The sequence below is a fragment of the Streptomyces sp. NPDC101118 genome (genome assembly GCF_044759445.1).
GTDB lineage: Bacteria > Actinomycetota > Actinomycetes > Streptomycetales > Streptomycetaceae > Streptomyces.
Window position 1 is genome coordinate 486151 of sequence record NZ_JBIVZG010000003.1, and the last position, 162137, is coordinate 648287.

The window sequence follows — 162137 nt, forward strand, 5'->3', positions numbered from 1 at the left end:
CTCGGCGAGCACGGCGGAGGCGCCGCCGTGGAGGAGCCCGTAGGGCTGGGTGTTGCCCTCGACGGGCATGGTGCCGACGACCCGGTCGGCCGAGGCCTCCAGGATGCGGATGTCCATGCGCTCGCCGAGGTGTCCGGCGGAGAAGAGGGCGGGCAGGTCGATGCCCAACGCGGCGTACTCGTCGAGGACTTCCTGCGGGAACTTCACGGCGTGCTGTTCGCCCATGGGGACGGCTCCGTTTCGTAAACGACCGTTAACGCCCTCTTCATATCACCCGACTGAGCGGATGCTCAGTCATGGGGATCACGTTCCCGCGTCCGCGCCGGTCAGCCGGCCGGCTCGAAGCGGACGACCACCGACTTGCTGGCCGGGGTGTTGCTGGTGTCCGCGGTGGAGTCCAGGGGCACCAGCACGTTCGTCTCCGGGTAGTACGCCGCCGCGCAGCCCCGCGCGGTCGGGTAGTGCACCACGCGGAAGCCGGGGGCGCGGCGCTCGACGCCGTCGTTCCACTCCGAGACCAGGTCGGTGTAGGCGCCGTCGGCCAGGCCCAGGGCGGCCGCGTCGTCGGGGTGGACGAGGACCACGCGGCGGCCGCCCTTGATGCCGCGGTAGCGGTCGTCGAGGCCGTAGATCGTGGTGTTGTACTGGTCGTGGGAGCGCAGGGTCTGGAGCAGCAGGCGGCCCTCGGGGACCCGGGGGTACTCGACGGGGGCGGCGGTGAAGTTCGCCTTGCCGGTCCTGGTCGGGAAGCGCCGCTCGTCGCGGGGGGCGTGCGGGAGGACGAAGCCCTCGGGGCGGGCGGCGCGGGCGTTGAAGTCCTCGAAGCCGGGGACGACCCGGGAGATCCGGTCGCGGATGGTGCCGTAGTCCCGCTCGAAGTCCTCCCACGGGGTGCGGGAGGCGTCGCCGAGGACGGCGCGCGCCATGCGGGCCACGATGGCGGGCTCGGACAGCAGGTGGGGGCTCGCGGGGGTGAGGTTGCCGCGGGAGGCGTGGACCATGCCCATGGAGTCCTCGACGGTGACGAACTGCTTGCCGGCCGCCTGGACGTCCTTGTCGGTGCGGCCGAGGGTGGGCAGGATCAGGGCGCGCCGGCCGGTGACCGCGTGGGAGCGGTTGAGCTTGGTGGAGACGTGGACGGTGAGGGCCGCGTTGCGCATGGCGGCCTCGGTGACGTCGGTGTCGGGGGTGGCGCCGACGAAGTTGCCGCCCATGGCGAAGAAGACCTTGGCCTCGCCGTCGCGCAGGGCCTGGATGGAGCGGACCACGTCGAAGCCGTGGTGGCGGGGCGAGGTGATGCCGAATTCGCGGTCGAGGGCGTCGAGGAAGGCCGGTGCGGGGCGCTCGAAGATGCCCATGGTGCGGTCGCCCTGGACGTTGGAGTGGCCGCGCACCGGGCACACGCCGGCGCCGGGGCGGCCGATGTTGCCGCGGAGCAGCAGGAGGTTGACGACCTCGCGGATGGTGGGGACGGCGTGCTTGTGCTGGGTGAGGCCCATGGCCCAGCAGACGATGGTGCGCTTGGAGTCGAGGACCATGCGCAGGGCCTGCTCGATCTCGGGGCGGGTGAGGCCGGTGGCGGTGAGCGTCTCGTCCCAGTCGGCCTTGGCGGCGGCCGCGGCGAGTTCCTCGTAGCCGTGGGTGTGCTCGCGGATGAACAGTTCGTCGGTGGCGCCGGGGGTCTCGATGACCAGCTTGTTGAGGAGGCGGAAGAGGGCCTGGTCGCCGCCGATGCGGATCTGGAGGAAGAGGTCGTTGAGCGCCGCGCCGCGGAGCATGCCGAGGGGGGTCTGGGGGTTCTTGAAGCGTTCCAGGCCGGCCTCGGGCAGCGGGTTCACCGAGATGATCTTCGCGCCGGCGGCCTTGGCCTTCTCCAGGGCCGACAGCATGCGGGGGTGGTTGGTGCCGGGGTTCTGGCCGGCGACGATGATCAGGTCGGCCTGGTGGAGGTCCTCCAGGGAGACGCTGCCCTTGCCGATGCCGATGGTCTCGGTGAGCGCGGAGCCCGAGGACTCGTGGCACATGTTCGAGCAGTCGGGCAGGTTGTTGGTGCCGAACTCGCGGGCGAACAGCTGGAGGAGGAACGCGGCCTCGTTGCTGGTGCGGCCGGAGGTGTAGAAGAGGGCCTCGTCGGGGGAGGAGAGGGCGCGCAGTTCCTCGGCGATGATCGCGAAGGCGCGCTCCCAGGTGACGGCCTCGTACCGGTCGGCGCCCTCGGGGAGGTACATGGGCTGGGTGATGCGGCCCTGCTGGCCGAGCCAGTAGCCGGAGCGGCCGGCGAGGTCGGCGAGGGGGTGGGCGGCGAAGAAGTCGGGGGTGACCCGGCGCAGGGTGGCCTCCTCGGCCACGGCCTTGGCGCCGTTCTCGCAGAACTCGGCGGTGTGCCGCTTGTCGCCCTCGGGCCAGGCGCAGCCGGGGCAGTCGAACCCGTCCTTCTGGTTGACCTTGAGGAGGGTGCGGGCGGTCCGTGCGACGCCCATCTGCGCCTGGGCGATCCGCAGCGTGTGGCCGATGGCGGGGAGGCCGGCGGCGGCGTGCTTGGGGGGCGCGACCTGCGGCGCGTCCTGTACCGGATCACCTGCGGGCGGCTTGGTGGCCATGTCGCTCCCCTTTGAGCATGCGTCGCGCGTTCTCGTACACCTCCGATCCTGTCACGGCCGCCGGGGGCGGGGAGCGACGGCATTGTCGGTGGGGCCGACTAGGCTCGGGGGCGTGGCAGAGACAGCATCGAAGCAGACCGACCAGACGACAGCGGAGCAGCGCCCGCGCCTGATGCTCATGGACGGGCACTCCCTGGCGTACCGCGCGTTCTTCGCGCTGCCGGCGGAGAACTTCACGACCGCGACCGGCCAGCCGACCAACGCCATCTATGGTTTCGCGTCGATGCTGGCGAACACGCTGCGCGACGAGGCGCCCACGCACTTCGCGGTGGCGTTCGACGTGTCGCGCAAGACGTGGCGTTCGCAGGAGTTCCCCGAGTACAAGGCGAACCGCTCGAAGACCCCGGACGAGTTCAAGGGGCAGGTCGAGCTGATCGGCGAGCTGCTCGACGCGATGGCCGTGCCGCGGTTCGCGGTGGACGGCTTCGAGGCCGACGACGTGATCGCGACGCTGGCGACGCAGGCGGAGGCGGCGGGCTTCGAAGTCCTGATCGTCACGGGCGACCGGGACTCGTTCCAGCTGGTGTCGGAGCACACCACCGTGCTGTACCCGACCAAGGGCGTCTCCGAGCTGACCCGCTTCACCCCGGAGAAGGTCCAGGAGAAGTACGGGCTGACGCCGTCGCAGTACCCCGACTTCGCGGCCCTGCGCGGCGACCCGTCCGACAACCTCCCCGGCATCCCGGGCGTCGGCGAGAAGACCGCCGCGAAGTGGATCAACCAGTTCGGCTCGTTCGCGGAGCTGGTGGAGCGGGCCGAGGAGGTCAAGGGCAAGGCCGGGCAGAACTTCCGGGACCACCTGGAGTCGGTGAAGCTCAACCGCGTGCTGACCGAGATGGTCCGCGACGTGGAGCTGGGCCGCACCCCCGCGGACCTGGAGCGGCTGCCGTACGACCGCAAGGCCGTCACGGGCGTCCTGGACGTCCTGGAGATCCGGAACGCGTCGCTGCGCGAGCGGCTGCTGGCCGTGGACCCGGGCGCCGCCGAGGAGCAGGCGCCGGCGCCGGCCGCCGGGGTCGAGCTGGACGCCAGCGTGCTGGGCGCCGGCGAGCTGGCCCCGTGGCTCGCGGCCCACTCCTCCGGTCCGCTCGGCGTCGCGACGGTCGACGCATGGGGCCTGGGCACGGGCAGCGTCTCCGAGGTCGCGCTGGCCGCGGCCGGCGGTGCCGCGGCCTGGTTCGACCCGTCGCGGCTGGACGAGGCCGACGAGCGGGCCTTCGCCGGGTGGATCTCCGACCCGTCCCGGCTGAAGGTCATGCACAACGCCAAGGGCGCGATGCGGGTCTTCCCCGAGCACGGCTGGACGGTGGCCGGCGTCTCCATGGACACCGCGCTCGCCGCTTACCTCGTCAAGCCCGGCCGGCGCTCCTTCGCGCTGGACGTGCTGTCGGTCGAGTACCTGGGCCGGGAGCTCCAGCCGGCCGCCGCCGACGGCCAGCTGGCCTTCGGCGCCGACGAGTCGGCCGAGGCCGAGGCGCTGATGGCGCAGGCGCGTGCCGTGCTCGACCTGGGCGACGCCTTCGCCGAGAAGCTCGGGCAGGCCGGCGCGGCCGAGCTGCTGCACGACGTGGAGCTCCCCACCTCCGAGCTGCTGGCCCGGATGGAGCGGCACGGCATCGCGGCCGACCGCGACCACCTGGAGGCCATGGAGCGGCAGTTCGCCGACGCCGTGCAGCAGGCCGTCAAGGAGGCCCACGCCACCGTCGGCCACGAGTTCAACCTCGGCTCGCCCAAGCAGCTCCAGGAGGTGTTCTTCGGCGAACTGGGCCTGCCCAAGACGAAGAAGACCAAGACCGGCTACACCACCGACGCCGACGCGCTGGCCTGGCTGGCGCAGCAGACCGACCACGAACTCCCCGTGATCATGCTGCGGCACCGGGAGCAGGCGCGGCTGCGCTCCACGGTCGAGGGCCTGATCAAGACGATCGCCGCCGACGGCCGGGTGCACACCACCTTCAGCCAGACGGTCGCCGCCACCGGACGCCTGTCCTCGACCGACCCGAACCTGCAGAACGTGCCGGTGCGCACCGACGAGGGCCGGGCCATCCGCCGCGGCTTCGTCGTCGGCGAAGGCTTCGAGTCGCTGATGACGGCCGACTACAGCCAGATCGAGCTGCGCGTGATGGCGCACCTCTCCGAGGACGAGGGCCTGATCGAGGCCTTCAACTCCGGCGAGGACCTGCACACCACCGTCGCCTCCCAGGTGTTCGGCGTCGAGCGGACCGCCGTCGACGCCGAGATGCGCCGCAAGATCAAGGCGATGTCGTACGGCCTGGCGTACGGGCTGTCGGCGTTCGGCCTCTCGCAGCAGCTGAACATCGAGCCCGCCGAGGCGCGCGGCCTGATGGACACCTTCTTCGAGCGGTTCGGCGGGGTCCGGGACTACCTCCAGCGCGTGGTCGACGAGGCCCGCGCCACCGGCTACACGGCCACCATGCTGGGCCGCCGCCGCTACCTCCCGGACCTCAACAGCGACAACCGCCAGCGCCGCGAGGCCGCCGAGCGGATGGCGCTCAACGCCCCCATCCAGGGCACCGCGGCCGACATCGTCAAGGTCGCGATGGTCCGGGTGGACCGTGCGCTGGCCGAGGCGGGGCTGAAGTCCCGGCTGCTCCTCCAGGTGCACGACGAAATCGTGCTGGAGATCGCCCCGGGCGAGGCGGCCGCGACTGAGAAGATCGTCCGGCGGGAAATGGCGGCCGCCGCCGACCTCCGCGCCCCCCTGGACGTGTCGGTCGGCGTCGGCACCGACTGGGAGTCCGCCGCGCACTGACCCGCACCCGGGCCGCGTCGGGCGCCCGTGTCCTCAGCGGTACGAGGACACGGGCGTCCGCGCGTCCGGCCCCGTCGGCGTCCGGTCGCCCCGGTGGCGCAGCCGCACCAGCAGCGCGTACACCGGCAGCGCCAGGAGCAGCCCGGTGCCCGCGCCGAAGCAGATCGTCGGGATGATGTCGAACGGCGAGTGCACCGCGTCGAAGTACGTGAACCAGCGCGCCACCCGCTGCGCGACCCCCGCGGCCACCGCCGCGCCCAGCAGCGCGAACGCGCCGGCCCGCTCGCCCCGCCCGAGCACCGGCACCGCCGCCGGCGCGGCCCCGCCCGGCAGCCGCCGCAGCGCGCCCGCCACGAACCAGGCGAGGACGGCCAGCGCCACCGCGGAACTGCCGTACTGCACGTACAGGTAGAAGGGGAAGCCGGCCACCACCGCGGTCAGCCACGGCAGCGCGTCCGTGCCGAACCGGTCCAGGTGCGTGAAGGCGTCCCACACCACGTGCGTGAGCGAGCCGATCACGGCCGAGACCCAGAACCACAGGACGAGCCGCACCCGCGAGGGTGCCGCCCGCCAGTCCTCGCCCCGCACCAGCCGGTACACCCGGCCCCGCGCCCGGCCCGGCAGCAGCGCGACCAGGGGCTCCCGCAGCAGCAGCCACCCCCCGACCAGCGCGGCCGTGACCACGGCGTCCAGGGTCAGCACGCCCGGCAGCGAGTGCGTGAAGGTCCCGAACCCCATCGCCCCGGGCACCGCGCTCGCCGCGAAGTACGTCATGTCGGGCGCGAACGACCCGGCCACCAGGGCCGAGGCCAGCAGCGGCCCCCGCCCCCGGCCCGAGCGGCGGATGCCCGGCAGCACGGCGGCCGCGTGGCTGAGCGTGAACGGCATGGACCAACTCCCTCAGTGATCACCGGCCCTTCCAGTATGAGCGCGGGAGGCGTGGCCGGCGGGTTCGCCCAGGGGTACGACGGTGATCACCGGCCGACGGGTTCTCATCTTCACCCCGCGTTGCTACGGTGCCCCAGCCCTGACGCTGTATCAGATTCCGGAGGCACCGCCATGCGCGCACTCCTCGCCGCCGCCATCGGGCTGGCCGCCGCGCTGGCGCTCGCCTTCGGCGTCGCCGCCGTCGGCTCGCCCGAGGGCACGACCTCGCCGAAACCGCTGCTCACCACCGTGCCCAAGGCCCCCGGACAGTAGGAAGAGGACCCCGTCATGCGACGCAGAGCGAGCCTCGTCCTGCTGGCACTCGCCGTGTTCTGCGCGGCCCTCGCGCCCCTGATGCGCTGGTACCTCTTCCCGCGCCTCGCCAAGATCCCGCCGAGCCAGTACCAGGAGGTGGTCCTGGAGGCGGAGCCCGCCACCCTCCTCGACTACGGCACCCTCCAGCCCAAGAAGGTCCCGAAGATCACCATCGTGCAGACCCTCAAGGGCAACGTCGAGCGCTCCCGCGAGATCGAGGCCAGCGCCGGCCGCGACGTCGTCGTCTGGGACTCCCTCTCCCACGTGGTCGGCCCCGACGGCAAGATGGTGTCCCAGATCCCCGAGCGCTACATCTTCGACGCCCACACCCAGGACCCCGTCCACGCCACCGGCGAGATGGTCGACGGCGACCCGGTCAGGCGCGAGGGCGTCGAGTTCAAGTTCCCCTTCTTCACCGAGCCCCGCGACTACCTGTACTTCGACGCGCAGACCCGCACCTCCGCGCCCATCCACTACGTGGGCCCCCGCACGTTCCGCGGCATGGACGTCTACTACTTCGAGCAGACGATCCCCTGGACCAAGGTGCCCTTCCCCAAGAAGATGCCGATCCCCGGCATCGACCCCGCCGCCATCGAGTCCGCCATGGGCACCTCCCGCTGGTACACCACCAAGCGCATGTTCTGGGTCGACCCGGTCACCGGCGCCCCGGTCAACGGCGAGGAGGTCCACACCGAGGAACTGCGCGGCGGCCAGCTCGCCGGCAACGCCCCGGACCAGCGGCTCGTGGTCTTCGACGGGCACGTGAAGATGCGCGAGGACTACGTCAGGCACACCGTCGACCTGGTCGCCGAGAACCGGACGATGGTCCTCACCCTGCACACCTACGCGCCCGCCGGGCTGGCGCTCGCCGGAGCCGGCCTCCTCGCGCTCGCCCTCTGGCTGGAGGCCCGCGCCCGGCGCGGCCGGTCCGAGGACCCCGCCGGGACCCACGGCCGCGCCGGCGAAGGACTCGTCAGCGCCTGAGGCGGGCGTTGGTGTGCCGGGTGGGCTCGGCCGTCGCCGGGTCCTCCGGCCACGGGTGCTTCGGGTAGCGCCCCCGCAGCTCGGCCCGCACCGCGCGGTAGCCCTCACGCCAGAAGGACGCCAGGTCCGCCGTGACCGCCGCCGGGCGCCCGGCCGGCGACAGCAGGTGCACCAGCACCGGCACCCCCGCCACCCGCGGCGTCTCCGCCAGCCCGAACAGCTCCTGAAGCTTCACCGCAAGCACCGGCTGCTCCGGCCCGTAGTCCACCCGGATCCGCGAGCCGCTGGGCACCTCGATCCGCTCCGGGGCCAGCGCGTCCAGCCGCCCGGCCTCCCCGGTCGCCCACGGCAGCAGCCGGGACACCGCCTGGCCCGCGTCGATCCGGCCCAGGTCCGCACGCCGCCGGGCCCGGGACAGCTCCGGCTCCAGCCACTCCTCCGCCCGGTCCAGCAGGGCCCCGTCCGACACGTCGGGCCACGGCTCCCCGAGGGTGCGGTGCAGGAACGCCAGCCGCTGCCGCAGCGCCCGCGAGTCGTCGGTCCAGCGCAGCAGCCCCGGGCCCTCGGACCGCAGCCCGTCCAGCAGGGCCGCCCGTACGAGACCCGGATCGGCGTCCCGCAGGGGGCGTACGGTCAGCTCGACCGCGCCCAGCCGGTCCACGCGCCGGGCGACCACGTCCCCGGCCTCCCAGTGCACCTCCTCGCCCGCCGCCGACAGGTGCGCGGCCGCGGTACGGGCGGTCTCCTCGTCCAGTACGGCCGCCAGCCGCACCCGCGCGTCAGCCGACCCCGCACCGCGGTCGGCCACCGCCACCGCCAGCCAGGCACTCGTCCGCAGCCGCGAACCCTCCCCGAGGACCGCGCCGGTGCCGGACACCATCAGGTACTGGCCCGCGGTACGCGCCCGGGCCACCCGCTCGGGGAAGGCCAGCGCCGCGACCAGCCCGGCCACGTGGTCGTCGGCCGCCCCGGCCGGCACCCCGCCGGCAGCGCGCCCCGCGCCGCCCGCGGACCCCGCGGCGGCAGCGCGCCCGGCTGTGGCGGCCGTTCCCCGCGCCGTCCCGGCCGCGGAACCCGCACCGGCCCCGGAGGATCCCGCCCCGGCCGCGTCCCCGGCCGCCGCCGCCTCCGCCGTCCTGGCCAGGCGCTTCGCCTCCGCGCGCCAGCGCGCCCCGTACGCGTCGGTGCCGGCGCGGGCCGCGCGCCACGCGGCGGTCAGGTCGTCCCCGTAATCCCGCGGCGGCTCCTCGCTCAGCAGGGCCACCACCTCCGCCACCCGGCGAGCGGACTCCCGCGACCCGCCCAGCTCCGCCGGCCCGTCGAGCAGTGCCCGCGCCAGCCGGGGGTGCACCCCGGCCCGCGACATGGCCGTGCCCCGGCGGGTCACCCGGCCCGCCGCGTCGAGGGCGCCGAGGGAGGTCAGGGAGGTACGCGCGGCCGCCATCGCCCCGGCCGGCGGCGGGTCGAGCAGCGCCAGACCGGCCGCCTCGGGATCACCCCAGCACGCCGCCTGGAGCGCGAAGGCGGTCAGGTCGGCCAGCCGGATCTCCGGCGCGGGGAACAGCGGCAGCCGGCCGTGCTCCGCCTCGGCCCAGCAGCGGTACACCGAGCCCGGCGCCTCACGCCCGGCACGCCCCGCGCGCTGGCGGGCCGCCGCCTGCGAGGCCCGTACGGTCGTCAGCGCGCCCAGCCCGCGGGCGTGGTCCACCCGCGGCTCGCGCGCCAGCCCGGAGTCGACCACCACCCGCACGCCCGGCACGGTCAGGGATGACTCCGCCACGGAGGTCGCCAGGATCACCCGGCGCCGCCCCGCGCCACCGGCCAGCACCGCGTCCTGCACCGCGCCCGGCGCCCGGCCGTGCACCTGCAGCACCTCGGCGTCCACCCCGGCCAGCAGCCCCGCCACCCGCGCGATCTCCCCGACCCCCGGCAGGAAGCACAGCAGGTCACCGGACCGCTCCGCCAGCGCCCTGCGCACCGTGGCCGCCACGTGCGCCAGCTGCGCCGGGTCCACCCGCATCCCGTGCGGGGGCCGGACCGGCCCGGATGGGGGAGCCCACACCACCTCCACGGGGTACGCCGTACCGGCGGCCTCCACCACGGGCGCGTCCCCCAGCAGCCGCGCCCAGCCGGCGGCGTCGGTGGTCGCCGACGCGGCCACCAGCCGCAGCTCCGGCCGCAGCGCGGCCCGTACGTCCAGCAGGAACGCGGCGACGGTGTCGGCGTCCAGGTGCCGCTCGTGGCACTCGTCCAGCACCACCACGTCCACGCCGGACAGTTCCTGGTCCCGCTGCAGCCGCTGGAGCAGCACCCCGGTGGTGACCACCTCGACCCGGGTGTCCCGCCCCACCACGCGCTCCCCGCGCACGCTGAAGCCCACCGAGCCGCCCACGCCCTCGCCCAGCAGCCAGGCCATCCGGCGGGCCGCCGCGCGGGCCGCGATCCGGCGGGGCTCGGCCACCACCACGCGGCGCGGCGCAGCACCCCCCACCAGCCCCGCCAGCACCAGCGGCACCAGCGTCGTCTTGCCGGTCCCCGGCGGCGCGCACAGCACGGCCGTGCCGTGCGCGTCCAGCGCGGCGGTCAGCGCCGGCACGGCCTCCCGTACCGGCAGCGCGTCGAGCGCGTCCCCCCGCACCAAGGTCAGGCCTTCTCGCAGACGAAGACCGCGGTGCCCGGGATCAGGTTGCCGCGCAGCGGGGACCAGCCGCCCCACTCCTGCGTGTTCCACGCCGGCCACTCGGGCTCCACCAGGTCCACCAGGCGGAAGCCGCCCGCGGTGATCTCCCGGACCCGGTCGCCCAGGGTGCGGTGGTGCTCGACGTACACGGCGCGGCCCTGCTCGTCCTGCTCGACGTACGGGGTGCGGTCGAAGTACGAGGCGGCGACGGACAGGCCCTCTGGGCCCGGCTCGTCGGGGAACGCCCAGCGGATCGGGTGGGTGACGGAGAAGACCCAGCGGCCGCCCGGGCGCAGTACCCGGTGCACCTCGCGGAAGACCTTCACCGGGTCGGCCACGAACGGGACGGCGCCGTACGCGGAGCACGCGAGGTCGAAGGAGCCGTCGCGGAAGGGCAGCGCGCCGGCGTCCGCCTCGACCAGCGGCACCGCACCGCCGTCGATCCGCAGCGAGTGCTGGAGCTGCCGGTGGGAGAGGTCCAGGGCCACCGGGCGGGCGCCCTGGGCGGCCAGCCAGCGGGAGCACTGGGCCGCGCCCGCGCCGATCTCCAGGACGGCGAGGCCCTTGAGGGAGGAGGCGGGGCCCAGCAGGGCGGCGTCCGCCTCGTCCAGGCCCTCCGGACCCCAGACGAAGCGGTCGTCGCCCAGGAAGCCGCCGTGCTCGCTCTGGTACTCGTCCGCGTTCCGGTCCCACCAGCCGCGGCTGGCGCTGCTGCTCTCCGCGTCGTCCGCGTCACGGCGCGTGGCCGCGGCGTCGTCGTATGCGTCACCTTCGGCGTCGTACACGCCTTCGGCGATGTCGTCCTCTTGGTTCATCGGGCCCGTCGTCGTAGTCTTCGCAAACAGCTGGACGGCTTGTCTGCACAGAAGTTGTGCCGGGAGTGCGGTGTTGCGCCCCGGGTGTCCGCCTTCGCGCATTGACCCTGCCCGGCTGCCCCCGTATGCTACAAGTTGCGCTGCGAGCCTGCGCTCCTCAGACCTAGCAGGCTGCGCTCGCATCTGTTGCAACCCCTCGGTTTTCGAGACCCTCCACGTTCCGTGGATCCAGGGCCTCCTTGGCTGTCCGGCTTACGCAGACGCGACAACGGCTCCCGGCGTAGCAGTACCTACGACTTCATGTCCGTACCGGAGCCCTTTCCCACATGACGAGCAGCACCGAGACCACCGCCACCACTCCGCAGGTTGCGGTCAACGACATCGGTAACGAGGAAGCCTTCCTCGCCGCGATCGACGAGACGATCAAGTACTTCAACGACGGCGACATCGTCGACGGCGTCATCGTGAAGGTCGACCGGGACGAGGTCCTGCTCGACATCGGCTACAAGACCGAAGGCGTCATCCCGAGCCGCGAGCTCTCGATCAAGCACGACGTCGACCCGAACGAGGTCGTCAAGGTCGGCGACGAGATCGAGGCCCTGGTTCTCCAGAAGGAGGACAAGGAAGGCCGCCTGATCCTCTCGAAGAAGCGTGCCCAGTACGAGCGCGCCTGGGGCACCATCGAGAAGATCAAGGAAGAGGACGGCATCGTCACCGGTACCGTCATCGAGGTCGTCAAGGGTGGTCTCATCCTCGACATCGGCCTCCGCGGCTTCCTCCCGGCCTCCCTGGTCGAGATGCGCCGTGTCCGCGACCTCCAGCCCTACGTGGGCAAGGAGCTCGAGGCCAAGATCATCGAGCTGGACAAGAACCGCAACAACGTGGTCCTGTCCCGCCGCGCCTGGCTCGAGCAGACCCAGTCCGAGGTCCGCCAGACGTTCCTCACCACCCTGCAGAAGGGTCAGGTCCGCTCCGGCGTCGTCTCCTCGATCGTCAACTTCGGTGCCTTCGTGGACCTGGGTGGCGTCGACGGTCTGGTCCACGTTTCCGAGCTGTCCTGGAAGCACATCGACCACCCGTCCGAGGTCGTCGAGGTCGGCCAGGAGGTCACCGTCGAGGTTCTCGACGTGGACATGGACCGCGAGCGCGTCTCCCTGTCGCTGAAGGCGACCCAGGAGGACCCGTGGCAGCAGTTCGCCCGTACCCACCAGATCGGCCAGGTCGTCCCGGGTAAGGTCACGAAGCTGGTTCCGTTCGGTGCGTTCGTCCGCGTGGACGAGGGCATCGAGGGTCTGGTCCACATCTCCGAGCTGGCCGAGCGTCACGTGGAGATCCCGGAGCAGGTCGTCCAGGTCAACGACGAGATCTTCGTCAAGGTCATCGACATCGACCTCGAGCGTCGTCGCATCAGCCTCTCGCTGAAGCAGGCCAACGAGTCCTTCGGTGCCGACCCGGCCTCGGTCGAGTTCGACCCGACCCTGTACGGCATGGCCGCGTCCTACGACGACCAGGGCAACTACATCTACCCCGAGGGCTTCGACCCCGAGACCAACGACTGGCTCGAGGGCTTCGAGAAGCAGCGCGAGGAGTGGGAGCGCCAGTACGCCGAGGCGCAGGTCCGCTTCGAGCAGCACCAGGCGCAGGTCATCAAGAGCCGCGAGGCCGACGCCGCTGCCGCCGCCGAGGGTGGCGAGGCCCCGGCCGGTGCCGGTGCCGGTGCCGTCTCCGGTGGTTCGTACTCCTCGGAGTCGGACGACACCGCGGGCGCCCTGGCCTCCGACGAGGCCCTGGCCGCGCTCCGCGAGAAGCTGGCCGGCGGCCAGAGCTGATCGCAGCGCAGCCGCACGGTCGCTGACCGGAAGCTGAAACGGTAAGGCCCGTCCCCTCCGGGGGGCGGGCCTTACCGCGTTTCCGGGGCGGGGAATGGTCACGGCTGTACGGACGTTCTTCGCTGTGAACGCGAGGAGGAGTGGTAACCGTGCTTGATCCGCAGGATTTGTACGAGTGGGACGCCAAGGGCCTGGCGGTGGTCGACCTGGCACTCACGCAGGACTCCGCCGGACTGGTCATGCTCTACCACTTCGACGGGTACATCGACGCAGGCGAGACCGGCGAGCAGATCGTCGAGCGGCTGCTCGACACCCTGCCGCACCAGGTCGTCGCCCGCTTCGACGCCGACCGGCTGGTCGACTACCGGGCCCGCCGCCCGCTGCTCACCTTCCAGCGCGACCGCTGGACCGCCTTCGACGCCCCCACGCTGGACGTCCGGCTGGTCCAGGACGCCACCGGGGCGCCGTTCCTGCTGCTCTCCGGCCCCGAGCCGGACGTGGAGTGGGAGCGCTTCGCCAAGGCCGTGCAGCAGGTCGTCGAGCGGCTCGGCGTACGGCTCTCCGTGAACTTCCACGGCATCCCCATGGGCGTGCCGCACACCCGTCCGGTCGGCCTCACGCCGCACGGCAACCGCACCGACCTCATGCCGGGCCACACCAGCCCGTTCGACGAGGCGCAGGTGCCCGGCAGCGCGGAGTCGCTGCTGGAGTACCGCCTCGCGCAGGCCGGCCACGACGTCCTGGGCGTCGCCGCGCACGTACCGCACTACATCGCCCGCTCCCCGTACCCGGACGCCGCGCTGACCGCCCTGGAGGCGATCACGGCGGCGACCGGTCTGGTGCTGCCGGGCGTCGCGCACGCGCTGCGCACCGAGGCGCACCGGACGCAGACGGAGATCGACCGGCAGATCCGGGAGGGCGACGACGAGCTGGTCGCGCTGGTGCAGGGCCTGGAGCACCAGTACGACGCGGCGGCGGGTGCCGAGACCCGCGGCAACATGATCGCCGAGCCCGCCGAGATCCCGTCGGCGGACGAGATCGGACGGGAGTTCGAGCGCTTCCTCGCGGAGCGGGAGGGCGACGGCTGACGGACGGCGACGGCCGGCGGGGGGCGGCGGGGTGGATCCGGGGTGTCGCCGGGGTGGAACCCCGGGTTCCTCCGGGGCCGGGCGGGGTTTCCGGTGGCCGCCCTGGGGTGTCCCGGGCCGTCGGTCTAAGCTGCCGCCCATGCTGAAAGTGGGCCTGACGGGCGGAATCGGTGCCGGCAAGAGCGAGGTCTCGCGGCTGCTGGCGGGGTACGGGGCGGTGGTCGTCGACGCGGACCGGATCGCGCGGGAGGTCGTGGAGCCCGGTACGCCGGGTCTCGCGGCGATCGTCGAGGCCTTCGGGGAGTCGGTGCTGGCCCCGGACGGCAGCCTGGACCGGCCGAAGCTCGGCTCGGTGGTCTTCGCCGACCAGGACAAGCTCCGTACGCTCAACGGCATCGTCCACCCGCTGGTCGGGGCCCGCTCCGCGGAGCTGGAGGCCGCCGCGGGGCCCGATGCCATCGTCGTGCACGACGTACCGCTGCTGACGGAGAACGGGCTCGCGCCGCTGTACGACCTGGTGGTCGTGGTGGACGCCTCCCCCGAGACCCAACTGGCGCGGCTGACCGCCCTGCGGGGGATGGCCGAGGAGGAGGCACGGGCCCGGATGGCCGCACAGGCCGGCCGGGAGCAGCGGCTGGCCGTGGCCACGCTGGTGATCGACAACGACGGGCCGCTGGAGGCCCTGGAGCCGCAGGTCCGCAAGGTGTGGGAGGACCTGACGGCGCGGGCGGGCGAGAAGGGGTAGGCCGGGGGTTCCCTGGTTCTGGGTTCGCTCCGGGCGCGTTCCGGGTCTCTCCGGGTTCCGTCCGGGTGCGGTCGGGGCCCCCTCCGGGTTCCTTGCGGCCGCTGAACGGAAATACGCGGGGTGCGGGGGCGTCGTACGCCTTCGCCGAGGGAAGGAAGTGACCGTGTCCGAGAGCCTGCACAGCAGTCCGGCAACCCACGTGATCGACTACCGCGCGGCCGAGCAGCTGCTGGCGGCGCGTGACCCGCGCGGCGCCGTGAGACTCCTCGACTCGGTCATAGCCGCCCACCCCGAGAACACGGCGGCCCGCCTCCTGCGCGCCCGAGCCTTCTTCGCCGCCGCGCAACTGCGGCCGGCGGAGCTGGAGTTCGAGCTCGTGCTGGAGCGGGAGCCGGACAACGCCTTCGCGCACTTCGCGCTGGCCCGCACCTGCGAGCGGGCGGGCAAGCACGAGCGGGCCCGCCGGCACTTCCGGCTCGCCGCCGCACTGGACCCACAGCCCGAGTACCTGGCGGCGGCGCGCTTCGACGAGTGAGCCGCCACCGCTCCGGGAGGCCCTGGAGGCCTGCACGGCGGGTGGCGGCCGCCGGGGGCCGGCCGGCGCGCCCGTGGCGTCAGCGGTTGCCGTGGTCGGGCTCGTAGGGCGGGACGTCGGGGCCCGGCTGGTAGTGCGGCCCCTGGTGGATGTGCCGGACGATCATCGTCAGGTCCACGGCCGCGAGGAGCAGCAGCACCCCGCAGGCGGCGGCCCAGCCGGGCCGGCCGACGAGGGCGAACGCCGCCGTGCCCAGCCCGGCCCAGAGCAGGCCCCACACGCTCAGCCAGAACCGCAGCCGCAGCGGGCTGCGGGCGTTGACCGGTTCGTTTCCGCTCCGCATGGCCGTCGCCTCGCCTCGCATCGCCCTTCACCTCCGACGCTCCTACCCGGCGGGGCCGGGGTCAAGGTGCCCCGGGCCGGGCGGGAACGGCGGCTTCGGCGGTCCCGGGGGTTCCCGGTGCCGGCCGGTCAGGGGTTGAGCTTGTTGACCGCGGTGACCGTCGTCTTCTTGAAGGCGGACACGGGTGCCGTGCCGAGGTCGCCCATCTGGTGCCAGCTGACGACCGTGACGGTGGCGCCGTCCCGGCCGATGCCGAACAGGTGGACGCCGTGCTCGGACTCCGGGACCGCGGTGTGGACGCCGTAGACGTGCGCGCCCTCCTCGACCCGGAGCTTGCCGTAGTCGTTCCAGCTCGCGGTGCCGCCGGGCGTCTTGCGCAGCCAGTCGGCGGCGCAGGCGGCGACCTTCTTCTCCAGGGCGGACGCCAGCTTGGCGGCCGCGGTGGAGGAGGCGGCGCGGACCGAGATCTGCTCGGCGCCGGTGTCGTACTCCGTGCCGAACACCCGGTGCCAGGCGCCGGTGGACGGCAGCGTCCGGTCCAGGCAGAACGGCAGGAACTCCGGGAGGCCCTTGGTCACCCTGCCGGTGTACCAGGGGGAGGTGGGGTGCTTCGGGAGGTCCCGGCCGGTGAGGAAGCCGGGTGCGGCGGCCGCGGTGACCGCGGGGGCCGCGGCGAGTGCGCCGGAGGTGTCGGCGAGGGCGGCGGGCCCGGCGAGCCCGGCGGCGGTGGCGATGGCGACGGTCGCCGAGGCGATGGCGACGGAACGCTTGAGCATGGTGGTTCTCCCCGTTTTCGGTCTGTGTTCGTGTTGCGGAGACAGAGTGCCCCGGGCTCGGGGTGTCTGACGACGGAACGTCGGCGATCCGGGACACTGGAACGGCTGTACGTGCCTTCAGCTGGGGGAACGCCCCTGGCATGGAACGGTTTTGCGGGACGGGGGAGCTGTGGGCGGGACGGAACGGGCGGGCGAGACGGAGGAATTCGCGCGCCTGATGCGGGAGCTGAAGGAGCGTTCGGGGCTGAGCTACGGGGCGCTCGCCCGGAAGCTGCACACGAGTACGTCCACGCTGCACCGCTACTGCAACGGCGAGGCGATGCCGGCGGAGTTCGCGGCCGTGGACCGCTTCGCGCGGGCGTGCGGGGCGCGGCAGGGCGAGGCGCTGGACCTGCACCGCGCGTGGCTGCTGGCCGACGCCCGCCGCCGTGCGGCGCAGCGCGCCGAGTCGGCGCCGGGGCAGGCGGCTGCGGGTGGTGCGGGGGCCGCGGGCAGCTCGGGTGGCCCGGCCGGTTCGGTGGGTGCCGGCGGTGGTGTCGGCTCCGCCGGTCCCGCCGGGGCCCGGGCGGCCGGGCGGGGCGGAGCGGTGGGGCCGGCCGGAGCGGCCGGGACGGCAGGGCCGGGCGAGCCTTCAAAGCCGCCCGCTTCCGGCGCGGGCGAATCCGCGGCGTCACCGAACGCGTCCGCGGGGACCGCCGCGTCCGCCGCGTCCGCCGGCTCCGCCGCGACCACCGGGTCCGCAGGCTCCCCGGGCGCGTCCGCCGGCTCCGCTGCGTCCGCCGCGTTCACCGACTCCGCCGCGCCCGCCGCGGAAGCCGAGGCGGCCGGGGTACCGGGAGCGGTCGGAGGCGGCGAGGGTGCCGTGTCCGCCGGTACCGGGGGCGGTGCGGAGCTGCCCGGTACCTTCGGCATCCGGCCCGGAGCCGCGGCCGGCGGCCCCGCCGCCGGGCGGGACGGGGATGCCGGCGGCCCGGAGAGCGGGACGGGTGATCCCGCGGTGCCGGCCCCGTGGTACCGCAGGAGGCGGGCCGTCGGAGCGGCGGCGGCCGGTGCCGCGGCCGGGATCGCCGCGGTGGTGGCGCTGGCGGCCACCCTCCCGGACGGCTCCGGCGGCGACGCCGGACGGCCGGCCGGGAGCACGTACGGCGCCGTGGCGCGCGGCGGGGCCGGTACGGGCACGAGCCCGGCGGCGTCCCCGTCGCCGAGCCCGGCTGCCTCGACCGCCACCCCCACCGCGACCGGCACCCCCGGTGCGAGTGCCTCGCCCACCGCCACCCCCTCCTCCCCGGCGCCGAGGACCTCGCCCGCCGGGGTGCCGGCGGGCGATCCGCTGGCCGTCTCGGTCCGCTCGCACGTCTGGGCCAACGGCTGTGACCACGCCTACCTCAGCGCCCGGGGGCCCGCGGAGATGGCGCCGCCGCCGGTGGAGCAGGACGCCGAGGGGTGGGCCGCCGCGCAGCGGGCCGTACACGCCAAGGACCAGATCGTGGAGGTCACGCTGGCCGGCAAGGGCGCCGGGCCGGTGGTGCTCCAGGCGGTGCACGTGCGGGTGGCGCACCGGCGGGCGCCGCTGGCCTGGAACGTGTACACGATGTCCCAGGGGTGCGGGGGCGCGCTCACGCCCGCGCACTTCGCCGTGAACCTCGACGCCCCGCGCCCGCTGGCCCGCCCGGTCTCCGGGCACGACGGCGAACACGAGATCCCGGCGCCGACGCTGCCGCTGCGGATCTCCGGGGACGACCCGGCCGTGCTGCGGGTGGAGGCCGCGACCAGCGGCTGCGACTGCGACTGGTACCTGGAACTGCGCTGGAGCGCCGGCGGCCGGTCCGGCACCACCCGGGTGGGCGCCGACGGGGGCCCCTTCCGGACCAGTGCGGCCAACTCCCGCCCCACCTACGGCTTCGCGAGCGAACTCGGCCGCTGGTCCCGGGGCTGACCCCCCCGGCCCCGGGCCGGGCCCGCCCGCTCGGCCCGGCCCGCCCTGCTCGGCTCGGCCCGGCTTGCCCCGCTCGGCCTGGCCCGGCCCGGCTCGGCCTGGCCCGCTCGGCCAGGTCCACCCCGCTGGGCCCGGCCCGCTCGGACCGACTCCCGGCCGACGGTCGGTGATCTTCCGTATTCGCAGGTCAGCCGGCTGTCGGTGGTCCGGCCTAGACTCGGCTGACAAGGGTTGTGACTGCCGGGTAGGGGCCCGGCGGGCGGCCGAGGAGACCGGGAGGGAGGCCCCGTGGCAGACGCACTGCGGTTCGCGGCGGCCACCTTCCTGCCCGCGGCCGTGCCCCGCGAGGGGCGGGTCGCCTTCTGGTCCCCGGGCGGGGAGCCGCCGCCCGGGGCGTCCGGCGCCCTCACCGTCGTCGTGCCGCACGGCTCGGGTGCCCGGAGCCGTTCCGTGCCGGCCGTCCTGCTGCCGGTCGACGAGGCGCTCCCGCTGCTGGCCCGCGCCCGGCACGACCCGGCCGCGCACCCCGCGGCGCGCTGCTGGGGCGCGGCCGCCCTGCACGCCCTGCGGCTGGCCGCGTCCGGCCGGCTGCTGCCCGGTCTGACGGCCGAGGACCAGGACGCCTGGCGGGCCGGGCCGCTGGACGCGGACGACGTGGCGCACCTGCGCGCGGTCGCCGCCGCCATGCCGTACGAGGGGCACGCCGCCCCCCTCCCGGGCCGCCGTCCGCTCCGGCTGCCGGAGCCGGAGGCGCTGGTGCGGGCGTTCCTGGACGCCGTCGCCGACGCCCTCCCGCGCACGCCTGCCGCAGCCCACGCCTTCGGCGCCCCGTTCGCGGCCAGGGAGCCGCAGCACGTGCCGGGTATGCGCGAGTGGGCGGCCCGGGTGGCGGCGGGCGCCGACGCCGGAGTCGGCATCTCGCTGCGGCTCGACCTGTCCGCGTACGGCCTCTTCGACCCGGCGGAGGAGCCGGCGCAGGACGCGGCGGAGGAGCTTGTGCAGGACCCGGTGGACGAGACCGCCGACGCCGGTCGGGCGGGCGCCCCGGGGCAGGACGGCACGGCCGGCGCCGGCCCCGGGACCGACCGTGCGGCCACCGCGCGCCGGCACCTCAGGCGCGCCGGGGCGGCCGTCGTGCAGGTGCACAGCCTGGCCGACCCGACGCTGGTCACGGACGCGGGCCTGCTGTGGGCCGGCCGCGCCGCCGACGCCTTCGGCCCCCGGGCCAGGATCGACGCGGTGCTGGCCCTGCGCCGGGCCGGCCGGGTCTGGCCGCCGCTGCTGCGGCTGCTCGACCAGCCCGCCCCGGACGTCCTGGCGCTGTCGGACCCCGAGCTGGAGGAACTGCTCGGCGTGGCGGCGACCCGGCTCGCGGCGGCCGGGGTGCTCGTGCACTGGCCCCGCGAGCTGGCCCGCACCCTCAGTGCGACGGCCGTCCTGCGGGGCCGGACCGCGCCCGGCTCGGCAGCGGACGGCACCTCGTTCTTCGACGCGCAGGAGCTGTTCTCCTTCGAGTGGGAGATCGCGCTCGGCGGCGACCGCCTCACCCCCGGCGAGATGGACGCCCTGGCCCAGGCGCACCGCCCGGTCGTGCGGCTGCGCGACCAGTGGGTGCGGGTCGACCCCGATCTCGTACGCAAGGCCCGCAAGCGGCAGCTGGGTCTCCTCGACCCGGTGGACGCGCTCGCGGCGGCCCTCTCCGGCACCGTGGAGACCGAGGGCGGGCCGGTGCCCGCCGTGCCCGTCGGGGCGCTCGCCGCCCTGCGCACGCGGCTGACGGCCGACCTCGCGCCGCTGCCGGAGCCGTCCGGGCTCAAGGCAACGCTGCGCGAGTACCAGGGCCGCGGACTGGCCTGGCTCGACCTGATGACCTCCCTCGGCCTGGGCGGCTGCCTGGCCGACGACATGGGCCTGGGCAAGACGGTCACCCTGATCGCCCTCCACCTGCACCGGGCCCGCCCGGAGCCCACCCTGGTGGTTTGCCCCGCCTCGCTGCTCGGCAACTGGCAGCGGGAGATCGAGCGGTTCGCCCCCGGCGTGCCGGTGCGCCGGTACCACGGCGCCGGGCGCAGCCTGGAGGGGCTGGACGGCGGCTTCGTCCTGACCACGTACGGCACCATGCGCGCGAGCGCGGAGCGGCTGGCGGCGGTGGGCTGGGGCCTGGTGGTGGCCGACGAGGCGCAGCACGTGAAGAACCCGCACGCGGCCACGGCCCGGGCGCTCCGCACGATCCCGGCCCCGGCCCGGGTGGCGCTGACCGGCACCCCGGTCGAGAACAACCTCTCCGAGCTGTGGGCGCTGCTCGACTGGACGACGCCCGGCCTGCTGGGCCCGCTCACCACGTTCCGCGCCCGGCACGCGCGCGCCGCCGAGCAGGACGAGAACCCGGGGCACGAGGACGCGGTGGCCCGGCTGGCCCGCCTGGTGCGGCCCTTCCTGCTGCGCCGCAGGAAATCGGACCCGGGCATCGCCCCCGAGCTGCCGCCGAAGACGGAGACCGACCACCCGGTGCCGCTCACCCGCGAGCAGGCCTCGCTCTACCAGGCGACCGTGCAGGAGACGATGGCGCTCATCGAGGCGAGCGAGGGCATCGCGCGACGCGGCCTGGTCATGAAGCTGCTGGGCTCGCTCAAGCAGATCTGCAACCACCCGGCGCAGTTCCTGAAGGAGGAGCGGCCGCGCATCGCGCACCGCTCGGGGAAGCTGGCGCTGCTCGACGAACTCCTCGACACCATCCTGGCCGAGGGCGCCTCGGTGCTGGTGTTCACGCAGTACGTGACGATGGCCCGGATCCTCGCCGCCCACCTGGAGGCCCGGGGGGTGAGCGCCCAGCTGCTCCACGGCGGCACTCCGGTGGCGCGCCGCGAGGAGCTGGTGGACCGCTTCCAGTCCGGTGAGGTGCCGGTGTTCCTGCTCTCCCTCAAGGCGGCGGGGACGGGCCTGAACCTCACCCGGGCCGGGCACGTCGTCCACTACGACCGGTGGTGGAACCCGGCCGTCGAGGAGCAGGCCACCGACCGCGCGTACCGCATCGGGCAGACCCAGCCGGTGCAGGTGCACCGGCTGGTCGCCGAGGGCACCGTCGAGGACCGGATCGCGGAGCTCCTGGAGGCCAAGCGGGCGCTGGCCGACGCCGTGCTCGGCCACGGCGAGGCGGCGCTGACCGAGCTGACCGATGCCGAGCTGGCGGACCTCGTCTCCCTGCGGAGGCCCTCGTGACCACCGCGCGGGAGGACCGCCGCCGCACCTTCGACGCCCTGCCGGCCGGTCTGGCGCCCGAGAGCTGGTGGGGCCGGGCCTGGGTGGCCGCCCTGGAGGAGCGCGCCCGCGACTCGGCGCGGCTGGCCCGGGGCCGTACGTACGCCCTGGAAGGGCACGTGGACGCGGTGACCGTCACGCCCGGCCGGGTGGTGGCCTACGTGCGGGGCAGCAGGCCGCGCCCGTACCGCACCTCGCTCGCGCTGACCACGTTCGCCGGCGAGGAGTGGGAGGCGCTGCTGGAGGAGGTGGCGGCCGACCCCGGGCAGCTCGCCGCGCTGCTGGACCGGGAGGTGCCGCAGGCGCTGTCCGGGGCGCTGCTGCCCGGGCGGGGCGACCTCATCCCCAACTGCTCCTGCCCGGACTTCGCCCGGCCGCCGTGCAAGCACGCGGCCGCGCTCTGCTACCGCCTGGCCCGGCTGCTGGACGAGGACCCGTTCGTGCTCCTGCTGCTGCGCGGGCGCGGCGAGCGGGAGGTCCTGGAGGATCTCTCGCGGCGGAACGCCCTGCACGCGGCCCGCGAGCGGCCCGCCGCGGAGCCGGAGCTGCCGGGGGTCCTGGCCCGGACGGCCCTCGCGCCCCGGGAACTCCCGCCGCTCCCCGTGCCGTTGCCGCCGCCGTCGGCCCCCGGGCACCCGGCGGGCTGCCCCGACGATCCGGCCGCCCCGGATCCGCTGGCGCTGGACCAGCTGGCGACGGACGCGGCGGTGCGGGCGTACGCGCTGCTCACCACCGGCACGGACCCGGTCGCCGGTCTCACGCCCTGGCAGGACGCGGCCCGGCTGGCCTCCGCGCACCCCACCTCGGGGCTGACCGGCACGGCCCGCGGCCTGTACCGCGAGCTGGCCGGGGCCACCGGCCGGAGCACCACGGAGCTGGCCCGGGCCGGCGCGGCCTGGCGGCAGGGCGGGCTGGTGGCGCTGACCGTGCTGGAGGAGGCCTGGGACCCGCCCGCGGGACCCTTCGACCGGGCCCGTCCCGCGCTGCTGGCGGCGGGTGAGGGGGCGTTCCGGCCCCAACGCAACCACCTGACCTCGGGCAGCCGCCAGCTCAGGCTGGGCCGGGACGGCCTGTGGTACCCGTACGAGTCCTCGCCGGCCACCCCGCCCGTGTGGTGGCCGGCGGGCCGCCCGGCCGCCGACCCGGTGGCGGCACTGGCCGGGGTCACAGGCGGTCCGCCCACTCCGTGAGCGCGGTGAAGTCCGCCGGGCGCAGCCCCCGGCGGGGGTCGACGTGCAGCAGCAGGCAGGGTGCGTCGTGGCGGGCCGTGGCGTAGACGCGGTCCCGGTGGGTGAACATGTCGTCGACCCAGGCGAACGGCCGGCCCGCCGCCCACTCCAGCAGGGGACGGGTCTTCCAGAAGAGACCGTCGGGGTCACGGGCGAACAGTTCCGGCCACTCGATGACCGGCAGATCGCCGGGCAGCCCCACGTGCGGGGAGATCATCTCGTTCGCCTGGTGCATCCAGGTGGTCGCCCAGGCGAGTTCGTACGGGAGTGCGGTCAGCCGCGCTCCGTGGTCCGGGTGCAGCCGCACCCGGACGCCGCGCCGCGCGCGTCGCGAACCGGGCCGCTGGCGGGCGAGCCAGGGCTCGGGCCACATCCGGTGACTGGTGTATCCGCGCAGGCCGGAGAGGCGGGAGCGGAACGGGTTGAGGGGTCCGTCGACGTCGAGGAGGAGCAGCGGACGATCGGTCATGAAGTACGGAGTACCCAGGACACGATGGAGTGAAATGCGTACCGGCCATAACCCGAATGGCTTCATCGCGTTGATTCCGGTGCGGGTGCGTCACCCGCGGACACTTCTCCGGAAGGCGGGACACAGATGCGGCAGCTTCCTCGAAATGGCTTGATCGCGACGGTCGTTGCGGGTGGGGCGCTCTCCCTCGCGGGCCTCGCCGGGGGCGCCTGGGCCGACAGCGCCGCCGACGGCGCGGCGGCCGGATCGCCCGGACTGGTCTCCGGGAACCTCGTACAGCTCCCGGTCCATGTGCCGGTGAACGTCTGCGGCAACACCGTGAGCGTGGCCGGGCTGCTCAACCCGGCCGCGGGCAACACCTGCACGAACGAGGACGGCCGGGCCCGTCCCGGTAAACCCGGCGGGGGGCACGACGACGGGGGAGAGGGCGAGGACGTGCTGGTGCGCGGCAGCGGAAAGGATTCACCGGGGATCCTCTCCGGCAACGCCGTCCAACTGCCCGTCAAGGTGCCGGTGAACGTCAGCGGCAACTCGGTCAACGTCGTCGGCGTCGGCAACGCCTCCACCGGCAACACGTCCGTCAACGGCCCCGGACCGGTGCGCAGCGGCCCCAAGCCCCCGCAGCCGCCGGTGACGCGCCCGGTCGCGCCCACCCCCCGGCCCGTGGCGCAGCCGCCGCGGCCCGGCGGCCCGGGTCTCGCCCACACCGGGACCGAGGCCCTCGGCTACCTCGCCCCCGCGGGCGCCGGCCTGCTGCTGGGCGGCGCCCTGCTCTACCGGCGGTTCCGCACCGCCCCCTAGGACCGGCGGGGGTGTCTGGGCGGCGGGTCAGGCCGGGTCCCGCCAGGAGGCCATCACCGCCTCGATCCGGGCCGCCAGCCGGGCCCGGGCCTCGAAGCGGGGCACCCCCGCCATCAGCAGCGCGTCGTATTCCGTGTCCATGTGCCGCACGGAGGCGCGCACCGCGACCGCGACCGCGTCTTCGTGCAGGGCGCGGCCGGCCGCACTGCGCCCCACCCGCCCGCTGCCCCGCACCGAGGCGTGCGCGGCGACCGACAGCGCCCGCTCGGGCGGGATGCCGGGGAACAGCCGGCGTATCTCCGCCGCGAACGCCGCGGTGAACCGGCTGTCCTCGGCCGCGCGGCGCACCTGGTCGCGGGCCCGCCGCCGGGCCCGCGCGCCGGCGTCCGCCCGGCACCGGGCCTCGGCCCGGACCAGCGCGGTCCCCTCCACGAGCAGCCCCTGCCGCTCGTGCCTGCGGCGCCGTTTGTTGAACCGCACGACCACGGCGTACAGCGAACTGCCCTCCCGCGCCCGGCGGGTGAGCGCCGTGTCGCCGCGCGGCAGGTAGACCAGGTGCCCGAGGTCGGCACAGTCCAGACAGCGGGGCACGCGGTTCTCCCGGACGTGCCGGCGCAGCGGTCCGGCCCGGCACTCCGCGCAGTGCACCGCCTTGAGGGGTTCGAAGACCACGAGGTTCACCGGATTTCTCCAAGGAAGCCAGGGCCTTCAGCCCCGGGAGGAATTGGTCTTTGGCGCGGAGGCGCGGAGCGCCGGAGTTCGCTGCACATCTGTCGGTACCTCAACTTGACCTCCCGCGATCGGCGCTACTAGCGTGTTCTGCGTGAAGATTGTCGCGCAGGTGAAGTTGTTGCCTGCGTCCGCGCATGATGCGGGCGCACTGGCGGCGACTCTGCGTGCCTGCAACCGGGCCGCGAATGCGGCCTCTGAGGTGGCGTTCGCCAAGGACCTCAAGCGGCGGAATGTGTTGCAGGATGCCGTCTACCACCGGCTCCGGGCCGATTTCGACCTCGGGGCGCAGGCGGCGGTCCGCACGATCACGAAGGTGTGCGACGCGTACACCACGCTCAAGGCCAACATCAAGGCCGGGAACCTCGGAAAGCCGGGCTCCAAGCGGCGCACCCGCGCCGAGTCCAAGCCGATCAGCTTCCGTGACGGTGCGGCCCAGCCGTACGACGACCGGATGCTGACCTGGAACTTGGACGTCCGGACCGTCAGCATCTGGACGGTGGCCGGTCGGCTCAAGCACGTTCCGTTCGTGTGCTCGCCCGAAGCGCTGCGCTTGCTTGGCTCGCGTAAGGGTGAGAGCGACCTGGTGATGCGCGACGGGATGTTCCTGCTGATCGCCACCATCGACGTGCCCGAACCCGAGCTGATCGAACCTCAAGGGTTCCTCGGCGTGGACCTCGGGATCGTGAACATCGCCACGACGTCCGACGGGGAGATTCTGGCCGGACGCCGCCTGAACCGCTACCGCAAGCGGCACCGTGACCTGCGGCAGAAGTTGCAGAAGAAGCGCACCAAGTCCGCCAAGCGGGTCCTGAAGCGCGTCCGCCGCCGGGAAGCCCGGCACGCGGCCCACACCAACCACGTCATCGCCAAGAAGCTTGTGACCACCGCTGAACGCACCTCGCGCGGTATCGGACTGGAAGACCTTTCCGGTATCCGCGCCAGGGTTACGGCCAAGAAGGACCAGCGGGCCAAGCTGCACTCCTGGGCATTCGCCCAGCTCGGTGCATTCGTCGCCTACAAGGCACAGCGGGCCGGTGTCCCCGTGGTCCATGTGGACCCACGCAACACCTCCCGCCAATGCTCCGAGTGCTGGCACACCCACAGGTCCAACCGGATCACCCAAGCACGGTTCGTGTGCAAGTCCTGCGGGACCACCCTGCACGCGGACCACAACGGCTCCCGCAACATCGCCCACCGGGCCGATGCCGCGTGGCAGCGGGGCGCAGTCAATCGCCCCAGAACTGGCGTCAGCTAGTTCCGGACGCAGGGGACCACGCGGCAGCCAGTCGCGCTCCACTTGCAATCACGGCCTTTCGCGGATCGGGTGGCAAGCTCGGTCCTTCAGGGCCGAGAAGTTGACGGTGGGTTGATACCGCTCCCGGACCCCGCTCTCACCTGCCGCGGGCGATCCGCCGCCGCTGCCTCACACCAGGCGCCGTATCTCACCGCGCACGCGGTAGAACCCGGACGAGGCCGCGTGCAGCCCCTCGACCACGTACCGCGCGCCCGGCTCCCGGATCCCGCGCGGGAACTGCACGTTCCACGACGGCTCGTAGCCGTCCGACACCACGTGGACCCGCAGCCGTCCGCCCTGCTGCACGCACTCGACCACGATCCCGCCCGCCGGGGCCACCGTCACCGTCGCCACCTGGGCCACCGACGCGGCCGGGGTGTACGTGGGCAGCGCGGCCGCCTGCTTCACGTCCACCGCGGTCGGCACCGAACCCGACTGCGCCGCCGTGATGGCCGCCTCGCTCGCGTCCACGCAGACCAGCGAGCCGTCCGTGGTCACCAGGTACAGCTTCTCGTCCAGGTACTGCATCGACAGCGCGGAACCGCCCCCGGTGCCCAGCTTCCACAGCCGCCGCCCGTCCGCGTCGAAGCAGTACACCGACGAGGAGGAGTCGCCGGCGAACACGTGCCGCCCGTCCTCGGAGGTGGCGCACGCGTACACGGTCGTGTCGCAGTGGTAGGTCGCCTCCACCGCGCCCGTCGCCTTCGACAGCCGCTGCACCACGCTCCGCCCCGTGCCGGCGTACACCGCGTGGTCCTCCTGCCAGCCGAACAGCACCGAGCCGTTCGTCGGCGTGTGCCACAGCTCCCCGCCGCCGTCCGGGGCGTACGCCGTCACGCCCTTGTCGTGCCCGTGGTAGACGGCGCCGGCGTCCGCCCGCACCATCCAGGCGTGCCGCCCCGAGGACCGGCGCGACCACTGGAACTCGTCCTCGTGGTCGATCACCGTCAGGCCGCCGTTCGCGTCGGCCACGTTGAGCACGCCCTCGTGGATGTCCAGCCAGAAGATGTCCACGTCGTCGGCGATCGAGTACGCGCCGAACGGCACCTTCGACGACAGGTCGTACACCGTGCCGTCGTCACAGCCCGCGTAGATCCAGAACTCGTCCGCGACCAGGCACTTCACCCCGTCCGGCAGCGAGTACCTGGCGAGCACCTCGCCGCCGTGGCTGAGGGTGTACACGTCGCCCGCCTGGTTCCCCACCCAGCAGCGGTCCGCGTCGATGTGGATGCCGAAGGCGGCGGCCCCGGTGCGGAAGCGCCACAGCACGGGCGCCACCGACCGTGCCGTCGACCGCGACGACGTCACCTGACGCCGGGTCACCGCCCGGGCGGCCCGCTGCCCGCGCACCGCGGGGGCGTACCCCTTGCGCACCTTCTCGCCGATCTTCTTCGCCGCGGCCGCGCGGGCCTTCCCCACGGTCGGGAAGGACGAGCGCTGCACCTGGCCGTCGGCCCCGATCCGGCCGTACCGCACGGTGACGGCGGTGCCCGCGACCGTCACCTCGTAGAACTTGTGCGCACCGCCGCCGTCCTGCGACAGCTCCAGGTACGTGACGTCCTCGACCAGCGACTCCGCAGACATGACAGACCCCTCCCCAGGCCGGTACCGGCGGCTTTCCCGCCGCCGGAGATCACTGGGAAAGACGCTAGGGCCCACCACTGACAACGCCCGGCGGACGACCGGGACAATGGGACCGTGCGGATGGAAGCGATCACCTGGGAACGGCTGGCCGAGGCCCTCGCGGACCACCTCGGCGCACACCCGGACACCCGCGACGGGGGCCCCTGGCAGCGGCTGGCCGTGGACGGCGCGCCCGCCGCCGGCACCGGGGACCTGGCCGCCCGTACCGCCGACGAGCTGCGGCTGCGCGGCCGTTCCGTCCTGGTGGTCCCCGCGGACGGCTTCCTCCGCCCCGCCTCCCTGCGCTACGAGTTCGGCCGCCGCGACGTGGAGTCCTACCTCGGCGGCTGGTACGACACGAACGCGCTCTGGCGGGAGGTCTTCGGCCCGCTGGAGCCGGGCGGCAGCGGACGGGTCCTGCCCGACCTGTGGGACCCGGTCACCGACCGGGCCACCCGCAGCCCGTATGTCGAACTCCCGCCGGGCGGCGTGCTGATCGTCCACGGTCCGCTGCTGCTCGGGCGCTGGTTCCCCTTCGACCTCAGCGTGCACGTGAGCCTGTCGCCCGGCGCGCTCGCCCGCCGCACGCCCGAGGCCGACCGGTGGACGCTGCCGGCCTTCGAGCGGTACGAGGCCGAGACCGCCCCCGGGGAGGCGGCGGACGCGCTGGTACGGGCCGACGACCCGCGGCACCCGGCCTGGACGGGCTTCCGCACCTGACCCCAGGGCCCGGCCCTCACCCCGGCCGGCCGCCCAGCCGCCCCACCGCGGCCGCGCCCGCGCGGCACCCGGCCCGGGCCGCGTCGGCCACCCCGGCACCGCCCAGCCGGGCCGCCAGGAACGCGCCCGTGAACGCGTCCCCCGCACCCGTCGTGTCCAGGGCCCGCGCCGGCCGCCCCGGCACCCGGGCGGTCACCGCGCCCGCCTCGGCCACCAGCGCGCCCGCCGCCCCCAGCGTCACCACCACCAGCGGCACCCGCCGGCTCAGCTCCGCCGCCGCCAGCCCCGCGTCGGCGTCCGGCGCCAGACCGGCCAGCAGCCGGGCCTCGTCCGCGTTCGGCAGCAGCACGCCGGCGTCCCCCACCGCATCGAGGAAACGTTCCGCCCCGAGCCCGGAGAGGAAGCCCGCGGACGCGGGGTCCACGCTCACTGGCACCCCCCGCGCCCGCGCCGAACCGAGTGCCGCCACCGCCGCGGCCCGGCTCGTGTCACCGAAGAACAGGTAGCCCGACAGGTGCAGGTGGGCCACCCCGTCCAGCAGCTCGGGCGCCCAGTCGGCGGGGGAGAGGCAGAGGGCGGCGCCGCTGTCCGTGAGGAAGGTGCGCTCCGCGGCCCCGTCCACCAGGGAGACCACCGTGGCCGTCGGCTCCGCGGGGTCCACGACCAGCCGGGCCCGCACCCCCGCCTCGGCCAGCGCGCGCTCGTGCCAGGCCGCGGACTCGGCGCCCACCCGGGCCAGCAGGCCGACCTCGGCCAGCCCCTCGTGCGCCGCCCAGCACGCCGCGTTGGCCCCCGCGCCGCCCGGCAGCGTCCGGATGCGGGCGGGCGTGTCGGTGGCCGGGGCCAGCGGCTCCGGATGGACCGCCACCACGTCGGTCACCACGTCCCCCACGACCAGCAGCCCCCCGCTCACCGCGCGGGACCCGCCCCGGCCCCCGGCCGGCCACCGGGACCCGCCTCGCGCCCCGCACCGGGACCCGCCTCGCGCCCCGCACCGGGACCCGCCTCGCCCCTCACACCCGGACCCGCCCCGCGCCCCGCACCGGGCCGGCCCGCCCACACCCCGGCCACCCGTGCCGCCAGCCGCACGTTCCCGCGCACCGCCGCCAGGTTGGCCTCCAGCGACGCCCCGCCGGTCGCCCGTACCAGCCGGTCCAGCAGGAACGGCGTCACCGCCTGGCCCGTGATCCCCTCCGCCCGGCAGCGTTCCAGGGCCTCCGCCAGCACCCGGTCGTGCAGCGCGGGATCCAACTGCTCCGCCTCCGGCACCGGATTGGCCACCAGCAGCGCCGACCCGGGCCCCCCGAGGGCGTCCTGCGCCGCCATGACCCGGGCGACCTCCTCCGGCGTACGCACCGTCCAGTCGACCGGCAGGCCCGAACTGCTCAGGTAGAAGCCGGGGAAACGTTCCGTCCGGTAGCCGAGGATGCCGACGCCCAGGGTCTCCAGCCGCTGGAGCGTGGCCGGCACGTCCAGGATCGACTTCACCCCCGCGCACACCACCGTGATCCGCGTCCGGGCGAGCAGCGCCAGGTCGGCGGACTCGTCCTGGGTCGCCGCCCACTCCCGGTGCACGCCGCCCAGCCCGCCGGTCGCGAAGACCCGCAGGCCGGCCCGCGCGGCCAGGAAGGCCGTGGCGGACACCGTCGTCGCCCCCGACGCCCCCGCCGCCATGGCGGGAGCCAGGTCGCGGTGCCCGAGCTTGCGCACCGAGGCGTCCCCCGCGATCCGTTCGAGACCGGCCTTGTCCAGGCCCGCGTACGGGACGCCGTCGAGCACCGCGACGGTGGCCGGCACCGCGCCCTCCGCGCGCACCAGCGCCTCCAGTTCCTCGCCCACCGCCAGGTTGCGCGGGCGTGGCAGCCCGTGCGCGATGATCGTGGACTCCAGGGCGACGACGGGAGCGCCGCGCTCCACCGCCTCGCGCACTTCCTCCGACAGGACCGGGACCGCTGGCTGCTGTGGCATGTCCCCATCCATGGCACGAGATCCACGCCGTCAAACGCGCCCGGCACTCTGACGCGTGCAAGGGGCCGATTGTGGACGGTCTGACCAGCCACGACACGTCGCGCGGCGGCTAGTGTGGCGGGCCATGAGCACCCGTGACCATGACCTCGCCCCCGCCTCCTTCGCCGTTTCCGTCCCCGACGTCGAGCTGGAGGCCGAGCCCCTGGACCCGGCCCAGATCGTCTCCGGCGACCCCGTGGTGACCGGCAAGGTGCTCTGGGAGTCGGCCGACGGCAAGCAACTGCGCGGCATCTGGCAGATCACCCCGGGCGTGGTGACGGACACCGAGGCGAACGAACTGTTCGTCGTGATCAGCGGCCGGGCCACCGTCGAGGTGGAGGGCGGCGACACGCTGGAGGTCGGACCGGGCACGGCGGCCGTGCTGCGCGAGGGCGACCGTACGACGTGGACCGTCCACGAGACCCTCCGCAAGGCGTACCACATCAGCCTCTGACGAGCCCCGGAGCCCGCGACGAGCCCCTGACGACCGCCCGACGACACTGCAGTCGCCACGCCGGCCGTCGCCGCCGTCGCCACGCCGCCGCCAAGCGGACGAAGCGCTTACGACGCCGGGTCCGCCGGCTTCCCGCCCCGCGTCTTCGGCGCGGGGTGGCGGCGCGCCGTGAACAGCGCGAGCCCCGCCATCGGCAGCAGCAGCGAGGCGCCGATGAGGTTCAGCCAGCCATAGCTCGCCTGCGCCACGATCAGGCCCGCGGCCGCGCCGCCCAGGCCCGCGCAGGCGCTGCTGGTGAGGTCGGCCAGGCCCTGTACGGCGGCCCGCGCGGCCTGCGGCACCGAGTCGGTCAGCAGCGCCGAGCCGGACACGAGCCCGGCCGACCAGCCCAGGCCGAGCAGGAAGAGTCCGGCCGCGGTCCGCCCGTGGTCCGGGCCGGCCGTGCCGGCGAGCAGCGCGGCCAGTGCGATCAGGCCGGCCGACAGGCCGATCACCGAGAACCTGCCGACCCGGTCCGCCAGCCAGCCCCACACGGGCGAGAAGGCGTACATGCCGGCGATGTGGCCGCTGATGACCAGGCCGACCAGCTCCAGGTCCGCTCCGTGGTGCCCGAGGTCCACCGGCGTCATCACCATGATCGAGACCATCGCGGTGTGCGACACGGCCACCGTGACCAGCGCCAGCCGCGCCCGCGGCGAGGCCGCCACGGCCGCCAGCCCGGCCTTCAGCGAACGTGCCTCCGCCTGCTGCTCGGCGGGCCCGGCCAGCGCGCGTGCGGTGAGCAGGGGGTCGGGCCGGAGCAGTACGCCGACCAGCAGCGCGGCCAGCAGGAAGATCGCCGCCGCCCACAGGAAGGGCCCGGCGAGCTCGGGTATCGAGGTGCCGGCGAAGCTCCGGCTCGCCGGCGCCGCCAGGTTCGGTCCCAGCACCGCGCCGATGGTGGTCGCCCACACGACCGTCGAGATGGCCCGCGCCCGGTGGTCCGGCGCGGCCAGGTCGGCCGCCGCGAAGCGGGCCTGGAGGTTCGCCGAGGAGGCCGCACCGAAGCAGGCCATGCCGAGCAGCAGCAGCGGGAAGTTGTCCAGCGCCGCCCCCAGGACCACCAGGCCGCCGCCGAACGCGCCGATCACGTACGCGAGGACCAGCCCGGCCCGCCGGCCCCGCCGGGTCATCAGCGCGGCCAGCGGCAGCGACAGCAGCGCGGTGCCGGTGACCGAGGCCGTCGGCGCCAGGCCGGACATCGACTCGCTGCCGCTCACCTGGGTGGCCAGCACCGGGGCCAGCGCGATGGCGATGGGCACGCCGAGGCCGCCCAGGATCTGGCTGCCGATGAGCACCGCGGAGGTGCGCCGCCGCAGCGCGGGCAGCTCCTCGGGGGTCACGGCGGGTGCGGCGGCGGACGGGGTGCCGGGGGTGGCGTCGGTACACGCGGGATCGGTGGTCACCGACGCAGTGTCGCAGCCCTCACCCCCGGGCGGAACAGGCATTTTCCGGTGCCGCCTGCCGCCGCGTCCCCACCACCGCCGGCGGCTCAGAACAGCGGCTCCGGGAGGACGCCCTCCAGCGCGAGCAGCGTCCGCTTGGCCTCCAGACCGCCCCCGAAGCCGCCGATGCCCCCGTCGTTCTCCACCACCCGGTGGCAGGGAACCACGACCGGCAGCGGGTTGGAGCCCATGGCCGCGCCCACCGCCTGCGCCGCCCCGGGCTGTCCCACACGGGCGGCCAGTTCGCCGTACCCCACGACCGAGCCGTACGGCACCGACCGCTCCAGCTCGTGCAGCACCCGGCGGTTGAAGCCGGCGCTCAGCCGCCAGTCCAGCGCCAGCTCGAACCGCTTGAGCTCCCCGGCGAAGTACGCGGCCAGCTGGCGCACGGGCTCCGCCAGCAGCACCTCCTCGCCGGCGGGCGGCCGGACCGGCTCCGCTCCCAGGCGCGCGGCGAGCGGTGCCATGCGGCGCTCCTCGCCGTGGAACTCGACGCGGACCAGCCCGGCGGGTGTGGCGGCGAGGAACAGCGGGCCGACGCCGCTGTCGACGACGGTCCATTCGAGGTGGCGCTCATCGAGGTTCACGCAACCACCGTACGGCGCCCCGCCGACAACGCCCGCCGTGATCTCCGCGCGCCCGCCGGCAGGGTCGCCGCGCGCCCGCCCGGGGTGCCCTCCGGCCCGCTCAGCGGCCGGTCACCGCGTCCCTGATCCGGTCCGGCCGGTTCGTGATGATCCCGTCCACGCCCAGGTCCGCCATCCGCACGGCGGCGTCCGCGTTGTCCACGGTCCAGGCGTCGACCTCCAGCCGCCTGCCGTGCGGCCCCCTGAGGTCGTGCACGGCCGCCACCCACTCCGCGGAGATGCCGCCGTACCAGGGATTGATCCGGTCGGTGAAGGCCGCGTACGCGGGCAGGTCCGCCACCGCGGGGGTGCCCAGGAAGGCCGTGGTGAGGTCAGGCCGCAGCGCGTGCACGGCCCGGATCGAGTCGGCGGCGAAGCTCTGCACCACGAGCCGCCGCGTCACGTGCCGCAGGTCGAGCCACCCGGCCTCCTCCAGCACCCGCAGGGTGTCCTCCTCGATGCCCGGGTAGAGGGCGGGCAGCTTGATCTCCAGCAGCAGGCGCTGCCCGTTCAGCTCCAGCCGGTCGAGGTACTCGCGCAGCGTGGGCACCCGGGCCCCCGCGTACGCGGAGCCGAACCAGCTGCCCGCGTCCAGCCGGGCGATCTCGGCGGCCGTGAAGTCCGCGACCCGCCAGGGCGAGCGGTCGGGGAAGACCTGCTCCACGTCCGTCGTCCGGGCCAGGGTCTCGTCGTGGACGACGACCAGCTCGCCGTCCCTGGTGCGCTGGACGTCGTTCTCCACCCAGTCGATGCCGAGCCCGTCGGCGTGGTCGACGGCGGCGAGGGTGTTCTCCGGCGCGTACGCCGAAGCCCCCCGGTGGGCGAAGACGGTGGGGGCGCCGAGCCGGCCCGGCAGGGCCCCGGGCGCCCCCGGGAGGGCGGGTCGGGCCGGGGTCCCCGCGGCCGGTTCGGCGGAGGACCGGGCAACGGAGGCCGTGGCTCCGGCCAGGGTGAGGGCGAGGCCGAGCAGCGCGGTGGCCGCGGCCAGGGAGAGGGATCGCCGGGAGGGGCGTACGTACATGGGCGTGCTCCTGGTGCCGGGGGCCGGCGGTCCGGCCGGCGACGACAGTGGTGGCCGTGGCGAGCATGACGGTGTGCCGGCAACGGCGGGCGGGGCCGGGGTGGCCGAGAGGAGAACGAATCCGACCGGATCGCCGTCATGGCTCCGCCGTGGCGGAAATCGGGTGCGGGGAATCTGGCGCTTGGCAGTGCGCGGGGGCGCCCGGCGGCCCTAATCTCGCCCTCAATCAGGCCCAGGGCGGGACGAGTTGGTGCCGGTCACGGCCGGGACTTGCTGAAGGGCGGGCAGGGATGGGCGGGACGGACGTCGTGACCGGCACGGTCGGCACGGTCGACGGGTTCAGCTATGGCGTGATCACGCCCCTCGCGGCGTATCTGATGGCGTGTCTCGGCGGGGCGCTCGGCCTGCGCTGCACCACTCGTTCCCTCCTCGTCGAGCGCTCGTGGCGGCCCGGCTGGCTCGCCCTGGGGGCCACCGCCATCGGCTCCGGCATCTGGACCATGCACTTCATCGCGATGATGGGGTTCTCGGTCGCCGAGTCGCCACTGAACTACGACAAACGGACCACATTCGCCAGCCTTGCCGTGGCCGTCGTCATGGTGGGCGTGGGGATCTTCATCGTGGGCTACCGGGGCAGCACCCCCATGTCCCTGGTGACCGGCGGCACGATCACCGGGCTGGGCGTCGCGTCCATGCACTACCTCGGCATGGCGGGGATGCGGCTGCGCGGCCACCTGGAGTACGACACGAAGGTCGTGGCCCTCTCGGTGGTGATCGCCGTGGTCGCCGCCACCGCGGCCCTCTGGGCGGCGGTCACCGTCCGCGGGTTCCTGCCGGCGGTCGGCGCCAGCCTGGTGATGGGCGGCGCGGTCAGCGGGATGCACTACACGGCGATGACCTCCGTGTCGGTGCGCCTGCACGGAGGGTTCACCGACATCGGCGGCTCCGCGCCCGCGACCCTCCTCGCACCCATGCTGATCGGCCCGGTGGTCTTCCTGGTGATCGCCGGCGTGGTGGTGATGTTCGACCCGCTGCTGGTCATGGGCACGCCCGACTGGAAGAAGCCCGGCGAGACGCCGCCGCCCGCGCCCAGGCCCCGCCGGCCCGTCTACCCGGTGCTCCCGCGGGCCGACCAGGGCTACGGCCAGGCGTACGACCGGGCCCACGACCAGGTCCAGGGCCAGGTCAGGGGGTACGGGTACGGGCGCCTCCCCGGCCGGAACGGAGGCCAGGCGCCCGACCGGGCGTGGGACCGGCCGTACCGCCCCGGCGACCGCTGAACCGGCCGGCCGGTCACCGCCGCCCCGGGGCGGTCGGGGCGGGATGTCAGTGGGGGGTCGTACGGTGGTTCCATGCGGCCCGTATCGAAGATCGAACGCACGGTGGCGCCCTTTGAGGTCGTCAGCCCGTACCAGCCCAGCGGTGACCAGCCCGCCGCCATCGACGAGCTGGAGCGGCGCATCCGCGCGGGTGAGAAGGACGTCGTCCTGCTCGGCGCCACCGGCACCGGCAAGTCGGCCACGACGGCGTGGATGATCGAGAGGCTCCAGCGTCCCACGCTGGTCATGGCCCCGAACAAGACCCTCGCCGCCCAGCTGGCGAACGAGTTCCGCGAGCTGCTGCCGAACAACGCGGTCGAGTACTTCGTCTCGTACTACGACTACTACCAGCCCGAGGCGTACGTCCCGCAGTCGGACACCTACATCGAGAAGGACTCCTCGATCAACGAGGAGGTGGAGCGGCTGCGCCACTCCGCCACCAACTCCCTGCTCACCCGCCGGGACGTGGTCGTCGTCGCGTCCGTCTCCTGCATCTACGGCCTGGGCACCCCGCAGGAGTACGTGGACCGCATGGTGCCGCTCAGGGTCGGCGAGGAGACCGACCGGGACGAGCTGCTCCGCCGCTTCGTCGACATCCAGTACACGCGCAACGACCTGGCCTTCACCCGCGGCACCTTCCGGGTCCGCGGCGACACCATCGAGATCTTCCCGGTCTACGAGGAACTTGCCGTCCGCATCGAGATGTTCGGCGACGAGATCGAGGCCCTCTCCACCCTGCACCCGCTCACCGGCGAGGTGATCAGCGAGGACCGCGAGCTGTACGTCTTCCCCGCCAGCCACTACATCGCCGGCCCGGAGCGCATGCACAACGCCGTCCGGGGCATCGAGACCGAGCTGGCGGAGCGGCTGGCCGAGCTGGAGAAGCAGGGCAAGCTGCTGGAGGCCCAGCGGCTGCGCATGCGCACCACGTACGACCTGGAGATGATGCAGCAGATCGGGTCCTGCTCCGGCATCGAGAACTACTCGCTGCACATGGACGGCCGCGAGCCCGGCTCCGCGCCGAACACCCTGATCGACTACTTCCCCGAGGACTTCCTCCTCGTCATCGACGAGTCCCACGTGACCGTGCCCCAGATCGGCGCGATGTACGAGGGCGACGCCTCCCGCAAGCGCACGCTGGTCGACCACGGCTTCCGGCTGCCGTCGGCTCTCGACAACCGGCCGCTGAAGTGGGAGGAGTTCCTGGAGCGGATCGGCCAGACCGTCTACCTCTCGGCCACGCCCGGCAAGTACGAGCTGTCCCGCGGAGACGGTTTCGTCGAGCAGATCATCCGCCCCACCGGCCTGATCGACCCCGAGGTCGTGGTCAAGCCCACCGAGGGCCAGATCGACGACCTCGTCCACGAGATCCGGCAGCGGGTCGAGAAGGACGAGCGGGTCCTCGTCACCACGCTCACCAAGAAGATGGCCGAGGACCTCACCGACTACTTCCTCGAACTGGGCATCCAGGTCCGCTACCTCCACAGCGACGTCGACACCCTGCGCCGCGTCGAACTGCTCCGCGAGCTGCGCGCCGGCGAGTTCGACGTCCTGGTCGGCATCAACCTCCTCCGCGAGGGCCTCGACCTGCCCGAGGTGTCCCTCGTCGCGATCCTCGACGCGGACAAGGAGGGGTTCCTGCGCTCGGGCACCTCCCTGATCCAGACCATCGGCCGCGCGGCGCGCAACGTCTCCGGCCAGGTCCACATGTACGCGGACAAGATGACGCCGGCGATGGAGAAGGCCATCGAGGAGACCAACCGGCGACGCGAGAAGCAGGTCGCGTACAACACGGCCAACGGCATCGACCCGCAGCCGCTCCGCAAGAAGATCAACGACATCGTGGCGACCATCGCCCGCGAGGAGATCGACACCGAGGAACTGCTCGGCACCGGCTACCGCCAGGGCAAGGAGGGCAAGGCCGCCAAGGCGCCCGTGCCCGCCCTCGGCGGCAAGGCCGCGAAGGCCGGCAAGGCCGCGTCGGGCAAGGCGGCCGGCAAGGGCGGCGGGAAGGCGGCCGCGGGCACCGAGGTGCTCACCGACCGTCCGGCGGCACAACTGGCGGAGCAGATCGAGGAGATGACCGCGCGGATGCGCGCGGCCGCGGCGGAGCTCCAGTTCGAGATCGCGGCCCGGCTGCGGGACGAGGTCGGCGAACTCAAGAAGGAGCTGCGGCAGATGCGCGAGGCGGGCCAGGCCTGACCGGCCCTCCGCCGGGCCGGGTCTGTGTCTCAGGAGAGCTACAGATTCGGCCCGGACCAGGCTTGATGTCGGCGCCGGTGCGTAGGGTTGGGGCAGCCGCGTGATACGCGGCGGTGGACGCTTCGAGAGGGGACCGAGCGTGACGGTCAACATGACCAAGGGCCAGGCCATCAGCCTGCAGAAGGCCGACGGGGGCACGCTGACCGCGGTGCGGATGGGCCTGGGCTGGCAGGCCGCCAAGCGGCGCGGGCTGTTCGGGTCGCGCACCCGGGAGATCGACCTCGACGCCTCCGCGGTGCTCTTCGCCGACGGACAGCCCGTGGACGTGGTGTTCTTCCGGCACCTGGTCAGCGACGACGGCTCGGTCCGGCACACCGGCGACAACCTGGTCGGCGGCGTCGGCCAGGGCGGGGACGACGAGGCCATCCTCGTGGACCTCCAGCGCGTGCCGGTCCACGTCGACCAGATCGTCTTCACGGTGAACTCCTTCACCGGCCAGACGTTCCAGGAGGTGGACAACGCCTTCTGCCGCATCGTCGACGAGGCCAACGGCCAGGAGCTGGCCCGCTACACCCTCACCGGCGGCGGCGCGTACACCGCGCAGATCATGGCCAAGGTGCACCGCGCGGGCGCGGGCTGGAAGATGACCGCGCTCGGCAACCCGGCCAACGGGCGGACCTTCCAGGACCTGATGCCGGAGATCGTCCGGTACCTGTAGGTTCCCGCCGGGGCCTCTCGGGGCCCCGGCGCCGGCCGTTCGGGAGCCGGCGCGGAACCGATCCGTCCGGTGCCCGGTGGCACCGGCGGCGCCGCGTACGGCCACGGGTGCCGGCCGCGGCCATGTGACACGAGGGGGAGTACGGCGATGACGGCCGAGCTGACGCGGGGGCAGAACCACCCGCTGCCCGGGACCCGGGTCGAGATCCGGGTGTCGGCGGGTACCGCCGTACTGGCCGGCGCCGTCCTCTGTGACGCCGCGGGCCGCGTGTCCGGGCCCGGGGCCCTGGCCCACCGGGCCCCGGGCCTGCCCGGAGTCACCCTGCCCGGCGGTGCCGCAGCCCGGCACCTGATCGCGGTCGACCTCGCCGAGCTGCCCGACGAGGTGCACCGGGTCGGCGTGCTGCTGGCCCTCGTGCCCGGCGCCGGGCCCGTGAGCTTCGGCTCGGCCGCCGCGCCCTTCGTCGCGGTCACCGAGCCCACGGGCGTCGAGCTGGCCACGTACACGGTCACCGGCCTCGGGGCCGAGACCGCCCTGATCGCCCTGGAGCTCTACCGCCGGCAGGACGCCTGGAAGGTGCGGGCCGTCGGCCAGGGCTACGCCGGGGGCCTCGCCGCACTGCTGGCCGACCACGGCCTGCCGGCCCCCGAGGCCGCCGACCTGGCCGCCCGCGTACACGCCGGGGCCGGCCCCGTACGCACCACCGTCACCGGCCCCGTACCGCCCGTGCCGTCCGACGTGCCGGGCGCGCCCGCCGGCACCGCGGCGGAGCCCGCCACCGGCGGTTCCGGCATCGACTACGCCCACCCGCGGCGCGCCCGCACCACGCCCCCGCCGCCCGTCCCGCGGGCCCCCGAGCCGGCCGAGGGCGAGGCACCCCGCCCCGTGGCGGGCGACGCCACCGGATGGACCATGGAGGAGCGGCTCTACAACCAGGTCTGGGGCATGTTCGAGGACCTGGCCCGGGCCGTCGCCGCGTACCGCAACGCGGTCGAGTTCGCCGACTCCCGGCTGGAGCGCGAACTCGACCAGACCCTCACCGACCCGCGCGCCCGCCTCGGGGGCGCCGCGGACTCCGCCCGCGACACCGCCCAGGCCCGCCGCGAGGAACTGGTCGCCCAGGCCCGCGCCGTGCTGGACCGCGACCTCGCCCAGCTCGTCGCCGAGTCCGAGGTGGTCGAACCCGCCCTGCCGCCGGCCTTCGCCCGCTGGGACGCCCCCCAGTGGCAGGGCGCGGAGCAGCCCGACGAGTCCCCGATGGCGCTCCGCCTCGGAGACCTGTACCTCCCCGAGAGCCCCGAGCTGCGCATCCCCATGCTGGTCAGGCTGCCGCTGGAGCGCGGCCTGTGGATCGACAGCGGGCGCACCGGCTCCGAGGCCGCCATGGCGATGGACACCGACGACCTGCGCCGGGTCGCCATGGACACCGCCGTCGCGCTGGCGATCCGGGTGCTCGCCAGTCACCCGGCCGGCGAGTTCCGGGTCCACGCCATCGACCCGGCCGGAGCCGCCGCCGCCTCGCTCGCGCCGCTGTCCGGCCTGCTCGCGGAGGCGCCGGCGGCCGGTGCGGCCGGGGTGTCCGAGCTGCTGGCCTCGCTGACGCGGCGGGTGGACCTGGTGCAGATGGCCCTCAAGGCGGGCGCCCCGGAGGACCTGCCGCCGGACCTCGACACCGCGCGCCGGCTGGTGATCGTCCACGACTTCCCGCACGGCTTCGACGAGCGCGCCGTCACCCGTCTGCGCTATCTGGCCGACGAGGGTCCGCAGGTCGGCGTGCACCTCCTGATGGTCGCGGACCGTGACGAGGCCTCGGCCTACGGGCCGCTGCTCGACCCCCTCTGGCGCTCGCTGCTGCGGCTGAGCCCCGTCCCGGACGACCACCTGGCCGATCCCTGGGTCGGGCACGCCTGGACGTTCGAGCCGCTGCACCTGGCCCCCTGGGAGGCGCAGCAGGTGCTGGCCAGGATCACCGGGCGGTGACCGCGAGCCGGTCCCGGCCCGGCCCGGGACCGGCCCCGCACTGACCGTCCGCTGACCATTCCTTGGGATTGTCTTTACCTAAAGGCGGTCCGGCCGGTACCCTGAGAGCGCGGAGGGGAGTATTCCTGCTGCGGCGTTCCCGTCAATACGGACCGTGACCGGTCCCGGGGCGCCGGCCCGAGCGCGGTGCGCCCTGGTGGAAGAGACCTCCGGCAGCGATGACGCTGACCATGTGCTCGAGCCATCTGCCGGAGGCGTAAGTGGACGTTTCTCTGTCTGTCTGGGTGCTGACCATCCTCGGTCTCTGCATCCTCATCGGTGCCGACTTCTTCATCGGCCGCAAGCCGCATGACGTGTCGGTCAAGGAAGCCGGAATCTGGACGGTCGTCTGGATCGTGCTGGCCGTGCTGTTCGGCCTGGGCCTGATGGTCTTCGGCAACAGCCAGGCGTCCGGAGAGTTCTTCGCGGGCTTCATCACCGAGAAGTCCCTGAGCGTCGACAACCTCTTCGTCTTCGTCCTGATCATGGCGAAGTTCGCGGTCCCGTCCCACCTCCAGCAGCGGGTGCTGCTCGTGGGCGTGCTGATCGCCCTGGTCCTGCGCGCGATCTTCATCGCCGCCGGCGCCGCGATCATCAGCAGCTTCTCCTGGGTCTTCTACATCTTCGGCGCGTTCCTGATCTACACCGCCTGGAAGCTCATCCAGGAGGCCCGCAAGGACGAGGACGAGGAGGAGTTCGAGGAGAACCGCCTCCTGAAGTCCATCGAGAAGAAGTTCGGCGTCGCGGACCGCTACCACGGCACCAAGCTCTTCATCCTGGAGAACGGCAAGCGGGTGCTGACCCCGCTGATGATCGTCATGCTGGCGATCGGCACCACCGACGTGCTGTTCGCCCTGGACTCCATCCCGGCGATCTTCGGCCTCACGCAGGACCCGTACATCGTCTTCACCGCCAACGCCTTCGCGCTGATGGGTCTGCGCCAGCTGTACTTCCTCATCGGCGGCCTGCTCAAGAAGCTGGTCCACCTCAGCTACGGCCTGTCGATCATCCTCGGCTTCATCGGCGTCAAGCTCGTGCTCCACGCGCTGCACGAGTCCGGCGTCCACGTCCCCGAGATCTCCATCCCGTTCTCGCTCACGGTCATCTGCGGCGTCCTGGTGGTCACCACCATCACCAGCCTGATGGCCTCCAGGAAGCAGGCGGCGGCCGAGGCCGCCGCCGCCGAGAAGGAGAGCGTCGAGGCCTGACCCCCGTCGCGCGGGTCCCGCGGGACCCGCGTACGGAGGCCTGCTCCACGAGCCCTATGCGGGGGCGGTCGCTTCGGCCGCCCCCGCGGCGCGTACCGAGGCCGGACGGGTCTCCGGCAGCAGCGCGAAGCAGACCAGGCTCACCAGGCACACCCCGGTCAGATAGGCGGCCACCCCCCAGGGCGGGCCGTCCACGTCCGCCAGCGCCGTGGCCACCAGCGGCGTCACCGCCCCGCCCAGCACCCCGCCCAGGTTGTAGCCCACCGCGGCGCCCGTGCAGCGCACCCGTGGCTCGTACAGCTCCGGCAGGTACGCCGCCACCACCGCGAACATCGTGACCATCGCCATCAGCCCGCCCAGGAAGCCGAGGGTCATCAGCAGCGGCCGCCCGGTCCGCAGCAGCGCGATCAGCGGGAACATCCACACCGTCGCCGCCGCACACCCGATCAGGCACAGCGGGCGCCGGCCGTACCGGTCGCTCAGCATCGCGATGAACGGCGTCGTGGCCCCCTTCAGGGCGACCGCCGTCATGATGCAGGTCAGCATCGTGGTCCGGCTGACGCCCAGCCGCTCCGTCCCGTACGCCAGGGACCACGTGCTCACCGTGTAGAACACGGCGTACCCCACGGACAGCGCGCCCCCGGTCAGCAGCACCAGCCGCCAGTGCCCGCGGAACACCTCGGCCAGCGGCGCGGACGCCCGCGTACCGCTCTCGGCCAGCGCCCGGAACTCCGGGGTCTCCTCCAGAGCGGCCCGCAGCAGCAGCCCGCCGACCGCCAGCACCCCGGCCACCCAGAACGGCACCCGCCAGCCCCAGGACCGGAACTGCGCGTCGGTGAGCACCGCCGACAGGCCCAGCATCACGCCGTTGGCCATCAGGAAGCCGACGGCCGGGCCGATCTGCGGGAAGCTCGTCCACAGCCCGCGCCGCCGCTCCGGCGCGTGCTCCGCGGTGAGCAGCACGGCCCCGCCCCACTCGCCGCCCAGGCCGAAGCCCTGCAGGAAGCGCAGCACGAGGAGCAGCACCGGCGCCCCGACGCCGATGGCGGCGTACGTCGGCAGGAAGCCGATCGCCACGGTCGCGGCGCCGGTCAGCAGCAGGGACGTGAAGAGCACCGGGCGGCGGCCGTACCGGTCGCCGACGTGCCCGAAGACCGCCGAGCCCAGCGGTCTGGCCACGAAGCCGACGCCGAAGGTCGCGAAGGCCGCCAGGGTGCCGGCCAGGGGCGAGAACGTGGGGAAGAAGAGGGGGCCGAGGACCAGGGCGGCGGCGGTGCCGTAGACGAAGAAGTCGTAGAACTCGATGGCCGTCCCCGCGAGGGAGGCCAGGGCGAGGCGGACCATGGGGGGCGAGTGATCGGCGCGCATGGGCCTCCAACTACCGGTTCCGCGCCCGGTTCGCGAGGGGGTGCCGGACAGCTTGACCGGAAGGAGTGCACCCGCCTGGCCCGGTTGACCGGTCGGGCAGGGCCCGTGGCGCGGTGCGGGAGTGCCCGTACGGGGGCCGCGGACAGCGGGGACCGGGCATGCGGAAGGCCCTCCCGCGCGGCGCGGGAGGGCCTTCCGTACGCGGGGGCGGCGGCTACCAGCCGCGCTCGCGCCACTCCGCCAGGTGCGGGCGCTCGGCGCCGAGGGTGGTGTCGTTGCCGTGGCCCGGGTACACCCAGGTCTCGTCCGGGAGGCGGCCGAAAAGCTTCTGCTCGACGTCGTCGATCAGGGACGCGAAGGCCTTCGCGTCGCCCCAGGTGTTGCCGACGCCGCCGGGGAAGAGGCAGTCGCCGGTGAAGACGTGGGGGTGGCCGTGCGGGTCGTCGTAGACGAGGGCGATCGAGCCCGGGGTGTGCCCCACCAGGTGGCGCGCGGTCAGGGAGACCCGGCCGACCGTGATCGTGTCGCCGTCCTCGACGGGCACCTCGGTCGGCACCGGGATGCCCTCGGCGTCGTACCGGCCCGCGTACGTGCGCGCGCCGGTGGCCGCGACCACCTCGGCCAGCGCGCCCCAGTGGTCGCCGTGCTGGTGGGTGGTGACCACGGACGCGATGCCGTCGTCGCCGATCAGGTGGAGCAGGGTCTCCGGCTCCGCCGCGGCGTCGATCAGCAGCTGCTCGTCGGTGGCCCGGCACCGCAGCAGGTAGGCGTTGTTGTTCATCGGGCCCACCGCGACCTTGGAGATCATCAGGTCCGTGAGTTCGTGCACGTCGGCCGGACCGCCGACCTTCACCGCTCCGCTGTACGTCATGTCGGCAGCCTATAGCGGGGGCAGGGCGGGGAGCGTGCCGCCGTCGACGGTGAGCGCCGCGCCCTTGTCGCCGCGGCCCGCCAGCCAGCCGAGGATGTCGGCGGAGGTGCCGCGGACGGTCACCTGGGTGCCCTCCGCGGAGCCGGTGTGCCACCTGCCGCCGTCCGCCGCGACCAGGGCCACGGGCGGCACCTCGGGGCGGCCCGACCAGCGCTCGGCCAGGAACTCGATCTCCCGGGCGGTGAACTCGGCGGGCAGGTCGGCCAGCTCGTAGCCGATGCCCAGGTCGACGTGGTGCAGCTCGACCTCGACCAGGCGGCGGAAGGGGACGCGCGCCGCGCTGTCCGTGACGCCGTTGCGCAGTTCGACCGTGCGGGACCAGTCCGCGGGGACCTCCGTCACGGCCTGCCAGCGGTCCGCGGAATCACGGACGTCCGTCAGCTGTTCTTCCAGAGTGCGTCCCGCATCGCGCTCGATGTCCGCGTCCCGGGCCTCGGCGCTCGCGTACATGGGGCGGCCCTCGAAGACGTTGACGAGGGCGTCCGCGTTGCGGGCGAGGTGGGCCAGGATGTGGCCCCGGGTCCAGCCGGGCAGACGTGACGGCTCGGCGAGGGACGCGTTGTCCAGTTTGGCGACCGCGCTCAGCAGCCGGTCGGTCGCCGCACGTACGGAGTGCAGGTCGTGCACATGATCAATCATGGCGCCGACGATAGCGCCGCCACACCTTCGGGTGAAGGAAGCGTTCGCGCGCCATAAATCGAATGCGCGTGCTATACGCTCGGAAGTCGAACCTCGATACAGCTTCGTGGCACCCCCCATACCCTGGGACGGGGGCCCGTTCCCCCGCTCTCTCTAGAAAGGTGCGGACCGGCGTGACCGACCGTCTCATCGTTCGTGGCGCTCGCGAGCACAACCTGAAGAACGTCTCGCTCGACCTGCCCCGCGACTCGCTCATCGTCTTCACCGGACTCTCCGGGTCGGGCAAGTCCTCCCTCGCGTTCGACACGATCTTCGCCGAGGGGCAGCGCCGCTACGTCGAGTCGCTCTCCTCGTACGCCCGCCAGTTCCTCGGCCAGATGGACAAGCCCGACGTCGACTTCATCGAAGGCCTCTCCCCGGCCGTCTCGATCGACCAGAAGTCCACCTCGCGCAACCCCCGCTCCACGGTCGGCACGATCACGGAGGTGTACGACTACCTCCGTCTGCTGTTCGCCCGCATCGGCAAGCCCCACTGCCCGGAGTGCTCCCGCCCGATCTCCCGGCAGTCTCCGCAGGCCATCGTCGACAAGGTCCTCGCGCTGCCCGAGGGCAGCCGCTTCCAGGTCCTCTCGCCGCTGGTGCGCGAGCGCAAGGGAGAGTTCGTCGACCTCTTCGCCGACCTCCAGACCAAGGGCTACAGCCGCGCCCGGGTCGACGGCACGACCGTCCAGCTCTCCGAGCCGCCGACGCTGAAGAAGCAGGAGAAGCACACCATCGAGGTGGTCGTCGACCGCCTCACCGTCAAGGACAGCGCCAAGCGCCGCCTGACCGACTCCGTCGAGACCGCGCTCGGCCTCTCCGGCGGCATGGTCATCCTCGACTTCGTCGACCTCGCCGAGGACGACCCCGAGCGTGAGCGGATGTACTCCGAGCACCTCTACTGCCCGTACGACGACCTCTCCTTCGAGGAGCTGGAGCCGCGCTCCTTCTCCTTCAACTCGCCCTTCGGCGCCTGCCCCGAGTGCACCGGCATCGGCACGCGCATGGAGGTCGACCCGGAGCTGATCATCCCGGACGAGGAGAAGTCCCTCGACGAGGGCGCGGTCTCGCCCTGGTCGCTCGGCCACACCAAGGACTACTTCGCGCGGCTGGTCGGCGCCCTCGCCGACGAGCTGGGCTTCCGCACCGACATCCCCTGGGCGGGCCTCCCGCAGCGGGCCAGGAAGGCCCTGCTGTACGGGCACAAGACCCAGATCCAGGTGCGGTACCGCAACCGCTACGGCCGCGAGCGCGCGTACACCACGGCCTTCGAGGGCGCGGTGCCCTTCGTCAAGCGGCGGCACTCGGAGGCCGAGAGCGACTCCAGCCGCGAGCGCTTCGAGGGGTACATGCGCGAGGTGCCGTGCCCGACCTGTGAGGGCACGCGCCTGAAGCCGATCGTGCTCGCCGTCACGGTCATGGAGAAGTCGATCGCCGAGGTATCGGCGATGTCGATCAGCGAGTGCGCCGACTTCCTCGGCCGCCTCCGTCTCGACGCCCGCGACAAGAAGATCGCCGAGCGCGTCCTGAAGGAGGTCAACGAACGCCTCCGCTTCCTGGTGGACGTCGGCCTGGACTACCTCTCCCTCAACCGCGCCGCGGGCACCCTCTCCGGCGGCGAGGCCCAGCGCATCCGGCTGGCCACCCAGATCGGCTCCGGCCTCGTCGGCGTGCTCTACGTCCTCGACGAGCCGTCCATCGGCCTGCACCAGCGGGACAACCACCGGCTCATCGAGACCCTGGTCCGGCTCCGCGACATGGGCAACACCCTGATCGTCGTCGAGCACGACGAGGACACCATCAAGGTGGCCGACTGGGTGGTCGACATCGGCCCCGGCGCCGGCGAGCACGGCGGCAAGGTCGTGCACAGCGGCTCCCTCAAGGAGCTGCTGAAGAACGGCGACTCGATGACCGGCCAGTACCTCTCCGGCAAGAAGTCGATCGCCGTCCCGGACGTCCGCCGCCCGGTGAACGGCGAGCGGAAGCTCACCGTGCACGGCGCCAAGGAGAACAACCTCCGGGACATCGACGTGTCCTTCCCGCTCGGGGTGTTCACGGCCGTCACCGGCGTCTCGGGATCCGGCAAGTCCACGCTGGTCAACGACATCCTGTACACGCACCTGGCCCGCGAGCTGAACGGCGCGCGCACGGTGCCCGGCCGCCACACCCGGGTCGCCGGCGACGACCTGGTCGACAAGGTCGTGCACGTCGACCAGTCGCCCATCGGCCGCACCCCGCGGTCCAACCCGGCCACGTACACCGGCGTCTTCGACCACGTCCGCAAGCTCTTCGCCGAGACGATGGAGGCGAAGGTCCGCGGCTACCTCCCCGGCCGCTTCTCCTTCAACGTCAAGGGCGGCCGCTGCGAGAACTGCTCCGGCGACGGCACGATCAAGATCGAGATGAACTTCCTGCCGGACGTGTACGTCCCGTGCGAGGTCTGCCACGGCGCCCGGTACAACCGGGAGACCCTGGAGGTCCACTACAAGGGCAAGTCCATCGCCGAGGTCCTGGACATGCCGATCGAGGAGGCCCTGGACTTCTTCGAGGCCGTCCCGACCATCGCCCGCCACCTGCGCACGCTCAACGAGGTCGGCCTCGGCTACGTCCGCCTCGGCCAGTCCGCGCCGACCCTCTCCGGCGGCGAGGCGCAGCGCGTGAAGCTCGCCTCCGAGCTGCAGAAGCGCTCCACCGGGCGCACGGTCTACGTCCTGGACGAGCCCACCACCGGACTCCACTTCGAGGACATCTCGAAGCTGATCAAGGTGCTCTCCGGGCTGGTCGACAAGGGCAACTCGGTCATCGTCATCGAGCACAACCTGGACGTCATCAAGACCGCCGACTGGGTCATCGACATGGGACCCGAGGGCGGTTACGGCGGCGGCATGGTCGTCGCCGAGGGCACGCCCGAGCAGGTCGCCTCCGTCGGCGCCAGCCACACCGGCAAGTTCCTCCGCGACATCCTCGGTGCCGACCGGGTCTCGGACGCGACGGTGCCGGCGGCACGGTCCGCGAAGAGGGCGGCACCGCGCAAGACGGCCGCGAAGAAGACCGCGGCGGCCTCGCGGGCCAAGAAGAGCTGAGCGGGCGGGTGCCGCGCCCCGGCACCCACCCCGTGAACGCAGATGGGGCCCGGTCCACCACTCGTGTGGACCGGGCCCCGCCGTCGTTCCGTCCTCCGGCCCGGCGGGCCGGCGCGACCGCGCCCCGCTACGCCGCGCGCCGCATGGCCACCCGGGCCATGAAGGGCACCGCGGCCGCCATGACCTGCGACGGCCGGTCCAGCATCGGGTAGTGCCCCGCCTCGTCGATCAGGACCACCTCACCACCGGTGCGCTCCCCGATCCACTCGGCCTCGGTCAGCGGGTCCGGCCCGAAGTGCGGGTCCGTCCCGCCCATCACCACCTGCACCGGCACCGGCAGCGCACCGAGCGCCGCCTCGGCCGGCCCGGCACCCGCCGCGATCATGGCCCGCAGCGCGGCCAGGTGCCCCGGCTGCCGCAACGACTCCGACAGCTCCCGCCGCGCGTCGGCGAAGTCCTCGGGCTTGTCCTTCGGGAACAGCCCGGCCCACTGACGCGTCCACGACCGCACGAACCGCCCGGCCCGCAGCCCCGCGCCCGCCCCGGCCCGGACGAACGGCGCCACCAGCACCAGCCCGCCGAACAGCCCCGGCTCCTCGGCGGCCGCGACCACCGCCGCACCCGCCGCGTTCGAGTGCGCCACGACGAACGCCGGCCCCGCACCCAGGTGCCGCACCAGGGCCCGCAGGTCACCCGCCAGGGCGTCCTGCCCGTACTCCCGCTCACCCGCGGTGGACCCGCCCGACCCGCGCAGGTCACAGGTGACCACCCGGAACCCCGACTCGCCCAGGTCGGGAGCCAGGAACCGGTACGCGGCGCGGGTGTTGCCCAGCCCCGGCACGCACACGACGAGCGGCCCCTCGGCCCCGTTGTCGTCGTACGCGATCCGCCCGCCGTCGTACTCCAGGAATTCCGTCACTGTGGTCCCTTTTCGTTCTGGGGTGCCGTTGCCCGGTCCAAGCGTCGCCGACCGGTGCCGTGATCGTAAACTCCGAAATTTTGCTGGCTTGTTGGCGATCCGTCACAATTCCGCCGCATACGGCGGCTCGGCCCCCGCGCGGGTACAGGTCAGCGCGGCGGCCCGGGCCGCGAAGTCCAGCACGGCAGGCCAGTCCGGCCGTTCGGGATCCGGCGCACCCAACAGCCGGTGCAGCAAGGCCGCGTTCACCGTGTCCCCGGCCCCGATCGTGTCCGCCACCGCCACCCGCCGCGCCGGCACGGAGTGCTCCGCGCCCTCCCGCGTGCGCACCGTCATCCCGTCCGCGCCCCGGGTCAGCACCACCGCGCGGGGCCCCGCCGCCAGCCACTGGTCCACGCTCCCGCCCAGCCAGGCCGCGTCCTCCTCCGAGAGCTTCAGCAGCGAGACGTACGGCAGCCAGCCCAGGAACCGCGCCCGGTACGCATCGGGATCCGCGATCAGCCCCGGCCGGACGTTGGGGTCGAGCAGCGTGAACACCCCGCGCCCGGCCTCCCGGCGCAGCAGCGCCTCGTACGCACCGGCCCCCGGCTCCAGGACCAGGGAACAGGTGCCCAGCGCCAGGCCGCGCACCCCGGACGGCAGCTCGGGAAGGGTGAAGAAACGGTCCGCCGTGCCCTCGGTGTAGAAGCTGTACGCCGCCGAGCCGTCCGGCCCGACCGAGGCCACCGCCAGCGTCGTCGGCTCGGGCCCGCGCTGCACCAGCGAGCAGTCCACCCCCGCCGCCCGCAGCCCGGCCAGCAACTTCTCCCCGAACGCGTCCGTCGAGACCCGCGAGCAGAACGCGACCCGGTCCCCGAGCCGCCCCAGCGCCAGGGCGGTGTTGTACGGCCCGCCGCCCGGGCGGGGCAGCAGGGCCTCCGCGGGCCCGGGCGCGGGCACGAGGTCGATCAGGGCTTCTCCACCGACGACGATCACGGGGCGAACGTATCCCAGACAGCCCCCGCACAGGCAGCGCCGGTATCGTCGGAGGGGTTTCCGCGCCCTCGCGGCCACCGCGACCGCCCCCTGGACCCCCGGGAGACATCATGTCCGCCCAGCCCGCCGCCCGCCGAACCGTGCTGAAGGGCGCCGCCGCGCTCGCGGGTGCCGCCGGCGCCGGCATCTCGCTCGCCGCCTGCTCCACCGAGGCCGGCAGCACCGTCGACGCCGAGAAGCCCAGCGAGCCCCTGGACCTGGGAGCCGCGGAGGCCGTGCCGGTCGGCGGCGCGAAGCTGTTCCGCGAGCAGCGGCTGCTGGTCAGCCAGCCGTCGGCGGGGCAGTACCGGGCCTTCAGCGCCAAGTGCACCCACGCGGGCTGCATCCTGGACAAGATCGAGAACGGCGAGGGCAACTGCCCCTGCCACATGAGCCGCTTCGACGTCGCGACGGGCAAGGTGCTCTCCGGACCCGCCCCGAGCCCGCTGCCCGAGATCCCGGTGAAGGTCGAGGGCGGCAAGCTCATCGCGGGCTGAGGCCGCCGGGGGCGGGCGGGAGTGGCTGCCGCCCGCTACTCCCAGTCCCAGCCGATGCCCAGGATCCCGCGCCGTACGCCGGTCTCCACCAGGTGCACGGCGCGGTGCCGCCCGCTCGGGGTCAGGTCCGCGACCTCGCCGCGCGGCGCGCCCGGGCCGGACTGGCTGAACCGCCGGCAGCGCACCGGCAGCGCGGCCTCGTCGAAGCGGACCTGGAGCACGTACTGGCCGCCCGCGTAGCTGAAGCCCCGCAGGTACTCGCTGCTGCGGCCGCCGGTGCCGTCCTCGAAGCCGTACCCGAAGAGGTACGTGTCCCCGGAACGCAGCCGCGCGTCGAACAGCAGCTCCGCCACCACCACACCGGTCTCCCGGTGCCAGCGCACCCGCCCGGTCCGGCAGTTCTCCTGGGCCCGCACCTCCACCTGCGCCGGGTCGCAGCCCGGGTCCCCGTGGTGGATCGCCAGGTAGCGGTCGACCCCGTCGCGGTGGGCCCGCACCACGTGCTGGGAGTCGCGGCCGCTCAGCTCGCACCCCGCCCCGATCCGCACGCGCTCGTGGTGGCCCACCGTGTGCAGGCCGCCGTCCGCGGGCCACTCCAGCTCTGCCAGCAGCCGCTCGACCGCATCCCCGGCCGCCAGCAGCGCGGGGTACGGGCGGGCCGTCGGCCGGCCCGGCTCCGTACGCGCCCCGGCCGGCAGCAGCAGCCGGGTCAGCGCGCCCGACGGCAGCTCCAGGATCGTCTCCAGCGCCCGCACCGCCTTGAGCGACTCGGGGCGCTGCGGGCGCCGGGCGCCCTGCTGCCAGTAACTGAGGCTGGTCACCCCGACCTTGATGCCCCGGGACGCCAGCCGGTGCTGGACGCGGTGCAGGGGGAGACCGCGCGCGGCGAGCGCGGCGCGCAGGGCGAGGTGGAAGGGGCCCGCGCGGAGCAGTTGCGCGAGCTCACCCGCCGCGGCCCCCGTATCGCCCCCGGGGTCGCTGGTGCGCCGCATTGGCGACTCCTCTGTGAATGTTCACGCCTGGTGGGACGAAGGTTCCACCGGTGGCGCCCGGGTTCCTGGTCGACGGAGGCCGGGCGTTCACATCGCAGCGTCACCGTTCACACTGCAATGTCACCTGGCATTGAACCGTGTTGACCTGATCGCGACAACACCTGATGCTCCTCCACAGCGTCCGGACGCGCTCCTCCATCCCCACACCCCCCGGGCCCCGCCGACCGGTTGCCGCCGGACGGCGGGGCCCGGGGGATCCCCACTCCGGGAGGAACGCGATGCGCAACAGAAACGGGCGGCTGTCCCTGGCCGCCCTCGTCACCGCCCTGCTGGTCGCCCTGCCCGCCGGCCCCGCCTCCGCCACGGCGGCCGCCGGCCCGCAGGACGACGTACGGGCGAGCAGGTCCGTACCGACGGCCCCGGGCAGTCCGGCGGCCGCCCTCGCCTACAAGCGGCTGAACATCACCATGCAGGCCCAGCAGAAGACCAACTGGTGCTGGGCGGCCTCCGGCAACACGATCGCCACCTGGTTCGGCCGGAACTACTCCCAGAACCAGTTCTGCAACGCCGCCTTCAACCGCCAGCAGGGGTACGACTGCCCCAACTCGCAGGCCACGCTCGGCAACGTCCAGACCGCCCTCGACTGGGCCGGCATCAGCTCCGGCTCGTACGTGAACGGCTGGCTGCGCTACTCCACCGTCCAGAACGAGATCAACTACAACCGGCCGGTCGAGACCCGCATCCAGTGGTCGAGCGGCGGCGGCCACATGCACGTGGTCTACGGCTACGACGACGCCAACAGCTGGGTCTACTGGGGCGACCCGTGGCCGTCCAGCGACCGCTACAACTGGGCCTCCCACGCCTGGTACGTGAACAACAACTCCTTCTCCTGGACCCACTCGCTCTACCGGATCGGGGCGTGAGCAGCATGACCGTCCGTGCCACTGCCACTGCCACCGCCCTGACCGGTGCCGTCGCCGCGGCCCTGCTGGCCCTCGCCCCGCAGGCGCAGGCCGCCGCCCCCCAGCCGCCCGGTGCGCCGGCCGCCGTGCCGGCCGCCGTGCCGGCCTCCGCGGAGAGCCTGGCCGCCGCCCGGGCCGCGGCCGCCGCGCCGGCCACGCTCTCCACCCTGTCCCGGTTCTTCTCCCGCGAGGGCAAGCTCTCGGCGGCGGCCGCCGAGCCGCGCGTCGAGGGCGGGACGCTCGCCGTGCACTACCTGTCGCCCGAGTTCGTGGCGGGCCGGGCCGGCGCGCCGGTCGCCCGGGTCGAGTTCCTGGCCAGCAAGGCCGTCGCCGCAGACGGGCAGCTCGCCTCGCTGTGGACCGCGCCGGTGGGCGGGGCCTGGCAGGTGGTGAACATCGCCACCGGCGACGACGAGTTCCGCTACGCCGCCGCGGGGGCCCGGGCCCTGCCGGGCGGGTTGGTCTTCCGCGAGCCGCAGATCGACGCGTGGTACGTGGCCAAGGGGGCGAAGGTGCTCCCGCTCGACCCGGACGCGGTACGGGCCGTGGGCGCCCGGGGCACCACGCTCGCCGCGTACGGGGCGCGGGTGAGGGCCGCCTACGGCGCCAAGCTGCCGGGGTCCGCGTACGCGAGGTCCGGCCAGGCCGGCGGCTACGCGGCCGCGGCGTCCCCGCGTGCCGACGGTCACGCGGCCGCGCGGTCTGCGGGTGCCGGCGGTGACGTGGCTGCGCGGTCTGCGGGTGCCGGCGTTCACGAGGCCGTGCGGTCTGCGGGGGCCGGACGTGACGTGGCCGTGCCGGCGGCCGGTGGGCTCGCCGGCGCGGCGGCCCTCGCTGCGGTCTGGCTCGTCCGGCGCCGCCGGATCGCCTGACGGCGCCGGCCGCCATCTGCGGGGCGCGCCCCACCCCATGGGCCGCGCCCCGTACCCCCGCGGGAGCCGGCGCCCTCACCGCCGCCCCCGCGGGGCTCCGCCCCGGCCCGCGTCGGGCCCCGCACGCGGCCCCCGCGCACTGCAGCTCCCATCTCCCCGCCCCGCCCTTCCTCCGTTCCCCGGGGCTGTGCCCCGGACCCGCGGGCTGTGCCCCGAACTGTGCCTGCGTCCGGCCTCGTAGGTGGCGGCTACGGCCGGCTGCCTTCTCCCCGCCCCGCCTTTGCTCCGCTCCCGGGGGCTGTGCCCCGGACCCGCGGGCTGTGCCCCGAACTGTGCCTGCGTCCGGCCTCGTAGGTGGCCGCTACGCGGCAGGCTGCCTCCTCCTCGAGCCGCCCTTGCTCCGCTCCCGGGCGCTGTGCCCCGCACCCGCGGGGCTGCGCCCCCTGTGCCTGCGCCCGGCCCTGTCGGTGGTCGCCGGGCCGCCGGCGGCCTTCTCCCCGCCCCGCCCTTCCACCGTTCCCCGGGCGCTGCCCGGACCCTTCGGGGGCTCCGCCCCCAGGCCCCCGCTCCTCAAACGCCGGAGAGGCTGTGGAGGCGGGGTGCGGCCCCGGGACCCAGGTTCCCCAGGCGCACTCAGGGGGGCCGGGGCGCAGTCGGTGTGCACGCTGGGGCCGCGTACGGGGTCGGCGCAGACGGGGGTCCGGGGCGGAGCCCCGGGGAACGGAGGAAGGGCGGGTCGGGGAACCTGTACCGCCCCGGGGCCCACGGCCTTGCCCGGCCCCCGTCCATGCCCGGCCCCCGTCCATGCCCGGCCCGGGCCCCCGCCGGGTCCCGCCCCCCGACCCGAGGCTCCGTCCCGGATCCGGCCGCGTCCCGCCCCAGGACCCAGGCTCTGCCGCGGATCCCGCCCCGGCTCCGCCCCCGGATCCCCGCTGGGTCCCGTCGCAAGGGCCGGGGTCTGCGCCCGCATCCCTGCCGGGTCCCGCCCCAGGGGCCGGGCTCCGCCGTGGACCCCGCCCCGGGTTCCGCCCCCCGGTCTCCGCTGGGTCCCGTCCCAGGGTCCGGGCTCCGCCCCCGGATCCCCGCCGGGTCCCGCCCCCCCCCGGACCCGAGGCTTTGTGCCGGACCCTGCCGGGTTCCGCCCGAGGGTCCGGGTTCTGCCCCCGGTCCCCGCTGGATCCCGTCCCAGGGTCCGGGTTCTGTCCCCGGATCCTCGCCGGGTCCCGCCCCCCGGACCCGAGGCTTTGTGCCGGACCCTGCCGGGTTCCGCCCGAGGGTCCGGGTTCTGCCCCCCGGTCCCCGCTGGATGCCGCCCCAGGGTCCGGGTTCTGTCCCCGGATCCCGGCTGGGCTCCGCCCTAGGGCAGGGGCCCGCCCCCGGATCCCCGTCGGGCGGCTCCCGGACGCGAGGCGCCGCCCCCGCCCCCCCGCCCCCCCCGCCCGACCCCCCGCCCGGCTCCGCCCCTCGGCCCGGGCCGTGTTCCCGGCATGCCCGCGCCCCCTCGCGGGCAGCGCTCCGTACCCCCGCCCCCGGCGCCTGCCGGACCCCGTTGCCCCGGCGCAGCCGTGGCCGCCGGGCGGTGTTCGTGGAGCCCTCTCCACCCCCTGCCGAATGGGCCGGGATGTCGGTGCCCGCCAGTAGGGTGGAGGGCATGGCCGACCCCTCCAGCTACCGCCCCGCGCCGGGCCAGGTTCCCGACTCGCCCGGTGTCTACCGGTTCCGTGACGAGCACCGCCGGGTGATCTACGTCGGGAAGGCCAAGAGCCTGCGCCAGCGGCTCGCCAACTACTTCCAGGACGTGGCCGGCCTGCACCCCCGCACCGCCACGATGGTCACCACCGCCGCCTCCGTCGAGTGGACCGTGGTCTCCACCGAGGTCGAGGCGCTCCAGCTGGAGTACTCCTGGATCAAGGAGTACGACCCCCGCTTCAACGTCAAGTACCGCGACGACAAGAGCTATCCGTCCCTCGCGGTGACGCTCGGCGAGGAGTACCCCCGCGTCCAGGTCATGCGCGGCCCCAAGAAGAAGGGCGTGCGCTACTTCGGCCCCTACGCACACGCCTGGGCCATCCGCGAGACCGTCGACCTCATGCTGCGGGTGTTCCCCGTCAGGACCTGCTCCGCCGGCGTGTTCAAGCGTTCCGCGCAGATCGGCCGGCCCTGCCTGCTCGGCTACATCGGCAAGTGCTCCGCCCCCTGCGTCGGCCGGATCACCCCGGAGGACCACCGCGAACTGGCCGAGGAGTTCTGCGACTTCATGGCCGGCCGCACCGGCACCTACCTCTCCCGCCTCGAGAAGCGGATGCACGAGGCCGCCGAGGAGATGGAGTACGAGAAGGCCGCCCGCCTGCGCGACGACATAGGGGCGCTCCGCCGGGCCATGGAGAAGAACGCCGTCGTCCTGGCCGACGCCACCGACGCCGACCTGATCGCCGTCGCCGAGGACGAGCTGGAGGCGGCCGTCCAGATCTTCCACGTCCGCGGCGGCCGCGTGCGCGGCCAGCGCGGCTGGGTCACCGACAAGGTCGAGGCGGTCGACACCGCAGGACTCGTCGAGCACGCGCTCCAGCAGCTGTACGGCGAGGAGCACGGCGAGGGCGTCCCCAAGGAGGTCCTGGTCCCCGCCCTGCCAGAGGACTCCGCCGCCGTCGCCCAGTGGCTCGCCGAGCACCGCGGCTCCCAGGTCAGCCTGCGCATCCCGCAGCGCGGCGACAAGAAGGACCTGATGGAAACGGTCCGGCGGAACGCGGTGCAGTCGCTCGCCCTGCACAAGACCAAGCGCGCCAGCGACCTGACGACCCGCTCCCGCGCCCTGGAGGAGATCGCGGAGGCGCTGGAGCTGGACAGCGCACCCCTGCGCATCGAGTGCTTCGACATCTCCCACCTCCAGGGGGACGACGTCGTGGCCTCCATGGTCGTCTTCGAGGACGGGCTGGCCCGCAAGAGCGAGTACCGCCGCTTCCAGGTGAAGGGGCGTGTCGGAGACACGCAGGTCTGGCACGGCGCCGGGCAGGACGACGTGCGGTCCATGCACGAGGTGGTGTCCCGGCGGTTCCGGCGCTACCTCCAGGAGAAGCTGAAGACGGGGGAGTGGAGCCCCGAGGACGGCGACGACCCGCAGCCGGAGGACGACGGCAGGCCGAAGCGCTTCGCGTACCCGCCCCAGCTCGTCGTGGTCGACGGCGGCCGCCCGCAGGTCGAGGCCGCACAGCGGGCCCTCACGGAGCTCGGCATCGACGACGTGGCCGTCTGCGGCCTGGCCAAGCGGCTGGAGGAGGTCTGGCTGCCCGGCGAGGACGACCCGGTGGTGCTGCCCCGCACCAGCGAGGGCCTCTACCTCCTCCAGCGGGTACGTGACGAGGCTCACCGCTTCGCCATCCAGTACCAGCGCAACAAGCGCGGCAAGCGCCTGAAGGCGGGCCCCCTGGACGACGTACCCGGCCTGGGGGAGAGCCGCAAGCTGGCGCTGATCAAGCACTTCGGTTCGGTGAAGAAGCTGCGACAGGCGACAATCGACCAGATCTGCGAGGTCCCGGGCATAGGACGCAAGACGGCCGAGACCGTGGCCGTGGCCCTCGCCCGGGCGGCCCCCGCGGCTCCTGCCGTGAACACCGCGACAGGAGAGATCATTGAGGACGAGACCCCCGCGCCCGCGGGGACCTCGGCCGAACGGGGGACGGAGCAATGAACGCACACGACCGAGACGGAGCACAGGTGAGTACGGGCACGAGCGTGGAGGCGGGTGAAGCCGCCGAGGCGGCCATCCCCGAGCTGGTGATCATCTCCGGCATGTCCGGAGCCGGCCGCAGTACGGCCGCGAAGTGCCTGGAGGACCTCGGCTGGTTCGTGGTCGACAACCTGCCGCCCGCGCTGATCCCCACCATGGTGGAGCTCGGCGCCCGCTCGCAGGGGAACGTCGCCCGCATCGCCGTCGTCGTCGACGTCCGCGGCCGCCGCTTCTTCGACAACCTCCGCGAGTCGCTCGCCGACCTCGACGGCCGCGGCGTCACCCACCGGGTCGTCTTCCTGGAGTCCTCGGACGACGCGCTGGTCCGCCGCTTCGAGTCGGTCCGCCGGCCGCACCCCCTCCAGGGCGACGGCCGCATCGTCGACGGCATCGCCGCCGAGCGCGACCTGCTGCGCGAGCTGCGCGGCGACGCCGACCTGGTGATCGACACCTCCAGCCTCAACGTCCACGAGCTGCGCGCCAAGATGGACGCCCAGTTCGCCGGGGACGAGGAGCCGGAGCTGCGCGCCACCGTCATGTCCTTCGGCTACAAGTACGGCCTGCCCGTCGACGCCGACCTCGTCGTGGACTGCCGCTTCCTGCCCAACCCGCACTGGGTCCCGGAGCTGCGCCCCTTCACCGGCCTCAACGAGGAGGTGTCGGGCTACGTCTTCAACCAGCCCGGCGCCAAGGAGTTCCTCGACCGGTACGCCGAGCTGCTCCAGCTCATCGCCACCGGCTACCGCCGCGAGGGCAAGCGGTACGTGACCATCGCGGTGGGCTGCACGGGCGGCAAGCACCGCAGCGTGGCCATGTCCGAGAAGCTCGCCGCCCGCCTCGCCTCCGAGGGAGTCGAGACCGTCGTCGTACACCGGGACATGGGGCGCGAGTGACCGGCCGTAGCCTCCGGCTGCGGCGTCTGCGGCGGATCACGCCCGGGCTCGGCGAGGACGCCGCCCGGGCCCGCCGCAGGCGCGGCGCACAGCCCAAGGTCGTCGCGCTCGGCGGCGGCATGGGCCTGTCCGCCTCGCTCGCCGCGCTGCGGCGGATCACCGGCGACCTGACGGCCGTCGTGACCGTCGCCGACGACGGCGGCTCCAGCGGCCGGCTCCGCGAGGAGCTGGGCGTGCTGCCGCCGGGCGACCTGCGCAAGGCCCTCGCGGCGCTGTGCGGGGACGACGACTGGGGCCAGACCTGGGCGCGGGTCATCCAGCACCGCTTCGCCAGCAAGGGCGAGATGCACGGCCACGCCGTGGGCAACCTGCTGATCGTCGCCCTCTGGGAGCAGCTGGGCGACCACGTCAGCGCCCTCGACCTGGTCGGGCGGCTGCTGGGGGCGCAGGGCCGGGTGCTGCCCATGTCGGCCGTGCCGCTGGAGCTCCAGGCCCTGGTCAGGGGGCACGACCCGGACCGGCCGAACGACGTGGACGTGGTGCGCGGGCAGGCCACGGTGGCCCTGACGCCCGGCGAGGTGCAGTCCGTGCACGTCGTGCCGCACGACCCGCCGGCGGTGCCGGAAGCGGTCGAGGCGGTCCTCGACGCGGACTGGGTGGTGCTGGGTCCGGGGTCCTGGTTCTCGTCCGTGATCCCGCACCTGCTGGTGCCGCAGCTGCTCGACGCGCTGGTCGAGACCAAGGCCCGGCGGGTGCTGTCGCTGAACCTCGCCCCGCAGCCCGGGGAAACCGATGGCTTCTCACCGCAGCGTCATTTGGAGGTTTTGGCACGACACGCCCCTAAACTCGCCCTGGACGTGGTGCTGGCCGACCAGGCTGCCGTACCCGACCGCGAGTCCCTCGCCGATGCCGCCAAGCGGTTCGGTGCCGCGGTCGAACTGGCTCCTGTGGCGGCGCGGCCTGGGGGCAGCTCCCAGGCCGACGGCTCCGGGGGTGCCTCTGCCAGGCACGACCCCGAGCTGCTGGCGGCCGCGTACGACCGTATTTTTCGGATGCATGGAAGGATCGGCCCATGGCGATGACGCCTGCGGTGAAGGACGAGATCTCCCGTCTCCCCGTCACCCGCACCTGCTGCAGGAAGGCGGAGGTCTCGGCGATCCTGCGCTTCGCGGGCGGGCTGCACCTGGTGAGCGGCCGCATCGTGATCGAGGCGGAGCTGGACACCAGCTTCGCGGCGCGCCGGCTGAAGAAGGACATCCTGGAGATCTTCGGGCACAGCTCGGAGCTGATCGTGATGGCGCCCGGCGGGCTGCGCCGCGGCTCGCGCTTCGTGGTCCGCGTGGTCGCCGGCGGCGACCAGCTGGCCCGCCAGACCGGCCTGGTCGACGGCCGCGGGCGGCCCATCCGGGGCCTGCCCCCGCAGGTGGTCTCCGGGGCCACCTGCGACGCGGAGGCGGCCTGGCGCGGCGCCTTCCTCGCGCACGGCTCGCTCACCGAGCCCGGCCGTTCCTCCTCGCTGGAGGTGACCTGCCCGGGTCCGGAGGCGGCCCTGGCCCTGGTCGGCGCGGCGCGCCGGCTGTCCATCGCCGCCAAGGCCCGCGAGGTCCGCGGGGTGGACCGGGTGGTCGTCCGCGACGGCGACGCCATCGGCGCCCTGCTCACCCGGCTCGGCGCGCACGAGTCGGTGCTGGCCTGGGAGGAGCGGCGGATGCGCCGCGAGGTGCGGGCCACCGCCAACCGGCTGGCCAACTTCGACGACGCCAACCTGCGCCGCTCGGCGCGGGCCGCCGTGGCCGCCGGGGCGCGGGTCCAGCGCGCTCTGGAGATCCTCGGCGAGGAGGTGCCCGAGCACCTCGCCGCCGCCGGCCGGCTGCGGATGGAGCACAAGCAGGCCTCCCTGGAGGAGCTGGGCGCGCTCGCCGACCCGCCGCTGACCAAGGACGCGGTGGCCGGCCGGATCCGCCGGCTGCTGGCCATGGCCGACAAGCGGGCGCAGGACCTGGGCATCCCGGGCACCGAGTCGAACCTCACCGAGGAGATGGCCGACAACCTGGTCGGCTAGGCGCGCCGGACGGTACGGGTCCCGGCCGGCGGTCGCGTACGCACGCGACCGCCGGCACCGGCCCCGCCCCGTACGCCGCGCCCCGTAGGCCCCGCGCCGGCCGCCCCGTACGCCGCGTGCCGGCCGGGCCCGTACGCCGGCCCCGGCCGGTACGCAGGGTCGCCGTTCCGGACGGCGCGACGGACCGGGACGCACGCCTCGCGCACACGCCGCGGACACCGCCCCGGGCACCCCAGAACGCATCGGGTGTCCCACCCGTCCCACGCGTCACAGGGGCCCTCCACCCGGACGACTCCGCCACCCGAGGCCTTCTTGACATGACCATGCACCACCGTAAGCCTGGCGTCCGCACGCTTTCGTGACGGACGACAGCAAGGGGGGCACATGAGGCGCAGAGCGGGCTCGATCCTCGCCACCGGCGCACTGATCCTCGGTTCGATGGCCGCCGTACCCGCGGCACTGGCCCAGCCCGGCCCGGCCGCCGCGCCGGAGGCCGGACCCGCGGCCGCCGACGAGGTACGGGTCTACCAGGCAGACATCACCCAGCAGCAGGTCCCACTGGTCCTGGCGGCCGGCCAGGACGCACACGAACTGAGCGAACGACCGCCCGCCGGCGGCACCGCCCGCGTCGAGCTGTTCCTCACCGGCGGCCAGGCCCGCGCCCTCGGCGCCCAGGGCGTCAGGCTCACCGAGCGCACCGTGTCGCCCGGCGGCCTGGCACGCGCCCGCGCCGCCGGGGACGGGGTGTACCGCCCGTACAGCGGCAAGGGCAACATCCAGGAGGAGATCGTCCGCACCGGCCAGTCCCACCCGGGCCTGACCAAGGTGGTCTCCATCGGCAAGACGGTCAAGGGCCGGGACATCCTCGCGATCAAGGTGTCCAAGCGGGCCCGCACCACGAAGGACGGCGCCAAACCCGCCGTGCTGTACATGTCCAACCAGCACGCCCGCGAGTGGATCACCCCGGAGATGACCCGCCGGCTGCTCCACCACTACCTCGACAACTACGGCAAGGACCAGCGGATCACGCGGCTGGTGGACACCACCGAGCTGTGGTTCCTGATCTCCGCCAACCCCGACGGGTACGACTACACGCACGCCCCCGACGGCGAGCGGCTGTGGCGCAAGAACCTCCGCGACAACAACGGCGACGGGAAGACCACCACCGGCGACGGGGTCGACCTCAACCGCAACTTCGCCTACAAGTGGGGCTACGACAACGAGGGTTCCTCGCCCGTCACGTTCAGCGAGACCTACCGCGGCTCCGGCCCCAATTCGGAGCCCGAGACCGTCGCCCTCGACCGCTTCCAGAAGCGCGTCGGCTTCGAGTACGGCATCAACTACCACTCCGCCGCCGAGCTCATCCTCTACGGCGTGGGCTGGCAGGTGGCCACCCCGACCCCGGACGACGTCCTCTACAAGTCGCTGGCCGGCACCCCCGACAACCCCGCGGTGCCCGGCTACTACCCGCAGGTCTCCTCGGAGCTTTACACGACCAACGGCGAGGCCGACGGCCACGCGGGCAACGTCAACGGGATCATGATGTTCACCCCGGAGATGACGACCTGCCAGACCGCCTCCGACCTCGACCCGAACGACCAGTGGCGCGCCGAGGACTGCCAGTCCGGCTTCAACTTCCCCGACGACGAGAAGCTGATCCAGGGCGAGTTCGCGAAGAACATCCCCTTCGCGCTCTCGGTGGCCGAGACCGCGGCCCACCCCGACCGGCCCTCCTCCTCGGTCGGCCTGACCGCCGCCGACTTCACCCCCGACCCCTTCACCACCTCCTACGCCCGCGGTGGCGACCAGCAGGTCGCGGTCACCGCGCGCACGTCGCTCCGGAACAAGGAGCTCAACTACCGCATCAACGGCGGCCGCACCCACGACGAGGACCTGGCGCCCTGGCGGGGCGGCGAGCGCTACGGCGGCACCGACAACCTGTACTTCGACCAGTACCGCGCCGAGGTCGAGGGCGCCCGGCCCGGCGACACCGTCGAGGTCTGGTTCACCGGCCGCACCCGCACCGGGACCCGGGTGTCCAGCGAGCACTTCACGTACACCGTCGCCAAACGCCCCCGCGCGGACGTCCTCGTGATCGCCGAGGAGGGCGCGGCCGCCCAGCACGCCCAGAAGTACGTGGACGCGCTCCGCGCCGCCGGCCGCTCCGCGACCGTCTGGGACGTCGCCGCACAGGGCGCGCCGCACGCGCTGGGCGTCCTGTCCCACTTCCGCACCGCCGTCCACTACACGGGCGCCCAGGCCCCCTCGGGCCCCACGCAGCTCGCGCTCCGCGACTGGCTCAACGAGGGCGGCAGGCTGGTCGAGGCAGGTGAGCTGGCCGGCGGCGGCGCCCAGGTCGGCCGCGCCGTCACCAACGACTTCAGCCAGTACTACCTCGGCGCCTACGGGCGTACGAGCGCCCGCGGCGCCACCGGCTTCGGCGGCGCAGGCGCCCTGGCCGGAGCGGCCGGCCCGCTCGGCGACGCCCCCGGCGACCCCGGGAACCCGCTGAACGCGGCCGGCGCCTACACCGTCACCTCCGACACCCTGCCGCCCGCCACGTTCCCCCAGTTCGGCAGCGCGCAGGCCGGCCAGTACGCCGGTGTCGTCAACCCGTACGCCCCCTACCGCGGCACCGGCATGGCCGCCGCCACCCACGAGGACGACGACTGGCGGCGCCTGGTCCGCACCGTCGACCTCACCGGCGTCACCGCGGCCGACCGGCCCGAACTGCGCCTCGCCCTGAACTGGAACACCGAACCCGGCTACGACCACGCGCTGCTGGAGGCGCACACGTCGGGCGCCGACGACTGGACCACCCTCCCCGAGGCCTCCGGCCTGACCTCCTCGACCGTGCCCGAGGAGTGCGCGGCCGGGTTCTTCATCAACGACCACCCCTTCCTCTCCCGCTACCTCACCCTGTCCTCCGGCGGCTGCACCGCGAGCGGCTCCAGCGGCGCGTGGCACAGCTTCACCGGCTCGTCCGGCGGCTGGAAGGAGGTCACCTTCGACCTCAGCGCGTACGCGGGCAAGAAGGTCGAACTGGCCCTCTCCTACGTCACCGACCCCGGATCGGGCGGCCGCGGCGTCTTCGCCGACGAGACCCGGCTGGTCGTCGGCGGTGCGGACCGCGACACCGAGGGCTTCGAGACCTCCCTCGGCGGATGGACCGCACAGGGCGCGCCCGCCGGAAGTCCCGAAGTTCCGGGAGATTGGTCCCGCTCCGGTGAGCTGTTCAAGTCCTATGCGTCGGTCACAACGCGTGACACGGTGCTGCTCGGGTTCGGGCTCGAACACCTCGCCAACCCGCAGGACCGCTCCGTACTCATCGGTAAGGCTCTCAGGTCCCTGCACCGCTGACTCTGCGTGACGGGACCTTGGGTCCCCGGCGGCCTGTGCCTGCCCCATTGGTACAGGCCGTCCCCGCGCGTCCGTGCCCTCACGATGTCACTCAAAGGCTCACGGAGGGGTAGGGTCGGAGGCGGTCGGGGACATCCCATACAGCTCGCCGGCGCACAGACCGGCGCACATACGAGGAGATCGGTTCGTGACGATCCGCGTAGGTATCAACGGTTTTGGCCGTATCGGCCGCAACTACTTCCGGGCGCTCCTGGAGCAGGGGGCGGACATCGAGATCGTCGGTGTCAACGACCTGACTGACAACGCCACTCTGGTGCACCTGCTCAAGTACGACACCATCCTCGGCCGCCTGAAGCAGGACGTCAGCCACACCGAGGACACGATCACTGTCGGTGGCAACACCTTCAAGACCTTCGCCGAGCGCGACCCCGCGAACCTCCCCTGGGGCGAGCTGGGTGCCGACATCGTCATCGAGTCCACCGGCATCTTCACGAAGAAGGCCGACGCCGCCAAGCACCTGGCCGCGGGCGCGAAGAAGGTCCTCATCTCGGCCCCGGCCACGGACGAGGACATCACCATCGTGATGGGCGTCAACCACGAGAAGTACGACGCGGCCAACCACCACGTCATCTCCAACGCCTCCTGCACCACGAACTGCGTGGCGCCGATGGCGAAGGTCCTCGACGAGAACTTCGGCATCGTCAAGGGCATGATGACCACGGTCCACGCCTACACCAACGACCAGCGCATCCTCGACTTCCCGCACAAGGACCTGCGCCGCGCCCGTGCCGCCGCGGAGAACATCATCCCGACCTCGACGGGTGCCGCGAAGGCCACCGCCCTGGTCCTCCCGCAGCTCAAGGGCAAGCTGGACGGCATCGCCATGCGCGTCCCGGTCCCCACCGGCTCGGTCACCGACCTGGTCATCGAGCTGGACCGCGAGGTCACCAAGGACGAGATCAACACCGCCTTCCAGAAGGCCGCCGAAGGCCAGCTGAAGGGCGTCCTGGACTACACCGAGGACGCGATCGTCTCCTCGGACATCGTGAACTGGCCGGCCTCCTGCACCTTCGACTCCTCCCTGACCATGGTCCAGGGCAAGCAGGTCAAGGTCGTCGGCTGGTACGACAACGAGTGGGGCTACTCCAACCGCCTCGTGGACCTCACGGTCTTCGTCGGCGACCGTCTCTGAGCAGGGCCAGGAACACCACGATGTGAAGCACAGGGTCCGGCCGGCGCAACGGAGCGCCGCCCGGACCCTGTAGTTTTCCTGTCGTTCTTCGCCCCGTACGGGCGCCAAAGGAGTCAGAAACAGCATGAAGACGATCGACGAACTTCTCGCCGAGGGCGTCTCCGGCAAGCGGGTCTTCGTCCGCGCCGACCTCAACGTCCCGCTCGCGGACGGCGTGATCACCGACGACGGCCGCATCCGCGCCGTCCAGCCGACCATCGCGAAGCTCGCCGAGGCCGGCGCCCGCGTGGTCGTCGCCTCCCACCTCGGCCGCCCCAAGGGCGCCCCCGACCCCGCCTTCACCCTCGCCCCGGCCGCCCGCCGCCTGGGCGAACTGCTGGGCACCGAGGTCGCGTTCGCGACCGACACCGTCGGCTCCTCCGCCAAGGAGACCGTCGCGGCCCTGGCCGACGGCCAGGTCGCGGTCATCGAGAACCTGCGCTTCAACGCGGGCGAGACCAGCAAGGACGACGCCGAGCGCGGCGCGTTCGCCGACCGGCTCGCCGAGCTCGCCGACCTGTACGTCGGTGACGGCTTCGGCGCGGTGCACCGCAAGCACGCCTCGGTGTTCGACCTCCCGGCGCGCCTCCCGCACGCCGCCGGCTACCTCATCGCCACCGAGGTCGGCGTCCTCAAGAAGCTCACCGCCGACGTGAAGCGCCCCTACGTGGTCGTGCTCGGCGGCGCCAAGGTCTCCGACAAGCTCGCCGTCATCGACGAGCTGCTCGGCAAGGCCGACCGCATCCTGATCGGCGGCGGCATGGCGTACACCTTCCTGTACGCCAAGGGCTACGAGGTCGGCATCTCCCTGCTCCAGAAGGACCAGGTGGACAAGGTCACCGAGTACATGGAGCGCGCCGAGCGCACCGGCGTCGAGCTGGTCCTCCCGGTCGACGTGCTCGCCTCCGCCGAGTTCCCGGACCTCAAGGGCAAGACCCCGGCCGAGTTCGTCACCGTCGACGCGGACAAGATCCCCGCCGACAAGGAGGGCCTGGACATCGGCCCGAAGACGCGCGAGCTGTACGCGTCGAAGATCGCCGACGCCGAGACCGTCTTCTGGAACGGCCCGGTGGGCGTCTTCGAGCACCCCGACTACGCCGGCGGCACCAGCGCGATCGCGCAGGCCCTGGTCGACAGCAACGCCTTCACCGTCGTCGGCGGCGGCGACTCGGCCGCGGCCGTGCGCACGCTCGGCTTCGACGAGAAGGCGTTCGGACACATCTCCACCGGCGGCGGCGCCTCCCTCGAGTACCTCGAGGGCAAGGAACTCCCCGGCATCGCGGCACTGGAAGGCTGACCCGTGACCTCTCGCACCCCGCTGATGGCGGGCAACTGGAAGATGAACCTCAACCACCTCGAGGCCATCGCGCACGTCCAGAAGCTCGCCTTCGCCCTGGCCGACAAGGACTACGACGCGGTCGAGGTCGCGGTCCTGCCGCCCTTCACCGACCTGCGTTCGGTCCAGACCCTGGTCGACGGCGACAAGCTGAAGATCAAGTACGGCGCCCAGGACATCTCGGCGCACGACTCCGGCGCCTACACCGGTGAGATCTCCGGCCCGATGCTGGCCAAGCTGAAGTGCGCGTACGTGGCCGTCGGCCACAGCGAGCGCCGCCAGTACCACGGCGAGAACGACGAGATCTGCAACGCCAAGGTCAAGGCCGCCTTCAAGCACGGGATCACCCCGATCCTGTGCGTCGGCGAGGGCCTCGACATCCGCAAGGCCGGCCAGCAGGTCCAGTACACGCTGACCCAGGTCGACGGCGGCCTCAAGGACGTCCCGGCCGAGCAGGTCGAGTCCATCGTGATCGCGTACGAGCCGGTGTGGGCCATCGGCACCGGCGAGGTCGCCACCCCCGACGACGCGCAGGAGGTCTGCGGGGCCATCCGCGGCCGCCTGGCCGAGCTGTACTCCCAGGAGCTGGCCGACAAGGTCCGCATCCAGTACGGCGGCTCCGTGAAGGCCGGCAACATCGCGGCGATCATGGCGCAGCCCGATGTGGACGGCGCCCTGGTCGGCGGTGCGGCCCTCGATGCGGACGAGTTCGTCAAGATCGTCCGTTTCCGGGACCAGTGACCAGGTCAGTGAGTATGCGGTAGGGCGGATCCGTCGTACCCTTGCGGGGGCCAGGGGGCTGAATCAGCAGCCACTGGCCCCCGCTCTCGATAACCAAGGAAGTAGGGTCCAGCCGTGATTATGGGGTTCTCGATCGCCCTGATCGTCTTCAGCCTGCTGCTGATGCTGCTGGTGCTGATGCACAAGGGCAAGGGCGGCGGCCTCTCCGACATGTTCGGCGGCGGCATGCAGTCCTCCGTCGGCGGCTCCTCGGTGGCCGAGCGCAACCTCGACCGCATCACCGTCGTGGTCGGTCTGCTGTGGTTCGCGTGCATTGTCGCGCTTGGCCTGATGATGAAGCTCGACAGCTGACCGGAAGTAACTCCGGCCATTGGACGCGCGTTGGGACTTCCGTAGACTGGGGCGCCCGCGGCGGACAACACAGCGAACGCGGCACCATCACGCAGGGAGTTACGACCGTGGCAAGTGGCAACGCGATCCGTGGAAGCCGGGTCGGAGCGGGGCCGATGGGTGAGGCCGAGCGCGGCGAGTCCGCGCCGCGCCTGCGCATCTCCTTCTGGTGCTCCAACGGGCACGAGACCCAGCCCAGCTTCGCCAGCGACGCGCAGGTACCGGACAGCTGGGACTGCCCGCGCTGCGGCTTCCCGGCCGGCCAGGACCGGGACAACCCCCCGGCCCCGCCGCGCACCGAGCCGTACAAGACGCACCTCGCGTACGTACGGGAGCGGCGCACGGACGCGGACGGCGAGGCGATCCTCGCCGAGGCGCTCGCCAAGCTCCGGGGTGAGATCTGAGCCGTCCGCGGCCCGGACGCACCGTCTGACTCAGGGCCCGGCCCGTGGGAGACCTTCTCCCGCGGGCCGGGCCCGTTTGTGTCGGTTGGAGCCCTTCTGATCCCTTAGGTTGGGAGGTGGCGGGGCACAACAGGACAGGAAGAAGTGGGTTGATGTCCGAGATGAAGGCAGAAGGCCGCGTGAAGCTCAACCGGACGCCCGAGTGGGCGGCGCTGGCGAAGCACCGGGAGGAGTTCGGCCGGACCCATCTGCGGGAGCTGTTCGAGGCGGACCCGGAGCGGGGCACCGGTTACACCCTGCGGGTCGGGGACCTCCACATCGACTACTCGAAGCACCTGGTCACGGACGAGACCCTGGGGCTGCTGCGGGACCTGGCCGCCGCGACCGGCGTGGCGGAGCTGCGGGACGCGATGTTCCGCGGCGAGAAGATCAACACGACCGAGGACCGGGCGGTGCTGCACACCGCGCTGCGCGCCCCCGCGGGCGCGGTCGTCGAGGTCGACGGGGAGAACGTCGTCCCCGGCGTGCACGCCGTCCTCGACCGGATGGCGGACTTCTCCGAGCGCGTGCGCTCGGGCGTCTGGACCGGCCACACCGGCCGCCGCATCCGCAACGTCGTCAACATCGGCATCGGCGGCTCCGACCTCGGTCCGGCGATGGCGTACGAGGTGCTGCGCACCTTCACCGACCGCGACCTCACGGTGCGCTTCGTCTCCAACGTCGACGGCGCGGACCTCCACGAGGCGGTGCACGGCCTGGACCCGGCCGAGACGCTGTTCATCATCGCGTCCAAGACCTTCACCACGATCGAGACCATCACCAACGCCACCTCCGCCCGCCAGTGGCTGGTGGACGGCCTGGGCGGCGACCGGGAGGCCGTGGCCCGGCACTTCGTGGCGCTGTCCACGAACTCCGGCAAGGTCGCCGAGTTCGGCATCGACACGGCCAACATGTTCGAGTTCTGGGACTGGGTCGGCGGCCGCTACTCCTTCGACTCGGCCATCGGCCTCTCGCTGATGATCGCCATCGGACCGGACCGCTTCCGCGAGATGCTGGCGGGCTTCCACCTGGTCGACGAGCACTTCCGGACCGCCGCTCCGGAGGAGAACGCCCCGCTCCTGATGGGCCTGTTGGGCATCTGGTACGGCGCCTTCTTCGACGCGCAGTCCCACGCGGTTCTGCCCTATTCGCACTACCTGTCCAAGTTCACGGCCTACTTGCAGCAGCTGGACATGGAGTCCAACGGCAAGTCCGTGGACCGCGACGGCAATCCGGTCGAGTGGCAGACCGGCCCCGTGGTCTGGGGCACCCCCGGCACCAACGGCCAGCACGCCTACTACCAGCTGATCCACCAGGGCACCAAGGTGATCCCGGCGGACTTCATCGGTTTCGCCCGGCCCGTCGAGGGGCTGTCCCCGGAGCTGGCGGCCCAGCACGACCTGCTGATGGCCAACTTCTTCGCGCAGACGCAGGCCCTGGCCTTCGGCAAGACGCCGGAGGAGGTGCGGGCGGAGGGCGTCGCCGAGGAGCTGGTGCCGCACAAGACCTTCCACGGCAACCACCCGACCACCACGGTGCTGGCCGCCGAGCTGACGCCGTCGGTGCTGGGGCAGCTCGTCGCGCTGTACGAGCACAAGGTGTTCGTCCAGGGCGCGGTGTGGAACATCGACTCCTTCGACCAGTGGGGCGTCGAGCTGGGCAAGGTCCTGGCCAAGCGCATCGAGCCCGCCCTGGTCCGGGGCACCGAGGTGGGCGGCCTGGACGCCTCCACCACCGCCCTGGTCGCCAAGTACCGCACGCTGCGCGGCCGCTGACCGCAGGCGCACGACAAGGGCCCCCGCTCTCCGAGGAGAGCGGGGGCCCTTGTCGTGCGGCCGGATCAGGCGGACGCCGGCGGGTACAGCTGCGGCGGGAGCTTTGCGGCGGCGGCCCGGTCCAGCAGCCAGAGGGTGCGTACGCGGCCGTACGCACCCGCCGCCGGGGCCTGGAGCTCACCCGCGCCGCCCAGGGCGATCGCGACCGCACCGGCCTTGTCCTCGCCCGCGGCGAGCAGCCACACCTCACGCGCCGCCCGGATGGCCGGGAGGGTCAGCGAGACGCGGGTCGGCGGCGGCTTAGGCGCGCCGTGCACGCCCACCACCGTACGGGCCTGCTCGCGCACGCCCGGGTGCCCGGGGAAGAGCGAGGCCACGTGCGTGTCCGGGCCCACCCCCAGCATCAGCACGTCGAACCGCGGCACCGGGCCGTGGTCCTCGGGCCCGGCGGCCCGCGCCAGCTCCTCGGCGTACGCGGCGGCCGCCGCGTCCACGTCGGTGCCGTACGGGCCGTCGGAGGCGGGCATCACGTGCACGCGCGCCGGGTCCACGGGGACCGCGTCCAGCAGCGCCTCACGGGCCTGGACGTGGTTGCGCTCGGGGTCGTCGGCCGGCACGTACCGCTCGTCGCCCCACCACAGGTCGAGCCGCGACCAGTCGACCGCGTCCCGGGCGGGCGCGGCGGCGAGGGCGGCCAGCAGGCCGTTGCCGTTGCGCCCGCCGGTGAGGACCACCGACGCGGAGCCGCGGGCCGCCTGGGCGTCCACGATGCGCGTGATCAGGCGCGCCGCGGCGGCCTGAGCCATCAGCTCCTTGTCGCGGTGGACCACGACCTGCGGGACGCTCACCGGGACGCCGCCTTCTTGGCCGGAGCCTTCTTCGCGGGCGCCTTGGCGGGCTTCTCCGGGGCGTCCGCGGAGTCCGCGGCGCTCCCCGCCGCCGGAGCGGGCCCGTCGTGGCCGGCCGCCGCCGGGGCGGGCTCCGCGGGGACGGGCTCCGCGGGGACGGACTTCGCGGCCGCCGCCGCGGACTCCGCCTCCAGCCGGTCCACGCCGTACTTCAGCGAGGCCTCGTACGTGTTGTCCGGGTCCAGCCTGCGCAGCTCCTCCGCGAGCAGCTCGGAGGTGTCGCGCCGCTTGAGCGCCACCGCGCGGTCCGGCTGGCCCGGCATGCACAGCGTCGCCAGCGAGCCGTCGGCCCGGTCCAGCACGATCGCGCCGTCACCGGTCTCCAGCCGGACCGCGGTGAGCCCGGGACCGGCCGACTGGGTGCGCCGTACGGGCACCTGGAGCCGGTCCGCCAGCCACATGGCCAGCAGCTCGCAGCTGGGGTTCTCGTCCTCGCCCTCGACGACCGCGGAGGTGACCCGCACCGACTGCTGGTCCAGGGCCGCCGCCAGCATCGAGCGCCAGGGGGTGACCCGGGTCCAGGACAGGTCGGTGTCGCCGGGCGCGTAGGTCTCCGCGCGCGCCGACAGCTCCGCGAACGGGTCCTCGGTCGCGTACGTGTCGACGATCCGGCGCTGGCCCAGGGCGCCCAGCGGGTCGCCCGCGACGTCCGCGGGCGCGCCCTCGGGCCACCACACGACCACCGGCGCGTCCGGCAGCAGCAGCGGCAGGACCACGGACTGCGCATGGTTGACCAGCTCGCCGTGCAGACGCAGGACAACCGTTTCACCGGTGCCCGAGTCGGCACCGACGCGCACCTCGGCGTCGAGGCGCGCGTCCCGCCGGCTGCGCGGCGACCGGCTGACCCGCTTGATCACGACGATGATCCGCGAGGGGTGCTCGTGCGAGGCGTCGTTGGCCGACTTGAGCGCGTCGTACGCGTTCTCCTCGTCCGTGACGATGACCAGCGTGAGCACCATGCCGATGGCAGGCGTGCCGATGTCCCGGCGCGCCTGCACCAACGCGGCGTTGATCTTGCTGGAGGTGGTCTCCGTGAGATCGATCTTCATGGCCGGCGCCAGCTCCGTCCGTCTCGTGCGAGCATCTCGTCCGCCTCGACAGGACCCCACGTGCCCGCCGGGTACTGCGCCGGCTTGCCGTGCTCGTCCCAGTACTGCTCGATCGGGTCGAGGATGTTCCAGGACAGCTCGACCTCCTGGTGGCGCGGGAAGAGGTTCGCGTCACCGAGCAGCACGTCCAGGATCAGACGCTCGTACGCCTCGGGGCTCGACTCCGTGAAGGACTCGCCGTACGCGAAGTCCATCGTCACGTCCCGGACCTCCATGGAGGTGCCCGGCACCTTGGAGCCGAAGCGCACCGTCACGCCCTCGTCCGGCTGCACCCGGATGACCAGGGCGTTCTGCCCCAGCTCCTCCGTGGCGCCGGACTCGAACGGCAGGTACGGGGCCCGCTTGAAGACCACCGCGATCTCGGTGACCCGGCGGCCCAGGCGCTTGCCCGTGCGCAGGTAGAACGGCACGCCCGCCCAGCGGCGGTTGTTGATCTCCAGCCGGATGGCCGCGTAGGTGTCGGTCTTCGACCCGGGGTCGATGCCGTCCTCTTCGAGGTAGCCGACGACCTTCTCGCCGCCCTGCCACGCGGAGGTGTACTGGCCGCGCACGGTGTGCTTGCCCAGGTCCTCGGGGATCTGGACGGCGCTGAGCACCTTGAGCTTCTCCGCCACCAGCGCCTTGGGGTGGAAGGAGCCGGGCTCCTCCATCGCGGTCAGCGCGAGCAGCTGGAGCAGGTGGTTCTGGATGACGTCACGGGCGGCGCCGATGCCGTCGTAGTACCCGGCACGGCCGCCGATGCCGATGTCCTCGGCCATGGTGATCTGCACGTGGTCGACGTACGACCGGTTCCAGATCGGCTCGAACATCGTGTTGGCGAAGCGGAGCGCCAGGATGTTCTGGACGGTCTCCTTGCCCAGGTAGTGGTCGATCCGGAAGACCTCGTCCCGGGGGAAGACCTCGTGGACGATCTTGTTGAGCTCCTGGGCGCTGGCCAGGTTGTGGCCGAAGGGCTTCTCGATGACGGCGCGCCGCCACGAGCCCTCCTTCTGGGCGAGTCCGTGGCTCTTGAGCTGCTGGACCACCTTGGGGAAGAACTTCGGCGGTACGGACAGGTAGAAGGCGAAGTTGCCGCCCGTGCCCTGCGCCTTGTCCAGGTCCTCGATCGTCGCCTTCAGCGTCTCGAACGCCTGGTCGTCGTCGAAGTCGCCCTGGACGAACCGGCAGCCCTGGACCAGCTGCTGCCAGACCTCCTCGCGGAAGGGGGTGCGCGAGTGCTCCTTGACGGCGTCGTGCACCTCCTGGGCGAAGTCCTCGTGCTCCCACTCGCGCCGGGCGAAGCCGATCAGCGAGAAGCCCGGGGGCAGCAGACCGCGGTTCGCGAGGTCGTAGACGGCGGGCATCAGCTTCTTGCGCGAGAGGTCGCCCGTAACGCCGAAAATGACCAGGCCGGACGGCCCCGCGATCCGCGGGAGCCGCCGGTCCTGTGCGTCACGAAGCGGGTTCGCTCCGTTTACAGACAAGGTTTTCAGGCCTCCGTGGGGGCGAGCTTCGACAGCTCCGCCTCGGTCGACTTCAGCAGGTCGTTCCAGGACGCCTCGAACTTCTCGACGCCCTCGTCCTCGAGCAGCTGAACCACATCGTCGTACGAGATGCCCAGCTTCGCGACCGCGTCGAGCTCCGCACGTGACTGCTCGTAGGTCCCGCGGACGGTGTCGCCGGCGACCTCGCCGTGGTCGGCGGTGGCCTCCAGGGTGGCCTCGGGCATGGTGTTCACGGTGCCCGGGGCGACCAGGTCCACCACGTACAGGGTGTCCTTGTACGCGGGGTCCTTGACGCCGGTGGAGGCCCACAGCGGGCGCTGCTTGTTGGCGTGCGCCTTGTCCAGGGCGGCCCAGCGCTCGGAGGAGAAGACCTGCTCGTAGGCCTCGTAGGCCAGACGGGCGTTGGCGAGTGCCGCCTTGCCCTTCAGGGCCTTCGCCTCGTCGGTGCCGAGCTTGTCCAGGCGCTTGTCGATCTCGCTGTCCACGCGGGACACGAAGAAGGACGCCACCGAGTGGATCTTGGACAGGTCCAGGCCGCGCGCCTTGGCCTTCTCCAGGCCCGCCAGGTACGCGTCCATGACCTCGCGGTAGCGCTCCAGCGAGAAGATCAGCGTGACGTTGACGCTGATGCCCAGGCCGATGACCTCGGTGATCGCCGGCAGGCCGGCCTTGGTCGCCGGGATCTTGATGAGCGTGTTCGGCCGGTCCACCAGCCAGGCCAGCTGCTTGGCCTCGGCCACGGTCGCCGCGGTGTTGTGGGCCAGACGGGGGTCGACCTCGATGGAGACCCGGCCGTCCTGCCCCTCGGTGGCGTCGTAGACCGGGCGCAGGATGTCGGCGGCGTCGCGGACGTCCGCCGTCGTGATCATGCGGATGGCCTCGTCGACGGTGACCTTGCGGGCCGCGAGGTCCTTGAGCTGCTGCTCGTAGCCGTCGCCGCTGCTGATCGCCTTCTGGAAGATCGACGGGTTGGTGGTCACGCCCACCACGTGCTGCTGGTCGATCAGCTCGGCGAGGTTGCCGGACGTGATGCGCTTGCGCGACAGGTCGTCCAGCCAGATCGCCACGCCCTCGTCCGAGAGGCGCTTGAGTGCGTCTGTCATGGGAATTGCATCTCCTACCTGAGTTGCTGCCGGGCGTCAGCGCGCGGCGGCGATCGAGTCCTTGGCGGCGGCGGTCACGGCCTCTGCGGTGAAGCCGAACTCGCGGAACAGGACCTTCGCGTCCGCCGAGGCACCGAAGTGCTCCAGCGAGACGATCCGGCCGGCGTCGCCCACGTAGCGGTGCCAGGTCAGGCCGATGCCGGCCTCGACCGCGACGCGCGCCTTCACGGACGGCGGCAGGACGCTGTCCTTGTACGCCTGGTCCTGCTCCTCGAACCACTCGACGGACGGCATGGAGACCACGCGGGCCGGGATGCCCTCGGCCTGCAGCGCCTCGCGGGCCGCGACCGCCAGCTGGACCTCGGAGCCGGTGCCGATGAGGACGACCCGGGCGTCGCCGCCCTCGGCCTCGAAGAGCACGTAGCCGCCCTTGGCCGCGTCCTCGTTCGCCTCGTACGTCGGCACGCCCTGGCGGGTGAGGGCCAGGCCGTGCGGGGTTCCCTTGCCGAACACCTTGGTGTGGCGCTTGAGGATCTCGCGCCAGGCGATGGCGGTCTCGTTGGCGTCGGCCGGGCGGACCACGTTCAGGCCCGGGATCGCGCGCAGCGAGGCGACGTGCTCGACCGGCTGGTGGGTCGGGCCGTCCTCGCCGAGGCCGATGGAGTCGTGCGTCCACACGTACGTCACCGGCAGGTGCATCAGCGCGGACAGGCGGACGGCGTTGCGCATGTAGTCGGAGAACACCAGGAAGGTGCCGCCGTAGATGCGGGTGTGGCCGTGCAGCGCGATGCCGTTCATGGCCGCGGCCATGGCGTGCTCGCGGATGCCGAAGTGGATGGTGCGGCCGTACGGGTCGGCCTCCGGCAGCGGGTTGCCCGTCGGCAGGAACGAGGAGTTCTTGTCGATGGTGGTGTTGTTGGAGCCGGCCAGGTCGGCCGAGCCGCCCCACAGCTCCGGGATGACCGCGCCGAGCGCCTGGAGGACCTTGCCGGAGGCCGCGCGGGTGGCGACGCCGGTGCCGGCCTCGAAGACGGGGAGCTTGTCCTCCCAGCCCTCGGGCAGCTCGTTGGCCTGGATGCGGTCGAACTCGGCGGCGCGCTCCGGGTTGGCGGTGCGCCAGGCGGCGAGCTCCTTCTCCCACTCGGCCTTGGCGTCGCGGCCGCGGTCGAGGGCCTTGCGGGTGTGCGCGATGACCTCGTCGGCGACCTCGAAGGTCTGCTCCGGGTCGAAGCCGAGGACGCGCTTGGTGGCCGCGACCTCCTCGTCGCCCAGGGCCGAGCCGTGCGCGGCCTCGGTGTTCTGCGCGTGCGGGGCCGGCCAGGCGATGATCGAGCGGGCCGCGATGAACGACGGCCTGTCGGTCACGGCCTTGGCGGCCTCCAGGGCGGCGTACAGGGCCTTGGGGTCCAGGTCGCCGTTGGCCTGCTGCTCGACGCGCTGGACGTGCCAGCCGTACGCCTCGTAGCGCTTGAGGGTGTCCTCGGAGACGGCCGTCTCGGTGTCGCCCTCGATCGAGATGTGGTTGTCGTCCCAGAGCAGGACGAGGTTGCCGAGCTTCTGGTGGCCGGCCAGCGAGGAGGCCTCGGCGGCAATGCCCTCCTGGAGGCAGCCGTCACCGGCGATCGCGTAGACCATGTGGTCGAACGGCGACGCGCCGGGCGCGGCCTCCGGGTCGAACAGACCGCGCTCGTAGCGGGCGGCCATGGCCATGCCCACGGCGTTGGCGACGCCCTGGCCGAGCGGGCCGGTGGTGGTCTCCACGCCCTTGGTGTGGCCGTACTCCGGGTGGCCCGGGGTCTTCGAGCCCCAGGTGCGGAAGGCCTTGAGGTCGTCCAGCTCCAGACCGAACCCGGCCAGGTACAGCTGGGTGTAGAGGGTCAGCGAGGAGTGGCCGGCGGACAGCACGAACCGGTCGCGGCCGACCCACTCGGGGTCCGCGGGGTCGTGACGCATGACCTTCTGGAACAGCACGTACGCGGCGGGCGCGAGGCTCATCGCCGTACCCGGGTGGCCGTTGCCCACCTTCTGTACGGCGTCCGCGGCGAGGACACGAGCGGTGTCAACGGCGCGCTGGTCCAACTCGGTCCAGTCGAGCTCTGTGGTGGTCGGCTTGGTGCTCACCCTGGGTCAGGGCTCCTCTCCACATGTCGAATCCCGGTGACGACGGGCGCACCGGTTCCCGGCGGCGAACCGCGCACCGGGTGCGTTTCCGAGCCTACCGTCGACAGGACGTGCAGCTATTCGAGTGCCTCCGCTCTGTCACTTCGAGATCACACTTCTCGCAGTTGCGCCGGTCGGTCCAACACGAGTGGACCCCGGCGCCGGGCGACCTCTGGGCAACGTCTACAGTGGCGTGGTACGCGCAAGTCTTTACCGGGCATTCACGCCCGAACCAGGAAGACTTGCTGGGAGTCTTTCGTCAGGGGTGTGCGTGACGGCCGTCGAATCCCGTCCTGCGGGGGTGCTCGGGACGAGCCCCGGTGACCGGCCGTTCGGGGCCCGGGTCATGGCTTTCGTGGCTTTGACCAAGCCGCGGATCATCGAACTTCTGCTGATCACCACAGTGCCGGTGATGTTCCTGGCCGAGCAGGGGGTGCCCTCGCTCTGGCTGGTCCTCGCGACCTGCCTGGGCGGTTACCTCTCCGCCGGCGGCGCCAACGCGCTGAACATGTACATCGACCGCGACATCGACGCGCTGATGGACCGCACGTCGCAGCGTCCGCTGGTGACCGGCATGGTCAGCCCGCGCGAGGGCCTGGTCTTCGGACTGGTCCTGGCCGTGGTGTCCACCCTGTGGTTCGGACTCCTCGTCAACTGGCTGTCCGCCGCGCTCTCCCTCGGTGCGCTCCTCTTCTACGTGGTCGTCTACACGATGATCCTGAAGCGGCGCACCGCCCAGAACATCGTCTGGGGCGGCATCGCGGGCTGCATGCCGGTGCTCATCGGCTGGTCCTCGGTGACCAACTCGATGTCCTGGGCCGCGGTCATCCTCTTCCTCGTCATCTTCTTCTGGACGCCGCCGCACTACTGGCCGCTGTCGATGAAGGTCAAGGAGGACTACGCGCGGGTGGGCGTCCCCATGCTCCCCGTCGTCGCCTCCAACAGGGTCGTGGCGCGCCAGATCGTCCTCTACAGCTGGGTGATGGTCGCCGTCTCGCTGGCGCTCACCCCGTTGGGCTACACCGGCTGGTTCTACACGGCCGTGGCGCTCGCCGCGGGCGGCTGGTGGCTCTGGGAGGCGCACGCGCTCCAGGCGCGCGCCAAGGCCGGTGCGACGGGCGGCAAGCTCAAGGAGATGCGCCTGTTCCACTGGTCCATCACCTACGTGTCGCTGCTCTTCGTCGCCGTGGCCGTGGACCCCTTCCTGCGCTGACCCGCGTCCGCCGCCCGTGCGCACGCCGGGCGGCGGTGACGGGCATCTCTTCCTCCACGGACCTACTCGTCGGTAGCATGCCGTTCATGGCAGACACGAAGCAGCAGGAGCGCAAGGCGGCCAGGCTGGCCAAGCAGATCGGCGCCTTCTCCAAGGAGCACGGCGGCGCCGAGGGGCAGCTCGCCTACATCGGGCAGATGGGCACCCGGATCGTCCTCGTCGGCGAGGACGGCGGCTGGGGCGACCTGGTCGCCCCCTCGTACGAGGTCGCACAGCAGGCCGCCGAGAAGGCCGGGCTGACCCTCCACGAGGACTTCGACGGCGAGCTGGCCGCCAAGGTCCGCACCAGTGCGTACGAGTGGAAGCGGATGGCCGGCCTCCAGCTCGGCAGCCCCTCCTGACCCGCGGCACCCCGTCGAACAGCGGTACGCCCACCGGCGCCAGCAACACCTGACGCCCCGGTCACCCGTTAGGACGTGTGGAAGCTCGTCCCTCCCGGGCTCGCCCGGCCGAGGGATTCCCGACGTCCGCAACGGGATGCCCGGATGATCGACACGCCGTCGCTGGTGGACCAGTACTGCCACGGGGTGCTCCGCACGGAACTGGGCCTCGGCACCTTCGAGGCCCATCTCGGCCGTGCCTCGGGCCCGCCCGCACCCGGCACCACCTTCTTCGACACCCAGACCGGCTTCGCCGTGCGCCGCTGGTGTCCACCGCTCCTGGGCCTCGAACCCCACTGCCCACCGGCCCGCTACCTGGCCCGCCGGCGCGAGCTCGGGGTGCTCGAATCGGGCCGCCGGCTGCTGCGCGGCTCCGGGATCTCCACCTACCTGGTCGACACCGGCCTGCCGGGCGACCTCACCGGCCCCCGCGAGCTCGCCCTGGCCGGTGACGCCGAGGCCCACGAGATCGTCCGGCTGGAACTGCTGGCCGGTCAGGTCGCCGACACCTCGGGCACCGTCGAGGCCTTCCTGGCCAACCTCGACGAGGCCGTCCACGCGGCCGCCGCCGCCGCGGTGGCCTTCACCTCCGTCGCGGGCGCCGGCTGCGCCCTGGCCTTCGCCCCCGAGCCGCCCGGCCCGGGAGAGGTGCGGGGCGCCGCCGGGCGCTGGCTGGAGCACCGGGCCCTGGCCAGGGCCGCCCGGCGCGGAACCCCCTCCGGCGGTGCGGGCGTGGCGGGGGCGGGGGTGGACCCGGTGCTGCTGCGGCACCTGCTGTGGAGCGCCGTGGCCTCGGGGCTGCCGCTCCAGCTGCACGCCGGGGCGGGTGACCCGCGCCAGCGCATCGACCGCGCCGACCCGACGCTGCTCACCGACTTCGTACGGGCCACCGCGGGCCTGGGCACCGACATCGTGCTGCTGCACGGCTACCCGTACCACCGGCACGCCGCACACCTCGCGGGCGCCTTCCCGCACGTGTACGCCGACCTGGGCCCCGCCCTCGCCCACACCGGGGCACGGGCCGCCGAGGTGCTGGCGGAGCTGCTGGAACTGGCGCCCTTCGGCAAGCTGCTGTTCTCCAGCGGCGGCCGGGAGCTGCCCGAACTCCACGTGGTCGGCGCCCGGGTGTTCCGCGAGGCCCTGGCCCGGGTGCTCGGCGGCTGGGTCGGCGACGGGGCCTGGTCCCTGCGCGACGCCGAACGCGTCGCGGGCATGATCGCGGCGGGCAACGCCCGCCGCGTCTACCGCCTGGACCGGGCCTGAAGGGCCCCGCCGCAGGGCGGGGCAGGACCCCGCGGATACCGCCTAGCGGGCCGTCGAGAGGGCCGGGTCGGGCTGCGCCGGGATCTCCGGGGTGGCCGCCGGCCGCTCCCGCAGGCTCAGCACCAGCCGCACCGCCGCGATCCACACCAGGCACGAGCCGAGCATGTGCGCGGACACCAGGGCCTCCGGCAGCTTCGTGAAGTACTGCACGTACCCGATCGCGCCCTGGGCCAGCAGCACCAGCAGCAGGTCGCGGGCGCGCGCCCGGGTGTCGTCCGGGGCGTCCACCACGCGCAGCACCAGCCACATCGCGACGGCCAGCGCGCAGACCACCCAGGCCGCGACGGCGTGGACGTGGGCCGTGGTGGACCAGTCGAACGGCATCCGCGGGACCTCGCTGCTGTCACCCGCGTGCGGCCCCGAGCCGGTCACCACCGTGCCCGCGGCGATCAGCACGAGGGACGTGCCGGCGATGGCCCAGCCCAGCTTGCGGACCGGCCGCGGGACCCGCGGCCGGGGCTCCGTGTCGCCCTCGCGGGTCCGCTGCCAGGTCAGCGTGGTGACCGTGATCAGGGAGGTGGCGAGCAGGAAGTGCCCCGCCACGCTGTAGGGGTTGAGCCCCGTCCACACCGTGATGCCGCCGAGCACGGCGTTGCCCATCACGATGAAGAACTGCGTCCAGCCCAGCCGGGTCAGCGAGCGGCGCCACGGCTTGGCCGAGCGGGCCGCGATGATGGCCCAGCCCACCGCCGCGCACAGCACGTACGTCAGCATCCGGTTGCCGAACTCGATGGCGCCGTGGACACCCTGGGCGGGCGTCGCGAACAGGCTGTCGTCCGTGCACTTGGGCCAGGTGTCGCAGCCGAGACCGGATCCGGTCAGCCGCACCGCGCCACCCGTGACGACGATGACCACGCTCATGACGACGGCGGCGAGCGCGGCCCGCTGGAGCGTCCTGGGTGTGGGCGTCCAGCGCTGCGCGATGTATGCGAGGGGGTTCAACACGGGCCCTATCGTAGGGCGCCACTTGTGCAAACTTTCACGAGGGGGTGGCGCCCGGCCCCGCCGCGGCGGCCGACGTCAGCCGGAAGCGGGCGCCCGCCGGATCGCCCTCCTCGTGCCACCACACCAGGATCCGCCAGTGAGTTGCCTCCTTGGGCCCCTCGGGGGACGCGAGGAACTGCCGTACGAGACCGGTCCCGACCTCCTCCGCCGTGCGATCGGTCACGTCCGTGGTGCCCCGCCAGGGATGTCCTATTACGTCCCACAATCCGTCAGGGTTCCGCACCTCGAAGCGCCATGCCGCCCGCCAGGGACGCGCGCTGAGGGTGGCCCGTACCGCCCCCTCGTCGACCGCGAGCCCCGCGGCGACCGCGGCCGGGTCCACGCCCTGGATCCGCGCCGCCACCACCGCGTGCGGGAGCAGCCGCCCCGGCAGCAGGCCCTCGGCCCGCAGGGCCACCAGCGACTCGAAGGTGAGGAAGCGCAGCCGCAGTTCGAGCTGGCGTCCCAGGTGGCCTACGGCCTCCTGGGCCTCCGCCTGGCCGGGGCCGGGCGCCTGCGCCGCCTGCCGGAAGTCGTTCTCGGCGTCGACCGCCCAGGCCACCGCGTCCTCGGTCAGCCCGAGTTCGGCCAGCCGGTCGCCCAGGAACACCTTCGCCTGGGCCAGACCCCGCCGGTTGACCGGATCCTGCTGGTCCAGACCCAGCCAGACGTCCACCGCGGCCCGGGTCAGATCGCGGGCCCGCTCGCCGGCCACGCGCTCCATAGGGCCCGGCACCGCCTCCGCGGCCGGTCCCAGCGGGAAGCGCGGCAGCCGGTCGCCGTCGCTCAGCGGCCAGGCCAGCCACACCCCGTGGTTGATCAGCCCGCGGGCGTACCAGCGCGCGTACTCGGGCGAGTGCGGGGCCGCCTGCTCGGCGTACCGCAGCGCCTCCTCGATGGCGCCGAGGGCGCCCGGACGGTCCCCCGCCGAGAACCGTGCGGCGGCCAGGTCGCTCAGCCGCAGGCCCAGCCGTGCCGCGCACTCCGGGTCCGTACGGGCCGGCTCGCGCAGGGCCGCTATCAGCTCCGCCAGCAGTGCCTCACGCTCGGCGGGATCCGCCGGCGCGGCCCCCGACCTGATCCGTGTCCATTCCTCGTCCAGCCGCAGTACGGCCTCTCGCTGCACCATGTCCGCCCCCCGGAACCGTGGTCTGTGGTCCGGTCCATCCTCGCGGGAAGGTCACTCCCAGCGGAAGTGGCGCGCCGCCAGGCCCAGACCGAGCACGGACCAGCCGGCCAGCAGGCCGAGCTGCTGCCAGGGCATCCCGGCACCGTGCCGGAGCACGTCGCGGAGCCCGTCGGAGAGCGCGGAGATCGGCAGCAGCTCCAGTACGGAGCGGACGCCGGCCGGGAACTTCTCCAGCGGCACGATCACCCCGCCGGCCACGAGCAGGAGCAGGAAGACCAGGTTCGCCGCGGCCAGCGTGACCTCGGCCTTGAGGGTGCCGGCCATCAGCAGGCCGAGGCCCGAGAAGGCGGCGGTGCCCAGCAGCAGCAGGGCGGCCACGGCGACCGGGCTGCCCTGCGGGGACCAGCCCAGGCCGAACGCGATGGCGGTCAGCAGCGCCACCTGGAGCACCTCGGTGACCAGGACGGACAGGGTCTTGGCCGCCATCAGGCCCCAGCGGGGCAGCGGCGAGGCGCCCAGCCGCTTGAGGACGCCGTACCGGCGGTCGAAGCCGGTGGCGATGGCCTGGCCGGTGAAGGCGGTGGACATCACCGCGAGGGCCAGCACGCCGGGGGCCAGGAAGTCCACGCTGCGGCCCGCGCCCGTGTCGACGATGTCGACGGAGGCGAACAGCACCAGCAGCAGGGCCGGGATGATCACCGTCAGCAGCAGCTGCTCGCCGTTGCGCAGCAGCATCCGCGTCTCCAGCGCCGCCTGGGCGCCGATCATGCGGGCCAGGGGGGCGGCCCCGGGCTTGGGGGTGAACGTGCCGGCGCTCATCCGCGCAGCTCCCTGCCAGTGAGTTCCAAGAAGACGTCCTCCAGGGTGTGCCGCTCGACGGAGATGCTGTCCGGCATCACGCCGTGCTGGGCGCACCAGGAGGTGACGGTGGCCAGCAGCTGGGGGTCGACGCTGCCGGTGATCCGGTAGGCGCCGGGGGTGAGCTCGGCGGCCGCGGTGCCGTCGGGCAGGGCCTTGAGCAGGGCGGCGAGGTCCAGGGAGGGCCGGCCGGTGAAGCGCAGGGTGTTCTCGGCGCCGCCGCGGCACAGCTCTTCGGGGCTGCCCTGGGCGATGACCCGGCCGGCGTCGATGACTGCCACGTCGTCGGCCAGCTGCTCGGCCTCGTCCATGTGGTGGGTGGTGAGGACCACGGTCACGCCGTCGGCGCGCAGCTCCCGCACCAGGTCCCAGGTCGCCCGGCGGGCCTGCGGGTCGAGGCCCGCGGTGGGCTCGTCCAGGAAGACCAGCTCCGGGCGGCCCACGACGGCCATGGCGAGGGCCAGCCGCTGCTGCTGGCCGCCGGAGAGCCGGCGGTAGGGGGTGCGGCCGCAGCCGCCCAGCCCGAGGCGCTCGACCAGGGACCCCACGTCGAGGGGGTTCGCGTACAGCTTCGCCATGTGGCGGAGCATCTCCACGGCCCGGGCGCCCGAGTAGACGCCGCCGGACTGGAGCATCACGCCGACGCGCGGCCGCAGGGCCGCGGCGTCGGCGTACGGGTCGAGGCCGAGGACGCGGACGGTGCCGGAGGCCGGGGGGCGGTAGCCCTCGCAGGTCTCGACGGTGGTGGTCTTGCCGGCGCCGTTGGGGCCGAGGACGGCGGTCACGGTGCCGGTCAGGACGTCCAGGTCCAGTCCGTCCACCGCGGTCTTGTCGCCGTAACGCTGGACCAGGCCGCGTACGCGGACGGCGGCGGCCGGGGATTCACTCATGGGGGCGAGTCTACGGAGCCCGGAGGGGGTCCTAGGTCCCGGGGGCGCGGGGTCCCGGGACCCGGAAATGGTGACCTTTTCATGCGGGCCGGCTCTTCACCGAAAACCTAATGTCGAATGGTGAACAGCATTGCGCAGAACGTGGAAGAGACCTCTGGTCAGGCCGAACACAAGGCGCACGACCTCGCGCACCGGCCGCGCTATTTCGTCTCCGCCGTGCTGGCGGGCGCGTACATCGGCATCGGCGAGGTGCTGCTGCTCGTGGCGATCTCGCCGTTCGCGGCCCGGGGCTCGGCGGCGGTGAAGCTGCTGGAGGGTGCGGTCTTCCCGGTCGCGCTGACCATCGTGATGTTCGCCGGGGCCCAGCTGTTCACCAGCAACGTCATGGTGATGCTGGTGGGTGCCCTGTCCGGGCGTACCGGGCTCGGGGATCTGGCGGCGGCCTGGTCCCTCTCGCTCGTGGGCAACCTCGCGGGCGCCTTCCTCTTCGGCGCGATGGTGCACGCCTCGGGCGTGGTCTCGGGCGGTCCGGCGCGGGCGATGCTGGCGGAGATGGTGCACGGCAAGACGGCGCTGTCGGGCGGGCAGCTCTTCTGGCGGGCGGTGCTCTGCAACATGCTCGTCTGCCTGGCGGTCTGGATGTTCACCCGGGCGCGGGGCGACGCCGCGAAGATCTTCGTCCTGTGGCTGCCGGTGGCGGTCTTCGTGGCCGTGGGTTTCGAGCACTGCGTGGCGAACATGGCCCTTTTCAGTCTCGCGATCCTCGACGGGAGCGCCGGATCCGGTGACCTTCTGCGCAATCTGGTCTGCACCGTGCCGGGCAACGTGGTGGGCGGAGGATTGCTGGTCGGAGCCGTTTACTGGTTCGCCGGAGGGTCCCGGAGGGTGCCCGGAAGAACGCATTCCGAATAACTCTGCGTCGACAGATTAGGTAACCCTTAGTGATGGAGGCCACCAGGAGTGGTCTCCGTCACGGCTTGTCCGGGCTCGCCGAATTAAGCAACAATGGCGTTGTGAAAAACGGTGCACGGACGATCGAGACCCCTCAGGGGGACCTCGCGACCGGGGAGCGGTCAACCCGCAACCGGGTCGCGCGCTCGATCCTGGACCACGGTCCGTCCACGGTCGCCGACCTCGCACAGCGTCTCGGCCTCACCCAGGCCGCGGTGCGCCGCCACCTCGACACGCTCGTCGCCGACGACGTGGTCGAGGCCCGGGAACAGCGCGTGTACGGCACGCGGACCCGCGGGCGGCCCGCCAAGGTGTTCGCGCTGACCGACTGCGGCCGCGACGCCTTCGACCAGTCGTACGACAAGCTCGCCGTCGACGCCCTGCGCTGGATCGCGCAGGCCGCGGGCGGCGGGGAGCGCGGCGAGGCGGCGGTGGCCGAATTCGCCAAGGCGCGGCTGGCCGCACAGGCCGAGACCTACCGGGAGGCCGTCGACGCGGCGGGCCCCGCGGAGCGCACCGAGGCCCTGGCCAAGGCATTGACCGTGGACGGGTACGCTGCTACGGCGAAGAGCGCTCCCGGTCCGCACAGCGGTGAACAGCTCTGTCAGCACCACTGCCCGGTCGCCCACGTCGCCGAGCAGTTCCCGCAGCTCTGTGAGGCGGAGACCGAGGTCTTCTCACGACTGCTCGGGACGCACGTGCAGCGACTCGCCACGATCGCCCACGGCGATGGGGTGTGCACCACCTTCATTCCGCGAAGCGCCGCACAGGCAACCACATCAGCATCTGCAAGCACGGCCGGGAGGAACCCCGCATGACCACGGAGATTGCTCACCCTGAGCTCGAGGGCCTGGGCAAGTACGAGTACGGCTGGGCCGACTCCGACGCGGCCGGTGCCGCGGCCAAGCGGGGTCTGAACGAGGACGTCGTCCGCGACATCTCGGCGAAGAAGAACGAGCCCGAGTGGATGCTGAAGCTCCGCCTCAAGGGCCTGCGGCTCTTCGACAAGAAGCCCATGCCGACCTGGGGCTCCGACCTGTCGGGCATCGACTTCGACAACATCAAGTACTTCGTGCGTTCCACCGAGAAGCAGGCCGCTTCCTGGGAGGAACTGCCCGAGGACATCAAGAACACGTACGACAAGCTCGGCATCCCGGAGGCGGAGAAGCAGCGCCTCGTCGCCGGTGTCGCGGCCCAGTACGAGTCCGAGGTCGTCTACCACCAGATCCGCGAGGACCTGGAGGAGCAGGGCGTCATCTTCGTCGACACCGACACCGCGCTGAAGGAGCACGAGGAGCTCTTCAAGGAGTACTTCGGCACCGTCATCCCGGTCGGCGACAACAAGTTCGCCTCGCTGAACACCGCCGTGTGGTCCGGCGGCTCCTTCATCTACGTGCCGAAGGGCGTGCACGTCGAGATCCCGCTGCAGGCCTACTTCCGCATCAACACGGAGAACATGGGCCAGTTCGAGCGGACGCTGATCATCGTCGACGAGGACGCCTACGTCCACTACGTCGAGGGCTGCACCGCCCCGATCTACTCCTCGGACTCGCTGCACAGCGCCGTGGTCGAGATCATCGTGAAGAAGGGCGGCCGCTGCCGCTACACGACCATCCAGAACTGGTCGAACAACGTCTACAACCTGGTCACCAAGCGCGCCGTGGCGTACGAGGGCGCGACCATGGAGTGGATCGACGGCAACATCGGCTCCAAGGTCACCATGAAGTACCCGGCCGTCTACCTGATGGGCGAGCACGCCAAGGGCGAGACCCTGTCCATCGCCTTCGCGGGCGAGGGCCAGCACCAGGACGCCGGCTCCAAGATGGTCCACATGGCGCCGAACACCTCCTCCAACATCGTCTCCAAGTCGGTGGCGCGAGGCGGCGGCCGCACCTCCTACCGCGGCCTGGTCGAGATCGGCGAGGGCGCCCCGGGCTCCAAGTCGAACGTGCTCTGCGACGCCCTGCTGGTGGACCAGATCTCCCGCTCGGACACGTACCCGTACGTCGACGTCCGCGAGGACGACGTGACCATGGGCCACGAGGCGACCGTCTCCAAGGTCTCCGACGACCAGCTCTTCTACCTCATGCAGCGCGGCATGACCGAGTTCGAGGCCATGGCCATGATCGTGCGCGGCTTCGTCGAGCCCATCGCGAAGGAGCTGCCGATGGAGTACGCGCTGGAGCTCAACCGGCTGATCGAGCTGCAGATGGAGGGCGCGGTCGGCTGATCGCCGCCGCGGCCCCCGCAGCACATCGACATCCTTTCGACGTAGGAAGAGAGCAGAACGACAGCCATGGCTGAGGCTCAGAACATTCCGGCCGGTTCGACCACGGCCGGCGCTATCGCGGTGGCCGCAGAGTCCACCGTCGCCACCCGGATGAGCGCCCCCCCGTCCTTCGACGTGGCGGACTTCCCCGTGCCCCACGGGCGCGAGGAGGAGTGGCGCTTCACCCCGCTGGAGCGCCTGCGCGGCCTCCACGACGGCACCGCGGTCGCCAACGGCACGATGAAGGCCCAGATCGACGCGCCCGAGGGCGTCACCGTCGAGTCCGTCGACCGTGACGACGAGCGCGTCGGCAAGGCCGGCACCCCGGTGGACCGGGTCGCCGCCCAGGCCTTCTCCTCGTTCGCCAAGGCCACGGTCGTCACCGTGCCCAAGGAGACCGTCCTCGCGGACCCGATCCGCGTCGCCCTGCACGGCGAGGGCGGCACGACCTTCGGGCACACGGTCTTCGACATCAAGCCGTTCGCCGAGGCGGTCATCGTCATCGACCACACCGGTGACGGCGTGCGCGCCGCCAACGTCGACATCCTGGTCGGCGACGGCGCCAAGGTCACCTTCGTGTCGGTGCAGGACTGGGACGACACCGCCGTCCACACTTCCCAGCACAACGCGCTGATCGGCCGCGACGCCTCCTTCAAGTCCGTGGTCGTCACCTTCGGCGGCGACCTGGTCCGCATCCACCCCCGGGTGAACTACGCGGGCACCGGTGGCGAGGCCGAGCTGCTCGGCCTGTACTTCACGGACGCCGGCCAGCACCAGGAGCACCGCCTCCTGGTCGACCACGACGTGCCGCACTGCACCTCCAACGTGACCTACAAGGGCGCGCTGCAGGGCGAGGGCGCGCACGCGGTCTGGATCGGCGACGTCCTGATCGAGAAGACCGCCGAGGGCACCGACACCTACGAGCTCAACCGCAACCTCGTCCTCACCGACGGCGCGCGGGTCGACTCGGTCCCGAACCTGGAGATCGAGACCGGCGAGATCGTCGGCGCCGGCCACGCCTCCGCCACCGGCCGCTTCGACGACGAGCAGCTCTTCTACCTGCAGGCCCGCGGCATCCCCGCCGACGAGGCCCGCCGCCTGGTGGTCCGCGGCTTCTTCGCCGAGCTGGTCCAGCAGATCGGTGTCGAGGACGTCGAGGAGCGCCTGATCGGCAAGATCGAGGCAGAGCTCGAGGCGTCCGTCTGATGACCTACGTCAAGGCCTGCGCGCTGAGCGAGCTCGAGGAGAACACCCCCAAGCGGGTGGAACTCGACGGTACGCCCCTGTCCATCGTGTCCACCGAGGGGGAGGTGTTCGCGATCCACGACGTCTGCTCGCACGCGAACGTCTCGCTGTCGGAGGGCGAGGTCGACGACTGCCAGATCGAGTGCTGGCTGCACGGATCGGCCTTCGACCTGCGCACCGGCAAGCCGTCCGGGCTCCCCGCGACGCGCCCCGTCCCCGTTTACCCCGTAAAGATCGAAGGGGACGACGTGCTCGTCTCCCTCACCCAGGAGTCCTGAGGCACCCATGGCTACGCTTGAAATCAACGACCTGCGCGTCTCCGTCGAGACGGAGAACGGCTCCCGCGAGATCCTCAAGGGCGTCGACCTGACCGTCAAGCAGGGCGAGACGCACGCCATCATGGGCCCGAACGGCTCCGGCAAGTCCACCCTGGCGTACTCCCTCGCGGGTCACCCGAAGTACACCGTCACCGGTGGCACCGTGACCCTCGACGGCGAGGACGTCCTGGAGATGTCCGTCGACGAGCGCGCCCGCGCCGGCGTCTTCCTCGCCATGCAGTACCCGGTCGAGGTTCCCGGTGTCTCCGTCTCCAACTTCCTGCGGACCTCGGCCACGGCCGTCCGCGGCGAGGCCCCCAAGCTGCGCACCTGGGTCAAGGAGGTCAAGGAGGCCATGGAGCGTCTCTCCATGGACCCCGCCTTCGCCGAGCGCAACGTCAACGAGGGCTTCTCCGGCGGTGAGAAGAAGCGCCACGAGATCCTCCAGCTGGAGCTCCTCAAGCCGAAGATCGCGATCCTCGACGAGACCGACTCCGGCCTCGACGTCGACGCGCTCCGCATCGTGTCCGAGGGCGTCAACCGCGTCCGCGAGACCGGCGAGGTCGGCACCCTGCTGATCACGCACTACACGCGCATCCTGCGCTACATCAAGCCCGACTTCGTGCACGTGTTCGCGAACGGCCGCATCGCCGAGTCCGGCGGCGCCGAGCTCGCCGACCAGCTGGAGGCCGAGGGCTACGACAAGTACGTGAAGGGTGGCACGACCGCGTGACACAGCTGCCTGGCCTCCTCGACATCGAGGCGATCCGCAAGGACTTCCCCCTGCTGGATCGTGTGGTCCACGACGGGAAGAAGATCGTTTACCTGGACAACGCGGCGACCTCGCAGAAGCCGCGCCAGGTGCTCGACGCGCTGAACGCCTACTACGAGCGTCACAACGCCAACGTCCACCGTGGCGTCCACGTGCTCGCCGAGGAGGCCACGGCACTGTACGAGGGCGCCCGCGACAAGGTCGCCGCCTTCATCAACGCGCCGAGCCGCGACGAGGTGATCTTCACGAAGAACGCCTCGGAGTCGCTCAACCTGGTCGCGAACATGCTCGGCTGGGCCGACGAGCCCTACCGGGTCGACCGCGAGACCGAGATCGTCATCACGGAGATGGAGCACCACTCCAACATCGTGCCGTGGCAGCTGCTCGGGCAGCGCACGGGCGCGAAGCTGAAGTGGTTCGGCCTCACCGACGACGGCCGCCTCGACCTGTCGAACATCGAAGAGATCATCACGGAGAAGACGAAGATCGTCTCCTTCACGCTGGTCTCCAACATCCTGGGCACGGTCAACCCGGTCGAGGCGATCGTGCGCCGCGCCCAGGAGGTCGGCGCGCTCGTCCTCATCGACGCCTCCCAGGCCGCCCCCCACATGCCGCTCGACGTGCAGGCGCTCGGCGCCGACTTCGTGGCCTTCACGGGCCACAAGATGTGCGGCCCGACCGGCATCGGCGTCCTGTGGGGCCGCCAGGAGCTGCTGGAGGACCTGCCCCCGTTCCTCGGTGGCGGCGAGATGATCGAGACCGTCTCGATGCACTCCTCCACGTACGCCCCGGCGCCGCACAAGTTCGAGGCGGGCACGCCCCCGATCGCGCAGGCCGTCGGCCTCGGCGCGGCCGTGGACTACCTCACCTCGATCGGCATGGACAAGATCGCCGCGCACGAGCACGCGATCACCGAGTACGCGGTCAAGCGCCTCTCCGAGGTGCCCGACCTGCGGATCATCGGCCCGGCCACGGCCGAGGACCGCGGTGCCGCGATCTCCTTCACGCTCGGGGACATCCACCCGCACGACGTCGGCCAGGTGCTGGACGAGCAGGGCATCGCGGTCCGCGTGGGACACCACTGCGCGCGGCCCGTCTGCCTGCGGTACGGAATTCCTGCGACCACGCGGGCGTCGTTCTACCTGTACTCCTCTCCGGCGGACGTCGACGCGCTGATCGACGGCCTGGAGCACGTACGGAACTTCTTCGGATGACGGACGACCACGAGGGCGACGAGGCGACGAGGCCGCTGTGAAGCTGGATTCGATGTACCAGGAACTGATCCTGGACCACTACAAGCACCCGCACGGGCGTGGCCTGCGCGACGGTGACGCCGAGGTGCACCACGTCAACCCGACGTGCGGCGACGAGATCACCCTGCGCGTGAAGTACGACGGCGAGACGCTCACCGACGTCTCGTACGAGGGCCAGGGCTGCTCCATCAGCCAGGCCAGCGCGTCGGTGCTGAACGAGCTGCTGGTCGGCAAAGAGCTGGCCGAGGCGCAGAAGATCCAGGCCACCTTCCTGGAGCTGATGCAGTCGAAGGGCCGGATCGAGCCCGACGACGCGATGGAGGAGGTGCTGGAGGACGCGGTCGCGTTCGCCGGCGTCTCGAAGTACCCGGCACGGGTGAAGTGCGCCCTGCTGAGCTGGATGGCGTGGAAGGACGCGACCGCCCAGGCGCTGGGCGACGGCGCCGAGAGGAAGACGGCATGAGCGAGACCACGAACGACCAGACCGAGGGCGTCGTCACGACGAAGCCGGCCACCGAGGAGGAGGTCCGCGAGGCCCTCTACGACGTGGTCGACCCCGAGCTCGGCATCGACGTCGTCAACCTGGGGCTGATCTACGGCATCCACATCGACGACGCCAACATCGCGACCCTCGACATGACGCTGACGTCCGCGGCCTGCCCGCTGACCGACGTGATCGAGGACCAGGCGAAGTCGGCCACCGACGGCATCGTCAACGAGCTCCGGATCAACTGGGTCTGGATGCCGCCGTGGGGTCCCGACAAGATCACCGACGACGGCCGCGAGCAGCTCCGCGCGCTCGGCTTCAACGTCTGAGCGGACCCGTCCGTACGAAGGCCCCCGGCACCCCGTGTGCCGGGGGCCTTCGGCCTTCCCGGCGTGCGGAGTTCGCCCGCCGTACGGGTGGTGTGTGCCGGGTGTTGGGGTGGGGGGCCGAGTCTGCTCGTCGTCGGCAGGCCGCCGCAGGGGGAGGCCGTCGCCCCGGCGTGCTGCGGCTGTACGACCGTTCGTGGTCCGGCGGTCCGGTGCGGACCTGGGACTTCACCTCGCAGCTCGGCGTCACCAAGGAGGTCGACATCGAGGGCGCCGCCCGGGTCGGCGACACGATCTACTGGACCGGATCCCTGGGCAACAACAAGGACGGCGAGTACAAGGCCGACCGGAACACCGTCTTCACGACCAGGGTCACCGGCTCCGGCTCCGCCGCCCAGCTCACCTTCGGCCGCTCCTACAAGGGCCTCCGCGGCGACCTCGTGGCCTGGGACCGGGCCCACGGCGACCGTTACGGCTTCGCGGCCGCGACCGCCGCCGGCCAGGTGCCCAAGCAGATCGACGGCTTCAACGTCGAGGGCCTGGAGTTCGCCCCCGGCTCGACCACCACGGCCTACATCGGCTTCCGCGCCCCGCTGGCCCCCGCCGTCCCGGGCGGGAAGGCGCTGCTGGTGCCCGTCACCAACCTCGACCAGGTCCTGGCCAACGGCGCGAAGCCGGTGTTCGGTACCGCGGTCGAGCTGGACCTCGGCGGTCTCTCCGTGCGCGACCTGCGCCGGAACGCCGCCGGCGAGTACCTGGTCCTGGCCGGGTCCTGGGCGGCCGACGACAACACCGACCCGTACGCCCTCTACGCGTGGGACGGGGTGCCCGGCCCCGCCCCCGTCAAGCGCGCCGACCTGCCGACGGCGGACGCCGGCGGCTGGGAGGCCGTGGTCGACGTACCGGACCTCACGCAGCCCGGCGCGCGGGTGCAGCTGGTGACGGACAACGGGTCGGCGGACCTGTACGGGGACGGGACCGCGGCCAAGGACCTCACCCGCTCCGAGTGGAAGAAGTCCCGGGCCGCCTGGTTCACCCTCGGCTAGAACGGTCCCGCCGGGGCGGGGCCGCCCGGAGGTGCGGGCGGTGCCGCCGCGGCGGCCATGAGCGCGGGGGCCAGGTCCTCGCGCCGGATCCGCTGGTCGATGTAGAGCAGGCCGCTGGTCAGCTGGGGGAAGCCCACCTGGAACAGCTGGCTCACCACGCCGCCGAGCATGATGCAGGCGAAGTAGACGACCATGCCGCCGACCATGGCGGCCACGTCCGGCTCGGGGTTGCCGGCGCCGACCATCATCGTCGGGAAGAACGCGAACATCCCCACGAACGTGAACGGCAGCTGGATCATGTACCCGATGACCGTGGCGATCAGGGCGGTCAGCAGGGTGATGCCGAAGACCCGCCACCAGGTGCCCTTGACCAGCTGCGAGGAGCGGCGGAGCGCGGCGACCGGGCCGAGGTGCTCGCACACCACGGCGGCCGGGGCGAAGCTGAGCCTGACGCCCAGCCAGACGCTCACCGGCATCGCGACCAGCAGGGCCAGCGGCATCAGCAGGACGATGGGGCCCGGGTCGCCGTTCGTCGAGTTCGCGGCGGCGGTGATGACCAGGGCGACGGAGGCGCCGAACGCCAGCAGCACCGGCCCGCCGGCCACCAGGCCGGTGAGCAGCAGGGTGCCGAGCATCGAGGGCATCCGGGACCAGGCGCGGCGGAACATCGCGCGGTACGTGGTGCGCCGGCCCAGCACGGCCTCCTGGAGGACGGCCGGCGTCAGCGCGCTGATCATGGCCCAGCCGAGCAGCAGCACGGCGAACAGCAGCACGCCCACGGGGATGAGCGCGAACAGCACGGGGTCGAGGTCCTCCGGCGCGGGGCTCTCGCCGGCCGGGAGGTCGAAGACGCCGGGCAGGTGCGGGTGGACCACCGCGACCCCGATGCCGACCGCGAGGGTCACGACCAGGATGCCGATGCCCTGGACGGTCAGCATGACGCCGACCAGCTGCTTCCAGTAGCGGCCGAAGGTGGTGAAGGAGCCGCCGAGCACCTCGCCGACGCCGAGCGGGCGCAGGGGTATCACGCCGGGCTGCGGGGGCGGGGGCGGTGCCCAGCCGCCGCCCCAGGCACCGGGGTAGCCGTAGGGGGACCCGTACGGGGGTGGCTGCTGCTGTCCGTGTGGCGGGGGTGTCCCCGGGGGGTTGCCGTGCGGTACTCCGCCGTTCGGTTCCGGCGGACCCCACCCCTGGTTCTGCGTCATGCAAGCACCGTATATGCCGTGGTCGCCGGGGTGGAGGGGTGGTGCGCCAGGTATTTGCGTACGACCGTACACATCGTTGTGTACGCTCGTACGCATGCCTTACGTTCTGCTGGCCGCGGCCATAGCGGCAGAGGTCGCCGGGACCACCGCGATGAAGTACAGCGACGGCTTCAGCAAGCTGTGGCCCTCGCTGGGCACGCTGCTCGGGTACGCCATCGCCTTCACCCTGCTCGCCCAGACCCTGAAGTCCATGTCGGTGGGTACGGCGTACGCGATCTGGGCGGGCGTCGGCACGGCCGCGATCGCCGCCATCGGCATGGTCTTCCTGGGCGAGGCCGCCACCGCCGCCAAGCTGGCCGGCATCGCGCTGGTCATCGGGGGCGTGGTGCTGCTGAACCTGGGCGGTGCGCACTGATGCGGCGGGTGCGCTGATGGCCGCCACGCGGCGGTACGACCCCGACCGGCGGTCCCGGATCATCGGCGCGGCGATCCGGGTGGTGGGCGCGAAGGGCATCGCGGGGCTGAGCCACCGGTCCGTGGCGGCCGAGGCGGACGTGCCGCTGGGCTCGACCACCTACCACTTCGCCACCCTGGACGAGCTGCTGGTCGCCGCGCTGCGGCAGATCAACGAGGGCTTCGCGGAGCGGGTGGCGGCCAGCACCGCGCTGGACGACCCCCGCGTGGACCTCGCGGACGAGCTGGCGCGGCTGCTGGGGGAGTGGCTCGCGGGTGAACGGACCGGCGTGGAGCTTGAGTACGAGCTCTACCTCGCCGCCCTGCGCCGGCCGGCGCTCCGGCCGGTGGCGGCGGAGTGGTGCGAGGCGGTGGCGGCGCTGCTGGCCCCGCGCACCGACCCGGCCACGGCGCGGGCGCTGGTGGCGATGATGGACGGCCTCTCGCTCCAGGCGCTGCTCACGGACACCCCGTACGACCGGGCCTACGCCGCCGAGATGCTCCGCAGGGTGCTGCTGGGCTAGGCGGGGCCTCCCGGCCCGTCGGCCACGGCCCCGGGGCGGGCCCTGGACCGGGCCCCGCAGGGGGTCCGGCCCTACGCCCGTACTGCGGCCAGCGCAGCGCCGACGCTCGCCTCGATGTCCTGGACCGGGTAGAGCACCTCGCGCACGGTGCGGTCCGGGTCGACGACCAGGGTCAGCCGCTTGAGGCGGCTCACGCCGGCTGCCCGGAACGTCGGCAGGCGCAGGGCGGCCACCAGTGCCAGGTCCGCGTCCGACAGGAGCGGGAAGGTCAGGGCCTCCGACTCGGCGAACTCCCGCTGCTCGTCCGGGCGCTGGGTGGAGACGCCGCGTACCGCCGCGCCCGCCGCCGTGAACTCCGCCAGCCTGTCCCGGTAGCTCCGCGACTCCAGCGTGCAGCCCCGCGCCCCAGGGATGCCGCCCCAGCCCGGCGGGTACGACTCCACCCGCGCGTACGCCCCCGGGAAGCAGTACAGCACCGTCCAGGCGCCCTCCGGCCCGAGCGGGTCCCGCACCTGCCCGTCCTGGTCCGGCAGCAGCAGTTCCGGCACCCGCGTGCCCACCAGCGCGTGCACCCGCTCCGCCTCGCGCGAGGACTCCCCGGCCGTGGCCGTCAGCTCCCCCTCGCCCAGAACCCAGGTGTCGCCCCAGTCCTGGAGGGCCACCAGCACCGGCAGCAGGGCCCGCCCCCGCGCGGTCAGCCGGTACGCGTGCCGCACCGGCCGCTCCTGGTACGGCTCCCGCACCAGGACGCCCGCGTCCTCCAGCAGGCGCAGCCGCTCCGTGAGCACCTTGCGGGAGACCCCGAGCTCCCGCTGGAACTCCTCGAACCGCGAGAGCCCGCGCGCCGCGTCCCGCACGACGAGCAGTGTCCACCAGTCGCCGACCACGTCGAGGGCCTGCGCGATCGCGCAGTCCGCGTCGTCGAGCCGTGTCCGCTGCGCCATGACCACTCCCCACAAGATCGCCCCGGTGCCGCACGGGCGTTGACCCGAGGGTTTCATGTTGGCAGAGTCAGTTCCCAAAAGGAACTGACTCGTGGGGGAGAGCGCATGCTGCGGGGGCTCAAGGAAGTACCGAGGCCGGTCTGGCTGCTCGCCGGAGGCGTCTTCGTCAACGCCGTCGTCAGCTTCACCTTCGTCTTCGTGTTCGTGTACCTGACCGGCCCGCGCGGCCTCGGCGCCGCGCAGGCCGGCCTGATCGTCGGCCTCGGCGGCGCGGGCCTGATCGCGGGCAACTTCACCGGCGGCTGGTTCGGCGACCGCTACGGCCACCGTCGCGCCCTGCTCACCGCCTCGGCCCTCGGCGGAGCGGTCCTGGTCACCCTCCCTGCACTGCCCCTGCCCCTGCTCTGCGCCGCCCTGCCCGCGGCCCAGTACGCCGCCGGCGTCATCCGCGCCGCCAACTCCGCCCTGGTCGCTGTCACCGTCCCCGAAGGCGCCCGCCGCCAGGCCTTCGCCGTCATCCGCGCGGTCTCCAACGGCGGGTTCACCGTCGGCCCGCCCCTCGGCGCCCTGGTCGCGACCGGCCTCTCGTACGACTGGCTGTTCGTCGCCGACGGCATCGGCACCCTCTTCTTCGCCGTCTGGACCGCCCGCGTCGTCCCCGCGCGCGGCGCCGCCCGAACCGCCGCGGCCCCGGACGGGGGTCGGGGCCGCGGCATCCGCCACGAACTGCGCGCCCGGCCCGCCCTGCTCGTACTCCTCGGCGCCATCCTCGTCATCGACGTCGTCTACCGGCAGCAGTACTCGACCTTCCCGGCCTTCCTGGCCGACCACGGCATGGACACCCGGGTCTACGGCCTCCTGATCGCCGTCAACGGCGGCGTCATCCTCCTCCTGGAGATCCCCGCCGCCCTCGCCCTGCGCGAACGCTCGCCGCTGCACATCATCGGCACCGGCCTCGTCCTCGTCGGCAGCGGCTACGCGGCCCTGCTCCTCGGCGCCGCCACCGCCACCACCGTCGCGATGATGGTGCTGGTCAGCCTCGGCGAGATCCTCTACAAGACCACCGCCACCGCCTACGTCGCCGACGTCGCCCCCGCCCACGCCGTGGGCCGCTTCCAGAGCCTGTACGCCGGGGTCTCCGTCAGCGGCGTCGTGCTCTCCGCACCCCTCGGCGGACTCCTCTACGGGGCCGCCCCCGGCCTGCTCTGGCCCCTGTGCGCCCTGCTCGGGGTCGCGGCCGGCGCCACCGTGCTGGCACTCGGCGCCCGTACCGTACGACGCGCCGCGCGACCGGCACATGAGACCGGTTCGCCCGCGGCGGCCGTCGTTGGTTAGCGTGCCTGCATGACTACGCGTACCACCGGCGCCGTCGCCGCCGGACTTGCCACCATCACCGCCGACGGCACCGTCCTCGACACCTGGTTCCCCGCCCCCGCGCTGGCCGAGGAGGCCGGCCCGGCCGGGACCGAGCGCCTGACCGCCGAGCAGGCCGCGGAACTGCTCGGCCCGGCCGCCGCCAAGGCCGTCCGCACGGACGCCGTCCGTGGCGTCGAGGTCGTCGCCGTCCGTACCGTCATCTCCTCGCTGGACGACAAGCCGCTCGACGCGCACGACGCGTACCTGCGCCTGCACCTGCTCAGCCACCGCCTGGTCAAGCCGCACGGCCAGAACCTGGACGGCGTCTTCGGCCTCCTCACCAACGTCGCCTGGACCTCGCTCGGCCCGGTCGCCGTGGACCAGCTGGAGACCGTGCGCCTGAACGCCCGCGCCGAGGGCCTGCACCTCCAGGTCACCTCGGTCGACAAGTTCCCGCGGATGACCGACTACGTCGCCCCCAAGGGCGTGCGCATCGCCGACGCCGACCGCGTCCGCCTCGGCGCGCACCTCGCCGAGGGCACCACCGTCATGCACGAGGGCTTCGTCAACTTCAACGCCGGCACCCTCGGCACCTCGATGGTCGAGGGCCGCATCTCCGCCGGCGTCGTCATCGGCGACGGCTCCGACATCGGCGGCGGCGCCTCCACCATGGGCACCCTGTCCGGCGGCGGCAAGCAGATCATCTCGGTCGGCGAGCGCTGCCTGATCGGCGCCGAGGCGGGCATCGGCATCGCGCTGGGCGACGAGTGCGTCGTCGAGGCCGGCCTCTACCTCACCGCGGGCACCCGCGTCACCCTGCCGGACGGCGAGGTCGTCAAGGCGCTCACCCTGTCCGGGGCGAGCAACATCCTCTTCCGCCGCAACTCGGTCACCGGCGCCGTCGAGGCCCGCCCGAACAACGCGGTCTGGGGCGGCCTCAACGAGGTCCTGCACAGCCACAACTGATCCGCGGTACCGCGGCTGATCCGAGGTACGCACGAAGCCCCCGCCCGGGACTCCCGGGCGGGGGCTTCGTGCACTGCGTACCGCGTTCGGTACGGCGTGTCCGTACTGGGTCAGTGCAGCGGGATCGAGCGGACCAGGCCCGCGAACGCGCGCTCCTCCTCCTCCGTCAGCTCCACGCTCTCCATCGGGTGCGAGGCGGTGCCGCGCTGCGCCGGGATGAAAGCGAGCCCCTCGAAGGCGCCCGGCTCCGGGTGGTGGAACCGGCTGTCCCACAGCATGTGGCCGAGGCCGACGACCCAGACGAGGGCGGCGACCACCAGGACGGCCAGGCCGATCTCCTGAACGAGCGACATGGAGGTGAACACGCGGTCCTCCAACGGGGTGGTGGGGGCGGAACGGGTCGGGCGTTCAGGACACTCAACACCAACATCACGTGATTGCTTGAGCAATGTGGCGCAGATCACGCCAGGGTCCAAAGTCCCGACTTCACGCCCTGAGGGCCCCTTTCAGGGGCTTTCATCTTCTTTCCGTGTGTTTCAGGGGTATTTCCGGCGGCTTTCCGGCGCCCTCCGGCGTGCCCGGAGGACCCTTCAGGCGTCCAGTCGCAGCTTGAAGCCCTCGTGGCTGCGTGCGTATCCGAGGGACTCGTAGAAGCGGTGCGCGTCCGCACGCCGCTTGTTGCTCGTCAGCTGGACGAGCGCGCAGCCGCGGTCGCGGGCCCGCTCGGCCGCCCGCCGCATCAGCTCCCGCCCGAGACCGCAGCCCCGCAGGTCGGCGCGGATCCGTACGGCCTCCACCAGCGCCCGTTCGGCGCCGCCCTGGCCCAGGCCCGGGACGTACGTGAGCTGGAGGCAGCCGACGACCGTACCGCCCGCGCGGTCGGCGCCCGACGCGTCCTGCGGGTGCGGCGCGTCCTGCGGGTGCGGCGCGTCCTCGGGGTGCAGCGCGTCCTCCTCCGTCAGGACCAGCACCTCGTTGCGCGGGTCGGCCTCGATGTCGGCGAAGGCCCGCTCGTGCGCCTCGCCCACCGTCACGGACGCGGGGTCCACCACGCGCTCCTCGTCGGCGAGCAGGGCGAGCACGGCGGGCAGGTCACGGCGGGTCGCGGTACGGAAGATCATGGTCCGGAGTGTGGCAGGGGCCCCGGTCGGGACGGCGACCGGGGCCCTGGCTGCGAGCCGGCGGAACGTTCCGCCCGGCGGCTATGGGATCAGCGGCTACGGGATGAAGCGCAGCACCTGCGGGTCGTGGTCGCTGTTCTGGTCCGCGAACTCCGCGTTGATGTGGACGCTGTCGTACTGGAACTTCTTGATGCCCGGGCTCACCAGGATCTGGTCCAGGACCTGGGCGTTGCCCTGGTAGACGTACGAGTACCGCTCCGCGCGCGGCAGCGACTTGATCGCCGAGTACAGCGCGCCGCCGTCCTCCAGCGCCTGAGCGGTCGCCGAGAACTCGAAGTCGTTGATGTCGCCCAGCACCACGACGTTGGCGTTGTGCTGCGCCGCCGTGATCTCCTTCACGAAGGAGTTCACGGACTGCGCCTGGAGCAGCCGCTTGGCCTCCGAGGAGCGGACCGGCGGCTGGTGGTGGGAGGTCAGGCCCTCGTCGCCGCCCTTCGAGCCGAAGTGGTTGGCGATCACGATGACCTTGCGGCCGCGGAAGACGAACTCGCCGGCCAGCGGCTTGCGGCTGCTCTCCCAGGCGGTGTTCGCCGGGTCGATGCGGCCGGGGGAGTGGGTCAGCGCGGCGTGGCCGTTCTCGGTCACGACACCGGTGGCGGTGGTGGCGTCGCCCGCGTCGCGGTCGGTGAACGAGACGCGCTCCGGGTTGAACAGGAAGACCTGGCGGATGTTGCCGCCGGGCTCGCCGCCGTCCTTGTTGTTCTCCGGGTCGACCGAGCGCCACTGGTACGCCGGGCCGCCCGCGGCCACGATGGCCTCGGTGAACTTCCGCAGCGTCTCGCCCGCGGCGACCGTGCCGTCGTTCTTCGCGCCGTTGTCGTCCTGGATCTCCTCCAGGGCGACGATGTCGGGGGAGGCCAGGTTCTCCACGACCGCCTTGGCGAGCGCGTCGAACTTCTCCTGCGGGTCGGACGGGTCGAGGTTCTCGACGTTGTACGTCGCGACCGCCAGCTCGCCCGGCTTCTGCGCCTTGGTCTTCTCGCGCTGCAGGTCCTTGGACTCGACGGTGCCGAGGGTGCGGGCGACGAGGGTGTAGCCGCCGAACTGGTTGAAGTCCAGCGGGCCCTCGGTGGTGCCGGTCAGCTTGTCGCCGACGTCCGCCTTCGGGAACGGCTGCTGGGCCAGCGGCGCGAGCTGCTGGATCTGGAGGCGGCCGGTGTTCTGGGACTCGTACGAGCCGTAGACCGTGCCGCCGCGGGGGGCGCGGTGCTCCCAGCCCTTCACGGTGACCCACAGCTCGGCGTACGGGTCGGTGGCGCCGACGACGCGGGAGTCGCCGATGCGGACGTTCATGCCCTCGAGCGACTCGTAGTAGTCGAGCGCGTAGGTGGCCGGGTCCAGGGTCAGGCCGTTGATGCTGCCGCCGTTGGCCGGGTCGCCCTGGGGCGCGTACTCGGCGGGGACGGAGTACTCGTTGACGAGCGTGGCCTCGGGCAGCGCGTTGCCCGAGGACAGCACGGTGACCTTGGGCTTGGAGATCTGGGTGACCGACTGGTTGCCCGAGTTCAGGCCGCCGGGCACGTACTCGCCGACCAGGCCCGAGACGGAGACCGCGTCGCCGACGGCGACGGTCGGGACGGAGCTGGTGAAGACGAAGACGCCCTCGCTCGTGGCGTCGCTGTCGTCGGCCTGCGGGTCCTGGATCCAGAAGCCGCGGGAGCCGTACGTGCGGACGCCGGTGACGATGCCCTCGACGCCGGTGACCTGCTGGCCGGCGAGCGGGGATATCCGGGTGGCGCCCTGGATGTCGTGGACGCGTATCGCGGCGGCGGTGCCCTCTTCTGACAGCTCGGCGGCGGACGCGCTGCCGGCCAGCAGGCCGGCGGCCAGGGCGGCGGCCACCACGGAGGCCACGGCGGCGGAACGGGAGTGGGATCCAGTCACGGTGGGACGGGAACGCATGGGCAGGACTCCGGTATGGGATGAGGGGCGGAGTGGAGGTGGTCTGTGGATCCGCTGTTGAGATCTACGCGCGTCAATGTCTTGTGTCTACTGGCCGGTTGTCAAGGCCTGGCGGGTGGACGGGGGTTGACGTCTGCATGAACCGGACGGGATGGGGCGAATTGCGTCTACGCTGGGCGCGCCGACTTCACTCCCGCCCGTGTGATCCGAGGAGAACCAGCCATGTCCGCAGAGCGCCCCACGCTGCCGCGAGTGCTGCCGCCGGTACGGCTGCCTTCGGAGGCGGAGCTGGCCCGCGACGCCCTGGGCGCCCCGCTGCTGACGCGGGCGGTGCGCGTGGCGCGGTGGGTGGGGGACGAATTGCGGGTGGGGGTCGAGGGTGAGCTCGATGAGCGGCAGTTGTCCGGTGCGGCTCGCGTGCTGGGGCTCGGTGGTGCGGGTGCCGGTGCTGGTGCTGGTGCGGGTGCGGGTGCGGGTGCTGGTGCGGGTGCGGGTGCGGGTGCCGGTGCCGGTGCCGGTGAGGACGAGGGCGCCGCTTACGCGAGTGAGGCTTGGCGGGTGGCCGTTGACACCGGTCTGGTCGAGCTGACCGATCCGGAGCCCGGCCGCGAGGCCGAGGGCGGTACCGCCCGTGCGGGTGAGGAACTCGCCCTGGTCACCGGAGGCTCGCCGGCCGACGTGCTGAACCTGTGGCTGGGCGTGCTGGAGGCCGTGCTTGCGGATGCGGCCGTTCCGGACCTGGACGACCTGGTGGACGCGCTGGACGAGGGCGGCGAGATCGACTTCGAGCGGCTGGACTGGGATCCGGGCCGCGAGGCCGAGTTCCTCGACGGGGTGCTGGCCAACCTGTACTTGCTGACCGTTGCCGAGGGTGGTGGTGCGGGTGCGGGTGCGGGTGCGGGTGCGGGTGCGGGCGCGGGTGTGGGGGCGGGTGCGGGCGGGGGTGCCGTGCCGCTGCCGGTGCTCGCTGCCTCGATGGTCGTGCCGGAGGACATGGGCGAGCCCACCGACGAGGTGCTGGAGCGGGTCTCCGAGGTGATGATGCGGCTCGACGACCAGTTCCGGATGCTGGAGCCCGTGGGGCTCGTGGAGTTCCGGCCCGTCGACGAGGAGCTGATGGCCGAGGCGGACGACGAGTTCGCCGGCGGCATCGATGCCGGGAACCCCGAGGACGTGGCCCGCTACGGCATGGTCCGGCTCACCCCGCTCGGCCTGTTCGGCGTGCGGGCCCGGATGCTGGAGGCCGGCGTCGCCGCGCCGGCCGTGGGCGACCTCGCCGCCAAGGGGGCCGACGTGCTGCTGGACGCGCTCCCGGGCTTCCCCGAGGCCGCCGCCCGTGCCGAGGTCGAGCACTGGCTGGCCGGACGCGGGACGGGGGCGGCGACGGCCGAGCTGCTGGCCGCGGCCAGGGGCGGCGACGCGGGTGGCCCGCTGCGGCGGCTCTCCTGCCAGCAGGCCCTCGCGCTGGTCGGGCCGGCCGCCGAGCCCGCCGTACGGGCGGTGCTGGACGATCCCGAGTTGGGCGGGCTGGCGCGGGTGTGGCTGGCCGAGCGGGGCGCGGTGGACGTGCCCCCGCCGGGCGAGGAGCTGGTGTTCTGGCTCGCGTTCGACACGCTCGCTGCGCAGTTGGCCGCCGACGGGGACGCGGCGGAGCTGACCGATCTGATGTCCGGGCTGACCGGGGGCCACAGCGGCTTCTTCGAGGCCGCCTGGCGGGTGGACCACCCGGCCGCGGCGGACGTGCTGGAGGCGATGGGGCGGCTGCACCCGGACCGGAAGGCTGCCAAGGAGGCGCGGAAGGCTGCGTTCAAGGCTCGGTCCCGGGGATAGGGGCTGAGTTCTGGGGTGGGGTGGGGGGCTGGGCTTGAGGTGGGGTGGGGGCTGAGTTCGGGGGTGGGTTGGGGCTGAGTTCTGGGGTGGGGTGGGGCGCCGGGGGCCGGCTGCGGGGGCGCGCCCCGTGGTGCGTGGGTCCCCTCGGTGCTTGACGGGGCATGGCCTGCAGGCCCAGCGGCAGGCCCACCCCCGGGGCTTTGGGGCTTCGCCCTGGCCTTCGGCCACCCCAGGCCCGGGCCTGCCTCCGGACCAGCCTGCCATGCCCCGTCAAGCACCTCCCCCACACACCACGGGGCGGGGTGTCACGCGGGGGAGGTGACGTACGCCTGGCGGTGTCGCATAGCACGGGGTGGGGCTTTGGGGTGTGGGGTGGACCGGTCTCGTGGTGGCTGGGGGAGCGGTTCCGCAGAGCGGCCGGTGGTGCTTCGGTGGGGGTTCGGCTCCCGTTCAGGTGTGGGCGGGAGCCTTCCCACCGAGGCGTACGTTTCCGAGGAGGACCGATGCCGCTCAGCCGCAGGGAATTCACCGCCGGATCCGCCCTGGCACTCACCGGTGCCGTGGGTGCGCTCGCCAGTGCTCCGGGGGCGCTGGCAGCCGAGGAGGACGGGACGGCGTGCGAGCTCGGGTACGGGCCGCTGCTGCCTGATCCCGCGGGGATCCTCGCGCTGCCTGCGGGGTTCTCGTACCGCGTGCTCACCCATAGTGGAGTGACTCGGTTGGAGAGTGGTGAGCCGACGCCCTCCAACCATGACGGGACGGCTGCTTTCGAAGGGGCGCGTGGTGTCACGCTGCTGGTCAACAACCATGAGCTGAGGGGGGAGAGGTCGCGGTGGGAGCGGCCCGTGCCGCTGGCCGAGGGGCTCGTGTACGACCCGGCCGCCGCGGGGGGCTGCACGGTCGTCGAGGTGCGGCGTGGGGGCGAGGTCGCGGAGTGGGTGGGCATCGCGGGAACCTCCACCAACTGCGCGGGCGGCAGCACCCCGTGGGGCACCTGGCTGACGTGCGAGGAGACCGAGGACCTGGCCGGGAAGAACGGCATGACCAAGGACCACGGGTACGTGTTCGAGGTCGACCCCGCCGACCGGCGCGCCAATCGGGACCCGCAGCCCGTGAAGGCCTTCGGGCGGTACGCGCACGAGGCGGTGGTCATCGACCCGCGTGCCGGTCACGCCTACCTGACCGAGGACGCCTCGGGTCCCAACGGGCTCCTCTACCGGTGGGTGCCGCCGCAGGGCTTCCGGCACGGGCGGGGGCGGCTGCGCACCCTAGCCGCCGACGCGGGGCGGCTCCAGGCGCCCAAGTGCTACGACAGCGCGGGGCGGTTCGTGGACGACCTGTCGCGCGCCACCCGGATCGGCACCGTCTACGGGGTGGACTGGGTGGACGTGCCGGACCGGGACGCGCGTGACGTGCCCGTGCGGAAGCAGTTCGCGGACGGGGCGATCACCCGGGGCCGGAAGCTGGAGGGCATGTGGTGGGCGGACGGGGGAGCGTACTTCGTCTCCTCGTACGCCCGTGAGGAGAGCCCGGGCGCCGCGCACGACGGGCAGGTGTGGTTCTACGACCCGAAGCGGCGGACCGTCCGGCTGACCGTGCTGCTCGGCGTCAGCGGGGCCTACGACGGGCCGGACAACATCACCGTCTCGCCGTACGGCGGGCTGGTCCTCGCCGAGGACGGCGAGGGCCTGCAGCACCTCTTCGGGGCGACGGAGACCGGCCGCACCTACCCGCTGGCGCGCAACGAGTTCAACATCGGCACGGCGGAGGAGCCGGAGTTCTCCGAGTTCGCCGGGGTCTGCTTCTCGCCCGACGGCCGCACGCTCTTCGCCTGCCTCCAGTCCCCGGGGATCCTGCTGGCGATCACCGGTCCGTGGCGGCGACGGGCTCGGCTTCCGCGCTGACGCCCTCGGCCCACTCGGCCAGCAGGAACGCGTACGCCTCCGCCGGCCACTCCGCCCCCTCCTCACGGGTCTCCACGAGCAGCCGTATCGCCTCGTTCGCCTCGGCGACGGACGGACGGGCGGGACCCGTGGGCGGGGGAGTCTCGTACATGCCTACAAGGCTACGGGCGGGCACTGACAGTGACCTCCGGCTGGTGGGTGGAATGTGTCACCTGGCGGCCCGCCCCGGGTCAAAGTGCCTGCGCCGCGGGCTTGACCATGCCCCGCACTGTGCGGGACTTCACAAATTCGCCCATGGCCGTCATCTCCCATTCGCCCGAGAACTGCCGGATCAGCTTGGCCATCATCACGCCGGTCTGGGGCTCGGCCGTGGTGAGGTCGAAGCGGACCAGCTCCTCGCCGCTGGCAGCGTCGATGAGCCGGCAGTAGGCCTTCGCCACCTCGGTGAACTTCTGCCCGGAGAAGGAGTTGACGGTGAAGACGAGACCGGTCACCTCGGCCGGCAGCCGGCCCAGGTCGACCACGATCACCTCGTCGTCGCCCGCGCCCTCGCCGGTGAGGTTGTCGCCGGAGTGCTTGACGGCACCGCTGAGGATGGAGAGCCGGCCGAAGTAGCAGCTGTCGAGGTGGTTGCGCTGGGGGCCGTAGGCGATGACGGAGGCGTCGAGGTCGATGTCGCGGCCCCGGAACGCGGGCTCCCAGCCCAGGCCCATCTTGACCTGGGAGAGCAGCGGGCGGCCGCCCTTGACCAGGGAGACCGTCTGGTTCTTCTGGAGGTTGACCCGGCCCTTGTCGAGGTTGATCTTGCCCCCGGTGCCGGCGGCGGTGGGTGCGGCCGGGGGTGCCGGCGGGGTGGGGGCGCCGGCCGCGGCGGGGGATCCCCAGGCCGGGGTCGCGGCGGGCGGGGCAGCCGGGGCAGCCTGGGGTGCCGCCGGGGCGGGAGCGGCCGCCGCGGGCTCCTCGTCCACCGAGACGCCGAAGTCGGTCGCGATGCCGGCGAGTCCGTTGGCGTATCCCTGGCCGACCGCGCGCACCTTCCACACGCCGCCGCGCAGGTAGACCTCCACGACCACGAGGGCGGTCTCGGTGCCGAGCTGCGGCGGCGTGAACGTGGCGATCACGCTGTTGTCGTCGGCGTTGCGCACCGTGGCGGTGGGCTCGATGCCCTGGAACGTCTGGCCCGCCGCGTCCGGGCTGGCGGTGACCACGATCTTCTCGATGCCCGCGGGGACGGCCGAGGTGTCCACCGTGATCGCGTCGGGCGTGGCCCCGCCGCCGGACCGGTAGGCGACTCCGGGGCCGGACGGCTGGTTGTAGAAGATGAAGTCGGCGTCGGAGCGCACCTTGCCGTCCGCGGTGAGCAGGAGTCCCGATACGTCCAGTCGTACCGGAGCGGCCACGTCCACCGTCACGCGGACGGAGTTCAGCGGCAGGTTCGAGCCAGGGGTCATAGCGGTCATGCCAGGTCAACGACCGAGTGGTCGCCGCCGTTCCCCCGTCTTGAGGCCGCCCAGGTGAATTCTCGAGCGGTCGTGAAGCGGGGTCGCGGAGCGCCGCGCGGTGCTCAGCGGCGGTTGCGCGGGTGGTTGCGGGCCTGGCGCTCGTTGCCGAACTTGTACGCGCCGGTCCAGCGGGCCATCACCGTCTGGCCGTCGCCCGCCTCGACCTCGGCGAGGAACTTCTCGGCCCGCGCGCCGCGCAGGGTGCCCGCGGCGCGCCCGCGGTGGGTGATGACGACGGTTCCGTCGCCGCGCTGCTCGTACGTGAATCCGGAGGCTCGTGACATGCCGCCCAGCCTGGCGGCAAGGGCCGTGGGCGGGCAACGGAATTCCGGGCGCGGGGCGCGGCGGGCGGGTACGGCGCCGGGGGCGGGCGGTGACCGGACCGGGCCCCGCACGGCCGGTCCGGTCGGCCTCCGTCCGCCGGGGGCGGGTGACGCCCCCGGCGGTCCCGGATGCGGCTCGCGGCCGCCCCGGGGACGGTCAGACCGCTTCGGGGCGCCCGTCGACGCGGCGCGGGAGGCCGAGCGGGTTGGCCTCGCGCAGCTCCGGCGGGAGCAGCGGGTCCGGCACGGACTGGTACGCCACCGGGCGCAGCCACCGCTCGATCGCCGTGCCGCCCACGGAGGTGGAGTGGGAGGTGGCGGCGGGGTACGGGCCGCCGTGGTGCTGGGCGGGGGCCACGGCGACACCGGTCGGCCAGCCGTTCACCAGCACCCGGCCGGCCAGCGAGGTCAGGTGCGCCAGCAGGTCCGCGGCCGTGCCCTCCCGGCCCTCGGCCTCGGCCGCCGACAGCTGCAGGGTGGCGCTGAGGTTGCCGGGCAGCCGGGACAGGACCGCTCCGGCCTCGCGCTGGTCGGCGTACCGAGCGAGGACCGTGACCGGCCCGAAGCACTCCTCCAGGAGCAGCTCGTGCCCGTCGCCCTCGGCCAGCCGCCGGGCCGGCACGGAGAGGAAGCCGGCGCCGACCGTGTGCTCGCCGCCCGCGCCGGGCGTGACGGGCGAGGTCACCTCGGGGAGGGCGCCCCGCTCGCGCACGCCGCTGATGAAGTTGTCCCGCATCCGGTGGTCGAGCAGCACGCCCGCCTCCGTCTCGCTCACCGCCTTCGTCAGCGCGGCGGCCAGCCGGTCGCCGTGCTCGCCCTCGGGCACCAGGACCAGGCCCGGCTTCACGCAGAACTGGCCCACCCCGAGCGTCATCGCGCCGGCCAGCCCCGCGCCGATCTCCTCGGCGCGTTCCTCGGCGGCCGCGGGGGTGACGAGGACGGGGTTCAGGGAGCCGAGTTCGCCGTGGAAGGGGATCGGCACCGGCCGCGCGGCGGCGGCGTCGAACAGGGCCCGCCCGCCGCGGACGGAGCCGGTGAACCCGGCGGCGGCGACGAGCGGGTGACGGATCAGCTCCAGGCCCGCGTCGAACCCGTGCACCACCGCCACCACGTCCTCGGGCAGCCCCGTCGTGGCGGCCGCGCGCCGCAGCAGCGCGGCGCACAGCTCGGAGGTCGCGGGGTGGTCCGGGTGGGCCTTGACCACCACCGGGCAGCCGGCGGCCAGGGCGCTGGCCGTGTCGCCGCCGGGCACGGAGAAGGCGAGGGGGAAGTTGGACGCCGCGTAGACGGCGACCACGCCCAGCGGGATCTTGTAGCGGCGCAGCTCGGGGCGCGGCGGGGTGAGGGCGGGGTCCGGGCGGTCGATGCGGACGTCGAGGAAGGACCCCTCCTCGACGGCGTCGGCGAAGGTGCGCAGCTGGTAGGTGGTGCGGGCGAGTTCGCCGGTCAGCCGGACGGGGCCGAGGGCGGTCTCCGCGTCGGCGGCCTCCACGACCTGCCCGGCGGCCTCGTCGAGCAGGTCCGCGGCGGCGCGCAGGAAGGCCACGCGGGCGGTGCGGTCCGCCAGTGCGGGGCGGGCGTCGTGGGCGGCGCGTACGGCGGCGTCCACCTCCTGGGATGTGGCCTCCACCGCAACCTGTTCGCGTTGCTTCCCCGTGCGGGGGTCCACACTCCAGACTGGTGTTGCTGCCATTGCGCACTGCCTCCTGGATCGTCGCTGACCCCGGGGAGCGGCGTTCAGTATTCTGAACGCCGTTCCGATAGGTGAATCAGTTGAATATGCTGCGGACTCTATTTCCGCGCGATCGAGATTGACAAGAGGGGCAAGGGCGCATGACGACTGCCGAGTCCGGTGCGGCGCCGGTGAAGTCCGCCGTGCGTACGGTGGTGTTGCTGGAGTGGTTCGCGTCCCGGCCCGGGCTGCACAGCCTGGCCGAGGTGCAGGAGGGGCTCGGCTACCCCAAGTCCAGCCTCTACATGCTGCTGCGCACCCTGGTCGACCTGGGCTGGGTGGAGACCGACGCGACCGGCACGCGGTACGGCATCGGCGTACGGGCGCTGCTCGTCGGCAACTCGTACATCGAGGGCGACGAGGTCGTGGCCGCGGCGCGCCCCACGCTGGACCGGCTCTCGGACGACACCACCGAGACCATCCACCTGGCGCGGCTCGACGGCACGAGCGTGGTCTACCTGGCCACCCGTCAGTCCCAGCACTTCCTGCGGCCGTTCACGCGGGTGGGGCGGCGGCTGCCGGCCTACTCCACCGCGCTCGGCAAGGCGCTGCTGGCCACGCACACGGACGAGGAGGTGCGGGCCCTGCTGCCGGAGCGGCTGGAGCCGGTGACCGAGCACACGATCACCGACCGGGAGGTGCTGATCGCGGAGCTGGCGCTGGTGCGGGAGCAGGGGTACGCGGTGGACCGCGAGGAGAACACGCTGGGGCTGCGCTGCTTCGGCGTGGCGATCCCGTACCGCACTCCGGCGCGGGACGCGATCAGCTGCTCGGTGCCGGTGGCGCGGCTGACGGGCGGGCACGAACAGGCCATCAGGGGTGCGCTGTTCGACGCGCGGGACCGGCTGCTGATGGCGACGCGGAGGCTTTGAGGGGGTTCGGGGTTCCGGGTTCCGGCGCTCCGGGTTCCGGTGCTTCGGGTTCCGGTGCTTCGCGGCGGTCCTCTGGGGGCCGGGGCCGCAGCGGCGTGGGTCGAGGCGGCGTGGATCCCCGCGTGCGCCCGGTGGGGTCAGCCGCGGGCGGCCCAGCGGCGGATCCGGGCCACCTGATGGCGCTTGGCCGCCGTGATCCGGGCGAGTTCGCCCGGACCCGCCTGGAAGGCGGTCAGCGGGGTCCAGCGGGCCCGGCCGGAGCGGCCGGTCCAGCGGATGGCGGGGAAGTCGGTGACGGCGGTGACCGCCGAGCGGTCGATCACCCGCGTACGGAACAGACCCCGCACCGTCACCTGGTGCGGGCCGCACTGCACGCCCACCCGGTAGCCGCGCAGTGCCAGGCCCAGGCAGGCGAGGACCACGCAGAGGGCGACGGCCAGGGCCCGGCCCTCGGCCTGGGCCGCGTACGCGGCGCCTCCGGCGGCGAGCGCGGCGCCGAGGCTGGAGTGGGCGACACGGGCCGCGAGCGGCGGGAACAGCTCCATCACACGCACCTTTCCGTGACGACGGGGTGGACCGGGCCGCCCCGGGCACCGGGCCCGACGCGTCGCGCCGGGCCGGCCGGGGGAGGCCCGTGCGGGACCCTAGCGCGGGTCCGGGAGAAGCGGAAGGGGTCACTCCCTGTCGCGGCCGGGGGAGGGGCGAAGTGCGTCCCGACGAGGGGATGACGGGCGTCTCCCCCGGACGGGGGAGGGGGTTCCCCGTGGCGGGGGAGGCGGCGGGGCGGGGGCCGGCGGGATCGTGGAGCCATGACGACGCGAACCGCTCACGACCCGCCCGGCGCCGCGGCCCCGGACCTCGACGACGACCCCTTCGACTCCCGCTCCGGCGGCGGGAGTTCCGGTGACGGCTGGGTGCCAGGCCGGGGGCTGCGGGCCCTGCGTGCCGTCGCCGTGGCCGCCACCGTCCCGTACCTCGTGCTCAAGTCCGCCTGGCTGGCGGGCAGTCACATCGGCATACCCGAGGGCAGCGTGCTGCGGGAGCCCGGCCTGTTCTTCACCGTCGCCAACGCGGTGACGCTGGCCATGGACGCCACGCTCGTGCTGCTCGTGCTGCTGCTGACCCAGGCCTGGGGGATGCGGATACGGGCCTGGCTGCTGACCGTGCCGGTGTTCGTCGCCGCCGGTCTGCTCGCCCCGATCGTCATCGCCTTCCCGGCGCAGCTGCTGGGCGGGCTGGTCGGCGGCGGGGAGTCGGAGGCCGCCGCAGCCCGGGAGCCCTTCCTGGACGGCTGGGTGTACGACGTCGTCTACACGGGGTTCGGGCTGCAGGCCCTGGCGCTGGCCGGGCTGTTCCTGCCGTACGCCCGGCGGCGGTGGGGCCGGCGATGGCAGGGGCGGCCGGCGATACCCGGGGGCAGGGCGACGCGGCCGGCGGCCGTGCTCGCCGCGCTGACCGGCCTGGCGGTCACGGGGGTGCAGGGCTACTGGGCGCTGGGCGGTTCCGCCGGGCTGGACGCGGCCATGCGGGCGCGGTACGGCTGGAACACCGCGGTGCTGTGCGGCACGTACGGGCTGCTGGCGCTGGCGGCGGCCGTGGGCGGAGTGCTGCTGGCGTACGGGGCGCGGCTCGGCCTGCGCCGCGTGCGGGGACCGCTGGCCCTGGCCTGGATCGGGGCGGGCGGTTCGCTGACCTGGGGCGCCTGGCTGACGCTGGCCTCACTGTCGGTCACGGATCCGGCCAAGCAGAGCACGTTTGAGATGTACCTGACCTACGCTGGCCAGATGATCACTGGACTGCTCGTCGCGGGGGTGCTGGCCCGCTGTCTGACGGCCCGGCAGGCGGAGTGAGGCCGTTCTTCGGGCCCCGGGCCCGGCTGCGCTGGGTCCACCTGATCCTCGGCGGGGCGCTGCTGATGCCGTACTTCCTGCTGGCGTCGGTCGTGGTGGGCGCCGTCAACGACGGGGCGGACGCGTACTCCTCGCTCCCGGCGATGCTGACCGCGTACGCGACGGCCCTGCCGCTGGCCGCGGTGAGCGCCCTGTTCCCACCGGCCCGGCCGATGTCGGTGGCGGCGGTGCGGATGCTGTGCGCGGTGCCCGGCGAGCTGCTGGCCGAGGGGCCCGCCGGGACCTGGGCCGCGCGGGCCAGGACCGCCGCCTGGTGGACGACGCACCTGGGGGTCGGCGCCGTGCTGAGCGGCATGACCCTCGCGGTGCCGCCGATGGCGCTGGTGCTGCTGGGCACACCGTTCTTCGCGGCGCTGCGGGAGTCGGAGTACGAGTTGTACCCCTGGCTCTCGGCCCTGCCCGGCCGGCTGATCGCCCCGCTCCTCGGGGCGGCCCTGCTGGTGGCGCTCGCGCTGTGCGCGGCGGCGGCCGGAGCCCTGCTCGCCCGGCTCGCGCCGGTGCTGCTCGGGCCCACCCCCGCCGACCGGCTGGCCGCGGCCGAGGAGCGGGCGGCGGACCTGGCCGTGCGCAACCGGCTCGCCCGGGAACTGCACGACTCCGTCGGCCACGCGCTCAGTGCCGTCACCCTCCAGGCCGCGGCGGCCCGCCGGGTGCTCGACACGGACCCGCAGTTCGTACGGGAGGCCCTGGCCGCGATCGAGGACACCACCCGGCGCACCGTCGGCGAGTTGGACGCGGTCCTCGGACTGCTGCGCGACGGGGACGAGCGGGCCGGACCGGGGGCGCCCGCGCCCACCCTCGCCGCCGACCTCGACGGGCTGCTCGGCCGCACCCGGGCCGGCGGGGTCGAGGTGGCGGCCGAAGAGGACCCCGGCCCCGTGGGCGACTGGGGGCGGCTGCCCGCCATCGCCTCCCGCGAGGCCTACCGCATCGTCCAGGAGGGACTGAGCAACGTGTTGAAACACGGAAGCGGACCGGTGCGGCTGCGGATCACCGCGGCCGGCACGGAACTGGAGATCACGATGACCAACCCCCTGGCCGCCCCGGCGCCCGGCCGGCCCCGCACGGGGGGCGGGCGCGGGCTCCGCGGCATAGCCGAACGGGCCGCCCTGCTCGGCGGCCGCGCCGAGGCCGGCGAGCACGACGGCGGCTGGCGCCTGCGCGCCGCCCTGCCCCTCGGCACACCGTCGGGAGACGCCCGGTGACCGCGCCCCCCGGAACCCTCTCGCAGGGCACCCCCGCCCCCGTGCGCATCGTGCTGGCCGACGACGAGCGCATGGTCCGCACCGCCCTGCGGATGATCCTCGACGCCGAACCCGGCCTGGAGGTCGTCGCCGAGGCCGCCACCGGTGCCGAGGCCGTCTCCGTGGTCCGCGCGCACCGCCCCGACGTGGTCCTGATGGACGTCCGGATGCCCGAGGTCGACGGAATCCGCGCCACCGAGCAGATCCTCGGCTCGATGCAGGACCCGCCCCGGGTCGTGGTCGTCACCACCTTCGAGAACGACGCCTACGTCTACGACGCGCTGCGCGTGGGCGCGGCCGGGTTCCTCCTCAAGCGGGCGGAGCCCGAGGAGCTGATCGCCGCGGTCCGCCTGGTCGCCCGGAGCGACTCGCTGCTCTACCCCGCCGCCGTGCGCGGCCTGGCCGCCGCGCACGCGCGCCGCTCGCCGGCCGCCCCGGCCTGGGCGGCCCGGCTCACCGGGCGCGAGGCGGACGTCCTGCGCCTGATCGCCCAGGGCCTGACCAACTCCGAGATGAGCACCCGGCTCGGCGTCGGCCCGGCCACGGTCAAGACGCACGTGGCGGCGGTCCTGGCCAAGACCGGGGCACGCGACCGCACCCAGGCGGTGATCGCCGCCTACGAGACGGGCTTCATCACCCCGGGATGAGGAGGACTGCCGGGTCCGCCCGGATGAAGAAAACCTGAGAACTCGGCCACAACCGGTGCAGAACGGAACGCCGGGCCCACCCGAGGCGTCCTCCATGGGGATGAACAAGACGATCAGGCGTGCCTCGGTCTTCTGTCTGCTGCTGGTGCTGGCCCTGCTGGTGCGGGTCACCTGGGTGCAGGCGTACGAAGGCAAGGCCCTCGCAGAGAACAAGAACAACCGCCGGACGAAGATCGCGCAGTATGCGAACCCGCTCGGGAACATCATCGTGGGCGGAAAGGCCGTCACCGGATCGAAGAAGGTGGACGCGGGAGACTTCGCCTACAAACGCACCTACACGGACGGGCCGCTGTACGCGCCCGTCACCGGGTACAGCTCGCAGGTCTACGGGTCGACCCAGCTGGAGAACCTCTACCAGGAGGTCCTCAACGGCTCGGACAACCGGCTGAAGAACCCGCTCGACGCCCTCACCGGCAAGCGGGCCGACCCCGGCAACGTCCTGACCACCATCGACCCCGAGGTCCAGAAGGCCGGGTACGCGGCCCTCAAGGGCAAGACCGGGGCCGCCGTCGCCATCGACCCCGCCACCGGCGAGATCCTCGGCGTCGTCAGCAACCCCTCGTACGACCCCGGCCGGATCTCCGGCAGCAACGACAAGGACGCCTGGGCCGAGCTCTCCGCCAACGAGGGCGCGGCCATGACCAACCGCGCGCTGCGCCAGCCGCTGTCACCCGGATCCACCTTCAAGCTGGTCACCGCCGCGGCCGCCCTGGAGAACGGCCTGTACGACTCGGTCGACACCCCGACCGACAGCCCCAACCCGTACACCCTCCCCGGCACCCGCACGGTCCTGCAGAACGAGAACAGGTCCGCGCCCTGCGAGAACGCCACCCTCCGCACCGCCATGCGCTACTCGTGCAACAACGTCTTCGCGAACATCGCCTACAAGCTGGGCCAGGACAAGATGCGCGAGATGGCGGAGAAGTTCGGGTTCAACGACCGGAAGCAGGACACCCCCGTCCGCGCCTACCCGAGCGTCTACCCCGAGAAGAAGGCCTCGCCCGACCTGGTCGCACAGACCGGCATCGGCCAGTTCGACGTGACCGCCACCCCGCTGCAGATGGCAATGGTCGCCGGCGCCCTCGAGAACGGCGGCAGGCTCGTCGCCCCGCACATGGTCTCCGAGGTCACCGACGCCGACGGCAACGTCCTGGAGAGCCACAAGGACGCCGCGTCGAAGCAGGTGGTCAGCGAGCGGACCGCCGAACTGCTCCGCGAGACCATGAAGACCGTCGTCGAGGAGGGCGGCGGCAAGCCCGCCCAGGTGGACGGCGCGGAGGTCGGCGGCAAGACCGGCACCGCCCAGCACGGCGTGAACAACAGCAAGAACCCGTACGCCTGGTTCACCGCCTACGGCAAGGCGGGCGGCAAGTCCGTCGCCGTCGCCGTGATCATCGAGAACTCGGACACCGACCGCTCCGAGATCGGCGGCGGCAGGCTGGCCGCCCCGGTCGCCCAGAAGATGATCGCCGCCGCCCTCGGCAAGTAGGGCCGCCGCCCGCCGCCCGCCGGGCGGCAGGAAGGGTGGGGAGCGCGCCGGGAACCGCACAGGTGCCCGGCGCGTTCCTCTACCCATGATCAGGACCGCGTACCCCGCAGACCTCGACCTCATCGCCGCCCTCCACACCCGGGCCAGGGCCACCTACTACTCCGGCCGCATCCCGGAAGAGGCGTACCTGGGCGACGCCGAACAGGCCCGCACCCGCGAGGGCTGGGCCCGCGCCATCGAGCGCGCCGACGGCGGGGTGCTCTGCGCGGAACGCGACGGCGGGATAGCCGGCGTCGCCGCCTTCCGCACCGTCGACGGCGCCACCACCCTGACCCAGCTGCACGTCGACCCCGTCCACTGGCGGCTCGGCATCGGCGGAGCCCTGCACGCCGCCTGCGTCGCCGCCTGGCGCGACACCGGCGCGGACCGCGCCCGGCTGGAGGTCTACGAGCACAACCTGCGCGCCCGGGCCTTCTACGCCGCCCACGGCTGGCGTCCCGCCCCGGACCCCGCCCCGCGCACCGGATCGCACCTGACGCTCTGGCTGGACGTGACGCGCGCCACGGAATGAGCGGCCGGCCCCGGAGGTTGCCCACCAGTGACGGAGGCGATCCCTCCGCGTCCGACGACCGGGAGACGAGAAGGAACATGCGCGTCGAGATCTGGAGCGACATCACCTGCCCGTGGTGTTACATCGGCAAGGCCCGCTTCGAGCAGGGGCTCGCGGCCTTCGCCCACCGCGACGAGGTCGAGATCGTCCACCGGTCCTTCGAGCTCGACCCGAAGGCGCCCAAGGAGACCGTGCCCACCCTGGAGATGCTGGCCAGGAAGTTCGGCCGCACCCTCGACGAGGCCCGCGCGATGCAGGACCACGTCGCCGGCACGGCCCGCGCCGAGGGCCTGGAGTACCGCACCGAGGGCCGGGTCAACGGCAGCACCTTCGACATCCACCGGATGCTCCACTTCGCCGCCGCGCACGGCCGCCGCGACGCCCTGCTCGACCTCGCCTACCGGGCCAACTTCGCCGAGGAGCGCTCCGTCTTCGACGACGACACCCTGGTCGCCCTGGCCGTCGAGGCGGGCCTCGACGAGGCCGCCGCCCGCGAGGTGCTGGCCGACGGGGAGGCGTACGCCGCAGAGGTGCGCGCCGACGAGCGCGAGGCGGCCGAACTCGGCGCGAACGCCGTGCCGTTCTTCGTCCTGGACCGGCGGTACGGGATCTCCGGCGGCCAGCCGGCCGAGGTGTTCACGCAGGCCCTGGAGCAGGCCTGGCAGGGCCGCCAGGTGCTCGCCCCGGCGGCGCCGGAAGGCGAGGCCTGCGAGCCGGACGGGGCGTGCGCCGTCCCGCAGTCATAAGACTTCCTTATTGGTGGCATGTAAAACTCGTCAATAGACTTTTAGTCGCTCCTGGCGCAGGCTGGCGCCATGGAGCGACTTCCCCTTGCCGACGTGACCAGCGCGGAGTTCGCGCAGCAGACCACCTACCTCAACACCGCCACCTGCGGCGTGCTGCCGCAGACGGCCCTGGCGGCCGTACGGGAGCTCGCCGGCGCGGCCGCCGCCGGCCGGCCCGAGGGCTTCGGCAGCTTCGACTCCGTCACGGCCGCCCGTACCGCCTTCGGCCGGCTCGTCGGCGTCCCCGCCGCCCGCGTGGCCGTCGGCTCCGCCGTCGCCACGCACACCGGCCTGATCGCCGCCGCCCTGCCGCCCGGAGCCGAAGTCCTCTTCGCCGAAGGGGACTTCGCCTCCGTCATCAATCCCTTCCACCTGCGCGGCGACCTCAAGACGCGCTTCGCGCCCCTGGAGAACCTGGCCGGGGCCGTGCGGCCGACCACCGCGCTGGTGGCCCTGAGCGCCGTCCAGTCCGCCGACGGCCGCATCGCCGACCTCGACGCCGTCCGCGAGGCCGCCGCCGCCCACGGCGCCCGCACCCTGGTCGACGCCACCCAGGCGGCCGGCTGGCTGCCCTTCGACGCGAGCAGGTACGACTACACCGTCACCGCCGGCTACAAGTGGCTGCTGGGCGCGCGCGGCGCCTCGTACCTCACGGTGACCGAAGGGGCCCAGCCGTCCCTCGTCCCGCTGCACGCCGGCTGGGTCGCCGCGGAGTCCATGTGGGACGCCACCTACGGTCCGATGCAGGAACTCGCCCATGACGCCCGGCGGTTCGACGAATCGCCCGCGTTCCTCGCGTACCACGCGGCCGAGCGCTCGCTGGCGCTGCTCGCGTCGGTCGGCGTCGAGGCCGTGCACGCCCACAACACCCGGCTCGCCGCACGTTACCGGGCCGGACTCGAGTCGCTCGGGCACGCACCCGTGCCCGCCCCCGGCTCGGCGATCGTCTCGGTGCCCGGGCTGGGGCACCGCCAGGCGGACCTGGCGGCCGCCGGCATCCTCACGGCCGCCCGGGCCGGCCACCTGAGGGCCTCGTTCCACCTGTACAACACGGAGGCGGAGGTGGATCGACTGCTGGACGCCCTCTCCGCGTAGCGGGCTTGGCAGCGGGCGTGGCGGCGGGCGTGGCAGCGGACGTGGCGGGTGGCCGGCTCACCCGCCCGCCGCCGGAGCCACCGGTCAGGCCCCCAGCGCCGACCACGCGCCGGCCGCCGCGGCCACCGCGCCCTCCGCGGGTACGTCCAGGGCCGCCGCCAGCGCCGTCAGGGAGTCCGTGACCACCGCCAGGCTCGCGTCCCGCCCGTAGTGGTTCACCCGCAGCATCTCCGCGGCCAGCGCCCCGCCACCCGCCGCCAGCGGGACGGCCGGGGCGGCGGCCAGCGCCTTCGCCACCACGGCCGAGGCGTCCAGGCCCGGCGCGGTACGCAGCGTCGTGGCCACCGGCGCCGCAGCCTCCGCCGCGCCCACGTACGGGGCCAGCCCCGGCAGGGCCGCCGCGCCCGCCCGCGTCGCCGCCGCGGCCGCCGCGTGCCGCCGCATCACCGCCGGGAGCCCCTCCGCCGCGATCCGGTCCAGGCAGGCCTCCAGCGCCAGCATCTCCAGCTGCGCCGGCGCGTGCAGCAGCGCCCTGCGGCCCCCGTCGATCCAGCGCTCCTTCCAGTCCAGCAGCGACAGGTAGGAGCGGCGCGGGGCCGCCGGGTTGGCCGCGAAACGCTCCCAGGCCCGCTCCGAGACCGACACCGCCGAGACGCCCGCCGGCCCGCCCATCGCCTTCTGCGCGCCGATCACGCACAGGTCCACGCCCCACGCGTCCGGCAGCAGCGGCTCCGCGCCCACCGACGCGACGGCGTCCAGCATGAACAGGGCGCCGTGCGCCCGCACGACCTCACCGATCGCGGCAGCCGGGTTGGTGTTGCCCGTCGCCGCCTCCGCGTGCACCAGCGACACGAAGTCGATCTCCGGGTGCGCGGTCAGCGCCGCGTCCACCTGCTCCGCCGTCACCGCGGTGTCGAACGGCACGGCCAGGTCCACCACCCGCGCCCCGCAGCCCCGCAGCCAGTTCCCGAACGTGGTCCCGTACGGACCCGTGACCACGTTGAGCGCCGTCGACCCGGCCCGTGCGCCGGACCGGATGCACCCCTCCAGCGGCAGCAGCGCCTCTCCCTGGGTGACCACCACGTCCTGCCCGGTGCCCAGCAGTGCGGCGACCCCCCTCTCGATCGACGCGAAACGCTCCGCGGTCAGCGGTGCCAGGTCAAGGAGGGGGTGGTTCACGGCGGTGCTCTCTTCGTCGGGGACTACCCGGTCGACCCTAGCCCGCGCGTGCGTAAAGTGCCGCCATGAGCGATCACGCCGTACTGCACGTGAAGGGGCGGGTGCTCGTCGGGCCCGACGACGTCCGCGACGAGCTGTGGGTGGTCGGCGGCCGGGTCTCGTACGAACGCCCGCGCGCCGCCCGCGAGGTCACCACGGTCGAGGGCTGGGCGCTGCCCGGGCTGGTCGACGCCCACTGCCACGTCGGCCTCGACCGCCACGGGCCCGTCGACGACACCACCAGCGAGGAGCAGGCCCTCACCGACCGCGCCGCGGGCACCCTGCTGATCCGCGACGCCGGATCGCCCTCCGACACCCGCTGGATCGACGCCCGCGAGGACCTCCCCAAGATCATCAGGGCCGGCCGTCACATCGCCCGCACCCGCCGCTACATCCGCAACTACGCCCACGAGATCGAGCCCGAGGACCTGGTCGCGTACGTCGCCCGGGAGGCGCGGCGCGGCGACGGCTGGGTGAAGCTCGTGGGCGACTGGATCGACCGGGACGCGGGCGACCTCACCGCCTGCTGGCCCCGCGCCGAGGTCGAGGCGGCCATCGCCGAGGCCCACCGCCTCGGGGCCCGCGTCACCGCCCACTGCTTCGCCGAGGACTCCCTGCGCGACCTCGTCGAGGCGGGCATCGACTGCATCGAGCACGCCACCGGCCTGACCGAGGAGACCATCCCGCTCTTCGCGGAGCGGGGGGTGGCGATCGTCCCCACCCTCGTCAACATCGCCACCTTCCCCAAGCTGGCCGACGGCGGCGAGGCCAAGTTCCCGCGCTGGTCCGCCCACATGCGCCGGCTCCACGAGCGGCGTTACGACACGGTGCGCGCGGCCTACGACGCCGGCGTCCCAGTCTACGTCGGCACCGACGCCGGCGGCTCCCTCCCGCACGGCCTCGTCGCCGAGGAGGTCGCCGAACTCGTCAAGGCCGGCATCCCCGCCCTCGACGCCCTCTCGGCCACCGCCTGGGGAGCGCGCCGCTGGCTGGGCCGCCCCGGCCTCGACGAGGGCGCCCCGGCCGACCTCGTCGTCTACGGGACCGACCCGCGGGCGGACGTGCGGGTGCTCGCCGCGCCCCGGCGGATCGTCCTCGACGGCCGGATCGTCGCCTGACGCGCGCCGCCCAACGAGCGCAGGTCACGGGCCCGTCCGCGCGGTACGGGCCCGGTTGACGAACCGTTACCACCGGCCCGGCGCGGTCGTTGTGCTCGCCCGGCGGCGCCGCGCGCGGCCCGGCGCACGCGCCCGTTCCGCGTGACGGACGGGGCGTACGGGGAGCCACGGACCCCCGGATTCGAAAGCCCGCGCGGAAACCCCCCTTTGGAGTGAACTCACGCCAGGTTGCCACTCGTTCACTCTCAGTGCGTAAGGATTCCGGGGGTCGAGGCCGTCGGCGCGCGCAATGTCCCCCATTGGCGCCGCCGAGGGCTCCATATCTCGTTGGGGGTTCCACCACCTTGAACAGCAACACCTTCCGCGCGCCCGCACGCCGTTCCTCCGCCGCACTGGCCGCCGCGGCCCTCGTCGCGGGTCCCACCGCGCTGCTGGCCGCCGCACCCGCGCACGCCACCGGAGGGGCCGGACGGGACGGCCGGGCGAGCGCCGTCGTACTGCGCGCAGGACTCGACGTCGGACTGCTCAACAAGACCGTCCACGTGCCCCTCAAGGCCACCCTGAACGAGGTCACCGCCCCGGCCAGCGCCGAGAAGACCGCGCTCACCGTCACCCTCGACGGCGTCGACCAGGGCCGCCCCTTCAGCGTGCTGCGCGCCGACGTGGCCAGCGCCAGGGCGACCGCGGACAAGCGCCGCGCCGAGGGCTCCGTCACCCTCGCCAACGCCCGGGTGCACGTCCCGGGCCTGCCGCTGCTCTCCGTGATCCAGGTCGAGAAGGTCACCGCCGAGGCCGTCTGCGCCAAGGGCAGGAAGCCCACGGCCGAGTCCAACGTGCTCGGCGCCGTCACCGTGCTCGGCAAGAAGGTCACGCTCTCCGCGGGCGGCACCACCAAGGTCGAGGTTCCCGCGGTCGGCGAGGTGCGCCTCGACCTGTCCAGCACCGAGACCACCTCCCGCACGGCCGCCGCGACCGCCCTGAAGCTCAAGGTCTCCGTGAACCCGCTCAAGCTCAACGTCGCCGAGGTGGAGGGCGAACTGGTGCTGGCCGAGGCCACCTGTGCCACCCCGACCGGAGGGGCGAGCCCCTCACCCACCCCGACCGTGACCCACACCGCGCCCGAGCCCAAGCCCGACGTGAAGCCGCAGACCGGCCCCGGCAAGGCCAACCTGGCCGAGACCGGCGGCAGTTCCGTCACGCCGTACGTCGCCGGGGGCGCCCTCATCCTGCTCGGGGTCGGCGCGGGGGCGCTGGTCATGAGCCGCGGCCGGGGGAACAGCGGCGCCTGACCGGCCCGAGGGGGGATCCCGGGACGGGATCGCAGGGGAGCTGAGGGGGAGGGCGCCGGTACAGGGCGCCCTCCCCCTCAGCACGTTCACCGCGTCGTCAGTGACAGCGTCACCGCAGCGGCACCGGCAGCGGCAGCGGCAGCGGCAGCGACACCGGCACCGGCAGCGTCACCGCGTCGTCAGCGTCAGCGCCTGGTCCAGCGCCTGGAGGAACCGTCCGGTCGTCGCCCGGTCCCGCACCGCCAGCCGCAGCCAGTCGGGCCCCAGCCCCGGAAAGGTGTCACCGCGCCGGGCCGCGAAGCCCAGTGTCCGCAGCCGCGCCCGCACCTCGTCCGCCCGGTCCACCCGGATCAGCACGAACGGACCCTCGGCCGGCCGCACCGCCCGGATCTCCTCGAACTCCGCCAGCCCCGCCAGCAGGTGGTCACGGTCCACCGCGATCTGCCGGGCCGCCTCCTCCGCCTCCGCGAGCGCCCGCTCCGACACGCACGCCTCGGCCGCCGCCAGCGCCGGCGTCGAGACCGGCCACAGCGGCTGCGCCCGCTCCAGCAGGGCGATCGTCTCCGGCTCCGCCAGCACGTAGCCGATCCGCAGCCCCGCGAGTCCCCAGGTCTTCGTCAGGCTCCGCAGCACCACGAGACCCGGCACGTCCGTCCGGCCCGCCAGGGCCTCCCGCTCGCCCGGCACCGCGTCCATGAACGCCTCGTCCACCACCAGCACCCGGCCCGGCCGTGCCAGCTTCACCAGCGTGGCGGCCGGATGCAGCACCGACGTCGGGTTGGTGGGGTTGCCGACCACCACCAGATCGGCGTCCTCCGGCACGTCCGCCGGGTCCAGCCGGAAGCCGTCCTCCTCGCGCAGCAGCACCCGCTCCACCCGGTGCCCGGCGTCCAGCAGCGCCGCCTCGGGCTCCGTGAACTGCGGGTGCACCACCACCGGCCGACGCACCCGCAGCGCCCGCGCCAGCAGCACGAACGCCTCCGCGGCGCCCGCCGTCAGCAGCACCCGCTCCACCGGCAGCCCGTGCCGCTCCGCCACCGCGGCCCGCGCCTCGCGCCCGTCGGGGTACGCGGCCAGCGTGTCGAGCGACAGGGCGATGTGACGTCTCAGCCATTCCGGCGGCGTGTCCGACCGCACGTTCACGGCCAGGTCCACCAGGCCCGCGATCCCGCGCACCTCCGCGTCCCCGTGGTGGCGCAGGTCGGGCCCGGCGTCCCCGCCGTCCCCGGCGGACCCGGCCGCGGTCGCCACCGCGCAGGTGGCCCGCTCCGACCGCTGCTTCGGTACGAGGAGTTCGCCCCCCGCGGCCAGCGCGGCGGCCTCCGCCACCGACGGGGTACCCGCGGCCGCCTCCACGGCAGCCGAAGGGTGCGGCACCGGCACCCCGGCCAGGGTCCGTGCGTCGTACGCGACCACGGGCACCCCGAACCGGGCGGCCGCACCGACGATCCCCGCCTCGCCCGCCTTACCCTCGACCGTGGCCAGCGCCGTCACGGCGGCGGGCGTGAGCCCGACCCCGCGCAGGGCCTCCTCGACCACACCGCAGACCTCGTCCACGGACACGCCCTCGCGGGCACCGACACCGACGACGACCCGCGCGGCGCCCGCGCGGGATATGAGACCGATCAATCGAGTGGTCCTCTCGAAACTGTGGGGGGGATCGGGTTCAGCGATGATTCACCGACGTCAACCCGCCGGTCAACGGGGTGCCCCGCCGGGTAGCCGCCCGGAGGTGCGCGAATCGCCGCGGATCGGTAAGCAGGGGCCCATGGCGGTGATCGTCGCGCTGGGCGCGTTCCTGATGACGCTGGCGGGCGGGTGGACGGCGCAGCGCGTCACCGACCGCCGCCACCTCGTGCTCGGCCTCGCGGGCGGGCTGATGCTGGGCGTGGTCGGCCTCGACCTGCTGCCCGAGGCGCTCGAAGCCGCCGGGACCGAGGTGTTCGGCGTACCGGCCGCCCTGCTGCTCTTCGTGGCGGGCTTCCTGGCGACGCACGTCGTGGAGCGGCTGCTGGCGGTGCGCCAGGCCGCGCACGGCGCGCAGGACGGGACCGGGGGCGGAGCCGAGGGCGGGACCGGCAGGGGAGGCCGGGCACCGCAGGTCGGACTCACGGCGGCCGCCGCGATGGTCGGCCACAGCCTCATGGACGGCGTGGCCCTCGGCGCGGCCTTCCAGGTCGGCGGCGGCATGGGCGTGGCCGTGGCACTGGCCGTGATCACCCACGACTTCGCCGACGGCTTCAACACGTACACACTGGCCAGCCTGTACGGGAACGACCGCCGCAAGGCCACGGCCATGCTGGTGGCGGACGCGCTGGCACCGGTCGTCGGCGCCGCGTCCACGCTGCTGTTCACCCTCCCGGAGGAACCGCTGGGCGCGTACCTCGGCTTCTTCGGCGGCGCCCTGCTCTACCTCGCGGCGGCCGAGATCCTGCCCGAGGCGCACCACGAACACCCCGCGCTCTCCACGCTGCTGTGCACGACCGGGGGAGTGGGCGTCATCTGGCTGGTGGTCGGCATCGCGGAATGACCCGGCCGGCCCGCGGGCGGACCGGCGCGCCCTGCCGCCGGCCCGCCCGGCGCCGGGCCGGCGCGCCCCGCCGGCGGGCAGACCGGATCCGGACCGGCCCGCCCCGAGGATCGGCGGCCCCCCGCAGGCCGCCGGCCCCCCACAGGACATCAGGACCCCGCCGGTCTCGCCCGGCCGGGCCCGCCCACCGCGGCGCGGCCCGCCGCCGCGGCCAGGCGCACCGCCACCGAGGGCGCGGCGGCCCAGTGCGTGTGCAGGTAGCTGGCGTGCACCCCGCCCCGTACGAAGCCCTCGACGCGCCGCTCAGGGTGCGTGAACCCCCACGCCGGCTCGGCACCCGCGCCGGGCTCGACCACCGTCCGGTGGAACTCGTGCCCGCGCAGCCGGGTGCCGGCCGCGGCGAGGGCGTTGTCGGTGAGGGCCACGGCCTCGCGGTAGCCGAGGGTGAGGCGCTCCGACATCCGCGCGTCCGCGTCGAGCACCCCGCACATCGGCTTCCCGTCCAGGGACCGGGCCAGGTACAGCAGGCCGGCGCACTCCGCGGCCACCGGGGCACCGGAGGCCGCCAGTTCGGCCACGGCCTTCCGCAGGGGCTCGTTGGCGGCCAGCTCGGGGGCGTACACCTCGGGGAAGCCGCCGCCTATCACCAGACCGCTCGTGCCCTCCGGCAGCGCCTCGTCCCCGAGCGGGTCGAAGGCGACGACCTCCGCCCCGGCGGCGCGCAGCAGCTCGGTGTGCTCGGCGTACGAGAAGGTGAACGCCGGCCCGCCCGCCACGGCCACGACCGGCCGCCCGACGGGCCCGCCCGCGACATCCACAGCGCGCGCAGCATCCGCAGCATCCCCAGCGTCCGGAACGCCCGAAGCGCCCGAAGCGCCCGTGACGGACCCCACGGCCTCCCCGGCCGACCACGCCTCCTCCGCCAGCGGCGGCGCCGACCTGGCCAGCGCCAGCAGCGCCTCCAGGTCGCAGCCCGCCCGCACCTGGTCCGCCAGGGCGCGTACGGACTCCAGCGCATCCGCACGGCGCTCGGCCACCGGCACCAGACCCAGGTGCCGGGACGGCGCCGCCACCTGCGGGGCGCGCCGCAGCACGCCCAGCACCGTGGCGCCCGCCTCCTCCAGGGCCTCCCGCAGCATCGCCTCGTGCCGGTCGGAACCGACCTTGTTCAGGATCACGCCCCCGAGCCGCACCTGCGGGTCGAAGGACGCGAAGCCGTGCACCAGCGCCGCCACCGACCGGGACTGCGAGGACGCGTCCACGACCAGCACCACCGGCGCCCGCAGCAGCTTCGCCACCTGTGCCGTGGACGCCAGCTCGCCCTGCCCGGCGGCACCGTCGTACAGCCCCATCACGCCCTCGACCACGGCCAGGTCGCAGCCGGCCGCCCCGTGCGCGAACAGCGGGCCGACCATGCCGGTCCCGCACATGAACGCGTCCAGGTTCCGGCCCGGCCGGCCGGTGGCCAGCGCGTGGTAGCCGGGGTCGATGTAGTCGGGGCCCACCTTGTGCGGGGAGACGGCCAGCCCCCGCTCGGCGAAGGCCGCCATCAGCCCCGTCGCGACGGTGGTCTTGCCGCTCCCCGACGAGGGAGCGGCCACGACCAGACGCGGGATCCTCACCACTCGATGCCCTTCTGGCCCTTCTGGCCGGTGTCCATCGGGTGCTTGACCTTGGTCATCTCGGTGACCAGGTCCGCGAACTCCACCAGCTTCTCCGGCGCGTTGCGGCCCGTGATGACCACGTGCTGCTGGCCCGGCCGGTCCCGCAGCACCTCGATGACCTCGTCCACGTCGATCCAGCCCCAGTGCAGCGGGTACGCGAACTCGTCCAGCACGTACAGCCGGTGGGTCTCCGCGGCCAGGTCGCGCTTGACCTGCTCCCAGCCCTCCCGCGCCGCCTGCTCGTTGTCGAGCTGCGCGTCGCGCTGCACCCAGGACCAGCCCTCGCCCATCTTGTGCCAGACGACGGTGCCGCCCTTGCCGGTCTCGCCGAGGGCCTTGAGGGCGTTCTCCTCGCCGACCTTCCACTTGGCGGACTTGACGAACTGGAACACCCCGATCGGCCAGCCCTGGTTCCAGGCCCGCAGGGCCAGCCCGAAGGCCGCGGTCGACTTGCCCTTGCCGGGGCCGGTGTGCACGAAGACCAGCGGGCGGTTGCGGCGCTGACGCGTGGTCAGACCGTCGTCCGGGATGACGGTCGGCTGTCCCTGGGGCATTACGCGGCCCTCCTGTCGGTGTGGTGGAAACCGGGCGCCCGCCTGTCGGCGCGCCCGTCCGTACGCATGTCCTTCACCAGGCCCGCGAGCGCGTCGGCCCGCAGCCCCTCCAGGGTCACGGCCGTCCCGCCCAGGTCGGCGGCCAGCCGCCCGGCCAGGCCCAGCCGTACCGGGCCCGTCTCGCAGTCCACGACCACCGAGGCGGTCCCCTCGCCGGCCAGCAGCCGTGCGGCGCGCGCCGCCAGGGGCACCGCGTCCGGGCCGGCGGTGGCCCGCCCGTCGGTGACGACCACCAGCAGCGGGCGCCGGGACGGGTCGCGCAGCCGCTCGATCCGCAGCGTCTCGTGCGCCTTCAGCAGCCCCGCGGCGAGCGGGGTGCGCCCGCCCGTCGGCAGCAGTTCGAGCCGGGCCGCCGCCGCGTCCACCGACGAGGTGGGCGGCAGGGCCAGTTCGGCCCCGGCACCCCGGAACGTGATCAGACCGACCTTGTCCCGCCGCTGGTACGCGTCGAGCAGCAGCGACAGCACCGCGCCCTTGACCGCGCTCATCCGCTGCCGGGCCGCCATCGACCCCGAGGCGTCGACCGCGAACAGCACGAGGTTGCCCTCGCGGCCCTCCCGCGTCGCCTGCCGCAGGTCGTCCCGGCGCACCACCAGGCCGGGCCCGGAGCGCCCGCGCGCCAGCTGGTGCGGGGCCGCGGCCCGTACGGTGGCGGCAAGGTGGAGCTTCGTCAGCTGGCCCCGGGGACGCTGTGACCCGGTGGTCCGCCCGTGCGCCGTACGCGCCCTGGACCGCCGCCCGGCCGCGCCCTCCCCGAGCCCCGGCACGCTCAGCATCCGGGTGCGGAAGGGCTCGGCGGCGCCCACGGCCGCCTGCTCGGGCGCGCCGGCCGCCGCGGGGGCGGGGGCGGACTCGCCCGGAGCCGGCTCGCCGGTCGAGGGCGGCTCCGGCGTACCGTCGGTGCCCGTCTCCTCGGGACCGCCGCCCTGCGGCGGCACGCCGCCGCCGTCCGGGCCGCCGTCACCGGGACCCTCCGGGCCGCCCTCCGGTCCGTCGCCGTCGCCGTCGCCCGGGCCCTCCGGCTCCGGCTCGGGCTCCGGCTCGTCGTCGGGGAAGCCGTCCAGGATCCGGTCGAGCTTCTCCTCGTCCAGGCCCGGCGCGTCGAAGGGGTTGCGGCGGCGCCGGTGCGGCAGTGCCAGCAGCGCGGCCTGCCGCACGTCCTCCTTGCGCACATCGGTCCGCCCGGCCCACGCGGCCAGCGCCGTCGCCGTGCGCGCCATCACGATGTCGGCGCGCATGCCGTCCACCTCGAAGCCGGCGCACACGGCGGCGATTTGGAGCAGGGACCGGTCTTCGATCCGGACTCGGGGCAGCAGGGTCCGGGCGGCGACGACCCGGGCCCGGACCGCGCCCTCGTCATCCGCCCACTGGGCGGCGAACGCGGCCGGAGCGTCTTCGAACGCGAGTCGGCGCCTGATCACCTCGACCCGCTGCTGCGGATCGCGCGAGGCTGCCACCTCCACCGTGAGCCCGAAGCGGTCGAGCAGCTGCGGTCGCAGCTCGCCCTCTTCGGGGTTCATGGTGCCGACGAGCAGGAAGCGGGCAGCGTGCCGCACCGAGACGCCCTCACGCTCCACGTTCGAAGCACCCATGGCGGCAGCGTCCAGGAGGACATCCACCAAGTGGTCGTGGAGGAGGTTCACTTCGTCGACGTACAGGATCCCGCGGTGGGCGTCCGCCAGCAGGCCCGGTTCGAACGCCTTCACACCTTCGGCGAGCGCCCGCTCGATGTCGAGAGCGCCGACGAGTCGGTCCTCCGAAGCTCCGATCGGCAGTTCCACGATCCGGGCGGGCCGCGTGCCACCCGAGGCCGTGTCGTGCGGGCCGTCCGGGCAGTCGGGATCCGGGGCGGCGGGAGCACAGGAGAACCGGCAGCCGGACACGACCTCGACCGCCGGAAGCAAGGCCGTGAGCGCACGGACAGCCGTGGATTTGGCCGTTCCCTTCTCGCCGCGCACGAGGACCCCACCGACAGCCGGGCTCACCGCGTTGAGGAGCAGGGCCAGGCGCAGGTCGTCCTGGCCGACCACGGCCGTGAACGGAAACGGTGCGCGGCTCATGAACTGATCACTCCTTCGTAGGGCTGATGGCCGGCGTGTGCGCGTGCGTCGCCGAATCGTGGGAAGCTCGTCGTCTGGTCCCCGCGTCTGCGGGGATGACCCGCTGCTGCACGATCCGCTGATCGAGCTGCTGCTGTGTTCCCCACGCATGCGGGGATCCCGGTCGTCACGGCGCCCCCGGAGCGATGAACGGGAGACCGGCCGGAGCGCCGGTCTCGATGAGCCGCAGCAGCGCGGCGGTGTCGGCGTGCTCCTCGACCAGGTCGCCGAGGAGGTCGAGCTGTTCTTCGCGCAGCGCCCCGAAGGACGTGTCGGGGGACGGTACGAAGCGCCGCCCGGCCTGGGCCGCGACCTCCCGCAGGAACGCCCGGCGGAAGCCGTCCGACTCCAGCGAGCCGTGCCAGTGCGTGCCCCACACGGCACCCACCCGGCACCCGTCCAGGAACGGCTCGCCGCCCCGCACGTCGGCCACGCCGTGGTGGATCTCGTACCCCTCGACGGCCTCGCCCAGCGCCTCGCCGACCGGCCGCGCCAGGGTCTTCTCCCGCTCGAAGCGCACCCGTACGGGCAGCAGGCCGAGCCCCTCCACCGAGCCGGCCCGGGACTCCACCTCGTCCTCGATGTGCTCGCCCAGCGCCTGGAAGCCGCCGCAGATCCCGACCACCGGCCGGCCCTCGGCGGCCCGCCGCAGCAGGGCGTCGGCCAGTCCGCGCTCGCGCAGCCACTCGAGCGCCTTCACCGTCCCGCGGGTGCCCGGCACGACGGCCAGGTCGGCGTCGGCCAGCTCCTCGGGACGGTCCACGAACCGCACCACCACGCCCGGCTCGGCGGCCAGCGCGTCCACGTCCGTGAAGTTCGACATCAGCGGCACCGCGCACACCGCGACCCGCAGCACGTCCTCGCCGACCGGCGGCGCCACCACCGACTCGCGGACCGCGCCGCGCAGCGAGACGCGCAGCCCGTCCTCCTCGTCGATGCCCAGCCCGTGCCGGAACGGCAGCACGCCGTACGTCGCGCGGCCGGTGAGCCCGCGCAGCATCTCCAGGCCGGGCTCCAGCAGCGAGACGTCGCCCCGGAACTTGTTGACCAGGTAGCCGGCCACCAGCTCCTGGTCCTCGGCGCTGAGCAGGGCGGTGGTGCCGAAGAAGGACGCGAACACCCCGCCCCGGTCGATGTCGCCGACCACGACCACCGGGAACCGGGCCGCCCGGGCGATGCCCATGTTCACGATGTCGGTGCGCCGCAGGTTGATCTCGGCCGGGCTGCCGGCCCCCTCGCAGATCACGGCGTCATACGTGCCCCGCAGCTGCTCCAGGCAGTCCGTCACCACACCGAGCAACTGCTCCTGACGGCCGCCGTGGTAGCCGCGGGCGCTCATCTCGCCCACCGGCCGGCCCAGCAGCACCACCTGGCTGGAGCGGTCGCTGCCGGGCTTGAGGAGCACCGGGTTCATCAGCGCGGTCGGCTCCACCCGGGCCGCCTGGGCCTGCATGGCCTGGGCGCGGCCGATCTCGGCGCCCTCGCGCGTGACGAAGGAGTTGAGGGACATGTTCTGCGCCTTGAAGGGCGCGACCTTCACGCCCTGCCGGGCGAGCCAGCGGCAGATGCCGGCGGTGACGACGCTCTTCCCCGCGTCCGAGGTGGTGCCGGCGACCAGCAGACCGCCGCCGAGCCGTGCCGAGGAGCCGCTCATGCCCTGCCTTCCTTGTGGGTGCGCGCGATGCGCGCCGCGAGGGTCCGGCCGGCCACGCAGGCGCCCAGCGCCAGCCACGTGACCCGCCGGGAGAGCCGTACCGCCCGTTCGATGTCCGGCACGGCGACCGGGCGGCCGGCCGCGCCGTTGAGCACCGGCCGGTGCTCGACGCGTCCGCCGTACGCGAGGGTGCCGCCCATCCGTACGCCGAGCGCCCCCGCGAAGGCGGACTCGACCGGTCCGGCGTTGGGGCTGGGGTGCTTGGCCGCGTCCTGCTGCCAGGCCCGGACCGCCCCCCGACGATCCGGGCCCGCCAGCACCGCCGCGGCGGCCGTGAGCCGCGCTCCCGGCCAGCCCGCGAGGTCGTCCAGCCGGGCCGAGGCCCAGCCGTAGCGGAGGTAACGGGGCGACTTGTGGCCCACCATGGCGTCCAGCGTGTTCACGGCGCGGAATGCGGCCAGTCCCGGGACGCCCGCGACCGCGCCCCAGACCAGGGCCCCGACCACGGCGTCCGAGGTGTTCTCGGCGACCGACTCCACGACCGCCCGCGCGATCTGCTGCTCGTCCAGGGAGTGCGGGTCGCGCCCGCACAGGTGGGGCAGGCGTTCGCGGGCCACGTCGGCATCGCCGGCGGCGAGCGCCCCGCCGATGGCCCGCGCCTCACGGGCCAGCGAGGTGCCGCCGACCACGGCCCAGGTGGCGGTGGCGGTCAGCGCGATACGGAGCGGGGCGGGCCTGGAGCGCACGGCGCGGGCGCCGAGCGCGCCCAGGGCCGCCGCACCACCGGCGCAGAGGAGTGTGTGGAGTGCGCCGCGGCCCCGGTGGTCGCGCCAGAGGGCGCGTTCCACGGCGGCGGCGGCGCGTCCGAAGGCGGCGACGGGGTGCCCGCGGCGCGGATCACCGAGGATCCGGTCGCCGATCAGGCCCGCCGCCGCGCCGTACGCGAACACGCGGTCGGCACGCATGGCAGGTATGTCCTCACTCAGGGTCCGCGCCCTGGTTCGACGTAAACCGGCGGTGAGAGTTCCTGGCTCCCGGGGCTGGTGTGCTCCCCGGTGACAGTGGCGGGACCGCGCCGGATTCGCACCGGACTTCCTCTCCTGCCGCCGTGATGGCTCGGGCAGTCCACCACGCACCGCGACAGCCCGTCAACTTGCCGTTGACCTGCCCTTAAGGGAACGCCCGGGGGAGTGCGGGCCACGACGGGGACAACGCGGCGGGACACGCAAAAGAACTCCCCCGCGGGTGTCCCGCGGGGGAGTTCGGGCCGTCAGGTCAGCTGACGATCAGGTAGATGCCGTACGCCACGGCCGCCGCGCAGAGCGCGAAGGAGGCGTACGCGCCCGTGCGGGCCAGGGTGGCGCTGCCGCCCCGCTCGGTGGCCGCCTCGTGCTTCGAGAGGCCGACGATGCCGAGGGTGAAGAGCGTCACCAGGAGCACGGTGGCCGACAGGCTCACGCCGAAGACGGAGCCGAGGGCTGCCCAGTCGATGTCCATACCGCTTGATCCTCTGTGGTCAGACCGCGGCGGCCGGGGCCGCCGGGGACTCGGGGTGCTGGGAGGGGGCCGGGATGGTGGCCTTGAGGTCCTCGTCCGCGACGGCGGCGGTGGTGCCGGCCGGCGGCGGGGTCACGGCCGCGATGGCGGTGGTGACCACACCGGGCTCCTCGGCGTCCACGTCGTTGACGTTGTTGTGGTCGACGACCTGGCGGCGCGAGATCAGCCAGATGGCGAGGCAGGAGCCGACGAGGAAGACCGCGACGGCGGCGACGCCCCAGTCGCCCTGGCGGGTGACCAGCTCGGCGCCGGCGCTGACCAGCGCGGCGGCCGGCAGGGTCAGGCCCCACGCGACGAACATGCGGGTGGCGGTGGACCAGCGGACCACGCCGCCCTTGCGGCCGAGGCCGGCACCCATGACCGCGCCGGAGCACGAGTGGGTGGTGGAGAGGGAGAAGCCCAGGTTGGAGGAGGCCAGGATGACGCTCGCGGCCGAGGTCTGGGCGGCGAAGCCCTGCTGCGGCTGGAGGTCGGTCAGGCCCTTGCCCATGGTGCGGATGATGCGCCAGCCGCCGAGGTAGGTGCCGAGGGCGATGGCCATACCGGCGGAGACGATGACCCAGACCGGCGGGTTCGCGTCGGGCGCGATGGCGCCGCCGGCGATCAGGGCCAGGGTGATGATGCCCATCGTCTTCTGCGCGTCGTTGGTGCCGTGCGCCAGGGAGACCAGGCCCGCGGAGGCGATCTGCCCGGCGCGGTAGCCCTTGGCGGAGGTCTTCTCGCCGACCTTGTTGCCCAGCTTGTACGTGACCTTGGTGGCCAGCATCGCGGCCACGCCGGCCACGATCGGGGCGGCGACGGCGGGGATGAGGACCTTGGTGACGACGACGCCGCCGTTGACGGCGCCGATGCCCGCGGAGGCGACCGCGGCACCGATCAGACCACCCATCAGGGCGTGGGAGGAGCTGGACGGCAGTCCGACCAGCCAGGTCAGCAGGTTCCAGAGGATCGCGCCGACCAGGGCGGCGAAGATCACTTCAGGCTGGATGCCCTCCTCGTTGACCAGGCCCTTGGAGATCGTCTTGGCGACCTCCACGGACATGAACGCGCCGACGAGGTTGAGCACGGCGGACATGGCCACCGCCGTCTTGGGCTTGAGAGCGCCAGTCGAGATGGTGGTGGCCATCGCGTTGGCGGTGTCGTGGAAACCGTTCGTGAAGTCGAAGACGAGAGCGGTAACGATCACGATCCCGAGGAGAAGCGTTATGTGCTCCATTTACCCAGGCTTCTGTTTGAGGTCAGTGGCTTCGTTGAACGTAGGCAACCTGAGTGAACGGAAGATGAACTGGGGCGGGCGGAGTGGTGTACCGGATCGGCGCCCCACGGGACATTTTGTGCCGATTGTCCGGGTGATGTCCGGAAATATGCACGTCAGGGCGAGGTGAACAGCCCCCTCCCGTGATGGAAACGGAACCATCGGCGGGCCGTCGCGAGGCGCGCGGGAGACGCAGATCACGCGGCCCCCGACACCCCTCCGACCACCCGTAACCGGACGGCTCCGGCCAGTGACCGGAACGCGATGCCTCCCTTTCGCGACACCCGCGCGCGCCGCTCCGCTGGCCGCGCGGCCCGCGCCCGCCGACACTGGAGCCGTGCGCACCGCTACAGCGACGGCAGCGGCCGTCACCACGCTCATAGGTGCCGGAGCGGCCGCGGTCGCCGTCGGCAGGTACGTCGGCGACGCGGCCCTCCGCCCCGCCCCCGGCCGGCCCCTCCCGGGCGGCCCCAGGCTCAGCGTCCACGGCGCGGCGGACGGGCAGGTGTCCCTGACCCGCTCCCTGGCCGCCCTGCGCCCCGGCCGGTACGGACTGGTCGCGCCCGGCGTGCACGCCGTCGTCGGCCAGGTGCTCGCGGAGGCCCCGCACGACCCCGACACGGTCGTCCGCCGCCTCGAACGCGTCACCCACGGCACCCTCGCCACCGGCACCCGGGTCCGCTTCACCCCCGCGCTCCACATCGGCGACCCCGGCTCCGCGCTCGGCCTGGAGTACGCCGACGTCGACGTACCCGGGGAGCTCGGCGCGCTGCCCGCCTGGTTCGTGCCCGCCCCCCGCCGCACCTGGGTGATCACGGTGCACGGCCTGGGCGCCACCCGCGAGCACCCCATGAACCTGATGCCGTTCCTGAACGCCGCACGGCTCCCGGTGCTCGACCTCGCCTACCGCAACGACCTCGGCGCCCCCGCCTCCCCCGACGGCCTCGGCCACCTCGGCGAGTCCGAGTGGCGGGACCTCGACGCGGCCATCCGCTACGCCGTCCGCTTCGGCGCCGAGCGCGTGGTCCTCTACGGCTGGTCCACCGGGGCCTCCATGGCCCTGCACGCCGCCGCCCGCTCCGCGCTCCGCGACCGCATCGCCGGCCTGGTGCTCGACTCGCCCGTGCTCGACTGGCACCTCGCCCTGCGCAACCTCGCCGCCGCCCGCGGCACCCCCGCGCCGCTGATCCCCCTCGCGGTACGGGCCGCCGAGGGCCGCACCGGGCTGCGCGGCGACCGGCTGCCCGAGGCCGCCGACCCCGCGGGGCTGCGCGTCCCCGTCCTCGTGCTGCACGGCCCCGACGACACCCTCGCGCCCTACGAGCTGTCGCGGAACCTGGCCGACCGCCGCCCCGCACTCGTCACCCTCCACACCGTCCGGGACGCACCCCATGGGGCGATGTGGAACGCGGCTCCCGCCGGGTACGAAGAGGCCCTGCGCCGCTTCCTCACGCCCCTCATGTGACCCCGTCCGCCACAGTTGGCGTGAACACGCCCGTGGTAACGGCCGGTTCCGTTTGGGCTTTCGGCCGGTGAAGGGCGAGACTGCTCCCCGTGACGTCCCGAAAGCCTGATGAGCAGTTGGCGCGCGACTCCAGACTCCGACTCGTCTCCCCGCGCTCGGTGGCCACCGCCCGCAAGGCGGTGACGAACCGGCGCACCCGGCCGGCCCCCCGCCCGCCCGCGGGCACCCCGGGCCCGGCCGAACTCGCCAACCGCGCCAGAGCCTCACTCGCGGACGAGGTGCGCCTCACCCGCTGGGCGGCCGAGCACCTCGGCGGCGGCACCGGCGCACCCCACCCCGGCACCACGGGCACCCTCCCCCCCGACGCCGTCGAACGCGCCGCCGGAGAACTGCGCCTGACCCCGGGCCAGATCCGCGCCGCCTGGGACCGCGCCCGCCTCGCCGGACTCGTCGAGGTCCACGGCACCAGCGCCCGCCCCGGCTGGCGGCTGCGCGCCTGGGACAGCGACGACGCCGCCGTGCTGCGCGGCTGGGTCGCGCTGTTCGACGCCTGGTCGCTCATCCACCCCGCCCCCGACGGCGTCGCCCCCGCGGCGGTCGCCGAGGTCGTCGAGGCGATGCCCCAGCTGCTCTCCCTCCTCCAGCTCTCCGCGGGGCCGGTCACCGTCCCCGCGCTCCTGGACCTCCTCGGCCAGCGCGTCGCCGAACTCCACGACGAGCGGTGCGAGGTCCCGTACGAGGGCCCGCAGGACGAGGCCGCCGGACCCGCCCCCGACACCGCCACGCTCTCCCGCCTGCTGCGCTGGGCCCTCGGAGCCCTCGCCGCCGTGGACGCGCTCACCCTCGGGCCCGCCCGCGCCACCCTCACGCCGCTCGGCAGCTGGGCGGTCTGGGTCAAGCTGGAGCAGATCTGCGTCGCCGCCCAGAGCCCGGCCGGGAACATCGAACAGCCCGCGGCCAACATGCTCCTGGGCTGCGCCCGGCTCACCCCCGGCCCGGCCCGTGCCGAGTACCGCGCCTGGCTCGCCGCCCGGCCGGCCGGCAGCGCCATCGCGGAACTCCTCCAGGCCGCCCGCGGCGAGGACGCCCTGCTCCGTGGCCTGGCCTTCGAGGCCCTGCGCGTGGTCGGCGCCCCCGCGGAACCCGAGGTGCGGACCGCGGTGGGGGAGCCGGCGCTCCGCCCGTACGCGCTGCTCTGGCTCGCCGAGCACGAAGGCGCCGACCCCGAGGAAGCGCAGGACGTGCTCACCCGCGAGGAGCAGACGTGGCTCTGGGTGGACACCGCCGCGGCCGTCGCCGACCACGGCGAGAACGAACTCCTGGTCCGCCACCTGGACTCGGCGGTCCGCACCACCGTGCCCCACCTGCTCGACGAGGTACGGGCGGTCGGCCACCCGCGCACCGTGCAGGTCCTGGTCGCCCTCGCCGCCGCCCACCCCGACCCGGCCCTGGCCAAGGCCGTCCGCCGCGCCGCCTTCCAGGTCCATACCGGGGGAATCTGAGGCCGCCGCGCCGTGGTGCGGCAGTTCGGTGTCCTCCGCCGAGGCCGGCCGGTGAGCGAACCGAAGGGCGGCATCGAGGCGCCCGGAGGTGAAGGAGCCTAAGAGCCGGAGGTGAAGGAGCCTAAGAGGAGGGCACGTACGTCCCGAAACTCCACACGTTGCCCTCCTTGTCGCGGGCCATGTAGTCCCGCGAGCCGTAGTCCTGGTCGGTGGGCTCCATCAGGATCTCCACGCCGTGTTCCACGGCCCGGCGGTGGTGTGCGTCGACGTCCTCCACGACGACGTACAGGCCCGTCGGGCCGGCCCCGGCCATGGCCTTGTCGAACGCGCTGCCCGTGCCCTTGCTGCCGAGCATCACCACGCCGTTCCCGTACGACAGTTCCGCGTGCGCCACCGCGCCGTCGTCACCCTCGTACACCGCGACCCGGGTGAAGCCGAAGGCCTCGGTCAGCAGCTGGAGGGCGGCCTTGGCGTCCGCGTACAGCAGCGTCGGACAGATGGAGGGACTGCCTGCCATGACGTCACTTCCTCTCGTGAATGTGACCCACGGCACAGTCTGCCAGTCGGGTGTGACAGTCAGCGGAAGGTGTTGCACTGGGCCATGTCGCCCGTCCGGTACCCCTGGTAGAACCACCGCTGGCGCTGCTCGGCCGAGCCGTGCGTCCAGGCCTCCGGCATGACCCGCCCCTGGAACTTCTCCTGGATCCGGTCGTCGCCCACCGCCGCCGCCGCGCTCAGCCCGTCCTGGATGTCCTCGTCCGTCAGCCGGGTGATCAGGGTCCGGCCCTTCTCGTCCGGCGTCTGCGTCGCGTGGTGCGCCCAGACCCCGGCGTAGCAGTCGGCCTGCAGCTCGACCCGCACCGCGTTGCTGTTCGCCCCCGTCCGCCCGTCCTGCGCCCTGGCCAGCGTGCCCGTCAGGTTCTGGATGTGGTGCCCGTACTCGTGCGCCACCACGTACGCCTGCGCGAACGGCCCGCCCGACGCCCCGAACCTGGTCCGCAGCTCCTCGAAGAACCCGAGGTCGAGGTACACCTTCCGGTCCGCCGGACAGTAGAAGGGGCCCACCGCCGAGGTGGCCGTGCCGCACGCGGTGCCGACCCGGTTCGCGAAGAACACCGTCCGCGCCGGGCTGTACTGCCCGCCGCGCCGGGTGAACTCCTGCCGCCAGAAGTCCTGCGCGCTGTTGACCACCGCGACCATCCGGCAGTCCTCCCGCGCGTTCGCGTCCCGCCCCTTCAGGCAGGACTGCTGCACCTCGGAGACGGTGGACGCCGAGGCCTGCGGCTCGGAGTCCCCGGACGACAGGCCCAGCTGCTCCGGGCCCACCCCGAAGAGCAGCCCCAGGACCAGCGCGATCAGGGCGCCGATGCCGCCGCCGATCGTCGCCTTCCCGCCGGGGATACGGCTGCCGCGCACATCCTGGACCTCCGACGTGTCCAGGTCGGCGTCGTCGTCGAACTGCATCCCGCACCGCCCTCGCTCGGGTAACCGACCCCCTCATCCTGTGCCGCGCGGGGCCCCACGGCCCCGGGCGGGCACCCGAACGGGGGACGCCGGGCCCTCCGGGGCGCCGGCCGGCCCGGCCGAGGCACGGTCCGGCCCCGCCGGCGCGACTAGGCTCGGCGCCCGTGTCCGCCCTTCCCCGAGGCGTCAGGGCCGCGTTCCCGGCGCTCCTCGCGCTGCTGCTCGCGCTCCCCGTGGCCGGTGCCGTCCACCGTTCGAGCGCCACCCCCTACGGGGACCGGCTCACCCGGCACCCCGCCCCCGGCGCCGCCGCGGGGGCACCCGTCCTGCGCATCGAGGGCCCGGCCGTACGCGCCTACGGGCCGGGGCCCGGCCGCGCGCCCCTGTGGACGTACCGGCGCGAGGCCAGGACCCCGGTGGCCGTCCTCGCTGCCCCCGGCCACGCCCTCGCCCTCTGGGACGACGGCATGGTCACCGACACCGGTCCCCGCGGGGCGGTCCGCTGGCACCGGGTCATGCCCGGCGCCGCCGAGGGCGCCCTGTGGGCCCTCGACCCCGGCACGCGGATGCTGGCGGTGGTCACGCCCGGCCGCGTCTCCGCGTACCGCACCGACGACGGCGACCTGCGGTGGACCTTCCCCGCGCCCGCCGACTGCGCCTTCCGGCCCCGCGGGCTGCTCCGCCTCGGCCGCGTGCTGCTCGTCCCGCGCCCCTGTGAGGACCCCGCCCGCCCCTGGAACGAGGGCCTGGTGGCCATCGACGCGCTGGGCCGCGTCAGCCCGACCCGCCGCCCGCTCGGCAACGAGCGCCCGCGTGAGGCCACTCACAGCCCCGAAAAGCAGTTGCGCACCGCCGTTAGACTTAACCCCATGGCAAATCTCCTCGCGGATTAGCGGCGTCGAAGCTCGCCCCCGCCCCCTTCCGTCCCGTCCGCACTGGAGTATTTCCGTGATCACCGCTTCCGGCATCGAGCTGCGCGCCGGCGCCCGCATCCTCATCGACAACGCCTCGTTCCGCATCGCCAAGGGCGACCGCATCGGCCTGGTCGGCCGCAACGGAGCCGGCAAGACCACCCTCACCAAGTGCCTGGCCGGCGAGGGCCAGCCCGCGGGCGGCACCATCTCCCGCTCCGGCGAGGTCGGCTACCTGCCGCAGGACCCGCGCACCGGCGACCTCGACGTCCTGGCCCGCGACCGGATCCTGTCCGCGCGCGGCCTCGACGTGCTGATCAAGAAGATGCGCGCCAACGAGGACCGCATCGCCAACGGCACCGGCGCCACCCGCGACAAGGCCCTCAAGCAGTACGAGCGCCAGGAGACCGAGTTCCTCACCAAGGGCGGGTACGCGGCCGAGTCAGAGGCCGCCACCATCTCGGCCGCCCTCGGCCTGCCCGACCGGGTGCTCGGCCAGCCGCTGCACACCCTCTCCGGCGGTCAGCGCCGCCGCGTGGAACTGGCCCGGATCCTGTTCTCCGACGCCGACACCCTGCTCCTCGACGAGCCGACCAACCACCTCGACGCCGACTCGATCATCTGGCTGCGGGACTACCTCAAGACCTACCGCGGCGGCTTCATCGTGATCTCCCACGACGTCGAGCTGGTCGAGACGGTGGTCAACAAGGTCTTCTACCTCGACGCCAACCGCTCCGTGATCGACGTCTACAACATGGGCTGGAAGCTCTACCAGCAGCAGCGCGAGGCCGACGAGAAGCGCCGCAAGCGGGAGCGCCAGAACGCCGAGAAGAAGGCCGCGGCCCTCAACGCCCAGGCCGACAAGATGCGCGCCAAGGCCACGAAGACCGTGGCCGCCCAGAACATGGCCAAGCGCGCCGACCGCCTGCTGGCCGGCCTGGACGCCGTACGCGTCTCCGACAAGGTCGCCAAGCTGCGCTTCCCCGAGCCGGCGCCCTGCGGCAAGACCCCGCTGACGGCGGAGGGCCTGTCGAAGTCCTACGGCTCCCTGGAGATCTTCACCGACGTCGACCTGGCCATCGACAAGGGCTCCCGCGTCGTCATCCTCGGCCTCAACGGTGCCGGCAAGACCACCCTGCTGCGCCTCCTCGGGGGCGTGGAGGAGCCGGACACCGGCCAGGTCACCCCCGGTCACGGCCTCAAGCTCGGGTACTACGCGCAGGAGCACGAGACCCTCGACCCCGAGCGGAGCGTCCTGGAGAACATGCGCTCCTCCGCGCCCGACCTCGACCTGGTCGAGGTCCGCAAGGTGCTGGGCTCGTTCCTGTTCTCCGGCGACGACGTGGACAAGCCGGCCGGCGTGCTCTCCGGCGGCGAGAAGACCCGGCTGGCCCTGGCCACGCTGGTGGTCTCCTCCGCCAACGTGCTGCTGCTCGACGAGCCCACCAACAACCTCGACCCGGCCAGCCGCGAGGAGATCCTCGGCGCGCTGCGCACGTACAAGGGCGCCGTCATCCTCGTCACGCACGACGAGGGCGCGGTGGACGCGCTGGAGCCGGAGCGGATCATCCTGCTGCCGGACGGCGTGGAGGACCTGTGGGGTCCGGACTACAAGGACCTGGTCGCCCTCGCCTGAGTCCCGGTGGCGGCCCGTGCCGCCTCCCTGCCGAATGATCCAGAGCGTTCTGGATCATTCGGCTCATGCGTGATCCATCATCTGAGTGAGACCGTCTGGTACCTCTGCGTGCACGGCGTCGCGCCCCGCCCCCCGGCCGGGAAAAGAATCACCAGGTCAGGGCCGTCAAAGATCCGGAGCGGTTAATTCCGCTCGTGACGGCCGCGGCACCCGCGGAAAAAGCCCCCCGACGGACCTTGTCGAATGGGTGGCCAGGAAGGCCACGAGGGGTGATCATGAGAAGTCCAGAGCGCACTTCCCATGAGGAGGCACGGGTGGCCGAGACTCTGAAGAAGGGCAGCCGGGTGACCGGCGCCGCGCGCGACAAGCTCGCGGCAGACCTGAAGAAGAAGTACGACTCCGGTGCGAGCATCCGGGCGCTGGCCGAGGAGACCGGCCGTTCCTACGGCTTCGTCCACCGGATGCTCAGCGAGTCCGGAGTCACGCTGCGCGGTCGCGGTGGCGCCACGCGCGGCAAGAAGGCTGCCACGGCCTGACAGGGCCGCGACCAGCCGCGGATCACACCGCCGTCACGACCTTCGGTGACCCCCGGCCGTCCCCATGGCCGGCTGGGTGGTTACTGTGCAGTCACTTATACGTGTGGCTGCTCTCCCGGAGGCGCTGATGGCTCTGCTCGACAAGGACGGCGTACGGCTTACCGTCGAAGACACGGTCGCCACGGTGACACTGACCAATCCGGCCAAGCGAAACGCTCAGTCCCCCGCGCTCTGGCGGGCGTTGACGGAGGCCGGACGGCTGCTGCCGGGCACCGTGCGGGTCGTCGTCCTGAGCGGTGAGGGCAAGTCCTTCTCCGCCGGACTCGACCGGCAGGGGTTCACGCCCGAGGGCTTCGAGGGAGAGCCGTCCTTCCTCGACCTGGCCCGGGGCTCGGACGAGCGCCTCGACGCGACCATCGCCGAGTACCAGGAGGCTTTCACCTGGTGGCGTCGGAACGACATCATCACCATCGCCGCCGTACAGGGTCATGCCGTCGGCGCGGGCTTCCAGCTGGCCCTCGCCTGCGATCTGCGCGTCGTCGCCGATGACGTGCAGTTCGCCATGCGCGAGACGAGCCTGGGCCTCGTGCCGGACCTGACCGGCACGCACCCGCTGGTCTCCCTCGTGGGCTACGCCCGCGCCCTGGAGATCTGCGCCACCGGCCGTTTCGTCCAGGCGGAGGAGGCCGAGCGGATCGGCCTCGCCAACCTGGTCGTCCCCGGGGAGGAGCTCGGCGCCGCGGTCCAGGACCTGGCCGCCGCGCTGCTCGCCGCCCCGCGGGACGCGGTGATCGAGACCAAGAACCTGCTGCGGGGTGCCGTCACCCGTTCGTACGAGGACCAGCGCGCCGCCGAGCGGGCCGCGCAGGCCCGCCGCCTGCGCGACCTGGCGGGCCTCTCGGACTGACGACCCGGGCCCGGTCCGGTCCCCGGCTGCCCGCGGGCGGTCCGGGGCCGGCCGCACGCACGACCGCCGCGAGCGCCTGCGGACCGGTTCCGCCGGTCCGCAGGCGCTCGCGGCGTTTCGCGGCCCGTTCTGCGGCCGTCGGAGGTTTTCGCGAGGCGCGTCCGGGCAACCGCGCTTACGGTGGGTGGAGCCCCGAACACCCTGGAGGGAATCGCGATGACCGAAAGCGACACGGGCAAGCGCCTCCCCGAGCCCGGCAGCCGCGGGCGCACCACCATCGCCGACGGCGTGGTCGAGAAGATCGCCGGGCTGGCCGCCCGAGAGGTGGTCGGCGTCCACGCCATGGGCAGCGGGATGTCCCGCACCTTCGGCGCCGTACGGGACCGCGTCCCCGGGGCGGCGAAATCCGTCTCGCGCGGCGTCAAGGCCGAGGTCGGCGAGGTGCAGACCGCACTCGACCTGGAGATCGTCGTCGATTACGGCGTGTCGATCAGGGACGTGGCCCGGGCCGTCCGTGAGAACGTCATCTCGTCGGTGGAACGGATGACCGGCCTGGAGGTCGTCGAGGTCAACATCGCCGTCACCGACGTCAAGCTGCCCGACGAGGAAGACGAGGAGACGGAGTCCCGGCTCCAGTAGCGCGCCTGACCGTGGCGCGCCCGACCCCGGCGCGCGCGATCCGCCGGAACGCGATCCGCCGGAACGCGATCCGCCGGAACGCGATCCGCCGGGACCTGATCCGCCGAGAGGAGCTCTCGCGATGAGCATGGCCGTGGTCGGCCTGTTGGCCGGGATGGGGCTGGGGTTCGCCGGGTACTTCGGCGGCTTCGGTGCCTTCCTGCTGGTGGCGGCGCTCGGCGCCGTCGGCTTCGTACTGGGCCGGTTCCTCGACGGGGACCTGGAACCCGGCGACTTCTTCCGCCCCCGCGACGACCGGCGCAGGTGACGGGGTGACCACGGCCACGCCCGCCCCCCGGCCCTCGCGCACCGCCGCCGTCCCGGTCGCCGAACGCGGGTCCACCCGGATCGCCGACCGCGTCGTCGCCAAGATCGCCGCCCAGGCCGCGCGCGAGGCGCTGCCCCGGGCGGCGCGCGTCGGCACGGCACCGCACGCGACCGTCACCGTGCACCACGACATCGCACGCGTGCGCATCAGCCTCGAACTGCCCTACCCCGGTGACCTGGGTGCCCAGTGCGCCGCGGTACGCCGGCACGTCGCCGCCCGCGTCGAGGAACTCGCCGGCATGACGGTGCCCGAGGTCGACATCGACGTCGAGCACCTGCACTCCGTCCACACCCAGCCGTCCCCGCGGGCCGGGCTCCGGTGACCGGCCCGGTGCCCACCCTCGGCGGGCCGGAGGCGGCGGAGGACGCCGCCGCCCCGGCCCCGGGCCGCGCCCGGCGCTTCTGGTCCGCCCGCCGGATCCCCTCGGCCCTCACCGCGCTGGTGCTGCTCGGCGGGTCCGCCCTCTTCCTCTACGACGTGGCCGCGGTACGCGCGGACCGGCCCGGCATGGAGTGGCGGCACTCCCTCGCCGACTCTCTGGAGCGGCACACCCTCGACGACACGGCCGTGATCGTGGGCGCCGCGGTGCTGGTCGCGGCCGGTGTGCTGCTGCTGGCCCTGGCCCTCACGCCGGGGCTGCGCCGCCTGCTGCCCATGCGGCCGCTGCCGGGCGTGCGCGCCGGGCTCACCCGCAAGGCCGCCTCGCTCGTGCTGCGGGACCGGGCCATGGAGGTGTCCGGGGTGCAGTCGGCGCGGGTGGCCGTGGGCCGGAAGCGGGTCACGGTGCGCGCCGCCTCGCACTTCCGCGAACTGGACGACGTACGGGAGGACCTGGACCACGTACTGGCCGTCGGCGTGGCGGAGCTCGGGCTGGCGCACGCCCCGCGGCTGCACGTGCGGGTCACCCGTCCCGTGGGGAAGAGGTGAGCGGATGCGGCGGCTCGGGGTGGTCAACCGGATCGTGCTCGGACTGCTGGGCCTGCTGCTGGCGGCCCTCGGCGCGGCCCTGCTGGGCGGGCTGTGGCCCTGGTCCGGCCGCGCCGACGTGGTGCTGAGCCAGGCCGAGCGGGAGCGCTACCAGGCCGACGGCTGGTGGTGGTGGGCGGTGCTGGGCGGACTGGCGCTGTGCGTCCTGCTGGCCCTGTGGTGGTTCCTGTCCCAGCTGCGCCGGTCCCGGATGGCGGCACTGCTGGTCGACACCGGTGACGGGGCCTTCGCCCTGCTGCGGGGCAAGGCCCTGGAGCAGGTGGTGTCGGCGGAGCTGGGCGCGGTGGACGGCGTGGCACGGTCACACGTCACACTGCACGGCCGGCGCAGCGCGCCCTCCGCGCGGGTACGGGTGCTGCTCGCCCCGCACGCCGTGCCGGCGGACGCCCTGGACGTGCTGGCCGACCAGGCCCTCGGCCACGCCCGCGAGGCGACGGGCCTTCCGGAGCTGCCGACGGAGGCCCGCTTCAATGCGGAGTCCCACCACGCCCGACGCGTCACCTGACCCGGCGGGCGCGGTGGCCGGTCGCCCCGTCAGAAGCTGCGCAGGGCGCCGCCGTCCACCGGCAGCATGACGCCGGTCACGTACGAGGCGGCGGGGGACAGCACGAAGGCGGCGGTGCGGCCGAACTCCTCCGGGGTGCCGTACCGGCGCAGCGGGATGGCGGCCTCGTTCCGGCTGCGGCTGGCCTCGGCGTCGCCGGACAGCTCGTCCAGGGCGCGCATCCGGTCGGTGGAGATCCGCCCGGGCAGCAGGCCCACCACCCGGATCCCGCGCGGCCCCAGGTCGGCGGCCAGGGACTTGGCGAACCCGGCGAGCCCCGGGCGCAGGCCGTTGGAGATGGCGAGCCCCGGGATCGGCTCGTACACCGAGGACGACAGCACGAAGCCGATGACCCCGCCCTCCTCCAGCTCGGCGGCGGCCGCGCGGGCCAGCCGTACCGCGCCCAGGAAGACGGACTCGAAGGCGGCCGTCCACTGTTCGTCGGTGTTGTCGGCGGAGAAGCCCGGCGCCGGCCCGCCGACGCTGACGAGCACTCCGTCGAAGCGGCCGAACCGCTCGCGCGCGGCGGTGATCAGCCGCCCGGCGGCGGCCGGGTCGGCGTTGTCGGCGGCGACGCCGACGGCCACGTCCTCGCCGAGGCCGGCGGCGGCCTGCGCGACGCCCTCGGCGTCGCGCCCGGTGACGACCACCTTCGCGCCCTCCGCCACCAGCTCGCGGGCGGTGGCCAGGCCGAGGCCGCGCGAGGCCCCGGTGACGACGTACACACGGTCCTTCAGTCCAAGATCCATGGCCCCATCCTGCCGTGTCCGCCCCCGCGAGGGGAGCGGGGCGGGAGCCCCGGGACGCGGGGCGGGCGTCACGCCGGGGCGGGCTGCTCCCCGGCACCGGCGGGTCCCGGCCCGGACGGGTCGGACGGGTCGACGCCGGACGGGTCGATGCCGGACGGGTCGGCCCCTGCCGGAGCGGCGGCCGCCTGCTCGCGGTCCCGCTTCTCGCGCCGTACGAGGATCACCCAGCCCACCGGCACGCCCGCCGTGAACAGCCACCACTGCACCGCGTAGGCCATGTGCGGGCCGATGGAGTCGTGGTCCGGCTCCCCGATGGGCTCGGGCCCGCCGGCGGCCGGCACGGGGTCGCTGAGTTCGACGTACCCGCCGAGCACCGGCTCGTGCAGCAGCGCGGACTGCTGGGCGCTGTTGATGAGCATCACCTGGCGGTCGGGCAGGCCCTTGAGGTCCTTGATGCCGCTGGCGCCGGTGGTCTCGTCCGCCTTGAGCCGCCCGGTGACGGTCACCTGCCCCTTGGGGGCGGCCGGGACGGCGGGGTACGCGCGCTGGTCGTCCGCGGCGGGCACCCAGCCGCGGTTGACGAGCAGCACCCGGCCGTCCGTCAGGACCAGGGGGGTGAGCACGTGGACGCCGAGCTGGTCGTCGGCGGAGGTGCGGCGGCGTACGACGACCTCGTGCGCGGTGTCGTACGTGCCGGTGGCGGTGACCCGGCGCCAGTAGTCGGCGCGCGGCACGGTGTGGCCGGGGGAGGTGAGGGAGGCGACCGGCACGGGCGGCGCGGCGAGGTTCCGCGCGATCAGCCCGTTCTGCGCGACCCGGTTCTCGTGGCGGTGGAACTGCCAGAAGCCCAGCTCGATCATCACCGGGACGAGGAGGAGGGCGAGGAGGGTGAGGCACACCCACTGCCGGGTCAGTACAAAGCGGTACACGCCACCGACGGTACCCGCAGCGCGGAAGACCCCGGCGAGCGGCCCCCGCCCACGCCCGCGGGGCGGTGGGGCGGTGGGGCGGGAGACGGTTCTCCGGGGTCGCGATCGGGTGCTCGTGCGGCGGCCGGGTGCCGTCACACGTGGTCGACGATGCCCACCTTCCCCTCCGCGCGGGCGCAGTGCCCGCCGCAGTACCAGTGGCCCTCGACCTCGACGCCCTGCCCGATGATCTGGACCCGGCAGTGCTCGCAGATGGGCGCCATGCGGTGGATGGCGCAGGAGAAGCAGTCGAAGACGTGCACCGCGCCCTGCGCGTGCACCTCGAAGGACATGCCGTAATCGTTTCCGCAGACCTCACAACGTGCCATGCGCCACAGGGTGGGACCAGCGGGTCGCGGCCGCCCGGCGCGCGGCGGCGAGTCGCCCGACCGTCACCCGTCTGCCGGAGCCACGTCTCGCAGCAGCTGGGTGTAGGCGGCCTCGTCGACGACCGGTGTGCCGAAGGACCTGGCCTTGAGGGTCTTGGAGGTGGCGGAGTCGGGGTCGTTCGTCACCAGCAGGCTGGTGAGCCGCGACACACTCGTCGCCACGTGCAGCCCGGCCTCGGCGGTCCGGTCCTCCAGCAGCTCCCGGTCCACGGAGGTGTCACCCGAGAAGGCGATCCGCATGCCCTGCTTGAGTGGTTTGCCGTCTTCGTACCGTCCCGGGTTCGGGTGCGGGCACGGTGGCCGCTTGCGGGAGGGCCGCCAGCTGACGGACCGGTAGGAGGCCTGGTGCCCGACGCGGGGCGTGACCGGGGTGTCCGACCACTCCGTCAGCGGCCGGCACTCCAGCAGCGGCAGGCGTACGCCGTCCCGGGCGGCCGCGTGCAGCGACGGCCGGAACGCCTCGGCCAGCACCCGGGCGTCGTCCAGGGCGTGGTGCGCGCGCTGCTGGACCACGCCGAAGTGGGCGGCCAGCGACTCCAGCTTGTGGTTGGGCAGGGGCAGCCGCAGTTCCTTCGACAGGGCGATGGTGCACAGCCGCTGCCGTACCGGCGCCGCCCCGGCGGCCCGCGCGTACTCGCGGGCGATCATCTGCCAGTCGAACATGGCGTTGTGCGCGACGAGCACCCGGTCGGCCAGCCGCTCGGCGAACTCCTCGGCGATGTCCCGGAAGAGCGGCGCACCCTCCAGCACCTCACTGGTCAGCCCGTGGATCCACACCGGCCCCGGGTCCCGCTCGGGATTGACCAGCGTGTACCAGTGGTCCTCCACGTTGCCCTGCGCGTCGAGCCGGTAGACGGCGGCGGACACTATCCGGTCGTCGCGAGCGAGCCCGGTGGTCTCCACGTCGACGACCGCGTACCCCTGCGGGTACGCGGCCGGCCACGTCGTCTCTGCGGTCGTACGGTCGTCGAGCATGGTCACAGAGGATACGGGCCCCCACCGACACCCCGCTGCCCGCATGGGTCAGCCGAGTTCCGCGACGAGCTCCCGGCGCTCACCGGGACGGCGGGCCGAGCAGGGCCGTCGCCAGGGCCCTGACCGAGAGGAGGAAGAGGCGTTCGGGGTCGGGTGGGCGGGAGAGGGCGCGCGAGAGGGACGGGTCGCCGGGGAGGGCGCCCGGTTCCCACAGGTCGGTCTCGGCGGGGGACTGGACGGGGGAGCGCTCGCGGTTGCGCTCCACCAGGACGAACCCGACGATCTGGAACTGGATGGCCCGTACGGCGTCCGCGGCGCGGGTGCCGTGCAGGCCCGCCGCCCGCACCTCGTGGACCAGGGCCTGCTGGGCCGGCAGGAACATCCGCTCCGTCAGGCCGCGTTCGTGGACCATCGCGATCAGGTGCGGCCGCTCGCGCAGCTCGCGACGCAGCCGGCGGGCCACCGAGACCACGCGCTCGGCGGGGGTGCGGCCGGTGGGGGAGATGGCGCCCATGTCCTGGACCGTGCGCTCCACCAGGGCGTCGAGCAGGGACTCGCGGTTGCCCACGTGCCAGTAGATCGAGGTGACGGCCGTGCCCAGTTCGGCGGCCAGCTTGCGCATCGTCAGGGCGGCCGGGCCGTGCTGTTTGACCAGCGCGGCGGCGGCCTCCAGGACCTCGTCGCGGGTCAGCGGGCTCCTGGCCATCGTGCCTCCCTGGTGGCTCCGGCCCGGACGGCGGCCGGATCTGGTGGTCCGTCAGTTTTAGTGCGTGCAGCGGTCTTTACCCTTCATCGGTGCCGGTGTAACTGTGTTACAGAACCGACGACGAAGGGGTGGTACACCCATGGCACGCGTACGGTACGGAGCGCGCACCGAGGCCGAGATCGCCGCGTCACGCGCCAAGAGTTCCCAGCTCCCCGACATCTGGTCCACCGGCGTGGTGGCCGTCTGGGAGACCGACCCCGACGTGGTGGCGGCCGTCCTGCCGCCGCCCCTCAAGCCCGCCGAGCGCCCCCTGGTGCGGGCCAACATCAGCAAGGTCGACCTCCCCGGCTACCCCCTCGGCGCCGGATCGGTCGCCGTCGCCGCCCGGCACGGAGGCGTCGACGGCTGGTACCCGCTGGTGATGCCGATGACCCACGAGCGGGCGCTGACCGGCGGCCGCGAGGTGTTCGGCGAGCCGAAGAAGCTGGGTGAGGTCACCGTCGAGCGCGACGGACTCGTCGTACGGGCCGCACTCGCCCGGCACGGCATCGCCTTCGTGGAGGTGCGCGGCGCCGTCGGCGGCGCCCTGCCGCTCCCCGAGCCCGTCCGGAAGACGGACTTCTACTTCAAGTTCCTGCCCGCCGTCGACGGCTCCGGCTTCGACGCCGACCCCGTGCTCGTGCACTGCACGCGCAACGAGAAGGTCCGCAGGCTGGAGAGCGTCACCGGTGACGTGGTGCTCCGCGAGTCGATGTACGACCCCGTCGCCGACCTCCCGGTCCGCCGCCTCGTCGAGATCACCATCGGCGAGAAGACCACCGACCAGCAGGGCCGCGTGGTCGAGCGCGTCAGCGCCCAGGCCCTCCTGCCCTACCTCCACCAGCGCTACGACGACCCGCAGCAGGCCTTCGACGGGCCGCCGGAAGGGAGCGTGTGACATGCGCCTCGAAGCAGGCCAGACCGCCGTCGTCACCGGCGCCGCAGGCGGCATCGGACTCGCCATGGCCCGCCGCTTCGCCGCCGAGGGCCTCCGGGTCGTCCTCGGAGACGTCGAGGAGGGCGCGCTCGCCAAGGCCGCGGAGGAACTCGCCGCCGGCGGGGCCGAGGTGCTCGCCAGGGTGGTCGACGTCAGCGACCGCGACTCCGTCGTGTCCCTCGCCGACGCCGCGTACGAGACCTTCGGCGCCGTCCACGTCCTGTGCAACAACGCCGGCGTCGGCTCCGGTGCCGAAGGCCGCATGTGGGAGCACGAGCCCAACGACTGGAAATGGGCCTTCTCCGTCAACGTCTGGGGCGTCTTCCACGGCATCCAGGCCTTCGTCCCCCGCATGCTCGCCGGCGGCGCCCCCGGGCACGTCGTCAACACCTCCTCCGGCGACGGAGGCATCGCCCCGCTGCCCACCGCCTCCGTCTACGCCGTCACGAAGGCCGCCGTCGTGACCATGACCGAGTCGCTGTACGCCCACCTCAAGGCCGAGGGCGCGGGCATCGGCGCCTCCGTCCTCTTCCCCGGACCCCACATGCTGCGCACCGGCCTGTGGGAGTCCCACCGCAACCGCCCCGAGCGGTACGCGAAGCAGCGCCCGCGCAAGACCCCGTACCGCAGCCTCGACCAGTACGAGGCCGCCATGCGCGCGGCCGGCCACGAGGTCCACTTCACCCTGGTCGAGGAGGTCGCCGAGCACGTCGTCGACGGCATCCGCGCCGACCGCTTCTGGATGCTCCCGGCCAGCGAACACAGCGACCGGCAGATCCGCGCCCGGTCGCAGTCGATGCTCGACCGCGCCAACCCCGCCTACCTGGAGAGCTTCATCCTCGACTGAGAGGCCCCCGTGAACGACGAGACCGCGCACGACAGCACGTACGAAGACCCCTACCTGATCATCTCCTCCGACTGCCACGCGGGCCTGCCCACCGAGCAGTACCGCCCCTACCTCGACTCCCGCTTCCACCCGCAGTTCGACGAGTTCCTCGGCGAGCGCGACGCCCGCCGCGAGGAGGCCACCCGGCTCGGCATCCGCAACGAGGCCTTCGCCGAGAAGTGGTTCCAGGACAACGAGGAGGGCCTCAGGGGCGGCTGGGACACCGCGCAGCGCCTGAAGGAACTCGACGGCGACGGCGTGGCCGGCGAGGTCGTCTTCCCCGACGCGGACGCCGTCGACAGCCAGACCGCCGCCCCCTTCGGCGTCGGCCTCGGCCTCTCCGGCGACCAGGACCCCGACCTCGGCATGGCCGGCGCCCAGGCGCACAACCGCTGGCTCGCCGAGTTCGTCTCCGAGAACCCCGAACGCCACTGCGGCGTCGCCCTGCTCCCCGTCACCGGCGACCCCGACGAGGTCGTCGCCGAGATCCACCGCGCCAAGGAGTCCGGCCTCGGCGCCCTGATGATCCCCTCGATGTGGGTGGACAAGGCCCCGTACCACGACCGCCGCTACGACCGGATCTGGGCCGCGGCCGCCGAGACCGCCATGCCCGTGGTCACCCACTCCGGCGCCGCGCCCCGCCACGAGTACGGCGACCACCTCGGCATCTACGTCTCCGAGGTCACCTGGTGGCCCGCCCGCCCCCTGTGGTTCCTGCTCTGGTCGGGCGTCTTCGAGCGGCACCCCGGCCTGAAGTTCGGCGTGGCCGAGTCCGGCTGCTGGTGGCTGCCCAACCAGCTGTGGTTCATGGACCGCCTCTACCTCGGCGCCCACGGCGGCAAGAAGCTCTCGCCCTTCGCAGAGCTGAAGCGGCCCCCGAGCGAGTACCTCGACCGCCAGGTGTTCGTCTGCGCCACCAACACCAAGCGCCGCGAACTCGCCCAGCGCTACGAGATCGGCGTGGACAACATCCTCTGGGGCTCGGACTTCCCGCACCCCGAGGGCACCTGGCCCAACACCCGCCAGTGGCTGCGCAACACCTTCCACGACATTCCCGTCGCCGAGACCCGCCGCATGCTCGGCCTCGCCGCCGCCGAGGTCTTCGGCTTCGACACCGCGAAGCTCGCCCCCCTCGCCCGCCGCATCGGCCCCACCCCGGCCGACCTCGGCCAGTCGCCCGACCAGGCGGCCGTCGAGGCATCCTGGGCCCGCTCCCGCGAGACCGGCCGCCACTGGCTGACCGGCGGCGACTTCCCGGTCCTGGGGGTGAACGGATGACGGCCGACCGCCCGGACGGCACCGGGGACGACCGCTACACGGTCATCTCGGCGGACTGCCACGCCGGCGCCGACCTCCTCGACTACAAGCCGTACCTGGAGAAGAAGCACCACGACGACTTCGACGCGTGGGCGGCCACGTACGTCAACCCGTACGAGGACCTCCTCGCCGACACCGCCGACCGCAACTGGAACTCCGACCGCCGGCTCGCCGAGCTGGAGGCCGACGGCATCGTCGCGGAGGTCGTGTTCCCCAACACCATCCCGCCCTTCTTCCCCAACGCCTCCCTGATGGCGCAGCCGCCCACCCGCGCCGAGTACGAGCAGCGCTGGGCCGGGCTGCAGGCCCACAACCGCTGGCTCGCCGACTTCTGCGCGCAGGCGCCGGGCCGGCGCGCCGGCGTCGTCCAGATCCTCCTCAACGACGTGGACGCGGCCGTGGCGGAGATCCGCCGAACCCGCGAGGCTGGCCTGACCGGCGGCATCCTGCTGCCGGGAGTCCCGCCCGGCTCGGCCGTCCCCGAGCTGTACTCCGAGGTCTACGACCCGATCTGGGCGGTCTGCGACGAACTGGCCGTCCCCGTCAACCACCACGGCGGATCCGCCTCGCCGCCGCTCGGCCCCGAACCCGCGGCCCGCGCGGTGTTCATGGTGGAGACCACGTGGTTCTCGCACCGCGCCCTGTGGCACCTGGTCTTCGGCGGCGCCTTCCGGCGCCACCCGAACCTCAGGCTGGTGCTCACCGAGCAGGGCTCCGGCTGGATCCCGGGCGTGCTCGACATGCTGGACTACTACCACGGCCGCCTGGTCTCCGCCGCGACCCGGGCCGCCACGGCGGAGTCCAAGTTCGGCGCGGGCCTGGCGGACGCGATGGGCAAGGGCCCGAGCGAGGTCTGGCGGGACAACTGCTTCGTGGGCGCGAGCTTCATGCGCCCGCACGAGGTGCCGCTGCGGGAGCGGATCGGCCTGGACAAGATCATGTGGGGCTGCGACTACCCGCACGACGAGGGCACGACGCCGTACTCCCGCGAAGGCCTCCGCATCGCCTACGCGGGCCTCCCGCGGGAGGAGGTCGCCGCCATGGCCGGCGGCAACGCGGCCCGCGTCTACGGCTTCGACCTCACGCTGCTGGACGCCCTGGCCGCCGAACACGGCCCGAAGGTCGCGGAGATCGCCGAGCCCCTGACGACGCCCCCACCCGAAGCCACCAGCCCGGCCTTCGCAGCGGGGGGCTCGGTCCGGGTCTGGTGAGGGTCCCCGCCGGGGCGGCTCAGAACGCGCTCAGGCGCTTGATCCGCTCCGGCGGGATCCGGTCGATCCCCTCCACTTGGACGTTCGCGCCGATCTCGATCCGGAGCCGGCCGAGATCGGCGAGCGGGTTCAGGTCGTACCCGCTGCCGGAGCCGGTCAGAACGAGGCGTTCGAGTGAGGGCAGCTCGCGGAGCGCGGCAAGCCCTCCCGGGGCGCCGCAGTTGCCCAGGAACAGTTCGGTGATCCGCGGGTGGGCCAGGACGGGGGTGAGGTCCAGGTCCGGCTGGTCGAGCAGGTTGAGGCTGCGGAGCTGGTCCGGCGAGGGAAGCCTGGCCAGGTCGGCCAGGTACTGGAGCCCGCTGACGGTAAGCGCCGCCAGTTCGGGCCAGTGGTCCAGGGAGTCGAGCCGGTACCCGGGACGCGTCAGCGTGAGTCCCTTGAGCGACGGCGGGGCCGGTACGTCCGACACCCGCCCCGTGCCGGTGCCGAGCCCCAGCCAGGTGAGGGCGGGCATTCCGGCCAGGGGCGAGAGGTCCGGCTCCCTGGGCAGGTCGGCCAGCGCCAGGCTCGCCAGGGAGGGGAACGCGGCGAGGGGCGTGAGGTCGGCCAGCCCGGGGCAGTCATAGAGGCCGAGGTACTCCAGCTCCGGGTGTGACGTGAGCGGCGTGAGGTCCGTCAGGGCGTTGCGGAAGAGCACCAGGCTCGTCAGCTGTCGGCCGGTCAGCCAGTCCGGGATGCCGGCGGCGTCGCTCAGGTGCACGCTCCGCACGTCCGGCAGTCCGGCCACCGCTTCCTCCTGCTCGGGGCCGCTGACCGTGAGCATGGTGTCGCCCAGAGGCACGCCGGCCAGCACCTCGGCGGCGTACGCCCTGGCGTCGAACCACTGCCAGCAGTTGGCGACCACCCAGCGCACGGGACGGCGGGCGTCCTCCCGGAACCGCCGGATCACCCCCATCGCCCGCTCCCCGCCGACCAGCGCCGCTGTCCGCACGCACCCCGCCGCCTCGTCCTCCGACAGCCCCGCAGGGCCCGGCAGCAGGTCCAACACCAGCTCCCCGGCCTTCGCCAGCTCCTCCGCCTGCTCCGGTGTACGCGGCGGCAGGAGTTCCGCCGTCCGGGACTCGACCTCGCGGCGGAGGGCCGGGTCCAGCTCCGGTGCGTGCTCCAGGCAGGCCGCGGCCAGCAGCACGAGCCGGTTGCGGGCGCCCTTGACCCTGTCCGCGCGCTTCAGAAGTCCCCTCAGGATGCGGGTCCGTTCGTCCGGGCGGGCGTGACCCACCGCCATGCGGACCACGTCGTCCCACGTGTCGTCCTGCGCGTTCTTCACCAGCACGCCGAAGTCCCGGGACTCCACCGCCGCCTTGGCACCCAGGTAGTCCTGGAAGGTGCGGTGGACGAAGTCCACCGCCCCGGGCACCGGTTCGCGCAGCAGCCCGCTGCGGATCAGCAGGTGCGTGAGCACCTGCTCCGCGTCGCCCTGTGCGCGGACCTGCGGCATCGCCTCCAGCCACTCTGCCACCATCTCGACGGCCTCGCCCCGGCCCGCCTCCACCTGCCCGTTGCGGATCAGCCAGTATGCGAACCGCTGGAGCAGCGCGGTCTGCTCGTCCCGCGTGAGGTAGACCCCCTCCACCCCGCTGATCTCCCGCTCGGTGTCCCGCCGGACCAGCAGCATGTCCAGCGCGGCGTCGTAGAGCTCCTTGCGCGCCCGGGGGAGCTGCATGCGGCGGTCCCGGTTCAGGGCGCACAGCAGCGCGCACATCAGCGGGTTGGTCGCCAGCCGGCCGAGGTCGCGCCGGGCGGAGACCGCCTCCAGCAGCGAGGTCTCGTACTCACCGAGCTCCTCGCCAAGGCAGTCGGCACGGGCGGCACGGTGCCAGTGCGCGACGAAGGCCGCCACGTCCTCCCGCTCCATCGGCAGCAGGGTGTGCGGCACGAACCCCTGCCCGGCCAGCCAGTCCTCGGGCACCGCCGACGGCCGGGTGGTCACCACGTACCGCGCCTTCGGGAAGGCCGTCACCAGCGACCGCAGCCAGGCTTCCGTACGGGCGCGCAGCCGCTGCGGCACCTCGTCCACGCCGTCCACCAGGACCAGCGCCCTGCCCCTGAGCATCAGCTCCTCGGCCCAGCCGGGCGGAGCCGACAGCGGTACGCCGGACGCCTTGAGGAACTCCTCCGGCAGCGGCAGGTGCTCTGCGGTGGTGAACGAGCGCAGCCGCAGCACGAACGGCACGCACGTGCTCCACGGACCACCCGCCTGCCGCGCCGCGTTGACGGCGAGCCACTGCAGCAGCGTGCTCTTGCCCGAGCCTGCCGGGCCGCGCAGCAGCACCCGGTCCGCCGCGCCCAGCGCCTGCTCGGCCTTGGCGGTGGTCTGGTGCAGGCCGGGCTCACCCGGCACCAGGTGCTGCTCACCGCTCACCGCGAGGCTGATGTACGCAAGGTCCAGCGGCCACTCCTGCCGCCGGCCGGTCGTCAGGCCGAAGAGCTGGAGGCGGCCGTACGCCTCGGCCACGTACGCCGCGTACCGTTCCTCGAACGCGTGGGCAGCCCCGTCGCCACCGTCCGCCAGCCGGTCCACGGAACGCTTCAACTCGCCTGCTCGGCGGACCAGTTCCACATCAGCGCGGGCCCCGAACGACGGCAGCGTGGTCAGGTACTCCACGGTGTGCGCGCACGCCAGCCGGATCAGGTCCCGGCACACGGCCTCGGCCTCCGGGCTCAGGCCGGCGGCCGCCGGTACGGGCGCCTTCGCCGCCAGGACCGCCGGGTCCAGGTCCGCCGCGAACAGCGCGTCGGCGTCCAGCGGCCCCAGCCCGGCGAACGCGTCGGCCACTGCGTCCAGGGCCGCCAGCCGCTCGTGCTCCGGCAGCCGCGCCACCGCCGGGCCCAGTCGCGCCGCCAGCCCCTCCGCCAGCCGCCGCAGCTCCGGCTCGCCCAGCTCCACCGGCCGCTGCCAGCGTGCCGCCGGCCGGACCGCCCGGTCCGCGATGCCGGCCCCCGGCACCTGCCCCAGCCGCGAGCGGTACAACCAGCCCGCGGCCGTACTCGCCGTCCGCAGGACGGCCGTCTCGATCCCCGTCATCCCCTGTCGCCCCCCTTGACGTCGCCGCCCGGAACCTACCCACCGAACCCCCGGTAACCCCGCCGGATACCGATCGGTAACAACCCCTGGCGCCCCCGCACGGGCGGCTCTATCTTTCGCTCATGCCGAACCTGCCCGACGTGGTGCTGTGGTCCATACCCGCCTTCGTGCTGCTCACGGTCGTCGAGGTGGTGAGCTACCGGGTCCATCCCGACGACGGGGCCGCCGGCTACGAGGCCAAGGACGCGGCCACCAGCATCACCATGGGTCTGGGCAGCCTCGGGTTCGACCTCCTCTGGAAGGTCCCCGTCGTCGCCGTCTACGGCGCGGTGTACGAACTGACCCCGCTGCGCGTCCCGTTCCTCTGGTGGACGGTGCCGCTCATGCTCCTCGCGCAGGACTTCTGCTACTACTGGCAGCACCGCGGCCACCACGTCGTCCGCCTCCTGTGGGCCTCCCACGTGGTCCACCACAGCAGCCGGAAGTTCAACCTCTCCACCGCCCTGCGGCAGCCCTGGACCGGTGCCACCTCCTGGCCCTTCTACCTGCCGCTGATCGCGCTCGGCATGCACCCGGCGGCCCTGGCGTTCTGCTACTCGGTCAACCTCGTCTACCAGTTCTGGATCCACACCGAGCGGATCGGGAAGCTGCCCCGCCCCGTCGAGTACCTCTTCAACACCCCCTCCCACCACCGCGTCCACCACGCCTCCCAGGGCGGCTACCTGGACCGGAACTTCGGCGGGATCCTCATCCTCTGGGACCGCCTCTTCGGCTCCTGGACGGGCGAGACGGTCAAGCCCGTCTACGGCCTGACCAAGAACATCACCACCTACAACCCGCTGCGCGTCGCCACCCACGAGTACGCCGCCATCGCCCGCGACGTACGAGCCGCAGCCTCCTGGCGCGAGCGTGCCGGCCGCCTCTTCGCCGGCCCCGGCTGGCAGCCGCGGCCCGTCCCCACCGCGGGGTCCGTCCCCACCGCGGGGTCCGGACCCGCAGCCGGTCCCGGACCGGCCGCCGACCTCGTCCCCACCGTCGAGCCCCTCACCACCACCCCCGCGCCCACCCCCACGGAGTCCCCCGCATGACCGCCCCAGCCCCCTCCGCCCCGCGCCCCGCCGGCCCCCGGATCCCCTCCTGGGCCCAGCCCCGGCTCGCCGGGCGGCGCGAGAGCGTCGGCCGCGCCCTGCTGTACGCCTTCGGCGCCGCGAGCGCCCTCGACCTGGTCGCGCTGCTGGCCGGCTGGCACCCCGGACACCTGATCGCCAAGCCGCTGCTGATGCCGCTGCTCGTGGCGTACGTACTCACCCGCCGCGCCCCGCGCCTGCTGGTCGCCGCCCTCGCGTTCGGCTGGGGCGGCGACGTGGCCCTGCTCTTCGACGCCGACCTCGCCTTCCTCGTCGGCATGGGCTCCTTCGCCCTCGGCCACGTCTGCTACCTCTTCCTCTTCGGCAGGGGCTCCGGCAGCGGCTCCGGCAGGGACCGCGTCCCCCCGCTCGTCGGCGCCGGGTACGCCGTCGCGCTCGTCACCACCGTCGCCCTGCTCTGGTCCGACCTCCCGGCCGGGCTGCGCGGCCCCGTCGCCGGGTACAGCCTGCTGCTCACCGCCATGGCCTGGCGGTCCGGCGCCCTCGGCCGCACCGCCGCCGCCGGCGGAGCCCTCTTCCTGCTCTCCGACACCCTGATCGCGACCGGCGTCGCCGAGTGGCCCCAGCCGCCCGGCCCCGACTTCTGGATCATGGCCACGTACCTGGCGGCCCAGTACCTGCTGGCCACCGGAGCCCTCACCGAGCGGCGGGGCGTACGGTAGGGAGGTCACACCCCGACACCCCCGACCGACCCCGAGGAACGCCGAACATGCGCGCCACCGTCATCCACGCCCCGCACGACATCCGCGTGGAGGAGGTGCCGGACGCCGCCGTACGCGAGCCCAAGGACGCCGTCGTCCGCGTCCTGCGCGCCTGCATCTGCGGCAGCGACCTGTGGGCCTACCGCGGCGAGGCCCAGCGCCAGCCCGGGCAGCGCATCGGCCACGAGTTCCTCGGCATCGTCGAGGAGACCGGCTCCGAGGTCTCGGGCTTCCGCGCCGGCGACCTCGTCGTCGCGCCCTTCATGTGGTCCGACGGCGTCTGCGACTACTGCACCGAGGGCCTGCACACCTCCTGCGTGCACGGCGGCTTCTGGGGCTCGGTCGGCTACGACGGCGGCCAGGGCGAGGCCGTCCGCGTCCCGCACGCCGACGGCACGCTCGTGAAGCTGCCCGCCGACGCGGCCTCCGACGACCACCTGCTCACCGCCCTGCTCGCCCTGTCCGACGTCATGGGCACCGGCCACCACGCGGCGCTGGGCGCCGGCGTCCGCGAGGGCGCCACCGTCGCCGTGGTCGGCGACGGCGCGGTCGGGCTGTGCGGCGTGCTCGCCGCCAGGCGGCTGGGCGCCGGCCGCATCATCGCCATGGGCCGTCACGCCGCCCGTACCGACATCGCCAAGCTGTTCGGCGCGACCGACGTCGTCGCCGAGCGCGGCGAGGCCGCCGAGGCCGCCGTCCGCGAGCTGACGGGCGGCCAGGGCGCGCACTGCGTCATCGAGGCCGTCGGCACCGAGCAGTCCATGCGGACCGCCGTGAACATCACCCGCGACGGCGGGGCCGTCGGTTACGTCGGCGTCCCGCACGGCAGCGGCACCGGCCTGGACCTCGGTGTGATGTTCGACCGCAACATCACCCTGCGCGGTGGCGTGGCACCCGTCCGCGCGTACCTGCCCGAGCTGCTGAAGGACGTCCTCGACGGCACCATCGACCCGTCCCCGGTCTTCGACCGCGCCGTCTCCCTCGACGAGGTGCCGGACGGCTACCGCGCGATGGACGACCGCAGCGCCCTGAAGGTCCTCATCAAGCCCTGACCGGCCCAGGACACGGCGAAGGGCCCGGGCGGGATCTGATCCCGCCCGGGCCCTTCGTGTTCCGTCACCCGGCTCGTGCCGGCGTCGGCGGTGTGCCGGCGCCGTCCCTCCAGAGAGCCGCGGTCCCGTCAGCCCGGTCCCGTTCCCGGGGCCGTTGCCCGACTGCTACTCGACGGCGCGCAGCGCGTTGACGATGCCCGCTCCGTAGTAGCCCGTCTGGGTGCCGTACGACTCGCAGGTGGTCGCGTCGACCAGCGCGCCGGTGGCGTCGTAGATCTTGTCCGGGCACTCGGCCTGGTCGGCCTGTGCCTTCATCAGACCCTGCACCTGACCCGGCGTCAGCCAGGGGCGCTTGCTCTTGATGAGCGCGGCGACGGCGGCCACGTGCGGACCGGCCATCGAGGTGCCCTGCTTGTAGCCGTAGCCGCCGCCCGGGAGGGTCGACAGCACGCGGCCGTTCTTGTCCGGGGTGTCCGGGATCTGCCACTTGTCGCCGCCGGGGCCGGCGACGTCGATGACACCGAGGCCGTAGCTCGAGTAGTACGAGCGCAGGCCCTGGACGCCCGTGGCCGAGACCGACACGACGCCCGGGAGCTGCGTGGGCAGGTCCAGGCACTTGCTCGGGTCGATCGTGCGCGGCACCGGGGTGGTGTCGTTCGGGCTGGTGGTGTCCTCGATCGAGTCCGCCGCCAGGTCCCAGTTCGAGTTGCCGGCGGAGGCCACGTTGAGCGTGCCCTTGCGCTCGGCGTACTTCGTGGCACGGCCGATCGCCTCGACCAGGGCCTTCTGGTCCGCGTCGTCCTTGCAGTTGAAGTACCACGGGTCGACGTAGTAGCTGTTGTTCGTGACCTCGATGCCGTGGTCGGCGGCGAAGACGAAGCCGCAGACGACCGCCTCGGTGTAGAACAGGCTGGTGGCGGGCTCGGAGACCTTGATGCCCGCGACCTTCACGCCCGGCGCGACACCGCTGATGCCGATGCCGTTGCGCGCGGCGGCGATGGTGCCCGCCACGTGCGTGCCGTGGTCGCTGCCGTCCGCGTACGGGCGCCAGGCGCCGTCCGTGGTGTCCGCGACGCCGCCGACACAGTTGGCCGACTGCTCCTTGGAGAAGTTCGGGGCCAGATCGGGGTGGGTGTCGTCGACACCCGTGTCGATGACGCCGACCGTGACCGACTGGCTGCCATCGTTGATCTTGTGCGCCTCGTCGGCCTTGATCGTCCGCAGGTCCCACTGGTTGGGCTCGAGCGGCTCCTCGCCCGGAGCGGCCTCGGCGGCCGCCTTGGCGGCGTCCTCCGCGCTCAGCACCTGGGTGGCGCCCTCGTCCGTGGTCTGCACGACCGACAGCGGGGCCGTACGGGTGGCGCCCGCGGAGCTCACGCCCTTGACGGCGCGGATCTGCTTGGCGAAGTCCGGGTTCTGGGAGTGCGCGACGATGACGCCGATCTGCTCATAGGCCGTCACCACGGTGCCGCCGGCCAGCTCGATCGCACGCTGCACGTGCTTCGACGTGCCGGGGCCGTAGCGGTCGACGTTCACCACGTACGAGAGCTTGGGGCCGGTGGTGTCGGAGGCGGCCGCGGTGACCTCGTCCAGGGTGGCGGCGGAGGCCGACACCGAGGGCAGGAAACCGAGCGAGGCCGTGAGCGCCAGGCCGACCGGCAGCGCCAGGGCGCGCCGTCGTCTGGATCCCAGATGAGCCATGGGTTCTCCACATCATCCGTGAAAAAGCCGTCCCCACGCAGGTCGCGTTGGACGGGTACATGACGAGTGAAGCTAGCGCCGATCTTCCCGCACAAGCAATGAATTCCGAAAGAAAAATCGGGTGTTGAACCGTCCTGCCCCGTCAGCCGTGCCGTTGACAGGGGGAGGGCGCCATTCCGTCCCCCCTCGGAGGTCGTTTTGTCCGTCCCCACCGCACCCGCCCCGCAGGGAGAACCCGTGAGCACCGAAGCGCCCCCGCCCCGCAGCACCGAGGACGGCCGCCCGCCCGGCCCGTCCCCCGAGGAGTTCGCGGCCGTCCAGGACAGCCCCGAGTTCGCCGAGCTGCGCCGCTCGTACCGGTCCTTCGCCTTCCCCCTGACCGTGGCGTTCATCGCCTGGTACCTGCTGTACGTGCTGCTGTCCAACTACGCGGGCGGCTTCATGGGCATCAAGCTCTACGGCAACGTGAACGTCGCCCTGGTCCTCGGCCTCGCCCAGTTCGCGACCACCTTCCTCATCGCCTGGTGGTACTCCCGGCACGCCGCTACCGCCCTGGACCCCAAGTCCGAGGCCATCAAGGCCCGCATGGAAGGCACGGAATGAGCCACCCCCTCCTCGCCCCGGCCGTCCCGCTCGCGGCCGGATCGGCGACCGAGCACCGCCCCCTGATCATCACGCTCTTCGGGCTCTTCGTCGTCGCCACCCTGATCATCACCGTCTGGGCCGGCCGCCAGACCCGCGACGCCGCCGACTTCTACGCGGGCGGCCGCCAGTTCACCGGCTTCCAGAACGGCCTGGCCATCTCCGGCGACTACATGTCCGCCGCCTCGTTCCTCGGCATCGCCGGAGCCATCGCCCTCTTCGGCTACGACGGCTTCCTCTACTCCATCGGCTTCCTGGTGGCCTGGCTCGTCGCCCTGCTGCTGGTCGCCGAGCCCCTGCGCAACTCCGGCCGCTACACGATGGGCGACGTCCTCGCGTACCGGATGCGCCAGCGGCCCGTACGCACCGCGGCCGGCGTCTCCACCATCGTCGTCTCCATCTTCTATTTGCTCGCGCAGATGGCCGGCGCCGGCGTGCTCGTCTCCCTGCTGCTCGGCATCACCAGCGACGGCGGCAAGGTCGCGATCGTCGCCCTGGTCGGCGTACTCATGATCGTCTACGTGACGATCGGCGGCATGAAGGGCACCACCTGGGTCCAGATGGTCAAGGCCGTCCTGCTGATCGCCGGCGCCCTGCTGATCACCTTCCTGGTGCTCCTCAAGTTCGACTTCAGCGTCTCCGAGCTGCTCGGCAAGGCCGCGGAGAACAGCGGCAAGGGCGCCGCCTTCCTGGAGCCCGGCCTGAAGTACGGCGCCACCGCGCTCTCCAAGCTCGACTTCATCTCCCTCGGCATCGCCCTCGTCCTCGGCACCGCCGGCCTGCCGCACATCCTGATCCGCTTCTACACCGTCCCCACGGCCAAGGCCGCCCGTAAGTCCGTGAACTGGGCCATCGGCATCATCGGCGCCTTCTACCTGATGACCATCGCCCTCGGCTTCGGCGCCGCCGCCCTGCTCGACCGGGACGCGATCATCGCCTCCAACAAGGCCGGCAACACCGCGGCGCCCATGCTCGCCGAGGCCGTCGGCGGCGGTGCCGGCTCCACCGGCGGCGCCGTCCTGCTGGCCGTCATCTCTGCCGTGGCCTTCGCGACCATCCTCGCCGTGGTCGCCGGCCTCACCCTGGCCTCCTCCTCGTCCTTCGCCCACGACCTCTACGCCAACGTGATTCGCAAGGGCAACGCCACCGAGAAGGAAGAGGTACGGGCCGCACGCTGGGCCACCGTCGGCATCGGCGCCGTCGCCATCGGCCTCGGCGCGCTCGCCCGCGACCTCAACGTCGCCGGCCTCGTCGCACTCGCCTTCGCCGTGGCCGCCTCGGCCAACCTGCCGACGATCCTCTACAGCCTCTTCTGGAAGCGCTTCACGACCCAGGGCGCGCTCTGGTCGATTTACGGTGGCCTGATCTCGTCGGTCGTCCTGGTGCTCTTCTCGCCGGTCGTCTCCGGCAAGCCCACCTCGATGTTCAAGGACGCCGACTTCTCCTGGTTCCCCCTGGAGAACCCCGGCATCATCTCCATCCCCCTGGGCTTCCTGCTCGGCTGGCTCGGCACCGTCCTCTCCAAGGAACCGGCCGACCCGCAGAAGTACGCCGAGCTGGAGGTGCGCTCCCTCACCGGCACCGGAGCCCACTGACACCGCCCGTACACCCAGCGTGACCGCGTCGTACTTCTCTACGACGCGGTCGCGCCACGTCTCGTTCCTTTGGGCACCTCTCCCTGTAACACGCGTCGCGTAGGCTCGAACATGTAGTGATCCTCTACAGATTCCGGACACGGGAGGGGGCCCACAGTGCTCATCGACACCTTCGGCCGAGTGGCCACTGACCTGCGTGTCTCGCTCACCGACCGGTGCAACCTGCGCTGCACGTACTGCATGCCGGAAGAAGGCCTGCAGTGGCTGGGCAAGTCCGACCTGCTGAGCGACGACGAAATCGTCCGCCTGGTCCGGATCGCCGTCACCCACCTCGGCATCACCGAGGTCCGCTTCACCGGCGGCGAGCCCCTGCTCCGCCCCGGCCTGGTCGGCATCGTCGAGCAGTGCGCCGCCCTGGAGCCGCGCCCCAGGATGTCCCTCACCACCAACGGCATCGGCCTCAAGCGCACCGCCGCGGCCCTCAAGGCCGCCGGCCTCGACCGCGTGAACGTTTCGCTCGACACCCTGCGCCCCGAGGTCTTCAAGACCCTCACCCGCCGCGACCGCCACCACGACGTGATCGACGGCATGGCCGCCGCCCGCGACGCCGGCCTCACCCCGGTCAAGGTCAACGCCGTCCTGATGCCCGGCCTCAACGACGACGAGGCCCCCGACCTGCTGGCCTGGGCCGTCGCGGAGGGCTACGAGCTGCGCTTCATCGAGCAGATGCCGCTGGACGCCCAGCACGGCTGGAAGCGCGACGGCATGATCACCGCGGGGGACATCCTCGCCTCGCTGCGCACCCGCTTCACCCTCACCGAGGAGGGCGCCGACGAGCGCGGCTCCGCCCCGGCCGAGCGCTGGATCGTCGACGACGGCCCGGCGACCGTGGGCGTCATCGCCTCCGTCACCCGGCCCTTCTGCCGGGCCTGCGACCGGACCCGGCTCACCGCGGACGGCCAGGTGCGCACCTGCCTGTTCGCCACCGAGGAGTCGGACCTGCGGGGCGCGCTGCGCTCGGGCGCCCCGGACGAGGAGATCGCCCGCCTGTGGAAGGTGGCGATGTGGGGGAAGAAGGCCGGCTCCGGACTCGACGACCCGTCCTTCCTCCAGCCCGAGCGGCCGATGTCAGCGATCGGCGGCTGACCACTCCGCCAGGGGCACCACGTCCTTGAGGAACCCCCGCACGCCCAGGAACTGGGAGAGGTGTTCGCGGTGCTCCTCACAGGCCAGCCACGTCTTGCGGCGGTCCGGTGTGTGCAGCTTCGGGTTGTTCCAGGCGAGCACCCAGACGGCGGGCGCGCGGCAGCCCTTGGCGGAGCAGACGGGGGCGGAGTTCTCGTCGGGGCCCTGATCGGCGAAGAGGTTCACGCCTCAACCCTAGAAGATCCGGAAACGACGACGCCGAGCAGCCACGGGGGGAGCTGCCCGGCGTCGGTCTGTCGCTCCGACGGGGGATGCGGAGCGCGTAGGCAGTATGTCACGCAGGACCCGGTGCGGTGCACCGGAACTTCATGATTGATCTGAGCTTTTCTTGAGGTTTCCCGCCTCCAGCGCCGGGCGCACCGGCGCCGGGACGAAGTGGGAGGGCAGCGAAGGCGCCCGCTCGCGGCCCGCGTTGGCGATGACCACCGCCACGTAGGGGAGCAGCGCGCCCGCGACCAGCGTCACGACCGCGATGTGCCGCTCCACGTTCCAGAGCACCACCGTGAGGATCACCGAAATGGTCCGGATGCCCATGGAGATGACGTAACGGCGCTGGCGGCCGCGCACGTCCTCGGCCAGTCCCTGCCGGGCCCCGGTGATCCGGAAGACCTCGGCTCCGTTCCGCTTCCGCATCGTTCCACCACCCGTTCCGCACGCCGGACACTCCCTTGTCCGGACACCCCTCCACGGTACGCCCGGCCCGGCGGGACGAGGAGAGGGGGGTACCGCCAACGGCGCAGGCCCGCTCCCGGGTCCCCCGGACGGGCGTGCCCGACATGCGGCGTACGGCGCACGGGACGAGACTGACCGCACATGCGCATCAGCGCGCGCGAGGAGGCGACATGAGCTGGTTGTGGGCGATCATCGTCGGATTCGTGCTGGGTCTGATTGCCAGGGCCATCCTGCCCGGCAAGCAGCACCAGCCGCTGTGGCTGACCACGGTGTTCGGCATCCTGGGCGGTGTCCTCGGCAACGCGGTCGCCGGCTGGATCGGGGTCGCCGAGACCCGGGGCATCGACTGGACGCGCCACCTGCTCCAGCTGGCGGGCGCCGTCGCCGTCGTGGGGCTGGGCGACATGCTCTACCTGCAGCTCCGCGGCAAACGCCGGACCGCCTAGACGAGTAAGTCCGAAGCCTGCTCAGTGGTCGTAGGCGATGAGTGACCTGGTCAGTGGTGTTCCGTTGGCTCGGTTGTGCCAGATGGCTGCT

The 162137-nt window shown here is 73.3% G+C and carries 145 protein-coding genes, 1 pseudogene and 1 riboswitch (1 of these 147 running past the window's edge); of the genes and pseudogenes, 86 read left to right on the forward strand and 60 right to left on the reverse strand.

Annotated elements, in window-relative coordinates; all coding sequences use genetic code 11:
* Together ACIQUQ_RS08120 and ACIQUQ_RS08125 are read right to left on the reverse strand one after the other, a co-directional pair.
* A protein-coding gene (locus ACIQUQ_RS08120) for a PaaI family thioesterase (RefSeq protein ID WP_403972567.1) crosses the window boundary here: on the reverse strand, positions 1-225 show its 5' portion. The gene continues 246 nt to the left of window position 1, outside the view; the window shows 225 of its 471 coding nt (coding positions 1-225); it begins with the start codon at positions 223-225; the stop codon falls past the left edge of the window.
* A gap of 101 nt (positions 226-326) precedes the next feature.
* Positions 327-2600: an FdhF/YdeP family oxidoreductase gene (locus ACIQUQ_RS08125; protein ID WP_403972569.1), complete on the reverse strand. Its 2274-nt coding sequence runs from the start codon at positions 2598-2600 to the stop codon at positions 327-329.
* Positions 2601-2712: 112 nt separating this feature from the next.
* Between ACIQUQ_RS08125 and polA the strand changes: the two genes are divergently transcribed.
* Complete coding sequence (gene polA, locus ACIQUQ_RS08130; RefSeq protein ID WP_403972572.1) at positions 2713-5433, forward strand: DNA polymerase I; 2721 nt, start codon at positions 2713-2715, stop codon at positions 5431-5433.
* Positions 5434-5466: 33 nt separating this feature from the next.
* Here the strand turns inward: polA and ACIQUQ_RS08135 are convergent, their stop codons facing one another.
* Positions 5467-6321 carry a DUF4184 family protein gene (locus tag ACIQUQ_RS08135; RefSeq protein ID WP_403972574.1) on the reverse strand — a complete coding sequence of 285 codons (855 nt, stop codon included), beginning with the start codon at positions 6319-6321 and terminating at the stop codon, positions 5467-5469.
* A 171-nt stretch (positions 6322-6492) separates the two neighbouring features.
* On the opposite strand from ACIQUQ_RS08135, the gene ACIQUQ_RS08140 reads away from it, so the two are divergent.
* Together ACIQUQ_RS08140 and ACIQUQ_RS08145 are read left to right on the forward strand one after the other, a co-directional pair.
* Positions 6493-6633, forward strand: coding sequence for an SPW_0924 family protein (locus ACIQUQ_RS08140; protein WP_403972576.1), 141 nt, complete (start codon positions 6493-6495; stop codon positions 6631-6633).
* A gap of 15 nt (positions 6634-6648) precedes the next feature.
* Complete coding sequence (locus ACIQUQ_RS08145) at positions 6649-7659, forward strand: DUF3068 domain-containing protein (RefSeq protein ID WP_403972578.1); 1011 nt, start codon at positions 6649-6651, stop codon at positions 7657-7659.
* On the opposite strand, the gene ACIQUQ_RS08150 is transcribed toward ACIQUQ_RS08145, so the two are convergent.
* Positions 7649-10300 carry an ATP-dependent RNA helicase gene (locus ACIQUQ_RS08150; RefSeq protein WP_403972580.1) on the reverse strand — a complete coding sequence of 884 codons (2652 nt, stop codon included), beginning with the start codon at positions 10298-10300 and terminating at the stop codon, positions 7649-7651. The two genes, ACIQUQ_RS08145 and ACIQUQ_RS08150, sit on opposite strands and share 11 nt — an antisense overlap.
* A 2-nt stretch (positions 10301-10302) precedes the next feature.
* Positions 10303-11154 carry a class I SAM-dependent methyltransferase gene (locus tag ACIQUQ_RS08155; protein ID WP_403972583.1) on the reverse strand — a complete coding sequence of 284 codons (852 nt, stop codon included), beginning with the start codon at positions 11152-11154 and terminating at the stop codon, positions 10303-10305.
* A 326-nt stretch (positions 11155-11480) separates the two neighbouring features.
* On the opposite strand from ACIQUQ_RS08155, the gene rpsA reads away from it, so the two are divergent.
* From rpsA to ACIQUQ_RS08175, 4 genes are all read left to right on the forward strand, one after another.
* Positions 11481-12983 (forward strand): 30S ribosomal protein S1, encoded by a 1503-nt coding sequence (rpsA, locus tag ACIQUQ_RS08160; RefSeq protein ID WP_399940078.1) that lies wholly within the window; start codon positions 11481-11483, stop codon positions 12981-12983.
* Between the two features lie 149 nt (positions 12984-13132).
* Positions 13133-14071, forward strand: coding sequence for a PAC2 family protein (locus ACIQUQ_RS08165; protein ID WP_403972585.1), 939 nt, complete (start codon positions 13133-13135; stop codon positions 14069-14071).
* Positions 14072-14210: 139 nt separating this feature from the next.
* Positions 14211-14816 (forward strand): dephospho-CoA kinase, encoded by a 606-nt coding sequence (coaE, locus tag ACIQUQ_RS08170; RefSeq protein WP_403972587.1) that lies wholly within the window; start codon positions 14211-14213, stop codon positions 14814-14816.
* Between the two features lie 163 nt (positions 14817-14979).
* Positions 14980-15351, forward strand: coding sequence for a tetratricopeptide repeat protein (locus ACIQUQ_RS08175; protein WP_403972589.1), 372 nt, complete (start codon positions 14980-14982; stop codon positions 15349-15351).
* Positions 15352-15430: 79 nt separating this feature from the next.
* Here ACIQUQ_RS08175 and ACIQUQ_RS08180 read toward each other — a convergent pair whose 3' ends face one another.
* On the reverse strand, positions 15431-15694 hold the full coding sequence (locus ACIQUQ_RS08180; protein ID WP_403972591.1) for a DUF6343 family protein: 264 nt from the start codon (positions 15692-15694) through the stop codon (positions 15431-15433).
* Between the two features lie 128 nt (positions 15695-15822).
* Positions 15823-16470 carry a hypothetical protein gene (locus ACIQUQ_RS08185; protein ID WP_403972593.1) on the reverse strand — a complete coding sequence of 216 codons (648 nt, stop codon included), beginning with the start codon at positions 16468-16470 and terminating at the stop codon, positions 15823-15825.
* Between the two features lie 169 nt (positions 16471-16639).
* On the opposite strand from ACIQUQ_RS08185, the gene ACIQUQ_RS08190 reads away from it, so the two are divergent.
* The 3 genes from ACIQUQ_RS08190 to ACIQUQ_RS08200 all read left to right on the forward strand — a co-directional run bounded on the left by ACIQUQ_RS08190 (position 16640) and on the right by ACIQUQ_RS08200 (position 22854).
* A complete protein-coding gene (locus ACIQUQ_RS08190; RefSeq protein ID WP_403972595.1) occupies positions 16640-18406 on the forward strand; it encodes a helix-turn-helix domain-containing protein in 1767 nt (588 codons plus the stop codon).
* Between the two features lie 288 nt (positions 18407-18694).
* Positions 18695-21625 carry an SNF2-related protein gene (locus ACIQUQ_RS08195; RefSeq protein WP_403972598.1) on the forward strand — a complete coding sequence of 977 codons (2931 nt, stop codon included), beginning with the start codon at positions 18695-18697 and terminating at the stop codon, positions 21623-21625.
* Complete coding sequence (locus ACIQUQ_RS08200) at positions 21622-22854, forward strand: SWIM zinc finger family protein (RefSeq protein WP_403972601.1); 1233 nt, start codon at positions 21622-21624, stop codon at positions 22852-22854. Before ACIQUQ_RS08195 ends, ACIQUQ_RS08200 begins: the two co-directional genes overlap by 4 nt.
* On the opposite strand, the gene ACIQUQ_RS08205 is transcribed toward ACIQUQ_RS08200, so the two are convergent.
* Positions 22829-23362 (reverse strand): hypothetical protein, encoded by a 534-nt coding sequence (locus tag ACIQUQ_RS08205; RefSeq protein ID WP_403972604.1) that lies wholly within the window; start codon positions 23360-23362, stop codon positions 22829-22831. The two genes, ACIQUQ_RS08200 and ACIQUQ_RS08205, sit on opposite strands and share 26 nt — an antisense overlap.
* A 150-nt stretch (positions 23363-23512) precedes the next feature.
* Between ACIQUQ_RS08205 and ACIQUQ_RS08210 the strand changes: the two genes are divergently transcribed.
* The gene (locus ACIQUQ_RS08210) at positions 23513-24163 is read left to right on the forward strand and encodes a chaplin (RefSeq protein WP_403972606.1); all 651 of its coding nucleotides are present in this window, start codon (positions 23513-23515) and stop codon (positions 24161-24163) included.
* Between the two features lie 27 nt (positions 24164-24190).
* Here the strand turns inward: ACIQUQ_RS08210 and ACIQUQ_RS08215 are convergent, their stop codons facing one another.
* The gene (locus tag ACIQUQ_RS08215) at positions 24191-24844 is read right to left on the reverse strand and encodes a DUF2293 domain-containing protein (RefSeq protein WP_403972609.1); all 654 of its coding nucleotides are present in this window, start codon (positions 24842-24844) and stop codon (positions 24191-24193) included.
* A 142-nt stretch (positions 24845-24986) separates the two neighbouring features.
* Here ACIQUQ_RS08215 and ACIQUQ_RS08220 point away from each other — a divergent pair, with 142 nt between their 5' ends.
* Complete coding sequence (locus ACIQUQ_RS08220; protein ID WP_403972612.1) at positions 24987-26150, forward strand: RNA-guided endonuclease InsQ/TnpB family protein; 1164 nt, start codon at positions 24987-24989, stop codon at positions 26148-26150.
* 168 nt (positions 26151-26318) lie between these two features.
* On the opposite strand, the gene ACIQUQ_RS08225 is transcribed toward ACIQUQ_RS08220, so the two are convergent.
* Entirely contained in the window at positions 26319-27773 is a 1455-nt protein-coding gene (locus ACIQUQ_RS08225; protein WP_403972615.1) for a WGR domain-containing protein, read from the reverse strand.
* A gap of 114 nt (positions 27774-27887) precedes the next feature.
* Between ACIQUQ_RS08225 and ACIQUQ_RS08230 the strand changes: the two genes are divergently transcribed.
* On the forward strand, positions 27888-28532 hold the full coding sequence (locus tag ACIQUQ_RS08230) for a uridine kinase (RefSeq protein ID WP_403972617.1): 645 nt from the start codon (positions 27888-27890) through the stop codon (positions 28530-28532).
* A 16-nt stretch (positions 28533-28548) separates the two neighbouring features.
* On the opposite strand, the gene ACIQUQ_RS08235 is transcribed toward ACIQUQ_RS08230, so the two are convergent.
* Positions 28549-29445 carry a carbohydrate kinase family protein gene (locus ACIQUQ_RS08235; RefSeq protein ID WP_403972620.1) on the reverse strand — a complete coding sequence of 299 codons (897 nt, stop codon included), beginning with the start codon at positions 29443-29445 and terminating at the stop codon, positions 28549-28551.
* Positions 29442-30500, reverse strand: a complete 1059-nt coding sequence (locus ACIQUQ_RS08240; RefSeq protein ID WP_403972622.1) for a pseudouridine-5'-phosphate glycosidase — start codon at positions 30498-30500, stop codon at positions 29442-29444. Before ACIQUQ_RS08240 ends, ACIQUQ_RS08235 begins: the two co-directional genes overlap by 4 nt.
* 124 nt (positions 30501-30624) lie before the next feature.
* Here ACIQUQ_RS08240 and ACIQUQ_RS08245 point away from each other — a divergent pair, with 124 nt between their 5' ends.
* On the forward strand, positions 30625-30993 hold the full coding sequence (locus ACIQUQ_RS08245; protein WP_403661013.1) for a cupin domain-containing protein: 369 nt from the start codon (positions 30625-30627) through the stop codon (positions 30991-30993).
* A gap of 107 nt (positions 30994-31100) precedes the next feature.
* Here ACIQUQ_RS08245 and ACIQUQ_RS08250 read toward each other — a convergent pair whose 3' ends face one another.
* From ACIQUQ_RS08250 to ACIQUQ_RS08260, 3 genes are all read right to left on the reverse strand, one after another.
* The gene (locus ACIQUQ_RS08250; protein ID WP_403972624.1) at positions 31101-32480 is read right to left on the reverse strand and encodes an MFS transporter; all 1380 of its coding nucleotides are present in this window, start codon (positions 32478-32480) and stop codon (positions 31101-31103) included.
* Between the two features lie 44 nt (positions 32481-32524).
* Complete coding sequence (locus tag ACIQUQ_RS08255) at positions 32525-33064, reverse strand: methylated-DNA--[protein]-cysteine S-methyltransferase (protein WP_403972626.1); 540 nt, start codon at positions 33062-33064, stop codon at positions 32525-32527.
* Positions 33065-33164: 100 nt separating this feature from the next.
* Positions 33165-34124 carry a glycerophosphodiester phosphodiesterase gene (locus ACIQUQ_RS08260; RefSeq protein WP_403972629.1) on the reverse strand — a complete coding sequence of 320 codons (960 nt, stop codon included), beginning with the start codon at positions 34122-34124 and terminating at the stop codon, positions 33165-33167.
* Positions 34125-34414: 290 nt separating this feature from the next.
* On the opposite strand from ACIQUQ_RS08260, the gene ACIQUQ_RS08265 reads away from it, so the two are divergent.
* The 5 genes from ACIQUQ_RS08265 (at position 34415) to ACIQUQ_RS08285 (ending at position 41590) form a co-directional block, all read left to right on the forward strand.
* A complete protein-coding gene (locus tag ACIQUQ_RS08265) occupies positions 34415-35404 on the forward strand; it encodes an MHYT domain-containing protein (protein ID WP_403972631.1) in 990 nt (329 codons plus the stop codon).
* A gap of 72 nt (positions 35405-35476) precedes the next feature.
* Entirely contained in the window at positions 35477-37645 is a 2169-nt protein-coding gene (gene uvrB / locus ACIQUQ_RS08270; protein WP_403972634.1) for an excinuclease ABC subunit UvrB, read from the forward strand.
* 139 nt (positions 37646-37784) lie between these two features.
* On the forward strand, positions 37785-38363 hold the full coding sequence (locus ACIQUQ_RS08275; protein WP_399940136.1) for a TerD family protein: 579 nt from the start codon (positions 37785-37787) through the stop codon (positions 38361-38363).
* Positions 38364-38510: 147 nt separating this feature from the next.
* A complete protein-coding gene (locus ACIQUQ_RS08280) occupies positions 38511-40343 on the forward strand; it encodes a TerD family protein (RefSeq protein ID WP_403972637.1) in 1833 nt (610 codons plus the stop codon).
* A 260-nt stretch (positions 40344-40603) separates the two neighbouring features.
* Positions 40604-41590, forward strand: coding sequence for a TerC/Alx family metal homeostasis membrane protein (locus ACIQUQ_RS08285; protein WP_403972640.1), 987 nt, complete (start codon positions 40604-40606; stop codon positions 41588-41590).
* Positions 41591-41644: 54 nt separating this feature from the next.
* On the opposite strand, the gene ACIQUQ_RS08290 is transcribed toward ACIQUQ_RS08285, so the two are convergent.
* From ACIQUQ_RS08290 to ACIQUQ_RS08300, 3 genes are all read right to left on the reverse strand, one after another.
* Entirely contained in the window at positions 41645-42934 is a 1290-nt protein-coding gene (locus tag ACIQUQ_RS08290) for an MFS transporter (protein WP_403972910.1), read from the reverse strand.
* A gap of 238 nt (positions 42935-43172) precedes the next feature.
* Positions 43173-43829: an MBL fold metallo-hydrolase gene (locus tag ACIQUQ_RS08295; protein ID WP_403972643.1), complete on the reverse strand. Its 657-nt coding sequence runs from the start codon at positions 43827-43829 to the stop codon at positions 43173-43175.
* Between the two features lie 9 nt (positions 43830-43838).
* On the reverse strand, positions 43839-44528 hold the full coding sequence (locus ACIQUQ_RS08300) for a maleylpyruvate isomerase family mycothiol-dependent enzyme (RefSeq protein ID WP_403972645.1): 690 nt from the start codon (positions 44526-44528) through the stop codon (positions 43839-43841).
* 173 nt (positions 44529-44701) lie between these two features.
* Here ACIQUQ_RS08300 and uvrA point away from each other — a divergent pair, with 173 nt between their 5' ends.
* On the forward strand, positions 44702-47650 hold the full coding sequence (gene uvrA, locus ACIQUQ_RS08305; RefSeq protein WP_403972647.1) for an excinuclease ABC subunit UvrA: 2949 nt from the start codon (positions 44702-44704) through the stop codon (positions 47648-47650).
* Between the two features lie 127 nt (positions 47651-47777).
* Here uvrA and ACIQUQ_RS08310 read toward each other — a convergent pair whose 3' ends face one another.
* Positions 47778-48569 carry an alpha/beta fold hydrolase gene (locus ACIQUQ_RS08310; protein ID WP_403972649.1) on the reverse strand — a complete coding sequence of 264 codons (792 nt, stop codon included), beginning with the start codon at positions 48567-48569 and terminating at the stop codon, positions 47778-47780.
* A gap of 102 nt (positions 48570-48671) precedes the next feature.
* Positions 48672-49544: a carbohydrate kinase gene (locus ACIQUQ_RS08315; protein WP_403972651.1), complete on the reverse strand. Its 873-nt coding sequence runs from the start codon at positions 49542-49544 to the stop codon at positions 48672-48674.
* A 110-nt stretch (positions 49545-49654) separates the two neighbouring features.
* Between ACIQUQ_RS08315 and ACIQUQ_RS08320 the strand changes: the two genes are divergently transcribed.
* Positions 49655-50080 (forward strand): Rieske (2Fe-2S) protein, encoded by a 426-nt coding sequence (locus ACIQUQ_RS08320; RefSeq protein WP_403972653.1) that lies wholly within the window; start codon positions 49655-49657, stop codon positions 50078-50080.
* Positions 50081-50115: 35 nt separating this feature from the next.
* Here the strand turns inward: ACIQUQ_RS08320 and ACIQUQ_RS08325 are convergent, their stop codons facing one another.
* Entirely contained in the window at positions 50116-51072 is a 957-nt protein-coding gene (locus ACIQUQ_RS08325; RefSeq protein ID WP_403972655.1) for a hypothetical protein, read from the reverse strand.
* 278 nt (positions 51073-51350) lie between these two features.
* On the opposite strand from ACIQUQ_RS08325, the gene ACIQUQ_RS08330 reads away from it, so the two are divergent.
* The 13 genes from ACIQUQ_RS08330 (at position 51351) to pgi (ending at position 68864) form a co-directional block, all read left to right on the forward strand.
* On the forward strand, positions 51351-51995 hold the full coding sequence (locus ACIQUQ_RS08330) for a papain-like cysteine protease family protein (protein ID WP_403972657.1): 645 nt from the start codon (positions 51351-51353) through the stop codon (positions 51993-51995).
* 5 nt (positions 51996-52000) lie between these two features.
* A complete protein-coding gene (locus tag ACIQUQ_RS08335; RefSeq protein WP_403972913.1) occupies positions 52001-52906 on the forward strand; it encodes a hypothetical protein in 906 nt (301 codons plus the stop codon).
* A gap of 1651 nt (positions 52907-54557) precedes the next feature.
* Complete coding sequence (gene uvrC, locus ACIQUQ_RS08340) at positions 54558-56594, forward strand: excinuclease ABC subunit UvrC (protein WP_403972660.1); 2037 nt, start codon at positions 54558-54560, stop codon at positions 56592-56594.
* Positions 56591-57526, forward strand: coding sequence for an RNase adapter RapZ (rapZ, locus tag ACIQUQ_RS08345; RefSeq protein ID WP_399940169.1), 936 nt, complete (start codon positions 56591-56593; stop codon positions 57524-57526). Before uvrC ends, rapZ begins: the two co-directional genes overlap by 4 nt.
* The gene (yvcK, locus tag ACIQUQ_RS08350; protein WP_403972662.1) at positions 57523-58608 is read left to right on the forward strand and encodes a uridine diphosphate-N-acetylglucosamine-binding protein YvcK; all 1086 of its coding nucleotides are present in this window, start codon (positions 57523-57525) and stop codon (positions 58606-58608) included. The genes rapZ and yvcK overlap by 4 nt, the downstream gene beginning before the upstream one ends.
* Positions 58599-59588 carry a DNA-binding protein WhiA gene (whiA, locus tag ACIQUQ_RS08355; RefSeq protein ID WP_399940174.1) on the forward strand — a complete coding sequence of 330 codons (990 nt, stop codon included), beginning with the start codon at positions 58599-58601 and terminating at the stop codon, positions 59586-59588. Before yvcK ends, whiA begins: the two co-directional genes overlap by 10 nt.
* Positions 59589-59972: 384 nt before the next feature.
* Positions 59973-62948, forward strand: a complete 2976-nt coding sequence (locus ACIQUQ_RS08360; protein ID WP_403972664.1) for a M14 family zinc carboxypeptidase — start codon at positions 59973-59975, stop codon at positions 62946-62948.
* Between the two features lie 187 nt (positions 62949-63135).
* Positions 63136-64140, forward strand: a complete 1005-nt coding sequence (gap, locus tag ACIQUQ_RS08365; protein WP_403972666.1) for a type I glyceraldehyde-3-phosphate dehydrogenase — start codon at positions 63136-63138, stop codon at positions 64138-64140.
* Between the two features lie 124 nt (positions 64141-64264).
* Positions 64265-65476 (forward strand): phosphoglycerate kinase, encoded by a 1212-nt coding sequence (locus ACIQUQ_RS08370; RefSeq protein WP_403972668.1) that lies wholly within the window; start codon positions 64265-64267, stop codon positions 65474-65476.
* A gap of 3 nt (positions 65477-65479) precedes the next feature.
* A complete protein-coding gene (tpiA, locus tag ACIQUQ_RS08375; RefSeq protein WP_403972670.1) occupies positions 65480-66256 on the forward strand; it encodes a triose-phosphate isomerase in 777 nt (258 codons plus the stop codon).
* A 120-nt stretch (positions 66257-66376) separates the two neighbouring features.
* Positions 66377-66607 (forward strand): preprotein translocase subunit SecG, encoded by a 231-nt coding sequence (gene secG / locus ACIQUQ_RS08380; protein WP_399940555.1) that lies wholly within the window; start codon positions 66377-66379, stop codon positions 66605-66607.
* A gap of 107 nt (positions 66608-66714) precedes the next feature.
* Entirely contained in the window at positions 66715-67050 is a 336-nt protein-coding gene (locus ACIQUQ_RS08385) for an RNA polymerase-binding protein RbpA (RefSeq protein ID WP_403972672.1), read from the forward strand.
* A 161-nt stretch (positions 67051-67211) separates the two neighbouring features.
* Entirely contained in the window at positions 67212-68864 is a 1653-nt protein-coding gene (gene pgi / locus ACIQUQ_RS08390; RefSeq protein WP_403972916.1) for a glucose-6-phosphate isomerase, read from the forward strand.
* 65 nt (positions 68865-68929) lie between these two features.
* Here the strand turns inward: pgi and pgl are convergent, their stop codons facing one another.
* From pgl to tkt, 5 genes are read right to left on the reverse strand one after another with little or no spacing between them, the layout of a single operon-like run.
* On the reverse strand, positions 68930-69712 hold the full coding sequence (gene pgl / locus ACIQUQ_RS08395) for a 6-phosphogluconolactonase (RefSeq protein ID WP_403972675.1): 783 nt from the start codon (positions 69710-69712) through the stop codon (positions 68930-68932).
* Positions 69709-70821: a glucose-6-phosphate dehydrogenase assembly protein OpcA gene (opcA, locus tag ACIQUQ_RS08400; RefSeq protein ID WP_403972677.1), complete on the reverse strand. Its 1113-nt coding sequence runs from the start codon at positions 70819-70821 to the stop codon at positions 69709-69711. The genes pgl and opcA overlap by 4 nt, the downstream gene beginning before the upstream one ends.
* Entirely contained in the window at positions 70818-72344 is a 1527-nt protein-coding gene (gene zwf / locus ACIQUQ_RS08405; protein ID WP_403972679.1) for a glucose-6-phosphate dehydrogenase, read from the reverse strand. The genes opcA and zwf overlap by 4 nt, the downstream gene beginning before the upstream one ends.
* Before the next feature lie 5 nt (positions 72345-72349).
* Positions 72350-73468, reverse strand: coding sequence for a transaldolase (tal, locus tag ACIQUQ_RS08410; RefSeq protein ID WP_403972681.1), 1119 nt, complete (start codon positions 73466-73468; stop codon positions 72350-72352).
* A gap of 36 nt (positions 73469-73504) precedes the next feature.
* Positions 73505-75589 carry a transketolase gene (gene tkt, locus ACIQUQ_RS08415; protein WP_403972683.1) on the reverse strand — a complete coding sequence of 695 codons (2085 nt, stop codon included), beginning with the start codon at positions 75587-75589 and terminating at the stop codon, positions 73505-73507.
* 310 nt (positions 75590-75899) lie between these two features.
* Between tkt and ACIQUQ_RS08420 the strand changes: the two genes are divergently transcribed.
* The 3 genes from ACIQUQ_RS08420 (at position 75900) to ACIQUQ_RS08430 (ending at position 78544) form a co-directional block, all read left to right on the forward strand.
* The gene (locus ACIQUQ_RS08420) at positions 75900-76841 is read left to right on the forward strand and encodes a heme o synthase (protein ID WP_403972685.1); all 942 of its coding nucleotides are present in this window, start codon (positions 75900-75902) and stop codon (positions 76839-76841) included.
* Positions 76842-76927: 86 nt separating this feature from the next.
* Positions 76928-77242, forward strand: coding sequence for a hypothetical protein (locus tag ACIQUQ_RS08425; protein ID WP_403972687.1), 315 nt, complete (start codon positions 76928-76930; stop codon positions 77240-77242).
* A 144-nt stretch (positions 77243-77386) separates the two neighbouring features.
* The gene (locus ACIQUQ_RS08430) at positions 77387-78544 is read left to right on the forward strand and encodes an amidohydrolase family protein (protein WP_403972689.1); all 1158 of its coding nucleotides are present in this window, start codon (positions 77387-77389) and stop codon (positions 78542-78544) included.
* Between the two features lie 42 nt (positions 78545-78586).
* Here the strand turns inward: ACIQUQ_RS08430 and ACIQUQ_RS08435 are convergent, their stop codons facing one another.
* Genes ACIQUQ_RS08435 through ACIQUQ_RS08450 form a run of 4 tightly spaced genes read right to left on the reverse strand, consistent with a single transcriptional unit; the run spans position 78587 to position 82465 of the window.
* Positions 78587-79579 (reverse strand): heme A synthase, encoded by a 993-nt coding sequence (locus ACIQUQ_RS08435; RefSeq protein WP_403972692.1) that lies wholly within the window; start codon positions 79577-79579, stop codon positions 78587-78589.
* 4 nt (positions 79580-79583) lie between these two features.
* The gene (locus ACIQUQ_RS08440) at positions 79584-80717 is read right to left on the reverse strand and encodes a hypothetical protein (RefSeq protein WP_403972694.1); all 1134 of its coding nucleotides are present in this window, start codon (positions 80715-80717) and stop codon (positions 79584-79586) included.
* Between the two features lie 51 nt (positions 80718-80768).
* Positions 80769-81536: an ABC transporter permease gene (locus tag ACIQUQ_RS08445; protein ID WP_403972696.1), complete on the reverse strand. Its 768-nt coding sequence runs from the start codon at positions 81534-81536 to the stop codon at positions 80769-80771.
* Positions 81533-82465, reverse strand: coding sequence for an ABC transporter ATP-binding protein (locus ACIQUQ_RS08450; protein WP_403972698.1), 933 nt, complete (start codon positions 82463-82465; stop codon positions 81533-81535). The genes ACIQUQ_RS08445 and ACIQUQ_RS08450 overlap by 4 nt, the downstream gene beginning before the upstream one ends.
* A 117-nt stretch (positions 82466-82582) precedes the next feature.
* On the opposite strand from ACIQUQ_RS08450, the gene ACIQUQ_RS08455 reads away from it, so the two are divergent.
* The 10 genes and pseudogenes from ACIQUQ_RS08455 to ACIQUQ_RS08500 form a co-directional block, all read left to right on the forward strand.
* Positions 82583-83377, forward strand: a complete 795-nt coding sequence (locus tag ACIQUQ_RS08455; protein WP_403972700.1) for a formate/nitrite transporter family protein — start codon at positions 82583-82585, stop codon at positions 83375-83377.
* 65 nt (positions 83378-83442) lie between these two features.
* Entirely contained in the window at positions 83443-84234 is a 792-nt protein-coding gene (locus tag ACIQUQ_RS08460; protein ID WP_403972918.1) for a helix-turn-helix transcriptional regulator, read from the forward strand.
* Positions 84231-85646, forward strand: a complete 1416-nt coding sequence (gene sufB, locus ACIQUQ_RS08465) for a Fe-S cluster assembly protein SufB (protein WP_399940223.1) — start codon at positions 84231-84233, stop codon at positions 85644-85646. The genes ACIQUQ_RS08460 and sufB overlap by 4 nt, the downstream gene beginning before the upstream one ends.
* Before the next feature lie 66 nt (positions 85647-85712).
* The gene (sufD, locus tag ACIQUQ_RS08470; RefSeq protein ID WP_403972704.1) at positions 85713-86891 is read left to right on the forward strand and encodes a Fe-S cluster assembly protein SufD; all 1179 of its coding nucleotides are present in this window, start codon (positions 85713-85715) and stop codon (positions 86889-86891) included.
* Positions 86891-87208, forward strand: a complete 318-nt coding sequence (locus tag ACIQUQ_RS08475; protein ID WP_399940229.1) for a non-heme iron oxygenase ferredoxin subunit — start codon at positions 86891-86893, stop codon at positions 87206-87208. The genes sufD and ACIQUQ_RS08475 overlap by 1 nt, the downstream gene beginning before the upstream one ends.
* Positions 87209-87215: 7 nt before the next feature.
* A complete protein-coding gene (gene sufC / locus ACIQUQ_RS08480; protein WP_399940232.1) occupies positions 87216-87980 on the forward strand; it encodes a Fe-S cluster assembly ATPase SufC in 765 nt (254 codons plus the stop codon).
* A complete protein-coding gene (locus tag ACIQUQ_RS08485; protein ID WP_403972707.1) occupies positions 87977-89233 on the forward strand; it encodes a cysteine desulfurase in 1257 nt (418 codons plus the stop codon). Before sufC ends, ACIQUQ_RS08485 begins: the two co-directional genes overlap by 4 nt.
* 37 nt (positions 89234-89270) lie before the next feature.
* Positions 89271-89735, forward strand: a complete 465-nt coding sequence (gene sufU, locus ACIQUQ_RS08490) for a Fe-S cluster assembly sulfur transfer protein SufU (RefSeq protein WP_399940238.1) — start codon at positions 89271-89273, stop codon at positions 89733-89735.
* Complete coding sequence (locus ACIQUQ_RS08495) at positions 89732-90088, forward strand: metal-sulfur cluster assembly factor (protein WP_403661135.1); 357 nt, start codon at positions 89732-89734, stop codon at positions 90086-90088. Before sufU ends, ACIQUQ_RS08495 begins: the two co-directional genes overlap by 4 nt.
* A gap of 170 nt (positions 90089-90258) precedes the next feature.
* Positions 90259-91131, forward strand: a pseudogene (locus ACIQUQ_RS08500) (hypothetical protein); the annotation flags it as partial.
* On the opposite strand, the gene ACIQUQ_RS08505 reads toward ACIQUQ_RS08500, so the two are convergent.
* The gene (locus ACIQUQ_RS08505; RefSeq protein ID WP_403972711.1) at positions 91128-92336 is read right to left on the reverse strand and encodes a hypothetical protein; all 1209 of its coding nucleotides are present in this window, start codon (positions 92334-92336) and stop codon (positions 91128-91130) included. The pseudogene ACIQUQ_RS08500 and the gene ACIQUQ_RS08505 sit on opposite strands and share 4 nt — an antisense overlap.
* Before the next feature lie 94 nt (positions 92337-92430).
* On the opposite strand from ACIQUQ_RS08505, the gene ACIQUQ_RS08510 reads away from it, so the two are divergent.
* Together ACIQUQ_RS08510 and ACIQUQ_RS08515 are read left to right on the forward strand one after the other, a co-directional pair.
* Positions 92431-92751 (forward strand): DMT family transporter, encoded by a 321-nt coding sequence (locus ACIQUQ_RS08510; protein WP_403972714.1) that lies wholly within the window; start codon positions 92431-92433, stop codon positions 92749-92751.
* Positions 92752-92767: 16 nt separating this feature from the next.
* Positions 92768-93313, forward strand: a complete 546-nt coding sequence (locus ACIQUQ_RS08515; protein ID WP_403972920.1) for a TetR/AcrR family transcriptional regulator — start codon at positions 92768-92770, stop codon at positions 93311-93313.
* A 71-nt stretch (positions 93314-93384) separates the two neighbouring features.
* Here ACIQUQ_RS08515 and ACIQUQ_RS08520 read toward each other — a convergent pair whose 3' ends face one another.
* Positions 93385-94257 (reverse strand): winged helix-turn-helix transcriptional regulator, encoded by an 873-nt coding sequence (locus ACIQUQ_RS08520; protein WP_403972716.1) that lies wholly within the window; start codon positions 94255-94257, stop codon positions 93385-93387.
* 105 nt (positions 94258-94362) lie between these two features.
* Between ACIQUQ_RS08520 and ACIQUQ_RS08525 the strand changes: the two genes are divergently transcribed.
* Both ACIQUQ_RS08525 and dapD read left to right on the forward strand, forming a co-directional pair.
* Positions 94363-95592: an MFS transporter gene (locus ACIQUQ_RS08525; protein ID WP_403972718.1), complete on the forward strand. Its 1230-nt coding sequence runs from the start codon at positions 94363-94365 to the stop codon at positions 95590-95592.
* 9 nt (positions 95593-95601) lie between these two features.
* A complete protein-coding gene (gene dapD, locus ACIQUQ_RS08530) occupies positions 95602-96579 on the forward strand; it encodes a 2,3,4,5-tetrahydropyridine-2,6-dicarboxylate N-succinyltransferase (RefSeq protein ID WP_403972721.1) in 978 nt (325 codons plus the stop codon).
* A gap of 110 nt (positions 96580-96689) precedes the next feature.
* On the opposite strand, the gene ACIQUQ_RS08535 is transcribed toward dapD, so the two are convergent.
* The 3 genes from ACIQUQ_RS08535 to ACIQUQ_RS08545 form a co-directional block, all read right to left on the reverse strand.
* Complete coding sequence (locus tag ACIQUQ_RS08535; protein WP_403972723.1) at positions 96690-96944, reverse strand: hypothetical protein; 255 nt, start codon at positions 96942-96944, stop codon at positions 96690-96692.
* A gap of 225 nt (positions 96945-97169) precedes the next feature.
* Entirely contained in the window at positions 97170-97700 is a 531-nt protein-coding gene (locus ACIQUQ_RS08540; RefSeq protein ID WP_403972725.1) for a GNAT family N-acetyltransferase, read from the reverse strand.
* Positions 97701-97796: 96 nt separating this feature from the next.
* Positions 97797-99662, reverse strand: coding sequence for an endonuclease/exonuclease/phosphatase family protein (locus ACIQUQ_RS08545; RefSeq protein WP_403972727.1), 1866 nt, complete (start codon positions 99660-99662; stop codon positions 97797-97799).
* Between the two features lie 222 nt (positions 99663-99884).
* Between ACIQUQ_RS08545 and ACIQUQ_RS08550 the strand changes: the two genes are divergently transcribed.
* Together ACIQUQ_RS08550 and ACIQUQ_RS08555 are read left to right on the forward strand one after the other, a co-directional pair.
* Positions 99885-101492: a hypothetical protein gene (locus ACIQUQ_RS08550; RefSeq protein WP_403972729.1), complete on the forward strand. Its 1608-nt coding sequence runs from the start codon at positions 99885-99887 to the stop codon at positions 101490-101492.
* 503 nt (positions 101493-101995) lie between these two features.
* Positions 101996-103396: an alkaline phosphatase PhoX gene (locus ACIQUQ_RS08555; RefSeq protein WP_403972731.1), complete on the forward strand. Its 1401-nt coding sequence runs from the start codon at positions 101996-101998 to the stop codon at positions 103394-103396.
* On the opposite strand, the gene ACIQUQ_RS08560 is transcribed toward ACIQUQ_RS08555, so the two are convergent.
* The 4 genes from ACIQUQ_RS08560 to ACIQUQ_RS08575 form a co-directional block, all read right to left on the reverse strand.
* A complete protein-coding gene (locus ACIQUQ_RS08560; protein WP_403972734.1) occupies positions 103356-103547 on the reverse strand; it encodes a hypothetical protein in 192 nt (63 codons plus the stop codon). The two genes, ACIQUQ_RS08555 and ACIQUQ_RS08560, sit on opposite strands and share 41 nt — an antisense overlap.
* A gap of 79 nt (positions 103548-103626) precedes the next feature.
* Positions 103627-104856: a TerD family protein gene (locus ACIQUQ_RS08565; RefSeq protein ID WP_403972736.1), complete on the reverse strand. Its 1230-nt coding sequence runs from the start codon at positions 104854-104856 to the stop codon at positions 103627-103629.
* Between the two features lie 104 nt (positions 104857-104960).
* Complete coding sequence (locus ACIQUQ_RS08570; RefSeq protein WP_399940275.1) at positions 104961-105182, reverse strand: hypothetical protein; 222 nt, start codon at positions 105180-105182, stop codon at positions 104961-104963.
* A gap of 196 nt (positions 105183-105378) precedes the next feature.
* On the reverse strand, positions 105379-106914 hold the full coding sequence (locus tag ACIQUQ_RS08575; protein ID WP_403972739.1) for an aldehyde dehydrogenase (NADP(+)): 1536 nt from the start codon (positions 106912-106914) through the stop codon (positions 105379-105381).
* A gap of 140 nt (positions 106915-107054) precedes the next feature.
* Here ACIQUQ_RS08575 and ACIQUQ_RS08580 point away from each other — a divergent pair, with 140 nt between their 5' ends.
* Positions 107055-107825, forward strand: coding sequence for an IclR family transcriptional regulator (locus ACIQUQ_RS08580; protein WP_403972741.1), 771 nt, complete (start codon positions 107055-107057; stop codon positions 107823-107825).
* 137 nt (positions 107826-107962) lie between these two features.
* On the opposite strand, the gene ACIQUQ_RS08585 is transcribed toward ACIQUQ_RS08580, so the two are convergent.
* Positions 107963-108370: a hypothetical protein gene (locus tag ACIQUQ_RS08585; protein WP_403972743.1), complete on the reverse strand. Its 408-nt coding sequence runs from the start codon at positions 108368-108370 to the stop codon at positions 107963-107965.
* A 264-nt stretch (positions 108371-108634) separates the two neighbouring features.
* Between ACIQUQ_RS08585 and ACIQUQ_RS08590 the strand changes: the two genes are divergently transcribed.
* From ACIQUQ_RS08590 to ACIQUQ_RS08620, 7 genes are all read left to right on the forward strand, one after another.
* Positions 108635-109675 (forward strand): hypothetical protein, encoded by a 1041-nt coding sequence (locus ACIQUQ_RS08590; protein ID WP_403972745.1) that lies wholly within the window; start codon positions 108635-108637, stop codon positions 109673-109675.
* Positions 109672-110940: a sensor histidine kinase gene (locus ACIQUQ_RS08595; RefSeq protein ID WP_403972748.1), complete on the forward strand. Its 1269-nt coding sequence runs from the start codon at positions 109672-109674 to the stop codon at positions 110938-110940. The genes ACIQUQ_RS08590 and ACIQUQ_RS08595 overlap by 4 nt, the downstream gene beginning before the upstream one ends.
* On the forward strand, positions 110937-111626 hold the full coding sequence (locus tag ACIQUQ_RS08600) for a response regulator (RefSeq protein WP_403972751.1): 690 nt from the start codon (positions 110937-110939) through the stop codon (positions 111624-111626). The genes ACIQUQ_RS08595 and ACIQUQ_RS08600 overlap by 4 nt, the downstream gene beginning before the upstream one ends.
* A gap of 100 nt (positions 111627-111726) precedes the next feature.
* Positions 111727-113175 carry a peptidoglycan D,D-transpeptidase FtsI family protein gene (locus tag ACIQUQ_RS08605; RefSeq protein WP_403972922.1) on the forward strand — a complete coding sequence of 483 codons (1449 nt, stop codon included), beginning with the start codon at positions 111727-111729 and terminating at the stop codon, positions 113173-113175.
* An 85-nt stretch (positions 113176-113260) separates the two neighbouring features.
* Positions 113261-113746: a GNAT family N-acetyltransferase gene (locus tag ACIQUQ_RS08610; protein ID WP_403972754.1), complete on the forward strand. Its 486-nt coding sequence runs from the start codon at positions 113261-113263 to the stop codon at positions 113744-113746.
* A 77-nt stretch (positions 113747-113823) separates the two neighbouring features.
* Complete coding sequence (locus tag ACIQUQ_RS08615; RefSeq protein WP_403972757.1) at positions 113824-114531, forward strand: DsbA family oxidoreductase; 708 nt, start codon at positions 113824-113826, stop codon at positions 114529-114531.
* 69 nt (positions 114532-114600) lie between these two features.
* On the forward strand, positions 114601-115665 hold the full coding sequence (locus tag ACIQUQ_RS08620; RefSeq protein ID WP_403972759.1) for an aminotransferase class V-fold PLP-dependent enzyme: 1065 nt from the start codon (positions 114601-114603) through the stop codon (positions 115663-115665).
* An 84-nt stretch (positions 115666-115749) separates the two neighbouring features.
* On the opposite strand, the gene ACIQUQ_RS08625 is transcribed toward ACIQUQ_RS08620, so the two are convergent.
* Positions 115750-116844, reverse strand: coding sequence for a pyridoxal-phosphate-dependent aminotransferase family protein (locus tag ACIQUQ_RS08625; protein WP_403972761.1), 1095 nt, complete (start codon positions 116842-116844; stop codon positions 115750-115752).
* Between the two features lie 65 nt (positions 116845-116909).
* On the opposite strand from ACIQUQ_RS08625, the gene ACIQUQ_RS08630 reads away from it, so the two are divergent.
* Both ACIQUQ_RS08630 and ACIQUQ_RS08635 read left to right on the forward strand, forming a co-directional pair.
* Positions 116910-118001, forward strand: a complete 1092-nt coding sequence (locus ACIQUQ_RS08630) for an amidohydrolase family protein (RefSeq protein WP_403972763.1) — start codon at positions 116910-116912, stop codon at positions 117999-118001.
* A 344-nt stretch (positions 118002-118345) separates the two neighbouring features.
* Positions 118346-119290, forward strand: a complete 945-nt coding sequence (locus ACIQUQ_RS08635) for an SCO1860 family LAETG-anchored protein (RefSeq protein WP_403972766.1) — start codon at positions 118346-118348, stop codon at positions 119288-119290.
* A gap of 168 nt (positions 119291-119458) precedes the next feature.
* Here ACIQUQ_RS08635 and cobC read toward each other — a convergent pair whose 3' ends face one another.
* Complete coding sequence (gene cobC, locus ACIQUQ_RS08640) at positions 119459-120919, reverse strand: Rv2231c family pyridoxal phosphate-dependent protein CobC (protein ID WP_403972769.1); 1461 nt, start codon at positions 120917-120919, stop codon at positions 119459-119461.
* A gap of 139 nt (positions 120920-121058) precedes the next feature.
* Here cobC and ACIQUQ_RS08645 point away from each other — a divergent pair, with 139 nt between their 5' ends.
* A complete protein-coding gene (locus tag ACIQUQ_RS08645; protein ID WP_403972772.1) occupies positions 121059-121820 on the forward strand; it encodes a ZIP family metal transporter in 762 nt (253 codons plus the stop codon).
* 149 nt (positions 121821-121969) lie between these two features.
* Here ACIQUQ_RS08645 and ACIQUQ_RS08650 read toward each other — a convergent pair whose 3' ends face one another.
* The 7 genes from ACIQUQ_RS08650 to ACIQUQ_RS08680 form a co-directional block, all read right to left on the reverse strand.
* Entirely contained in the window at positions 121970-123445 is a 1476-nt protein-coding gene (locus ACIQUQ_RS08650) for a cobyrinate a,c-diamide synthase (protein ID WP_403972775.1), read from the reverse strand.
* On the reverse strand, positions 123439-124038 hold the full coding sequence (gene cobO / locus ACIQUQ_RS08655; protein ID WP_403972777.1) for a cob(I)yrinic acid a,c-diamide adenosyltransferase: 600 nt from the start codon (positions 124036-124038) through the stop codon (positions 123439-123441). Before cobO ends, ACIQUQ_RS08650 begins: the two co-directional genes overlap by 7 nt.
* Complete coding sequence (locus ACIQUQ_RS08660; protein WP_403972780.1) at positions 124038-126158, reverse strand: putative cobaltochelatase; 2121 nt, start codon at positions 126156-126158, stop codon at positions 124038-124040. Before ACIQUQ_RS08660 ends, cobO begins: the two co-directional genes overlap by 1 nt.
* Before the next feature lie 166 nt (positions 126159-126324).
* Positions 126325-127851: a cobyric acid synthase gene (locus ACIQUQ_RS08665; RefSeq protein WP_403972782.1), complete on the reverse strand. Its 1527-nt coding sequence runs from the start codon at positions 127849-127851 to the stop codon at positions 126325-126327.
* On the reverse strand, positions 127848-128816 hold the full coding sequence (locus ACIQUQ_RS08670) for a cobalamin biosynthesis protein (protein ID WP_403972784.1): 969 nt from the start codon (positions 128814-128816) through the stop codon (positions 127848-127850). The genes ACIQUQ_RS08665 and ACIQUQ_RS08670 overlap by 4 nt, the downstream gene beginning before the upstream one ends.
* Before the next feature lie 35 nt (positions 128817-128851).
* Positions 128852-128997, reverse strand: a riboswitch (cobalamin riboswitch).
* 129 nt (positions 128998-129126) lie between these two features.
* Entirely contained in the window at positions 129127-129348 is a 222-nt protein-coding gene (locus ACIQUQ_RS08675; RefSeq protein WP_403972786.1) for a hypothetical protein, read from the reverse strand.
* A gap of 19 nt (positions 129349-129367) precedes the next feature.
* The gene (locus ACIQUQ_RS08680; protein ID WP_403972789.1) at positions 129368-130624 is read right to left on the reverse strand and encodes an anion permease; all 1257 of its coding nucleotides are present in this window, start codon (positions 130622-130624) and stop codon (positions 129368-129370) included.
* Between the two features lie 376 nt (positions 130625-131000).
* Here ACIQUQ_RS08680 and ACIQUQ_RS08685 point away from each other — a divergent pair, with 376 nt between their 5' ends.
* Both ACIQUQ_RS08685 and ACIQUQ_RS08690 read left to right on the forward strand, forming a co-directional pair.
* Positions 131001-132128: an alpha/beta hydrolase gene (locus ACIQUQ_RS08685; RefSeq protein ID WP_403972791.1), complete on the forward strand. Its 1128-nt coding sequence runs from the start codon at positions 131001-131003 to the stop codon at positions 132126-132128.
* Between the two features lie 179 nt (positions 132129-132307).
* The gene (locus tag ACIQUQ_RS08690; protein ID WP_403972924.1) at positions 132308-133630 is read left to right on the forward strand and encodes a hypothetical protein; all 1323 of its coding nucleotides are present in this window, start codon (positions 132308-132310) and stop codon (positions 133628-133630) included.
* A gap of 121 nt (positions 133631-133751) precedes the next feature.
* Here ACIQUQ_RS08690 and ACIQUQ_RS08695 read toward each other — a convergent pair whose 3' ends face one another.
* A complete protein-coding gene (locus tag ACIQUQ_RS08695; RefSeq protein ID WP_403972793.1) occupies positions 133752-134147 on the reverse strand; it encodes a VOC family protein in 396 nt (131 codons plus the stop codon).
* A gap of 59 nt (positions 134148-134206) precedes the next feature.
* On the reverse strand, positions 134207-135094 hold the full coding sequence (locus ACIQUQ_RS08700) for a neutral zinc metallopeptidase (RefSeq protein WP_403972796.1): 888 nt from the start codon (positions 135092-135094) through the stop codon (positions 134207-134209).
* Positions 135095-135258: 164 nt separating this feature from the next.
* Between ACIQUQ_RS08700 and ACIQUQ_RS08705 the strand changes: the two genes are divergently transcribed.
* The 9 genes from ACIQUQ_RS08705 to amaP all read left to right on the forward strand — a co-directional run bounded on the left by ACIQUQ_RS08705 (position 135259) and on the right by amaP (position 141582).
* The gene (locus tag ACIQUQ_RS08705) at positions 135259-135987 is read left to right on the forward strand and encodes a hypothetical protein (RefSeq protein ID WP_403972798.1); all 729 of its coding nucleotides are present in this window, start codon (positions 135259-135261) and stop codon (positions 135985-135987) included.
* Positions 135988-136042: 55 nt separating this feature from the next.
* A complete protein-coding gene (locus tag ACIQUQ_RS08710; RefSeq protein ID WP_403972800.1) occupies positions 136043-137641 on the forward strand; it encodes an ABC-F family ATP-binding cassette domain-containing protein in 1599 nt (532 codons plus the stop codon).
* Positions 137642-137955: 314 nt separating this feature from the next.
* A complete protein-coding gene (locus tag ACIQUQ_RS08715) occupies positions 137956-138177 on the forward strand; it encodes a helix-turn-helix domain-containing protein (protein WP_018518904.1) in 222 nt (73 codons plus the stop codon).
* 127 nt (positions 138178-138304) lie between these two features.
* Complete coding sequence (locus tag ACIQUQ_RS08720) at positions 138305-139084, forward strand: enoyl-CoA hydratase/isomerase family protein (RefSeq protein WP_399940570.1); 780 nt, start codon at positions 138305-138307, stop codon at positions 139082-139084.
* Positions 139085-139300: 216 nt separating this feature from the next.
* Complete coding sequence (locus ACIQUQ_RS08725) at positions 139301-139723, forward strand: Asp23/Gls24 family envelope stress response protein (protein ID WP_403972803.1); 423 nt, start codon at positions 139301-139303, stop codon at positions 139721-139723.
* 121 nt (positions 139724-139844) lie between these two features.
* Positions 139845-140030: a hypothetical protein gene (locus ACIQUQ_RS08730; protein ID WP_399940348.1), complete on the forward strand. Its 186-nt coding sequence runs from the start codon at positions 139845-139847 to the stop codon at positions 140028-140030.
* 4 nt (positions 140031-140034) lie between these two features.
* The gene (locus ACIQUQ_RS08735; RefSeq protein ID WP_399940351.1) at positions 140035-140412 is read left to right on the forward strand and encodes an Asp23/Gls24 family envelope stress response protein; all 378 of its coding nucleotides are present in this window, start codon (positions 140035-140037) and stop codon (positions 140410-140412) included.
* A gap of 8 nt (positions 140413-140420) precedes the next feature.
* The gene (locus ACIQUQ_RS08740) at positions 140421-141017 is read left to right on the forward strand and encodes a DUF6286 domain-containing protein (RefSeq protein WP_403972806.1); all 597 of its coding nucleotides are present in this window, start codon (positions 140421-140423) and stop codon (positions 141015-141017) included.
* A 4-nt stretch (positions 141018-141021) separates the two neighbouring features.
* The gene (gene amaP, locus ACIQUQ_RS08745) at positions 141022-141582 is read left to right on the forward strand and encodes an alkaline shock response membrane anchor protein AmaP (protein ID WP_403972809.1); all 561 of its coding nucleotides are present in this window, start codon (positions 141022-141024) and stop codon (positions 141580-141582) included.
* Between the two features lie 29 nt (positions 141583-141611).
* On the opposite strand, the gene ACIQUQ_RS08750 is transcribed toward amaP, so the two are convergent.
* From ACIQUQ_RS08750 to ACIQUQ_RS08770, 5 genes are all read right to left on the reverse strand, one after another.
* Positions 141612-142370, reverse strand: a complete 759-nt coding sequence (locus tag ACIQUQ_RS08750) for an SDR family oxidoreductase (RefSeq protein WP_403972813.1) — start codon at positions 142368-142370, stop codon at positions 141612-141614.
* Positions 142371-142438: 68 nt separating this feature from the next.
* Positions 142439-143299, reverse strand: a complete 861-nt coding sequence (locus tag ACIQUQ_RS08755; RefSeq protein ID WP_403972816.1) for an SURF1 family protein — start codon at positions 143297-143299, stop codon at positions 142439-142441.
* Positions 143300-143433: 134 nt separating this feature from the next.
* Complete coding sequence (locus ACIQUQ_RS08760; RefSeq protein ID WP_399940366.1) at positions 143434-143667, reverse strand: hypothetical protein; 234 nt, start codon at positions 143665-143667, stop codon at positions 143434-143436.
* Positions 143668-143730: 63 nt separating this feature from the next.
* Positions 143731-144708 carry a DEDDh family exonuclease gene (locus ACIQUQ_RS08765; protein WP_403972819.1) on the reverse strand — a complete coding sequence of 326 codons (978 nt, stop codon included), beginning with the start codon at positions 144706-144708 and terminating at the stop codon, positions 143731-143733.
* A gap of 73 nt (positions 144709-144781) precedes the next feature.
* Positions 144782-145408 (reverse strand): TetR/AcrR family transcriptional regulator, encoded by a 627-nt coding sequence (locus tag ACIQUQ_RS08770; RefSeq protein ID WP_403972821.1) that lies wholly within the window; start codon positions 145406-145408, stop codon positions 144782-144784.
* A 139-nt stretch (positions 145409-145547) separates the two neighbouring features.
* Here ACIQUQ_RS08770 and ACIQUQ_RS08775 point away from each other — a divergent pair, with 139 nt between their 5' ends.
* The 4 genes from ACIQUQ_RS08775 to ACIQUQ_RS08790 are packed head-to-tail and all read left to right on the forward strand — an operon-like array spanning position 145548 to position 149798.
* Entirely contained in the window at positions 145548-146345 is a 798-nt protein-coding gene (locus ACIQUQ_RS08775) for an acetoacetate decarboxylase family protein (protein WP_403972823.1), read from the forward strand.
* A gap of 1 nt (position 146346) precedes the next feature.
* The gene (locus ACIQUQ_RS08780) at positions 146347-147231 is read left to right on the forward strand and encodes an SDR family NAD(P)-dependent oxidoreductase (RefSeq protein WP_403972827.1); all 885 of its coding nucleotides are present in this window, start codon (positions 146347-146349) and stop codon (positions 147229-147231) included.
* Positions 147232-147240: 9 nt separating this feature from the next.
* The gene (locus tag ACIQUQ_RS08785; RefSeq protein ID WP_403972829.1) at positions 147241-148548 is read left to right on the forward strand and encodes an amidohydrolase family protein; all 1308 of its coding nucleotides are present in this window, start codon (positions 147241-147243) and stop codon (positions 148546-148548) included.
* The gene (locus ACIQUQ_RS08790; protein WP_403972832.1) at positions 148545-149798 is read left to right on the forward strand and encodes an amidohydrolase family protein; all 1254 of its coding nucleotides are present in this window, start codon (positions 148545-148547) and stop codon (positions 149796-149798) included. Before ACIQUQ_RS08785 ends, ACIQUQ_RS08790 begins: the two co-directional genes overlap by 4 nt.
* Before the next feature lie 19 nt (positions 149799-149817).
* Here the strand turns inward: ACIQUQ_RS08790 and ACIQUQ_RS08795 are convergent, their stop codons facing one another.
* Positions 149818-152883, reverse strand: a complete 3066-nt coding sequence (locus ACIQUQ_RS08795; protein ID WP_403972835.1) for an NACHT domain-containing protein — start codon at positions 152881-152883, stop codon at positions 149818-149820.
* A 122-nt stretch (positions 152884-153005) separates the two neighbouring features.
* Between ACIQUQ_RS08795 and ACIQUQ_RS08800 the strand changes: the two genes are divergently transcribed.
* Genes ACIQUQ_RS08800 through ACIQUQ_RS08810 form a run of 3 tightly spaced genes read left to right on the forward strand, consistent with a single transcriptional unit; the run spans position 153006 to position 155784 of the window.
* A complete protein-coding gene (locus ACIQUQ_RS08800) occupies positions 153006-153971 on the forward strand; it encodes a sterol desaturase family protein (protein ID WP_403972837.1) in 966 nt (321 codons plus the stop codon).
* Complete coding sequence (locus ACIQUQ_RS08805) at positions 153968-154693, forward strand: lysoplasmalogenase (RefSeq protein ID WP_403972839.1); 726 nt, start codon at positions 153968-153970, stop codon at positions 154691-154693. Before ACIQUQ_RS08800 ends, ACIQUQ_RS08805 begins: the two co-directional genes overlap by 4 nt.
* Before the next feature lie 47 nt (positions 154694-154740).
* The gene (locus ACIQUQ_RS08810) at positions 154741-155784 is read left to right on the forward strand and encodes a zinc-dependent alcohol dehydrogenase family protein (protein WP_403972841.1); all 1044 of its coding nucleotides are present in this window, start codon (positions 154741-154743) and stop codon (positions 155782-155784) included.
* Positions 155785-155949: 165 nt separating this feature from the next.
* Here the strand turns inward: ACIQUQ_RS08810 and ACIQUQ_RS08815 are convergent, their stop codons facing one another.
* On the reverse strand, positions 155950-157485 hold the full coding sequence (locus ACIQUQ_RS08815; RefSeq protein ID WP_403972843.1) for a S8 family peptidase: 1536 nt from the start codon (positions 157483-157485) through the stop codon (positions 155950-155952).
* A 237-nt stretch (positions 157486-157722) separates the two neighbouring features.
* Between ACIQUQ_RS08815 and ACIQUQ_RS08820 the strand changes: the two genes are divergently transcribed.
* The 3 genes from ACIQUQ_RS08820 (at position 157723) to moaA (ending at position 160868) form a co-directional block, all read left to right on the forward strand.
* Positions 157723-158088, forward strand: coding sequence for a DUF485 domain-containing protein (locus ACIQUQ_RS08820; RefSeq protein WP_403972846.1), 366 nt, complete (start codon positions 157723-157725; stop codon positions 158086-158088).
* Positions 158085-159722, forward strand: coding sequence for a cation acetate symporter (locus ACIQUQ_RS08825; RefSeq protein ID WP_403972848.1), 1638 nt, complete (start codon positions 158085-158087; stop codon positions 159720-159722). The genes ACIQUQ_RS08820 and ACIQUQ_RS08825 overlap by 4 nt, the downstream gene beginning before the upstream one ends.
* 156 nt (positions 159723-159878) lie before the next feature.
* A complete protein-coding gene (gene moaA, locus ACIQUQ_RS08830; protein ID WP_403972850.1) occupies positions 159879-160868 on the forward strand; it encodes a GTP 3',8-cyclase MoaA in 990 nt (329 codons plus the stop codon).
* Here moaA and ACIQUQ_RS08835 read toward each other — a convergent pair.
* Both ACIQUQ_RS08835 and ACIQUQ_RS08840 read right to left on the reverse strand, forming a co-directional pair.
* A complete protein-coding gene (locus ACIQUQ_RS08835; RefSeq protein ID WP_403972852.1) occupies positions 160851-161093 on the reverse strand; it encodes a hypothetical protein in 243 nt (80 codons plus the stop codon). The genes moaA and ACIQUQ_RS08835 overlap by 18 nt on opposite strands.
* Before the next feature lie 141 nt (positions 161094-161234).
* Positions 161235-161561: a DUF3099 domain-containing protein gene (locus tag ACIQUQ_RS08840; protein ID WP_399940410.1), complete on the reverse strand. Its 327-nt coding sequence runs from the start codon at positions 161559-161561 to the stop codon at positions 161235-161237.
* 209 nt (positions 161562-161770) lie between these two features.
* Between ACIQUQ_RS08840 and ACIQUQ_RS08845 the strand changes: the two genes are divergently transcribed.
* Positions 161771-162046 carry a GlsB/YeaQ/YmgE family stress response membrane protein gene (locus tag ACIQUQ_RS08845; protein WP_403972854.1) on the forward strand — a complete coding sequence of 92 codons (276 nt, stop codon included), beginning with the start codon at positions 161771-161773 and terminating at the stop codon, positions 162044-162046.
* Positions 162047-162137: the final 91 nt, after the last annotated feature.

Bases quoted from the DNA above. Each gene is read 5' to 3' on its own strand.
- ACIQUQ_RS08125 (WP_403972569.1), bottom strand. From the start codon at position 2,600: ATGGCCACCAAGCCGCCCGCAGGTGATCCGGTACAGGACGCGCCGCAG.
- ACIQUQ_RS08135 (WP_403972574.1), bottom strand. From the start codon at position 6,321: ATGCCGTTCACGCTCAGCCACGCGGCCGCCGTGCTGCCGGGCATCCGC.
- ACIQUQ_RS08140 (WP_403972576.1), top strand. From the start codon at position 6,493: ATGCGCGCACTCCTCGCCGCCGCCATCGGGCTGGCCGCCGCGCTGGCG.
- ACIQUQ_RS08145 (WP_403972578.1), top strand. From the start codon at position 6,649: ATGCGACGCAGAGCGAGCCTCGTCCTGCTGGCACTCGCCGTGTTCTGC.
- ACIQUQ_RS08155 (WP_403972583.1), bottom strand. From the start codon at position 11,154: ATGAACCAAGAGGACGACATCGCCGAAGGCGTGTACGACGCCGAAGGT.
- rpsA (WP_399940078.1), top strand. From the start codon at position 11,481: ATGACGAGCAGCACCGAGACCACCGCCACCACTCCGCAGGTTGCGGTC.
- coaE (WP_403972587.1), top strand. From the start codon at position 14,211: ATGCTGAAAGTGGGCCTGACGGGCGGAATCGGTGCCGGCAAGAGCGAG.
- ACIQUQ_RS08180 (WP_403972591.1), bottom strand. From the start codon at position 15,694: ATGCGGAGCGGAAACGAACCGGTCAACGCCCGCAGCCCGCTGCGGCTG.
- ACIQUQ_RS08185 (WP_403972593.1), bottom strand. From the start codon at position 16,470: ATGCTCAAGCGTTCCGTCGCCATCGCCTCGGCGACCGTCGCCATCGCC.
- ACIQUQ_RS08205 (WP_403972604.1), bottom strand. From the start codon at position 23,362: ATGACCGATCGTCCGCTGCTCCTCCTCGACGTCGACGGACCCCTCAAC.
- ACIQUQ_RS08225 (WP_403972615.1), bottom strand. From the start codon at position 27,773: ATGTCTGCGGAGTCGCTGGTCGAGGACGTCACGTACCTGGAGCTGTCG.
- ACIQUQ_RS08240 (WP_403972622.1), bottom strand. From the start codon at position 30,500: ATGCCACAGCAGCCAGCGGTCCCGGTCCTGTCGGAGGAAGTGCGCGAG.
- ACIQUQ_RS08245 (WP_403661013.1), top strand. From the start codon at position 30,625: ATGAGCACCCGTGACCATGACCTCGCCCCCGCCTCCTTCGCCGTTTCC.
- ACIQUQ_RS08250 (WP_403972624.1), bottom strand. From the start codon at position 32,480: ATGCCTGTTCCGCCCGGGGGTGAGGGCTGCGACACTGCGTCGGTGACC.
- ACIQUQ_RS08260 (WP_403972629.1), bottom strand. From the start codon at position 34,124: ATGTACGTACGCCCCTCCCGGCGATCCCTCTCCCTGGCCGCGGCCACC.
- ACIQUQ_RS08265 (WP_403972631.1), top strand. From the start codon at position 34,415: ATGGGCGGGACGGACGTCGTGACCGGCACGGTCGGCACGGTCGACGGG.
- uvrB (WP_403972634.1), top strand. From the start codon at position 35,477: ATGCGGCCCGTATCGAAGATCGAACGCACGGTGGCGCCCTTTGAGGTC.
- ACIQUQ_RS08280 (WP_403972637.1), top strand. From the start codon at position 38,511: ATGACGGCCGAGCTGACGCGGGGGCAGAACCACCCGCTGCCCGGGACC.
- ACIQUQ_RS08290 (WP_403972910.1), bottom strand. From the start codon at position 42,934: ATGGTCCGCCTCGCCCTGGCCTCCCTCGCGGGGACGGCCATCGAGTTC.
- ACIQUQ_RS08295 (WP_403972643.1), bottom strand. From the start codon at position 43,829: ATGACGTACAGCGGAGCGGTGAAGGTCGGCGGTCCGGCCGACGTGCAC.
- ACIQUQ_RS08300 (WP_403972645.1), bottom strand. From the start codon at position 44,528: ATGATTGATCATGTGCACGACCTGCACTCCGTACGTGCGGCGACCGAC.
- ACIQUQ_RS08320 (WP_403972653.1), top strand. From the start codon at position 49,655: ATGTCCGCCCAGCCCGCCGCCCGCCGAACCGTGCTGAAGGGCGCCGCC.
- ACIQUQ_RS08325 (WP_403972655.1), bottom strand. From the start codon at position 51,072: ATGCGGCGCACCAGCGACCCCGGGGGCGATACGGGGGCCGCGGCGGGT.
- ACIQUQ_RS08330 (WP_403972657.1), top strand. From the start codon at position 51,351: ATGCGCAACAGAAACGGGCGGCTGTCCCTGGCCGCCCTCGTCACCGCC.
- ACIQUQ_RS08335 (WP_403972913.1), top strand. From the start codon at position 52,001: ATGACCGTCCGTGCCACTGCCACTGCCACCGCCCTGACCGGTGCCGTC.
- uvrC (WP_403972660.1), top strand. From the start codon at position 54,558: ATGGCCGACCCCTCCAGCTACCGCCCCGCGCCGGGCCAGGTTCCCGAC.
- rapZ (WP_399940169.1), top strand. From the start codon at position 56,591: ATGAACGCACACGACCGAGACGGAGCACAGGTGAGTACGGGCACGAGC.
- whiA (WP_399940174.1), top strand. From the start codon at position 58,599: ATGGCGATGACGCCTGCGGTGAAGGACGAGATCTCCCGTCTCCCCGTC.
- ACIQUQ_RS08360 (WP_403972664.1), top strand. From the start codon at position 59,973: ATGAGGCGCAGAGCGGGCTCGATCCTCGCCACCGGCGCACTGATCCTC.
- ACIQUQ_RS08370 (WP_403972668.1), top strand. From the start codon at position 64,265: ATGAAGACGATCGACGAACTTCTCGCCGAGGGCGTCTCCGGCAAGCGG.
- secG (WP_399940555.1), top strand. From the start codon at position 66,377: ATGGGGTTCTCGATCGCCCTGATCGTCTTCAGCCTGCTGCTGATGCTG.
- pgi (WP_403972916.1), top strand. From the start codon at position 67,212: ATGAAGGCAGAAGGCCGCGTGAAGCTCAACCGGACGCCCGAGTGGGCG.
- opcA (WP_403972677.1), bottom strand. From the start codon at position 70,821: ATGAAGATCGATCTCACGGAGACCACCTCCAGCAAGATCAACGCCGCG.
- tal (WP_403972681.1), bottom strand. From the start codon at position 73,468: ATGACAGACGCACTCAAGCGCCTCTCGGACGAGGGCGTGGCGATCTGG.
- ACIQUQ_RS08425 (WP_403972687.1), top strand. From the start codon at position 76,928: ATGGCAGACACGAAGCAGCAGGAGCGCAAGGCGGCCAGGCTGGCCAAG.
- ACIQUQ_RS08430 (WP_403972689.1), top strand. From the start codon at position 77,387: ATGATCGACACGCCGTCGCTGGTGGACCAGTACTGCCACGGGGTGCTC.
- ACIQUQ_RS08440 (WP_403972694.1), bottom strand. From the start codon at position 80,717: ATGGTGCAGCGAGAGGCCGTACTGCGGCTGGACGAGGAATGGACACGG.
- ACIQUQ_RS08445 (WP_403972696.1), bottom strand. From the start codon at position 81,536: ATGAGCGCCGGCACGTTCACCCCCAAGCCCGGGGCCGCCCCCCTGGCC.
- ACIQUQ_RS08450 (WP_403972698.1), bottom strand. From the start codon at position 82,465: ATGAGTGAATCCCCGGCCGCCGCCGTCCGCGTACGCGGCCTGGTCCAG.
- ACIQUQ_RS08455 (WP_403972700.1), top strand. From the start codon at position 82,583: ATGGTGAACAGCATTGCGCAGAACGTGGAAGAGACCTCTGGTCAGGCC.
- sufB (WP_399940223.1), top strand. From the start codon at position 84,231: ATGACCACGGAGATTGCTCACCCTGAGCTCGAGGGCCTGGGCAAGTAC.
- sufD (WP_403972704.1), top strand. From the start codon at position 85,713: ATGGCTGAGGCTCAGAACATTCCGGCCGGTTCGACCACGGCCGGCGCT.
- ACIQUQ_RS08475 (WP_399940229.1), top strand. From the start codon at position 86,891: ATGACCTACGTCAAGGCCTGCGCGCTGAGCGAGCTCGAGGAGAACACC.
- sufC (WP_399940232.1), top strand. From the start codon at position 87,216: ATGGCTACGCTTGAAATCAACGACCTGCGCGTCTCCGTCGAGACGGAG.
- ACIQUQ_RS08495 (WP_403661135.1), top strand. From the start codon at position 89,732: ATGAGCGAGACCACGAACGACCAGACCGAGGGCGTCGTCACGACGAAG.
- ACIQUQ_RS08505 (WP_403972711.1), bottom strand. From the start codon at position 92,336: ATGACGCAGAACCAGGGGTGGGGTCCGCCGGAACCGAACGGCGGAGTA.
- ACIQUQ_RS08510 (WP_403972714.1), top strand. From the start codon at position 92,431: ATGCCTTACGTTCTGCTGGCCGCGGCCATAGCGGCAGAGGTCGCCGGG.
- ACIQUQ_RS08515 (WP_403972920.1), top strand. From the start codon at position 92,768: ATGGCCGCCACGCGGCGGTACGACCCCGACCGGCGGTCCCGGATCATC.
- ACIQUQ_RS08520 (WP_403972716.1), bottom strand. From the start codon at position 94,257: ATGGCGCAGCGGACACGGCTCGACGACGCGGACTGCGCGATCGCGCAG.
- ACIQUQ_RS08525 (WP_403972718.1), top strand. From the start codon at position 94,363: ATGCTGCGGGGGCTCAAGGAAGTACCGAGGCCGGTCTGGCTGCTCGCC.
- dapD (WP_403972721.1), top strand. From the start codon at position 95,602: ATGACTACGCGTACCACCGGCGCCGTCGCCGCCGGACTTGCCACCATC.
- ACIQUQ_RS08540 (WP_403972725.1), bottom strand. From the start codon at position 97,700: ATGATCTTCCGTACCGCGACCCGCCGTGACCTGCCCGCCGTGCTCGCC.
- ACIQUQ_RS08545 (WP_403972727.1), bottom strand. From the start codon at position 99,662: ATGCGTTCCCGTCCCACCGTGACTGGATCCCACTCCCGTTCCGCCGCC.
- ACIQUQ_RS08550 (WP_403972729.1), top strand. From the start codon at position 99,885: ATGTCCGCAGAGCGCCCCACGCTGCCGCGAGTGCTGCCGCCGGTACGG.
- ACIQUQ_RS08555 (WP_403972731.1), top strand. From the start codon at position 101,996: ATGCCGCTCAGCCGCAGGGAATTCACCGCCGGATCCGCCCTGGCACTC.
- ACIQUQ_RS08560 (WP_403972734.1), bottom strand. From the start codon at position 103,547: ATGTACGAGACTCCCCCGCCCACGGGTCCCGCCCGTCCGTCCGTCGCC.
- ACIQUQ_RS08565 (WP_403972736.1), bottom strand. From the start codon at position 104,856: ATGACCGCTATGACCCCTGGCTCGAACCTGCCGCTGAACTCCGTCCGC.
- ACIQUQ_RS08570 (WP_399940275.1), bottom strand. From the start codon at position 105,182: ATGTCACGAGCCTCCGGATTCACGTACGAGCAGCGCGGCGACGGAACC.
- ACIQUQ_RS08575 (WP_403972739.1), bottom strand. From the start codon at position 106,914: ATGGCAGCAACACCAGTCTGGAGTGTGGACCCCCGCACGGGGAAGCAA.
- ACIQUQ_RS08580 (WP_403972741.1), top strand. From the start codon at position 107,055: ATGACGACTGCCGAGTCCGGTGCGGCGCCGGTGAAGTCCGCCGTGCGT.
- ACIQUQ_RS08585 (WP_403972743.1), bottom strand. From the start codon at position 108,370: ATGGAGCTGTTCCCGCCGCTCGCGGCCCGTGTCGCCCACTCCAGCCTC.
- ACIQUQ_RS08590 (WP_403972745.1), top strand. From the start codon at position 108,635: ATGACGACGCGAACCGCTCACGACCCGCCCGGCGCCGCGGCCCCGGAC.
- ACIQUQ_RS08605 (WP_403972922.1), top strand. From the start codon at position 111,727: ATGAACAAGACGATCAGGCGTGCCTCGGTCTTCTGTCTGCTGCTGGTG.
- ACIQUQ_RS08610 (WP_403972754.1), top strand. From the start codon at position 113,261: ATGATCAGGACCGCGTACCCCGCAGACCTCGACCTCATCGCCGCCCTC.
- ACIQUQ_RS08615 (WP_403972757.1), top strand. From the start codon at position 113,824: ATGCGCGTCGAGATCTGGAGCGACATCACCTGCCCGTGGTGTTACATC.
- ACIQUQ_RS08620 (WP_403972759.1), top strand. From the start codon at position 114,601: ATGGAGCGACTTCCCCTTGCCGACGTGACCAGCGCGGAGTTCGCGCAG.
- ACIQUQ_RS08630 (WP_403972763.1), top strand. From the start codon at position 116,910: ATGAGCGATCACGCCGTACTGCACGTGAAGGGGCGGGTGCTCGTCGGG.
- ACIQUQ_RS08645 (WP_403972772.1), top strand. From the start codon at position 121,059: ATGGCGGTGATCGTCGCGCTGGGCGCGTTCCTGATGACGCTGGCGGGC.
- cobO (WP_403972777.1), bottom strand. From the start codon at position 124,038: ATGCCCCAGGGACAGCCGACCGTCATCCCGGACGACGGTCTGACCACG.
- ACIQUQ_RS08660 (WP_403972780.1), bottom strand. From the start codon at position 126,158: ATGAGCCGCGCACCGTTTCCGTTCACGGCCGTGGTCGGCCAGGACGAC.
- ACIQUQ_RS08665 (WP_403972782.1), bottom strand. From the start codon at position 127,851: ATGAGCGGCTCCTCGGCACGGCTCGGCGGCGGTCTGCTGGTCGCCGGC.
- ACIQUQ_RS08670 (WP_403972784.1), bottom strand. From the start codon at position 128,816: ATGCGTGCCGACCGCGTGTTCGCGTACGGCGCGGCGGCGGGCCTGATC.
- ACIQUQ_RS08675 (WP_403972786.1), bottom strand. From the start codon at position 129,348: ATGGACATCGACTGGGCAGCCCTCGGCTCCGTCTTCGGCGTGAGCCTG.
- ACIQUQ_RS08680 (WP_403972789.1), bottom strand. From the start codon at position 130,624: ATGGAGCACATAACGCTTCTCCTCGGGATCGTGATCGTTACCGCTCTC.
- ACIQUQ_RS08695 (WP_403972793.1), bottom strand. From the start codon at position 134,147: ATGGCAGGCAGTCCCTCCATCTGTCCGACGCTGCTGTACGCGGACGCC.
- ACIQUQ_RS08700 (WP_403972796.1), bottom strand. From the start codon at position 135,094: ATGCAGTTCGACGACGACGCCGACCTGGACACGTCGGAGGTCCAGGAT.
- ACIQUQ_RS08720 (WP_399940570.1), top strand. From the start codon at position 138,305: ATGGCTCTGCTCGACAAGGACGGCGTACGGCTTACCGTCGAAGACACG.
- ACIQUQ_RS08725 (WP_403972803.1), top strand. From the start codon at position 139,301: ATGACCGAAAGCGACACGGGCAAGCGCCTCCCCGAGCCCGGCAGCCGC.
- ACIQUQ_RS08730 (WP_399940348.1), top strand. From the start codon at position 139,845: ATGAGCATGGCCGTGGTCGGCCTGTTGGCCGGGATGGGGCTGGGGTTC.
- amaP (WP_403972809.1), top strand. From the start codon at position 141,022: ATGCGGCGGCTCGGGGTGGTCAACCGGATCGTGCTCGGACTGCTGGGC.
- ACIQUQ_RS08750 (WP_403972813.1), bottom strand. From the start codon at position 142,370: ATGGATCTTGGACTGAAGGACCGTGTGTACGTCGTCACCGGGGCCTCG.
- ACIQUQ_RS08760 (WP_399940366.1), bottom strand. From the start codon at position 143,667: ATGGCACGTTGTGAGGTCTGCGGAAACGATTACGGCATGTCCTTCGAG.
- ACIQUQ_RS08770 (WP_403972821.1), bottom strand. From the start codon at position 145,408: ATGGCCAGGAGCCCGCTGACCCGCGACGAGGTCCTGGAGGCCGCCGCC.
- ACIQUQ_RS08775 (WP_403972823.1), top strand. From the start codon at position 145,548: ATGGCACGCGTACGGTACGGAGCGCGCACCGAGGCCGAGATCGCCGCG.
- ACIQUQ_RS08780 (WP_403972827.1), top strand. From the start codon at position 146,347: ATGCGCCTCGAAGCAGGCCAGACCGCCGTCGTCACCGGCGCCGCAGGC.
- ACIQUQ_RS08790 (WP_403972832.1), top strand. From the start codon at position 148,545: ATGACGGCCGACCGCCCGGACGGCACCGGGGACGACCGCTACACGGTC.
- ACIQUQ_RS08795 (WP_403972835.1), bottom strand. From the start codon at position 152,883: ATGACGGGGATCGAGACGGCCGTCCTGCGGACGGCGAGTACGGCCGCG.
- ACIQUQ_RS08800 (WP_403972837.1), top strand. From the start codon at position 153,006: ATGCCGAACCTGCCCGACGTGGTGCTGTGGTCCATACCCGCCTTCGTG.
- ACIQUQ_RS08805 (WP_403972839.1), top strand. From the start codon at position 153,968: ATGACCGCCCCAGCCCCCTCCGCCCCGCGCCCCGCCGGCCCCCGGATC.
- ACIQUQ_RS08810 (WP_403972841.1), top strand. From the start codon at position 154,741: ATGCGCGCCACCGTCATCCACGCCCCGCACGACATCCGCGTGGAGGAG.
- ACIQUQ_RS08815 (WP_403972843.1), bottom strand. From the start codon at position 157,485: ATGGCTCATCTGGGATCCAGACGACGGCGCGCCCTGGCGCTGCCGGTC.
- ACIQUQ_RS08825 (WP_403972848.1), top strand. From the start codon at position 158,085: ATGAGCCACCCCCTCCTCGCCCCGGCCGTCCCGCTCGCGGCCGGATCG.
- ACIQUQ_RS08840 (WP_399940410.1), bottom strand. From the start codon at position 161,561: ATGCGGAAGCGGAACGGAGCCGAGGTCTTCCGGATCACCGGGGCCCGG.
- ACIQUQ_RS08845 (WP_403972854.1), top strand. From the start codon at position 161,771: ATGAGCTGGTTGTGGGCGATCATCGTCGGATTCGTGCTGGGTCTGATT.